The following is a 230,686-nucleotide window of genomic DNA, read 5'->3' on the forward strand; positions in this document are numbered from 1 at the left end:
GATGACGTCTGGAAGCTCAAGCGCGGTGGCCACGACTACAACAAGGTTTACGCTGCATTCAAGGCTGCTTCAGAGCACAAGGGACAGCCCACCGTTATATTGGCTCACACAATCAAGGGTTACGGTCTCGGAAAACACTTCGAGGGACGCAACGCAACCCACCAAATGAAGAAGATGAAGCTTGATGACCTCAAGCTCATGCGTGACTTCCTCAAGATCCCCATCAGCGATGCGGTTCTGGAAGAAAACCCCTACATGCCTCCTTACTACAAGCCCGAAGACAACGACCCTCGCTTGCAGTACATGCATGAACGTCGTCGTGAACTCGGTGGATACCTCCCAGAGCGTCGCACCAAATACACACAAATCCCATTGCCAGAACCCAAGACCTACGAGATTGCGGCAAAGGGTTCCGGTGTCCAGGAAGTGGCTACCACGATGGGATTTGTCCGCCTCCTCAAAGACATGATCAAGGACAAAGAATTTGGTCCTCGCATCGTGCCTATCATCCCCGACGAGGCACGCACCTTTGGTATGGACGCATTCTTCCCGAATGCCAAGATTTACAACCCCAACGGTCAGCACTATATGTCTGTTGACCGTGATCTCCTTCTTGCCTACAAAGAAGACCCCGCAGGAACCATCCTTCACGTAGGTATCAACGAAGCTGGCGCTCTTGCAGCGTTCACCGCAGTGGGTAGCTCGTATTCCACACAGGGTGAAATCCTCATTCCCATCTACGTCTTCTACTCGATGTTTGGATTCCAGCGCACAGGCGACGCTTTGTGGCTTGCTGGTGATCAGATGGTCCGAGGCTTCGTTATCGGCGCAACTGCAGGTCGCACCACACTGACCGGTGAGGGACTCCAGCACGCTGACGGACACTCGCCAATTCTTGCTGCGACAAACCCCGCAGTGGTGACCTATGACCCTGCCTATACCTATGAGATCGGACACATCATGCGTGATGGTCTGCAGCGTATGTATGGTGGCACTCACCCAGACCCCAACGTGATGTACTACCTCACGGTGTACAACGAGCCCATCGTTCAGCCAGTTGAGCCAGAAGGTCTCGATGTAGAAGGCGTTCTGCGTGGAATTTACCGTTTGCAACAAAACGACATGCCCGGAACTAAGGCTCAACTCTTGGCTTCTGGCGTGGCTGTTCCCTGGGCTCTTGAAGCTCAGAAGCTGCTTGCTGAAGACTGGAACATCTCTGCTGATGTATGGTCCGTCACCTCGTGGAGTGAGCTTCGCCGAGATGGTGTTGCCGCAGACCACTTCAACATGATGAATCCAGAGTCGCCAGCACAGGTTCCCTACGTTACCCAGAAGCTCTCTGGTGCCGAAGGTCCATTCGTTGCTGTTACTGATTACAACCACATGGTTCCGGACATGATTCGCCCCTACGTTCCAGGTGATTATGTAACCTTGGGCGCTGACGGGTTCGGATTCAGTGATACCCGTGCCGCTGCGCGTCGTTTCTTCACCATTGATGGGCCTTCCATTGTGGTTCGCACTCTCGAGCAGCTTGCGAAGCAGGGCAAGGTTGATCACGGTGTGATTCGCCAGGCCATTGAGAAGTACCGTCTCTATGACGTCACAGCAGGTACAACCGGATCTACTGGCGGCGAAAGCTAACAACACAGCCATGGCTGCACAACGGTCCAAAGCAGAAACACTTGCTTGGCTCAGAACAATATCTGGAGAGCTTTCCACCTTGACGGTGAAAAGGCTTGAGGACACCCTTCCGTGGTATCGGGACATGCCCCCTGGACGTCGTTCTGCTGTCGGCCTTGTCGCACAAAACGGAATTACTTCCTTCATTACCTGGTTTGATGACCCCTCAACCACGCCGTGGATTGCATCAGATGTGTTTGGTGGAGCTCCGCGTGAGTTGTTACGTTCAGTAACCCTGCAACAAACTCTCCAACTCATTCGTTGCACCGTGGAGGTCGTGGAAGAACGCATTAAAGGCCACGGCGAAGAATTGCGCGAAGCAATCTTGTTGTATTCGCGTGAGATCGCTTTCGCAGCGGCTGATGTGTATGCCCGCGCAGCAGAAGCACGTGGTCTGTGGGATGCCCGCCTGGAAGCGCTCGTCGTCGACAGTATTCTCTCGGGAGAATATGACGACGAATTGCCCAGCAGAATTGCAGCCCTGGGCTGGCAAGGTCGCGGTGAAGTGTGTGTTGTTGTGGGCCGCTCCCCTCGCATTCTTGACGTCGACAAACTTCGTCGAACCGCTCGACACCTCCATGCAGACATTCTCATAGGTGTTCAAGGAAACCGGCTGGTTGTTGTGATTGGCCGTGCTGAGCCTCTCGAGGATGACAAAGAACACTCCACGATGAGCTTCATGGAGATTACAAAAAACCTTGAAGAAGATTTTGGAGAAGGCCACTTAGTAGTGGGACCTGAAGTTCCTTCATTAGTGGATGCTGTTTCTTCTGCACGAGCAGCTTTAGCCGGATATTCTGTCGCCAGCTCGTGGCGGGGAGCAACTAGACCTATCGCCGCGGATGATTTACTTCCTGAACGCGCACTTGCTGGTGATCCCCTTGCCCGGGCAACACTCATCGAGCGAATTTACCTACCGCTAAGTGATCAGTCAGCTGAACTGCTCACCACGTTGCAGAGCTACTTAGAGAACGGTCGCAGCCTCGAGGCAACTGCGCGAGATCTCTTTGTTCACCCCAACACTGTTCGATATCGCCTCAAGCGCGTAACTGAAGTGATTGGTTGGGATGCAACCGGCCCACGCGAAGCAATGATTTTGCAATGTGCATTGATTTTGGGCTCAATCAAGAGCCCCGTACCAAAGCAACGCAAAACACTCAGAAACGTTCCTCAGAACTAGTTTCGGCGGGGCCGAATCTCCAAAAATGTAGAGACTGCACAACGATTCTCGCGATAGTGTGTCGATGAGTGCACAGATTTACGCGCCAATGATTGGAAGACTTTACAGGTGATAGTTGTTGTCTGCCCTGGTCAGGGCTCTCAGACTCCCGGATTCCTAGAACCCTGGATTGCTGATCCTCAAGCCAAAGCCCTACTTGAAACCCTCTCTGATGCGGCAGATGTCGATCTGGTCAAACATGGCACCGTCAGTGATGCCGACACCATCCGTGACACCTCTATTGCCCAGCCGCTCATCGTTGCCGCTGGAATCCTGACCCTGGATGCCCTTTCTGAAAGCGACCACCTCGCAAAAACCTCGGGGATTGCAGGTCACTCGGTGGGTGAATTCACCGCAGCGGCCGGTGCTGGAGTGCTGGATGCAACCGATGCTGTTCGCTTGGTTGGTATTCGCGGTCGCGCCATGGCTGATGTTGCCGCGCTCATTCCTACTGGCATGAGCGCCGTTATTGGCGGTGACGAATCCGAGATTCTTGCAAAGCTTGAGCTGCTGGGACTTTTCCCTGCCAATTACAACGGCGGCGGACAGCTGGTCGTTGCAGGTGAGCTCACTGCACTAGCGACGCTCGCAGAAGAGCCCCCCGCAGGAACGCGAGTTATTCCACTGCAGGTCGCCGGTGCCTTCCACACCAGCTACATGCTCGATGCCGTTGAAACTCTGCGCGAAGCGGCCGCAGAGGTCAACACCAACGACCCCATGAAAACGTTGTGGACCAACAAAGATGGTTCTGTTGTGGCCAAGGGTGATGCTTTCCGCGACTTACTCGTCGGACAGGTTTCTTCCCCCGTGCGTTGGGACAAGTGCATGGACAGCTTCGCCGCAGCTGGGGTGAGCGGAATTATCGAAATCGCCCCTGCAGGTGCTTTGGTTGGTCTGGCCAAGCGTGCTCTCAAAGGCGTTCCTACTGTGGCAATTAAGACTCCCGAAGATCTTGCGGCCGCCCGCGAACTGATTGACTCTGTCGCCTAAGGGGCCAGAGAAAGAAAGTAATCATCATGACTCACGTGAATCTCAAACAGTCCGAAGGCGCAAAGTACTCACGCATTTATGCCATGGGAGCAGCGCGTGGCGACCTCACGGTAACAAATGACGATATTGCTGGCCCCATCGAATCTAGTGATGAATGGATTCGCCAGCGCACGGGCGTCATTACCCGCAAACGTGCCTCTGAGGGAATCACTGCAGCAGACCTAGCCACACAGGCTGCTAATGAGGCAATCTCCAAGGCAGGAATTAAGCCTGAAGAAATTGACGTAGTCCTCATTTCCACCATCAGCAACTCAGTTCAAACCCCCTCCATGGCAGCACTTGTAGCTGACAGAATCGGTGCAAACCCCGCTGCTGCCTACGATATTTCGGCAGCGTGTGCGGGATACACCTACGGAATTGCCCAGGCAGACTCTTTTGTCCGCTCTGGTTTAGCTAAGTATGTTCTCGTCATTGGTGCTGAGAAACTCAGCGAAATTATTGAGCCCACAGACCGCACCATCAGCTTCTTACTCGGCGACGGAGCAGGTGCTGCTGTGATTGGACCTAGCGACTTTCCCGGTATTTCGAAAAGTGTTTGGGGGTCAGATGGTTCCAAATGGGATGCCGTAGGCATGGACCACACCCTGATCGAATACCGTGACGGACACGGTGATGTCGCGTGGCCAACCTTACGCCAAGAAGGACAAACAGTGTTCCGCTGGGCTGTGTGGGAAATGGCGAAGGTCGCTCAAAAAGCTCTGGAAGAAGCCGGAATTACAAGCGACCAGCTTGCGGCATTTATCCCCCATCAGGCGAACATGCGTATCATCGACGAATTCGCCAAGCAACTGAAATTACCCGAATCAGTCATCATTGCCCGGGATATTGAGACAACAGGAAACACCTCTGCAGCATCAATTCCGCTTGCAACACATCGCTTGCTTGAAGAACACCCTGAACTCAGCGGTGGCCTTGCTCTCGAAATCGGCTTTGGTGCTGGTCTCGTATATGGCGCACAGGTCGTCGTTCTGCCGTAAAAGCCTCAATTGGCCGGTAAACTAAACCAGTCAAACGAACCCCCAACAAGGAGATAACAATGGCACTGTCCACCGAAGAAGTACTTGCAGGTCTGGCTGAGCTCGTTAACGACGAAACCGGCATTGCAACCGAAACGGTACAGCTGGACAAGTCTTTCACTGACGACCTCGACATTGACTCGATCTCGATGATGACCATCGTCGTGAACGCAGAAGAGAAGTTCGACGTGAAGATCCCCGACGAGGAAGTAAAGAACCTCAAGACCGTCGGTGACGCAGTTAACTTCATCGTTTCTGCATCCTAAGGAATTCGTAAGCGAGGGTCGGTAACGAAAGTTCCGACCCTCCTTACAATCCTCTAGCTTTCCCCTTTTCCCACAGAAAGACTGAACATATGAGCAAGAAGATTGTCGTCACCGGTATCGGTACCACGTCTCCTTTGGCCGGCAATGCCCCTGAGACCTGGGCAGCTCTTCTTGCTGGTAAGTCGGGTGCTCGTTCGCTCGAACAAGAGTGGGTTGAGAAGTGGGATATCCCCATTACTTTTGCGGCACAAGCTGCCGTGCCTGCTGAGGAAATTCTTGAACGCGTTGAAACTAAGCGTTTAGACCCTTCCTCACAGTTCGCCCTCATCGCTGGGCGTGAAGCTTGGTTAGACGCCGGAAGCCCAGAGGTTGACCCTGGCCGGCTAGCTGTCGACTGGTCCACAGGTATCGGCGGCGTGTGGACACTTCTGGACGCTTGGGACACACTGCGCGAAAAAGGACCACGTCGCGTTCTGCCCATGACTGTTCCGATGCTGATGCCAAATGGTCCCGGAGCTGCTATCGGTATGGACCTGCATGCTCGCGCAGGTGTGCGCACTGTAGTTTCTGCTTGTGCTTCCAGTACCGAAGCAATTGCCAATGCCTATGAGCACCTGCAAGCAGGTCTTGCAGATGTCATCATTGCCGGTGGTTCTGAGGCTGCCATCCACCCACTTCCCATTGCATCTTTCGCTGCAATGCAGGCATTGTCCAAGCGCAATGATGATCCTGCTGGGGCTTCTCGACCCTACGACGTGAACCGTGACGGTTTCGTGCTCGGCGAAGGTGCAGCTGCTTTGGTTCTCGAGACAGAAGAACACGCTCTTGCTCGCGGAGCAAAGATTTACGCCGAGGTTGCTGGCGGAGCTGTTACCTCTGACGCATATCACATCACCGCGCCAGACCCCGAGGGTTCTGCTGCAGCGCGCGCGATGCTGCAGGCCATTGAACAGGCTGGCGCAAAGATTGAAGACGTCGTCCACATCAACGCTCACGCAACCTCCACTCCTGTCGGTGACATTGCTGAATACAACGCTTTGCGTCGCGTCTTCGGTGATCACCTGGACAACATTGCTGTGTCTGCCACGAAGTCATCCACCGGTCACCTTCTCGGTGGTGCTGGTGCCATTGAGGCGATGTTCACTGTATTAGCACTTCACAACAGAACAGCTCCCCCCACCATCAACTTGGAAAACCAGGATCCTGAGATCAAGCTTGATGTTGTCACGAGTCCTCGTGAGCTTCCATCCGGCGACATCGTTGCGATTAGTAACTCATTTGGTTTTGGTGGCCACAACGCTGTTGTTGCGTTCCGCAGCTACAACTAACACTCTCAACAAAGTATGCCCCTGCTTATGCAGGGGCTTTCTTTGTTTGACGCTAACCCACTTGATGAAGCCAACGAACCGGAGCCATATCTGAGGCATATCGGAAGGTGTCTAATTCTGCATCCCAAGCTTCACCAAGGGACCTGGAAATACCAGTTCTTAACAGATCTGCATCGTTTCCGGCAAAATCCAACACAGCTCGAAGCCTGTTTTCGGTAATCACCATGTTTCCTGCAGCATCAACGGGGGAATGGAAGATTCCTAGGCTTGGCGTATGACACCAACGCCCACCATCAATTCCTGGCGCAGCATTTTCTGTAACTTCAAAACGTAGCTGTTCCCAGCCCAAAAGTTCAGAAGCGATTTTGCTTGCTGAACCCTGGGGTCCTTGCCAGGTGTATTCGGCACGCTGTGAACCAGGGAGTATGGGTTGAGGACTCCACGACAATGTGATCCCTTTACCCAAGACACGACTTATAGCCCACTCCACATGTGGGCTCAACGCGCGAGGCGAGGAGTGGATATAAATCACTCCTGTCGACACTGCAGTCATCTCATCATCCTTTTCTACTGTGGTGCGTCTTCCCCTACGACCACACAGATGAGAGTTATTGATTGCGTATCTCACGCTTGTTCTGTTGTGAGACTAGTGTGACACAGCTCGCATCGGCATAACAACAGGGGTTTACCCCCTCACAGTGAGTTTTCAGCTTCTGTTCTACTCAGTAGAGTGTTTTTATGGCTGTTCGCGAAGCACTCCTCGGGATTCTTACCCTGGGCCCTGCATATGGCCTGCAGCTCCACGCCGAGCTGGGAGCTCGCGCCCCACACCGGGCCAAGACCAATGTGGGACAGGTGTACGGCACTTTAGATCGCCTCACCACGGCAGGTCTCGTGACACACCAAGGACTCACCGAGGATGGCCTTCCCCTCTACGCCTTGACAGATTCTGGCCGCGATGAGGCAAACAACTGGCTTTGTGGAGCATCAATGACATCCCTGCCTGAGTGGGCAGATGTTCAAGACATGGTGCTCATTAGCTCCAGCGTGAATAAAGTTCATGCCACCGCCTTAATTCACAGCCTAAAGAGCCACCTCATCAACGATTTAGTGGAGACAGGCATCACGCCTGCACGTCGCCTCTATGCCCAGGCCACGGTTCGTTACCACGAAGCAGTATCCAACTGGCTTGCAGACGTGGGCGTCTCAGATTTGCAAGAACAACCCCACTACAGTATCGGTCGCCCAAAGCGTGGGCGCCCAGCAAAGACCTAGTGCAGCAGATCGCCAGCTTTATTGAGCACGTTCTTCTCTCCTGCCTCAACCGCAAAGGGGAAACGGTTCTCCTCCGGTGGCATAGGACAGTTGAAGTTATAGCTAAATGCGCATGGAGGAAGGTAGGCGCGGTTGAAGTCTAAAGTGATCGTGCCATCGGGGTTTGGTGCAACCATGAGGAAGCGGCCCACACTGTAGGTTACGGGGCCCGAGGTGGCATCTGAGAACACAATCATGAGAGCCCGGCCTTCCTTGAAAGCAGAGGGCGCATATTCCACACCGTCGACGGTGAAACGAATATCACCAGGAATCACCTTGTCACGGCCAGCACCTTGATCTTTGAGGTGTGAAACCTCCACAGCACGTCCACCCTCAATAGGAGTGAACGTTCCGGTTATGACCCAGTCAGGGTTGTAATCAAATGCATCAATAGAGCCGAAGTTCTGAAGATCCTCAGAGTTACTGTCCCACACTCTTAACGCATATTTGCCATCTTCACCCTTGATGACAGTTCCAGTTTTAGTCTCGTCAAAAACGATGGTGGAAGCAGATTCAGAATCTTTCCCAGTCACAATCACAGTTCCGTCAACGAGTGCCCCGTCAACAAAGATGTTGTCTGCAGCCGTTGCGGTCAACTGAATTCCTTGTTCACCTTCGTGAAGAGCGGACCAAAGACCGTTCACGCCCCAAACGCTTTCGTTCTCCCCCGGCGCACCATAGAACCACTGCGTGTTCACCAGTGCGAGTGACCCCTGAGGTAAAAGCGCCATCTCATGGCGTCGGCTGCGGAAGAAGTCATACGCCTCTTCTGGAGTTTGCGGGGTTACGGCGGCGATATGTGCAGTCACAAATCCCAGATTAGTTTGTTGCGGCTTTGGTGTGATGGCACCACACCAAAAATCATTCTCACTCCCGATAGCCGTTGTATTGCTAACACTTTGAAGTCAGAAAATGTCCCGTGCAGTTATTCGACTTATCCACAGATTTAGACTTTTGGTCTATTTTTGCAGAGCTCTCCCAGATTCAGTCACTTTGCTGAAAGAACAGAGCTCAACAGGACGCCATAAGCAACCCGTTGAGGATATTACGCATACGAATAGAAGAGATACTCACATGAAGAACAAACGAGCGACAACCGCTGCGATAGCAGCACTAGCCACATCCACAGCAGCCTTAACTGGTTTTGCCATGCCAGCACAAGCAGCTGGTTCAGACGTGAATGTTGATTGGAAGATTACTCAAGACTGGGGCTCTGGCTACCAGGGCACTGTCACAGTGAAGAACACCTCGACAAAAAGCATCAATCCCTGGTCAGTGACCATCCCCTATGCCAACAGCATCAATTCCACGTGGGATGCCACCGCAACCAGCACAACAGGCGGATACCGCTTCTCGGGTCCGAGTTGGAATTTGGCTCTTGCACCCGGAGCTTCGGTGACCTTCGGCTTCATCGGCTCCTCAAAAGGCGGCGCGCTCACTCCCACAACCTGTGTAGTCTCTGGCGCAACATGCGCGGTAAACGATGGCTCCTCTACGGTTACTCCAGATCCAACACCCACCACCCCAACCGTTGACCCCACTGTGACGCCGGAACCCACCCCCACTACCCCAGCAGCTTCTGCGAGCGCGCTTAAGGTCTCCCTCAAGGTCACCAGCGATTGGGGTACTGGGCGCAATGTAGACATGGTCGTCACGAACACGGGTACTACCACGCTCAACAAGTGGTCGATCTCTGTTCCATGGAAGGGTACGAGCGTCTCGATGTGGAACGCAAGCTCTTTCCTTGCTGGTGGTGTTCTTACGGCCACTAACCTGTCGTGGAATGGCACCCTCGCACCGGGAGCTTCAGCCACTCTGGGATTTACTGACAATGGCAACTTTGTCTTGCCCACGAGCTGTGCTACTGCGGTGGGAACCTGTGAACTCAATGGTTCGGGTGTGACGCCACAACCCACTCCAACGGAGACCACCACACCTACACCCACCCCGACGGTGGATCCCGCCCCCACCGTTGATCCCACTGCTCCCCCTGTAGACCCATACATTCCTGGCCATGATGCATACACCGGGGATAAGAAAATTGTGGCTTACTACCCATCGTGGGCAACGTATGCCCGCAACTATCAAGTCGCAGACATTCCTGCTGAAAAGATCACCCACATCAACTTTGCCTTTGCCAATATTGCCGACGGTAAATGTGTGGTCGGAGACTCTTATGCAGATACTGACAAGGCATTTGCTGGTGATAGTTGGGACCAGGGCGCCAAGCGTGGAAACTTCAACCAACTCACCAAACTCAAGGAAGCTAACCCCAACTTGGAAACCATGATTTCTATTGGCGGCTGGACCTGGAGCAAGAACTTCTCAGCTGCCGCTGCCACAGAAGCGTCACGTCAGGCCTTTGTTTCTTCCTGTGTGGACTTCATGAATACCTACGGCTTTGATGGCATAGATATTGACTGGGAATATCCCGTCTCTGGTGGTCTCTACGCTGGAACGCCAGCAGATAAGGCCAACTACACTGCCTTACTAGCTGAATTCCAGAAGGAACTAGCAGCTCAGAGTGCACGTGATGGTGAACACCACCCACTCACGATTGCAGCGCCTGCTGGCCCCACCACCATTCCCAACCTGGAAGCCAAGAACATTGGTGGAATCGTCGACTGGATGAACCTGATGTCTTATGACTACCACGGTGGCTGGGATCCCATTACTGGGCACAACGCACCGATGAAGGTAAGTAGTAAAGACACTGCAACAGGATTTAGTGTGTCCGACGCGGTTGACGCATATCTCACTGCTGGATTCCCTGCACAAAAACTTGTGCTTGGTTTGCCACTGTATGGCCGGGGCTGGGAAAACGTCAGCTCAGCACAAAACGGGCTCTACCAACCTGCGACTAATGCCTCAGTTGGCACGTGGGAAAAGGGCGTCTTTGATTACACCGATATCAAAAACAACTACCTCCCCACCATGAACCGCTACTGGGATGCAGAGGCTCAGGTTCCTTACCTCTATGACCCTGTACGAAAGTTATGGATCAGCTATGACGACCCCCAGTCCATCAAAATCAAAGTGGACTACATCAAAGCCAAAGGTCTTGGCGGCGCAATGGTGTGGGAACTCAGTGGTGACAGAGATGAAGAACTCATCGATGTCATAGGAACAAACCTTAAATAATTACCACCTATCGGTCACTGTGGGAGAAGTATTCAGACTTCTCCCACAGTGCTTTAGGTAGAGTAATTATTAGGCTTCGAACAATATGGAGGACACATGTCTGACGAAAGCAAATGCCCATACATGGGTGGAACTTCCAGCTCATCTGGAACCTCAAACAATGATTGGTGGCCTAACCAGCTGAACTTGGATTCACTGACCCACAACTCCCCCAAGTCTGACCCTATGGACCCAGACTTTGACTACGCCACAGAGTTCAAGAGCTTGGATTTGGCAGCAGTCAAGAAAGACATTTACGAGCTGATGACCTCGTCACAAGACTGGTGGCCAGCCGACTATGGTCACTACGGTCCTTTCTTTATCCGTATGGCGTGGCACAGTGCAGGCACCTATCGCATCAGCGACGGTCGCGGTGGTGCAGGCCAGGGCCTCCAGCGTTTTGCTCCATTGAACAGCTGGCCAGATAACGTCAACCTGGACAAGGCACGACGCTTGCTGTGGCCCGTAAAGAAGAAGTACGGCAAGAAACTCAGCTGGGCTGACCTCATGATTCTTGCTGGTAACTGCGCCATCGAAGACATGGGTCTGAAGACCTTTGGTTTCGGCGGTGGACGTGCTGATGTCTGGGAAGCAGATGACACCTACTGGGGTCCTGAAGCAGAATGGCTCGCGAACAAGCGTTACAGCGGTGATCGAGACCTAGAGAACCCCCTCGCTGCAGTTCAGATGGGTCTGATTTACGTCAACCCTGAAGGTCCAGACGGCAACCCCGACATCTTGGCTTCCGCACGTGACATTCGCGAAACTTTTGCCCGTATGGCGATGGATGACGAAGAAACTGTTGCCCTGATCGCAGGTGGTCACACCTTCGGTAAGGCTCACGGAGCTGCTGATGCAGATAAGTATGTTGGCCCCGAACCGGAGGGTGCACCGATTGAAGAGCAGGGACTTGGCTGGAAAAACAGCTATGGAACAGGTCATGGTGCGGACACTATTTCCTCCGGCCTCGAAGGTGCATGGACTCCCAACCCCACCAAATGGGACAACGGATACTTCGAAACCCTCTTTGGATACGAGTGGGTTATGACCAAGAGCCCTGCTGGCGCAATCCAGTGGGTTCCTTCTGACGAGTCAGCTGCCTCACTGGTTCCTGATGCACACATTGCAGGAAAGACACACGCCCCAGTCATGTTCACCACTGACTTGGCACTGCGTACTGACCCTGCATACGAGAAGATCTCGCGTCACTTCTTGGAGAACCCCGATGCCTTTGCAGATGCTTTTGCACGCGCATGGTTCAAGCTCACTCACCGTGATATGGGACCCATCTCCCGTTATCTCGGACCCGAGGTTCCTGCAGAGCAGCTCATCTGGCAGGACCCAGTTCCTGCGGTTGATCACCCTCTGGTTTCTGATGCAGATGTTGCAGAAATCAAAAAGCAGGTGCTTGCTTCCGGTCTGAGTGTTTCTCAGTTGGTATTCGTCGCATGGGCTTCTGCGTCCAGCTACCGCAACAGCGACAAGCGAGGCGGTGCCAACGGTGCCCGTATTCGCCTGGAGCCACAGCGCAACTGGGCCGCAAATGACCCACAAGCACTCGCTCCTATCCTGGCGAAGCTGGAATCCCTACAGAGTGATCTTGCCGCAGCAGGCAAGAAGATCTCACTTGCGGACCTCATCGTTCTGGCAGGTTCTGCAGCAGTTGAAAAAGCGGCAGCAGATGCTGGCGTAAACGTCACTGTACCTTTCCACCCTGGTCGCACTGACGCAACTCAGGAGCAAACAGACGTCAACTCCTTCGCTGTTTTGGAGCATGTAGCTGATGGTTTCCGCAACTATGCCAGCAAGGGCCACGGCCCTGTTGCTGAGCGTTTGTTGGTTGACCGCGCTAACCAGCTCAACCTCACCGCTCCAGAAATGACTGTTCTGGTGGGAGGTTTACGAGTGCTTGGAGCCAACACCGGTGGTTCAACCGTAGGTGTATTCACCAAGACTCCTGGTGTGCTCACGAATGACTTCTTCGTGAACCTGCTGGAACTTGGCAACACCTGGCACCCACAGTCCGGCGACACCGGCCTCTTCGATGCTCGCGACAACGCCACCGGCGCTGCAAAGTGGACCGGAAGCCGTGCAGATCTCGTGTTCGGTTCGAACTCGATTCTGCGTGCTCTTGCAGAGGTTTACGCCAGCGATGACGCCAAGACCAAGTTCGTCAATGACTTCGTTGCTGCCTGGGTCAAGGTCATGGAGAACGATCGTTTCGATCTAGCCTAAGAACCAATCAAGAAAGGGACCCCATCACGGGGTCCCTTTTTTGTAGGGCGGACGGGACTTGAACCCGTGACCGACGGATTATGAGTCCGCTGCTCTAACCGGCTGAGCTACCGCCCCTTGTGAGCCGATAGTAAAAGTTTAGTCGTCTGTGAGCTCTGGGTCTGGATCTACTACGTCTTCGCCACGATACAAGGCTTCGAAGGTGTCCAGCGTACGAGTGATGTCGTGACCGCGAATGAACTTGAGAGAGTTGTTCTTCATACGAAGCAACTCGTCATCGTCTGCGGTGAGAACTTTCACCAGCTTGTCGCGTAAATCTTCGACGTTGTTAGGCTCGAACAGGTAACCGTTCTCTCCGTCGTGAACAAGGTGTGGCAGTGCCATTGCGTCTGCACCCACCACAGGAAGAGCGGTGGCCATTGCCTCCATGGTGGCGATGGACTGCAGTTCTGCGATAGAGGGCATGGCAAAAACTTTTGCTCTGGTGAGTGCAGCTTTCAGCTCATCATCACTGACATATCCGGCGAAGAAGACTTTGTCGTCTAGGCCCATGTTTTTCACCTGCTGCTTCATCTGCTGAAGCAGGTCACCCCCGCCAACGAATTCCAAGGTTGCATTGAGCTCGGGTGGCAGTTTAGTGAATGCTTTGAGCAGAACATCGAGCTTCTTCTCACCAGTGATGCGACCGACGAACAAAATTCGGTTCTCCCCCTTGGTGTCAAAGTTGGGGGTGTAGTGGTGGGCGTTAATTCCACACGAGATGGCGTGGACGTCAGTAAGGTGCGTGTACTCCTCGAGGAAGTTGGCTGCTCTGCGTGTGGGTGTAGTGACAGCCTCAGCGCGGCTAAAGGTCCTGTATGCAGCCTTCCAGACCAAACGAATGACGCTCTTCTGGGTGGACTTAGGCAAAAGCGTGAACTGCATCATGTTTTCAGGCATGAAGTGGTTGGTTCCAATGATGCGAATTCCTCGAAGCTGAGCTTCTTTCGTCAATCCGCCACCGACAATGAGGTGGGATTGGAAGTGCACGACATCTGGTTTGAAACTGTCCAAGATTCGCGCACTGTTGTGACGTACACGCCAAGGAAGCATGTAGCGAAGCCAGTCGTGGGGGTACCAACGCCAGCTCTTTACGCGATACATCATCATGGGCTGACCCTCGTGGGTTTCTACCCACGTGCCCGACTTCCGACCTGCTGCCGGAGCCATGACTCGAACGTCGTGACCGCGTTCGACCAGGCCTGCAGCCAATCGCTCCGCGAACTTTGCAGCGCCATTAACATTGGGGCCGAATGTGTCACATCCAATAAGGATGCGTAATGGTTTCGGCATAGTGCCTTTAGTCTACGGACTTAGCCTTCTTCATCGCTTCTTTAGCGCCGTGTGCCGCCGCATTGACCTTAGCCTTAGACTCCGCTTTTGCGCTCTGGAATCCGGCTTTTGCCTCTTTACTCGCTGCTGAAACAGGATCGTGGGCGTCCGGGTGATATTTCGCTAGAAGGAAGACACCAATGATGGCTAGAACGCCTGCCAGGACGTAGCTGACAATGGCCCAGCCAGGTGCCTGTGAGGCTTCATCGAGAATTAAAATACCGATGGCAACAGCAACAATTGGATCGATTACTGTAAGCCCCGCAATTACAAGATCTGGCGGGCCTGTTTGGTAGGCATTTTGCACAAAGAGGGCGCCCAAAACAGTCGCGGCAAGCAGCGCAGCTAAGCACGCCCAGGTCAACCAGTCAGTTGCACCGTGAATCACGCTCGTAATGACCACCTTGGCAAGAGTTGCCACGAAACCGTAGAGCACACCGGCTCCTACGATGTAATACAACGCTGAAAGGTGCTTGCGGTAGATCAGGAACAGCACACCGAATATTGCGAGGACAACAATTAATATGACCAGGATTTCGGCGAGATCGGCTGAGGTCATCGGTGCATTGATTGCTGTAAATGCTGCGATAGAAACGAAAATACCGATACCGCCGACTGAGAGGGCGATGGCAACAATCGATTGGGTATTGAGCTTGGTCTTTGTCACACGGGCGTTGAGCACCGCTGTAATCACAAGCGCAACAGCACCAATTGGTTGAACCACAATCAGAGGTGAGAAGCCCAGAGAGATGAGCTGAAAAATAATGGCAGCGCCTAAGAAAACGGTGCCGGTCAGCCACGAAGGCCTCTTAAATAGTGCAACTAGCTGTTTGAGATTAAGCGCAGACTTTGCGTCTTCTCCATCACCGACTTTATTCACTCCACGGTGCTGCAACTGCGCACCCACAGACATGAGGATGGCGCCCACGAGGGCAAAAGGAATACCGATGAGTTGTGCCGGCTCAAACGAGACCTTAGCAAGGTCAGTGAGGTCGTTGAGCTGCATACCTCCACGCTAGCGTGGACTCTTGCAAATAAGCTGAAGGCATGACCGTACTCCCCATTGTGATTTCTGGTGATCCTGCGCTGCACAAACCTGCTGAACCCGTCACCGTGTTTGATAGCGAACTAGAAACCCTGGTTGCCGACATGTTTGAAACCATGGATGCTGCCCCTGGAGTCGGTCTGGCAGCACCACAGGTGGGTGTAAGCCTTCAGGTGTTTGTCTATGACTATCCCGAGGATGATGGAACTCCTCGTCGCGGCGTTGCAATCAACCCTGAGCTCTACATTTCCCCTTTAGAAATCCGCGACACCACGGATGCTGATGAAGAAGGCTGTCTCTCATTCCCGGGAGAACGGTTCCCTTTAGTACGAGCTGACAAGGCGCTACTTCGTGCCTGGGACCTTTCAGGCGTTCCTTTTGAAATCGAGTGCGAGGGCTGGTTTGCGCGGATTATGCAACACGAATACGACCACTTATTGGGGTATTTATACGTGGACCGTTTGGACTATGAATTCAATAAGCAAGCGAGCAAAATTGAACGCAAACGAGGGTGGGGCAAACCTGGTAAATCGTGGATGCCCGGAGTAGATAATCTCGAAGGCTAAGCCATCCAGCCCAGATTACGCAGCACGACAGCCACCACTCCGGCAATTGCAACCACAATGATGAAGGGCACCCGGAAACTAAACAAGATTGCCGCCAGGATCACCGCAGGAACCCGAGCATCGAACACGACTGCTTGTCCTGCGCCCAAGGTTTGAACGGCAACAAGTGCTGCCAGCATGGCCACAGTCAACAGGTTTGTAATTCTGGTGAAGGTGGGCTTTTCCAAAAGTCGTTGCGGGATGATGTAGCCGATGTATTTCACTGCAAAAGAAAGCACTGATGCTGCGATAACTGTTGTCCACAGTGTCATGGCTTCACCTGCCCATGATCAGGGTGGTAGCCAGGCGTATCCCCTGGTTCAGGTAAGTCATCAGGCTGAGTTCTTTGGGCATCTGCAGCTGGTTCGCGATGTAACCAGTTCGTCAAGCCGAAAACCACAGCAACCACCGCAGCGGCGAGTACCGGAACTCCCGGTGGGGTCAACGGGATAAGGAATGCTGCCAAAACAGCGGAGACCATTGCAACAGCGGCAGCCTGGAGCTGCTGCAATCGTGGCCACAACAAGCCCACAAAAGCAGCCGCCGCAACTGCATCGAGTCCAAAACGGCTGACATCTCCAACTAAATTACCTAGAAGAGCACCGGCAAAAGTAGCCAGATTCCACCCGATATAAATAGCTATGCCGGTTGCCCAGAATCCAACCCGCTGCGCGCTTTTCTCCTCTTGAGCTATCGCAACAGCTGTTGATTCATCAATAGTGATTTGAGCGGCAGTAAGGCGCTTCCACAGTGGCACCTTCCCTACAATCGGAGCAACCCTCATGGAGTAAATACCGTTGCGCAAGGCAAGGAAAGTGCTGGAAGCGACCGCAGGAATTCCTGCGCTTGCACCACCAGAAGCAAGAATTCCGATGACGGCAAACTGTGACCCACCGGAAAACAGAACAAGACTCAAGAAACAGGTTTGCCAAGTGTCTAAGCCCGCGGCAACACTCAATGCGCCAAAGGAGACTCCATAAGCAGCTACCGCGATGCCGACAGAAATACCAGTTCTCAAGGCACGCTTTTCAGCGACAGTAAATGCCACAGTGCCTCCAGTTTTTGCCAACACCCACAGCTTATGCGGTCTGTGGGAAGTAAAAAGCCCCTGGTCGTGGAGGACCAGGGGCTTAGCTCCCCGACATGGACTCGAACCATGAACCTACGCATTAACAGTGCGTTGCTCTGCCAATTGAGCTATCGGGGATTGCTGTGAGGCGTATTTATATTACCCCAAATCTAAGAAGGCAAAAAACCGCCTCAGAGAAGCAGAATTTAGTAACCGGCCTCAGTGTCAACAACTCCCACGAAAGGCTTACCTGAAAGGAATGCGGCAACGTTAGTGGAGATTCGATCAGCTAATAAGGGTGCTGTCATGTCTGGAGTGTCGGCCATGTGAGGGGTAATCAACACGTTGCGTGCACTCCACAAAGGATGCCCATCTGGCAAGGGCTCCGGCTCGGTTACGTCCATGGCAGCACCGAGAATACGCTCCTGGTTCAGTACTTCAACCAGAGCTGCGGAGTCGACTAAAGGGCCTCGCGCGATATTGACAAGCACTGCACTAGGTTTCATCAGCGCCAACTCTTGCGCTCCTATGAGGTGTGTGGTGTCGGGTGTGAGTGCCGCGGCAATAATGACAACGTCAGATTCAGGGAGAATTTTCTTCAGTCGGTCTGTCGTCACCGTGCTGAATGCACCTGGAACTTGGCCTGCAGAACGACGAACTATGTTGATTCGAACATCAAAAGGCTGCAAAAGGCGAATAAGTTCACGGGCGATGCCACCGGCGCCAATAATCGTGACATTCTTCCGATAAAGCGAGACACCTTTGGGGACAGCATCCCAACTTTGAGCCCGCGCTCTGCGCGGGAATAGACGCATCAAAGCCAAGGTCATCCCGAGTGCGTGTTCTGCGACAGGCTGGGCATAGGAACCCTTTGCACTCGTGAAAACAAGACCAGGTCTGGCAGATGCCGCTAGAACTTCCGCATAAGCATCCACACCTGCCCACGGCAGTTGGACCCATGTCAATTGTGGGTTGGAAGCAAGAACTTCTCTCAGCTCGGCAGATTTCTTATAGGAGAGCCAAATCAAACCCCGAGTGTTCTCATTCAGTTCGGTGATGACTCCCCCGGCGTCACTGACTGCAGAGCGAAAGACTTCGCTGCCACCACGGGTTGAATCATCGTGAGATTCAGGAAGCACAGCAATCGGTCCAGATTCAACTCGGGGAGCTGCCTCTGACGCACGTTCATCACCGAGGACAGCAGCATGCTGAGGAATTTCACACACGCAGTCTTTCTGACGAATTTTCATCGACTAGTCCTCACGAAGTTGGCGACGTTTGGTTTCTAATTCCAAAAGTTCACGTTGAATCTCGCGACTGATTTCACCCTGGTCAACACTGGTTCGTTGCAAACGCCCGACTAGTTCAGATTTGCGACGAACCAAGTCGCGCTCAATGAGAGAAACAACCACACCACGACAATAAGTCTGGGTTTGGTCCTCGTTTTTTTGTGGAAGTGGCGCCACAGCAAGCTGAGTTACCAATGGCTTAAAGTCCTGAGGAAGATCGTTCTGAATCCTATCCAGCCACGTCTCCCCACCCAGCTCGTTGATGTTTGCTCCGATTGCGTCTCGAACGGTGGCCAAGTTTGGGTCAAGAATGGCTGATTGGACTGCATCCGCAGCTAGGTCACTGCCGACCAATTCAGGGAATTGAATCAGTGCCATCAATGCTTCACGTTCAAGACGCGATGACGGATCATTCTTCAGCTCAAAGACGCGAGGACCTTCAGGGGCGCTCTCTACGGAAGCTTCTGTTTGCTCAGAACCAGCTGGAACAGGTCTTGTTGTGGGAGTTCCGGCATAACCTGTGCGCGCACCCTCAGAGGTTGTTTGCATCCCTTTTGATCGTGAGGCCTTAACGGCGTTAGAGACAGCAACCTGCGCTTCTGACACGTCAACACCCGTCAAGCGGGCAAGTTCTCGTGTGTAACCAGGACGAAGCGCAGAGTCCCTGATATCTGCCACCACGGGCGCTGCCTCACGCAGTGCAGCAACACGACCCTCGACAGTGTCGAGGTTGTAGTTGCTAAGCATTTGCCTCATTACAAACTCAAACATGGGGATTTTCGAATCCATCAAATCCCGAACGGCCTGCTCTCCTTGAGCAAGACGCAGATCGCAGGGGTCGAGGCCATCTGGGGCAACCGCGACAAAGGTTTGTGCAGCAAATCGTTGTTCTTCCGCAAAAGCGCGCATGGCTGCTTTCTGCCCAGCAGCGTCAGGGTCGAAGGTGAAAATCACTTCACCCAGCCCGGAATCATCTCCCATGATGCGGCGAATGAGTTTGATGTGTTCCACGCCAAAACTCGTTCCACAGGTGGCTACTGCAGTGGTCACCCCAGAAAGGTGTGCAGCCATCACATCGGTGTAACCTTCCACCACAACAACGCGGCGAGTCTTTGAAACATCTCGTTTGGCAAGATCTAGCCCATAGAGCACCTGTTGCTTGTGATAGACCGGAGTCTCTGGAGTATTCAAATACTTAGGACCCTGGTCATCGTCAAAGAGTTTACGCGCGCCAAAACCAATCGTTTGACCGGTGACATCGCGAATAGGCCAGATCACTCGACCGCGGAAGCGGTCATAAACACCCTTGTCTCCTTGCGAGAGCAACCCCGCTTGCAACATTTCTTCTTCCGTGAAGCCTTTGGTCTTGAGGTGATCACGAAGTTCGTTCCACGCCTTGGGAGCGAAGCCAATACCAAAACGTTCAGCGGCGGCTTTATCGAAACCGCGCTCACCCAAAAACTTTCGCCCTGCAGCAGCACCTGGTGTGGCCAACTGAGCAACATAAAATTCTGCAGCCGCGGTATTGGCTGCCAGGATACGAGTCCGGTTACCTGTCTCTTGAGACTTACCTGAACCCTCTTCATAGTGAAGTTCAAAGTTGATGCGCTGTGCCAAGCGTTCAATGGATTCTGTGAAGCTCAGATGGTCCATTTTCTGCACGAATGTGTAGACATCGCCGGATTCACCGCAGCCAAAGCAATGAAAGTATCCCACCGTGGGGCGCACGTGAAAGCTGGGTGAGCGTTCATCATGGAAAGGACACAGACCCTTCATTGAACTCACACCAGCGGATTTTAAGCTCACATAGTCACCGATGACATCAGCAATGTTGATGCGTTGCTTGAGTTCTTCAACATCTGCTTGACGAATACGGCCAGCCATCAGGACACCACCGTCACTGTGTTGTTTCCTCCACACAGGCGGTTGTGCCATGCGAATGCTGATTGATCGGTCAAGCTCGCAACCTGATCCACAACGATGCGGCGGCGCACCGCCTCATCCGTTGCGGCGTTCCAGTCATCCGCGAAATGACGGTCCATAGCTTCTGGCCCACGCTCGTATAGGGTGTTGCACAAATCCGTGAGCACTTCGCGCTGTTGGGTGTAGACAGGCTGGCGTGAATTAGTGGTCATCACGAAAGCGGCAACGATTCCCTTGAGCACAGCAATCTCTGCACGCACCACATCAGGAACAATGACGTTTCCACCAAAACGCACCAAGCTCTGCTGAGGATACGCCTCACGGGTGGCATGAACAGCTGCGTGAGCGAATCGTCCAATGAGCTGGCTCGTGAGGTTTTTCAGTTTGGCTTGGGCAATACGCGAACCATCCCAGGTGTCCACCCACACATCCAAGTTATCTAGTCGATCAAAGGCAGCGATGAGCTCATCGTGAGAGAATTCGCCCCCAATCCACTCAAACATGGAGTCCACCAGTTCATCGTGGTTGACGCGCGCACCCAGCTCTCCCGCATCCACATAACCATTGAAAATGGCATCCTCAAAGTCATGCACGGAATAGGCAATGTCATCACTGAGGTCCATGACCTGAGCCTCTATACAGCGCTGTTTATCCGGTGCACCGGCGCGCATCCAGGCAAAGACATCAAAATCATCGGCATAGAAACCAAACTTTGCCCGGCCGGTGGGGTCAATGACAGCCTGCTGTTCAGGCCACGGGTATTTTGTGCTGGCATCCAGACTTGCGCGAGTGAGGTTGAGCCCAAAACTGCGGCCATCTGTTCCAAAAACTTTTGGCTCCAGACGGGTCAGCAGCCGTAGAGTTTGTGCGTTTCCCTCAAAGCCCCCAATGTCCGAACTCCATGAGTTCAACGCTTTTTCACCGTTGTGACCAAAAGGTGGGTGACCTATGTCGTGAGCCAAACTCGCAGTATCAACAACGTCGGGATCAAGTCGAAGACGGCCAGCAATTTCCCGGCCAACCTGCGCAACCTCCAGAGAGTGGGTAAGGCGGTTTCGTGCAAAATCTAGACCTGCAGTGGGACTGAGCACTTGAGTCTTAGCTGAGAGTCTGCGCAGTGCGCTGGAGTGCAGCAAACGCGCACGATCTCGAGCAAAATCAGAACGACGGGAGGAGTGGGTTTCCTCCAGCATTCGTTCAGCATCAAACTCTGAATAACCTGCCGTCACGGTCGGTATGTTTGCCGTTTCAACATGGTGGTCAGACATTAGCCACCACTCGCATCGATTTCAGCATGGGCGACTACAGCTTTTTCCGCGTCGCTGAGTTCCTGAGACTCCAACCATCTATCTGGCAAAGAAGGTCGCTTCGGAGTCCCCTGACGTCCGCGTTGACCTTCAGCATCCGCTCCCGGGTAGGGCGTGGACCAATCAAGCTGGCCGAGCAGATCATCGAGGTGTTGCAAGCTGGTAACTTGAGCCAATTGAGAGCGTACATCTCCCCCAACCGGGTATCCCTTGAAATACCAGGCCATGTGTTTGCGGATGTCGCGGCAGGCATGCTCTTCTGAATCAAAGAACTCAATTAAGAGCTCAAGGTGACGGCGCAAAGTGGTTGCAACATAACCCAGTGTGGGTTCAATTCTGTTGCCAGGTTCTTGGAGTCCCGCACGCTCGCGGAACGCAGCGTCCAATTCAGCGAAAAGCCAAGGACGCCCAAGGCAGCCACGTCCAACAACAACTCCATCACAGCCGGTTTCATCCATCATGCGAACAGCGTCTTCGGCAGACCAAATATCTCCGTTCCCCAGAACGGGAACACTTGTCACCGCTTGCTTGAGTTCGCCAATCGCATTCCAGTCAGCATGCCCTGAATAAAACTCGGAGGCTGTTCTCCCGTGCAAAGCAATGGCGGCAACCCCAGCCCCCTCGGCTGCTTTACCTGCTTCTATGAACGTGAGGTGGTCAGCATCGATGCCTTTACGCATCTTGATAGTTAGTGGAATTTCACCAGCAGCCTTAACTGCTTCTTCGACAATTTCTCGGAATAAGTCTTTTTTCCAGGGCAATGCCGAACCGCCACCCTTACGGGTGACTTTCGGGACTGGACAACCAAAATTGAGATCAATGTGGTCTGCACGGTCTTCAGCCACAAGCATGGTGACGGCTTCACGGACCGTTTTTGGCGCCACTCCATACAACTGGATGGAACGAATTTCTTCACTGGGGTGGGTTTGGATCAAGTGCATTGACCCAGGCGTTCGCTCTACGAGGGCCCGTGAAGTGATCATCTCGGAGACAAAAATTCCAGAGCCCTGCTCTCGGCACAGTCGACGGTAGGCCATGTTGGTAATGCCAGCCATGGGTGCGAGCACGACAGGAACTTCGGCCTGAATGGGCCCAATGTTCAAATTGCCCGCCCGGGCACCTGTCTTCACACTCGTCATCGTGATTTCTCCTGTGAAACAAGTATCCCATGTTGCACACAGGGACAGTAGCTCAATTGAAAGACTTAGGCTCTGTTTTCTGCAGCTTCATTAAGTGCAGCAGCAAATGTTGCTGCATCCTGTGCACCAGAGATTCCATATTTGCCATCAATGACATAAAAAGGCACACCATTGATGCCGTATTCCCGTGCTTGCGCCATATCTGCTTTAACCGAAGGGAGATACTCTTCTGCTTCTAGACTGCGCAACACATCCTGTTCGTCTAAGCCAATCTCGCCAGCTAGTTTGGCTAAGTTTTCGCTCTTGCCCACGTGCTCACCATCGATGAAATATGCCTTGAGGAGGCGTTCTTTCATTTCCTGTTGCTTGCCGTGTGCTTTTGCGTAATGCAACACCTCGTGAGCTTTGATGGTGTTGGTTTGGTGGACAGCGTCATAGTTGTAGTGAAGTCCGACACTTTCGGCTATTCCGGTAACTCGCTCAAGCATCTGGTGCACTTGCTCAACTGGAATGCCCTTGCGCTCACTCAAGTACTGGACAGGATCACCCTCGTAATCCACCGGTGTATCTGGTGCTAACTCGAAGGAGTGGTACTCCACCTCAACTGGCTTTCCGTATAACTTGGCGCCTGCTTCAAACTTACGTTTCCCGATGTAACACCAGGGACATTGGACATCAGACCAAATATCAACCTTGATGGGGTCGGTCATGAAAAATCCTTTGCAACGAGTTCAATGATGGTTTGTGCAGCTGTTGCTGGTTGAGGGCGCACGGCGTGAACCAAGTCGGCTATCTGCTCAGAGCGATCGGGCAGGGTTCCATCTTGTGCCTGAGCAATAGCGAGTTCTACCTGTTCCATGTTATGGACTTTCACAGTGGTAGCTTCAGCAATCTTGCCCAATGGTGAAAACTCCCAGTGCTCGGGTTTCTCCCAGAAAATAGCTGGTTTTCCCGTCACTAGAGGGTATTCCCCAATGAAAGACACTCCATCAGTGACCATGGCATCCGAGGCAAGCAGAATGCTTGTAATCGGTGCACCTAAATCAGTAAACGTGTTGGGCAAAGCGTCCCACTTCGAGCGCCACTGATCTAACTCTTCCTGAGTCATGATGTCGCGGTCTGTGAGCGTTCCGAAAAGGAATGGGTGAGGCCTGAAAACAATATCCATTTCTGGGTGAGTTTTTGCGAACTCGAGCATAAGTTCGAATTCGTCACTGAAGTGACCGAAGTTTAGCCATCCATGGTCATAACTATGGTGTGGAGCCCACAGCAGTCTAAAAGGCTGCTGAGCTGGTTGTTGCTCACGATTAATTGGCCACACAGGCTCAACCGTTTCTTTCGCAGCGAGAAGGGCATCGATCTTGGGGGTTCCCGTCAGGAAGGCATTCTGACGGCCTTCCCTATCAAAAGCAGCTTTGGTGTCAGCATCTTGCAGGAACACCATGTGTGAGAGTTGATGCGTGGGTTGAATGTATTGATGAGGAGCGACACCAGCTTCACCTGGCTCTTGCACCAACGAAGTAGAGAAATATGGTACGTAACAGACCTTCGTAAACTCAACGAGGTGCTCAATCTGGTAGTACTTCTTGTAATTACGCTGCCAGGGGTAGTTCAAGAACACGTAGTCAGGAGCTAACTCCTTGAGCCTGGCAAGTCCTTCTTTACTCTTCTTGAATCTGAAACGTTCGTGAACAATACCTTGAGCATCAAGGTAGGCACTCATTTTCTTCTCATCGCGGAACTTGTCATATCCGGTGAGTTTGCGAGGAATTGTGACCACGATGGGTTCAAAGCGAGGATCGGCTAACATTCCTCGATACACAGCATCAAGGGCGTCCCATGCTTCAAAGTAGAAGACGAAAAAAACCACGCGAATCGGTCGGCTCATGCCTCGACTTTATGCGCTGATTACTGAGAATGTGCCCTATTTCGCGCTGGGCTTATCAACTGCTCCACCAAAGCGTCGATCACGGCCGATGTATTGCTCTATGGCGTCCCACAAATCCGTTCGAGAGAAGGCCGGCCATAACTGGTTCAGGAACACCATCTCGGCATAGGCAGATTGCCACAGTAAGAAGTTTGAGGTGCGCTGTTCCCCGCTGGATCGCACAAAAAGATCCACATCTGGCATATCGGGAATGTAGAGATTTTTCGCTATGAATTTCTCTGTCACCTTGGAGGGATTGATTTTTCCGGCTGCAACATCTTCCGAGATTTTACGCACCGCATCAGCGATTTCGGTTCGACCACCGTAATTCACGCACATGGTCAAGGTGAGGGTTTTGTTTTTCTTGGTCAGTTCTTCAGCAAACTGAAGTTCCTCAATGACGGAGGGCCACAACTTCGGTTTACGCCCAGCCCAGCGCACCCGCACATCCCACTCATTGAGTTGGTCGCGACGACGGTGCAGAACATCACGGTTGAAGCCCATGAGAAAGCGCACTTCTTCAGGTGATCTCTTCCAGTTTTCTGTGCTGAAAGCATAAACACTCAGATGCTTCACCCCTGCTTGGATAGCGCCAGCGACAACATCGAGAAGAGCTGCTTCTCCTGCCTTGTGTCCCTCAACACGGGTCAGACCTTGCTGATTTGCCCAGCGACCATTGCCGTCCATCACAATGGCAACGTGATTCGGGACGGACCCCGCCGGGAACGCAGGTGGATAGATACCCGTCCAGTCCACGGGCCTGTACTCGACAGCGTCTTTGTGAGTGTACGGCTTACTCATCGTGCTACATGCTCCAAAGATCGAAGTGTCCGTTCCAAGTGCCACTGGGTATAGGTAGAAACGAGGGCGCTGGCTTTACTCCAGTATTCAACAGGTACTGCTTCGGCGACGTCCCACTCGCCACGCACGAGAGCATCGAGGAGAAGAACTACCTGCGGCACGATGTGTGCAGACCCGGGAGGTGCACACTGCGTGCAAACCATGCCACCGAGTTGAACGATGAAGCTTTCATGAGGGCCTTCAGCACCACACTTGGCACAGGCATCGAAACTGGGGGCCCACCCCGCCATACTCAAGGCGCGCAAAAGATATGAATTCAGAATCAACTCAGTGGGGTGTTCTTGACGAGACAAGGAACGCAGTGCGCCAACTAGCAAAAGATACTGCTGTGGGGAGCTTTCAAGCTCAGTGACTTTGTCCGCTGTTTCGACCATGACATTGGCTGCCGTAAAACGAGCATATTCATCCACGATCTCTGCTCCGTAGGAGGCTAATGTTTCAGCCTGCTGAATCGTATCGAGGCTTCGACCTTGATAAAACTGGATATCCGCCACCATAAATGGCTCCAGGCGGGCACCAAATTTGGAGGAGGTTCTCCGAACTCCTTTAGCTACTGCACGAACTTTGCCATGCGTTTTTGTCAGCAGCGTCACTATTCGATCAGCTTCGCCGAGTTTGTGTGTGCGCAACACCACGCCTTCGTCGCGGTAAACCGGCATTAGAGATCTCGCGGAGTTTCGATAGGGCCGGTTAAGTCGGTGGGGCGAACCAGCTTCGGGTTGCGCAAAGACTTCAACATGCGCTGTTCAGGCAAAGACCAGCCAAAGCGCACCGCGAGTAATCTCAAAATTGTTGTCACCGCGACACTCAGTGGAACACTCACTTCTAAACCGATGTTTGCTTCGTTACACAACAGCAAAGCAATCGATCCCGCCGCTGCGGCAATGGCATAGAGCGAACCCACGTGCATGACAGAAATGGGCATATTCAAAAGCAGGTCTCTGATAAATCCACCACCGACTGCGGTGATAACGCCTACGAACAGTGCTGGCACAAAAGGTAAGCCTGATACCAGTGCTGCTGTCGTACCCAATGCGCCAAACAAACCAAGGGCCAAAGCATCTAGCGCTGTAATTATCCAGTCAACTCGACGGATCAGGCGTGCAAGCAACATCCCCAATAGCGCCGCACCGACAGCAACGATGATGTACCAGTTCTCAGTGAGCGCGATGGGCAAGCGGTTGAGCAAGATATCACGAAGGAATCCACCACCTAGACCAGTAGCGATACCAATAACAGCGATACCAAACAGATCAAGCCTGCGATCACGAAAACCAGATGCATAGATTGCACCCTGGAGGCTACCAACGCCAATAGCGAGCGCATTCACCCATCCGGGCACATCGAGCGGCTCAGCAATCAACATATGTACAGGCTACGCCTGAACAAGTTCATAATCGTAAGGCACTTCGGAAAGTATTCCGGATTGTATGCAGTAAGCGTAGGCTCGGCCTAGGCAAGGCGAATCAGGGGGAACTATGTTTTGGTTACCATTCATCATCAGTGCAGTGGCATTTGGCGTCATTTTGTATTTTTGGGGCTATGAAGCACTTCGCGTTGGACGTGCACGAAAAGGTATCCCTCATCGAGTATTAGTTGTGGGTTCACGCGGTAAATCCGGCACTGTGCGTCTCGTGGCCTCCGTTTTGAGTGATTCTGGTGTTTCAACCTACGCCAAAATCACCGGAACTGTAGCTGAGGAAATTGATACTCAATCTGCAGTAACCGCGACAAAGCGCTTAGGTCCCGTTTCAGCTTCTGAAATGTCCGAAGTGTTAATTCGTGCGCATCACAGCGGCGCAAATGCTGTGGTTTTTGAATGCATGGCTGTGTTGCCGAAACTCATTGCTTTTGTTCAGAACAAAGTAGTCCAAGCCCAAATCGTCATCATTCCAACTATTCGCCTCGATCATCTTGAAGACGAGGGAGACACAATCCCGGGCATAACAAAAAACATCCTCAGCGGGCTACAACACGTCAACACACTGATTACAGGTGAAACGGACGAAAATTCCCTCAAAGTGATGCGGTGGTGGGCACGACGACACCACGTGAAGTTAATTGAAGTGACTCAAAATTCAACAGCGCCGGTTATTGCAGGCCATCACCCAACGAATATCGAAACGGCTATCGCCGTAGCCGGTGAGCTAGGAATTGAAAGGGGGCAAGCAATAGATGCCATGATCAAAGCAACTCGGGAACCTGATTCTGAATTGGGATGGGAAATTTCCCGAGAAGGTCACCTGCTTCGATTCAGTGATCTTGGTGGAGCAAATGACCCACAATCTTCAGCCGAAGCATTACTGCGTGCCTATAACATCAACCCAGACTCAACAACCATTCCTATTTTGGTCAATCGGTGGGATAGGCCACTCAGAACAATTGCATTCGCCTATTCGGTTAGAGCTACCCCCGATACCCCATCGGTCGGAATCATTGGTGCAGCTGTTCCTCAAGTCAAAAGCGCATTACGCGCTCAGGGTTTTCAGCCCGAACAAATTCTCCACATCAGTTGGTTTTCTACATTGACCAGAAGTCTTGCACTTCAGACCTTGATGAGGCTTAAGGGAAAAAGAAAGAATGCCTGGTTTGCCATGGTGGAAAACATTCATGCTTTTCCTGCAGACCAATTAAGAAAAGCTATTCACAATCAAGGAACCCCAATTTCCAATGGCGCCAATGGGAACGAGGAGAAGAAAAATGCTTGAACTCGACCTTATGCGTATGACGTTGATTGTTGGCGTTGTTATTGCGGCATTGATTTATCAAAAAACCCGACTCCTCAGCGGTGGGCTTATGACCGGCGCATATTTAGCTTTATTAATTTCAAAAGGCGATACCGGAGATATTCTCGGCTGGGCAGTATTGACAGTTATAACTTTCCTCGTGATCAAGCTTGTAACCCAACTTGTAGCCCTCCCTAAAGCCTGGATATTGTCTATCGCAATCCTCACTTCGGCTGTGTTGCATTCGATAGCTGTGCTCGCTTCGGGAGGTAAAGGCGGAAACGACCCGATATTCCTGGGGGCCCTGGAAGTTGTACTAGCCGGTGGGATGTATTTAACACCAGGTCTGACTGCCTATGACCTCGCACGTCAAGGGTGGCTGAAGACTCTAGGGGTCCTAGCTATGATCACTGGCGTGACTCTCGGAATCACACTGGGGGTTGCTGGTATTGGAAATCTCGCTGGACCAAGCCAACCCCTGACCACTCCTCTTTCTGTGTTCTACACAGATTTGAGTTTCCCTGTGGTCATGGTGATCTGCATTGCTACAGCCGAGGTCATGAGACTGGCCTTCGGTTTGGGCAGTGGCGGAATTATTGGTGCTGTTTTCTTTGTCGAACTTTTGGCGGGTAACTTCTGGAGCTTTTTCGTCATAATTGCCCTTGTAGCGATAACCGTGATTCTTACCCGTTACGCGAACAAGTTCCTTGTCATGACCCCACGACAATCTTTTCAATTCACATTTATCCTGGGCTCTCTCATTGCATGGATTGGTTTATCGGTTGGTTCTCAGCTAGGTATCGAGGCAGCTCTTGATGCAAATATGTACGCCTTAGAACCACTTCTTGCCGTTGGCCTTATCTCAACTGATGTTGTTCGATTTGGAACAGGTAAGACAACTCTCGGCAAAATTTTTGTGCTCATCGCTGTTGTCATCACCAACATTGTCTTCCTTCAAGGTGGAATTTTGGCAGTGAGCGTCATCGGTTTTGAAATTACACTCATCATCGCTCTGTACATGGTCGGCTTGATCAAAGTGATTAGAGGGTGGGATCATGCTCGCATGGTTGGTGAAATGTACCCGCTCATTCCAGGTAGCAGCATTGAACCAACAACTTCAGATAGCGGAAGAGAACGGCGGCGTAAATTGCGCCTAATCAAGCTTCAAGAAAAACAGAACCGGCTGGTTGAAGCTTTAGAACGAGAACAAACTAGTCCATAGAAATTCGGACTAAGGTTCTTCAATTACTGCAAGCATTGATCAACCGACCTGATTAACAGTCAAGATTGTTGCAGGGATGTTGGGAACGTTGAGACTGTTATTCAAACTTGTTCCGCCATCAATCACTACCCCGTTACCGCTGGAAGCAATCATCAATACAAAAAAATCACCTGGCGCAGCATCGACAAAAAAGTTCAACACAGCCACACCCTTCTCAGCATCGACGCTTGTCCCAAGAATGTAGTCCGTGGATGTTTCGCTAACCCATTGATTTTGAGTTATCCCATTTTTGGATAGCCAAATTGTGACATTTCGGCGAGCATTGCTGGTGTTCTTTAGCTGTGAGGAAAACATGATGTTGTACTTACCAGCAGAGACAAAAGTTATTTTGTAGTCATCAACAATGCTGACACCATTTGCAAAGTCTGTCGTCGTGACAAGAATGGGGCTCGTTGCACCACCAGTGAGTGGTTGATTAGGCAAGTGGAAGAAACTGCCGTAGGCCCCAAATCCCCCGGCAGGACCCTGAATGCCCTGAATACCTTGGATTCCCTGGGGACCCTGTGAACCGGTTGCTCCAGTCGGGCCAGGTGAACCTGAAGGACCGACTGGTCCGGCAGGGCCTTGAGGACCCACATCTCCAGCGGTACACACCCCAGGAATTCCTTGCTGTCCTGTTGCCCCAACTAAGGAATCGAGAAAGTCCTGTGTTGTTCCGACGTTACCGAGAGATAACCACAATTGATAAGCGCTCAGGCCATTGAGCCCATCGAGGCCATCAGCACCGGCAATGGAATTCAAAAAATCTTCTGAAGTTCCTGAGTTTCCAGCATCAAGCCAGAGTTGATAGGCGCTTGCCCCTGGAGCACCGGGAGCTCCTGGTTCACCATTGACACCGTCTGCCCCAACATAGCCATTTTCACCTTTTTCTCCAACAAGTGAGTCGAAGAAGTCTTGGAGTGATCCTGTGTTTCCTTGGGTAATCCACAATTCATAGGCACTCAGGCCTGCGGTTACGGCTCGTTCACACGAATCAGCAGATGTGGGGGAAACTTCTGGGGTTTGGCTACTGCAGGATGTCAGCAGCACAGCAGAAAGCAGTGCACTCGTGATGAGTACTAACCGTGTTCTTTTCTGTTTCATGAAAACCCCCGAACTGTGGCCACGATACTCCTGATGGACCAAAAGTTCACGAGTAAATGGATTTAGGCCAGCTCCACGAGGTCTGCGTATTCCTTGTTCCAGTGGTCTTCGATGCCGTCAGGGAGGATCAACACACGTTCTGGATTCAAGGCTTCAACGGCACCAGGGTCGTGAGAAACCAAGACGACGGATCCTTTATAGGTGGCCAATGCACCCAAAATTTCTTCACGAGAAACAGGATCAAGGTTGTTGGTGGGCTCATCCAGGAGCAAAACATTTGCACTGGAGACAACAAGCATGGCCAGAGCCAAGCGCGTCTTCTCCCCACCAGAGAGAACACCGGCAGGTTTGAGCACGTCATCGCCGGTGAACAGGAAAGAACCAAGCACTTTCCGGCATTCTGTTTCAGTCATGTGAGAAGCAGCAGAAACCATGTTTTGTAGGACCGAGTCTTGAACTCGGAGTGTTTCGTGCTCCTGAGCGTAGTAGCCGACCTTAAGTCCATGACCTTCAATGACGTGCCCTGTGTCTGGCTTATCTACCCCAGCCAGGATGCGCAGCAGTGTAGTTTTTCCTGCACCGTTGAAACCAAGAATGACTACGCGTGATCCACGATCAATAGCTAGATCCACTGCGGTGAAGATTTCCAAGGACCCATAAGACCTCGAAAGGTCTTCCGCCATAAGTGGAGTTTTGCCACATGGCGCTGGGTCAGGAAAGCGCAATTTTGCAACCTTGTCGCTTTGACGAACCTCGTCCAGGCCTGCTAGGAGGGTTTCAGCTCGACGAGCCATTTGCTTTGCCGCGACTGCTCCCGAGGCCCGTGCACCCATCTTTGCTGCTTGAGCTTGCAATGTGGAGGCTTTCTGTTCTGCGTTGGCACGCTCTCGCTTGCGGCGTTGCTCATCTTGTTCACGCTGCTTTTGGTAGTTCTTCCAGTTCATGTTGTAAATATCTATGACCTGGCGATTGGCATCGAGATAGAACACTCGATTGACCGTTTCACCCACCAGCTCCACATCGTGGCTGATGATGATGAGTCCGCCCTGATATCCCTTGAGAAATTCTCGAAGCCAGACGACTGAATCAGCATCCAAGTGGTTGGTGGGCTCATCCAAGAGCATCGTGTCTGCACCGGAGAATAAGATTCGTGCCAGTTCAATGCGTCGACGCTGCCCACCTGAAAGAGTCTTGAGCGGCTGATCGAGAATACGGTCAGGCAATTGCAGGTTGGAGGCAATCGAAGCAGCCTCTGCCTCAGCCGCATAGCCACCCAAGGCATCAAAACGGTCTGCTAATTCGCCGTATTTGCGCATCGCATCAGCGGCAACTTTTTCGTTGGAGTCACCCATCAGCAGACTGTTCTCAGCCATACCCTGAACCAAAGAGCCCAGACCACGCGCATTAAGAATGCGTGTTCTGGCTAGTTCTTCTGGATCACCAGAACGGGGGTCCTGAGGGAGATAACCAATCTCACCTGAAATCTCGATAGTTCCCTCAGCTGGCTGTAAGTCGCCAGCGAGTGTTTTTGTCAAAGTGGTTTTACCAGCACCGTTACGGCCGACCAAACCAATCTTGTCTCCATTGGAGACGCGGAAGGAAACTTCCGACATGAGCACTCGGGCGCCTACGCGCAGCTCAAGGTCTTGGACGTTGAGCACAGGCTTTTCCCGATTCTTTGTTACTTCTATCTAAGCCAAGCGGCTTCTACTCCCCTAGTATATTTCTATGTCGAACATCACTCTTGCTGCCTCACGCCCTGTTCTCGCTGACCGCCTTGGTGCGCGCAGCATCGCTACTGACATCGCTTTCATTGCTGCAGGTGCCGCACTGACCGCTGGTGCTGCACAGATTGTCATCCCAATGTGGCCTGTTCCCATCACCGGACAGACTTTTGCTGTGCTGTTCGTCGGCGCAACCCTCGGCTCATTACGTGGCGCACTTTCCATGCTTCTCTACATCGGCCTCGGTGTTGCAGGTCTTCCCGTCTTCGCAGAGGGAGGCGCAGGACTGGCTAAGGTTCTTGGCCCCACTGGCGGTTACATGATCGGCTTCGTGCTTGCTGCTGCCCTCGTTGGTTGGTTGGCACAGCGCGAATGGGACCGTAAGGTTCTTGGCACCATCGGTGCATTCCTAGCAGGAACTGTTGTGATCTACGCAGTTGGTCTCCCCTGGCTTTCAGTTGCCCTCGGTCAGCTGGGATACCCCAACGACCTTTCCGCCACATTGCAGGCAGGTCTCTACCCCTTCATTCCTGGAGACATCCTCAAGGCTCTGATCGCTGGTGGACTTCTGCCGTTCGCGTGGAAGCTCGTCAACCGCACCAAATAATCGATTTACAGAACGAAGGCCCCCGACATGGTCGGGGGCCTTCGCTTTTCAATTCAGGTGAAATGTCGCAGGGGTGCGACGAACACATCAACCTGTAAGCCTGTGCGAGTACGCCAGATGATTACAGCAGAGAATCTAATGCTTGCGCAAGGTCTTCGATGAGATCATCCATGTCTTCGATGCCAACACTGATGCGAACCAGGTTCGCTGGAACCTCGAGTGCAGTTCCTTCAACGGAATGATGTGTCATCAGCCCAGGGTGTTCAATAAGTGATTCCACTCCTCCGAGTGAGGGAGCAAGTGTGAAGAGTTTGGTCCTAGTAAGCAGTGTTGTGGCAGCTGTTTCGCCCCCGGCAAGCTGGATTGACATCATGCCGCCAAATGCAGACATTTGCCGAGCTGCTATCTCGTGCCCTGGGTGAGAGGACAAACCTGGATAGAGAATGCGTTCAACCGCTGAATGGCCTTCAAATCGTTGAGCCAAGGCGAGTGCATTCTCTGAGTGGCGCTCCATGCGAATACCGAGGGTTTTGATACCACGCATTGTCAGATAGGCATCAAAAGGTGAGGAGATAGCTCCCATCCAGTTCTGAATCTGGGCTACTTTCTCAGCAAGATCAGCATCTTTGAGAACGATGGCGCCACCGACAACATCGCTGTGACCGCCGAGATACTTGGTGGTCGAATGCAACACGACATCTGCACCGAGTTCAAATGGACGCTGCAGAGCTGGAGTAGCAAATGTGTTATCGACAAGTACTAGTGCATCATGACGATGTGAAATTGTGGCAACAGCCTCAATATCAACAATGCTCATCAGTGGGTTAGTGGGCGTCTCAATGCGCACAACCTTGGGTTTCGTGGAGGCAATGAGCTCTTCAACCTTGGCAAGGTCAGCAAAATCGATAGTTGAATGACCAATGCCGAGAGGTCCATACACTTGCGCTATCGCACGATAGGAACCACCATAGGCATCATTGCCTAGGACAATGTGATCACCAGGCTTAAGAATTGCCCTGAAGAAGGCATCTTCTGCCGCCATTCCACTGGCAAAAGAATAGGCAAGCAAGCCGCCTTCCAGCGAGGCAAGATTGTGCTGTAGCGCTGTGCGCGTGGGGTTATCACAACGTGAATACTCGAAGCCGTTCAGTGGAGTACCAGGAACGTCCTGTTCGAAGGTTGAAGACAGATAAATCGGAGGAACAACTGCGCCTGTGGTGGGATCTGAAGTTTGTCCAACGTGAATCGATCTGGTGTTAAAACCCTGTGCCATGTTCTTTAGGCTACGCCGGCTTTATTACTTGTGGAAAATTTCTTCTCAGAAATGTTACGCCGAGACAGGAGGGAGAAAACTAAATGGAGAAACCCAATGCGCGCATCATGTCACGGCCATCATCAGTAATTTTCTCTGGACCCCATGGTGGCATCCACACCCAGTTGATGCGAAACGCCTCAACAACACCATCGAGTGCTTCAGCCGTTTGCTCTTCAATGACATCTGTGAGCGGGCATCCTGCACTGGTGAGAGTCATGTGGATGATTAGTGCATCGTTTTCGTCATCCCACTTGAGGTCATAAATCAATCCCAGATCAACGATGTTGATACCCAGCTCAGGGTCCATGACCTCTTTGAGCGCATCAATGCATTGGTTATAGCGCTCGTCGGAGAGTTCAGAGGACATTGTTACGCAATCTCGAGGTAGCGGTCGTAGCCCTCGTTCTCGAGGCGTTCTGCCAGCTCAGGGCCACCTTCTTCGGCAACCTTACCGTTGACAAAAACGTGGACAAACTGTGGCTTGATGTAGCGAAGAATGCGGGTGTAGTGCGTAATGAGCAACACACCGAGGTTGTTGTTTTCCTTGGCACGGTTGACGCCTTCAGAAACAATCTTCAATGCGTCAACGTCAAGACCTGAGTCTGTCTCATCTAACACAGCAAACTTTGGCTTGAGAAGTTCGAGCTGAAGAATTTCGTGGCGCTTCTTTTCTCCACCAGAGAATCCTTCATTGACGTTGCGCTCAGAGAAACTTGCATCCATACGAAGGTTTGCCATTGCTTCACGCACATCTTTGATCCAGGTGCGCAGAGCAGGTGTTTCACCATCAATGGCGGTTTTCGCCGTGCGTAGGAAGTTGGTGACAGTGACGCCTGGAATCTCGACGGGGTACTGCATCGCCAGGAAGAGACCTGCCTTGGCACGCTCATCAACGCTCATCTCAAGAACGTCTTCCCCGTCGAGGGTGATTGATCCACTGTCCACGGTGTACTTAGGGTGTCCAGCAATTGTGTAGGCAAGAGTCGATTTACCCGAACCATTAGGACCCATGATGGCGTGTGTTTCACCGGAGTTGATCTCTAAGTTGACGCCGCGCAGAATCTGCTTGGTGCCCTGTTCGGTCTCCACACTGACGTGAAGGTCGGTGATCTTCAGAGTTGACATGACTTAGATCTCTTTCGTAACGGTGGGGTCAATAAATACTTCGCCGTCAATTACTTCAACGACAAAAACTGGGACAGGTTCGTAGGCAGGCAAGGTCAGAGGCTTGCCGGTGGTGAGCTCAAACTTGGAGCCGTGAGCCCAACATTCCAACGTGTTGTCCTCGACGAAGCCTTCAGCTAAGGAAATGTCTCCGTGAGTGCAGGTATCACCAATTGCGTGAATATTTCCAGCTGAATCCAAGACCAGAGCAATAGGGATTCCCCCGGCGATTACGCGCTTTGCCTGATCTTGAACAAGCTCAGATACGGCACAAACTTTTTCAGCAGCCATCCCTAAACACCAGCCTCCAGCTTGTTGTTGAGGTATTCCTCAATGCGTTCTTCCAAAGCAGGGACCTCGAGCTGTTGAACAATTTCGTTCAAAAATCCACGAACGACCAGACGGCGGGCATCAGCTTCGCTGATTCCACGAGCCTGGAGATAGAACAGCTGTTCGTCATCGAAACGTCCAGTAGCAGAAGCGTGACCGGCGCCAGCAATGTCGCCGGTTTCGATTTCGAGGTTAGGGATCGAATCCGCACGGGTTCCTTCGGTCAGAACCAAGTTGCGGTTTTGCTCGTATGAGTCAGTTCCTACAGCCTTGTTACCAATGAGCACGTCACCAATCCACACGGTGCGAGCACCCTTACCTTGGAGCGCACCCTTGTAATTGACACGGCTCTTTGACTGAGGCGCATCATGGTTGACATACACCTGCTGCTCAATGTGCTGCCCTGCGTCAGCGAAGTAAACACCGTTGAGAACAACGGAAGAGCCAGCATCTGCCAAGATCGCGGAAGGATTGACTCGAATGACATCACCGCTGAGGGAGACAAGTGTGTGCTTGAGCTCTGCATCTTTGCCAATGGAGGCGAAGTGGCTACCCAAGTGCAGGGCGTCATCGTTCCACTCTTGAACGGAGACGAGGTTCAGACGAGAACCAGCACCGAGCACTACTTCCAGGTTTTCAACTAGACGAGCATCACCTGAGTTTTGCAGGATGACGGTTGCCTGTGCATGAGGAGCTGTAGTGATCAGAATGTGGGCTGCACGAGGTGTTGTTCCCAGGCCATCACGCGTAATGGTGATTTCACTGTGCTCTTCTGAGGAGGCTGAGATGAGGAGAACTTCTTCGGCAGCCTTCCAGGCGTTAGCAGAAGCCTTGTCCTCGGGCATGCCTGCAACGCCTACACGAGCATCGCTGGAAGAAATCCAGGAGACCTCAATACCAGCAACCTCTGGAGCACTGTAGGGAAAACGTGAACCGTCGAGTAGGCCAGAAATAAGCTCCTGCAGCTTAGCTACGGGAGAGAATTTCCAATCCAGTTCACGACCTGTAACAGACTCAAAATCTTCTGGGTTAGTCGATTTTGGGCGCGCGGAACGGATTTGTACAGGGATGGTCATTACTAGCCCACCGAGCCTTCCATGCCGAGTTCAATCAGCTTGTTCAGTTCCAGGGCGTATTCCATGGGAAGTTCACGGGAGATGGGCTCGATGAATCCACGAACAATCATGGCCATAGCCTCGTCCTCAGCCATACCGCGACTCATCAGGTAGAAGAGCTGGTCTTCGCTAACTTTGGAGACGGTTGCTTCGTGGCCTAGCTGTACATCATCGACACGGATGTCAATTGCTGGGTAAGTGTCAGAACGTGAAATGGTGTCCACGAGGAGAGCATCACAACGAACCGTGTTGGCCGAGTTGTGTGCGTTAGCGTCCATGCGAATTTCACCACGGTAACCGGCACGTCCCCCGCCACGAGCAATCGACTTGGAGACGATGGAGCTCTGGGTATTGGGAGCCATGTGAATCATCTTGGCGCCGGCATCTTGGTGCTGTCCGGGGCCAGCAAAAGCAACAGATAGAGTCTCGCCCTTAGCACCCTCACCCACGAGGTAGACCGAGGGGTACTTCATGGTGACCTTGGAGCCGATGTTGCCATCAATCCACTCCATGGTTGCACCCTCGTGCGCAATGGCACGCTTGGTTACCAGGTTGTACACGTTGTTGGACCAGTTCTGGATGGTGGTGTAGCGAACGCGAGCGTTCTTTTTGACCACAATCTCCACAACTGCGGAGTGCAGTGAGTCACTCTTGTAGATGGGTGCAGTACATCCTTCGATGTAGTGAACGTAGCTGCCTTCATCGGCAATGATGAGCGTGCGCTCAAACTGACCCATGTTCTCCGTGTTGATACGGAAGTAAGCCTGAAGTGGAATCTCAACGTGAACACCCGGTGGAACGTAGACGAATGAACCACCCGACCACACGGCAGTGTTTAGCGCAGCAAACTTGTTATCTCCGGCAGGAATGACAGTGCCGAAGTATTCCTCGAAGAATTCAGGGTGCTCTTTCAGAGCAGTATCAGTGTCCATGAAGATGACACCCTGGCGCTCGAGCTCTTCGTTGATCTGGTGGTACACCACTTCAGATTCATACTGTGCTGCAACACCAGCAACCAAACGCTGACGTTCAGCCTCAGGGATACCAAGCTTCTCGTAGGTGTCCTTGATTTCATCAGGGAGATCTTCCCAGGTCTGAGCCTGTCGTTCCGTTGACCGGACAAAATACTTGATGTTGTCGAAGTGAATTTCGGACAGGTCGGCGCCCCAGTTAGGCATGGGCTTACGGCCGAACATTTCATAGGCTTTCAGACGAGTCTTGAGCATCCACTCTGGCTCGTTCTTGAGGCCGGAGATGTCTTTAACAACGTCCTCGTTGATACCTCGGCGAGCGCTGGCACCAGCAGCGTCCTTATCGTGCCAACCGAATTCGTACTGGCCAATGCCCTCAAGTTCGGGCCGGTCGATCAGGATGTCTGACATGGCTCTCTTTCTGACGAATCTAGACTAAGAAGAGAACAGAAACATTGGCGCAAAACATCGCGTCAATCTCGCTTGTTCTCGCCCTCGAGTTATCGGCTTTCGCACGATTTCAACTAACGAACTTAGCCTAGCCTTAGTTCGTTGGATAAGACAGGGTAAATGCGTTCTTCTTCAGCGAACAACATCAAACAGAGTAGGTATATTCCCTCGTGAGTAAATTCGTGAATTGGTTCCCCACTTCCGTTGACCGCAAAGTTCGTATTGCGGCATGGGCAACTTTTGTTGCACAAACACTCATTGTGGTCACCGGTGGCGCTGTTCGGTTGACCGCAAGTGGCTTGGGGTGCCCTACGTGGCCAAGGTGCACGGAAGATTCTTTTGTCTCCACTCCAGAAATGGGTATTCACGGAGTTATTGAGTTCGGTAATCGCCTGCTCACATTTGCCTTGGTGATCATTGCCGTTATTACTTTCGCTCTGATTTTTCGGATGCGTAAGAATCGCCGCGATCTCTTCTGGCTTGCGCTCGTAATCGGCTTGGGTATTCCCGCACAGGCGATTATTGGGGGCATTTCTGTTCTCACCCAGCTCGACCCCTATGTTGTAGGGCTGCACTTTGTGGTGTCCATCGTGATGGTGGCTCTATCAACCATGCTGGTGTACCGCGTTTATCACGGTAATGCCCCTCGCTCCTGGGTCATTGAACCATCACAATCAAAGATTCCTCTGGTTGTGTGGTTGGTTGCAGTTTTCCAAATGATCACGATCATCTTTGGCATTTTGACGACAGGATCTGGCCCGCACGCAGGTGACGCGGATGCCCGCAGGAACGGGCTCGACGGAGAAATCCTGCAGCATTTGCACTCATACCCTGCCTACACAGCAGTTGCCTTGACACTGCTGGCGATCGTAATGGCGACACGGGCTCGTTTATTCGCTCTGCGTCATTCCTTGATTCTGCTGATCATCCTCAATGGGGTACAGATCACAGTAGGAATTATCCAGTCTCGAACAGGACTACCACCGCTGTTGGTCGGTATCCATATGTTGCTTGCATGCTTGGTTAGCGCCGCGACAACATATGCGCTCTTGAAATTGCGAAAGGTTGCCTAGAACGGCAGCAGTGCATCGATAGCTACTGCTAGGAATATCACCGACAGGTAGCCATTCGAGAAGTGGAACAAGCGCATTGGCTTGGGGTCTATCTGGCGCAGAGCTCGTGAATACAGCAGGTGGCTTTCCACAATGAACCAAGCACCTGCCACGAGAGCAACAGCGGTATAGATCCAGCCCATGTCTGCTACCGGCACAAGTAAAAGCGTGGCAGCAACGGTTGCCCAAGCGTAGAGCACAATTTGGAGACCGACTGTTACTCGACCACGTACCACTGTGAGCATAGGCACGTTGGCGTTTTTGTAGTCTTCGCGGTATCGCCACGACAGTGGCCAATAGTGCGGTGGTGTCCACAAGAAAATGATGAGGAACAAAATCACCGGAGCCCAGGACAGTGAGCCCGTTACAGCGGCCCACCCAATAAGCACAGGGAATCCACCCGCAGCTCCACCCCAGACAATGTTTTGTGGAGTGCGGCGCTTGAGCACGAGGCTGTAGACAATGACGTAGAACGCAATTGCGGAGACAGATAGCGATGCTGCGAGCAGGTTGGTAAAGAGCAAGAACCACATAGTGGAAATAACTGCGAGGGCCCACGAGAAAATCAAGGCTTGTTTGTCAGTGATTTCACCTGTGACGAGTGGGCGCCCTTTGGTGCGGTTCATCAGACGATCGATATCGCGATCGATATAGCAATTGAAGGAGCCAGCAGAACCGGCACTCATCATTCCACCGATCAGGACTGCGAGAACCAGCCACAGGTTGGGAACGCCTTCCTGTGCCAAAAACATGGTGGGAATCGTCACTGCCAACAGCAGTTCCATCACGCGAGGTTTTGTCAGTGAAACATAGGCAGCAACTGTGCGCTTAAAGCCGACCGTGGACACAGCAGTGGTGCCAGATTCGGAAGCGTTCATGAGTCCTCTGAGAAGTTGGGCCTTGGTGTCCAAGTCTACGGGAGGTAACGCTGTGTCATTTGGCACGTTCCCCGAGGGCGTAAGCCCAGCAGTGCCTATACTTAGAGGAGCCGTTATTCGGCATGTGTGGCCTATTTTTCCGGCCATCGTAATTTTCCCCCACCTCCCTCACGGAATATGGAAGGCCGATATAGATATGGCGCAGCTCGACTGGTCCGAATTAGATAACAAGGCAGTTGACACCGCGCGTGTTCTGGCGGCTGACGCAGTCGAGAAGGTGGGAAACGGTCACCCCGGAACCGCCATGAGCCTCGCACCGGCCGCATACCTCCTGTGGAACAAGATCATGCGTCGGGACCCACGGGATGACCAGTGGATTGGCCGCGACCGCTTCATTCTTTCCGTAGGACACTCTTCGCTCACACAGTACGTGCAGCTGTACTTGAACGGATACGGTCTTGAACTCGACGACCTCAAGGCTTTGCGTACCTGGGGCTCACTAACCCCGGGCCACCCTGAATACGGTCACACCAAGGGTGTAGAAATCACCACCGGTCCCCTAGGACAAGGCCTCGCTTCTGCTGTGGGCTTTGCTTACGCATCTCGCTTCGAACGTGGTCTTTTTGACCCCAACGCAGCACTTGGAACCAGCCCCTTTGACCACTTCGTTTATGTCATTGCTGGTGACGGCGACCTGCAAGAAGGTGTCACCGCTGAAGCGTCCTCTCTTGCCGGTCACCAGCAACTGGGTAACCTCATCGCGATCTATGACTCCAACCAGATTTCGATTGAAGACGACACCACCATTGCATTCACCGAGGACGTAGCCAAGCGTTACGAGTCTTATGACTGGCACGTCCAGACTGTGGACTGGAAGAAAACCGGTGTTTATGTTGAAGACGTCGCTGCCCTTAATGACGCCATCGAGGTAGCCCAGGCAGTCACAGACAAGCCTTCATTGATCATTCTCAAGACCATCATTGGTTGGCCAAGCCCTAAGAAGCAGAACACCGGAAAGATCCACGGTTCTGCACTCGGTACAGATGAGCTCAAGGGCCTCAAGGAAGTTCTCGGCTTCGACCCTGAACAGAGCTTCCAGGTAGCTGACGAAGTTATCGAGCACACCCGCAAGGCTGTGGCAAAGGGCGCTGCTGAACGCGCTGAATGGCAGAAGAGCTTTGACGCGTGGGCGGTAGCAAACCCAGAAAACAAGAAGCTTCTCGACCGCCTCGAAGCAGGCCTGCTTCCTGACGGTGTTGAAGCAGCGCTTCCTGTGTTTGAAGGTGGCACTGAAGTTTCTACTCGTGCCGCTTCTGGCAAGGTACTCAACGCGCTGGGACCCGTCATCCCTGAGCTTTGGGGCGGATCTGCTGATCTCGCCGAGTCCAACAACACCACCCTCGAAGGAGCAAATTCCTTCGTTCCTGCTCAGTGGTCAACCCACGAGTGGACAGGTGACAACTATGGTCGCGTCCTTCACTTCGGTATTCGTGAGCACGCCATGGGCGCAATCCTGAACGGTATCGCCTTGCACGGCAAGACCCGAGCTTATGGTGGAACCTTCCTCATCTTCAGCGACTACATGCGCCCTGCCGTGCGCCTGGCAGCACTCATGAAGGTGCCATCGATCTTCGTGTGGACCCACGACTCCGTGGCTCTGGGGGAAGACGGCCCCACACACCAGCCCATCGAACAGCTCGCTACTTTGCGCGCCATTCCTGAGTTGGATGTGGTTCGTCCTGCAGATGCAAACGAAGTTGCCTACGCCTGGAAGACAATCCTGGAACGCCGCAACGGGCCTGCAGGTATTGCTCTGACTCGTCAGAACATTCCCGTATTCACCCGCGGAGAGGGCGTTGCTACCGGCGATACCTTCGCTCATGCACGTGAAACCGCAAAGGGCGCCTACATTCTCGTTGACGCAGCAAACGGCAAGCCAGATGTGATCTTCATCGCAACCGGTTCTGAAGTTCAGCTCGCTGTTGCAGCTCGCGAACAGCTCGCCAGTGAAGGCATCCATGCTCGCGTGGTTTCTGTGCCGTGCCTCGAGTGGTTCTACGAACAGCCTGCGGCATACCAGGAGAGCGTTCTTCCGTCAGCGGTGAAGGCACGCGTTTCCATCGAAGCTGGCCTGTCGCTGACCTGGGACAAAATTGTTGGCTCCACAGGTCGTAGCGTCTCAATCGAACACTTCGGAGCGTCCGCAGATTACAAGACCTTGTTCACCAAGTTCGGCATCACAACCGAAGCTGCTGTCCAGGCTGCAAAAGAAACTCTCGCAGCCCAGAAATAAATCACACGGGGTCAGGAACGACGTTTCTGGCCCAGTATTACAACTTCATATTTGACCACCCATCAAGGAGAATCCAGGTTCATGTCGAACTCCCCCACCGCACAACTGTCCGCAGCCGGCGTCAGCATATGGCTCGATGACCTCTCTCGCGAGCGCATCACCTCTGGCAACCTCCAGGCACTTATTGCTGAAAAGAATGTTGTGGGCGTGACCACAAACCCCACGATTTTTGCTGGCGCCCTCACTAATGGTGAAAGCTATGCAGCTCAAGTCAAGCAGCTAGCTGCAGCGGGGGCAGATGCTGAAGCTGCGGTCTTTGAGATCACAACCGATGACGTTGCAGATGCCTGTGACATCTTCCGGGGTGTATTCGACGCTACTAACGGTGTTGATGGACGTGTCTCTATCGAAGTATCTCCCACACTTGCTCACGATGCTCCAGGCACTGTTGACGAGGCAAAGCGTCTGTGGGCTAAGGTCAACAAGCCCAACGCGTTGATTAAGATTCCAGCAACTCTTGCTGGCCTGGATGCCATCACTGACGTGATTGGTGAGGGCATCTCCGTGAACGTAACACTGATTTTCTCTCTGGAACGCTACGAAGCAGTTATCAAGGCCTACCTTGCTGGTCTGGAGAAAGCGAAAGCTAATGGACACGATCTCTCCAAGATTCACTCTGTGGCGTCCTTCTTTGTTTCCCGCGTGGACACTGAGGTGGACAACCGCCTGAACGCCATTGGGACTCCAGAAGCCCTTGCACTCAAGTCCAAGGCAGGTTTGGCGAATGCACGCCTGGCTTATGAACTCTACGAAGCACAGTTCAACACTCCTCAAGCAGTTTCCCTGCTCGCCGATGGCGCGAATGTTCAGCGTCCACTCTGGGCCTCCACCGGCGTGAAAGACCCAGCACTTCCTGACACGCTCTATGTCACCGAGTTGGTTGCTGCTGGCATCGTCAACACCATGCCCGAGAAAACACTTGATGCAACATTTGATCACGGAGTCGTTACAGGTGACACCATCACCACCAACTACGCCGATGCCAAGGCAGTTTTTGCGGCATTAGCTGCAGTCGGCGTTGACTTTGAGGATGTCACCAATGTCCTCGAATCTGAAGGCGTCTCCAAATTCATCATCTCTTGGGGCGAACTCCTCGAGACTGTCAACACCGCACTAGCAGGAGCATAAATGTCTTTTCGCATCAAAGTATCTGGAGCAGCGGAAGCCGCTGTTGAAAAGCACGTCCCTCAGCTCGTTTCAGACATGGTTGCTTCGAGTATTACCGCTCAGGACCCCGCACTCTGGGGCGCTGAAGCTGAATCCGAATCTGCGATTCGCTTGGGATGGACAGAATCCGTTGCAATCTCTCGCCCTCTCGTTGCAGAGATTCAAGCATTACGCGATCAATTGCGCGAAAAAGGTGTCAACCACATTGTCTTAGGTGGAATGGGCGGCTCCTCTCTCGCTCCTGAAGTCATTACGGCCACGATGCAGGCAGAGTTGACCGTTTTGGATTCAACTGAACCAGGCCAGATTCAAGCAGCAATAACCGATCGTCTGCAGACCACGGCAGTGGTTATCTCAAGTAAGTCTGGTGGAACTGTTGAAACCGATAGCCAGAAGCGTATTTACGAAGCAGCTTTTGAAGCAGTAGGAATCGATCCCCTCGAGCGCATCATTGTTGTGACCGACCCAGGTTCACCGCTGGATAAGTCTGCTCGGGAGGCGGGATACCGCGTCTTCAACGCTGACCCCAACGTGGGTGGACGATTCTCCGCACTAACCGCATTTGGTCTTGTACCTTCCGGTCTCGCTGGAGTGGATATTGCTGAACTACTCAACGAAGCTGAGGCTATCTCCATCGACCTTGCTGTTGACCAGCCTGAGAACCCAGGTTTGATCTTGGGTGCAGCTATTGCGGGAACTTCTCCCCTGAAAAACAAACTTGCTCTGGTCACAGACGGGACTCACCTCGTTGGTTTCCCCGACTGGGCCGAGCAGCTGATCGCTGAATCAACAGGCAAGGAAGGAACTGGGATTCTTCCCGTTGTTCTTGATGTTGTCTCTCCTGAACTCAGCGCTGGATATGAGGATGTTCAGGTCCTTCGTCTTGTCGATGACGCACACGAATTCCACCTCCTCAAGCACGACCGTCACGAGGGCGAAATCCTGGTCTCGGGAACCTTAGGCGCCATGTTCCTTGTTTTCGAATATGCAACCGCTGTTGCAGGTCGTCTGTTGGGCATCAACCCCTTCGACCAGCCTGATGTGGAGTCCGCAAAAATTGCTGCTCGTGCCCTTCTGGATAACCGTCCGGCACCAACCGAACCCCTATTCACAGAAAAGGGCATCGAGGTCCGTGCACATGGCGATCTAGGAGATGCCAAAACCGTTCGTGAAGCAATTACCGCTGTACTCAAGCAATTGCCCACTGATGGTTATGTCTCCGTTCAGGCATACGTTGACCGTGTGAACTTCCCCGAGGTACACGGTGTCCGTGATCTTGTTGCCGCACGCGCAGGTCGTCCTGTCACCTTCGGCTGGGGACCTCGCTTCTTGCACTCCACCGGACAATTCCACAAGGGGGGTCCAGCTGTTGGTGTGTTCATTCAAATTCTGCAAAAGCCTGCTGGAGATGTCGTGATTCCAGAGCGCCCCTTTACCTTCGGTGAATTGATTGCAGCTCAGGCAGCAGGTGATGCAGCGGTATTGGCGGAACACGGTCGTCCCGTACTCACTCTCACATTGACGAACCCCGCTACTGAACTCGAACACCTGTTCGCAGCCTTCAACTAAAGAGGAAACCATGTCACCTGTTGACATCACGGCCCGTCACAACCCCCTTCGAGTTGCCGAAGACCGCCGACTCAACCGCATTGCTGGCCCTTGTGGTCTTGTTCTGTTCGGCGTTACTGGGGACTTAGCCCGCAAGAAACTCATGCCTGCGGTCTACGACCTCGCAAACCGAGGATTATTGCCTCCTGGTTTTGCTTTGGTGGGTTTTGCTCGTCGCGACTGGGTCGATCAGGACTTTGCACAGGTCGTGCACGACTCCGTCAAGCAATATGCGCGCACGGAATTCCGTGAAGATGTGTGGCAGCAGCTGGCCAAAGGTATTCGCTTTGTTCAAGGTGAATTCAACGATGACAAGGCGTTTGAACGTCTGAAAAAAACCATCGCAGAGCTCGACGAGAAGCGCGGGACCATGGGAAACCATGCGTTCTATCTCTCCGTCCCACCTCGTTCCTTCCCTGAGGTTGTTTCTCAGCTCAAGCGCGCAGGGCTTGCGGATGAGGTTGAGGGCCAGTGGCGTCGCGTCGTGATTGAAAAGCCGTTTGGTTCAGACCTGAAGACAGCTCGGGAACTCAATGATGTCGTGGAATCGGTCTTCCCCGCGGATTCTATTTTCCGTATTGATCACTACCTGGGTAAGGAAACAGTTCAAAACATTCTTGCTTTGCGTTTTGCAAACCAACTGTTTGAGCCACTGTGGAATGCGGAGCACGTCGACCACGTCCAAATCACCATGGCTGAAGATATTGGCGTGGGTGGTCGTGCCGGATATTACGACGGTATTGGTGCCGCTCGCGACGTCATTCAAAACCACCTTCTGCAGTTGCTTGCTCTGACTGCCATGGAAGAACCTATCTCCTTCAATGCAGAAGACTTACGTGCTGAGAAAGAGAAGGTTCTTGCTGCTGTTCGCTTGCCAGAAAACCTGGCGCATTCCACCGCTCGCGGTCAGTATGCCAGCGGCTGGCAAGGTGGCGAAGAGGTCGTTGGCTTCCTCGACGAAGAGGGAATGAACCCCAAATCAGTGACCGAAACCTACGCGGCAATGAGGCTCGATATCGGAACACGACGCTGGGCAGGTGTCCCCTTCTACCTGCGTGCAGGCAAGCGCCTGGGACGTCGCGTGACAGAAATCGCAGTCGTGTTCAAGCGTGCCCCCCAATACTTGTTTGCCGACCACCAAACCTCTGCACTGGGTCAGAATGCTCTCGTGATTCGTGTTCAGCCTGATGAAGGTGTCACTATTCGCTTTGGCTCTAAAGTCCCTGGTGCGGGCATGCAAGTTCGTGACGTAACCATGGACTTTGGTTATGGTCACGCTTTCACCGAGGCAAGTCCTGAAGCTTACGAGCGTTTGATCTTGGATGTGCTCTTGGGAGAACCGCCACTATTCCCTCGTCACGAAGAGGTGGAATTGAGTTGGAAAATTCTTGACCCCATTGAAGAATTCTGGGCAACCCAAGGCCAACCTGAGCTGTATGCGCCTGGAACGTGGGGCCCTGCTTCAGCTGATGAATTGATGGCCCGTGACGGCCGTGTTTGGAGACGTCCATGATCCTCGAACTTCCTGACACAACTACCGCAAAGGTTGCCAAAGAACTTGTGAACCTTCGTGAAGAAGGCGGTGCGGTTGCTCTTGGACGTGTTCTCACTCTCCTGATTTCTACCACTCTCGGTGAAGAAGAAGTTGCCATTGCCGCCGCTAACGAAGCATCCCGTGAGCACCCTATGCGTGTTATTGTGCTTTCAGTAATCGAACCTGAACACTCCATTTCTAACCGATTGGATGCCGAAGTTCGTGTTGGTGGCGATGCCGGTGCCAGCGAAGTTATCGTGCTCCGCGCTTACGGCAAGGTAGGTTCTGACCAACAAGGTTTGGTAACAGGTCTTCTCCTCCCTGACACTCCAGTTGTTGCTTGGTGGCCAGGAGCTGCACCTGAAAAAGTTTCTGAATCTGCGCTAGGCAAAATTGCACAGTGTCGCATCACCGACTCTGCAGCTCAAAAAGAACCCCTGCAGGCGCTCGATGATTTGTCCAGAACGTATTCACCCGGTGATGCGGACTTCGCCTGGACTCGACTGACACTGTGGCGGACACAACTCGCAGCAGTACTTGACCAACCACCGTATGAGCCCATCATTGAGGCTCATGTCACCTCCACGCCAGACTTCCCAGCAGCAAAAATGCTTGCAGCCTGGCTGCAACTCCAACTTCAAGTTCCGGTGACCTGTGACCTCACTCACACCGGTTTGAATTGGCGTGGGATCCACGGCGTTCGCCTAGTGCGCAAATCTGGTGCCATCGAGCTCACTCGAGTTGAACCGACAACAGCCCGTCTTGAACAGCCTGATCAGCCCAATCATGACATCTCGATGCCATTGCGTAGTCTGCGTGACTGCTTGGCAGAAGAGCTGCGCCGTTTGGACCCCGATGAGGTTTATGGGCGTGTGGTCACTGAAGGTCTCCCCCAAATCAAAATGGTGACCACGTGAGTGAAGAAACCACACTCGAGGCATATGCCGATAAGCAAGAACTCATTGACAACATCGACGAAATCTTCGAAGAAACGGTCAAAGATCTTCTTCTGCAACAAGAGAACGTCCACATTGTCCTCACTGGTGGAACTGTCGGTATTGCCCTACTAGAAAACATCGATCCCAGCCACAAACTGGATTGGAAAAGAATCCATCTGTGGTGGGGGGATGAACGCTTTGTCCCTGCAGGCCACCCAGACCGAAATGAGGGCCAAGCAACAGCTGCTCTGATTCACCGCCTTCCCATCCCAGCAGAGAATGTTCACCGCATGCCAGCGTCCGATTCAGGATTGACGCTAGATGAAGCAGTCGATGCCTACGACGACGAGCTCGCGAGGTTCTGGCCAGAGCTTCCAGAGTTCGACATCACCCTGTTAGGCGTTGGGCCTGATGCCCACATCGCAAGCTTGTTCCCTGGGCTTGAAGGTATAGAGGTCGATGACCGCGCTGTCATCGCAGTGCGTAATTCCCCAAAACCTCCCGCAGAACGAATTAGCTTGACGCTTCCAGCGTTGAACAACTCGAAAAACGTCTGGGTTGTCGCCTCCGGCGCTGACAAAGCAGATGCCATCTATGCCGCGTTTACCTCTGAAAGCGCTTCAGAAGCGCCTGTGAGCGCCGTTGAGGGCATTGAAGAGACTGTGTTCTTCACCGACGAGGCTGCCGCAGCACGCCTCATAGAGGAAACGAATTAACGCAATCTGCTCAAGGCGGGGATGTGGAGTACACCGTCCCGATAGCTAAGCCCCGCCAAGCTTTTCACAACTATCTCAACATCAGTATCAAGTGCAACCTTTGTCACCCCAATGACACAGAAAGCACCGGCGGATAGCCCTGCCTGAATACCTGCAGCAGCGTCTTCGAAAACGATGCACTCCCCTGGCGTAAGGCCTAAATTTATTGCTCCTCGGAGATACGGATCAGGATGTGGCTTGCCTCGCTCCACATCTTCAGACGAAACCAACTCGGCAGGTAACGGAAGCCCCGCTGCTTGCAGACGCGCTGCGCCCAGTCGGGGGTTAGCTGAAGTGCAGACGGTCCACATCCCTGGCATTAGCGACGTGAGGAGCTCTACCGCTCCAGGTAATGCTCGGGTCATGTGTGCTGAGTCTTGCTCCAACTGGTGAATGTAGGCAACAGCTTCGTCGTAGTAATCCTCAGACACATGCCTGCGCACCATATCTTCGGCACGAATACCGGCGTTGGAACGATCACTCCAGTCAAAATCAGGAACATATCTCGCAGACCATTTGTTCCACGCGTCCACAGCCGCGCTGTGACTGTCCACCAAAACACCATCGTTATCGAAGAGTAAACCTGCGATAGGAAGTTCAATATCTTTCAAGGTTTTTCCTGGGGTGAAAAGTGAGAAAAACATGGCCCCTGATTACTCAGGGGCCATGTGTAAAGTTACTTAGTCGGCTTGACCGTTCCGCGACGAACGCGGAGCTGGTGGAGAGCATCTTCAAGAATCTGCTCTGCCTCTTCCTCGGTACGACGTTCCTTAACGTAGGCAAGGTGAGTCTTGTAAGGCTCAAGCTTTGCTAGCTCAGGTGGGTTTTCCTTGTCGCGACCAGCGGGAAGACCAGACTGCGGGCAATCGATAATCTCCGGAATTTCTTCTTCAGGAAGGTTCGCTGCGAAGTAACGAACCGTCTCGTTACCGAGTGCATCCCAGTAAGAGATTGCGATGCGTTCAGCGTGAATTCCGTGATCTTGTTCACCCATTGGGCCTGCGCCGACGCGCGAACCGCGAATTGCACTACCGCCAGATGCCATAGTTATGCTCCCTGGAACTTAGTAATGAGGCCGAGGAGGACGATGCATGTAATCCACACCAGCCCCAAAATGATGGTCAAACGATTGAGGTTGCGTTCTGCAACACCGGAAGACCCGAGTGTTGAGCTCATACCGCCACCAAACATGTCTGAGACACCTCCACCGCGACCCTTGTGAAGAAGGATAAGCAGAGTGAGGAGCAGGCTGGTGAGGGCAAGCAGAACCTGCAAAACAATCTCGAGAATAAGCATGCTTAAAGTCTACCCGACTAAATTACGTGCTTCTGGAATCGAGCAATGCTTGAGAACTCAGCAACGTCAAGGCTTGCACCACCGACGAGTGCACCATCAATGTTGGGCTGCCGCATGAATCCGGCAATGTTGTTTGCTTTGACCGAGCCACCGTAAAGAATTCGAGTACGCTGTGCTGCAGCTTCACCGAGTACTTCACCAAGAGCAACCCGGATTGCTGCACAGACTGCTTCAGCCTGCTCTTCGGTTGCAACCTTGCCGGTACCGATAGCCCAGACAGGCTCGTAGGCAATAACGATGTCAGCGTCCTGAGAAACACCCTCAAGTGCCTTCTTCAGTTGAGCAACAGGTACCGCAGAGGGGCCGAACTCTTCGAGTTCTGCTTCAGTTTCACCAACGCAGAGGACGGGGACAACGCCGTGCTTGAGTGCTGCCTTGACTTTGTTGCCCACGATCTCATCAGTTTCTCCGTGGTACTGGCGACGCTCAGAGTGGCCAATGATGACATAAGAGCAACCCAGCGCCTTGAGGAATCCCCCAGGGATTTCGCCGGTGTATGCACCGGAGTCGTGCATGGACACGTCCTGAGCTCCATAGGCGAGTTCGAGCTTGTCTGCTTCAACCAGGTTCTGCACCGAGCGAATATCAGTGAAGGGTGGGAAGACGGAAACTTCAACGTCGGTGTACTTGTGTCCGGCGTCCTTGAGAGTCCATGCCAGCTTCTGAACGAATGCAATCGCCTGGAGGTGATCCAGGTTCATCTTCCAGTTGCCCGCGATGAGCGGGGTACGAGTGTTTACCATCCGAGGACCTCCAGGCCAGGTAGACGCTTACCCTCGAGGAATTCGAGGCTAGCTCCACCACCGGTTGAAATGTGACCGAACTGGTCATCTGCGAAACCAAGAATGCGCACTGCAGCAGCAGAATCTCCACCACCAACAACGCTGAGGCCGTCAACCTCAGTCAATGCCTGGGCAATTGCGCGGGTGCCTTCAGCGAAGGCGGGAATTTCAAACACACCTGCAGGGCCGTTCCAGAACACCGTCTTGGAAGCCTTGATCAGCTCGGCGAATGCATTGCCAGTCTCCGGACCAATGTCGAGACCCATGCCGGTTGCACCAAAGGGAGTGTCTTCGAGTGCGTCTGCAGCGGCAACAACGTGTTCTGCATCGGCACCAAACTTGCTGGCCATCACGATGTCGGTCGGAAGAATAATCTTCACTCCACGTGCTTCGGCATCTGCGATGTAACCGCGGACAGTGTCCAGCTGGTCAACCTCGAGCAGGCTGGCACCAACCTTGTATCCCTGAGCTGCGAGGAAGGTGAAAACCATGCCACCGCCCACCAGGATTGTGTCGACGCGTGGCAGGAGGTGAGAAATGACACCGAGCTTGTCAGAAACCTTAGAACCACCAAGTACGACCGTGTAGGGGCGCTCAGGATTTTCGGTGAGGCGGTCCAGCACATCAAGTTCGGTCTCAATGAGCAAACCTGCTGCGCTGGGAACCAGCTTGGCCAGGTCATAGACCGAAGCCTGCTTACGGTGAACAACACCGAAGCCATCCGAGACGAGCACGTCACCGAGCTCGGCAAGCTGAGCAGCGAAGGCGCCACGTTCAGCTTCATCCTTGGAGGTCTCTCCTGGGTTGAAACGCAGGTTCTCCAGGACAGCAATCTGACCATCAGCCAGAGCAGAAACAGTCGCCTTTGCAGAGTCCCCGACGGTGTCAGTGGCAAAAGCGACGGGCTTGCCGAGCAATTCGCCCAGACGGATGGCGGCAGGTTCGAGGCTGTATTTTGCCTCGGGTGAACCGTCAGGACGCCCGAGGTGGCTCATCACCACGACACGGGCGCCCTGATCGAGTAGAGCGTTCAATGTTGGCAGCGACGCACGGATACGACCGTCGTCGGTAATCACACCATCCTTCAGTGGGACGTTGAGGTCGCATCGGACCAAAACGCGCTTGCCAGCAAGCGAACCTAGTGAAGAGAGGGTGCGAAGTGCCATATTGAATTACTTTCTTTAGAGCTTGGCGCCGACGTACTCAGTCAGGTCAACCAGACGGTTGGAGTAACCCCACTCGTTGTCGTACCAGCTGGAGATCTTGACCTGGTTGCCCAGAACACGCAGCAGACCAGCGTCGAAGATCGACGAGTGTGGGTCGGTCACGATGTCGCTGGAAACAATCTCGTCCTCGGTGTACTTCAGGATGCCCTTGAGGGGACCCTCTGCAGCAGCCTTGAATGCAGCCTTGACCTCATCTTCGGTCACTGGCTTCTCAACCTGGATGGTGAGGTCAGTGATCGAACCGGTAGGTACGGGTACGCGAAGTGCGAAGCCGTCGAGCTTGCCGTTGAGCTCGGGCAGAACCTTACCGATGGTCTTTGCAGCACCAGTGGAGGAAGGAACGATGTTGATCGCTGCGGCGCGTGCGCGGCGCAGGTCAGAGTGTGGGCCATCCTGAAGGTTCTGGTCAGCGGTGTATGCGTGAACAGTGGTCATCAGGCCAGTGATGATGCCGAATTCTTTGTCAAATACCTGCACGAGTGGTGCAAGGCAGTTGGTGGTGCAAGATGCGTTCGAAATGACGTGGTCGGTAGCCGCGTCATACTTCTCGTTGTTAACACCCATCACAAAGGTTGGGATGTCATTGCCGGTGGGAGGTGCGGAGATGAGCACCTTCTTGGCGCCAGCAGCAATGTGCTTTTCTGCGTTTGCGCGGTCAGTGAAGCGACCGGTGGATTCGATGACGATGTCAACACCAAGCTTGCCCCAGCCGAGGTCTGCGGGGTCGCGCTCTGCGAGAACCTTGATCTTCTTGCCGTTGACGATGATGTTCTCGGCGTCGTGAGAAACTTCAGCATCCAGGCGACCAGTTACCGAGTCATACTTCAACAGGTGTGCGAGCACCTTGGTGTCGGTGAGGTCGTTGACAGCAACAATTTCGATGTCTGCGCCCTGTGCGAGTGCAGCACGGAAATAGTTACGTCCAATACGGCCGAAACCGTTGATTCCAACTTTGACAGTCACTTCGTCTCCAAGTGATGTTAGGGAGCGTGTTGCTCCAAGGGTGGTGAGGGTGGAGGGAGGGTATTACTTTGATGAAAAATCAGTAGGAACGGGTGCCCCGAAAAGTTTCGAGACACCCGTTGTCAACTACTAAGAGAATAGCAGGACGCTGGATGCACCCTTGCGAGCGGCCTCAAAACGCGCCGAAACGTCAGCCCAGTTGATAATGTTCCAGAACGCTGTGACATAGTCGCCCTTCACGTTCTTGTAGTCCAGATAGAAGGCGTGCTCCCACATGTCAAGCATGAGCAAAGGAATAGTTCCAGCTGCGATGTTGCCCTGCTGGTCGTACAGCTGCTCAATGATGAGGTTCTTGCCCAGTGCATCCCAAGCCAAGAATGCCCAACCGGAACCCTGAAGACCAAGAGCTACAGCGTTGAACTGAGCCTTAAACGCATCAAAAGAACCAAAGTACTCATCAATGGCAGCAGCTAGCTCGCCTGTGGGGCGCTCCTCAGAGCCAGGAGTGAGGTTCTTCCAGAAAATGGAGTGGTTGGTGTGACCACCCAAGTGGAATGCGAGGTCCTTCTGGAGCTTGTTGATGTTCGCGAAGTCGTTCTTCTCACGTGCTTCGGCAAGCTTTTCGAGAGCAGTGTTGGCGCCATCAACATAGGCCTTGTGGTGCTTGCTGTGGTGCAGCTCCATAATGGTTGCACTGATGTGTGGTGCGAGAGCTGAATAGTCATAATCCAGTTCGGGCAGTGTGTAGTTAGCCACAGGTGTTCTCCTTAGAACGTGAGGTGGGGGTCTTACTGGTGTTAACCGTCTCGACAACCATTTTATTGCCGATGAGGAAAGTTATTTCTGGGAATTTAGGCGTCGATGTCTTCAGGAACAGCTGATTCAGTTCCTGGAACACCCAACTCTTGAGCTCGTTTATCGGCCATCGCCAACAGTCGACGAATACGTCCGGCAACAGCATCTTTTGTCATGGGTGGATCTGCGTGATGACCCAGCTCATCCAAACTTGCATCACGGTAGTTCAAGCGGAGCTCACCTGCATACTTGAGGTGTTCAGGGATCTCATCCCCCAAAAGCTCTAAAGCACGCTCCACACGGGCGCAGGCAGCAACAGCGGCCTGCGCTGAACGGCGCAGGTTGGCATCGTCGAAGTTGACGAGGCGATTGGCCGTGGCACGCACCTCGCGGCGCTGTCGCAACTCTTCCCAGTTCTTGACAGTTTCGGTCGCACCCATGATGGTGAGCACAGCCGAGATTGCCTCATCTTCGCGAATGACAACACGGTGTACTCCGCGCACTTCACGGGCTTTGGCCGCAAACTGGAGGCGGTTGGCAGCCCCAACAAGGGCCATAGCAGACTCGTTGGTTGGGCAAACGATTTCAAGAGCGGCAGAGCGACCTGGGTCAGTTAGGGACCCAGCAGCGAGGAAAGCTCCACGCCAAATCGCGGAAAGATCTTCTAAGTTGCCCGTGGTGAGTTTGTTGGGAAGGCCACGAATGGGGCGACGACGTGCATCGAGCAAACCTGTTTGACGAGCAAGTGTTTCCCCATCAAGCACACGAACAAGGTAGCTCGGTGCATTCTTTCCACCTGAGCTCGGTGTGAGGCGCCCTTCCGAACGAACACCGTAAATTTCAGCCAAATCTTTGCGAACACGCGTTGCAAGTTCCTGAGAGTCCAACTCAGCTTCGACAGCAATTCGGCCTGAAATGGTGTGTAAGCCCCCAGCAAAACGCAGGATTGTCGCCAATTCTGCAGTGCGCACACTGGTCTTTCCAGCCCCCACAGTGATGAGTTCTTGCTTGACGTTTTCAGTTAAGCCCATGTCCTCTAATTCCCTTTGTGTTACAAAAATCGCATGATGGTGTTGGCAGCTATTCGCGGCCGAAGTCTCGGTGTTTGACCCGCACAACAACTCCTGGAAGCTTCTCGAGATGTTTGGCAAGCTCTTCGGTCAACGCAACCGAACGGTGTTTGCCACCAGTGCAGCCAATAGCTATCGTGGCGTGGCGTTTGTTCTCTCGCTGATAGCCCGCTAAAACGGGTGCTAGAGCAGCAGAATAGGCTTCAACGAACTCGCGAGCGCCAGGCTGACTCAAGACATAGTCCGATACGTCCTTATCCATGCCGGTATTTCCCCGCAGTTCAGGAATCCAAAATGGATTGGGCAAGAATCTGCCATCGGCAATGAGGTCAGCATCTGATGGGGTGCCATATTTGAATCCGAAACTCATCAGATTCACTCGAACCCCGGCAGTTTCTTCTTGCGCAAACTGTTCAGTGATGAGGGTGGAGAGCTGGTGGATGTTCAAATCACTGGTGTCAATGACGATGTCGCTGAACTCACGCAATGCTGTCATCCGGGAACGCTCTGCTGTGATGCCATCGATGATCGTGCCTTCACCCTGCAGAGGGTGTGGCCGACGTACAGACTCAAAACGTCGGACGAGGGACGCATCGGTAGCGTCCAGGAATAAGACTCGGACGACCGTTTCTGCAGGCATGGACTGAATGATTTCTTGCAGATTTTCAAAGAAATCACGGCCACGGACATCCACCACTGCGGCAATCTTGGGAAGGTTTTCACCAGCTTTGTCTGCGAGTTCAACCAGTGGACGTAGCATCTGCGGTGGCAAGTTATCGACAACGTACCAATCAAGGTCTTCAAGGGCATTTGCCACAGTAGAACGACCTGCGCCAGACATTCCGGTGACGATGAGAACTTCCTGCTTATTGCGGGATAGTTCAGGCATGATCACTTCCTTGATTTACGGGGCGTGTTACGGCGTGTCGTACCAGACTAGCCATAAGCGACACGCCGGGAAACTCTGAAGCCTCAAACCTTGGGGCAGAAGTTGAAGGTTAGTTCGCTGCTAGCACGTCAAGTGCATGCTGTAGATCAGCTGGATACGGTGAAACAAACTCGACGTAGTCACCGGTTGCTGGGTGAGTGAAGCCGAGTTTGTGGGCATGCAACCATTGCCTAGTGAGGCCTAAACGTGAGCTGAGCGTGGGGTCCGCCCCATATAACGCATCCCCCACGCATGGATGGCGCTGAGCAGCCATATGCACACGAATTTGATGAGTTCTCCCGGTTTCGAGTTTGATTTCGAGCAGGGAAGCAAATGGGAATGCTTCCAAAGTTGTGTAGTGGGTCACTGCGTGTTTGCCATCACTGGTAACGGCAAACTTCCAGTCCGAACGAGGATGGCGTCCGATAGGCGCATCAATTGTTCCCGCCAATGGGTCTGGATGTCCCTGCACGACGGCGTGATAGATCTTGTTAACTTCTCGGTCATGAAAAGCGTGTTTGAGAGCGCTATAGGCTTTCTCGCTTTTTGCAACAACCATCAAACCTGACGTTCCCACATCGAGGCGGTGGACTATTCCTGCGCGTTCAGCAGCACCCGAAGTGGAAATAGTGAAGCCTGAAGCGGCAAGAGCTCCAAGGACGGTTGGTCCATCCCAGCTTGCAGCAGGGTGTGCGGCAACACCGACAGGCTTATCCACAACAACAATGTCGTCATCGTCATAGACGATGGAGAAGTCGGGAACCATCATGGGGACTATTTCTGGTCCACGTTTTTCTTCCCAGGAGACAGTCAAGGTTGCTTCTGCGCGAAGCTTGTCTGACTTACCCAACGTGACACCGTTTTGCTCCACTCCCCCGGCTTCGGCAATCTCTGCTGCCTGGGTTCGTGAGAAACCAAAGAGTCTGGCAAGACCTGCATCGACGCGAACTCCGTCGAGACCGTCTGGAACCGGTGTGGATCTAGTTTCCACCAGCTCCACCTGTTCCGCCGTTGCCAGGGCCACCCTGGCCGGTCAGACCGCCCTGCAACGTGACAGTGGGATTTGAACCAATGGGTGGCTCGTTTGTGTTCTTTTTGCGAGTTTCCCGAGTTCCATCGATGTGAATTCCAGAGAAAGTGAGGATGACGAGCAAACACATGCTGGAAACGATGGAAATGTCTGCGATGTTATAAATCGCAGGCATCATCCAGGGTGTGTAGATAAAGTCGATAACCAGGCCATGCCCGAATTCGACCACACCTTCGGCATTTTGTTGGGTTAGCCGGTCAGTCAGGTTGCCGAGAGTGCCACCCAATAAAAGACCAAATACGACTGCCCACGCAACGGATCTAATTTTGCGGGCAAAAACAATGATGACGATCGTGACAATGGCGGCAAGGATGGAAAAAATCCAGGTACTGCCCGACGCAATCGAGAAAGCCGCCCCGGGGTTTCTCACAAAGTAAAACTGAAGGAAATCTCCCAGAACAGGGTTGCTCACGCCTTCAGGCAGGGTGTTTTTAACCCAGAACTTACTCAGTTGATCTGCAAGGTAGACAACAACGGCGCAGACGCCCAGCAGGGTCAGAACAGCCCAGACAGGCCGCTTAACCGCCACGATTAGTTCTTGGGAGTGGTTCCAGCTGTGTTGAGCTCGTCAAGCTCTACTAGCTGGTTGGAGATGTAGCTACGAAGCTTCTCGCGGTATTCCTTTTCGAAGCTGGATAGCTCAGCGATTTCACCCTTGAGCTTGGCTTTATCTGTCTCGAGTGCTGAGAGTTGCGACTTCACGGTGGCTTCAGCCTCAGAAACAAGACGAGTAGCAGTTTCGTGACCTTCAGCAATAAGTGCGTCACGCTTCTCAACGCCCTCGCGCACATGTTCTTCGTGGAGGCGGCGAGCAAGGGTCAAAAGATCATTGGCACTCGCGGTTGCGCTGGAGTCGTCAACAACAACGGGCGCAGGAGTAGTGACGGGCTTTGCTGGAGCAGCTGATTCGCCGCCTTCGAGGCGAGCTTCTGCTGCCTCTAGCTTGGAACGCAGGTCTTCGTTCTCAGCACCCAGGCGGCGCAATTCAACGACGATTTCATCAAGAAAATCGTCAACCTCGTCCTGGTCATATCCTTCACGGAACTTGGTCTGTTGAAACCGCTTGTTTACTACGTCTTCTGGCAATAATGCCATGGGGTGCCATCCTCTTAGTGAGAGCTACAAAAATGGTTATCTCAGGTGATAACTCACTAACGCTACCAAAATACTCAACAGCGTTGGAACAGGAAAGAAAAATAACCTGATTTTCCTAGAGAATCATCAGATACTCGGCGATGTACATCGCGACAATGGCCGCCAACATCACTACTGTCCAACCAAAATCCAGCGCAATCGCACCAAAGCTCACAGGTTTTACCCATCGGCGAACAAGATTCATGGGTGGATCTGTGAGGGTATAGATGACGCCACTCAATACAAGCACGAACGAGGGAGGTCGCCATCCTGGCTTGAATGCACGAATAAAGTCGAGAATCAGTCTTCCCCACATGGCAAAAACAAACACCAAGAGGGCGTAATACAGGACTAATCCAACGAGACCAATAACGGACATCTCTACTCCTCAGCCACGCCGGTGGCGTGAGCTTATTCGCCGAAGAAAGTGGTGTCTACTTCAGCAGTTTCTGCTGCTGCATCACCTGACACGGCAACGTGTGCGGGTGAGAGCAGGAATACCTTGCTGGTAACACGTTCAATCTTGCCGTAGAGACCCTGAGAAAGACCTGAAGCAAAGTCAATCAGTCGACGAGCATCGGTCTCAGTCATCTGTGAGAGGTTCATGATGACAGGAACACCTTCACGGAAGTTTTCAGCGATGACCTTGGCATCTGAATACTGCTTGGGGTGTACGGTGACTATTTCATTCATGTCGCTAGCTGCCTGGTTCTTTGCGGTGTTACGGCGAAGGGGGGTTACCTGAGCACGACCAGCGGAAACAGGGGCTACCTGAGGTGCTGCAGCGTATGCAGGTGCGTCGTAGGTCGTCTCCTCATCAGCGAGACCGAGATAGACCATGGTCTTCTTGAGTGGATTGGCCATTGAGTTACCTCCAGGTAATAAAAAATCGTCTAATTGAGGTTAACCGGCAACAGGCCTGTTCCCGGTGATTGCCGAGCCAATTCGAAGGTGTGTCGCACCTTCAGCAATAGCCGCGGCATAGTCATGTGACATGCCCGCTGAGATGAAGCTGGCTTGAGGGATAACCGTCTGGACACGTTCTGAAGCTGCTTTTACGCGAGCAAAAGCCACGCGAGGTTCTTCATCCAGCGGAGCAACTGCCATGACGCCTAATAAGTTCAAACTAGATTGAGCTGCAACCAGTTCAGCAAGTTCAACCACATCTGCGGGTTGAACTCCCCCGCGGCCAGGGTCTTGGGTGAGATTGAGTTGAACGAAACAATCCAATACATCAACCGCGTTGTTCTCGGGAAGTCCCTCAGGAGTCATTGCAGCGTTCGCTAAAGCATTAACCAGGCTTGGGCGATCAACTGAATGGAGAACCTGAGCATATTTACGCACAGCACGTGCTTTGTTGGATTGAAGCTGGCCAATGAAGTGCCAGGTGAGATCCAACTCAGCGAGTTCCGCAGATTTAGCTTCTGCCTCTTGATGCCTGTTTTCTCCGACGTTGCGCACACCTAGGTCATAGAGATCACGAACTAACTGCGCAGGATGAAACTTTGTCACCACAATCGTGGTGATGTCGTCAAGATTGCGCCCCGCTGCGTGTGCAGCATCAGCAATGCCCTCGTTGACGAGCGCTACACGTTCGCCAAGCGTCGTATTCACTACTTCAGGAAGTCGGGGATGTCGAGGTCGTCATCCTCGTCTACGTAGGAAGGAGTGACGCTGACGTGACTGGTTGTCGCAGGAGTGGTCATCACTGCGGCAAGTTCATCATCAGCAAAGACACCTGTTGTTGAGGAAACAATAGGGGTCTCTGCGTAGATGCTTTCACCTGCTGGGAGGACTGATCCAGTGTCCGTCGAGGTGAATGCACGACGAGGCATTGGCTTGTGGGTGGGTTCCCCACCATCAAAACCAGCGGCGATAACCGTGACACGAACTTCGTCACCGAGAGTGTCATCAATGACAGCACCGAAGATGATGTTCGCCTCAGGGTGTACGGCTTCGCCGACCAGTGCAGCAGCATCATTGATCTCGAAGAGACCAAGGTTGGATCCACCCTGAATGGACAGAAGCACACCACGCGCTCCTTCAATGCTGGCCTCAAGCAGGGGTGAGGCTACGGCCAGCTCAGCTGCCTTGATCGCGCGGTCTGCACCGCGTGAGGAGCCGATTCCCATCAGGGCAGATCCAGCGCCCTGCATTACCGACTTCACGTCTGCGAAGTCGAGGTTGATCAGACCTGGGGTGGTGATGAGGTCTGTAATTCCTTGAACACCAGCAAGCAGAACCTGATCTGCTGTGGCAAAAGCTTCCTGAACGGAGATACTACGATCGCTAATTTCGAGGAGGCGATCGTTGGGAACAACGATGAGAGTGTCTACCTCTGCGCGCAATGCAGCAACACCGGTGTCGGCTTGTGCAGCACGGCGCTTTCCTTCGAATCCGAAGGGCTTGGTCACGACACCGATGGTCAGGGCACCGATGGACTTAGCAATCTTGGCGACAACTGGAGCAGCGCCTGTACCAGTTCCACCGCCTTCACCTGCGGTAACGAAAACCATGTCAGCACCAGCAAGCGCTTCCTCGATTTCCTCAGCGTGATCTTCGGCGGCTTTACGGCCAACTTCGGGGTCAGCACCTGCGCCGAGGCCACGGGTCAGTTCTCGGCCGATGTCGAGTTTGACGTCGGCTTCACTGAGGAGAAGTGCTTGAGCATCGGTGTTGACTGCGATGAATTCAACACCCTTGAGGCCAAGCTCAATCATGCGGTTTACTGCGTTGACACCGCCACCACCGACGCCGACCACCTTGATGACGGCGAGGTAATTCTGATTCATTGACACGTTATGGCCTCCGCTAGAACTCTAAAGTTCAAGTCGAACCTTAAAGTTATGCTCAGTATGCATTTCTTGATTTGAGAGTAGGTCGAAGCACTCCGCTCCCTCGTGCGACACGCCTAGAGAGTCTCAGATCAAAGAAAAGTTTTAACGCACAACCGCTGTCTTGGGCGAGGAAACGTCATACTCTCCCACCGTGCCAACTGGATTGAGAGCCAACAGCTGAGAGAGCACACGGTTCTTCATCGCCGCGTTTTCAGGACCACCCCAAAAGACCCGGGCTCCCCCGGTCAAAATGAGTGTGACATCATCCGTGGTGTTGGCAATAACCTCGTCAAGCTGGCCAGCTAATCCTGCTGGCAAAGAATTAATCACATCGATTGCCGCAGCGAAACCCTTAGATCGCACTGAATCACCTTCCACCGTGAACAGTGGCAAGCCAGGAACTCGCTCTGGAGTTTCTTCGATGACAACCCCCGCGGGGTCGACCATGATGAAACCATTAGGCGACGGCAGATACCCAACAGGGGCTCGCTCAACAACTTTCACCACCAGAGTGTGTGGTGGCACTGCAACTGTGGAGTAGCTCTTCACCAATGGTTGAGCCTCGACAGCCTTTCGCACAGCTCCCATATCTACCAGCGGAAGCGGCTTGTTGAGTTCAGGCTGGAGCGAGGCAATGATTTGATCGGCAGGAACCCTGGTTGCCCCCTCAACGACAATATTTTGGAGCGCCAGTATGGGGGTAAACATTCCCACGCCCACAAAAATCAATATTGCGACGAAAGAACCAGCAAGGGATGCCCACACCATCCGTCGACGACGTAGGTGAGCAGTAAAGCGTCGAACCTCGTCACGTTCAAAAGCTTTGCGAGCCTTGACAGCTTCTTTGAGCTTTCGTTTTGCTTCGAGTGCCTCCTGCTGTGAGGCGGTAAGTTTGCGAGCTGCTTTCGTTGGACGTGAGGCAGAGGTACTTGATTGTGCCGTTATGGTTTTCGGCCGTGCCGGTGCACCAACTGGCCTAAGCGTGCCCTGCACGCGACTGCCAGTTGGTGTTGAAACAGCTGGTGCAGAAGTACGAGTGCCGCTGGGTGATTGCGAGACTCGTGAAGATTTTTTTTGTTTCTTAAGCTCAGCCTTTTCCTGCTTGCGTTTAGCGCGAGAAGGTCGCGGCGGAGTACCTTGTTGTGCACGAGTAGGAGGTTGAGGCTTCACTGGCTGCGATGCAGCCTGTGAGGTGGGTTGTGGCCGGGACTGCGGTGTCCCTGGCGGTCCTTGTGGCCGTTTCATGAGCTAGCTCGTAGCTTCGAGTGAAGCCAAAATCTGAGGAATGATGCGATACACATCACCACAGCCCAACGTGATGACGTAGTCACCAGGTCGCGCGATGCGGGCAATGTGATCTGCTGCTTCCTGCCAATCGGAGATAAAAGCAACCTTGCTTTGGTCTGAGAATTTTTCTGAAACGAGAGCTCCCGTTACTCCCGGCACTGGATCTTCACGTGCCCCGTATACGTCAAGGACAACCGTAAGGTCGGCATCTTCTTCAAGTGTCTGAGCAAACTCGCCACAAAAATGTTGGGTACGGCTGTAGAGGTGAGGTTGATGCACCGCAATCACACGACCTTCACCAACAACTGTTCGCGCGGCAGTGAGAACCGCATTCACTTCAGTGTGGTGGTGGGCATAGTCGTCATACACACTCACTCCCCTGCGCACCCCGTGGAGCTCAAAACGACGTTCGGTGCCACCAAATTCAGAAATTCCGGCCAGAGATGACGCGGGGTCAAAGCCCAGACCGACGAGGGTAGCAAAAGCACCTGCCGCATTGATGGCATTGTGGCGACCTGGAACCTTGAGTTGAGTGGTGTATTTGGTTCCCTTGTACTCAACAGTGAACGTCACACCACCAGTGGTGGTATCAATGTGTGCCAGTCGAACATCGGCCGAAGCGGCCTCTCCGAAGGTCATAACTGTAGGACCTGAGATCTTGCTCCCCACGCGAACAGCACCTGGGTCATCGCTCGAAATAACAACCAGCTCTCGCGCAGCAGAGGCGAAATCAACAAACGCTTGATCAAATGCTTCAAGAGATCCGTAATGATCGAGGTGATCCGCATCAACATTGGTGATTAACGCGACAGCAGTGTCATAGAGCAAGAAGGATCCGTCAGATTCGTCTGCCTCAATGACAAAAAGCTCACCCTCGCCATAGGCAGAGCTCAAACCATAAGACTGAACCACTCCGCCATTAACGAAACTGGGGTCTGCGCCTAACTCCCGCAAACCGGTCACAATCATTCCAGTAGACGTGGTTTTTCCGTGGGCGCCGGCAACAGAGACCAATCTGGACCCACGGGTGAGCCATTCCAAAGCCTGTGAGCGGTGCAGAATGGTCAGGCCTCGTTCTTGCGCAAGAACATACTCAGGGTTGTCTTGCCACAGCGCGCCAGTAACAACCAAAGTTTGTGCATCGCCAAGGTTGGATGCATCGTGGCCGATGTGGACCTCAACCCCCAGCTCACGCAGTGCCTGAATATTTGAAGAATCTCTCACATCAGACCCGGTGACCGTAATGCCGTTCGCCAGAAAGAGGCGAGCAATGCCGCTCATTCCCGAGCCACCGATGCCCACCATATGCACGGTCCCCAAATCCTCAGGGGCGACAACAGTGGGGTCAGGCTTAATCACGGGGCACTCTTTCGATCACACACGCGAAAAACGCGCTGACTACCGTTATAACGCAGAAAGCTGGGCCTAAGCCGATGACAGGGCGGCATCGATGAGATTGATCATGCGCGCAGTCCCGTCTCGCATACCCACGCGGGCTGAAGCATCAGCCATCAGCCCTAAACGTGCTTCATCCCGCATCAAGGGCACAAGGTTCTTCGCTATCCACTCTGGAGTGAATTTCTCATCCTCAACGAGAATTCCTCCACCGGCGCGAACGACACCCGCGGCGTTAAACTTCTGCTCCCCATTACCGACCGGATATGGCACATACACCGCTGGTATGCCCAAGGCAGAAAGTTCAGAGACAGTTGCAGAACCGGCCCGAGAAACAACAAGTTGCGCCACGGCTAGGGCAAGATCCATTCGGTCGCAGTAGTCCACAACGACATAACCAGGAATCTGTGGCAGAGCCTCAGGCTTGTTTTGGCCAACAATGTGGAGCACCTGATAGCCCGCATCCATGAGCTGCTGAGCAGAGGCGGCAATGGAAGTGTTGATAGACCTCGCCCCCAGTGAACCACTGGTGACAACCAGCACAGGACGGTGATGCTCCAAGCCAAAAAAAGCGAGTGCTGCCGGCCGCTGAGCTGGAATATCTAACGTCTCAATTTCCTTACGCAAAGGAGTCCCCACCGTCACAGCATGAGGCAGTGGAGTTCCCTCAAAGGTCACGCCTACAAAGCGAGTGGACCTGGCACCCCAACGGTTGGCCAGACCCGGCTTGGCATTTGCTTCATGAATGACGTAGGGGGTGCGAGTCTTCTTCGCTGCAGAATACGCAGGAGCGGCGGCATAGCCTCCCACCCCAATAACAACATCAACCTTGCGGTGGGCGATTAGGTCAACGACTGTGGCTACAGCTTTGGGCCAACCAGCGAGAAATGTCCGAGAACTCGAGAGGAAATGACGAGCACGTGGAAAAGGGATTCGTGGAATCGTAATGAGCTCATACCCTCGAGCCGGAACAAGCTGTGCTTCTAACCCCTCTGCCGTTCCCACACAAATGATGGTGGCTTCTGGATCACGAGCTGTGAGCGCATCGGCAATCGCAAGCATCGGGTTCACATGCCCTGCGGTTCCGCCCCCAGCAAGAAGATATGTGGTCATCGGCGACGCCCCAAAGGCTTTTTGATGGGTTTTTCTTCCTTGGTGAATGACAACACAACACCAATTGCAAGCAACGTCATAACCAATGCAGAACCGCCCGAACTAAGCAAAGGAAGCGGCACTCCCAGAACCGGAAGCAGTCCAACTACAACACCAATGTTGACGAATGCCTGGCCGACAATCCAGATCATAATTCCGCCGGTAGTGATTCGAACAAGCGGGTCTTTCGCACTGCGAATAATGCGCGTGAATGTCACTGCCATCACTACAAACAACACAATGATGAGCAAAGCACCAATAAGTCCCAGTTCTTCACCAATGATGGCAAAAATGTAGTCATTATCAGCTGCGGGAAGCCACGACCATTTTGCTTTGGACTGGCCAAGGCCCACCCCAAAAATCCCACCGTTAGCTAGAGCCCATTTACCGTGTAAAGGCTGCCAGCAGGCATTGGTGTAATCCGTGCAGTTCTCACTCAGGAAGGACATGATTCGGTTCATGCGGTTAGGGCTCGTGACAACGTAAAACGCCACCACAGCAGACACCGCAACTGTTGGGAGGACAATTACCCGATCTGCCACACCTGAGAAGGCAATACACCCCATGATGATGGCGAAGATGATGATTGTTGTTCCCAAGTCACCACCGAGCAAAACAAGGAATGCAACGCCATATACCGGGAAAATCGAAAGGAAGATGCGGAAGCTGTAGGGGCCAACACGGTTGATAATTTCTGGAAGATTAACTCCCAGCCATATCGCAACGGTCAGTTTAATAAGTTCTGAGGGCTGGACCTGAATTCCGAGATCAACCCAGTTTCGGTTTCCACCGGATTCAACACCCAAGGGCGTGAAAACCAGCAACTGCAGAGCACCCGAAGCAATCAATGCAATGAGCGCCCACCTGCGATAGATCTCAAGCGGGAATCGGCTGACAAAAAGCATCAAGGGTATCGCGATGATTGCAGAACCAGCTTGTTTGAAGAAGCTGCCAAAGAACCCACCCTCAGAGAGGAAAGAATCCACCGCTGATGCCGAGAGCACCATGATCAAACCGATGAGGACCGTCAGAAGTGTTACGCCGGCAAGCCAGTAAAAGTTAGGTGACTCAGCTCTGAATTGTTGACCTAAGTTGAACCGAGTTGCCAATAGACCTTTGGCCGCAGGGGCAGATTGCTGCGGGTTCTGCCTGGGTCGAACTGGCGCAGAAGCAGGCCTTCGGCCCTGCGGGTTAGTTCGAGGCGGATTCGCCATCCGCCTCACCTCCCAGGTTTGCTTTCACGGCCTCGGCGAACATTCGTCCCCGTTCGGCATAATCCGTAAATTGGTCCATCGAAGCTGCAGCAGGAGCCAAAAGGACAACATCACCCGATTGTGCAAGTTCTGCGGCTAAGGTCACAGCCGTAACCATGACATCACTAGTGTCCGCTGACTCCACCTCGCGAACGCTCACCCCGGGCGCGTGTCGCTCGAATGCTGAGATAACCTCAGATCGGTCAACCCCAATAACAACCGCACCGCGCAAGCGATCAGCATGTTGAGCCACAAGCTCATCAATATTGACGCCTTTGAGCAATCCACCAACAATCCAGACAATGGAGTTGTTTGCCGCCAGCGATGCCGAAGCCGCGTGAGGATTAGTTGCTTTGGAATCATCAATCCAGGTAATGCCGTCTTGGACGGCAACAACTTCAATCCGGTGAGCATCCAGACGAAAGTTCTTGAGAGCTTCTGAAATAGCCTCAACAGGGACGCCGAAAGACCTTGCTAAGGCACTGGCAGCTAACACGTTGGCCACAATGTGTGGCGAGCCCAAACCACGCTCTTCAAGCTCTGAGACGGTAGTGATTTCTAATGCAGTGTTGTGTCGCTCATCTAAGAATGCTCGGTCACACAAAATTCCATCCACGATGCCAAAATCACTGCGGCCTGGTGCTCCGAGATCGAAACCGATAGCCCGTGCGCCCTCTTGAACATCTGCGTTTTCAACCATGCGCTCGGTCTGACGGTCTGCTTTGTTGTAGACACAGGCAACCTGTGTTCCCTCAAAAATGCGGGCTTTAGCTGCTACATAGGCTTCTAGTGAGCCATGCCAATCTAAATGATCATCAGCGATGTTCAATACTGCAGCGGCATAAGGGTGGACGTTTTGCATCCAGTGAAGTTGATAACTGGAAAGCTCAACAACGAAGACGTCAAAACCTTGTGGGTCTCGGACGGCATCCAGTACCGGAACACCAATATTGCCGCAGGGAGCAACGCGATATCCGGCTGTGGCCAGCATTGCGGCAGTGAGTTGGACGGTCGTCGTTTTTCCGTTGGTTCCCGTAACGGCAATCCATGGTGCGGGAGTGCCAACTTTATCCCTGACGCGCCACGCCAATTCGATATCTCCCCAGATAGGGATATTTCGGGCAGAGGCCCACTGCAAAATTGGGTGGTCTGGATGATACCCAGGTGAGACCACAATGAGCTCAGGGGCAAACTCTCTAAGTTCTTCTGGAACAGTGCCATCAACAGGCTCATGGACAAATGTTCCACCGATTACTTCAAGCATTTTCAGGCGAAGTTCATCAGCCTGCTGTGCAGTAACCAAGACCTGAGCACCCAGTTCAGACAGTGTGTCCGCCACAGAAAAACCGGTCACGCCCAGGCCTAAAACTGTCACGCGTAATCCAGCCCAGTTGGCGTGCCAGCTTGTGAGCTGAGAGAGATCCCGTTGTTCAGACATCACGAAAGGCTTTATTGGGTCAACCACTCGAGGTAGAACATACCAACCCCAGTAATCACAAACAGAGCTGAAATAATCCAGAACCGAACAACGACGGTAACTTCAGGCCAGCCCTTGAGCTCGAAATGATGATGGATGGGCGACATCAAGAAGATGCGCTTTCCTCTGGTGAGCTTGAAGTATCCCCGTTGGACAATCACCGAGCCTGTGTCAATGACAAAAAGACCAGCAAGGATAACCAAGAGGAGTTCGGTTTGGCTGAGGATAGCCAAAGCGGCCAAAGCACCACCCAGTGCCATGGACCCGGTGTCTCCGAGGAAGATTTGTGCGGGAGAGGTGTTCCACCACAAGAATCCAATCAAACCTCCAACAATTGCCGCGGCAACAATGGCCAGGTCGAGAGGATCACGGACGTCATAACACTTATATGCAACCTGAGGGTCAAGTCGCGACGAGAAACATGACTGGTTTTGCTGCCAGAAGTTCATGATCACAAAGGAACCGATAGTGAAGATAGATGCACCGGTAGCTAAGCCGTCCAAACCATCTGTGAGGTTCACAGCATTTGATGTGCTGGTCACGATCAAAATGATCCAGACCAAGAAAGCAAACAAGCCCAGGCCAGCACCCAGCGCAGCAAAATCAAGATTTGTATCACGAATAAACGAGATGCTCATGGATGCTGGGGTAATGCCATTTTCGTCAGGGAAATTAATGGCGAGCAGGGCAAAAATGACGGCAACGATAATTTGGCCCACCACTTTAGGCCAGCCGCTCAAACCAAGTGAGCGACGCTTGTGAGTTTTGATGAAGTCATCGATAAATCCGACAAGTCCCAAACCTGTCATGAGAAACAGAACCAAAATGGCGGGAAGCTCAACACTGTGACCGGTGAGAGGTGTTGCTATGAAGTAGGAAACAAGAACACCAACGATGACGACAATGCCGCCCATCGTGGGGGTACCCTTTTTGGCGTGGTGCGCATCCGGGCCACCATCGCTAATGAACTGGCCCCACCCAATTCTGCGAAACAGTCGAATAAACACCGGCGTCATGAGCAGGGTGAAGATGAGTGAGAGTGCGCCGGCTAGAAGTAGGGTACTCACGCGTAGGCCTCTCCTAGTCGATCTCCTAAGAACCGGAGCTTCGCCGAGTTAGACGATTTCACCAGAACTATGTCTCCTGCGCGAAGCAGGCTCGATAGGTAATCGTAGGCCTCATCAGGGGTTGAGAAGAACTTCGACTCACCATCCCACGAACCCTCGTTGATGGCAGAAATATGAAGTCTGCGAGCACCATCCCCAACAACGACGAGTTGATCAATACCTAAACGAACAATAAGGAGGGCAAGTTTGTCCTGTTCTTCACCAGAAAACTCTCCCAATTCGGCCATTTCACCCAGCACAGCGATGGTGCGGTTGTCGTCCGTTGCGATCTGTCGCAAGGTCTTTATTGCTGCTGCCATCGAATCTGGACTGGCGTTATAGGCATCGTTGATGATGACAACGTCATCATTCCCAAGAATTTGCATTCTCCAACGTTCAGCTTGGGTTACTGACTCGAGACTTGTCGCGATGTACTCCAGGGAGAACCCTAATTCCACACCGACAGCAGCTGCCGCTGCAGCATTCATCACGTGGTGCTCTCCGAGGACAGAAAATGAAACGTGAGAACGTTCTCCCGAACTCAGGCACAGATCGAACTGTGTGCCTTGCATACTCGAAGTCACATTCTCCACCCGAACGGTGGCATGTGCGGCATAACCGAATGTCCGCACTTCTCCTGGAGCGGCTGACGCCATTGACATCACGCGATGGTCATCAGCGTTCAAAATTGCGACGCCCTTGGGCCCGAGCGCTTCCACGATTTCTCGTTTAGCAACAACAGTGGTCTCCACACCGCCGAACTCTCCTGCGTGAGCAAGACCGATCATCAGTACAACGCTGATATCCGGTTGCACCATATCTGTCAGCAGCTTGATGTTGCCTGGACCGCTGGCTCCCATCTCCAGGATGAGGAACTCAGTGTCTTCGCGCACCTGCAACATCGTGATGGGTGCGCCTACTTCGTTATTGAAGGATGCGCGCGGAAAAACGGTCTGACCTTTGCCGCTACACATGGCTGCAACAAGATTCTTCGTGGTGGTTTTTCCGTTAGACCCGGTAATGGCAACAACTTTGAGTTTGCCTAGTGAGCGAACGCGCGCAACTACTTCACGAGCAAGTGCGCCCAGTGCGACAACGGCGTTGCTGACAACAATCTGAGGAATAGAAACATCAACGGTGTGCTCCACGATTGCCAAGCTGGCACCGTTTTCGAGTGCAGCCGCAACGAAGAGGTGTCCGTCTGTCTCTTCCCCGGGCTTAGCAATAAAGATGTCACCAGGAGTTATCAAGCGAGAGTCTGTGTCGGCAACACCACTGATAACGGTGTTTTCAGTAGCGCCAAAGTCTCCCAGGTAGAGCTCACCGTCAATAGCGAGTGCTATGTCAGCAAGGGTGAGTTCAATCATGTTCTTATTCTGGTGCTTAGAACCGCACTGGAAGTGCTGGAGAGGCAGAAGTTGAAGGTTGAATTCGATATTCCTTGATGACCTGAGCCATCACGTCTCGAAATACCGGTGGGGAAGCCATGAATGTGTTTCCGTCTGGGTAGGCAATCACTACGTAGACAACGTATTGCGGATCATCGGCAGGAATTAGACCTGCGTTGGAGACGATATATTTCTCGCCGTACTTTCCACTACCGTCAGACTGCTGTGCCGTACCAGTCTTGAGAGCACTTCGATAGCCGGGAATTTGCACTACAGAAGTGAGTGCGCCTTGGGTAACCACGTTTTCCAGCATGTCAACAGTGGTTCGGGCTGCTTCAGGTGAGACAACCTGGGTTCCCTTTGTTTGCTCAGGCTTAACAACGGTTCCATCTGCTTTGACGCACTCTTCGACAAGTGAAGCAGGTAAATGCACTCCCCCGTTGCCAAGAGTTTGATACGCCCCCGCAACCTGAACTGCGGTGGTAGCCAAACCTTGGCCAAACATGGTGTTGTAGGTGGTTTGGTTGTCCCACTCTTCGTAGGGATGCAAAATACCGCCGGACTCACCAGGAAAGTTCACCGCTGAGGTTTCACCAAAACCAAATGCACGCAGATAGTCGTAACGGGTCTTCGCATCCAGAGCTTGGCCAAGTTGAGTAATACCCGTGTTCGATGATTCTTGAAGAACACCTGTAAGTGTCAACGGCCATGAACCGTGGGGCACAGCATCGTTTACTCTCGCTCCGTTGGGAAAGGTGAGTGCGTAGGGAGCAACAACCTGGGTTGAAGGATCTGCAGCACCTGAATTGATCAATCCAGCAGCGGTGAGTGCCTTAATGGTCGAGCCAGGTTCATAGGGAGAGGTGAAGGCGCGTGAACCTCGAGCACTTTCGTCAGAGCCATTCACGTTGTTGGGATCCACAGTGGGATAGTCCGCTACAGTCAACAGCTTTCCAGTTTTGACCTCTTGGACGATAACGATTCCCCATTGCGCATTGGTTTCCGTCACACGCTTGGCCAACACCTGCTGGGAGTACCACTGCAGGTCTGAGTTAATTGTCAGTTTGAGGCTTCCACCATTTTCAGCCGCCACGTTCGTCACGGTGCTACCGGGAATACGAATTCCATCAGCGCCACGCTGATATACCTCTTTCCCGTTGGTGCCTGCGAGACAGTCGTTCTGTGCAAGCTCGAGTCCGGCTTGTGGCTGGCCGTCTTGGCCGACGTAGCCAAGAAGGTTTCCGCCTACAGCTCCTGCAGGATAGGTACGCCCTGGTGCCTGTTCAAAAAATAGCCATGGGATTTCCAAGGCATAGAGCGCACGGAAAGTATCAACATCAACAGCTTTTTTGATGTACGCAAAATCTGACTTGGGGTTTTGCGCCAATGCATCGGCAATGATTTTGAGAATTTCTTCTGGTTTCTGACCAGTGATGGTTCCAATCTCAATCGCAGCTTGTTGCGGCGTGATGGTGACCTCGGAACGGTCTGTTTGACGGAGGAAATCTTTGGCGTTCTTCGGCGAAACCGTGATGTTGTAACGCAGAACGCTCTCGGCCATCACTGTCCCCTTGGCATCAGTGATTGTTCCGCGTTTAGCCAACACGGTGGAAGGAATAGACCGCTTCCCCACCGACTCTTCGTTATAGGCAGAAGCTCTGATGACTTGAATGTCAACAAGTTTGATGACGAACAAACCCACGAATATCACGACAAAGAGCATGACGAGGAATGCTCTAAATCGGATGGGGTTTCGCTTCACTGATTTTCCTTAGCAGGGGCGTTATCGCGACCTGAAATTAGTGGGTTGCGATGCCTGGCAGTCCGTTTGTCAAAGCTACTGGACCAGCGGGTACAGCTGCCGCAGGCGCGCTGTCAGTCACTGGAGCAACCTTGGCAGCTTCGGCAGCGGCCTTCTTTGCTGCTTCTGCTTTAGCTTCAGATTCTTTCTGAGTAACCAGTGACACTTCCGAGAGCAAGGAGTTGGGAATTGCTCCGGCAGCTGACCCTGCAATCACACCAGCGTTGGCAGCAGCAGGAACAGGTGTTCCAAGAACTGCCCCGTCAGAAATACGAAGATATACGGGAGTGTTATTGATCACCATGCCCAATGCTTCGGCATTGGCTGCAAGATTTTGTGGGGAGGATAGGCGATCTAAATCTTGGTTCATGGTTTGGTAGGTGCGAGAAAGCTCCTTATTGGACTGCTGTAGGGACGCAATCTCATAGGCACCTGCAGAAACAGCCACCGAGAGTAGGAGTTGAGCGACAATAATCCCAAAAACCACTCCCATGCTGACCAGCGCGTAAAAGACTCGTGGTCGAGCTTTGCGCTGAGCCCGTGTTGCCACAACCTGAATCGAGGGACGCCACTGAGCTGCCGAGGAGAGAGTGGAACGTGCTTTGAGTGCCAGGTTGCCCTGGGTTGCCGTTGTTGAGCTCTTGCGAGCCTGGTTTACGCGAGAAGAAACCTGAGGCCGAGTCTGGGGACGGTTCATCCGAGTGGGGTTGACGGTACTCATGCCGCCTCCTTGATTCGTTCAGCTGCACGCAAGCGCACAGGTGTGGCACGAGGATTACGAAGCTTTTCTTCATCACTGGCTAGTTCGGCACCGCGAACAAGTAAACGTAGTTCAGGTTTGTGCTGGTCAAGCTCGACGGGAAGCCCAACAGGCGCCGAGGAGGTAGCAGCAGCCTGGAAAAAACCTTTGACGATACGGTCTTCGAGTGACTGGTAGGACATGACCACGATGCGCCCACCCAGGGCAAGTTTGCTCAGCGCTGCGGGGATAGCTCGTTCTAGGACGGAAAGTTCTTGGTTGACCTCAATGCGCAGCGCCTGGAATACGCGCTTGGCTGGGTGTCCCGCGTGAGAAAGGGCGGCGGGGGTGGCAACAGTAAGAATGTGAACGAGCTGGCCAGATCGCGTGATGGGTTCTACCTCACGCTGCGTAACGATAGCCCTGGCGTAGCGAGCAGACAGTTTCTCATCCCCATATTTGTGGAAGATGGTTCGAAGTTCCTGCTCGCTGTAGGTAGCAATCACCTCAGCTGCCGTCATGCCTTCTGACTGGTTCATTCGCATGTCCAGTGGGGCATCTTGTGAGTAGGCAAAGCCACGTTCGGCGCGATCTAGTTGCAGTGAAGAAACACCGAGGTCGAAGAGAATTCCGTCGACAGACTTGATGCCCAATTCATCTAACGCCTCTGCGATGCCGTCATAGACCGTGTGAACGAGGTGAACCCGGTCTCCAAAACGTGATAAACGCTCTCCGGCAATTGCTAACGCATCAGTGTCACGGTCAAGACCAACGAGGGTGAGTTGAGGAAAACGGGTAAGGAAAGCTTCTGAGTGCCCGCCCATTCCCAATGTGGCATCAACAAGAACTGCACCTGGCTTTTCTAAAGCCGGTGCTAGTAGTTCAACGCAACGCTCGAGAAGAACGGGGGTGTGAATCTGGTTGAGTTCCATAACAGTTGAGGCCCGAGCCTTAGATTCTGGTTCCCCTCCAGATCAACCTGCTTCCGGGGAAGTGGATTCAGGGTGATGCGGCTGGGAGCCGGAATCTAAGGATTAGAACAGACCAGGGATCACCTCCTCCGTGGTGTTGGAGAAGGCTTCTTCGTGTGAAGCGAGGTAGGTGTTCCACGCGTTGGTGTCCCAGATTTCTACACGGTTTCCGGCACCAATGACGGTCAGATCGCGATCTAGACCTGCGTATTGGCGCAGATTGGCTGGAAGCGTAATGCGGTTTTGGCTATCTGGGGTTTCCGCGCTTGCTCCAGAGAGGAAAACACGGAGGAAGTCTCGAGCTGACTTGCTGGTAACGGGAGCTTGACGAATCTTGTCGTGGAGGTCATTGAACTCAGCAGCGCTGAAAACGTATAAACAGTTTTCTTGACCGCGGGTGACAACAATTCCTTCGGCCAATTCGTTGCGGAATTTAGCGGGAAGGATGACGCGCCCTTTGTCGTCGAGTTTGGGTGAGTGGGTTCCAAGGAACATCTGCGTCACCCCCTTTCACAACCGGCCTTGTGGTGATTTCTCCACTTTACTCCACTTTCAACCACATGTGTTAAAAAATTGCACAAAAGTGTGGTCGGCGTGTCGATACTTCCGCTAATTTACAGGGTTTAAGTAAGTGGAGGGAAATGGAGCAATGAGGATTAATTGAGAGCAGCGAAGAGAAACAAAAAAGCCGCCATTTTTGGCGGCTTAGTGTGAAGGTGTTTGGGTACTACAGGCGACCGTTATCGCGCTCGTCCCAGCGCTGCTCCATGCGCTTGATGAAAGATGATCCGGAAGTCTTTTGAGGACGGGTACTCGTTGCCGTTGCCTGAGCGGGTGCTCCAGGCCGAGAAGCGACAAGAACGCCGACAAACATTGCAGCAAAGCCTGCAATTCCGATCAAGACGTTTTGCAGCATGACACCTGCAATCAATCCGCCCAAACCGGCGAGCGCAATAATCACTCCGAGGATGATGGCGCGGTAGTTAGGCCGCGGCATTCCAACAAATGAGGTGGACGTAACGTCTGCATCATGGCCATAAAGGTTGCGTTCCATTTCATCAAGTAGGCGCTGCTCATGCTCAGATAAGGGCATTATGACCTCCTCAAGTTGTGAAATGGTAGTGCGGACTTCAAGTGTACCCCCGCTCGCCTAGATAGGCTAGGCGCATGCGTGACCAGAACACTTGGGTTGAGCGAGTAAATGCTCGTATCGAGCACTTCATCACAGACCGTGAATCTATTGTGCTTGAGGTCTCCCCTGATTTGAAACCATTTATTGAGTTTTCACGGCTGTTTCTCAGCGGCGGGAAACGCTTCCGCGCGCGCTGTGCTCTTTTGGGTTACGGCACACAACATGACGAGACCCCTGAAAACGTGATTGATGTAGCTAGCGCACTGGAAATCTTCCACGCTGCAGCCCTGGTACATGACGACATCATGGATAAGTCTGATACGCGTCGCGGAGCTCCTTCTGCTCATCGTCGTTTTGAGTCCTTGCACCAGCAATCAGGTTGGGCAGGTACTGGGGATGACTTTGGAACATCCTCAGCCCTGCTGCTCGGTGATCTGTTGTTGGCATTTAGCGATGAGCTTTTTTCGCAAGGTTTATCTGCTTCCACCAACATTTCTGCCGCGCAGGCCTCTCGGCGCGAATTTGACCGAATGAGAATTGATGTCACGGCTGGGCAATATCTTGACATTGTCGAGGAGCGAGCCTGGCCTGTAGTGGACAAGCTTGATGCCCTGACTCGAGCTCAGCGGGTAGTGATCTATAAGTCAGCGAAGTATTCCATTGAAGCTCCCCTCGTGATAGGCGCAGCTTTGGGTGGCGCCAGTGCGAATCAGTTAACATCCCTGCGTGAAATTGGCCTACCCCTGGGTATCGCATTCCAGTTGCGTGATGATCTTCTTGGTGTTTTTGGTGACCCTGAAGTAACAGGGAAGCCCGCTGGGGATGACTTACGCGAAGGTAAACGAACAGTACTTATCGCCTTAGCGCAACAGGAACTTCCCGCTACCGCTATCCGACTGATGGATGAACTTCTCGGCGATGAGTCCCTAGATGACAACCAGATTGCTACGCTGCAAGCAACCCTCACCAACACCGGTGCAGTAGACAAACTTGAGGCCATCATTGACGAACAAGTTGCACTTGCCCGCTCCGTTATTGCTCAAGCAGGCTTCAACCCGGATGCAACTACAGGGTTACTCAATCTTGCCGAGTTAGTTTCTCAGCGCTCTGCCTAGGGTTTCCTTAGAGAAGTGCTTGAGCAACTCGACGCACTTCAGCCTTACGTCCAGCCTTGAGTGCTTGTACTGGTGAAGTTCCCAGAGATTCTTCATCTGTGATTAGCCACGTGACAAGTTCGTCACCGTCGAAGCCGCAATCACGCAATAAAACGATTGTTCCTTGCAGCGGATGAAGCGGCTCGCCTTCGTGAATGAAGTCGGCAGGAACTTTAAGAACTCCATCAACTCGCGTTGCAGCCAGGACATTGTCTTCGAGCATCCGGCGCACATTGCTTTGGGTGACACCTAGCAGTTCAACGAGATCTGGAACGGTGAGCCATTGAGTTTCGGGGTGTTCTTGAGCTTTAACCACAACACAAGAGTGCCACAGGTCAAGCAGGAGAACGAACTGAGGCCTTTTTGCGACACGCCGAATTCACTCAAGGTTAACCTTCAAGTTAAGGTGAAGACTTAGCCAATCTTTTAATGGGGAGAGGAGCGTGCAAATGGCCGAACATACCTACCGTTCAAACCATGAAACGCTCTCCTCCTCAACCCCTCGTAAGGGTAAAAAATTCAGGAAAATAGCTGCTATTCCCGTTGCCATCGCCACCGCGACAAGCATGCTTTTCACTGTGCAATCTGCCCAAGCAGATCAGCTTCCCAAAATTGAGAAGCTCCCCAAAGCCAAATCAGACCTCCCCCACGCGCACAGAGCTACCCATGTCACTCCCGCTGCTTTGCGCTCAGATAAGTACACCGTTGCTGAAGGTGACACTGTTCGAAGTATTGCTCAGGCACATGCCATCTCCTCGGCAGAATTGCTCGCTGCAAACGGCCTGAGCTGGAAAACGATGATTTTTGCCGGCCAACAACTGAACATTCCAGCCTCTTCTAGCGGAACAGAAACGGCAGAAGTTGGCGAAAGCCTCATTCGCCACTCGGTCGTATCAGGGGAAACCCTGGAAGCAATCGCACGTAACTACAACGTTCAACCTCGAGCAATCATGACCGCGAACGGCCTTGACCGCTCGAGTCGGCTGGTTGTTGGTCAACGTCTCGTCATTCCTGATGCGCAACTCATGAGCAGCCTCCCTGCTGCAGCAAGCGCATAAATCCCCGCCACACTCCGGTGTTTCACAGCGTTTTACCACTGCTGGCTACATAGACTTTCGTTGTGACTACTGCCTCCGAAGACCCCATGATTGGTCGTCTCATCGACGGCAGGTATCAAGTCAAGTCACGAATTGCACGTGGAGGCATGGCCACGGTTTATCTGGCCACAGATCTGCGCCTGGAACGTCGCGTTGCCGTCAAGATTATGCACGGCCATCTCGCAGATGACAGCGCGTTCAAAGCTCGCTTCGTTCAAGAAGCCCGATCTGCAGCCCGTCTGGCTCACCCCAATGTTGTTAATGTTTTCGACCAGGGACAAGATTCTGAGATGGCCTATCTGGTCATGGAATACCTGCCCGGAATAACTCTGCGTGATTTGCTCAAGGATTACGGCAAGCTCACTCCCGAACAAACCGTTGACATTATGGATGCAGTCCTGCGGGGGCTCGCTGCAGCTCACGAATCAGGCATAGTTCACCGTGACCTTAAACCTGAGAACGTTCTATTGGCAGATGATGGCCGCATCAAACTTGGTGATTTTGGTTTAGCTCGCGCAACAACAGCAAATACTGCATCCGGACAGGCTCTACTAGGAACTATCGCGTACCTCTCCCCCGAACTTCTGACTCGCGGGGTGGCTGATGCACGAAGTGACATCTATGCCATCGGCATCATGATGTACGAGATGCTCACCGGAGAACAACCTTTCAAGGGCGAGCAACCCATGGCTGTGGCATACCAGCATGCCAATGACAAGGTGCCTGCACCCTCTTCTGCCAACCCCGCAATCCCTGTCGAACTTGATGAGATTGTTGCGTGGGCAACAACACGATCACCTGAGGGGCGTCCAGAGAATGCGGGAGTTCTTCTCGACAAACTACTCCAAGCTGAAAAGGTCATCCGGACAGGTTCCTCCTATCAAGACCTCTCAACGCAGCAAACCATGGTCATGCCAGCCGGAATCTTGGCCAACGCTGACGACGAGACAAAGGTATTCTCCACAGGCGCTCTTGCCGGCTTGAACCGCAAAGCAGCCACCGATGATCCCGTGGGGTCCCTCAAAGAGGTTTCGGATTCACGCCGGGTCCGTGGCTTTTGGATTTTCGGCATCACGATTGTCTTAGCTGTGCTGGGTGCAACTGCCGGCTGGTTCTTCAGCGTCGGACCTGGCTCACTCGCTACAGTTCCTGCAGTTTCAGGTATGGCTCCGGCAGATGCGCGAAAGATTGTGGAAGAGGCTGGATTCACCACTGCGCTGGTGGAAGCTAACGACTCCACAGTTCCTGCGGGCAAAGTTATTGGAACTGATCCGCCAGAAAATTCTTCTGTAACCAAGGGCTCTGAAATCAAGGTCATTGTTTCCTTAGGACCCAAGATCATTGACACCCCAGCTTTTGCAGGGTTGACAGAAGCAGATGCCACGAAACAGGCTAAAGAATTGGGATTGAAACCCAAGACTGTCTCCAAGCAGTTCTCGGCCGATGTTGCTGCCGGAAGCGTCATTGCCGCTCTGGATGCTGCTGGTGCCCCACTTCCTGCCAAATACCCAGCCGGCTCGGAAGTTCAGTTTGTTGTCTCTTTGGGCGCTATCCCCCAGGTAGCGGGTTTGAGCGTGACTGACGCTACAAAAAAACTGTCTGATGTTGGTCTTGTTGTAGGGGCAAGTTCAGAAGAATTCAGTGACAGCGTCCCCGCAGGTACCGTCATCTCGCTATCTGTTCCTGAGGGCGCAGTCACCACGGGAACGAACGTCACTCTGGTTGTCTCCAAGGGACCTGACCTTGTTCAAGTTCCGAATGTTTCTGCCGGAAGCATGGACTTCAATGAAGCGATTTCCAAGCTTCAAGCTGCAGGATTCACCTATTCCACAGACGTGGATCCCGCTCTGTTCTCAAAGCGCACGGTTAAGACACAAACACCTGCAGCAGGAACCATGGCTAAGCGTGGTTCGAACGTGTTTATCTCGTTCTAAGCATCCACACTAAGCAGAGGGCTTTGTAGCAATACTGACAATCTTGGGCGCTCGAACAATCACGTTCACAATCTCGCGGCCCTCAAGAGCCCTGACTACTCCAGCAAGTTCACGCGCCTGAGATTCCAGATCAGTCTCAGAAATATCTGGAGAAACCTCAAGACGGTCACGAACCTTGCCATCAACCTGCACGACACAGGTCACAGAATCCTCTACCAATAGTGCGGGATCTGCTTCTGGCCATACAGCGTGGGCAACAGTAGGCTGGTGCCCTAATGCAGCCCACATATCCTCGGCGGTATAGGGCGCATAGAGATCAAGCATCATGGCAATGGTCTCTGCGGATTCACGAACAGCCGGATCAGCGGCTCCCACACCTGAGTCAATAGCCTTACGAGTTACATTGACGTGTTCCATCAGCCGCGCAACCAGCACATTGAACTTAAAGCTTTCAACAAGACCTGGAGCTTCTGAAAGCAGGTGGTGCGTCGCCTTTCGCAAATCAACATCACCGGTGGAAAAATCAACACCCGGGGCACTGGCAACGTCTTGAGCAATGCGCCATGCGCGAGCTAAGAAGCGGTTAGAAGCAGCGGGTGAGACATCTGCCCAGTCGATGTCGTCCTCAGGGGGACCAGCAAACGCCATGGTCAAACGAACGGCGTCAACGCCATGTTCCTCAAGCTGCTCGGAGAGCTTGACAATATTGCCCTTGGATTTACTCATTGCTGAGCCTTCCATCAACACCATGCCCTGGTTGAGGAGGTTAGTGAAGGGCTCTTCAAAGTCGATATAACCAAGGTCAAAAAGAACCTTGGTGATGAAACGCGCATAGAGCAAATGCAAGATGGCGTGGGTCACACCGCCCACATATTGGTCGACTGGAGCCCACTTCTTTGCCAGCTCTGGATCAAAGGCCTGAGTGTCATCATGGGGCGAAAGGAAGCGTAAGAAATACCACGAGCTATCGACAAAGGTGTCCATAGTGTCAGGGTCACGGCGTGCAGGTGAACCATCTAGTGGGCTGGGGACGTTCACCCAGTCTTCAGCAGCACCTAGAGGCGAGGAGCCCTTGGGCTGTAAGTTCAAGCCTTCCGTGGGGGGAAGAACAACAGGTAGCTGGTCTTCTGGAACAGGAATCTCGGTGCCATCTTCAGCGTGAATAATCGGGATTGGGGTTCCCCAGTAACGCTGTCGAGAAATCAGCCAGTCACGCAGACGGAAGTTCTTAGCAGCCTTACCAGTACCCCGCTCGGCGAGGATTTCAATTGCTTTCGCTATTGCTTCTTTTTTGGTCAAGCCGTTCAGTTCAGCAGAGTTGATGAGTTTGCCCTCACCACTGGTTGCAATCCCGGTCACAGCTGGGTTGTTCTCAATGATGTTGCCATCTTCATCAGTTCCTGCAGGAACATCCACGACAATCTTGATGGGCAGGTCATATGCTCGGGCAAAGTCCAAGTCGCGCTGGTCATGCGCAGGAACGGCCATTACGGCGCCATGTCCGTAGTCCGCGAGCACGTAATCTGCGGCCCAAATGGGCAAACGCTCCCCGTTGACAGGGTTGATGGCATATCGTCCTAAGAAAACGCCGGTCTTGGGTCGGTCGGTTGCCTGGCGTTCAATTTCTGTCGCCTTTTGAACTTCGGTGAGGTATTCCTCGAAGGCAGCTTGAATCTCAGGCGTAGCACCAGCTGCGAGCTCAGAAGCCAGATCCGCATCAGGAGCTACAACCATGAAGGTTGCACCGTGGAGGGTATCAGGACGCGTCGTGAAAACAGTTACAGGAGTATCGCGGCCCTCGATGATGAAGTCAACGTCAGCTCCAACAGAGCGACCAATCCAGTTGCGCTGCATGGTGAGGACTTTGGCAGGCCACTGACCTTCAAGAGTGTCGAGGTCATCAAGCAAGCGATCTGCGTAGTCGGTGATACGGAAGTACCATTGAGTGAGTTTCTTCTTGACCACAATCGCGCCAGAACGCTCAGAGGTACCATCAGGAAGAACCTGCTCATTTGCCAAAACGGTCTGGTCTACAGGGTCCCAGTTAACCCAGCTGTCTTTGCGGTATGCCAGACCCTTTTTGTACATTTGCAGAAACAACCACTGGTTCCATTTGTAGTACTCAGGATCTGACGTGTGAATAACACGAGACCAGTCAAAACTCGTTGCGTAGCGACGCATCGAACGCTTTTGCTGGTCGATGTTGTCGTACGTCCAGGTCACAGGGTTGAGACCGCGTTTGATGGCAGCGTTCTCGGCAGGAAGGCCGAACGAGTCCCATCCGATGGGGTGCAGAACATTGTGGTCACGGTGACGCCAGTAACGGGCTATCACGTCACCGAGGGCATATGCCTCTGCGTGCCCCATGTGTAGGTCACCCGAAGGGTAAGGGAACATGTCTAAGACATATTTGCGTGGGCGTTCATCTGTGGGGTCGTCAGAGCGAAAAGGCTCAATCTTGTCCCAGATAGGAAGCCATTTTTCTTGTATTTCCGCGAAGTTATAGGTCGCGCCCTCGTTCTCAGACATCCTTCTAAGAATACCGGTTTGAATCGACCCCTAATGCCTTCAACAGCGGAGCTATCTTGATTCTGGTCTCTTCCAACTCTGCGTCAGGAATCGATCCACTAGTAATTCCCCCACCTGTGCCAATCATTGCGCCCTGGTCCGTCAGCACAATGCTGCGAATGACCATGGCAAAGTTGGCAGCTCCATCAATTCCAAGGAAACCAAAAGCACCTGAATAAATTCCTCGAGGACCCTGCTCCAAGTTATGAAGCAGAGTCATTGCACTAATTTTCGGGGCGCCAGTCATGGATCCCGCAGGAAATGACGCCTCCAGAGCATCAATAGCGGTCATTCCGGGCGCCAACTTCGCAGTGACTGTGGAGACAAGCTGGTGCACATTTTCATAGCTCTCCACGGTCAAAAGCTCCTCAACTGTGACTGTCCCCAGCTGGGCAACTTTGCCAATGTCGTTACGCATCAAGTCGACAATCATCAGATTTTCAGCGCGTTCTTTCTCACTGGAAACGAGTTCTTCCGCGAGCGCGGCGTCTTCCCCTGTGGTTAGCCCTCTCTTTCGCGTTCCTTTGATGGGCTTTGTCGTGATCTTTCCTGCAGTATCAACGGTGAGGAAGACCTCGGGACTACTCGAAAGTAGTGCAACATCTTCAAAGACGAGAATTCCCCCATGGTGGCTGGGGTTTTCTTGTCGAAGAGAAAGATAGACCTGCGTGGGGTTAAAGGTTCCAGAAACCATGGCCTGGTTGGTCAGGCATAACTGGTATGCATCTCCAGCAGTAATGGCGTCCAAACATTCTTGGACCATCTGCTTATAGCGCTCGGGTTGATGGCGCCACTCAACACGGTCAATAAAGCTTGTGTGATCGACTATGTGACTGTTCGGTTGAGAAAACAGCTCTTGAATTTCAGCACACTTCAGTTGGGCCTGGTCATCGCTCCCAAGGTAAAGAAGATCAACTGCATGACGGGAATGATCAAATTCAAGAGCCCAGTCAACGTAAACAAAATAAGCGTCGGGGGTCAGAGAATCCGCTGTAGGGACACCTGCTGTATGGGAAGCAAGCTCATAACCTAACCAACCAACCCAGCCCAGGGCGAAACCGTTATCTGCGGCGACAGAAGTATCCACTGCGAAATCGTGTTCAATCTCGGTTCTGAGTCGTTCAAAAATGGTGACATCACCCTCGGCAACGTTTTCCATCAGAACTTTTGAGGTGGGCAGAGAAATGTAGGACAGACCAGTTGTTGCTTCAGGCCCTGCATCAAGCCAAATTGACCGAGGTTCGTCAGAAGCAAGCGCGCGATACGCCACAGCAGGATCAACCCACTTCTGAAGTGGCACTCGCCGTAAACGTTCGGTCACCGTACTAGCCTAGGGCTGTGGATGTCTTACGTTTGCGCTGGAATGGCACAGAACTCGTGGATATCACTGGGGCGCCTGAAATACCCCTGTACGTCGCAGATTCTTTTCTTCTCAATGACGGGAAGGTTGTTGGTTTTCAGCGTCATCTTGAACGCTTCACCACCTCCGCACATCGGCAAGGTTTAGTCCGTTCGGTGGATGCTTTCCTGGAAACGGTCACATCAGCCCTTCCCCGGGAGGGTGCCTGGTTCCCACGCATAGATCTCACCGAGCGCGGAGAGCTCGAGGTGTGGATTCGGCCAGCTCCACCGCTCAAAGACACAATTGTGCTCTCAACCTCAGTAACGGATCCCCGGAAAGAACCAGCCATCAAAGGCCCTGACATTCCAGCCTTGAACGAGATTCGTGCTCACGCACAAAAACAAGGTGCAGAAGATGCGGTCATCCTGGATTCCCTAGGACGAATCGTAGATGGTTCAACCACGTGCTTAGTGTGGGTTGAGGGCGAAACCGTACTCATGCCTCCGCTGGAAGCGTTACGCGTCGACAGCGTAACAGTTAGCGTTCTGAGAGACATTCTTCGCGGCCAGGGCATCGAGGTCGAGGAGCGATGGGCTACACCTGCCGATATTGAAGGTTGCGAGTTGTATGCACTTAACGCACTTCACGGCATACGTTCAGCACTTTCTTGGGTTAATGGTCCAACATTAAGAGTGAATCATGAGCGCCTGAACGTGTGGCGCAATTTTTATGCTGGCCAAACTGAAAAACTTCCGGTGACCTCATGAATGACATCATCAACTACCTGCTCGCTTTAGTTGCGTCCATTGATCCAGTAACCAGAACTCTTTTAGCCTCGTTCCTCATCATGTTGGAAACTTCCTTCTTGGTGGGGCTCGTTATTCCAGGCGACACAGTTGTCATTATTTCTTCAACAGCAATTAGCAACTTCCCGGAATACATTTTCATGGTCGTGATGGTGATCATTGGATCGCTCACCGGAGAAACCATTGGTTTTTTTGTTGGAAAGTATTTTGGCCCACACATCCGCCGCAGCTGGTTGGGTAAAAAGATCGGTCATCACCGCTGGGAACAAGCGGAAAACTACATTGACCGCCGCGGTGGGATTGCTGTGTTTGTCAGCAGGTTTTTGCCCATTTTGCATTCGATGGTGCCGTTGACTGTCGGCATGACTCGGATGACCTACAAGAAATTCATCGCATGGACGAGTGCCTCCTGCACAATTTGGGCTGTGGTCTATGTAACTCTGGCTGCAGTGCTCAAGGATCAATATGAAGCCTTTGCCGCGAAGTATGACTGGGCCGGCTTCTTATTCCTAGGCATTGTCGTCGTTATCATCATTGGGTTTGCCCTGATCAAAAAACGTATCGAAAAGAGCCAAGAGCGCTACATGGATGAGCCAGGAGATAGTGACCCCCGTACGGTCGAGAATCCTCTCGGTTCCTAATTCGTGGCAAACTGAACGACGTGAAGAGCAAAAAACCCTCGACCGCTGCTGAGCTGACTCAAGATGTCATGCACCGCGCAGCACGCATCGAGGACCGCTTTCACGCCTATCGAGAAAAGCGCGCCCGCAAACGCGGCTATGCCGTCACTGTTGTCCCCTACCCCGGTTACGGCACAACCGAATGGGTTCGTGTTCTCTGTCGTGTTCTCCTCACAAGAAATCCTCGACCTGGTTCGCGTGCAGCGAAGAAAATGCAAAAGCGTTCAGAAAGCGTTAGAGGTTGGCGTTCTTTCACGTCGGTTCCAATTAATGAAGTCAGTGTCACCATAGCCATCAATGGCTATGAAACTACTGTCCTTGCTGACCGTGGCGGCGTCGTTGACGTGCAGCTGCCCATGAAGCTCACGCCTGGTGAACACATTGTGAGAATCCATTCGGAGGACTCTGAAGTCGCAGAAGCAACTATTTATGTCATTTCTCCCGCTGCATCTGTGGGTTTGGTATGTGATGTTGATGACACCGTCATGGTGACGGCGCTGCCACGTCCTTTTTTAGCTGCCTGGAACTCTTTTGTGTTGGACGAACACGCCCGAGTACCGACACCTGGAATGGCTGTTTTCCTTTCCCGGGTAGCACATATTCAAGAAGGTATGCCCGTGGTGTATCTATCAACCGGTGCATGGAATGTGGCTCCGACCTTGCGCAGATTCCTCGGCCGCAACCTATATCCGCAAGGAACACTGCTTCTGACGGATTGGGGACCCACTCACGATCGGATGTTCCGTTCGGGACGCCAACACAAAGAAACGCAACTTCGCAGACTGGCTTCAGAATTTCCACATGTGAAATGGATTCTTGTCGGGGATGACGGACAGCATGACGAATCCATTTATGCAGCTTTCGAAAAAGATGTTCCTTCCAGCGTGAAAGCTGTGGCAATTCGCCAACTCTCCAATGGTGAGGCAGTTCTTGCTGGTGGTCGCAAGAAAGCTGAAGAACATAGCAAGGCAGGCAATGCGCCGTGGGTCTACGCCCCAGACGGTGCTGGCTTGGCAGCACAATTCAAAGAACTGGGTATTCTGCCGAACTAAGCAGAAATAAATTGCTCAAACTGAGATACATCTGCCTTTTTGACACGAGCATGAATGAGTGTTCCCTCTTCAACATATTCAGTGGAATCAATCACTGCTTTCGCGTGAAGAGCAGAGACAACTTCACCTCTGTCATAGGGAATAACTAAGACAACAGGAACATCTGGGGTTGGGATCCTGTCAGCAATTACCTGCAGAACGTCTTCAATGCCTTCACCCGTGCGGGCTGAAGCAAACAGTGCGGAAGGTTCAAGTCCGCGCAGAAGAAGCCTGGTGTTGTCGTCGATGAGGTCAGATTTATTGAAGACAATCTGCTCGGGAATATCGGAAGCGTCAGCCTCACCAATGACTTCCCTGACTGTTCGAATTTGAGATGCAGGATCTGGGTGGGAGGCGTCAACGACGTGAATGATCAGGTCAGCGTCAGCTACTTCTTCGATTGTGGAACGGAAGGCTTCAACCAGTTGATGCGGAAGGTTTCTGACAAAACCTACCGTGTCGACGAGAGTGTAATTTCTCCCATCAGCTGTTTTTGCCTGCCGAACTGTGGCGTCCAAGGTAGCAAATAAGGCATTCTCAACAAGCACACCCGCACGTGTAATTCGATTGAGAAGTGAGGATTTACCTGCATTGGTGTACCCGGTAATTGCTACAGAGGGAATGGCGTTGCGTTTACGGTTTGCACGCTTGGTATCACGCGCTGGTTTCATCGCGGCAATCTGCTTACGCAATTTAGCCATGCGTGTGTTGATTCGACGGCGATCTAACTCAATCTTGGTTTCACCAGGACCACGAGACCCCATACCAGCCCCAGCACTACCGACCTGGCCACCTGCCTGGCGGGACATCGATTCACCCCAACCACGCAATCGAGGAAGCATGTATTGCATTTGAGCCAGTTCGACCTGAGCTTTACCTTCTCTGCTTTTGGCATGCTGGCTAAAAATATCAAGAATGACAGCAGTTCTGTCAATGACTTTGACCTTAACCTCGTCTTCCAAAGCACGACGTTGGGAAGGTGCCAACTCAGTATCTGCCACAACGGTGTCAGCCCCGAGTGCAGCAACGAGATCCCTAAGTTCTTGAGTTTTTCCACGGCCTAAATAGGTAGCTGGATCTGGCATGGGACGCATTTGGATGACACCATCAAGCACCCGAGCGCCAGCTGTTTCACACAGCGCTGCTAGTTCACGCAGAGAGTTTTCTCCATCCTCTGTCTGACCTTTGGGATAGACCCCGATGAGGACTACGTTTTCAAGTCGAACCTGACGGTATTCAACCTCAGTGACATCTTCGAGTTCAGTGGAGAGGCCTTGAACACGGCGTAGCGAAATACGGTCTGCTAAATCCTGTTGTTCACCGTCAAAAGAATCATCATGAGTTACGGAAGCATCATCGCTCAATGCCTGCGCTCGACCAGAGGAAAAGACAGAAACACGTGCTTGATCTTTCGCACCGGCGCGAGCAAGCACGCGGTCTACGACCTCATCGGAAGATTCACTACTCATTACCTCCAAGATAGCGCTCAATGCTGGGGATTTACCCCAGAGCTGTGGTTAGGATGTGAGCATGAGCACAGAAACTTGCCCGAACTGTGGGGCCGCACTTGTGCCTATTGTCTATGGCTTTCCAGCCCCTGACGCTTTTGAGCAGGTCGCCAAAGGTGAAATCGTTCTAGGTGGCTGCATGATGTACCCGGGAGCTCCCGACGATGGTTGCCCCACCAAGGGTTGTGCTGGCCCAGAACTCTTACCCGAAAAGGTGTAAGCAAGTACACTGGAAGTACGGTCTACGTCATCACGTGGGCTTTTTCTATGAGGAGTACTTGTGTCTGCACCAACGCCTAAACCAACTTCATCCAAGCTTCCCTGGATTATTGTCAGCGCACTAGCTGCGGTCATTGTGGTTGCATTGGTCGTTTTCGTTGCAGTTTCTAACTCTGCACCCAAGCCAGAGCCCACCAACACAGGTATTCCCACGGTGACACCAACTCCTCACCCCACTGCAACACCCACAAAGACTCCCACCCCCACGGTGACCCCAACACCAACACCTACCCCGACACCAACAAAAACCTCAAGTCCAACTCCTAGCCCCACAGTGACTCCGGTATCCACCTGGGCAGATAAAACCTATGGAACTTTCGCTCCTGTTAGCCGCCTCAACCAAACCGGAACAAAAGTTGTCGACTTCGGAAACAACATCACTGCTGGTCTGGTCAAGATAGACACCACCAACCTCAGCAACGATTCCTTCACCGTTGAAGTTCTTGCCACCGACAACACCACCGTCATTGACACTCTCGTTGTAAGTGCGGATTCTTACACTGGTACCACAGCGTTTGGTTTGGTAGCGACTGCTGGACAAACACCTGGGGCGTTGAAAATTACAACCAATCAGAATGTCACCTGGTCTGTTCTGATCTCCCCAATCTCAAGTGCACCCCAGGGCCCTCTGACCACTGCAACCGACACTCACGATGACACTGTTTACCTCTACGGCGGTGGCGCAGCAACTCTTCACGCACAAACCTTCACACCTAACCAAGGCATTGTGGTCACTCAATACTTTGGCCCTTCCGCATCAGCTCTCACTTTGGTGAATTCCACAACAATGGTTGACCAGCGTGGGCCTATTTCTGCTGGACCATCGGTCGTCACAATCCAGGCCAATGGGTCCTGGAACGTGACTGTCGGCTAGTTTTCACTGCAGTAGCCTGTTTGTATGACCGAAAAGAAGACAGAGCACTACTTTTCGGCACAGCCCGGCGGTCATTTCACCACGGCAGAAATCAAAGTTCGTCTCGCCCACGGTGATTACACCGTTGAGACTGCTGGTGGCATTTTTAGCCCCGATCATATTGATGCCGGGACTGAACAGCTGCTCTACAGCGTTCCAACTCCACCTCAAACCGGTAATTTTCTCGATATTGGATGTGGATGGGGCCCACTTGCCCTCACGCTGGCCCTAGAAGCTCCTGCGGCACATATCTATGCCGTTGATGTCAATCAGCGTGCACTGGAGCTTACAAGACGCAATGCAGAACGTTTGAACCTCGATAACATCACCGCCTCAGTGCCAGATCAGATAGATCCCCAACTCTGTTTTGATCTGATGTGGTCGAATCCCCCTATTCGGGTTGGTAAAGCTGAACTACACGCCATCATGCACACCTGGCTTCCTCGCCTGAACATCGGCGGTCAGGCTTATCTGGTTGTGGCAAAACACCTCGGAGCTGACTCTTTTGAGAAATGGCTCAGCAGCGAATTTGCTTCAACACATTCTGTTACTCGTGAAGACACCCGAAAGGGTTTCCGCATCATCAACGTGACGCGCGTCTCCTAAGGGATTTGGGGCAGCTGGAGATCAACCGTTGCCCCCAAAATTGCACACCTAGCTGAAATTCCAACACCGGAGGCAACCAAGGCACTCACGTCAGGTTGGTTGCCATCCACAATGGATTGAACCTGTGATTTCAAACCGTTGAGTGATTCTTTGAGTTGCTGATCTGTTGCTCCAGAAAGCACCTGATCGAGTTGACTGGGAACACTCACAATCGCTGCAGGCAAACCGAGAATATCTCCACTGCTAAAAGCTGCGTTGAGGGTTTCCCACGTTGTGCTCACAGACTCGCAGGCTGCTGTGTTCGCGGCTTTATCGTTTGCATCAAAGCTCGGAATTTGATTACAGCCCGTCAAGGTAACTGCGGTAACAATGGCGGTGGCTCCTAAGAGGATGGATTTAAGCAAGTTCAACAACTCCCGTGTAGACAAGTTCGGCAGGACCAGACAATGCGACGTGTTCGCCTTCTTCGGTGGGGAACATGCGCACGGCAAGCGTTCCTCCGGGAACATCCACTTTCCAGTTATGGGGAGCTCCTTCACCAGCCCAGTGGCGGGTTGCCAAAGCTGCAGCCACAACACCAGTTCCACACGAGAGAGTCTCCCCCGAACCGCGTTCGTGAACTCGCATGCGGATATGGCCAACACCATCTTTGACCAGCGGGTCGCGAGGAACAACCAGTTCCACATTTGCGCCCTCAGGTAATGCTGGTTCTAAACGTGGAGCATGCGAAAGATCTGCTGCATCGAGCTCAGCATCATCCGCGAAAGCCGCAATGACGTGAGGGTTCCCCACATTTATTCCCAGACCAGGACGCGCTACAGGCACACCATCAACCTTGACAACTGGTTCACCACCGGCAAAACTCCAGCGCCCCATATCTACTTGGAAGCTTGCCCCCTGGGCAGTGAGATCACGGACCCCTGCTCGTGTCCCAATAGCGAGAGTCTCACCGGGATTGATCACTGCCAATCCAGTTTCTAGCAGGTATTTGGCATAAACACGTATGCCGTTTCCGCACATCTCACTCAGTGAACCATCAGAGTTGTAGTAATCCATGAACCACTCAGCTGCCGAATCTTCTTCCAGCGCTGCTGCGCCAGCAGGATCAGAAACAATCTGTCCAGGCTCATGCTTGCGATTGAGCTTGCTACTCTTTACAGCACGGATGACACCGTCTGCACCAATTCCAAAATGCCGGTCACACAGTGCAGCTATCTGACTAGGAGTCAGCGGAAGTTCACCCTCAGGGTCTGTGTAGAGCACAAAGTCGTTACCTGTGCCGTGACCCTTGGTGAAGTGCAGCGAAATAGCCATGAGTTCAGTTTAAGTGTGAATTCTGTGAAGAACTTCGACAACGTTCTGGGGATTACCTGCGGGCAACCAGACAAGATCTGAATACCGCTTAAACCAACTGACTTGTCTGCGGGCATATCTGCGTGTGATGCTCTGTGTTTCAGCGATTGCTTTTTCCTGTGTCATTTCACCAGCTAGCTGAGCTAAAGCTTGGGCATACCCAATGGCACGACGAGCTGTAATCCCCTGCTCGATGCCCAAAGGAATCAAACTCTCAACCTCATCGAGTAGCCCTTCTTCCCACATACTTTCAACACGAGCATCAAGTCTTTTCACGAGAACTTCGCGGTCTTCTTCTAAACCAATGATGACTGTGGGCTTCCAATATCGAGTTTCTTCAGGAAGCGTCCCCAAGGATGCGGTATTGCCGGTGACTTCAAGGACTTCCAATGCCCTAATTACTCGACGTGCATTCTGAGAATTTATGCGCTCTGCTGCTTCGGGCGCCAGCTCTTTCAAGCGAGCATAAAGTGGCTTTATTCCGTCTCGTTCAAATTCACGTTCAAGGTCTTCACGAACCTGATCATCATGTCCGGGAAATTCGAAATCGAATAGAACACTGCTGACATATAGGCCCGATCCCCCAACGAGAATGGCAATGTTGCCGCGAGAGTGGATCTCTTCAATAATTTGACGGGCTTGTACTTGATAATCGGCAACTGCCGCCTCTGTCGTGACGTCTAACACGTCAAACATGTGATGAGGGATCCCTCTGCGCTGCAGTGGAGGCAATTTGGCTGTACCAATATCCATGCCTGCATAAAGCTGCATCGCGTCAGCATTGACAATCTCAGCAGCGACCCCTTGCGCGGCGAGAGCTTGAGCCACATCTAAGGAGAGTTCTGTTTTTCCGGTTCCGGTTGCGCCCACAATCGCAATGATTTGGGTGATATCCGTCACCCTAACGCTGCCCGTCTTCTAGATCGTAGATAGGTGTTGTTGAGACTCGAAGCGTGGGCATACCTAATCCAACAACCGGGATAGAAGTCGAACCCAAGTTTTTGGCACCGCCGGTTGAAGGAACACCACAGCTTTCCGCTTGCTCACGATCCCATGCATCCCCTGCAATCGTGCGACGCACCTTTACCGGTGCTCCTAAAGGATCATCTGCGAGAAGGTGGAAAGGTGCTGCTTCGGTAATTGTGACAGTGACAACGTCACCAGGGCGTGGGATTTCACTACCTGGGGTCACCTGAAAGTGCACCAGGCGTGAATCTTCAGCACGACCACTCATACGCTCTGTAGCAGCGTCTTTACGACCTTCACCGTTTGCTACGAGGACGTGTACTTCGCGACCAATTTGCTTCTTATTTTCTTGCCATGCAATGTCATTTTGAAGTTCAACAAGTCGTTCATATCTCTCCTGAACAACAGCTTTAGGAACTTGGTTGTCCATCTCTGCGGCAGGTGTTCCCGGGCGCTTGGAGTATTGGAAAGTGAACGCGGTAGCGAACCGTGCCTCGCGAACTACGCGAAGAGTTTCCTCAAAATCTTCTTCGGTTTCACCAGGAAAACCAACAATGATGTCGGTGCTGATTGCCGCATGAGGCATCGCGTCACGAACACGTTGCAAGATGCCCAAGTACTTGTCACTGCGATAGCTGCGACGCATAGCCTTCAATATGGCATCAGACCCGGATTGCAAAGGCATGTGAAGCTGAGGCATGACGTTATGAGTTTCTGCCATGGCAGCTATCACATCATCAGTAAAGGCTGCAGGGTGAGGGCTTGTGAAACGTACTCGTTCTAAGCCGTCAATCTCTCCGCAGGCACGGAGAAGCTTGGCAAAAGCCCCCTTGTCACCAAATTCAACACCATAGGTGTTGACGTTCTGGCCAAGCAAAGTAACCTCAATGGCCCCCTGGTCAACTAACGCCTTGACCTCGTTGAGGACTTCCCCAGGACGACGGTCGCGTTCTTTACCGCGCAAGCTGGGCACGATACAGAAGGTGCATGTATTGTTGCACCCCACTGAAATGGATACCCACCCCGAATAGGTTGAGTCACGCTTGGTAGGAAGCGTTGAGGGGAAAGTTTCGAGAGATTCCAGAATCTCTAATTGGGCTTTGTTGTTATGGCGAGAGCGCTCCAACAAGCCCGGAAGGGACCCCATGTTGTGGGTTCCAAAGACGACATCGACCCAAGGAGCTTTTTTGAGAACGAGAGCTTGATCTTTTTGGGCAAGGCATCCACCCACAGCGATCTGTAAACCCTTGTGCTTCTCTTTAACGCGGGCCAAGTGCCCAAGGTTTCCATAAAGTTTGTTATCCGCGTTTTCACGCACTGCACATGTGTTGATCACAACGACATCAGGTTGTGGCGAGCTGGCGCTGCGTTTGAGGTCAGGATCAGCTTCTGCTTCGGCAGCCAGATCAAACTTGATGTACCCAGCTGCTTCCATAGCTCCGGCAAGACGTTCACTATCGTGAACGTTCATCTGGCATCCAAATGTTCGTACCTCATAGGTACGCCGACGACCAGATTCATCAACAGCCGCTTCAGAAGCGGGGATGAATGTGGGAGCTTCACTCGGACTGGACATAGAAGTCCAGTTTACTTTGCCGAGTTTGGTCCCATGTAATGGGCCCACAGTGCAGCTAGTCCCCAGAGAACTCCAACATATCCAGCTGCATAGCTGGCAAACATCCATGGGGTAGCAACATCTGAAGGAAGAACTGCTGAAACAACCCCGAGAACAACACACAACACACCACAGATAATCACAGCAACAACATTTCGCTTTTTGGCCTTCAAACGTGCAGCTTGTTGTTTGGGGGAAAGAGGTTTAGCAGGAGTTTCAACTTGTTCTTCTGGAGTGGGGTCAAACATGGTTCCTACTTCCTGCGGCGATAGCCCCACGTGATGTACACGATGATGACAAGTAAAGCGGCAACGACCGCATAGGGACTATTGAGAATGTCATTGAGCACTCTAGAAAGCTTAGGACCTAGAACTCAAAGCTTCTTTACACGCCGCACGAACTATGTCCGTTGAATATCCTCTTCTGCTGAGAAAACCAACCAAGCGGCGTTCGGCTGTGACATCGTCGAGCCGTGAAAATTGTCGAACTCTTTGACAAGCCAGTTCAGTTGCTTTGTGTAATTCGTCATCGTCGTCGATAGATTCCACGGCAGCGCTAATCAATGCAGTTGAGATTCCTCGTTGGCGCAGTTCCCTGGCAATGACACTTTTGCTTTTGCCTTTTCGCTCGCTCAGTCGAGAAACAAGCTCATACGCTAAACGTTCATCATTGAGATAGTTCAAACGCTCGCATTTTGCTACCAATTCAGCCGCATCCGCTTCGGGTGCATCTTTACTTCCAAGCCACTGTTGAACTTCAAACACAGACATATCCTGTGTGTTGAGTTTTCTGAGCAAACTCTGCTCCAGTGCATCAAGATCAAACCCTGCTACAGAAACTTCTTCTGTTTGCTCAACCTCTGTGAACAACACAGCACTTAAATGAGACACTCCCTCAGGGACATCATGTGAGTGCCCCGTTGCCTCACCTGCATTCACAGGTGAGGCAACGGGTTGATTCTGTTCTGGATCAACCCAGGGTAAGAATGTGACGTTTGTCACGAAACTCAGGCTCCCTTACGGACCTCTTCAACTGCCTCGAAGTCTGGTTCGACCTCGGTTGCAGTTGCGGCTGCTTCAACTGCAGCAGCTTCCGCAGCTGCCGCGCCAACACCAAGCTTTGCGAGAATCTTTTGTTCGATTTCTAGCGCCACGACAGGGTTTTCAATCAGGAAGTTACGTGAGTTTTCTTTACCCTGACCAAGCTGGTCTGCTTCGTAGGTGTACCAGGCACCAGACTTCTTGACGATTCCGTGATCGACGCCAAAGTCCAGGAGGCTTCCTTCACGGGAGATACCAGTTCCGTAGAGAATGTCGAATTCTGCCTGTTTGAACGGTGGTGCCATCTTGTTCTTGACGACCTTGACGCGTGTGCGGTTACCGACAGCATCGGTACCGTCCTTGAGCGTTTCAATGCGGCGAATATCCAGACGCACGGAAGCATAGAACTTCAAAGCTTTACCACCCGCAGTTGTTTCTGGGCTTCCGAAGAACACACCAATCTTTTCACGCAGCTGGTTGATGAAGATCATGGTGGTGTTGGTGGAGTTCAATCCGCCGGTGAGCTTACGCAGCGCCTGAGACATCAAACGTGCCTGCAGACCCACGTGGGAGTCTCCCATTTCGCCTTCAATTTCTGCACGAGGCACCAAAGCCGCGACAGAGTCAATGACGATGAGATCAATAGATCCTGAGCGAACAAGCATGTCTGCAATCTCTAATGCTTGTTCACCAGTATCAGGCTGAGAAACAAGAAGAGCATCGATATCAACACCAAGCTTCTTGGCGTATTCAGGGTCGAGTGCGTGTTCAGCATCGATAAAGGCGGCGATGCCGCCCTGCTTTTGCACATTAGCAATTGCGTGCAGTGTCAGTGTGGTTTTACCGGATGACTCTGGACCGTAGATCTCGACAATACGGCCACGAGGAAGTCCCCCGATACCGAGAGCAACATCAAGTGCGATTGATCCTGTCGGGATCACCTCGACGGGAGCGCGTTCATCGCTTCCCAGGCGCATGACGGAACCTTTACCGAACTGGCGGTCAATTTGGGCTAGTGCTGTTTCTAGTGCTTTTTCGCGGTCAGCGGCGGATGCCATGGCCGTCTCCTTTACATATCGAGGGTGATTCGCCTATCGGCTGCCGTGCTACTCCTCCGCTACCGACCGGCCGGTGAAGGCGGGGCGGGCGCTGCGGGGCGCTTACGACAAGGCGGATGCTCCTATTCGGACGTATTTCACCGTAGAAGTAGCCACGGACATTGACTGCCTGAGGTGCTGCTTCGGGGATAACACGTGCAAACAAGTGCATGTGTAGGAGACTAGCCGTTTTCGAATACATATTCGAACAAATGACGGCGTGTTGGAAATTACTTCTTAGGCTCGGGTAAGCCGACGCCATACCATCGTGACTCGGGAACGTCAGCTGCTTTGACCAGGGCTAGCCAGACAGATCGTGCAGGAATACCCTTCCGCAGAGCCTCGGCAGAAGTTAGTGAACCTAGTTCAGACAAGACCAAGTCATTGACTAAGACATGTCCGTATGCCTCACCGAACTCGTCTGAGACGGCGCGCCAAAATTCGCTGAGGCGCACAAAAACTACTAGCGAGTAGCTACGAAATCGTTGACGAACTCGTCAGGAACAGTGTCGGGGATTGCGCGCATAGGCTCAATACCTTCAATGACTGCTAAACGATCGCCCACTTCACGCATAATTTGTGAAATTGGAGTGTCCAGAGCATCTGCCACAGCGGCAAGAATCTCAGAACTCGCTTCCTTTTGCCCGCGTTCGACCTCACTCAGATACCCGAGTGCAACGCTAGCCTTGCTCGCAACCTGTCGCAGTGTGCGACCTTTCTGCAAGCGGTAGTCGCGCAGAACATCGCCGATTTCCTGTCGAACAAGAATCATGGTGCCTCCCTACGCTGGTGAACCATTCGGTTCCTCTTCATCTACATCACTATGTTAGTCACACAAACCTGAAAACAAGATGTGAGTCTTCTTGTATCAACTTAGGTTACGCGAGATTTATTCCCGAGAATGACAACTAATTGACGTGCCTTGCAAGAAGCGCGAGTGCAGCTTGAACAGTGAGTGCGCGGATTTCATTTCTCGTGCCCTCAAAATGGTGTTCTTCTACTGTTTCACTCCCCTGCCCCACACAGGCAATAAAGATAGTCCCTACCTCGACACCGCCTTGTGAATCTGGTCCAGCAACCCCGGTAGTTGCAAGCCCAATGTCCGCCGAGAGTTTGTTGGCAACACCGACAGCCATTAGTTTGGCGACTTTCGAATCAACGGGACCACGTTGCTCAAGAAGAGCACTGTCAATGCCTAATAGCTCATGTTTAAGATCAGTCGCGTAGGCAACAATGCCGCCACGAAAGACAGCAGATGCGCCGGGAACTTCGGTGAGATGAGCTGCAAGTAGGCCACCGGTCAGAGATTCGGCAACAGCAACAGTGATTCCTCGCTCAGTGAGGCGCTGAATAAGCTCGGAGGTCATCACTAGTTACCTGTTGAGGCAAGCTTCTTGGTTTGCCTGCGGGCATCAAGAAGATAGTCGATACCTGTCCAAACGGTGATGATGGTGGCTGCAGACATCAAGATTGTGTTCAATACGTCAGCAGCAGTTCCCATAAATATTTGAAGGGGAAGCAACGCGCAGGTAATGGCAACAAACTGAGTGATTGTCTTGATTTTGCCGCCACGAGAAGCAGGGATGACATGATCGCTGAGTACGGCAAATCGATATACCGTGATGCCAATTTCGCGAAGCAGAATCAGGCCGGTGACCCACCAGGGAAGTTCACCCAGTATTGACAGTGTTATCAGTGCGCCGCCGGTCAGTACTTTGTCAGCAATGGGGTCAAGAAGCTTCCCGAAATCACTGACCACGTTGTATTTACGAGCAAGGTAGCCATCGATTCCATCTGTTGCCATGCCGAAAACAAAAAGTCCGGCACCCCACCACCTCAGAGGAGAGTTCACGTCATCGCCTGCGGTCAGGAGCATCCAGATAAATACCGGCGCAAAAAAGATGCGAACAATGGTGATGATGTTCGGTACGTGCTTCATAGCTTCAGGCTAGTCCCGGCCAGTGAGTTGCCAGGCATCTTCATTGCCGTCATCCCCATCAACTTCCTCATGGCCTGTCGTCATGGCTGCGACAGGATCATGCCCGTAAGGGTCTTCTGAAGCCATCACATTGACGTTTCCCGCGGGAGCTGCTGCAGCGGGAGCATCTTCGCCGCGGAGAGTGGCTAGTACACCTGCAAGCTGTTCCTGAGATACCAGAACATCTCGAGCCTTGGACCCTTCAGAAGGTCCAACGATGCCCCGGCTTTCCATCAGATCCATCAAACGGCCAGCTTTAGCGAAACCAACGCGAAGTTTGCGTTGCAACATTGATGTCGAACCAAACTGCGTGGAAACGACAAGCTCAACAGCTTGAAGCAGTACGTCGAGGTCATCTCCGATGTCTGCATCGATTTCTTTGCGCTCTGCTGCAGCGGCAACATCCTGACGGTATTCAGGTCGTGCTTGCCTAGTGACGTGGGTGACTACCTTGTGAATTTCTTCTTCAGAAACCCAGGCACCTTGAACTCGAATGGGCTTGTTAGCCCCCATAGGGAGAAAGAGAGCATCTCCTTGGCCAATGAGCTTGTCAGCACCCGGCTGGTCGAGAATAACGCGTGAGTCTGTAACGCTCGTTACCGCAAACGCTAGACGCGAGGGAACATTAGCTTTGATCAAACCGGTTACTACATCGACCGAGGGTCGCTGAGTTGCCAAAACTAAGTGAATTCCCGAAGCTCGTGCGAGTTGAGTAATTCGAACTACAGAATCCTCGACATCTCGTGGCGCAACCATCATCAGGTCAGCGAGCTCATCAACAACGACGAGGAGATAAGGATAAGGACGCAGTTCTCTCTCACTACCAGGAGGCAAAACAATGTCATTTTTGATCACGGCACGGTTGAAATCATCGATGTGACGGAACCCAAAACTTGCCAGGTCGTCATAACGCATATCCATCTCTTTTACGACCCATTGAAGAGCTTCTGCAGCTTTTTTGGGATTCGTAATGATGGGGGTAATCAGGTGTGGAACACCTGCATAGGGTGCTAACTCAACCCGCTTAGGATCGACAAGAACCATGCGTACCTCAGCGGGAGTTGACCGCATCAAGATGCTGGTGATCATGGAGTTGACGAAGCTTGATTTACCAGAACCTGTAGAACCTGCGACAAGAAGATGGGGCATTTTGGCTAGGTTCGCAACGACAAAGCCACCCTCAACATCTTTCCCCACTCCGATTGTCATAGGGTGCTCACTCGAAGATGATGCATTAGAGCGCAGAACATCCCCCAGGGTGACAATTTCTCTGTCGGTATTTGGGATTTCTATACCAATGGCACTCTTGCCGGGAATCGGCGAGAGGATTCGAACCTCATTAGAAGCAACTGCATAGGAGAGATTCTTCGACAGCGCTGTGACTCGTTCGACCTTTACACCAGGCCCAAGTTCAATCTCATACCGTGTCACTGTTGGCCCACGACTAAATCCAGTGACAGTGGCGTCTACTGCGAATTGCTTGAGTACTTCTGTGATTGCCCTGACCGCCTCATCATTCGCTGCAGAACGTGTCTTTGCTGGGGCACCTGCAGCTAATGAGTTAGCCGGAGGTAGGCGGTACACCACAGGTGGCGCTTTGGGAGCCGTAACTCGTGGGACCACAGATTCATCAACACCAGCTTCTTCAGCTGTCGAAGCAACCACGGCGACCGGCGCGGTCGAAACATCGTCTTGAGAAACCACAAAATCATGATCAGTCGCGACCTCACCCGTTTGGAATGCGCGTACAGCTTGTTCTGCGTTGGCGAGTTCTTCAATGATGTCCACGTCAGACATTTCACGAGTTGCAGCTAAATCAACAGCATTGGCCGCAGGATCAGTAATGACAGGGGTATCAAAAGCTGCTTCAGTCTCACGTTTGCTTGCATTTCTGCGCCACCAGGGCAGAGATGACGCTTCCACTGGATCTAGTTCGAGAATCTCAATCGAGCCTGTGTCTTTGCTTTCTTGCTCCGCATTTGAGCCAAACAGATATGAGTACAGCTCACGTAACCGTGCTCCGATGCGGTTTGGTGGAGTCTTGGTAATGATCAACAGTGATAGCGCGATCAGCGCAATCATGACGACAACAGCACCTACAGGCGTAATGATGAGGGCAACCGGAGCAGCGATCACCCAGCCCAGTACCCCACCTGCATCTGCAAGGGCCGCTACGCCTTCAGAAGGATCCGGTTGGCCCCCGAAAATCTGCGCCAAACCTGAAGAAGCCATCAGCAGCAAAAAGAGGCCAACACCGATACGGTTGTTGTCATTGACCGAGCTTGGATGGCGGAAAAGCCAAATTGCCGTTAACAACATCACTACAGGAAGCGCATAGGCGATTCGCCCAAACAATCCTCCAAAAGTCCAATCATTGATGGTTTGAGCAATTTCATTATTCGGCAAAAACCACTGAGTAACTGCACCAATGACGGCTAGAACTACCAGCGTGAATGGCACGCCATCACGACGTTCTTCTTTAGAAAACTTTTCCGGTCCCAGCATGCGAGCGGCACCTCCAGCTAGATGAGCCATGCTCATCCAGAGCCACGCGATACCGGTGTACTGGCTTCCTCCGTTGGAGGACGTTGATCGACTTGTTGATGCAGGCTGAGACTTCTTGCTACTCGAGGTACGCGAACGAGAACCGCCACTTGTGCGACCACGCGATTGAGAGCCTGAAGCCATGCCTTCAAAACTACGCGAGGGCACCGACTTTCCGCAGTATTACAGGCGAGTGTTTAGATAAACGAATGGCCTGCAATCGTTGAGATTGCAGGCCATTCGAGCGGAGGGAGGGATCCCCTATTGCGTAATCCACGCGGAAGCATTACCCGGAAGCTTGCCATCCACGAGAGGAGCACTGGTGAGTCGAACCGTGCCTGCGGGAAGTGCCACTGGCTTCTTCCCGAAGTTTGTTATGTTGTGCCATCCGTTTGGTCTCACAAAGTGAACTACCTTGCGCTTGCTTGGAACAAACTCAAGAGTTTCATCGGTGAGAAGTTCTTTCCGAAGCTTGAGAGCTTCTCTGTAGAGCTTGAGCGTTGAATCTTCCTGGCTTTCTTCAAATTCAACCGAGTAGCCAGCAAACCAGGTTGGCTGAGGCAGGTGAGCAGATCCGGTACCGAAACCAAAGGAAGAACCAGTCTTTTCCCAAGGCAATGGCACGCGACAACCATCGCGACCCTTACGGGTCATACCATCACGTAACCACATGGGATCCTGAAGAACCTGCCCTGGGAGGTCAGCAACCTCAAAAAGACCAAGTTCTTCACCTTGGTAAAGATAGGTGCTGCCAGGAAGCGCGAGCAGTAACATTGTTGCTGCACGGGCACGAGTAAGCCCTTTTTCTCGGTCAAGTTCGGGGTTAATACCGTCTGTCATGACCCACTTCTCAAAATTGGTCTTCTTCGGAAGTCCGTAGCGAGTGGCGTGACGAATCACATCGTGGTTAGAAAGAACCCAAGTAGATGATGATCCTGATTCTTGAGAAAGTGCGATGTTGAATTCAATAGTTTTTTTGAATTTTTTCGCCGACCAGGGTGCGCTGAGCAGGTCAAAGTTGAAGGCTTGCCCCAACGTTTCTGCACTTGCATAGCGTGTTCGACGCTCCGCAGGCACCCAAGCTTCTGCAACAGCGACGCGGGGTGGGTTGTAGGAGTTGAAAATTTCACGCCACCCTTTGTAGATTTCCATGACATCATCGCGGTCAAAGAGGTGGTGAGAGCCGTCCAACGGGATGTTTTCCATCTCGTAATTCTTGATCTCAGGATAAGGCTCTGACATATCCTTTTTCATGGCATGTGCTACGTCGATGCGGAAACCATCGACACCGCGATCTGCCCAAAAACGAAGAGTTTTCTTGAAGTCTTGGATAACGTCTTCGTTATCCCAGTTCCAGTCTGGCTGCTCTGGAGCGAATAAATGGAGGTACCACTGTCCAGGGGTTCCATCTGGGTTAGTTGTGCGAGTCCAGCCGGTGGGCCCAAAGTGTGAAGGCCAACTATTTGGCGGAAGCTCACCGTTTTCACCCTTGCCGTCACGGAAGATGTAACGATCACGCGCAGCAGAACCAGGCTCGGATGCGAGAGCTTCTTGGAACCAAGCGTGCAGATCAGAAGAGTGGTTAGGAACGATGTCAACGAATACCCTGATCCCCCGAGCGTGGTAGGTAGCGATCATTTCATCAAAGTCTGCGAGTGTTCCCAACTTTGGATCAACGTCCCGGTAATCCGCTACGTCGTAACCTCCGTCAGCGAGAGCAGAAGGATAGAAGGGACTGAGCCAGATTGCATCAACACCTAGCTGAGCAATGTAATCGACTTTGGAGGTTATGCCCTTGATATCTCCCAAGCCGTCGCCATTAGAGTCTTTGAAAGAGCGTGGGTAGACCTGATAAACAACCGCCTGGCGCCACCAGTTTTCATCGCCAGTGAGGAAAACGGAATCTGACATTGATTACTTCTTTCGTTTGTTGATTCATAAATATTGCTGAAAAGGGTTCCGACATCGACGCGCGTCGATAGACAGGAAAAAAGTGGGTTGATGGGACAGGGCGTCCCATCAACCCAAAGTTGTTACTTGACCGATCCCATCGTTACACCCTTGAGGAGCGTGCGCTGGAAGATCAGGAAGAACAAAAGTGTGGGGAGAATACCCACTAGCGCGGCCGCAGCTTGAGTTGTTGGGTCGCTGGTGTACTGGCCAGAAGCTAGACCCATCGAGAGTGCAACCGTTTGACTGTCGTTAGAGGGCAGCATAACCAGAGGAAGAAGGAACTCATTCCACGTCCAAATGAAGAAGAACACCATAAGAACTGTCAAAGTTGGTCGAACTAGCGGGAAGACGATGTCCTTCATTAGTCTCCAACTACCTGCGCCATCTATTTTTGCCGCTTCAAGCAACTCTGTTGGGAAGTCGGACATCACTGAGGCAATGAGATAGGTTCCAAAAGCACTCTGTAGAACAGCAAAGATGATGATCAAAGACCAAATGTTGTCATATAGACCAACCATCTTGGCCATGCGGAGAAGTGGATACATCAGAGCTTCACCAGGAATGGTGAAAGCTACCAAGAAGAGTCCAAGAATCCAGAAACGACCCCGGACTTTACCAATGCCAATTGCATAGGCTGTGAAAAAGCTCAATGCAACACCAAAGAGAGCAACGAAGAAACTGATCTGGAATGAGTTCCACAGCTTGAGGGTGAAATCTGCTTTTTCCCAGAAGTTCAAAATTCCTTCAAAGCTAATTTGCTCAGGCAAACGTAGCGGACCAGAAGTTACGTACTCTTCAGGAGTCTTGACCGAGTTAACGAATGCAAGATACAGCGGCGAGATCCATGCCAGTGCGCTGGCAACAATAAATGCAACGACAAGCCAGGAAACTGGAGTGCGCTTGTTGAAGCCACCCTTACCTTTTTTGCTGATTTTGGGCTGCTTGCGGGAATCAGGGTTGAGGGTGTTTTCCACCATGATTGCAGTGCTCATCGGTTTTCCCCCTGCTTGTTCTGGTAACGGAAAATAATCAGCGACATCACGATAAGTAAGAGAGCCAGGACTGTAGCAATTGCGGCACCATAGCCGACCTTACTTGTTTGGATGAAGTTGAAGTATGAGTAGTAGGCGGGAACTGTTGTTGCAGTACCAGGACCACCCTGTGTCATGACATAAACCGGGGCGAAAACCTTGAGTGCGGCCACTGTCGTGGTCAATAGAACTACAGCGATCTCAGGAGCAAGCTGGTTGAGAGTAATGATTCTGAAACGCTGGAACCAAGATGCGCCATCAATTGCAGCAGCTTCGTGTACTGACTGATCAGCGCGAGCTAGACCTGACATGAAAATCACGATTGTGTAACCAACCTGAATCCAGATCAACACAATGGTGACGGAGAACATTGCCCAGTTGGCGTCTCCCAACCAGTTTTGCGCCCATTCTGGATGTCCCCAGTCGGTAAGAACCTTGTTGACGATACCTGTCTGCGAGGAAAGCATCCAGGTCCAGAGCAAACCTGCAATAGGAATGGGGATGATTTGGGGTAAGAAGAATCCGGCGCGTGCGCCCGCAGATGTCACATTGCCAAATCGTGGAGAGATGTAGTCGAAAAGTGCTGCTGCGATGAGTAGGCCAAGAATCGTGGGAACGATTGCCATGGCAAAAATAAAGACTACGGAGTGGAGGAAGGACTGCCAGAATGTGTCATCAACCATGAGCTTTTGGTAGTTCTCAAGGCCAATCCACTTTGGTGTACCGAGTCCATTCCACTTAGTGAAGGACAGATAAATGTTCCAAACAAAGGAGACGATAACAATGAGTGTGAAGGCAACGAGCCCTGGAATCATATAGGGCCAGTAAACGCCTGTAGAAAGTGAGGACTTCTTACTTGTCTTGCGTTTTTTTTCAGAAGTTACTGCAGTCATTGTGACCTCATTGTCAGGAGGAACGGAAAGCTACTGGGGCGGTGTTAGCTCAGTTGAAATGAGACTACTTCCGCGGTGATGTTGGTGCAAGAAAGAAAATCCGGTGCGGTGCCGCGGAGGACACCGCACCGGATTTGTTGCCTTTCAGTGTGGTGGGCGTGAGCCCATCGTCACAAGTTAGGGCTTGTTCTCTTCGTAGTACGAGCCAATTGCTTCGCGGTACTGCGCAGGAGTGGTGTTACCAGCTACGAGGTCAATAACGGCAGCCTTGAGGATGTCGTAGTAACCAGATACGGGCCAGTCAGGGTAGAAACCAAGACCGTTGTCCGCAACGAGCTGCTGGAACAGAGGAAGGGTGATAGCAGTGGTGGGGTTGTCACCAAGCTCGGTTGCGAGCAGTGGAAGACCACCGTTGTTTGCCATCGTGTTCTGAGCCTTTGGCTGGAGAGTCAGGTTAATGAACTCAGCAGCGAGGTCAGGGTTCTTACCCTTAGCTGGGATAACCCAGATGTTACCTGCAGAACCGGTTGATACAGCGTTACCTGGGTTGAGGATCTTGCCCCACTTGAAGGTAGCAGCCTTAGCAACGGTTCCATCGAGCCAGGTACCACCAGGCATGAATGGTGAGGTACCGCTGGTGAATGCTGCGACAGCGTCGTCAGCGGTAGCACCAGATGCGCTAGATGCGATGTATCCCTTTTGAGTCCAGCTCTGGATCTGCTCAGATGCCTGAGTGAATGCAGCATCGTTGAAGTCAACGTTGCCATCGAAGAACTGGTAAGCGTTTACCCAAGCGTTGTCTGCCTTGTTAAGGGTCAGGTTGTATGCAAGGTGAACGAGCATGTAGTCAGCTGCTGCGATAGGGGTGATACCTGCTGCAACGAGCTTGGCGAATGCTGCTTCAAGGTCAGCCTGGCTGGTCAGTGCGGTTGCATCGATGCCGTTAGCAGCGAGAACATCTGCGTTGTAGAACCAACCTACGTACTCACCGTAGGTAGGTACACCGTAGAGGTCACCGTTACCCATGAGGCCGTCGGTGTAGCGACCAACCTGCTGAGCAGACTCAGGAAGGAGGTCGGTCCAACCGTACTGTGCTGCGTAGTCTTCAAGGTTGGTCAGCAGACCAGCCTGAGAAGCTGCACCAGCGGTACCGTTACCCTTGTTCCACTCGGAAAGGTCAGGTGCCTTGTCGGAGTCGAGGATGGAGTTACCTGACTTCTCGATCTGTTCCCAGGTCTTGAATTCGAAGTTAACTGTTACGTCTGGGTGTGCTGCCTTGAACTCGTCAAGAGCCTCGGTCCATGCTACGTACTGTGCGGTGTCTTCACCTGAGTACCACCAGACGGTGAATGTCTTGCTGTCGTTTCCACCAGCGGCACATCCGGAGAGAGTGCCGAGGGTGAGCGCACCTGCAGCAACAGCTGCAGCGACGCGGAGACCGCGCTTGCTTACCTTCATGTGTAATTACCTTTCTCAGTGGTGACCGATTTGGCCACGCAACTTCTTTGGTGCTTCCAGGTTGACGCGGGTCGTCGACGCGCGTCGATACAGAGAAATCTACCTAATGATTTGTCTTCCTGTCTACCCAGAAAAGAGTGTTTTCTGCTTTCGTAATCAAATCGTGATTCAAGAGCTAATTTGTTGATTCAGCCGCTAAATTGCGGGGCAGGACCCGTACTACCCCGGTCGAAAAACTGAGGTTGAGTGAGCTTCTGGAGTACCGATTTTTTGTCTCCATTAAGCCGAGCAATGAGGTACTGCACAGCCATGCGTCCCAGCTCTGGTCCATCGACGTTGATTGTGGTTTGGGCTGGCACCGTCATGGTTGCCGCTTCTTCAGAAAGGCCAAAACTCAAGACAGATAAGTCTTGAGGAATGTTCATCCCTCGAGCTCCAGCAACTTCAATTGCTCCAATGATTGCTGGTTCGTTGAAGCCAATAATTGCCGTAATTCCAGGTTGCTCTTGAAGCAACTCTTCAAATGCCAGGCGTCCCGCCCTAATTGTGGCCTTGGGATGCTTCATCGTGACAGTGACGCCCATACGTTGAGCAAGGTCAATCAATGGTGCTTCGGTTCGTACTACAGGCCCGTATCCCGCCTCAACTAGCTCGCCTCTCATCGAAATAACTCCGATGTTGGTATGTCCCAAGTCAACGAGGTGGTTAATCGCCATTGGGCCCCACTGAGAAAAGTCTGCGTCTACATAAGTAAGGTTTTCGGCGTCATCTGTTCGGCCAATCAAACAGAATGGTGTTCCGCTTTCTTGAAGCACTTTCACGCGAGGATCTTGAGAGCGAACCTCCATGAGAAGAACTCCCTCAACGAGACCTTGGGCAACGATCTTTTGTAAAGAAGCCGTGTCTTCAACTGCATTAGGCCACAAGAGTAGTTGATAGCCATCTTCTGCTGCGGCGGCAGTAGCAGCCTCGACGTATTCAAAGTCTGTTTCACCAAAGCCTCGCTCCCCAACCGGAAACAAAAGGGCTAGTAGACCAGATTTCTTACTCGCTAAAGCTTGAGCCATTGCATTAGGCACATAACCCAAGGTCTTCATGGCATCTTCGATACGCTCACGGGTCTCTTCGCTGATGGGACGAACACCTGTCAGTGCGTAGCTCACCGTGCTCTCAGATACGCCAGCCATGCGCGCTACGTCTGCACGCGTGGCTTGTTTGAGCTTCTTCGTTGAGGTCACACAGTTAGCCTAAACGAATCATCGACACGCGTCGACTACTTTGTCGATGAATTATGCCTCGATGACGAGAGGAATGATCATCGGACGACGACGATAGCTCTTCGAAACCCACTGCCCCACTGTACGGCGAATAACCTGCTGAAGTGAATGCGTGTCACGAACACCGTTATGGGCAGCCTCTTGTAGAGCTTTCGCAATAGCAGGCTTGATTTCATCAAAGACAGCATCATCTTCCGCAAAGCCTTTTGCATGAATCTCTGGACCAACAATGATCTTGCCTGTGGCAGGGTCAACCACCACGATGATGGAAATAAATCCTTCCTCAGCAAGGATGCGTCGGTCCTTGAGATCGTTATCGGTGATTTCACCCACACTGGAGCCGTCGACGTAGACATATCCAATATCGAGCTGGCCGACAACGCGCGCGATACCGGCTTTGAGGTCAATAACTGTTCCGTCTTCTCCCAGGATGGTGCGGTGAGCATCAACACCTGAATCAATCGCAAGGTTGGCATTAGCCACTAAGTGGCGGTATTCCCCGTGCACAGGGAAAACATTTTTGGGTTGCAGGATGTTGTAGCAGTAAAGCAACTCCCCCGCTGCAGCGTGACCAGAAACATGAACTTTGGCATTGCCTTTATGGACAACTTTCGCACCAAGTTTTGTTAACCCATCAATGACTCGGAAGACCGCATTCTCATTGCCGGGAATCAAACTTGACGCAAGAATCACGGTGTCCCCAGGACCCACCTCAATCTGATGTTCCAGGTTTGCCATGCGAGCTAATACCGCCATGGGCTCACCTTGAGAACCAGTGGACATGTACACCAAGCGATCATCGGGAAGCTCTGCAGCCTTCTTGGCATCGATGATGGTTCCCTCTGGAACCTCGAGATAACCAAGCTCTGCCGCAATGCCCATGTTTCGCACCATCGAGCGCCCCATCAACACAACGTGTCGACCGTTTGCCACTGCAGCATCAATGACCTGCTGCACACGGTGAACGTGAGACGAAAAGCTGGCCACAATAACGCGGCGCTTTGAACGATGAATCACACTCTCCAAAACAGGACCAATGTCTCGTTCCAGCGGGGTAAATCCGGGGACATCAGCATTCGTTGAGTCCGGCAGGAACAGATCAACACCTTCTTCACCAAGGCGCGCGAACGCACGAAGGTCTGTCAGGCGACCATCGAGTGGAAGCTGGTCCATCTTGAAGTCACCCGTGTGGAGAACAAGACCTGCCTCAGAACGAATAGCTAAGGCAAGCGCATCTGGGATGGAGTGATTGACCGCAACGAATTCGAGTTCATAGGGACCAAACTGTTCCTTATCCCCCTCCTTGACTTGAAGCGTATATGGCTGAATGCGGTGTTCTTTGAGCTTGGCTTCAATCAATGCAAGGGTCAGGCTGGAGCCCACCAGAGGAATGTCGTTTTTCAAACGCAAAAGATAAGGGACAGCACCAATGTGATCCTCATGCCCGTGCGTGAGAACAATGGCAAGGATGTCATCCATCCGGTCACGGATATAGCTGAAGTCAGGAAGGATGAGGTCCACACCCGGCTGGGTCTCTTCAGGAAAAAGTACACCGCAATCAACAACGAGAAGTTTGCCGTTGAGTTCATAGACGGTCATGTTACGACCGATTTCACCCACTCCGCCGAGTGGGACAACGCGCAGCGTTCCAGGTTCTAAGACAGGTGGGTCAAATAATTCGTTAGGCATATTCCTCTTACGAGTGTGAGTCTGTAAAGACTCGTATTCACGCCCTGGCGGTTGCCCTGACGAGTGTGGCGCTACCTTGTAGTGCCGGCGATTTTGGGCAATGCTCCGCCTGCGGCGGCATTGCGATCTGGACGGAAGTTTGAGAAATCAACGCCCTCGATTGCTCCAACGAGAGCAATCTCGTCTTCAATCTTTGCTGCTTCCCACTCTTCAGGACCAACAAGTGGCAGACGAACACGGGGGCTACCAATTCTTCCCAAACCGTGGAGAACATATTTAGCGGCAACAGTTCCGGGTACGTGCGTCATGATGGCACGCACCAGAGGCTCCAACGCCATGTGTTGCTGTGTTGCTGCAGTGAGGTCACCGCGATTCACCGCATCAACCATTGCGCGGTAGGGAGCTGGGGCAACGTTTGCTGTGACACCAATCAAGCCGGAAGCTCCGATAGCCATGTGAGGGAGGACGTTTGCGTCATCACCCGAGAAGTACAACAGATCAGTCTGGTTGAGCACTCGGCTTACCTCGCTGAAATCTCCCTTGGCATCTTTGACTGCAACGATGTTGGGGTGTTTAGCCAAACGCAGGATGGTTTCGTACTGAATCTGGATGCCCGCACGACCTGGAATGTCATACATGATGAAGGGCAAGTCGGTTGCGTCAGCAACCATGCGGAAGTGAGTGAGAACACCAGCCTGTGTGGGCTTGTTGTAATAGGGCGTGACAGCCATGATGCCGTCAGCACCAGCCTTGGCACTCTTCTTTGCAAGTTCTATGGCGTGTGCTGTCTCGTTAGAGGGACCACCCATGATGATTTTGGCGCGATTGCCAGCAACCTTCTTGCCAACCTCGACGAGCTTGACCTTCTCATCGTCGGTCAAAGTGCTGGTTTCACCGGTAGTGCCGGTGACGACGATGCCGTCAGCGCCGTTGGAAACAACACTGTCAATGTGCTTTTCGACATCGTTCCAGTCGACTTCACCGTCTGCAGTAAAGGGAGTTACGAGCGCGACAAGGACCTGTCCGAAGGGGTTTTCTGCTGTAGCCACAAATTAAGCGTATCGCTGAAGCGGATTACGGCGAAACGCGGCCGTGCTCATTAAACGCAGCATAGGTCAGTGGCATGAGCTTTGCCCATTCGTCTTCCATTTTTTCAGCGACCATTTCGATCTCTCGCTGAGGGAAGGAAGGGAAGTGGGTTCCCTCACGCTTGGTGCGCAAAGAAAGGAAGTTCATGAGCGAGCGCGCATTCATGGTGACGTACATCGAAGAATAGGTTGCTACCGGCAGAACGCCACGTGCGACCTCACGAGCAATACCAGCCTCGAGCATGCGCTCATATTCTTCGTAGGCGACAGTTACTGCTCGCTTGGTTGCTTCCTGGGTCAGGGCAGTCTGCTCTGGCGTTCCAGGAACGAAGTCGTATGCACCTGGCTTACCAACCTGGATGAGGTTGCGATCAGGTGCCGGAACATAAAAGACCGGGTTGAGTTCACGGTATCGAGCAGACTCTTCGTTGTAGGAAGCAATACGGTGACGCATAAATTCGCGGAAAACAAAGATGGGAGCCTGGACATAAAAAGTCATCGAGTTGTGCTCAAAAGGAGAGCCGTGACGATCACGCATGAGGTAGTTGATGAGACCCTTGTCACGCTTCTCATCTTCAGCGCGTGATTCAGGAGTGTGCATGGACTCTTCGAGAGTCTGCTCTCCCTGGGTTGATACTCGTGCTGCGAAAAGCACATCAGAGTCATGGGCACTTGCGCGCACCAATTCAACAGTTACATCTGAACGAAATTCAATCTCAGCCACGGATAAAACCTTACCCGTCGTCACGTTACGTCATACTCGGCACGACGAAGATAAAGAGAAATAGTCTTTAACAACCATGGATCTCTCACTTATCCTGCTGCTCATTGGCGGACTCATTGTGGTCTCGACCGCAATTGGGTTTCTCGTCAAAGCGACAGAGGGGCGTGCCAAAAAACAGGATGGCTTGACCCGAGTGAACCCCGCGAACCTAGGCGAAGGAATCCAATTTGGAAAAATCGGAACCCTTCTCCAATTCAGTTCAGAGTTTTGTACAAAGTGTCCAGGGACAAGAAAATACCTAGCTCAGGTCGCCGCGCAGTATCCCGGAGTTGCTTATGTCGACGTGGACCTCACGCATCGGCAAGATCTGGCTCAACAATTCAATATCCTCCAAACTCCCACAACATTTATCCTTGATGACAGTGGTGCGATTGCCGCTCGCATTGGAGGATCTCCCAGACCTGAGGCAGTAATCTCTGCCTTAGAAATCGCTATCAAGAGAGAGCACGACAGCTATGTCATCTAATAAGCCCAACCCGCTTGCAGCTAAGCCTGGAACACAAGGCATTGATCCACGTGGCCCCCGCTTTGGTGCCACCCTCACCCTGATTACGCTCACCGTTGAGCTCATTTTGTTACTGGCTAACCCCGCAGCACTTTCTGCGAGCAATTCTGTATTCCAAAATCTCTTCACTCCGGCTGGTTTACTGCTTGCGTACATCACCGTCATTTTTGCCATTGGCGCATTTGCCGGTATTTCCAAGCACCCCTATGGCGCTATTTTCAAATCAGCAATTCGACCTCGTCTATCTGCGCCGGAAGAACTTGAAGATCCTAAACCACCAACTTTCGCTCAACTCATTGGTTTCATCATTTCCCTGGCAGGTTTGGTCTTCGCAGTGCTGGGCATCACTACCGGCGCTGTTATTGCGGTTGCCTTTGCCTTCGTCGCTGCATTCTTGAACTCTGTTTTTGGCTACTGCTTAGGATGCCAAATCTATGTTCTGCTCGTTCGCGCAGGTATCGTGGGACGCGGAGGCGCATCCGCGTAACTCGAAATACTTTCGAGCCACGGCCGCTTCCTCAAGGAGGTTGTCGTGGCTCGTTCGTTAACGGTTCTCATCGCTGGTGGGTCAGGGATGATTGGCTCGGCTCTGACAGAACTGTTGCTGCAAAATGGTCATGATGTTCGCCACCTTTCGCGAAATCCATCCAGCTACGCTTCCAGCGTGCAGTCATATGCATGGGCGCCTGGAGTGGCACCACTGGACTTAGACCAGCTATCTCAGCAGCTGGGTAAGCCCATTGATGTGATTGTGAACTTGGCTGGATCAACCATCAGCAAAATGCCCTGGACTGCTGGGCGAAAGAAAATTATTCTCGATTCACGTATTGAATCGACGAGCACCATTGTTGACGCGATTGCCCGCGCTCAACACAAACCCGAGGTGTTGATTAACGGCTCTGCTGTCGGATTTTATGGAGACCGCGACAACGAGATTTTGACTGAATCTTCTTCACAAGGGGTAGGCTTCCTTGCTGAGGTTGTTGCCCAGTGGGAAGAGGCAGCGATGCCTGCGACAAAACACACTCGAGTTGTCTTGGCTCGAACCGGACTTGTCCTCGGAGACCACGGGGCTTTGGGGCCTTTGAAACTCATCACAAAATTCTTTGCCTCCGGCCCGCTTGCTGGCGGCAAGGACTGGTGGCCCTGGATCAGTTTGGAGGACGAAGCCCGCGCACTGGCATTTTTGATTGACCACGATGTCACTGGCGCAGTCAACCTCGTTGGCCCTGAATCTGCGACCTCTGCGGCCGTCATGAAAGAGCTTGCCCATCAACTCAAACGGCCATTCTGGCTACCAGCACCTGGCTTCGCCATTTCGCTGATGTTAGGTCAAGCAGGTCGTGAACTTCTTCTCTCCAGTCAACATATTGTTCCTGAAGTTCTGTTAACTTCTGGTTTCAGCTTCACCGATCAGACCATTTCTGAGGGCGTGCGGTCTGCTCTGAGATAACGTGGAGGCATGGGTGTACGCATCGAAAAAATTGACCTTCCCGGTATTGGTGTTCGACACGACGTCATAACGCAAGCGGGACAACGCATCGGAGTATTGAGCTACCGAGATGGCAACCGTGAGGTTGCCCTCTACGATCCAGAAGATCCCGACGCCATCCTGGGCTCTGTGGAACTCACAGGTGATGAGGCAGCAGCTCTATCTGACCTCCTCGGTCACGCCGCGCTTCTGAGCCAACTCTCTGGTTTGGGCGGTGGCACGATTGGTCTCTACACCGAACAACTCATGCTTCCGGCTGATTCCCGGTTCCTCGATCGCCCTCTCGGGGATACACAAGCTCGAACACAAACAGGAACCTCGATCGTTGCTATTTTGCGTGGCAAAGATGTCATTGCGTCACCTACTCCTGCAGAAATTCTGAGACTAGATGACCTGATTGTTGCTGTGGGAACCCGCGAAGGTTTAGACAAACTGGATTCATTGCTCGCACACAGCCAGGTATAGCCCATGCACGACGAGACCTGGATGCTGATTGAGGTTGGAGCTCTGCTCCTAGGCCTCAGTCTGCTCGGTCGTGTCGCCATCAGGTTCGGCCAATCGCCCATCCCCCTGTATATGACAGCAGGATTGATTTTTGGTTCGGGCGGAATACTTCCTCTCAATGCCAGCACTGACTTCTTGAGTTCGGGTGCAGAGCTGGGCGTTGTTCTCTTGCTCCTCATGCTCGGTTTGGAATACTCTCCTACCGAGCTTGTTGGAAACCTCAAATCTTCTGCCAAATCTGGCATATGGGATGCAGCACTCAATGCCCTCCCTGGTGCATTATTTGCTCTCTTATTGGGTTGGGGACCCGTTGCAGCTCTGGCCATGGCCGGTGTCACGTGGGTTTCTTCCTCGGGTGTGATTGCAAAAGTCCTGAGGGATCTGGGCCGTCTTGGTAACCGCGAGACGCCGATTGTGCTGTCAGTTTTGGTCCTTGAAGACCTCGCGATGGCTTTCTATCTGCCAATTTTGTCTGCGGTTGTAGTCGGGGCAAGTTTGGCCCAAGGTGCAATTACTGTGGCAATTGCCGTCGGTTCTGTCTCTGTTGTGTTGTTTCTTGCAGTTCGCCAAGGGAAAAAGCTCTCGCGCATTTTTTCTGCTGAACAACCAGAATCACTTTTGCTAGGTGTACTGGGTCTCACTATGTTGGTGGCCGGACTTGCTGCCACCGTTCAAGTCTCCGCAGCAGTTGGAGCATTCCTGGTGGGAATCGCTCTCTCGGGTCAGGTTGCACACAATGCAGAAAAACTTCTAGCTCCACTGCGTGACCTGTTTGCCGCTATCTTCTTTGTCTTTTTTGGGCTGACCACAAATCCTGCAGACATCCCACAAGTCTTCATTCCAGCTTTAATCCTGGCAATCATCACAATGTCCACCAAGGTTGCTACCGGTTACCTTGCGGCAAAGAGCGCTGGAATTGGCCGCCCAGGTCGCTGGCGTACCGGGGTTGCACTCATGCCGCGTGGAGAATTCACCGTAATCATTGCTGGACTTGCTGTTTCTGCAGGAATACAGCCGTTGATTGCCCCTATGGCAGCTACCTACATGCTCATTACTGTGATCTCTGGTCCAGTGCTTGCCCGCATCACAGATACAGCCTGGTTCAAGCAGCGCATGAAGAATGCCGCTAAGCGCGAGGGTGCGCTTGCTGGTAGCTCGAAGTCAGTCGCTCCATAGATACATGGGTATATATCTGGGTTGTTCCCATACTTGCGTGCCCCAACATCTCCTGAACAATTCTTAAATCTGCCCCACCATCTAACAGATGAGTCGCTGCTGTATGTCGAAGGGCATGGGGGCCGGCAGGTCCTGAACCACCCAGAGGCTCAAGTAATGATGCGACGAGCCCATAGACAGCTCGTGTGCTCAGTCGACCACCCCGTGCCCCAACAAAAAAAGCTGAGGTTGCTGGTTTGCCTTCCAGCAGGACTGTGCGTGCGCGAACAAGATAGTCCGACAAAGCAGTAGCAGCAGGGTTGCCAAACGGAACTACCCGCTCCTTTGAACCTTTTCCCAGAACTCGAACTGTCAGTCGATCTAAATCAACATCACCCAGATTCAATCCGACCAGTTCTGAAACACGAAGACCTGAGGCATACAAAAGTTCAACTATGGCCAGATCACGCAGTGCTGCCGGCTCACCTTCAGCAGCATTGCTGGTGAGGAAATCAAATACGTCTTGCAACTGAGGTTGTGAAATAACGCGAGGAAGAGACTGGTCAGCTTTTGGAGATTTTAAGCGTGAACCTGGATCTGTTTCCAGAAAACCTTGTCGTCTGAGCCACTGGGTGAAACTTCGAGCACTTGCTGTGCGCCTGGCCAGGGTGGTCTTCGACAACCCAGCCTGAGCAGACTCATAGAGCCAATCTCTCAAGAAATCGAGAGTGACATCGGAGACAGCTTCACGATTTTTTCGTTCGGCAAATGAACTGAGGTCTTTCAAGTCTGAGTAATACGCCTTGATGGTGTGCTCCGAATAGCCGCGTTCAGCACTGAGGTACTGCATGAAGCCATCCAGTGCACTGTCGATACGCATAGCTCAAGAATGCCTCATTCAACGTCTTCGTGCTCGTCAGCTGGCGGAGTGTGACCTGGAAGTAGTTCACACATCTCAGCTGCGGTTGTCACGCAGATTGCGTCGTATTCACGTAGCAGGCGATGACACCCAGCAGATGAGGCACTTGTGATTGGTCCAGGAACGACACCTAAAGGCCTGCCGAGCGATGCTGCATGGTTTGCCGTGTTCAACGAGCCAGAACGCCATCCCGCCTCCATTACAACTGTGGCTTGTGTCGAAGCAGCAATAAGCCGGTTTCGCAACAGGAAGCGCCACTTGGTTGGCGAGTACCCACAGGGAGACTCTGCAAGAACCAGACCACTTTCCATGATTCTGCCCAAAAGTGCATCATGTCCGCTGGGATAGAACCGATCAACACCCCCGGCAAGAAAGGCCATCGTGGTTCCTCCCACTGCCAAGGCAGAACGATGCGCCATTCCGTCAATGCCATAGGCGGCGCCAGAAACTATCGCTATGTCCTGTTGCGCAATAGCGGCCACCGTTTCCATCGTGACATGCTCGCCATATCCTGTTGATGCCCGCGCGCCAACAACCCCAAGCGATCGAGTGAATTTACTCACGGCATCACGATTCCCACGTGCCCACAACCCTAGGGGTGCGTGCGCCGCCAAATCATCAAGACCACGTGGCCAATCCTCATCTTCTGGGGTGAGGAGAAACGCCCCTAAATGTGCCGCATGTACAACTGCATTAAGTGCATCCCTCGAGCTCAGTCGGGGTATCCACCGCTGTACACCTTCGGCGATGTCTTCGACGAGGTCCGGGAACTCTTGCTGGATCTCGATTCGAGATTGAACGATTCGAGCAATCTCATGGGCTGTGAGGCGTTGAATGAGGAGTTCAATTGAGTCGTGCGCTCCCACAGCACTAACTAGCAGGCCGGCAACTCTGTCGCCTGCTTCTGCAAGGGTGCCCCACACTGCTCGAGAAAAAGATGTGGCTATTTCACTACTGTTTGAATCCTGCTGTCGAACAGGTTTCATGTACTCGGTAACAGCAGATTCATGTAGTCCGCAGATTGTTGTCATGATGACCTCCGCAAAGAATCAACCATGCAGACAGCATGACAAAGAGAACTACATTGTCACCTGTTGACGAAACTGGTCTGTCTGATGTTGTTGAGAACTATTCGTCGAGTGCGAGTTCTTTAGGGAGCTCAAACTCTTTAGAAGAGAGTTCTTCCACGTTGACATCCTTGAATGTCAGCACTCGAACGCTCTTGACGAAGCGATCTGCACGGTAGACGTCCCACACCCACACGTCAGTCATGGTGAGCTCGAAATAGAAGTCGTGTTCTGCATCAATGCGCTTTACATCAACTTCGTTGGCTAGATAAAAGCGGCGTTCTGTCTCGATGACGTAGGAGAACTGCCCAACAACATCCCGATATTCGCGATAGAGCGCCAGCTCGGCCTCGCGGTCGTAGTCATCGAAGTCTTCTTCATCCATGGTGAATCAATCCTATGATGTTTTACTTCACCCAACTTGCGCGGTGATATGGGGTCAGACCTCTCGTTTTGATAGCTTGCATGTGCAGTGCAGCACCGTAGCCTTTATTGGACGCCCAGCCATACTCAGGATGTTCACGATCCAGAGAAAGCATCAATTCGTCACGAGTCACTTTGGCAACAATTGACGCAGCAGAAACAACAGCACAGTCTTGATCTGCTTTCACCCGCGTGACAACAGAAAGTTTGCTGCTTAACGCGGGGTTGAGCCAATCATGCGATCCATCCAACAAGACGGTGGCCTCTCCCACAGAAACACCACCATGGTGAAGCAACGCCAGTGCACGTTTTGCCGCCAGTCCCAAACACGCGGTGATGCCCATCTCATCGATCTCAAGCGCAGATGCTTCGCCGACGGCAGTGGGTGCCCAGGCCTGAACTTGAGGAAAGAGTGCAGTGCGCTTCTTTTCTGAAACGAGTTTTGAGTCGCGCAATCCAGTGGGAAACTCTGTGACCGAAGGGCTAATGGCACAAACCCCCACCATGACTGGTCCTGCCATTGCGCCACGGCCGACCTCATCGATCCCGATAATCAGCTTGGCGCCAGAGGCAAACATTTCTGTCTCGACCTGGAGAGATGGTTCAGCTGGCATCTGACCTACTGCGCTGCTGGAGCCGGTGGAACATCGGCAAAGACTTCAGGATAGTTCGACAACCACTCCCAGCGGCTCATGGGCCAGCTCAGCACAAAAGCTCGACCAACAACGTGATCCAACCCTACGAAACCTTTGCTGGGGGTTTCCGTGTTGTATCGAGAGTCTTTTGAGTTGTAGCGGTTATCCCCCATAACGAACAATGAATTGGCGGGAACAGTTACATTGAAATCGATAGCCGAAGCACGTGTTTCACCCGGTGGGAGGGTGATGTAAGGCTCAGAGATGGGGACACCATTGACAATGATCTGTCCCTCAGCAGAACAGCACTGCACCGTATCTCCAGGCATACCAATAACGCGTTTGATCAAGTGATCATTACTATCTGGCGAAGCGAGACCGAAAAGTGAGAGCACCCACTCCACGCCTGCCTGAGTTGGGCTGACCTCAACAGGCGGCCTTGCTGGTAGCCAGCCTCCTGGGTCTTTGAATACGACAATGTCACCGTGTTCAACACTGACAACCTGGGGAACAAGCTCGTTAACAATGACTCTGTCGTCAATCATGAGCGTTTGTTCCATCGAAGCCGAGGGAATAAAGAATGACCTGATGAGGAAAGTTTTCACCACAAAGGAAACAACAATGGCGATTCCGAAGATTACCAAGACATCGCGGAGAAAAAACAACACAGAACGCCACGGATGGCGTGTTTGTGTTGTTGTGTCAGTCATGTGGTTACTACTCCCCTGCAGCTCAAGTCTAGGTTGCCGATTCCGTCAAAAGCCTGTGTGGAGTTGGTGAAACTCCGAAATAGGGCAAAAAGATAACCCCCACACTGTGGGGGTTATCTTGATGAAGATCTTAAAAGTCGCGCTTCTCTTTGATTTTCGCCTTCTTACCGCGCAGGTTACGCAGGTAGTACAGCTTTGCACGACGCACGTCACCGCGAGATACGACCTCAATGTGGTCAATAACTGGGGAGTGCACTGGGAACTTACGCTCCACACCAACCTGGAAAGAAACCTTACGAACGGTGAAAGTTTCGCGAACGCCCTCACCGGAACGACCGATAACAACACCCTGGAATACCTGGATACGAGAGCGGTTACCTTCGATGATGTTTACGTGAACCTTTACGGTGTCACCGGCGCGGAACTCTGGAATGTCGCTACGCAGCGATGGTGCGTCTACAGCGTCAAGAATGTGCATGATGTATCTCAATCTGTACAAGCCACAGGTCTCATACGTGAATGATGAAAAGAGAGTGTGCTGTGATGAAAGTTTCAGTGCCCCCTGTGGCAGGGTGAAACAAACGGCACAAGTGACAATTCTGCCAGAAATTTACTCAGGAAGTAAATCGGGCCGCATCCGCTTGGTGCGTTCTAGCTGTTGTTCGTGTCGCCATGCAGCGATTGCCGCATGGTTTCCCGACAGTAATACTTCTGGTACTTCGAGATCTCGCCAGACTGCAGGCTTGGTGTAGCTGGGATATTCCAGCAAACCGTCCTCGTGGCTTTCTTCAACGAGAGAGTCAGGATTGCCCACCATACCTGGGATAAGCCGCCCTATAGCCTCAATCATGGCTAGAGAAGCCACTTCTCCGCCGTTGAGAACATAGTCTCCCAAAGAGATGGGGCGTACTGTCATTCGTGTAGCAAAGTGGTCACTCACACGCTGGTCGATACCTTCATATCGTCCACAGGCAAAGATGAGTTGTTCCTCGTGCGAGAGTTCCTTGGCCACGGCTTGCGTGAAGGGCTCCCCAGCAGGTGAAGGAACAATCAAAATAGGACGCTGCGAGCTTTCTGAATCAGCCAGGATGGCATCGAGGGTGTCCCCCCAAGGCTCTGGCTTCATCACCATGCCAGCGCCACCGCCATATGGAGTGTCATCGACTGTTCGATGTTTATCCGTGGTCACATCACGCAGATCATGCACATGCGTCTGGATGAGGCCTGACTGACGAGCTTTACCTAGGAGCGACACATCCAAGGTTGCAAAGAACTCAGGGAAAATCGTGACGATATCGATGCGCATTAGGCCTCGCTAGAGCCCTCAGTGAGTTCGTCATCCTCATCTTCAGGAAGCTCTTCGAACAAGCCTCCTGGTGGGGTGAGTGTCACGATCCCCTTATCAATATCCACTTCAGGAACAATTGCCTTCACAAATGGAACCATCACTTCACCCTGAGCAGTTTTGACCACGAGGAGGTCTTGCGCGGGAAGGTGGTTAACACGTGCAATCGTGCCTACTTCAACACCATCACGGACAGCCTTCAAACCAGTGAGCTGGTGGTCATACCAGGCCTCTGGTTCTTCAGGAAGAACAGAAGTGTCATGGTCCACCCACAAGATTGCTTTAATCAGCGACTCAGCAGCCGTGCGATCGGGCACATCTTTGAAAAAAGCTACGGGGTGTGAGTTATACCAGCGCAGTTCAACGAGCTCAATACTTTTACCGTGCCAAGGTGACTCTTCAGGAACCTGAAGTGAGAAAACTGCTCCGGGAACAAAGCGCTTCTCAGGTTCGTCAGTGTAGAGCTCAACTTTGATTGCGCCTTTGAGGCCGTGAGCCTTTGTCAGACGCCCGACGCGAAGTTGGGTCTGCCTGGATTCAGCGGTCACGTTAGGCGTCGGTGTCGACGACGTCGACACGAACCTTGCGACCATCAGCTAAGGCGTTCACAACAGTGCGAAGGGCCTTAGCAGTGCGGCCAGAACGGCCGATAACGCGGCCAAGGTCCTCGGGGTTCACATGAACCTCGAGGACCTCACCACGATTGTTTGAACGCACAGCAACCTCAACGTCATCAGGGTGTTCAACGATTCCCTTGACGAGGTGCTTGACTGCTGATGCGAGCATGTTTGTTAGGCCTGTTCCTCGCCAGCTGCTTCTTCAGCAGCCTCAACGATTTCCTCAGCCTCGGCAACAACCTCTGCTGCTGCCTCTTCGACAACAGCCTCAGCTACAGCCTCTTCGACGATTGCTTCTGCAACTGCCTCTACTACTGCTTCCTCAGCGGCGGCCTCTACGACGGCTTCTTCAGCAGCTTCGACAGCTGCCTCTTCCTTCTTAGGTGCCTTTTCAGTCTTAGGAACGAGAACTGGCTTCTTCTTGGTATCGACAACGAATGCAGCCTTAGGCTCTGCAACCTTGATGGTGCTCTTTGCATTCTTGTCGCCCTTGAAGATTCCCCAGTCACCGGAGAGCTTCAGAAGTGCTTCAACCTGCTCGGTTGGCTGTGCGCCAACGGAGAGCCAGTACTGAGCACGCTCTGAGTTAACTTCGATGAAAGAAGGGTTCTCAGTTGGGTGGTACTTACCGATCTCCTCGATAACACGACCGTCACGCTTGGTGCGTGAGTCTGCTACGACGATGCGGTAGTAAGGCGCACGGATTTTTCCGAGGCGCTTCAAACGGATTTTGACAGCCACAATTCTCCTGTGAGTGATGTGTAGTGGATGAACTGACGACCGTGAGCGTGGGGGCACACTCGGTACAAGCTCTAGGGATTCAAGACATATCTGATTAGAGGGTCGGATATGAATCAAACTCGACTTCCTATTCTGGCAGGTTTGTCCAGGTTTTGGCTAATCGAGAAACTTATCTTTCTTGCTTTTTCGCACTGATCACTCCGGTGTCAAAACCGAGTAGGTGCAATCCGCCGTGGAATCGGGCGTGCTCCACCTTGATACAGCGGTCCATCACAACAGTGAGGCCCTTTTCTTCGCCGTAGCGAGCTGCTTCTTCGTTGTAAATTCCCAGCTGAACCCAGATGGTCTTGGCACCTATAGCCACAACATCATCGATGACAGAGGGGATATCACTACCCTTGCGGAATACGTCCACAATGTCAGGAACTTCAGGCAAGGAAGCTAGGTCTGGATAAACCTTTTGGCCAAGAATTTCATCAGCATTGGGATTCACGAAATACACCCGGAAATTGCTTGACGAGAGCAAATACGTGCCAACAAAGTAGCTTGAACGAGCTGGATTAGGAGATGCACCAACAATCGCAACAGATTGAGCATTATTGAGGATGCGTTGGCGCGCTTTAGCATCCGGACCAACCCAGGTGCGCTGGGACTTCAGCAACTTAGCTAGTGGTGAATTGGCAGGCAGTTCACAACTGAGACCGTTCGCGAGCTGCGCATTGATAACTTCAGTCATTACTTCCCCTCCACAGCCTTGGTCAGCGCCTGATCGAGGTCATAAATGATGTCATCGACATCTTCAATACCAACAGACAAACGGACAATACCGGGAAGAACACCGGCATCGAGAAGCTGCTGGTCAGTCAATTGTGCGTGGGTTGTCGAAGCCGGGTGAATTACCAAAGTCTTCGCATCACCGATATTGGCAACATGGCTGGCAAGTTCAACAGATTCGATGAACTTTCTGCCTACTTCACGCCCACCCTTGACTGAGAAACTAAAGACGGATCCAGGCCCTTGAGGCAAATACTTCAGTCCACGCTCATAGTGAGGGTGGCTGGGAAGGCCTGCCCAGTTCACAAACTCGATTCTGGAATCTTGAGCCAACCAGTTAGCAACAATACGAGCATTGTCGATGTGTGCCTGCATTCGATAGGGCAGCGTTTCGACACCCTGCGCAAGTAGGAAGGCAGACTGCGCAGAGAGCACAGGCCCGATATCTCTGAGCTGTTCTGCTCTGAGTCGAGTCAAGAAGGCATATTCGCCAAAGTTGCCACCCCAGGTTAATCCACCATAGGAGGGCACAGGCTCGTCAAAGAGGGGGAATTTGTCGGTGTTCCAATCAAATCGACCTGATTCCACGACAACACCACCCAGTGTTGTGCCGTGTCCGCCGAGGAATTTAGTCGCAGAGTGGATGACCACATCAGCACCCCATTCGATCGGGCGACACAGATAGGGGGTAGCAATGGTGGAGTCGATAATCAAAGGAATCCCGTGAGCGTGAGCGACATCGGCAAGACCTTCAATATCAGCGACTTCACCCGAGGGGTTTGCCACCGTCTCGGCATAGATCAGCTTCGTGTTCTCGGTAATTGCTGCTGCGTAGTCTTCAGGGTTAGCTGACTGCACAAAAGTAGTTTCCACACCGAAACGACGCAGGGTGATATCAAGTTGTGTAATCGATCCGCCATAAAGGTTGGCGGATGAAACGATGTGATCTCCCTGTCCAACTAAGGAAGCAAAGGTGATGTACTGCGCCGAGAGCCCACTGGCAGTCGCGACAGCGCCAAGTCCACCCTCCAGGCTGGCAACGCGTTCTTCAAAGGATGCAACCGTTGGATTGGAGACGCGGGAGTAGATGTTCCCGTATTTTTGCAATGCAAAACGCGCAGCAGCATCAGAGGTGTCATCAAAAACGAATGCGCTGGTCTGATAAATCGGAAGAGCCCTGGCACCAGTAGTTGAGTCGGGGATATTACCTGCGTGGATGGAGCGGGTTTTGAACCCGTATTCGCGATCTGCCATAGCTCCAAGGTTATGGAAGTCACAGAGTTGGCGCACACCAGTGATGTCATACTGCGTCACACGAAAAAGTGACAGCGTTCTACCTCCGGCAGAATGTTGCTATGGAACAAACTCGCTACCAAGTTCGCTTTGACTGGGCCACCACCGGTGCCCATGCCATTGGCACCGATGCAGATGTCATCGTCTGGGTCGATGCCATTACAGAACCTGGAAGCGACGCCGATCTGAACTCTCTCCCCCAAGGGCCCACTGTTGTTTTCACAGATCTCACATCGGCACACGCCGTCGCACAGTGGGTTATTGAACTGCAGGTCAAACTAGCTAAACGCATCTTGATTGCGGTCGTTGCTGCAGGCTCTACTCGTGATGGCCAGCTACGGGTGACGACAGAGGATCTCCTGGCCGCAGGTGCTGTAATCGACCAACTTGCTGCGCTGGGCTTAGATGCAACATCCCCGGAAGCTGCCGCTGCTGAGGCGGCCTATCGCGGCCTTTCCCGAGCTACCTCACACCTTCTCACTGCTGTCACCACAACAGCAACAACCGAACCTCAGCCTGAGCAGTTGAAAGTAAACACTGCCCTCACAGCAGCTGACGTGCGAGTAATCCGCGCGTAAGGTCTAGTTATCCTTGGCCTCGAAGTTCAATGAAATCGAGTTCATGCAGTAGCGGTCACCAGTAGGTGTTCCAAAGCCATCGGGGAAGACGTGACCAAGGTGTGAGCCACACTTGGCACACAACACTTCGGTGCGCTCGATACCCAGAGAGTGATCTGGGCGCAGCTCAACTGCGTCCGGGCGAACGGATTCATAAAATGAAGGCCAGCCACAGCCTGAGTCAAACTTGGTGCCGGCAGTGAAGAGTTCGTTGCCACAGGCTTTGCAGGTGTAAATTCCGGCACGATCTTCATCAAGAAGATCCCCAGACCATGCTCGCTCCGTCGCTGCTTGGCGAAGTACTGCGTATTCTTCAGCCGAAAGTTCTGCTTTCCACTGTTCGTCGTCTTTTTCTACCTCGTATGCCATGAGCCCATTCTAAAGGAGTTGCCTGACGGGCTTTAAGCCCAGCGTCGAACTGCCCATTTCTCAAACAATCCCAACAGGGCATCTGTTGTTTTACCAAAGACAGCAAGCAAGATAATTGCAAGGATCACCCTGTCCGTCCGGCCATTGTTTTGAGAATCCAGGAGTAAGAATCCAAGTCCCGCCGAGGATGCAATCAATTCCGCTGCAACCAGGAATAGCCACGATTGAGCTAAGGCCAGGCGCAAACCAGAAATAACCGAAGGAACTACTGCCGGTAATTGCACAGTTCTGAACAGTTGATAGCCAGATAAACCGAATGCTCGACCGGCTTCCACTAATTGCTTATCTACGTGACGAAGTGCCGCGGCAACAGTTGTGTAGACCGGAAAGAATGCACCAATTGCAATCAGCGTAACTTTGGATTCTTCGCCGATCTTCAACCACAACAGCAGCAACGGGACCCAAGCCAGGGACGGAACAGCGCGAATTGCGCCAAAGGTAGAGCCAAAGAAGTAGTCCCATACTTTGGCGAGACCAACAATGGCCCCGAAGATCAAACCAAGCGTGGCACCAATACTAAAGCCGAGGAGTACGCGTTGGACTGAAATGCCAATGTAGGGCCCAAGCTGCCCACGTTGAATGAGGTCAATAAATGCCTGCCATACCATCACCGGTGAGGGAAGCTGCCCTACGGTGAAGACTCCCAGCATTGTCGTAATTTGCCACAGCAACAAAATTGACAGCGGCAAAATGGAGCTGATGAGGATTCGGCCAGCTCGTGTAGATGTCAGAGGAGCACGACGAACTGATCCCCCACCCTTGTGGGCTTTCTTCCCCCGAGCTTGTGCTCTGAGTGTGGGATCAGTCGTCGTGCTCATACTTCGTATTCCTTAGTGAAACTCTGACTTACTTTGCTTCTGCAGCTTCAGTAGCCTTCACGTCGATTTCCTTGTAGGACTTCTTGATGAATTTGGTGTCATACAGAGTCTTGAGTGCTTCATCGACCTGTGCTTGGGTAGCTACGTCACCATTAGCAACAAAGACCTTGCCAATTCCCTTGAGAAGCTTGGTCTGCTTCTTTCCAGGAATGGGGTTGATATCGATGAGTGTGCGCTCAGTAATGACCTTCTTGGCTACTGGAACGGACAGACCCGATGCTGCAGCAAGAACTGCGTAGGTTGCGTCAGGGTTAGCAATTGCGTACTGACGTGCCTGCTCGTAGACGTTGGTCACGATCTGAGCAACATCAGGCTTGTCCGCTATGAAGGATTCCGTGGCGTTGAGGAAGCCGTAGCTCAGGAAATCAACGTTGCGGTAAATCAGCTGAGCACCTTCGGTTTCCGCACCAGCAAGGATGGGGTCAAGGCCTGCCCATGCGTCAACTGAACCGTTGAACAGTGCGGTCTTACCATCTGCGTGAGCGAGGTTCTCGATAGTGACAGTTGCTGGGTCAACGCCAGCTTCCTCGAGTGCCTGGAGCAGGAAGAAGTAGGGGTCGGTTCCCTTTCGTGCAGCTACCTTCTTGCCTTCCAAATCAGCAACGTCCTTGATCTTGGAGTCTGGTCCAACAGCAAGAGCGGCCCATTCAGGCTGGGTGTAGATTTCGATGGTTTTAATTGGTGAACCGTTCGCACGTGCGAGAAGCGCGGCAGAACCAGCAGTAGATCCAACATCGAGAGCACCGGCAAGTAGCTTTGCGTTAGCGTCAGCTGAGGACAGGGACTGAACCCAGTTGACCTTGATTCCGGTTTCAGCAAGTTCTTCTTCCAACCAGCCGTAGTTTTTGATCAAGAGAGACAGCGGGTTGTAGGTCGCGAAGTCAATGTTGAGGGTTTCACCGGTACGGTCAACAACCGCAGCAGCTTCTTCGGTGACAACAGGCTTAGGCTCACTAGCGCAGCCAGTCAGCACTAAAGCGAGTGTTGCAATGCTGGCTGTGACAGAGGCGAGTAGGGATTTTTTCTTCATGATGTGTTTCGTAGCTTTCGGATATAGGTAATGAACAAAGAAGTTTTAGATGCTGAAGGTGCTCGTCGTGTGACGATCGACACCTAGGCCACCAAGCAGTTGCGCTCGGAGTTCAGCTAGTTCTGCGGAGCCACGGTCGCGAGGTCGGCCACCTGGAACTTTCAGTAGTTCCGTAATGGTCGCACCGGGCTCCTCGGGCATTCGTCCCAGCAAAACAATGCGGTCAGCTAATTGGAGGGCCTCGTCGACATCGTGCGTGACCAACAACACTGTTGTGGGTGCTGCCTCGTGAATGTCGAGAAGCAAATCTTGCATTTTGAGCCTGGTGAGCGCATCGAGTGCACCAAAAGGTTCATCCAATAAGAGAACTCCAGGGTTGCGGGCTAGTGCACGTGCCAGTGACGCTCGCTGAGCCATCCCACCAGAAATTTCTCTGGGGCGTAAATGTGAGGAAGGTGCTAAACCGACGAGTTCAAGAAGTTCAGCAACCCGTTTCTCACCTGCTGCTTTGTCGAGACCATGCGGGAGTCCCAGAGCAACATTTTGTTCAACAGTTCGCCAAGGAAGTAACCGGGGTTCCTGGAAAGCAAAAGCACAACGAGGATCAATGCCCTCGACTGGGGTTCCATCGATGCTCACATTTCCGGTGAATCCAGTGTCGAGCCCGGCTGTGATGCGAAGCAAAGTTGATTTACCGCAGCCACTAGCACCAAGAATGGCAACAAGCTCTCCTGGCTCAACTGTGATGTTGATGTCTCGAAGCACAGTGCGGGTTTCAGCAGAATCCTTGCGACGAGTGTTCGCCGCCTCAAAACTGCGGCCGACTCCCTCAAAGCGCACCTCAAATGCCGTGTTGGTCACGGCATGAGGTGTGGAAGTGGTGGAGGCCATGTGTTTCACAGTAGGGAGAACACAATGATGGCTGCGAATTGAAAAGAAACGTGACGTAACTGAGTTACGTCAGATTACGAAAATCTCTCATTTTCGTCATAAATGAGCGCAAATAACTGAAATCTCCGGGGTCAATGATTTTCCTGAATTGTTACGCAACATTCCTTAACAACGAATTGTGACGTAACAATTCGAGGAAAAGTTGGCGCTGCACATAAGCATTGTTATGTTCTTCACAACATGTTTATCCCTCGCTTGTGTTGTTGTTGTTGTCGCTAGTTCTGAACTGAACTAGCTCATTAGCGTGCCTCTGAGTGCACGGCCCTTTTCCACAACAACGCTCTCGAGAGTTCTGCACTTGCTGCAGATTCTCTCCTTCAATACAGGGATACAACAGTGAAAATCGCACACTCCATCACAGACGTCATCGGCAACACCCCTTTGATCAAACTCAACAAGGTAACTGAGGGTATTTCCGCCACGGTCCTGGTCAAGCTTGAGTACATCAACCCGGGTGGCTCTGCCAAGGATCGGATTGCAGAAAAGATCATCGAAGCAGCTGAGCGTGAGGGGAAGCTCAAGCCAGGTGGAACCATTGTTGAAGCAACTTCCGGCAACACAGGTGTTGGCCTTGCTCTATTTGCCCAGCAACGCGGATATAAAACCATTTTTGTTGTTCCTGACAAGGTTTCCATCGACAAGCAGAACACCATGCGCGCTTATGGCGCAGAGGTCATTGCAACACCTACAAATGTTGAGCCCAATGACCCTCGCTCGTACTACTCAGTTAGTGACCGCCTAGTGGCTGAAATTCCTGGGGCATTCAAACCCAATCAATACGACAACCCCAACGGTCCCGCCAGTCACTACGCCACAACAGGTCCAGAGATTTGGCGCGATACCGAAGGAAAGATCACTCACTTTGTCGCAGGTATCGGAACCGGAGGAACAATTACTGGAACCGGCCGTTACCTCAAAGAAGCCTCTCAAGGGTCAGTAAAAGTCATTGGTGCCGACCCTCAAGGTTCCATTTACTCCGGTGGCCCCATCCACGGATACAACGTCGAAGGCGTTGGCGAAGACTTCTGGCCACAAGCGTTTGACCCCAACATTCCTGATGACGTCCTCATGGTCACCGATGCCGAATCTTTTGCGATGACACGACGACTTGCTCGTGAAGAAGGGTTACTTGTTGGTGGTTCCTCAGGCATGGCTGTCGTGGCTGGATTGCGCGCGGCTCAAGACCTTCCCGCAGATGCTGTCGTCGTGATTTTGCTACCCGACTCTGGCCGCGGTTACCTCGGCAAGGTTTTCAACGATGACTGGATGCAAGAAAAGGGCTACGTGGTTGAAGAAACTGCCGAGCAGCTCGAACTTCGAGAACGTATTTCTGCCATTACACACTCACTCTCGCTTACATCCGCTTAAACCCCTCAACTTCTAAGGACTTCTCATGTCAGGATTCAACACTCGTGCTGTGCACGCCGGCCAAGAAACAGATCAGCACACTGGAGCTGTCATTCCCCCCATTCACCTGTCCTCTACTTACGCCCAGGATGGTGTGGGGAAACTCCGTGCAGGTTATGAATACTCCCGAAGTGGCAACCCCACTCGTGACAACCTGCAGGAAAGTCTTGCCGCGCTTGAAGGAGGCCACCGAGCATTCTCTTTTGCCAGTGGTCTTGCCGCTGAAGACGTACTCATCCGCACACTAGTGCGTCCTGGTGACCATATTGTGCTGGGCAATGACGCCTATGGGGGCACTTACCGCTTGATCAATGGCGTCTTTGGCGATTGGAATATTGGCCACACGGCTACAGACCTAGGTGACCTTGAGGAAGCTCGAAAGGTAATCACAGCTACTCGACCCAAGATTGTGTGGGTTGAAACGCCTTCTAATCCTCTTTTGAAGATTGTGGACATTTCTGGTTTGGCCGAAATTGCCCACGAAGTTGGCGCCATCTTGGTCGTGGATAACACGTTCGCTACCCCCGCACTCCAGCAGCCTCTGAGCCTCGGTACAGATGTTGTCGTTCACTCCACCACCAAATACATCGGGGGCCACAGTGATGTAGTCGGAGGTGCCCTCATCGTGAAGGACGACACGTGGGCGGACAAGATTGCATACCTCCAGAACGCCGCAGGAGCTGTATCTGGACCATTTGATGCGTATCTCACTTCCAGAGGTATCAAGACACTGGGAATCCGCATGAAGCAGCATTCTGCAAATGCACAAGCGATTGCCGAGGTGCTCCTGGAACATCCTGCTATTGAAGCGGTGTATTACCCCGGGCTGCCTTCACACCCTGGACACAGTATTGCTTCAAAGCAGATGTCGCTCTACGGCGGAATGCTGTCTGTTCGCGTCAAGGGCGGTCAGGAAGCGGCGTTAGATTTCGTGGCACACACCAAGCTATTCACTCTTGCCGAATCACTGGGTGGGGTCGAATCGCTCATCGAATACCCCTATTCGATGACACATGCTTCAGTAGCAGGAACAGAACTTGAAGTTCCGGACAATTTAGTCCGCCTGAGCGTCGGCATTGAAGATGTTGACGATCTTCTCGCTGACATCACCACTGCTCTGAAAGCACTTGGATAAGGAGATTTCACAATGACAACCACAAAACTGACAACCTTGCCCATCATCGATTTCTCCCTAGCAAAGGGCTCTGAGGAAGAACGTTTCGAACTTCGCGAAAAACTCCGCCGAGTCACCCACGAGATAGGTTTTTTCTATCTGACAGGTCACGGAATTGATCAGAAATTCATTGATGAATTTGTCAAAACTTCTCGTGAGTTTTTCGCACTCTCCGAAGAATCAAAGTTGCTCTTAGAAAACACGCAAAGTCCCCACTTCCGAGGATATACGCGCGTTGGAGGGGAACTCACTCAAGGCAAAGTTGATTGGCGTGAACAGCTGGATATTGGACCGGAGCGCCCAGCACTAGATCGCACCATCTTCACCGAAGATTTTTGGACCCTCCAAGGACCTAACCTATGGCCGGACGAACTTCCTCAACTACGCGAGCTTTCTGAAAGATGGATTACCGAACTTTCTGCTTTGAGTCGACGTTTACTTTCAGAATGGGCTGCAGCGTTGGGCGCACCAGCAGACTTTTTTGATGCCAGTTTTGATGAGCTTTCTGCCCCACTACTGAAGATTGTTCGTTATCCAGGAAAATCTGGTGAAACCCCTCAGCAAGGAGTTGGAGCTCATAAAGACCTAGGGGTACTCACACTTCTCTACGTCGAAGAAGGTAAGGCAGGCCTTCAGGTTGAATATGAGGGCGACTGGATAGATGCGCCGCCAGTTTCTGGAGCGTTTGTGGTCAACATTGGTGAAATGCTCGAAGTGGCAACCAATGGATATCTCAAGGCAACACTTCATCGAGTGATTTCTCCTCCACTGGGAGATGACAGAATCTCATTCCCGTTCTTTTACGCACCTCGGCTAAACGCCAGTATTCCCACCGTCGAGTTGCCAGAAGAACTAGCCCTCCAGTCACGAGGCATCACTCAAGATCCACACAACGTGCTTCACACCATCTTCGGAGAAAATTCACTCAAGAGCAGAGTCAGGGCACATCCGAATGTTGTGGAAGTACATCACCCTCACTTGTATGAAAAAGGTTCTAGGGCTGGGTACTAAAGCGTTTCTCGCGCCCTAGAAATAATCAGCCCTCCGCTTTAGCGGAGGGCTGATGACTTATGTACTGGGGTTAACCTTTACCCAGCATTTTCTGGAGAGCTTCGAGCTCTTCTGGGGTAGGGCCATCGTTGCCTGCTGGCTTGGGGAAACCAAAGCCGGCTCCCCCGCCTGGCTTGGATGCGGCAGCAGCTAACGCTGCGTTTTCAGCAGCTCGCTTGGCAGGGTTTCCAGATTTGGATCCCTTTTTCTTTGCTTGCTGCTTTTTGCCACCGTGACCCATTGCTCCCATGGGGCCCATGCCAGGGATCTGGGGAACACCACCCTTGGCAACGGTTTTCATCATCTTGGCTGCTTGCTCAAAGCGATTGACCAAAGCATTCACATCAGTGACGGTCATGCCGGAACCTTTGGCAATGCGCAGGCGACGTGAACCATTGAGCAGCTTGGTGTTCTGACGCTCTGCTTTCGTCATGGACTGAATGATGGCTTCCGTGCGAACGAGCTCACGTTCATCGAAGTTATCGAGCTGTTCCTTCATAGCTCCGGCGCCGGGCAGCATGCCCAACATCTTCTTCATGGAGCCCATGTTTTTCAGCTGCTGCATTTGTTTGAGGAAGTCCTCAAGGGTGAAAGAGTCTGTTGCGAACTTCTCTTGAAGTTGCGCTGCCTCTTTCTCATCAAAAGCTTCTTGAGCCTGCTCAATCAGGGTGAGGATGTCACCGAGGTCGAGAATACGGCTGGCCATACGATCTGGATAGAAAGGCTCGAAGTCATCAAGACCTTCACCGGTTGAAGCAAAGAGAATGGGGCGTCCTGTTTCGGAAACAACGGATAGCGCAGCACCACCACGGGCATCACCATCGAGCTTGGAAAGGACAACACCGGTGAAATCAACACCGTCTTGGAATGCTTGTGCTGTGGCAACTGCATCCTGGCCAATCATGGCGTCAATGACGAACAGAACTTCGTCAGGGCTGGTGGCCTTACGAATATCTGCAGCTTGCTTCATCAGTTCAGCATCAACACCCAAGCGACCTGCGGTGTCAATGATGACCACGTCGTGTTGCTTGTCAGTAGCAAATTTGATGGAATCCTTGGCGACCTTGACAGGGTCTCCGACACCGTTTCCTGGTTCAGGTGAGTACACAGCCACACCAGCATTCTTGGCAACAACCTCGAGCTGCTGAACAGCGTTAGGGCGCTGAAGGTCACAGGCCACCAGCAGTGGGGTGTGCTTATCCTTGGCGAGGTATTTCGCTAACTTTCCGGCCAAGGTGGTCTTACCGGCACCCTGCAAACCAGCAAGCATGATGATGGTTGGTGGTTTCTTGGCGAATTCCAGTCGACGCTGAGCGCCACCAAGAATCGCAACCAGTTCTTCATTGACGATCTGAACAACCTGCTGCGCGGGGTTCAAGGCTTTGTTCACTTCATCGCTGAGTGCACGTTCACGAACGTCGTTTGTGAACTTCTTTACAACGTTCAGTGAGACGTCTGCGTCCAACATGGCTCGACGAATCTCACGAAGTGTGCCATCAACATCAGCAGGAGAAAGTTTTCCCTTGCCGCGAAGGTTTTTAAGCGACTCTGTTAGTCGTGAAGAGAGAGTTCCAAAGGTTGCCATAACCCCTCTAGCCTAGCCAACGAGCTGAGCTGCGAAGGCATGTGGCGTGAAGCCCATCAAGTCATTGATACCTTCACCATTACCAACCAGCTTCACAGGAATACCCGTGCGTTCTTGAACTGCCAGCACAAAACCACCCTTGGCTGATCCATCGAGCTTGGTGAGTACCAAACCGGTTACGCCTGCGTGCTCAAGGAATGCTTCTGCTTGTGACAAGCCATTTTGGCCAGTTGTGGCATCGAGCACGAGCAGAACTTCAGAAATGGGTGCCTGTTTTTCAATAACACGTCGGATTTTGGAGAGCTCATCCATGAGACCACTCTTGGTTTGTAAACGACCAGCGGTGTCAATAATGACGATCTCAGTTCCGTGGTTAATGGCCCATTCGACAGTTTGGTATGCCACCGCTGAAGGGTCTTGGCCTTCCATCTGTGGCCTGAGAACGTCAACGCCCGCACGCTGGGCCCAGGTGGCCAACTGGTCTACCGCAGCAGCACGGAAAGTATCTGCAGCACCAACGACAACAGATTTGCCTGCGTTTGCGATGTACTTGGCTACTTTCCCGATGGTGGTGGTTTTACCCACACCATTGACACCAACTACCAAAATGACAGCAGGACGTTCACTGAGCTTGAGGGTCGTGTCGAACTTGTTCAAGCGGTCTTCGATAGCTTCTCGAAGTAAACGTACAAAGTCATCAGGATCACTGGTGTTGTACCTGGCCACGTTGGCACGCATAACTTCAATAAGCTCTTCGGTGATGTCTGGGCCAAAATCAGCGCCAAGGAGAGTCTCCTCAAGTTCTTCCCATGTGTTCTCATCGATGGTGACGCGACGGGAAACCTTGGCAGTGGTCTTTGCCACTGCTTTTTCTTTCGGGGCCTGTGCCACAACCTCTGGATGAGGTTCTTCAACGACAGCAGGCTCTGGGGTTGCTGGTTCTTCAACAATTTCTGGCGCAGGCTCTGGGACTGGTTCGGACTCAGTGACCGTCTCAGGCTCAACTGCAACTGGTTCTTCAACAGGAACTGCAGGCTCAGACTCAGCAACCAAATCTGGTTCAGCTTGCTGCTTTGGTGCGGGTTTTTTGACCGGAGCTAGTTTTTCTTCCTGAACAGGTTTTACCTCTGCAACTGGTTCAACTATTGGTTCAAGATCACGTTCGACCTCATCATTACGAGGCAAAGAGGGAACATCATCGAAGATGTCCTCATCGGGTTCAGCTGACTCTGCGGCACGCCCAAAGAGACCTTTGAGCTTTGCGCCTAATGACCAGCGTGATTTTTCTGCCATAGATACAGCGTATTAGGGACCTTGCAGATAGTTGGCCACGACGTGAGGCACGTAGGGACGAACATCTCCACCCAGTGAAGCCACCTGGCGTACAAGAGAACTTGAAACATAGGAATGACCTGGTTCAGGCATGAGGAAAACTGTTTCGATTCCCGCAAGGTTTCTGTTGACCATAGCCATAGGGGTCTCGTAGGTAATATCTGTTTGTGTGCGGATGCCCTTAATCAGGACCGTTGCACCCACATCTGAGCAGTAGTCCACTAGCAGCCCCATGCTCCACGAGGCCACAACAACATTTTCACCAAGTCCAGCTTCTTCAATAGCTTCTTCGATAAGGGTCACGCGCTGGGCGATGGGCAGAAGTGCGTGCTTATCAGGGTTATGAACCACAACCACATGTACTTCGTCAAAAAGCTTCGTGGCACGAGCAATGACATCGAGATGCCCCAGCGTGATGGGGTCAAATGAACCAGGGACTACGGCGATCCTGCGCATGACTCCAGCCTACGCATCTTGGCGAAAAGTGGAGTGTAAATTCCTAGTTTTTGTCTAAGAAATCGCGTTCACTTTCACTGAGCCGACGTGCAATCGCTTCTTTGAGCATCACGTGTTGTGAGAAGTCAGGATCATGCTCCATGATCTGTGCGGCTTCTTCGCGGGCTTGTGCAATAAGGTCCCCATCTCGTGCCGCGCGCAGCAATCTCAACGAAGACCGACCACCAGACTGGTTGGTGCCCAGAACATTACCTTCGCTTCGCAACTCCAGATCGATACGCGCTAACTCAAACCCATCGAGCGTGCTAGCAACAGCCTCCACACGTTCATGGGCTGTTGTGCCAGGTTGTGCGTGGGTGACAAAAAGCGCCAGCCCCGGTAGGCCTCCCCGGCCTACCCGGCCACGTAATTGGTGCAATTGAGAAACTCCGAACCTGTCAGCATCGAGAACCACCATGGTCGAGGCGTTAGGCACATCCACTCCAACCTCAATCACTGTGGTGGCAACAATGAGATCAATCTCGCCCGCAGAAAATGCCTGCATGACAGTATCTTTATCTTCACTGCTCATTCGCCCGTGCAGTTGAGCAATCCGTCGTTTACCTAACAGGGGGTGCTCAGCAAGCAAAGCAGCGACTGCTTCCACTGAAGCTTTGGGCGGCTTCTCATCCTCGGACTCTTGTTCTTGCTCCTCGATGAGAGCATCAGGATCATCCTCGGGAGCTCCAGAGGCATCAATTGCTGGACAGACCACAAATGCTTGTCTTCCTGAGGCAATCTCTTCCTCAACACGTTCCCAGACTCTGGTCATCCAATTGGGGTGTTCTGCCAGAGACACAGCATGGCTCGTGATGCCCGCACGACCTTCAGGAAGTCCTGCAATCACAGAGACATCGAGGTCACCGAACACAGTCATGGCCACGGTTCGTGGAATTGGCGTTGCGGTGAGAACTAACACGTGAGGAGTGAGGTCACTTTTTAGACGCAAGGCTTGCCGTTGTTCAACACCAAAACGGTGTTGTTCGTCCACTACCACCAAACCAAGGTCGAAGAATTCGACCTTGTCGCTCAGCAGTGCGTGTGTACCAATCACGATGCGCGCCTGCCCTGACACTGTTCTCAATAATGCTTGTCTTTTTGCCGCTGCAGGAAGTTGGCCCGTGATCAAGGTGGGCATTACTGAGGCGGCAAGATCTGGGCCTAGCATGGTGACAATCGAGCGTAGATGTTGTGCAGCTAACACCTCTGTTGGTGCCAATAATGCTGCCTGGCCGCCGCTGTCGGCCACCTGCAGCATTGCTCGCAAAGCAACAAGTGTTTTTCCTGACCCAACTTCCCCTTGAACGAGTCGGTTCATGGGGTGTGACGAGGACATATCCTCAGAGATTTCCTCACCAGTTCTCAGCTGGTCAGGGGTGAGGGTGAAGGGAAGCCGGGAATCCAGCTGGTCAAGATATCCCCCGGCGTGGTGCGGCCGAGGTGTGGCAGCTTGTTCTTGTGCCTGTGCGCGCTGTTCGAGGAGAGTGGCCTGGAGGATGAACGCCTCGTGGAATCTCAAAGTTTCGCGAGCGTGCTTCCAGTCAGCATCTATCTCTGGTTGATGGATCTTTAACACTGCCTCGCTCAACGGCAGTAACGATCTCTTGGCGCGAATTTCTTCCGGCACTGGATCGGTAAGCACGGCGCCGTGACGCAGTGGCTCCAGCACCAGATTCATCATTTTGGCTATTTGCCAGCTAGCAAGCGTGCTGGTTGCTGGATAGATCGGAATAGGAAGCAGTGCCCATCTCGCTGCTTCGCTCTGTGAGGATTCAGGATTTTCCTGAGCATCAAAGAGCTCATAATCAGGGTGAGCAAGTTGTAGTGCACCTCGATAGGCGCCGACTTTCCCGGCAAAGATTCCCCGAACACCCGGCTTGAGGTCTTTCGCACGCCACGCTTGATTGAAGAAGGTCAGCGTGATGATGCCACCGGAGCGACCATCAGTAATGCGCACCTCCAAAAGCGACCCTCGGCGAGCGCGCATAGGCCGCTCTCTCACATCAAGAACTTCGGCGACAATCGTGACGTTCTCATTCAATGGCACATCAGTGATGGCCGTGAGTTCTCCGCGGCGGGCATAGCGCCTGGGATAGTGAGAGAGGAAATCCCCGACAGTTCGAAAACCAAAAGCCTTCTTGAGTGCTGCCGCATTCTTGGAACCCAGAATGGGTTCCAGCTGTGCATCGAGCAAAGCATCTGAGTGCGGCATAGACCTCAGTCTATGTTTGGCCGGTGACTATGCCTTGTAGAGCCAGTGGATAGTCGTTTCCCCGTATGCCTTGCTTTTTTCCAGCTGTAAACCCTGAGGTATTTCTGGCACACCACTTCGTGTACTGCGCTCCAGAACAACATCAGCTTCAGAGGCAAGAAAAGGAATGAGTTGCCTCAACACTTCAGTTATCTCTTCATTGATGAGTTCATATGGTGGGTCAATAAAGACGATGTTGAAGGGCTCCCCAGTAAAGGTGGAAAGAAAACTCATCACAGATGTCACATGAACACTGCATGCGGAGCTGGGAAGCTTGCCTGAAGAACGGATGAGTTCGGCATTAGCTTTGAGCAACGCCCCTGCTTGCAGTTTTTTCTCCACCATAACGACATGGCTTGCCCCACGGCTGAGTGCCTCTAGGGCGAGGGCGCCAGAACCTGCATAGAGATCCAACACACGGGCCTGTTCGATGAGGTCTCTGGATTCCAACGCAGAAAAGATTGCTTCTCGAACGCGATCACTGGTGGGTCGTGTCCCTGTTTTGGGAACTTTCAACTCTCGTGAACCTGCAAATCCTGAAATGATTCGCGTCATGAAAGTTCACCATTCCAGTTTTGATAGGGGTTCCACCCATTTTCTGCAATGGCCGCCCCGCCCATGCTCACGTGTGGTGATTCACCGGTTGATCTGGCTCGAACAACACCGAGAACATCGAATCCTGGCGGTAATGGCTGATCACTAGGGAAGGTCACGAGCAAGGCGTGATCTTCACCGCCAAAAAGCATTGCTTGTCGGGCATGAGCGGCATCAACCCCAACCTCTATGGCTAGGCGAGAAGCGAGGCCATCGAGGGCAGCTTCGTCGAGTTCGATGACGACGTTGCTCGCGTGAGCAATACGACCTGCGTCCATGACTAACGAGTCAGACACATCCATGGCTGCGCGTGCACCAGCAACTGCAGCAGCCTTTCCCTGAGAGATGGGCGGCCAGGGGGCTAATTGTGCAGATCGCAAAAGAGGATGAATATCTTGTGTTCCAGAAAATAGCGCTTCTAAGCCAAGCCCAGCAAGGCCCAAACGACCGCTCACAGCAACAACATCTCCAGGTTGTGCTGATGAGCGCAACAAGGGCTCACGTCCCTCTAAATCGCCAAAAGCACTCACGCTAATCACAACAACACTCGAGACGGAGAGGTCACCTCCAACCACCCCGCACCCTGGAGCTAGCTCGAGGCAGGCGTCGTGGAATCCCTCGGCTATGACTTCGAGGAACGAGACAGCCGTTTCTGGCGGTGCCGCAATGGAAACGACGAGCCCCGTGGGGACAGCCCCCATCGCTGCCACATCAGCAAGATTTGTAGCTGCAGCTTTGATACCTAACTGATGCGGGGTTGACCATTCCAGTCGAAAGTCAGGGCCCTGAACCATCATGTCGGTGGTGACGACAAAACGTGAGTCTGGGGCACGCATCACGGCGCAATCGTCGCCTGGTCCAACGAGGGTGTAATTCGAGTGAGGAAGCTTGGGGAAAATACGCGCCAGAATTGCCGACTCAGGCATTTGGCCAAGGGTCGCATTCTCAGGAAAATCACTCACCCTCTCACGGTAGCCTGAAGAGGATGAATATTCGCATTCGACCCCTCGGGTTTGTCACAGTTACCGCCGTTCTTGGGCTGGGATTAACCGGCTGCGCCGGAGTAGTTCCCATGAAACCTGCCGAGGATTCCAACAATCCTGAATGCGCCAACGTGACTGTACGTTTGCCCGACACTGTCTCTGAGCTAACTAAGCGTGAAACCAATGCGCAAGCCACAGGTGCCTGGGGCACCCCCGCAGCAGTGCTGCTCACCTGTGGCGTGGAAGTGCCCGGCCCCACAACACTGCCGTGTGTATCCATCAATGACGTGGACTGGATTGAGGATGACAGTCAAGCACCGTTGTACCGCTACACAACTTATGGCCGCACCCCCGCAGTAGAGGTTGTGATTGACTCTGAGGCAGTCAGCGGAACGACAACACTTGTTGACCTAGGTCCTGCAGTGAGTGTGCTTCCAAAAACTTCTCAATGCATTGACATCACGGATGTGTTTAAGAACTAAATTGACAAGATCATTGTTTGGGAATTGCCCTCGCGACTGACAGGCCGGAACCCGAACTTTTCATAAAGCTTGATGGCTGGGTTTCCATCTTCAACACTCAAACTGATTGATGTACAACCCTTTTTTCGCGCGTGATTTATGATGACCTCAAGCAGTTGGGTGCCAAAACCCTGTCTTCGAAAATCCTTATCAATGTTGATGCTGAGTTCAGGAACATCTGAACTAACGAATCCATATCCAGGGGATTCTTCTTGAAAAAATTGGACCCACACAAGGCCGATTACTTTTCCTTTTTCAACAGCTGCAAAACCCCAGTCCCGATCTAAACGAAAACATGTGGCATATTGCGACAAGCGAGAATGTTCGAGCACGTCCTTGACTGTCAGTCGATCTGTGCCGTCCCAGTTGACGTTATCAACGGTTGCCTCAAGTAGCTGAGGAATATCCTCGGCAGCAACTGGACGGAAGTCCATGTTGACTAGTCTTCCGCGTGATGCGCGAGAGCCACTTGAATAAGTTCGTCAATCAAATCTGAATAACTCAGCCCGGTTTCCTGCCAGCACCTCGGGAACATCGAGATGGGTGTAAATCCCGGCATGGTGTTGATTTCGTTCAGAACGAAACCAGTTTCGGTGAGGAAGAAGTCCACCCGCGCCAAACCAGCGCCACCGATTGCTTCGAAGGCACGGATGCTCAGACGCTGGAGCTCAGCAAGCTCGTCTGCACTCAGCTGCGCGGGGCAGACTAAATCAATTCCTTCAGCACCAAGATATTTAGCCTCAAAGTCATAAAAATCTCGACCTGAGACAACGATTTCTCCAGCAACAGAAGCTCGTGTTGGCTCACCTGGCATCCCTTGAAGAACTGCGCACTCGACCTCTCGGCCAACGATTCCAGCCTCAATCAACACGTGATCATCTTCCAGGAATGCCTCATCCATGGCCTGAGCAAACTCGTTCCAGTTGGATACTTTTCCCACTCCCACGCTTGAGCCAGCTCGGGCAGGTTTGACGAAAACAGGCAACGGCATTTGTTCTGCCATGGCGCGGATGGCTTGAGGTCTCTTATTCCAGTCATAACGCTTGATGGTTCGCCAGGGAGCTACCTCAATACCAGCAGCTTGCAACACAGTCTTTGTGTAGTGCTTATCCATACCCAAGCTCGAAGCTAAAACCCCGGAGCCCACATAAGGAAGACCATACAGCTCAAGCATGCCCTGAATGGTTCCGTCTTCGCCATAGGGTCCATGCAAAATTGGGAATACAACATCTACATTGCCGAGGGAACGTTCTGGCCCATCCCCGGAGAGCCATAATTCGTTTGAATGAGCTGAATCAGGCCAGATAATGCGCGTGCCATTATCTTCGACTTCTGGAAGTTGGCCCGGGATGAGGACGTAATCGTCCGGGTTCGCGCTGGCTAGGGTGAAAGCTCCGTCACGGGTAATACCGATTGGCAGCACGTCGTACCGATCACGGTCAATCGCTTGAAGAACTCCCCGGGCTGTCGCGCAACTGATTGAATGCTCGCTTGAGCGCCCCCCAAACAACACCGCCACCACGAGTTTGGTAGTCATCGAGGCTCCTTTCGCCCTGAGGCTCATCCGTATCAGTAGTGAGGTGAGGCGCAATGTCCTTGGGGTCGAGCGTACCGGCCAAAACCTGACTGACCTGCTCGACGATAGGCATGTCGACTTCACGCGCACGTGCCAGGGTCAGCACGGGTGCAACAGAAGCAAGGCCTTCTGCCGTTTGCTGCATTTGGTTTGTAACCTCTTTGAGGGTGTATCCCTGACCGAGAAGGCGTCCTGCAGTGTTGTTTCGTGACAACGGGGATTCGCAGGTGGCGATAAGGTCACCCAGGCCGGCAAGACCTGCCAGGGTTTCGGGTTGAGCCCCATAAGCAACAGCAAAGTCGGTCATCTCAGCCAAACCACGGGTGATGATTGAAGCTTTGGTGTTATCTCCATACCCGACACCATCAACGATGCCCACCGCAACGGCAATGAGGTTTTTGAGAACCCCACCAAATTCGGTTCCAGGAACATCTGTGTTCACGAAACAACGGAAGTAACGGTTTGAGACTGTTTGTGCAACCACGCTTGCCGTGTCGAGAGACTCACTGGAAATAACAGCGGCAGTGGGTTGCTCCTTAGCAATTTCAAGTGCCAAATTTGGCCCTGATGCTACAGCGATTAAGTCTGGGCTGATGGGAAGCTCTTCGGCAATGACCTCGCTCATGCGCAGACCAGTCTTTTTCTCCACACCCTTCATGAGGGAGATCACAATTTGGTCATCTCGCAGAAGGGGCGCAAGTTGCACCAAGTTTTCCCGAAGTGTCTGGCTTGGCACGCAAAGATAAACCTGTTCAGCTTGCTTGACCGCTTCCGCCATGGAACTAGTGGCAACCAAGTTGACCGGAAGGCGAATACCGCGCAAATAATCGCTGTTGCGATGAGTTTCATTGATATCTGTAGCGAGGTCTTCACGGCGCGCCCACAACTTCACATCATTGCCGCTATCGGCAAGGATCTTGGCAAACGTCGTTCCCCAACTTCCAGCTCCGAGAACGGCAACCTTACGTGCAGGAGGAGTTACAGGTTTCTTGTTCAAAACCGCCCCGTCTCGCTCTGGTTGTGTTCTGCTGGGTTCCAACGCACCTCTGGTGCTTTCTCACCACGCAAGTCTTCCAGTAAAGCTGTGATGGCGTCCATCACCTTGTTTGTTGCGGCTGTGAGGGTTTTGTTATCCAAAGGTTTACCCACGAATTCGCTGAGGTCGACGGGGTCTCCTACTTTGACATCTATGGTGTGACGCGGGAATACATTCAATTTGTTTGAGTAGCGTGCCATGAGTTGTTGAGTACCCCAGTGCGCTACCGGAATGATTGGGATATCCAGTTCCAGAGCTAAACGGACTGCCCCGCTCTTTCCTCGCATAGGCCACATGTCAGGATCTCTGGTGAGAGAGCCTTCTGGGTACACAATGACGGTGCGTTCCTTAGCAACAAGTTCTTTCGCCGCGTTAAGTGCAGCAGAACTGCGGGTAGAACCACCACGTTCAACTGGAATCTGGCCAGACTTCAACAAAATCCAGCCCAGCACCGGAATTTTCAAGATGCTTGCTTTAGCCATAAATCGTGGCAAACGTCCGAGATACCAGGTTGCTGTTCCAATAACTACCGGATCAATGTTGGAGTAGTGATTGGGGGTGATAATCGCTGCGCCCGTCTGAGGCATTTTTTCGCGGTCATGAAACCGAAACTTCACCATCAAACCCATAAGAGGTAGGGCAAAGATGGCAAAAAGCCAAAAAATGGATGGCTTGCTGCGTTCACTCACGAGCGGTTACTCGCCCTCGATAACAAAGTCGGCACCGAGTTGGCGAAGCTTGGTAATGAAGTCACCATATCCACGGCTGATGATTCCCACGTTGCTCACGCGAGAAGTCCCCTGTGCGGTGAGAGCAGCAATGAGGTGACTGAAGCCACCGCGCAGGTCGGGAACTTCGATGTCAGCCCCATGAAGCTCCGTGGGTCCAGAAATGACTGCCGAGTGCAAGAAATTACGCTGACCAAAACGACACGGGTGGCCGCCCAAGCATTCGCTGTGCAACTGGATGTTGGCGCCCATCTTGACCAAGGCGTCTACAAAACCAAAACGTTGTTCGTAGACCGTCTCGTGCACGATAGAAACACCATTAGCTTTGGTGAGTGCAACTACCAGCGGCTGTTGCCAGTCCGTCATAAATCCAGGGTGAACGTCAGTCTCGACAACGACAGGCTTGAGTTCTCCACCTGGGTGGTAGAAACGAATGCCGTCATCATGGATTTCAAACGCACCACCAACCTTGCGGAAAATGTTGAGGAAGGTCAACATTTCTGCCTGCTGAGCCCCGCCAACGAAAACGTCTCCGCCGGTAGCAAGGGCTGCTGATGCCCAGCTGGCTGCCTCGTTTCGGTCAAATAATGCACGGTGGGTATACCCTTCGAGCTTGCCAACGCCTTCAATGCGAATGACACGATCGGTGTCAACAGAGATGACGGCGCCCATCTTTTGCAAGATGTTAATCAGGTCCATAATCTCTGGCTCGATGGCTGCTCCAGAAAGTTCAGTTTTGCCCTTAGCCCGAACAGCAGTGAGCAATACCTGCTCGGTGGCTCCAACACTTGGATAGGGCAAAGAAATCTTGGTGCCTGTCAAACCCTCTGGCGCAGTCATTCGAATACCAGTTGGCAGTTTCTCAATGACAGCACCGAAACTACCGAGCACTTCCAAGTGGTAGTCAATGGGACGGTCCCCGATACGGCAACCACCCAAATCTGGGATGAATGCTTCACCAAGGCGGTGAAGCAAGGGGCCACAGAACAAGATTGGGATACGGCTAGAGCCAGCGTGCGCATCAATGTCCGTCATGTGTGCAGATTCAACACCTGCAGGATCGAGAAGAAGAATACCTTCTGCAACGTTGTGCTCTACTTTGACGCCGTGAACTTCGAGAAGACCTTTAACAACACGCACATCGCTGATGTCGGGGACATCGCGCAGCTCGCTTGGGCTCTCCCCCAGCAATGCAGCAACCATGGCCTTCGTGACAAGGTTCTTTGCACCCTTGACTTCAATACGACCGGTGAGAGGTGAACCACCATTAATCGTGATGGTGTCCCCAGAGAGGCCTACGCGCGCGCCTGCGGCTCGCGCATCATTTGCAACAGTGTTCATGCATGCCTCGCTGGAAGGGTCTTAGGGCGCCAGGATTCCCGGCGCGCTTCAAAATCATTGATGGCTTGTTCGTTACGCAAGGTTAGCGCGATGTCGTCTAAGCCTTCGAGTAAACGCCAGCGAATGTAGTCATCGACCTCGAATGACACAACAAGATCACCAAGGGTGGCTTTCTTCTCAACTAGGTCAACTGTCATCTCAATACCCGGCTGCGCTTCCAGGGCTGCCCAGATTTTTTCGCAGTCCGCCTCAGAAATCACGCCAGTCAACAAACCCTGCTTCCCAGAGTTTCCTCGGAAAATATCAGCAAACTTGGGTGCCAACACAGCGTCGAAACCGTAATCACGCAGCGCCCACACAGCATGTTCGCGCGAAGAGCCGGTGCCAAAGTCAGGACCAGCAACAAGGACTTTCGCTCCTTGATACGCCGGTTGGTTCAAAATGAAGTCTGGATCTTGACGCCAGTTCGCAAAGAGTGCGTCATCAAAACCTGTCTTTGTCACACGCTTGAGGTAGACGGCAGGGATGATTTGGTCGGTATCCACGGCACTTCGACGAAGTGGAACACCAACACCGGTCACAGAAGTAAATTTCTCCATGGTTAGCCTTCCACGTCTGAGGGGCTTGAGAGCGTGCCACGAATTGCGGTGGCAGCAGCAACCAGGGGTGATACGAGGTGGGTGCGACCACCTTTACCTTGGCGGCCTTCAAAGTTACGGTTCGAGGTCGAGGCACAACGCTCCCCAACCGCAAGTTGATCCGGGTTCATACCCAAACACATTGAGCAGCCAGCGAAGCGCCACTCTGCACCAAAGTCAGTAATGATTTTGTCGAGGCCTTCAGCTTCTGCTTCTAAGCGAACTCGAGCAGAACCAGGCACAACCATCACACGAACGCCATCAGCTTTTTTCTTGCCCTTGATTACCGAGGCAAAAGCGCGAAGGTCTTCGATACGTCCATTCGTGCATGACCCCATAAAGACTGCGTCAACGGGAATGTCTTTGAGCTTTGTGCCCGGGGTGAGGTCCATGTATTCCAGAGCACGCTGTGCAGCAATACGCTCGTTGGGATCTGAGAAATCATCTGGCGAGGGAACAACGCCGCTGAGCGATGCGCCCTGTCCTGGGTTTGTACCCCACGTGACAAATGGCTCTAGTTCATCCGCGTTGAGAGTGACCTCGGCATCAAAGACAGCACCTTCATCGGTGGGCAACGTCTTCCAGTAGGCAACAGCTTCATCCCAGTCAGTACCCTGTGGAGCATGAGGACGACCTTCAAGGTAGTCAAAGGTGGTCTGATCGGGGGCGATCATACCCGCACGAGCTCCTGCCTCAATGGACATGTTGCAGATCGTCATTCGCGCTTCCATCGAGAGTGCTTCGATTGCGGAACCACGATATTCAAGAACGTAACCCTGCCCGCCGTTAGCACCAATTTTGGCGATAACAGCCAAAATGATGTCTTTTGCGGTGACGCCTGGCTTGAGGGTTCCCTCCACGTTGATAGCCATGGTCTTGAACGGCTTCAGCGGCAGTGTCTGGGTAGCAAGAACGTGCTCGACCTCACTAGTGCCGATTCCAAATGCCATTGCTCCAAAGGCGCCGTGGGTGGAGGTGTGCGAGTCACCACAGACAACTGTAATTCCTGGCATGGTCAGACCAAGCTGCGGCCCGACCACGTGAACGATTCCTTGCTCCACATCACCGAGTGAGTGAAGTCGTACACCGAATTCTTCGGCATTGTTTCTCAGGGTTTGAATCTGGACTCGGCTGGTTTCATCAGCAATAGGCTTATCGATATCCAGGGTGGGGGTGTTGTGATCCTCAGTTGCGATGGTGAGATCGAGACGACGGACAGGTCGACCAGCTTGGCGCAGACCGTCAAAGGCTTGAGGGCTAGTAACTTCGTGCAGCAGGTGGAGGTCGATATAAATCAAATCAGGGGTGCCGTCTTCACCCTTTACGACCAAGTGGTCGTCCCACACTTTTTCCGCGAGAGTTCTAGGTTTGTTCACCTTGTAATTCTACTTCGAACCGGTGGTTACCTTGTTCTCGGCAGCCTCAACCCTGCGCATCTTGATCACACTGGCAATCGTGGCAACAGCCATTGCAGAAACGATGACCAGAAGTGAGGTGACCGTGCTGATTTCTGGCGCCCATGCAATGGGCTCTCCCCCGTTGATAAACGGCAGTTCGTTGACGTGCATGGCGTGAAGCACCAGCTTGACGCCGATGAAGCCCAGAATGAAGGCAATTCCGTATTTCAGGTATTCCAGCTTGTCAAGGAGGCCACCGAGCAAGAAGTAGAGCTGGCGGAGCCCCATCAATGCGAACACGTTCGCAGCAAAGACTAGGAAGGGACTTGTGGTGATACCAAAAATCGCAGGGATGGAGTCGAAAGCAAAGATGACATCAGTAATGGCGATGGTAATAAACACCACAATCATGGGGGTAAACATTTTTTTGCCATTGTGAACGGTGCGAATCTTGGCCCCGTCATACTCCGGAGACATACTTATTCTCTTGCGAAGGAAAGCGATAAGTTTGCTTTCGGTTTCTTCCTCTTCCTCATGAGAACGGAAGGCTTGGTGCCATGCGGTGTACAACAAAAAAGCGCCGAAGATGTAGAAAATCCAGGAGAAGTTCTCGATCAGGGCAGCGCCCAAGACAATAAAGATTGCGCGCAGAACTAGCGCCATGATGATTCCCACCATGAGAACTTCCTGCTGATACTTCTTCGGCACTGCAAAACGGCTCATGATGATGACAAAGACAAAGAGATTGTCAATGCTCAGGCTGTATTCGGTCAACCATCCCGCATAGAACTGGCCTGCATGTTCTGCATCGCCAATAGCGAGTATGGCCAAACCAAACAACACCGCTAGCAGAGCATAGAAGCCCACCCATAAAGAAGCTTCACGCATGGAGGGAACGTGGGGCCGCTTGAAAATAATGAGCAGGTCTGCAATCAAAATTGCTGTTAAGACAATCAGCGAACCAATTTCAAACCACGCGGGGAGAGCACCATCCATAGTCCTATAAGGCTACAGGTGCATGGAGGTACTGAAGTTCCTTAAGAAAACAAAACCCTCACCCGAAGGCGAGGGTTTTGCAATTGTGACCCCAGCGGGATTCGAACCCGCGTTACCGCCGTGAGAGGGCGGCGTACTAGGCCGCTATACGATGGGGCCGTTGCGACCTGTCAATAATGCCACATATGGCCGTTTGCCGCATAATCCTGTGGGTTAATTAGAGAAGGATTCGCACTGCAGAAGGGACGACATCCACCTCTACAGGTAGCGGCCATACGCGCTCTCCATCGGCATAAGCGACTATCCCTTCCGCATCAATTCTGACGCGTGTGCCTTGTTGAGTACTGACCTCAGGTTCTGTGATGTGGGTTCCAGCAAAAACCCGCGGAAATAGTCTCAGGAACCGCAATTTGGACAGCGGCTTCAAAACGAAAACATCCAGCAGACCATCTTGCATGCTCGCCTGCGGTGTCACCTTCATCCCTCCACCCATGCTTGTGTTGTTTGCCACAGAAATAAGCATGGCTTTCTGAGTAGATGAAACACCATCAATAGTGATGTTGTAATCCACCGGCCTGAAAGAGAACAACTCACGCAGGAGCGCAATGATGTAACGACTCTTGCCTTGCGGTCGTTTCATGGTGTTGGCCCGCTCATTCACAACTGCATCAAAGCCTGCAGAAAGTATGCTGGCAAACCAGCGAACCTGTGTTCCATCGCTAGAAGTGACCCGCCCCAGATCTAATCGTTGCGGTTCACGCCACAAAGCTTCCACAAGGCTTTTTATCGCAGCAGGAATGTTTCCAACGGGCAGACCAACACCTCGCGCTAAATCGTTGCCAGTACCCGCAGGAATCACGCCAAAAGGAATAGAGGTTTGTGCAACAGCATTGACCGCTAGTGACACCATGCCATCACCACCGACGACAACGAGAGCATCTGGTGTCAAGGCAAGTGCTCGATTGACCTTTCCGGTGAGCAAATGAAAATCTTCTGCTCGAAGCTCCGTGACCTCAAAACCAGCTTGCTGGAGAGCAGAAACTGTTGCAGCTCCAGCACCGGCGTGTGCACCAAATGATGCTGTCGGGTTTATTGCCACAACAATGTGGGCGGGTGTAGAACTCACTTGATGATTATGGCGGTTAAATGAGAAAACCCTCGAACTCTCGAGGGTTTTACTTGCTGGGGTACCTGGACTCGAACCAAGAACAAAGGTACCAGAAACCTCCGTGTTGCCAATTACACCATACCCCACCGGGTCTGGGCTAAGCCCTGAACCGACTCCCTAGCCTAACCCACGAGGGCCACGCTAAACAAACTCGACAAGGCTAGCGTTCGTTGAAACGAACCAGACGTTCGAGGGTGTCTTTCTTCCCCAAAATCTCCATAGATTCAAACAAGGGCGGAGAGATACGGCGACCTGAAATAGCAGTTCGTAAAGGCCCGAAAGCGTTACGAGGCTTGAGCTCCAAACCTTCGATGAGCGCTTCGTTGAGAACCGCCTGAATCTTGTCATGAGTGAAGTCAGACTCAGGAATCAGTTCAAGAACATTCACGGATGCGGCGACAATTTCACCCGCATTCTCTGGGAGGCCCTTGAGCGCATCTTCGGCATAATTAATCTGAGATGCGGGTGTGAATAAGAACTCAAGTAAATCGGGGGCTTCACTCAACACGTTCATTCGTGTTTGAACCAAGGGGGCGGCCAAAGCAAGAATCTTCAGTTGTTCTTCTGAAGGATTGTTGCTCAAGACGTTCCCAGCTTGCAGATAGGGAACCATGCGAGCGGTGAAGTCCTCCACGGACAGCAATCGAATGTGGTCTCCATTGATGGCGTCCGCCTTCTTCTGATCAAAACGTGCGGGATTGGGGTTGACGTTAACCACATCAAAAGCCTTCACCATCTCCTGGATGGAGAAAACATCACGATCGTGGGACAGTGACCATCCCAACAATGCAAGGTAATTGATCAAGCCTTCTGGAATGAATCCTCGGTCACGGTGGTGGAACAAGTTTGCTTCCGGATCACGCTTAGAAAGCTTCTTGTTTCCCTCCCCCATGACATAAGGCAAGTGACCAAAACGTGGGATGTGGGTAGTAAATCCCGCATCAATGAGTGCGTGATACAACGCAATCTGCCTAGGAGTTGACGAAAGAAGGTCCTCACCACGTAGAACGTGTGTGACCTGCATGATTGCATCATCCACAGGGTTCACGAGGGTATACAGCGGATCGCCGTTGGGGCGAACTACGACAAAGTCGGGGAAAGACCCAGCTGGGAAGGTGATTTCTCCACGCACCAAGTCATCAAAAGTGATGTCTTCGTCTGGAACGCGAACACGAAGTGCAGGCTGACGACCTTCAGCGCGGTAAGCAGCCTTTTGTTCGTCGGTGAGTTCCCGGTCAAAGTTGTCATAGCCAACTTTGGGATCTTTACCAGCGGCAATGTTGCGCGCTTCAATCTCCTCGGGAGTAGAAAAGCTTTCATAAACACGGCCCGTTGCCTTGAGCTTTTCAATGACTTCTTTGTAGATATCTGTGCGCTGAGACTGGCGGTAGGGACCGTGCGGGCCGCCCACGTTGATACCTTCATCCCAGTCCAGGTTCAACCAGGTGAGCGCGTCAATGATTTGCTCATAACTTTCCTCGGAGTCACGCGCCGCATCAGTGTCTTCGATGCGGAAAATAAACTTTCCGCCGGTGTGACGCGCGTAAGCCCAGTTAAACAAGGCAGTGCGCACAAGCCCTACGTGAGGAGTGCCGGTCGGCGATGGGCAAAAGCGCACGCGGACATCGCTACCGGTGGCCGTGGAAAAGGGGTAATTGGTTGTCATGCGTCGAGCCTGGTCATCCATCCGTGACGGTCAGGAAGACGGCCGTATTGGATGTCCGTCAGTTCTTTGCGCAAGCTCATGGTGAGCTCGCCCGCTGGAGCATCTGGGTTTCCTAAAGAAAGACCATTTGCGCCAATGAGTTGACCGATAGGAGTGATCACTGCTGCAGTGCCGCAAGCAAACACTTCCGTAATCTGACCGGAGGCAACGCCTTCCTTCCATTCGGAAATGGGAACGGTACGTTCCTCAACCTTGAGGCCACGATCGCGTGCCAGAGTAATGACACTTTCACGAGTGATTCCCTCAAGAATTGTTCCGGTGAGCTTGGGGGTCACAATCTTGCCATCTTTGTGAACGAAGAAGACGTTCATGCCACCGAGTTCTTCCACGTTGGTGTGGGTTTCTGAATCAAGGAATAGCACCTGCGCGCAACCGTTTTCGTAAGCTTCAACCTGAGCAAGCAGGGACGACGCGTAGTTTCCACCACACTTTGCTGAACCAGTTCCACCCTTACCCGCACGGGAATATTCAGTGGTGAGCCAAATCTTTACCGGAGCAACACCCTGAGCAAAATATGCACCTGCAGGAGATGCAATGAGGTAGTAGCCAACTTTGTGTGCAGCACGAACACCCAGGAAGGTTTCGTTCGCAATCATGAACGGACGAAGATAGAGGCTGGTCTCAGGCGCTGAGGGCACCCACTTGCCGTCAATAGCTATGAGTCGCTTGATTGATTCAATGAAATCGGCAACTGAAAGTTCCGGCAATGCCATGCGTCGCGCTGACCGCTGCAGACGCAGAGCGTTCGCTTCGGGACGGAAGGTCCAAATGGAGTTATCAGCGTGACGATAGGCCTTGAGCCCTTCAAAGATTTCTTGACCGTAGTGCAACACCGATGCTGCAGGGTCGAGAGTGAGTGGACCGTAGGGCTGGACATGCGCGTTGTGCCAACCCTGTTCTATGGTCCAGTCAATGGAGACCATGTGGTCTGTGAAGTGCTTACCAAAACCGGGGTCGGCAAGAATTTCCTCACGAGCAGCCTCAGCACGAGCTGAGGTTGAAGGAGTGAGTGCGAAGTTCAGCGGAAACGACGACGTTTCGGTGCTCATGATCTTCCCTTACTTTCTAGGACAGTCGGGCAACAATGGCGTCGCCGATGTCACTGGTTTGACGAATGGTAGTCCCACGTTCTGAGAGGTCAGCTGCCACGGCATCATTGATGCGGGCAGCAGCCTCGGAGTATCCAAAGTGATCAAGCATGAGAGCAACAGAGAGAATTGCAGCTGTGGGATCAGCTTTTTGCTGACCAGCAATGTCCGGAGCTGAGCCGTGTACAGGCTCAAACATACTGGGGAACGCATTGGTAGGGTTGATGTTTCCACTGGCGGCCAGACCGATGCCGCCACTAATTGCAGCTGCCAGGTCAGTGAGAATATCCCCGAACAAATTGTCTGTGACGATGACATCGAAACGTGCAGGGTCTGTGACGAAAAAGATCGTGGCAGCATCGATGTGCAGGTAGTCCACGTCAACCTGAGGGTATTCAGTAGCTACAGCGTTGACGATACGGCTCCATAATGAGCCGGCGTTTACCAAGACATTTGTCTTGTGGACGAGTGTGAGCTTTTTGCGCTCTCGCTGAGCGGCTAGCTCAAATGCGTAACGAACGACGCGCTCAACACCGTGGGCAGTATTGACGGAAAGTTCGTTAGCAATTTCGAATTCTGTTCCCTGACGCAATGCCCCACCGTTACCTACGTAAGGGCCTTCGGTGCCTTCGCGAACAACAACAAAGTCAACCACGCCAGGGTTGGACAGTGGGCTGGTCACACCGGGGAAAATCGTGGTTGGACGCAAGTTCACATAGTGGTCAAGGCTAAAGCGAAGTTTGAGCAACAGACCACGTTCAATAATCCCGGCTGGAATACGGGGATCTCCAGGCTTACCTCCGACAGCTCCGAGCAAAATAGCTTCGTACTGTGAAATGGCAGCCAGATCCTCTTCACTGAGAACATCTCCGGTTTCGAGATAACGATCAGCGCCGAGAGAGAAATGTGTCTTTTCAACGACAAGGTCCGCCTGTGGTGCAACAACATCCAGCACTTTGACGGCTTCGGCAATAACTTCTGGGCCGATGCCGTCCCCGGGAATAACTGCGAGCTTGAGTGTGCGTGACATAAGACTTCCTTGAGCAGTAAAGAAATTATTCGGTGATGTCTACTTCGAGCATGACATCTGCATCGATGGCAACACGAACCTTTTCGAGTAATGACGCGGGAACAGGTGAATCAACGGTCAATACTGAAAGTGCTTTACCACCTAGGTTTTGGCGGGCAATCTGCATACCTGCGATGTTGATCTTGGCGTCGCCAAATTCTTTGCCATAAACGGCAACGATTCCGGGACGGTCGATGTATTGCATCACGATGAGGTGGTCATCGATAGGCACGTCGACTTCATAGCCATTGATTTCGACGATCTTCTCAACCTGCTTGATACCAGCCAACGTACCCGAAACTGAAACTTGAGTGCCGTCGCTGAGTGCCCCACGAATGGTCAGCATGGTTCGGTATTCAAGAGATTCTTCTTCGCGCAATTCTCGAACTTCGATGCCGCGCTGCTCGGCAAGCAGGGGTGCGTTGACATAAGAAACACTCTCGCTGACCACGTTCGTGAAAATACCCTTGAGGGCAGCAAGTTTGAGTACAGAAGTATCAAACTGTGTGATTTCACCTCGTACCTCAACATCAACCGACGTCAGTGGGCTGGTGTGAGCCAAACCAGAGAAGACTTGACCAAGCTTCTCTACCAACGGAATCGCAGGGCGAACATACGGGTCGATGACTCCCCCGGCAACGTTGACAGCGTCTGGAACGAGCTCACCGCTGAGAGCTAAACGAACAGACTTTGCAACAGAAATACCAGCTTTTTCTTGAGCTTCATCAGTAGAAGCGCCAAGGTGTGGAGTGGTGATGACGTTAGGCAGACCCAACAGTGGTGAACCAGTTGGTGGTTCGGACACGAAGACGTCCAAACCAGCACCGGCAATCACGTTGTTGGTGAGCGCCTCATAGAGAGCATCCTCGTCAATAAGTCCACCGCGTGCCACGTTAATGACATAGGCAGTGGGCTTCATGGCAGCAAGTTGTGCCCTGCCGATCATGCCCGTGGTTTCAGGAGTTTTGGGCATGTGGATGGTGATGAAATCAGCAGTTTCAATCAGCTCATCTAATGAGAGCAGTTGAACACCGAGTTGCTGTGCCCGGGCTGAGGTGACGTAGGGGTCATAGGCTACAACTTTGGTGCCGAAGGACTGCATACGAGCTGCAATGAGTGCACCAATACGACCCAGACCGATGATTCCGACGGTCTTTTCATAGAGTTCGGTTCCGGTGTAAGCGCTACGCTTCCACTTACCTTCCGCCAATGCTGCGTGAGCAGCCGGAATGTGGCGAGCCAGGCTGAGGATATGTCCGCAGGTCAACTCCGCTGCAGAAATGATGTTTGAGGTGGGGGCGTTGACCACCATGACACCGGCAGCCGTTGCGCTCTTGATGTCAACGTTGTCGAGGCCTACACCGGCACGTGCAATGACCTTGAGGTTAGGGGCCGCAGCTAGAACTTCGGCATCAACCTGGGTAGCCGAGCGAACCAGGATTGCATTGGCGGAGTGAACAGCTTCTAAGAGTGCTGGACGATCCGTTCCGTCAACTACCCGCACGTCAAAGTCTGGGCCGAGGGCTTCAATTGTTGCGGGAGAGAGTTCTTCAGCAATGAGGACGACAGGCTTTGACACGAGAAATGGTTCCTTAACTAACTTTTCGCACGAGAAGACTCAAGTCTACCCGAGCACTTTCGGGCGAAATTGCCCTAACTAACACTGAAAATGAGGAAAGCGTTGGTGCCCAACACCAGGTCTACGCCAATCACGGCTGACACACTCAAAGCCACAATGAAAATGACAAAACTTGGGAGCAGTTTCTTTTTTCTGGAGACCCACAACGCCAGAAAAAACAAAACTAGCGGCGCAAGTATTCCGAGGATGATGGCGAACCATCCAAAGACACTCAGCCCAATACCCAAAGAGAAACTTTGCGAGAGTACGCCGAAAAAGTTACCAATGCCTTCCCACACGTCATAGGCAAAAAACAGGGCAAAAATGGCAACCAAGATCCAGCCTGTTATGCCGCGACGAATTTTCTGTTCCATCACTAACCCGCCCAAGCGAGGTAGGGCCATGGAATGAGCACGAATGCTCCAAGAAGCAAGTACACCATTCGCTTTGTTACCGAGCTTGTTAATCCGAGGTAAAGCACGGCTGCAAACCAGAGCGAAGGGGCAGCAACTGCCAGCCACAATCCCAACACAAACATGCTGTTGCCCAATGGGTCAGCTATTTGCGTGGGATTACGCAGAGCGGTAATCAACCACGCAACGCTGTAGAGCAGATATATGCCACCAAAAATGCCAAAGCCAACCAAAGCAATCGAGCTCAGGCCGGTCTGAACATTTTCGCCGGTGCCGTCTCCTGCTTCTTTTGTGGAGGAATTAACAGAAGATGCGCCGCGTGCATCACGTTTGGCACTCTGTGGTGCCCCAGTGACCAGGCGATCTTCATCGCCTGCCCAACTGAGGGCATCATCTTCATGAGTACTCATGTGTGACGCGCGCGGCGCATCCTCTCTGTAGCTAATGACTAGCGGGCTGCAGAACCCTCGGTGTAGTCCTTGTCCTGGGGGCGCCATGCGAACAGTTCACGCAGCTTGCGACCAGTTGCCTCGATGGGGTGAGAAGCACCCTTTTCACGAAGAGCGAGGAACTCGGGAGCTCCAGCATCCTGGTCGTTGATGAAGCGGGTTGCGAATGCACCGTTTTGGATGTCTGCAAGAACTTCCTTCATGTGCTCCTTGACCGATGGGTCAATAACGCGTGGACCGGAAACGTAGTCACCGAACTCTGCAGTGTCGGAAACAGACCAACGCTGCTTGGCGATGCCACCTTCCCACATCAGGTCCACGATGAGCTTGAGTTCGTGCAGAACCTCAAAGTAGGCGATTTCAGGCTGGTAGCCAGCCTCAACGAGGGTCTCGAAGCCGTACATGACCAGCTGTGAAGCACCACCACAGAGAACAGCCTGCTCACCGAAGAGGTCAGTCTCGGTTTCCTCGGTGAAGGTGGTCTTGATACCACCGGCACGCAGACCACCGATTGCCTTGGAGTAAGACCATGCGGTCTCCCAGGCGTTTCCTGTTGCATCGTTCTCGACAGCAACGATGACAGGAACTCCACGGCCTGCCAGGTATTCGCGGCGTACAGTGTGACCTGGGCCCTTTGGTGCTACGAGAGCAACGTCGACGTTCGAAGGAGCGGTGATGTATCCGTAACGGATGTTGAAACCGTGACCGAAGATGAGGGTCTTACCTGCTGAAAGGTTCGGAGCAATGTCATCTGCGTACAAGTGACGCTGAACCTGGTCTGGAGCGAGAATGACGATGACGTCACCCCATGCTGCAGCTTCAGCAGTAGTCATGACCTTGAGGCCAGCCTCTTCTGCTTTAGCGATTGACTTTGAGTTAGCCTTCAGACCGACCACTACGTCAACACCTGAATCGTGAAGGTTGAGTGCGTGTGCGTGGCCCTGAGAGCCGTAACCGATAACTGCAACCTTCTTGCTCTTGATGAGCTCGAGGTCAGCATCCTTGTCGTAGTGAATTTCAGTCACTTTGTCATTTCTCCTTGTTTGTAGGTTTAGAAAATCTAAAAATCGTTAGTTTTTGAACACACGCTCGGTGATGGATTTACTTCCACGACCAATCGCAATCGCGCCAGACTGTGCAATCTCTTTGATTCCATAAGGTTCAAGCACCTTGAGGAATGCTGAAATCTTTGCGCCATTACCGGTTACTTCGATCACCAGGGCATCATTTGCCACATCAACTACTCGGGCACGGAAAAGCGTCACAGCTTCGAGAACCTGCGAACGAGTTGAATTATCAACGCGAACCTTGATGAGCATGTGGTCGCGCATGACGGACTGTTCAGGATCCAGTTCAACAATCTTGATCACGTTGATGAGTTTGTTGAGCTGTTTGGTGATCTGCTCCAGCGGTAGGTTCTCAACATCCACCACAACGGTGATGCGCGAGAGGCCTTCTATTTCGCTGTGACCTACCGCAAGAGATTCAATGTTGAATCCGCGACGAGCAAACAAACCTGCAACGCGAGTTAGCAAACCTGGCTTGTCCTCAACGAGGAGGCTTAGAACGTGGGTACTCATAGTCTTTCCTCCCCCTTATTCGTCGGTATCCCACGTCGGAGCGTGGTCCCTGGCGTATTGGACATAACTGTTGCTGACTCCCTGAGGAACCATCGGCCACACCATTGAATCTGCACTGACGACAAAGTCAATCACCACAGGACGGTCGTTGGTCTCAAGAGCAAGCTTGATGGCGGCGTCGATTTCTTCTTCCTTGGTGACGCGAATGCCCAGGGCACCATATGCGTCAGCTAGCTTGACGAAATCTGGAACACGAATGGTGTCGTGACCGGTGTTCAAGTCAGTGTTGGAGTATCGACCGTCATAGAACAGTGTCTGCCACTGGCGAACCATACCCAATGAGGAGTTGTTGATGACGGCAACTTTGATGGGGATGTTGTTGATAGTGCAGGTAGCCAATTCTTGGTTGGTCATTTGGAAGCAACCATCACCGTCAATCGCCCAGACGATTCGGTCGGGTTCACCCACCTTGGCTCCCATAGCGGCAGGAACGGAATATCCCATGGTTCCAGCACCACCAGAGTTCAGCCACGCGTTGGGACGCTCGTACTTGATGAACTGGGCAGCCCACATTTGGTGCTGTCCAACACCGGAGGTGTAAATGGCTTCTGGGCCGGAAAGTTCACCGATGCGCGTAATGATGTGCTGAGGCGCTAATAAGCCGTCTGTGGGCTCTGCATAGCCAAGAGGGTACTCTTCACGCAGAGAATTGAGGGTGCTCCACCACTCACTGAAGTCTGCTTTCTTCGCTCCAGGGGTTTCTTTATAGACCTCAATAAGGTCAGAAATAACGTCCTTGAGATCTCCCACGATGGGAACTTCTGCAGCACGAATCTTGCCGATTTCAGCAGGATCAATATCAACGTGAATAACTTTGGCATTGGGGGCAAACAGAGAGGCTTTACCGGTGACACGGTCATCGAAACGCGCACCCAGGGTAATCAACAGATCAGCATCCTGCAGAGCAAGAACAGCAGGAACAGTTCCGTGCATACCTGGCATACCGAGGTTGTTTTCGTGGCTGTCGGGGAATGCACCTCGAGCCATCAGCGTGGTTACTACTGGTGCTCCCACGAGGTTCACAAGCTCGAGCAGTTCAGCGGAGGCACCCGAGCGGATGATTCCACCACCGACATAGAACACGGGCTTCTTGGCTTCAACAATCAGGTCTGCTGCTGCTTGGATCTGCTTGCCGTGTGCCTTGGTAACTGGACGGTAGCCAGGGAGGTCAATGCTAGGCGGCCACACAAAGGGCGCAAGTGCCTGTTGAGCATCCTTCGTGATGTCAACGAGGACAGGGCCTGGACGTCCTGTGGATGCAATGTGGTACGCCGCGGAAATAGTGGCAGGAATGTCTTCTGCCTTGGTTACCAAGAAAGAGTGCTTGGTAATGGGCATCGTGATTCCCACAATGTCTGCCTCTTGGAAGGCGTCTGTCCCCATCAGGTGAGAGAACACCTGGCCGGTAATGGCCAATAGTGGAACAGAGTCCATGTAGGCGTCAGCAATGGCGGTCACTAGGTTTGTCGCACCTGGACCAGAGGTCGCGATGCAGACACCAGTTTTTCCGGTTGCCGAAGCGTAACCTTGAGCCGCGTGGCCTGCACCTTGCTCGTGACGGACCAGAATGTGGCGCAATTTCTTGGAATCCATCAGTGGGTCATAGACCGGCAGGATGGCGCCACCGGGCAGACCGAATACATCGGTTACGCCGAGGAGCTCCAGCGAGCGCACAACAGCTTCTGCACCGGTCATTTCAGGCGCGGTGGAGGAAGCGCTAGGCGCGGATGTGGGGAGTGATTCCGTAGACATCGTGAATCCCTTAATGTGAGAAAGCGAAAAGTGATCGGGCGTCGTTACCCAGTAATCGCACCCTCTGATGCGGAATGAACCAGCTTGGAGTACTTAGCAAGTACACCTCTGGTGTAACGCGGAGGGAGCGGAGCCCAGCCGATTCGGCGAGCTTCGAGCTCTGATTCGTCGACGAGTAAGTCGAGCGTCCGAGCTGCGATATCGACCCGTATGAGATCACCATCGCGCACGAGGGCAACGGGTCCACCGTCAACTGCCTCGGGAGCTATATGGCCGATACACAGTCCGGTTGTGCCGCCTGAGAATCGTCCGTCTGTCAATAGTAGAACATCTTTACCCAGTCCCGCACCCTTGATGGCAGCAGTAATTGCTAACATCTCGCGCATACCGGGGCCACCCTTAGGGCCTTCGTAGCGGATGAGAACGATGTCGCCCTTCTTGATGCTGCCTTCGGTGAGGGCATCCATTGCGGCGCGTTCGCGCTCAAATACGCGGGCAGGGCCTTCAAATACATCTAAATCAAACCCTGCAGTCTTCACCACAGCTCCTTCGGGAGCCAGAGTTCCATGCAGAATCGAAATTCCGCCTGTTGCGTGGATGGGGTTATCCAGAGTGCGGATAACTTCACCATCAAGAGGCATGAGATTCAACTCTTCAAGGTTTTCGGCCATGGTCTTACCAGTAACCGTCATCACATCACCATGCATCAAACCTGCGTCGAGAAGAGCCTTCATCACGACAGGGACACCACCAACACGGTCAACATCGTTCATGACGTACTGACCGAAAGGCTTGAGGTCACCGATGTGGGGAACCTTGTCAGCAATTTTGTTGAAGTCATCCAGAGTGAGATCAACGTCTGCTTCACGTGCAATGGCAAGCAGGTGAAGAATGGCGTTGGTCGATCCACCAAAAGCCATCAAAACAGCGATTGCGTTTTCGAACGCTTTTCTGGTCATGATGTCTCGCGCAGTAATTCCCTGACGAATCAGGTTGACAACCGCTTCACCTGAACGGTGAGCGTAGTAGTCACGGCGGCGGTCTGCACTGGGTGGGGCTGCAGAACCTGGCAGGCTCATGCCGAGTGCTTCAGCGATGGAGGCCATGGTGTTGGCGGTGTACATTCCGCCACACGCACCCTCACCGGGGCAGATAGCGCGCTCAATACGATCGAGGTCTTCTTCGCTCATGGTGCCGGCCTTGCAGGCACCCACAGCTTCAAAAGCGTCGATGATGGTGACGTTCTTTTCGGTGCCGTCAGAAAGACGTACCCAACCAGGGGCAATAGATCCTGCGTAGAGGAAGACAGAGGCCAGATCTAGACGTGCAGCAGCCATCAACATGCCTGGAAGTGACTTGTCACACCCAGCCAAGAGAACAGAACCGTCGAGGCGCTCTGCCTGCATGACTGTTTCAACCGAGTCAGCAATGACCTCACGAGATACCAGAGAGAAGTGCATTCCCTCGTGGCCCATGGAAATACCGTCTGAAACCGAGACTGTTCCGAATTGGAGTGGGTACCCACCGCCGGAGTGCACGCCTTCTTTACAGGCCTGTGCCAGTCGGTCGAGGCTGAGGTTGCAGGGGGTTATTTCATTCCACGAGCTGGCAACACCAATCTGGGGTTTGCTCCAGTCTTCGTCTCCCATACCAACAGCACGAAGCATTCCTCGAGAGGCGGCTTTTTCAATACCGTCTGTAACGTCGCGACTACGTGGTTTCATGTCGTTTTCTGGCATAGCTCTAAGTCTACGGCCTTCACAGGCTGAGAAAATTCCCGCGCAATACTCCCGGTTAATTCACAGCCCATATGGCGAGAACTCCCCCACAGCACCCAGCTTGGGCAACTAGGCTGGAACAAATGATTCAAGTTGGAATGAGCGCTTCCTGCGTATACCCCCTGGCCTGTGAGGATGGCTTTCGTTTCGCAAACCTAGCCGGTTATGACGGGGTCGAGGTGATGGTCACGCGCGAACCTGTTACTCAAAGCGTCGATGGTCTCAAAAAGCTCATAGACACCTACGAGATGCCTGTGCTCTCTATTCACGCTCCGGTCTTACTTCTCACCCACTTTGTCTGGGGCCGTGATCCTCAAATTAAGCTCGAAAAGTCTGCAGAACTAGCTGTAAACGTCGGTGCCAGCACAGTTGTGGTTCACCCGCCTTTCCGCTGGCAATCCACTTATGCCGACAAGTTTTTAGACATCGTTCGCCAAACCAGCGAGAACACCGGCGTCACGATCGCCGTTGAAAACATGTTCCCCTGGAAGGTTCGAAACTCCCAGATGCAGGCCTATGCACCGGGACCAGACCCTCGTGAACTCGACTGTGATGCCATTACTCTCGATTTTTCTCACGCTGCTCTCTCTGGCCACGACAGTATGGAACTGACGTTGGAATACGGCGAGCGCCTGCGCCATGTCCACCTCACTGATGGATCAGCTGCAGCAGATGACAACCGTATTTTCGATGAGCACCTACTTCCCGGTTACGGTAAACAGCCCGTGGCGGAAGTCCTGCAACATCTGGCTGCTCAGGAGTGGGATGGACACGTGGTTGCAGAGGTCAATACTCGTAAAGCCAAGTCGGAGGAAGAAAGACTAAGCCTCTTGGTTGAAACCCTCGATTTTGCTCGCTTGCATTTAGGGCAGACTGTTTCACTATGACCGCAACACCCCGTAGCCTGAACCTCGCGGAGGTTGACTCGGCATGGGGTCCCCAGGTTGTTGAGGGTAACCGCCTCGTTCAAGACTCTCGCCAGATCCAGACCGGTGATGTGTTCGTTGCTATGGGAAGCACCGGAGCGTCAGGCCATGAGTTTATTGAGCAAGCAATCAGTAAAGGCGCCAACACCGTTGTGGTTGATCAGCAGTGGGGCAAGGAAGCACTCGAAATTGCGCAGCGGCTTCAGTTTTCCGGCGAGGTCATCCCAGTTCCTCACCTCTGGAAGGAACTCCCTCGCATTGCAGATGCTTTCTGGGGTTTTCCTTCCCACAATCTGACCATCGTGGGGGTAACTGGCACGAACGGGAAAACCTCTGTGGTTCAGCTACTTGTTCAGGCTTGGGATCATCTGGGATTGCGGTGTGCAAGCATTGGCACACTGGGCGTGGGCGTTCATGGTCAAAAACTTGTCTCTACCGGACTAACTACGCCATCAGTCAGCCAGGTTCATGAAATCTTGGCTTCATTTGTTGACGCCGGGGTGACGCATGTGGGCATCGAGGTGAGTTCACACGCTCTCGAACAGCAGCGCGTCGGAGCAGTTCGTTTCGCACAGGTAGCCTTTACCAATTTGACTCGTGATCATCTTGATTTCCACGGCACGATGGAAGCCTATGCAGCAGCCAAGGAGAAGATCTTTGAGCTCGCTGGCACGCCTGCCGCGGTTCTCAACATCGACGATGCCTATGGCGAAAAGATGTTCAACACCTTCCTTCCTACTCGCGCAGTGCTCGGTGTGAGCTCTGCCGCACATCCCCAGTCCTCCATCACGGCCCACAATGTCCAGCTCGCTGCCAGTGGTTTAGCGTGTGACATCGAGTTTGAAGGAGAAATTGCCTCCGTGTCGAGCTCGCTGGTGGGCAGATTTAACGTAGACAATCTGCTGCTCACCTCAGGCATTTTGCTGTCCGAAGGATTCACTGCGCACCAGATCGTGGAGGTGCTTCCACAGTTAACTCCCGTCTTTGGTCGCATGAACAAGATTCAGCCCACCTCTGACTCCCCACTGGTCATCATCGATTACGCGCACACCCCCGATGCTTTACAACAGGGCTTAGCTGCGTTGGCCGATTACAACTTCAAACGGATCATCACCGTGTTTGGGTGCACAGGCGATCGGGATGCGGGCAAACGCCCCGAGATGGCCGCTATTGCGGAAAGCGCATCTGATCTCGTGATTGTCACTGATGATGATGTGCACCACGAAGATGGCGACAAGATTGTGGCTGATATCCGTAGAGGTTTTCAGAATCCTGACGCAGTTATTGAACGTCGTGACCGCGGCGAGGCACTCCACTACGCAATATCTCACGCCACCGCTGGTGATGTGGTGTTCATCGCCGGTAAGGGGCATGAAGAATTTTTTGTCGTCGGAGACGACCTCGTTCCCTTCAGTGACACGGCAGTGGCCGAAGAATTGCTTGCACGCAAAGCAGCTGGAAAGCTTTAGCGAGTTTCTGCTGACTTTCTCCAGCGAATACCTGCCGCAATAAAGCCATCTAGATCCCCGTCAAAAACGTGGGTGGGGTTATTGACTTCATATTCGGAACGCAAATCTTTGACCATTTGATAGGGCGCGAGAACGTAGCTGCGCATCTGGTCTCCCCAACTAGCTGTGATGTTTCCAGCAAGTTCCTTCTTTTTTGCGTTTTCTTCTTCACGCTGCAGCAATAACAAACGTGAGGTGAGCACGCGCATAGCAGCGGCACGGTTTTGAATTTGGCTCTTCTCGTTCTGGCAGCTCACCACGATTCCGGTTGGCAAGTGCGTAATGCGCACCGCAGAATCGGTGGTGTTCACAGACTGGCCACCTGGACCACTCGAACGGAAGACATCAACCCGAATATCATTTTCAGGAATTTCTATCGCGGCAGACTCCGGCATCAAGGGAACGACTTCAACGGCGGCAAAGGAAGTTTGCCGTTTCCCTGCCGAGTTGAACGGGCTCATTCGCACCAAACGGTGCGTACCAGCTTCGACGGACAATGTTCCAAATGCGTAGGGCGCATCCACTTCGAAAGTTGCGGATTTGATGCCGGCTTCTTCGGCATAGCTGGTGTCAAGAACATTGACGGTGTAATTGTGCTTCTCTGCCCAGCGCAGATACATTCGCAACAGCATTTCAGCGAAGTCTGCAGCATCGACTCCCCCGGCACCTGAACGTATGGTGACCACTGCTGGATATGAGTCATATTCACCGTTGAGCAGTGTCTGAACTTCGAGCTCACCCAGAACAGCAGTAATGGATTCCAGTTCAGCCTGTGCCTCTTTGGCTGAGTCTTCATCTCCTGCTTCGTTGGCTAATTCGACCAAAACTTCAAGATCATCCAGGCGTGAGGTAATGCTGTTGAGCTTGTTGAGTTCAGCTTGGCGGTGGCTGAGTTCACTCGTGATTTTTTGGGCATAGGCGGTGTCATCCCACAAATCGGGGGCTTCCGCTAACTCACTCAATCGAGCAATCTCAGCGTTCAACCGATCAACATCAACGACAGCAGTGATATCGGCAAAAGTCGAGCGCAGTGCACGAATATTCTCGGTGAGGTCTAGATCAAGCATTATGTCTCCAGCCTACCGGCCGAGTCCTGGGCGTAGGCTTGGGCTAGACATGACTTCTTCCGGTGCCCCATTTCAGCTGCGTCAAGCAGCACTTCCGGTCTACCTCCCCACGCTGCTATTTGCTGCTGGTGAGGCCGCATTCATCCCCATCGTCCCGGTTATCGCTCAAAATGTTGGGGCAAATCTTGCGACAGCAGGATTGGTTGCGGGGATGCTTACCCTCGGCATCGTTACCGGAGATATCCCCAGCGGATGGATCATTTCCCGCATAGGCGAACGGATGGCCATGTTGTGGTCCACCCTCGTCGCGCTGCTGGGAACAGCACTAGCTCTAGCTGCAACAACACCCCTGATTCTTGGTGCTGGAATATTCCTGATCGGTTTAGCAACCAGCGCATTCGCGCTGGCTAGACATGCCTTTCTGACGAGTTTTGTGCCGCTGCACTATCGCGCACGTGCCCTCTCAACGTTGGGAGGAATGTTTCGTGCAGGGGCAGTGATGGGTCCATTCCTCTCGGCAGGAGTTCTTGCCCTGACAAATAATCCACTGGCTGCTTTTTGGTTGATGGCAGCATTCACCCTCTCCGCGGGGGCGGTTTTGCTGTTTATGCCCGATCCTGAGAAAACCTTCGGACACGTTACCCGCATCAAAGATGAATCAGGGGCTTCTCTAACTCCGGGGGAAATCGAAGTCGAGAAAGAAACTCACGGCCTCATGGCAACCATCAACAAGAACAAAGCAATACTCACAAAGCTGGGAGTGGCCTCTGCCTTGGTTATGGCTTTGCGTTCAGGACGTGCCGTGATTTTCCCGCTGTGGGCGGTCAGTATCGGAATCAAAGATTCGGACACTGCGTTGATTATTGGTTTAGCAACCGCGGTTGATTTTGCCCTGTTCTTTACCAGCGGTCAGATTATGGACAAATGGGGACGACTTGCCTCCATCGTTCCCTCCATGATCATCATGTCGGTGGCTTTACTCGCATTGGCACCAACACATGATCTACCCACCAACGTGTTGTGGTTTGTCCTCACGATTTTCTTATTCGCCATAGGTAATGGCATCGGTTCAGGAATTTTGTTGACCCTAGCTTCAGACCTCGCCAACAAAGACAACCCTGCACCCTTCTTGGGTGCGTGGCGTTTCATCACTGATTCCGGTGCAGCACTGGCCCCGTTAGGTATTTCTGCACTCACGGCAGCACTGTCACTCGCTGTGGCATCTGCCGTCACCGGTGTTGCCGGACTTATCGGCGTAGTGATGATGTTGGTTTGTGTTCCGAGGTATTTACCTCGGAACAAGAACCTAGCTCCCTGAGGCTGACAATGCTCGGCTGAGTGCATCAGTCAAAGCAGCATCTGCCGCACCGTAGGCAGCCCAGTCTCCAGCTACTCGAGCAGCTTCACGGTCTGTGAGTGCCTTCTGTGCATCCTTAAGAGCCTTGGTCAGTTCAGGGTTTGACGTGCTTCCACCAGAACCACCGGCAGGGTCGTTCTCTGGTGGCTGTGCACCCTCGTTTGTGGGTTGGTCTACGCCTGCATTACCGCCGAAGAGAACATCGAGAGCTTCTGGCAGGGTGTCTTCGAAGGCGATCTGGTCACCGAAGGCAACAAGGATCTTCTTCAACAGCGGGTAGCTCGTGTTACCAGTGGACTGAACATAGACCGGCTGGACATAGAGCAGACCGCCACCAACTGGAAGTGTGAGCAGGTTTCCCTTGAGCACGTTGGTCGAACCCTGTGACAACAGGTTCAATTCCTTCGACACGTCAGGGTCAGCGTTGAAGTTGTTCTGAACCTGTCCAGGACCTGGAACGGTAACAACCTTAGGAAGTGTCAGCAAGCGAAGCTTTCCATACTCCTCTGATTTCTTTCCTGCCTCAGTTCCCGCATCTGAGTTGGCAACAAGGTAACCGGTCAGCACGTTACGACTGGACGTACCAGTTGCCTTAGGAATAAAGGTGGAGTAAATCGAGTACGCAGGAGCATCCGCGCCAGGAACCTTCATGGTTAGGTAATAGGGCGACTGATACTTGGTTGCATCAGATGCCTCGGTGGGATCGTTAGGGGTAACCCATGCGTCGTCACCTGAGTAGAAGGAGCCCGGGTCAGTCACGTGGTACTGACCCAAAATGGAACGCTGTGCTTTGAACAGGTCCGTGGGGTATCGAACATGGCTCATCAAATCAGCAGACATTTCACTGATGGGCTTGATGTTGGAGGGGTAAATCTTCTGCCATGTCTTCAACACAGCATCTTCTTCATCCCATGCATACAGGGTGACTGAACCGTCATAGCCATCCACTGTTGCTTTGACCGAGTTTCGGATGTAGTTGACGTTATCGAGCACAAACGCACTTGCGGGTTGTGGCTGGTCGCTGATGGCTGCCGAGAGGCTCTCCATCTTGGAGTAGGGATAGTTTGCACTTGTGGTGTAACCGTCAATTACCCACAGAATTCGACCATCAACCACAGTGGGATAGGGGTCAGAATCCAAGGTCAGATATGGAGCTACTTTCTGAACGCGCTCACGAGGATTGCGGTCATAAATGATTTGTGAGTCATTGGTGACAGCGTCCGAAAGAAGGATCTCTTCGCTTTGGAACTTCAGTGCATAGACAAGACGGTTGAACACGTTTTCTAACTTGGGTCCACCATCACCGGCAAAGGTGTTGTAAACCTGTTCGTTTTCTCCGCTAGCTGCAGGGTAGTCAAGTTCAACTGGCTTAGTGCTGGAGGTTCCACCCACGATGGAATACAACGGAGAGTTCTCGCCGAAGTAAATGCGTGGTTCGAATTCACCAAGTTCACCGGTTGAAGGAATACCGGCTTGCAGGAAGACGGGCTGACCGTCGCTGGAACGTTCTGTTCCATATGCAGCAACGAGGCCATAACCATGGGTGTAAACCAGAGTGTTGTTGTACCAACTCTGGTTACTTCCCACACCAGCCTGGTTAAGCTCACGGACAGCTACAACAGAGTCTTGGGACTTTCCATCGATGGTGTAGCGGTCAACATCTAGCTCACCCGGGAATGCGTAGTACTGCTTGAACTGCTCAAGCTGAGCAAAAGATGCACTCACAAGTGCAGGGTCAATGATTCGGATACTTGCTGTGGTTTCAGCGTCTGCACGCAAAGCACCAGGGGTTGCATCAGTGGTGGCGTTATAGGACGACGCATCAATATCTGCAACCCCATACGCTTCACGTGTGAGTTCAATGTTCCGGGCAATGTAGGGAGCTTCCAGGCTTCGCTCGGAAGGATCAACGACAAATCGCTGCATCACCCAGGGGTAACCCATGGTGAGGACAAGACCGGCAATGACGAGCATTGCGGTACCAATCAGAGACAGACGCCAACGGCCAGTAAAGGCGGTAACTATGAAGAGCAGGGCAACCAGAAGAGCAATCAGTGAGAGGATCTGAAGTCCAGGGATGGTTGCGTTTACATCTGTGTATCCAGCGCCTGTGATTAAACCGGTGTCGTTGTTCAAGGTTGCATATTGATCAAGCCAAATGCTCACACCTTGAAGAGCGATGTAGATTGCGGCAGTGATTGCCAGCTGAATGCGAGCTGCCTTGGCCACACGTAGCTCGCGACGAACAATCGCGATCGAACCATATACATAGTTGGTAATGAGTGCGGCCAAACCACACAGCAACACAATTGCCGAGAACAGGGAAACAACAGCTCTGAAGAAGGGCAGATCAAAGAGGTAGAACGAAATGTCCATCTTGAACTGAGGATCCACAGTTCCTGTGGGGACACCATTGAACCAGAGCATTGCCAGCGGCCAGCGGGTCGCAGTCGATAAACCAGCGAACACACCCAGAAGCGCGGGGACACCCCAGGTCAGCAGTTTGCGTAAGGGTTCAATGACATCCTGATAGCGATCCAGCTGAGAATTCAGGCGCGCATAAACAGGACGACTTCTGTAAGCAATCTCGATCGAGAGCCATACTGGTACCGCCATGGCAATAAACCCAGCAACAAAGAAACCAGCGGCAGCAAACCATTGTGTGGTGAGGACGTTGAGGAAGCCCAGCTGGTCGTACCAGAGGATATCTGCATAGACGCTGGCGAACGCGAAGAACACAACAAGGAGGACCACCAAAATACCGACGGTGATGGCCACAGGCCCACGGTTGCCCAGGCGTCGGATTGGAGACGTTGATGCATTACTCACGAAGTAACCTCACTCATTGTTATGGACTCAATTCTGGCATGTGGGGAACATGTTCATTTCGGCATTCATTGCTGCTGCCTTATCCCCGTGTTTTTCGACGAAGTTGATAACGTTGATGGCTTCATCCAGGGTGGAAACCGCAAAAACACTGACTCCGCTAGGAACGTGACCTACTACTTCGTCACAGTTATCAACCGGTGCGAGGAAGTAGTCGGCTCCAGCTTTCTGGGCGCCATACAGCTTTTGGCGAATACCGCCAATGGGGCCCACATTTCCTTGGGCATCAATGGTTCCCGTTCCAGCAAAGTGATTTCCTGCGGTCATCTCATCTGGAGTGAGCTTGTCGATAATTCCCAACGCAAACATCATTCCGGCGCTGGGGCCACCAACGTCATCTAGCCGGATTTTGACCTCAAAAGGGAAGTCATATTTTGCTGTGGCACCAATTCCCAACACTGTGTTGCCGTCAACATCGATGGGGGTTATCTGTGCTTCTTGAGCAACGCCCTTGCGGAGAAAACTAACTGTTCCTGGGGTTTGTGTGCCATTTTCTTTGAGCAGTTCACGCAACTGAGGGACACTCTCAACTGCGGTGCCGTTGAAGGAAGTGATGACATCCCCAATTGACAGCACACCCTTGGCTGGGGATTGATCAGTGAAGCCAAGAACTTCAACACCCACGATGACGTCATATCCCAGATTGGTCAAAGCTGCAGCAATAGCGTCCTGCTGCGAATTAACCATCTGTGCGGTGTTGGAGGCTTCTCGTTCTTCTTTGGTTTCTTGTTTGGGAAAAATGGCTTCCAGGGGCACTACCGCTTTAGCTGGGTCGAACCACGCCGCGGCAACTTCAATCCAGGACGGAGTTTGTTCCGGATTACCGAGCACCGAAACAGTGAGAAGGTCTAGTTCACCAGGGGTGGGGTACGTCTCAGCCCCGTCAATTGTGATCAAAGGAATTTTGATCTTCTTGTCTGCGTTATCAGGATCCGGGATTGAGACAGCACCTAAGGTGTCAAACCAGGGACCAGGCTGTTCTATGACGTAGGCAGAGGGAACAGCAGCCAAACCAACTGCTAGGACTAGAGAGCCCACAAGAAACGTGACGCCAAGAGTCCGTCGGCGTTGGGCTTTAGTTTTGTGAGGTTTATGCCCATTTTCAGGCAACCCTTGCTCGTCTGCATGGAAGAGTGTCACAGCTGTGGATCCCTTTCCAAGTAGCAAACGGTGAACTACAACAAGCGTGGCAGTTAATGCTGTGTATTTCCCCCATGTTCGCGCCCAGCGCACGCGTTTTCTGCAGAAATTCAGAGGAAAAACAGGAACAGGGGTTTAGCGTTGAAATACCAAGCAGAAGGATGGGCAATGGCGGACGATAACGAACGCACCCCCGAAGACGAATTTCGCGACATGATTCGGGATATTCTCTCTGGCAAAGAGGGCGTAGACGCGAGCCACTTGGCTGCCGCCGCGGGCCTGCCCAATGATCCTGCCAGCCTGGCCAACATCATGCACCAATTCAAAGCAGCTATAAATGCCAGTGCATCTGGTGAAGGAATTAACTGGAATATGGCCATGGAGCAGGCTAAATCCCATGCTCTGTCTACCGTGAAGCCTGTCACTGCAATTCAACGAGCAGAAATAGACCAAGCTTTCCACGTGGCAAACCTGTGGCTAGCCGAAGCGACCAGCATTTCTGATTTGAGCTCTACACCAGCATTAATTTCACGACTGGAGTGGATTGAACAAACCATGCCGCTGTGGACACAACTTGCCGAACCTGTTGCCAACAGCATCTCCAACGCGTTGACCAGTGTCCTCACCGATCAAGCACCTGAAGAGATGAAAGGCATGATTGCGGGGGCATCCCAGCTCATGAAACAAATCGGTGGCACTCTCTTTGCTATGCAGCTAGGCCATGTAGTTGGTCAACTTTCTACAGAAGTAGTTTCTGGTGGAGATGTCGGCATTCCCCTCCTCGATGAGGGGCAAGCTGCACTACTGCCTCAGAACATGGATGAATTTGGTGCGGGCTTAGATATCCCTATGGATCAAGTTCATCTGTATCTTGCTGTGCGTGAACTTGCTCATGCCCGACTCTTCCGTCACGCCCGTTGGCTTCGACTCAATCTGATTTCCTCGATTCAAGATTTTGCTCGAGGCATCACCATTGATCTCTCACGTGTGGAAGACATTGCAGGAAACTTTGATCCGCAACACCCTGACGAACTCAAAGAGGCACTCTCCAGCGGTGCACTCATCCCGCCCAAATCTGAAGAACAGCTTGCTGCCCTAGGCCGTCTAGAAACACAACTTGCGTTGATCGAAGGCTGGGTCGATGTTGTGACCTCCTCTGCGACAACACGACTGCCTCGGGCCAGTGCACTCGCCGAGACCGTTCGTCGTCGACGTGCATCGGGAGGCCCTGCAGAATCTGCCTTTGCAACACTGGTTGGCTTGGAGCTTCGCCCAAGACGTTTGCGCGAAGCAACTGTGTTGTGGCAACAGGTCACTGATGCTGTGGGTGCTGAAGCCCGCGATGCCCTGTGGTCTCACCCTGATTTGATGCCCACCGCGGAAGACCTCGATAACCCTGCTGCATTGATAGCGCGAATGGAAGCATCCGCTCGTGGCGAGGTTGCTGAGCCAGATGAAATGGACCGCGCTCTGGCTGATTTATTGGATGGAAATATCCCACCTGTGGATGATTCGCAGCAATGATTTTGTTTTTGCAGCATTCTTCGCTGCATGCACAAAATCAATTCTGATCTGCCCCTCTTGTGGCGCACACCCACCTCATTCCAAATAGGGACCACTCCCGCTGAGGTAATTGTGGAACGGGTTTATCCCGGCGAAGAAAGATTCCTCGCTGCTTTGCAGGCTGGAATCAGCGACGCTTCGCTGGATGCTGTGGCCGAAGAGTGTGGGCTGAGCAAAGATCAAGCCGATTCTTTTCTTTCAACGCTTAGCCCAGCGTTAGGAAGTTGTGAACCCCAACCCAGTGTGCGGATTGCACTGGATGGTTCTGGCCCTTTCATAGACAGTTTGGGTCTGATGCTTATTGGGATGGGGCATCGGGTTATTCGTGCAAGTGCGCTCACGGCAGGAAAATGTGAGTTGGCCATCGTGGTGGGAGATTTTGTGCTGGAGCCTCACCGAACCAGTGACTGGCTGCGCAGAGAGATTCCACACCTGCCAGTTGTCTTTGGTGATCGCACCATTGATATTGGACCGGTCATATCCCCTCGTCATCCAGAACCCCACCACAGTCCCTGCTATCACTGCATAGAACTTCACAGACAAGACAGCGATAGTTCCTGGGTTGCTATCGCCTCTCAGCTCATCAGCGTCCGTTCGCCCATGCAGAATCCACTGTTGTGTTCAGAAGTGGCCAGTACTGTCGGCAGATGGATACACAACCCTGAACGAGAAAGCCTCAGAAGCAACCAGATTCTCACGCTCGTTGCCAGTACTGGAGCAATAAGAACTACGGAGTATTTACTGCACCCAGATTGTGCATGCCAAGCTCTGCCACGAAACGTGATCGTTCTCGGTTCGTCGCACGGCCAGTGCCCTGTTGAGCCCAGGACAGCGAAAGCTGCTTCCTAGCGCGAGTAATTGCCACATAGAGAAGTCTGCGCTCTTCAGCAATAGCCTCAAGGTTTTGTGCATAGCTAATCGGAAAGAGACCTTCCGAAAGCCCAATGACGTGAACGCTGTCCCACTCCAAGCCTTTTGCGGAGTGCACTGATGCCAAGGTGACAGCGTGCAGGGTGGGTTCATGTTTGGCCGCTTGACGGGCAAGAAGTTCATCGGTGAATGCGCGGAAGGTAGTTCCCGTGGGTGCTTCATCAGCCATCACCATGAGGGCATTGAGAGCCTCCCACTTCGACCGTGCTGCACCGGTGGTTTGGGGAGCCTCTTGGCTCCACCCCACCGAACGCAGCACATCGCTGACGGACTTGAAGAGTGGCTCACCCACAACAGAAACTGATGCGCCGCGTAAGGCAAGAATGGCTTGCTTAACTTCGGGTAGGTCATAAAAACGTTGAGCACCGTGAATAGTTGTGCTGATTCCCAAATCAGAGAGGGCCTGTTCGAGAGCAACAGCCTGAACGTTAATGCGATACAACACCGCGATGTCTTCTGGTTTTGTTCCTGCAGCAATCTCAGAGGCTATCTTGTTTGCCACCGCCCGAGCCTCTGCCGCATCGTTGGGATAGGCCGAAACCTCGGGAGTGGTTCCGCCTTTTTGCGCCGCCGTGAGCGTGAGAGCGCCCGGACGATCGCGCATCAGCGCGTTCGCCACAGAAACTATGGGAGCAGTTGATCGATAGTTGGTTTCCAGCTTCACCACCTGGGCATCGGGGAATCTCGTGCCAAAGCTCAACAGGTAATCACTGGTGGCACCGGTGAAGGAATAGATGGTCTGACTTGCATCTCCCACCACGCACAGATCGCGATGATCCCCCAACCAAAGATCAAGTAAGTGGTGTTGCAAGGGTGAGACGTCCTGATATTCATCCACGACAAAAAAGCGGTATCGCTCGCGCACTTCCATCGCAGCCGCCGCTTCGGTTTCAAGCAAGCCAGCTGTCAGAAGCAGCACATCTTCCATATCAATCTGTCCACGAGAATCCTTAAGTTCCTCATAGCCGCTCATCACCGCGAGAACATCGGCGACGGCGAGGTTGCCTGGCATCGCTCGAGAATAGGCCTTCTTTTCGTAGCTTGAGAGGTTGAGATTGCTGGTCTTTCGCCATTCAACTTCGGAGGCCAAATCTCGAAGGGTTGCCGTATCAAGTTTCAACCCAAGTTTGGTGGCCACTTCTGCAAGCGGCCTCGACTTTGATTCAAAAACTTGAGGAGCTTCTCCCCCAACAAACTTGGGCCAGAAGTGACCCAGCTGACGCAACGCTGCGGCGTGAAAAGTTTGCGCCTGAACCGGGCCTGCTCCTAATTGGCGCAACCGTGTTCTCATTTCACCGGCAGCTCGATTGGTGAAAGTCAGAGCTAAAACCCGATCAGGTGAATATGTTCCCGTTGCGATGCCATAGGCAATGCGGTGTGTAATGGCGCGAGTTTTTCCTGTACCAGCTCCAGCAAGAACACAGACAGGACCCCGAAGCTCCTCGGCGACGACGCGTTGATCATTATCAAGGCCTGCAAGGAGCTCCTCAGCGCTAGAGACAGAGTTTTTACTCATGACGATGTACCTTGACCGGAGGAAGTCTGATCAAGAGGATGCCCAAGCCACTCTTCAATGATGACCCTGGCAATAGCAACGGGCCCAGGAAGAACAATCTCGTCGAGACTTCCTAGGAGTTCTTCTCGGGCGAACCACCTGAGCTTGAGTATCTCTTCACCGTCAGCAACCAGAACATCAGGATCAACACCTGGTGCGACCTGTGCGCGAAACCCGAGCATGAGTGATTGAGGAAATGGCCACGGCTGGGAGCCCAAGTATGTGGGGTTGATAACTTTCAACCCAGATTCTTCAAAAACTTCACGAATAACGGCAGCTTCCAAAGATTCACCTGGCTCCACAAAACCAGCCAGCAGAGAGAATCTATTCGGCTCCCACAGCGCATTGTTGCCCAGCAATAAACGATCTTGATCGTCTGTGACCATCACGATCACGGCGGGGTCGGTGCGAGGGAAGACTTGATGCGAAGGGTCGTCGTGATGATGCAACACCCAGCCAGCTTGAGCGGCAACAATGTCCTGGCCGCTTTTCGGTGAGAACTTGTGTGATGCATGCCAGTTGATCAATGCCAAGCCTTGGGTGAACAATCCAGCGTCTAAATCACTCAGTTCATGACCGAGAACTTTGAGATCCCCCCATTGGGTCTCCTGAGACGTTAATTCCTCTGCACGAACCTCATCTAATGCGAGGGCAAAATAGGCTGTTTCGGATTCTTGTTCGGCAATTCCCAAGAAGAGCAGCTCAGCTGAAGAGACACTAAATTGCTCAAAAACTTGAGATGCGGAGAATTTCACCAGAGCATTGCTCTGAACGAGGGCCTTGCCTTGACTAAAAACAACAACCCGCGATGAATCGTTCTCCAGCAAAGAATTCAGAGCCTGAGCGTCAGCACGAAGCTCTGCGCGGCGATTAATGGCATGACGAGAGAGCGAAAGTCGATGCATAAACTCGTCAGTCATGGTGCTCATTTGCAGGATTAGTCGGGCATTGGATGCGTGGCGTTAGGGGCCACAAGCTCATCCTCGAATTAGCCTGTATTTCATGGCCAGATCTCATATCACTCTAGCGGCGTTGGCTACGGCTGCTGTGCCCGGTTTTGACCCAGTACAAGCCCAAGCTTTCTCCACAGGAATGCATGGTGATTTCTTTGCCGCCATCGTCACTGACGCTGCTGGCCGTGAACTTATCGTTCGTGTTCCTAACTCTGCTGAGGCAGAAGCTCAACTGGGTGCGGAAAAGTACGCTCTTGAAACGATGACGGCCGGTATCCGATCTCGTCTCAGCTTTGATGTTCCAACCTTGGTCGGCCGCGCTCCCCTGGGCAAAACGTTTGGTCTTGTTTTTGAATTCCTGCACGGAGACCAATTGACCCTCTCCGATTTCACCGCCGAATCTGGCCTGCCGACCTCTATCGGAACAGCGATTGCTTCTATCCATTCCTTGCCTACGCACTTTGTTTCCGATGCAGGATTGCCCACTTTTAGCGCGCAGGATGTCCAGCGCCAGACTCGTGAACTTGTTTCTAGATCACAAGCAACCGCTCTCCTACCAGCCGCACTCTCTGCCCGGTGGCAAGAGGCAGTCGATGATTCTTCACTGTGGATGTTTGACCCCACCGTGATTCATGGCTCACTTGGTGCTGATTCCTTTATCGCCGGAACAGACTCAGTCGCTGGGGTTTTAGGCTGGGCTGCGCTTCGTGTTGGAGACCCTGCTGCAGACATGCATTGGATCATTAACGCACCCATCGAGGCACAAAACATTGCTTTTGGTTCCTATGGCGACTCTCGCCACTCCTTAGTTGACCCCAAACTCCGTCAGCGTGCCACGCTCTACTCAGAACTGGAACTTGCCAAATGGCTGCTTCACGGTGTGGAACAAAAGAGCCCAGAAATCGTTGATGACGCCATTGACATGCTCGATCGTCTAGTTGACAGCGTCCACCAGGAGAACACCAACGCAATTGGAACTGACACAGCTCCCGTCTTGACCGTCACAGAGGTTGTTGAGCTTCTGGAAGAAACTCCTGGCGATGCCGAATCTGGCCGTTACCGCGGAATGAAACCAGTCACCGACGACCAGCGTTCTTCCAATTCACTCTCAGAGTAAATCCGTTCGGGTCTGACCACGGTATCTTCGGCAACGAAGTAGAAAGCCGCATCAATGTTTTCTGGGGCCACACCGGACCACCGTGAATACGCCATGCGATAAAGGGCTAACTGGAATTGCTTGAGTTCCAGGTCGGCAGCATCCTTGGGTGCTTTGCCTGTCTTCCAATCCACGATTTCGAAGCGCTGCCCGTTCGAACCTTCAACCTCATAGATCGCATCAATCTTACAAATGATGATGCTGTTTCCGAAGGGAACGTTGACCTCTAATTCCACGGCAACAGGTTTGCGGTGAGCCCATTGTGATTGCTCAAAAATACGCTTGAACTGGGCCAAAGTCTGCTCATCTTGTGAAACACGTGAGAGTTCATCAACACCATCAAGTTCAAAAGCTGTTGCATCAACCAGGTCTGGAAGTGAACTCGTCACCGAACGCTGTTCGACCCACGAGTGAAAAAGCGTTCCTAAGCTTGTTGCCCGGTAGGGACGCTCAGGCAAAGGTCTGCGTAATGATTTGGCTACTGCTTCAGGGTTTTCAATGAAGTCTTTAAATCGCGAAGCAGGAATACGTTCGGGAAGCGGAATGTCGGCATCTGTAGTGGTTTTGCGGTCACGTTCGGTAAGCAGAAGCTCAATTTCCGAATCCCATGGGGTGGGGGTGGCAGGATTCGCCGAATACACTGCCTCAGCGGCCCTCATCACAACATCACGGCGGGAACCCAGAGGATCCAACGGCCAGATAACTGTCTGTTCCTCGTTACCGAGAGGGTTAGCTTCATTTCCAGGAGCTAAAGGAAGCTCGCGACCAAGGATGCCTGCAGCAGCCAACTCCTGGAGGAAGATGCCTGGAGGTCGTGGGGCGACTTGTGTGGCCCAGAAAGATGCCGAGAGTAACAACGAGTGCTTGGCTCGCGTCAGCGCCACATAGGCCAATCTGCGCTGTTCGTCGTCATAACGCACTCGAACCTCTTCGACGAAAGCGTCATAGCTTTCACCCAACTCAACCTGGGTTGTTGCAGAGCGCCAGTTGAGGACTGGGAGGTGCATTGCATCACCGCGGAAGGGGAAAGGCAACCGACCAAAACCAACCCAGTTTTCAGCACGTGTGCGATTGCCGGGAAGTTCGTCCTTGACCATGCGTGGAATGGCCACCACGTCCCACTCCAAGCCCTTAGCTCCGTGAATAGTCATGATCTGGACTGTTCCCGGTTCTGCAGGAGCTGATTGCGGACTGAGGCGTTCTCGGCGTTCTGCTTCTTTGAGCCAACTCAGGAACCCGCCGAGGGTAGCTCGGTCTTCGCCATCAACATAGGCACTCAGCGGCTCCATAAACGCTTCAAGGCTTGAGAGAGCAGTTGCCGCTGATTCGTTTGCTACCGCTTCAATATCGAGGAGTAATTCTTGTTGCACAATAGTGACCAGCTCACGCAGATCGACACCAACGCGGCGACGCAAACGAGCAATCTGTTCCCCTGCCTGCTTGATACGAGAGAGGCCGGTAGCAGAAAGTTTCTCGAGTACCGAGTGTGACTCTGGCGCACTGACGACGAAGTCCAGTGCATCAACCAGAGAAGCACCATCTTCGGAGACCACTGAGTTACGCAATGCAGTGCGAACTTCTTCAGTGAGGCGCTGTTGACGGTGATCTCGTTCGCTCATCCATTTCGAGATCTCACTCAACCCCACGATGTCCTTGGGTGCTATTGCCCAACGTGCACCAGTCAGAAGACGAACGAGCTCAGAATCTGCGGTGGCATCATGGAGCACCCGCAGTGTGCAGACAAGGTCAACGATGACAGGTTCATCGAGTAATCCACCAAGACCAACCACGTGATATGGAACCCCGTGCTCATCCAGTGCCCGCTTGAACGGCTCGATGCCTTTGAGTGAGCGACAGAGCATCGCTGAGGTGGTCTTTTCGTTGACGCGTTCCTTCAACCACTGTGCAACGGCTTCTGCTTCGTCATAGATGGTTTCGGTAACACTAAGTTCAACCTCACCCTGTGGTGCATCAGGTTTAGCTCGAAGCTGTTCGACGGGAACCTGTGTCTTGGCGGTCAATGGACTCACCAACACATTTGCAGCTGCTAGGACACCCACAGGGTTTCGCCAACTTGTCGAGAGTGAATAGGTTTTTGTGTTCTCAACACTAGAACCAAAGGCAGCACCAAACTGTTCGATATTGTCAGCTGATGCTCCACGCCACCCATAAATGGACTGGTGTGGGTCGCCCACGGCCATCACAGGAGTCTGAGCAAACAGCATGCTGAGAAGCTTGGTCTGAACAACAGAGGTGTCTTGATATTCATCAAGAAGTACAACTTTGAATTGGCTACGGAAATCTGCGACAACGCTGTTAAAGCGGTGACAGATTTCCAACGCCAATGCGACTTGGTCACTGTACTCGATCAAGCCCTTGCGTCGTTTAGCCTCTGAGAATTGAACGGCAAGGTCGACAAGTACAGGAAGGGTTGTTCCCACTTCGCGCGCTTTGACCCAGGCATCAACAGCAGCACTCTTGCGACTTCCTGGAACGTCTAGAGGCATGTTGACGGTGTGCTCATCCAGAGACCTTGCAAAGGACACAATCTCAACTGGATCCGACACATTGTCAGCAATGGCGCGAGATAACCGCAGGATGGCTTCGGTGAGTACATCCAGGCTCTTGTCGAGGTCGGATAGGACCTCACCGGTTCCCTCCCGAGCAATCGAACGCGCAAGCTGCCACGCAGCTGCCTCCCCGAGAACGGTGGCATCAGGGTCGCGGCCAATGAGCAGCGCATATTGCGTGTAAATCCGATTGGCGAAGGAGTTGTAGGTCGTCACGGTGGCTTGATCAAGCTCGTCCATATCGAGAGGGATGATCTTCTCAGCGACCAGCTTCGCCACACGCTTGCGAATACGTTCGCCGAGCTCACCAGCTGCTTTGCGGGTGAAAGTCATGCCGAGGATTTCATTGACGTTGACCTTGCCATTGGCGATGAGCCATACGACACGGTTCGCCATGGTTTCAGTCTTGCCACTACCCGCACCGGCAATTACCAGGGCTGGCTCGAGTGGCGCCTCGATGATGGCTTGCTGTTCCGGTGTGGGGTCCGGCTGACTTAGTCGACGTGCTAAATCGAGCGCACTGATCTGGAATTCACTCATGATGCCGACACCGCCGGAGGGGTGTGAATACGGAATTCGTATCTGGTGTGGGGCTTGCCACGCTCTTCTTCAATCACGATGGGGGCAGTGAATTCTTTCCCTGCCATGCCTTCGGCTGCTTTCTCAATACGCTCACGGATTCTCTGAAGCTCAGTGTCGTCATAGGGTTTTTGTTCCAGGGGTTTATAGAGCTTGCCCTTGGTGCTATTGGTGACATAGATCAACTTGGCTCCGCCATTACGTACGCCTTCAGGAACCTTCTTGAGAGCACCCTCAGTCAACGCCAGCTGATAACAGGCGAGCTGGGCATGCTCGGGCAGATCTTTCACGCGTGGTTCGTATTTACCTGTCTTCAGATCCACAATGACGACGTGACCCACAGCATCTTGCTCAATGCGGTCGATATACCCACGCAGGGTTGCATTACCCAGTTCCAGGGTGAAGCCACCTTCGCTGGCGAGCAGTGTCTTGCCGTCATTCTTAAAGTCCTGCAGATATTCGGATACAGCCGCAACCATCTTGCGAACGCGTCGTTTCTCCCCTGTGCTGAGCCATTCGGCATCAAAGGAGAGTTCATGCCAACGCGCATCCACAGCTTTCCAAAGCGAATCAACATCGATGGGCTGACCATCTGCACTGGCATCTTCCATCACCTTGTGAACAATGGTGCCAATCCCTTGGGCTGAACCCGAGGTTCTTCCCACGACGGATTCAATAAACCACGCAAGCTGGTTCTTTTCCCAGGTATCCAACTTGGAGGGGGAAACAGATACCGAGTTTCCCTCTACACTCAAGTCAACCAATGCCGCGGTCGTTGAAGGCTCCCGCAGACCATACCAATCCGTGGGTGCTGCTCCGGGAATCTCAGCCGCCGAGAGCTTGGCCAGGGCACCAGCCAACTGTGCACTTCGTTCAGAAGACTCGCCACGACGTAAAGAGAGCGTCAGTGCCCGACGCAAGGAACCGACCAGTCCGCGCAGAGTGAGAGGGTATTCGTTGAGTCCATTACGCACAGAGTTCTGAGATTCCTCAGGATCCACACCAAGAACCGATTCAACACTGCGCAGGAATGGGGAGGGAAGAGTGTCATCGTTTGCCGTTGCGGTCAGGATGACAGATTGCTTGGCCCTGGAAAGAGCCAGGGCAAACATGCGTAGTTCGTCATCTAGAACTTCCTTGCGTGATGCTGCAAAGTCAATATCCACACCTACAGAGTCGCCAAGAAGATCTTGTGCGTGAAGCAGAGAACCTCGTGGACGCAGGTTAGGCCACAGGTTCTCCTGAACTGCAGCAATGGCCACAACTTCAAACTCGGTACCTATGAGCGCAGACGGCGTACACACCAAAACAGCATCTGCCTGTGCCTGCGGAGCCAGCGTGTCTTCGGGAACATCTGCCTCGAGTAATTCAGCAATAAAGTCCGCAGCTGGTCGATCGGGATATCGTTCGACGTAGCGTTTTGCCGAGGTGAATAACGCCATAACTCCATCGAGATTGCGATTGGCATCGTCTGCAATAAGCCCAGCGCTGAGAGCTTCAGTACCCCAAGTTTTGGCCAGACCGCTGCGTTCCCACGTCGTCCATAGCAGCTCCTCAATGGAGTTGCCATTAGCGATTTCTTCCCGAAGCATTTGTAGAGTCTCCGCAAAGCGCGCAGCACGACGTGCGGGAGCGAAGTCGAGAGTGACCAGATCTGCAGGGTGTTGAAGCGCAGCAATGAGGAGTTCTTCACCAGTGCGCACTCCCCCAGAGGCAAGTTCGTCATGGCGCAGAGCCAAGCGAAGCCTTCTGAGTTCCAAAACTGTGAGGCCCACCATCGGCGAAGTCAGCAAATCATTGGAGACATTGGGAGTGAGTTCCATACGCCCCATCGCCACTGCAATTGCCGCAATGAGATCTAGCGCTGCAGGGTGCTCCTTCAATGAGCGCTCTGACAGCAATGTTCTGGTGGGAACCTCAGCAACAGCCAAAGCCCTGGCAACTTGAGGAACAAGTGAGCTGGTGCGCACAACCACGGCCATCTGGGACCACGGTGTCGAACCCAAGATGTGGTGTTCACGCAATTGACGAGCGATAGCAGTGGTTTCCGTTACTCGAGAGCTGCGTTCCAGAACCTGCACAGGAGAGGACACGGCGTCTTCAACGACAGAGTGTGCCTTACGTTGAGCGCCTGCTTCAGCAGAACCCATCTCCGTCATCTTGCTCACGGCAGCGCGAATCTGTGGACCGTGTCGGTAGACACAATCCAAAACAAATGACTGTGCACGATTTGCGGGAATTCCTAGTTCGACAGCAAATCTTCCCAAGAAATTGGGCACCGCACCACGGAACGTGGTTGAGGTGATGTCAGGATCACCAAAGACGGTCACGGGAACACCTCTGCGAGCAAAAGCCTGGAGCATGCGAACTGCACCGTAGGTCAACTCCTGAGCATCATCGACTACTACAAGCTCCACGTTGGGCATCACTGTTGTTTCGGCCAGCGCGTTGGCACCAATGGCCAAGATTTCAGAAGAATCGAAGGATTCTGTTCTAAATCCCGCGATGACTTCTCGGTATTCGGTCCAGAATTCGGCAGCCGCGACCCATTCCGGATGTTCGCGTTTAACGCCCTGAGCATGCAGGTCTGCAGGAGCCCAGCCCATTTCTGTACTACGAGCAAAAAGGTCACGTAATTCACTGCGGAATGCCCGACGCTGTCGAACTTCAGGAACAAGTGGGTCTGGCCACAATGGGCCAGTGCCATCTTCGATGTGGCCAAGGAGTAATTCAGCAATGATGCTGTCCTGTTCACTACCGGTAAGCATTCGAGGTGCTGCTTGCCCTGTGGAGAGCGCATGTTCTTGGGCAAGTGCAAAAGCAAGAGAACCCGGAGTACGCGCAAGGCCACCATTGGTTGCTATTCCCAGGCGCAACCCGAGTGAGTTTCTCAAACGTCCGGCAGCCACACGGTTTGGAGTAAGCACCACGATATTGTCTGGGTTTATTCCTGCCGCCACGCGAGAAGCGACGAGTTCGGTGAGCAGAGCTGTCTTACCAGTACCCGGAGCTCCTAATACAACAGCGGATTGATCTGGTTGAAGTTCGAGAACCCGTGCCTGTGAGGCATCGGGAACAAATTGGCGCACGGGTGCGATTTCACGCTGAACAAACCCCGTTTTAGCCACATCCCTAAGCTACTGGGAACCACGGACACTCTTGGCGTAAACAAGCCGAAGTAGTGCGATTGAGAATTAGTCTGCAGTGTGAATCGCGGCTTGCTTTTCCCACTCGCTCATGAGGTGTGCAATGGCGTCATGGAAACGCTGCGTAGGAACGCCGGGGGTAATGTCACCAAAGTAGTGTTTGCACCACCGAGCCAAGCGCTCTTGGGCTGCAGGATCGTGTTCGATTGCTTCAATCTGGGCGACAATATTTCCGGCTGCTGTGGCATCCAGCCATTCACAATCGCTGAGATATCCACCCTCATCAATTTCTGCATCAGGGTTGACCGGACGAGTAATGATCAGTGGCTTCCCCGCAGCCAAACGGTCATAAACCATCGCTGAAATGTCAACAATGGCCATATCAGCAACCGAGAGTTGCCACCCCAGCTCTGCCCCCTCATCAATGATGTGCTTGGCCTGAGGGTCATGTGAATTTGCTCTACGCAGAAGAGATTTAATCTGATCGTTTGCTTGACCGTATTCAAAATCAACTGCCCCACTTCGTGGATGCGGGCGATAAATCACGCGATGACGGCCTGTGGCGATGAGGGCTTCAATAAGTGCGAGGCCGTGCGATTCGACCGAGCCGTATGCCGCAGCGGGACGATCACCCTCCCAGGTGGGCGCATATAAAACAACTTGGCGCTCATCAGGAGTAAATGGAATCGTGCCGGTGTAATGGTCTGCTTGCGGGCGTCCAATGGCAATGGCGCGCTTATCAAAGTCGTAATCCCACAGCACGCGACCCAAACGTTCACGAGCCGCATCCCCAGCAATCAGGCTGTAGTCATAGGCCTTGAACTGATTTGTGGTCATGTACATCTTGTCGGATTCGCCGTGGTTGATGAACACATGCCAACGCTGGCCGTATCTGAACATTTGGAAGTTTCGCGCGTTTTGATTGACGTAAAGAATGACGCGCAAATCCTGGTCCGCAATGAACTCTTCTAAATCAATGACGGTTCGCACATATGCCACAGGAACAGGCGACTCATCCAACATCTTCAGAGCCCCGAGAGTATTCCTGCTCAAGATCACGACAGGCCACGTCGTGGCTAACACCTCTAGCGGTTTGTACCATTGACGTACCTGATAGAGGTTTACTTCACCGTCGGCAAAGTAGACGCCGACTTTGAACTTCCCGGGGGTAAATTCAGGCTGCTGAGCTAACTTACGCGCAAGTTCTTTGCGTCGTAAACGCCCCTGCAGAGCATTGCTGAGCAATGTTGCGGCAGAGCGCGCATCTTGAAACAAACCCATACGTTTAACCTAACCTGCCACGTGTGTGAATCAGAGAATGGGGAAGCGACCAGCGCGAGTCATCCGCCACACGGTCAACCATCGCATCCCCACACGACCACCTGGGTTGGTGCGCCAGCCTTCAACCCAACCGCCCAACCATGCACCTAAGCCTTGACCGCGTTGGCGAACTGAACGCACAAGCTGAACCCCAGTCCAAGAGAGAACATAGAAGGGAACGAGTACCCAAGGAAGATTCCGCTTGGCCAGCCATACCCGGTTGCGAGCATTGAGGCGGAAATACGTGGAATGGCGGGTTGGACTGGTCACTGGATGGTGAACAACCAGATCACCGCAGTACCACACTTTCTTGCCCGCGTTCCAGGTGCGCCATGCCAACTCGATACCCTCATGGGCATAAAAGTAGGGATCTCCCCAGCCACCAATATCGTCAAATACTCGTCGCGGCATCACCACAGCTGCTTCCAAAACCGAAAACACGTAGCTGGAGACCTTCGGATCCCCCTTGCGCAGCCGAGGAATCCAACGAGTGGGGGTTTGCTCGCCAGTGGGATCAGTAATTCTGGGTTGGATGAGGCCCAAGTCAGGATCCGCCTTAAGAAGCGAGAGTGCGTTGTGAAGGAACAGTCCGTCCGCAAGTTCAGCATCATCATCGAGGAAGAAGATGTACTCCCCGCTCACCTGCCGTGCTCCGGCATTACGGCCTGCAGGAATCCCCACATTTTCTGGAAGGGTTATTGCTCTGACACCCCCGGGGAGGAATTCGGGACGCCATCCGTTACCGACCACCACCACATCCAGCTCAACGAGTCGTTGGGCGAGCACACTGTGAACAGCACGGTGGAGCTCCGCCGGCCTTTCACCCATCGTGAGCACCACGACGCCCACCTTTGGTCTGGCGCCGATGTTCGTGCGACTAAGCAGCCCTGACACGTGAGCTCGTCATAATGGCGATGAAGTGACCAATGATTGCAAGAATCGACAGCGGTAGGAGCACGGCAACCAAGATTTGGCTGATGAGCAGCTGCCCCACGAAAATTCCCACCAGTGCAGCCACGAAAGCAATAATGGTCAACTCCACCGAGTGATAGATCCGATGGAATGGAACAAAACGTGCCATTCTGCGCATTTTTGCAACCATGCCCGGCAAGGGTGCGTTCGCGCCTTTGGCGTCGGCCAACTTGGGCAAATCAGACATTGCTCTGGCAACTCGCACCAAATCGTTGAGTACCTTGTTCAAAATAATCACGATGGACAGGAATGCACCCAGTGCTACCCACATCCAGTCAATGGGCCGGCTTCCATCAGCAAATCCTGCTGCGCGCAGGCCCAGAGCAAGGGGAATCAATGCCTCGGTTGTGTAATGACCCACAGCGTCGAGGAAGTGACCGGCCGGGCTCTTTGTCTTTCGCCACCTCGCCACTTCTCCATCACAGCAGTCAATGAGCATTTGCAATTGACCAAGCATCAGCGCCAGAACAGGACCCCAAATCCCGGGAATGAGTAAGGCAGCAGCGGTTGCCCACCCGGTCAGAATCATCAGCCCAGTGACACCATTGGCTGAAATGGGAGTCTTGAGCAGCATCCACGTTACGTAAGGTGAGAGATCACGTAAATAGAGGTGAGCTACCCAGTGTTCTGCGTTAGCTCGTGTGCGAACTTCTGGTGGCTGAGTGACCTCGCGCAGCTGAGCTAAAGAGGTGGGTTTCTCCACGTTCTTACCTTCCGCTTTTGCCGGCGATATTCGAGGTGAGTCTGGTGTAACTCATGATGAAACCTACACCCCACGCAAAGTGAATGCAGGGAAGAACGAGGGGAAACCACAGCATTGCCTGAGCCCCCATTCCACGCCCATAAACCAGCGTGGAAAGAACAACAAAGGCAACATAAACACCAGGAACGACCCAGCCGAGATCAAAACCAAACAAACCAGCAAGAATTCCCAGGATGGTCGCCACAACCATGATGGGCGGAACAAAGTAGCGGAGGCCACTGCCATATCGGCGGGAAAGCTCACCGCGCCAGAGACCGGTGGAATACATCTGCTTCAGAAGCGCCTTCACTGAGGTTCGTGGACGATAGACAACCTTGAGTTTGGGTGTGAACCACACCAGACCACCGGCATCTCGGAATCGGCGGTTGAGTTCCCAGTCTTGCCCGCGGCGAATTTCTTCGTTAAACATGCCCACTGTGAGCAAGCTTTCCCGGTTGAAAACCCCTAAATACACCGTGTCAACAGGGCCTTCTTTTCCCCCAACATGGAAAGGGGTTCCTCCCAGACCAACTTTGGTGTCATAGGCCCTGGCAACTGCCTTTTCAAAAGGTGTCGTGCCTTGGGCGTCCATGATGCCGCCGACGTTATCTGCCTGTGTGCGTAACAGGGTCTCTACTGCGATGCTGGCGTAGTCCTTGGGCAAGACAGAGTGGGCATCAACCCTAATCACGATGGGATATTGAGAAGCTTTGATCGCGAGGTTCATTCCCACTGGTGTAGCAGCTGCAGGGTTGTCCACGAAGTGAATGCGTGAATCTTCAGCACACATCTGCGCCACGAGCTCGTTGGTGCCATCTGTGCTGGGCCCTAAAGCAAGGGTGACTTCCATCGGTCCTGCATAGTCTTGCTCCAGCAGGCTCTGCACGGCAGCACGAATGTGAGTGACCTCGTTGAGCACAGGCATCACATAAGAAACACCCGGTAAAGGTGTGGATGGGATGGGCGCTGAGCCGAGAGCAGACATGGGGTCCTTTGAAAGAAGGCCGAGTTCTAGAGTATCAAGACCTCGGCCTTCTATCCCCTTAGCTGAGGGTACCGAGCTGAACCTTCAGCGTCTGAGTCTTACCACCTCGGTTGATCACGACAGTTGCGTCTGACCCACCTGGGGCAGTGCGCACCTGTGCAGTGAGATCATTGGCATCAGTAATGCGGACACCGTTGAACTGGGTCACAATGTCTCCAGCCTTGATGCCAGCCTTCTGAGCTGCACCACCATCAACTACTTCCTCGATGTATGCACCAACAGCGGTGCTTCCATCCTTGGCAGCTGCATCAGATACCTGAGCGCCGAGGAGACCGTGAGAGGCCTTCTGCTTTTCTATCAGTTCGGTTGATACGCGCTTGGCCAGGTTGGAAGGCAGAGCAAAGCCGACACCGATGCTTCCGGCCTCGCCACCACCAGCACTGGCAATGGCGACGTTAATTCCGATCAAGCGTCCCTTGGAATCCAGCAATGCACCGCCAGAGTTTCCAGGGTTGATTGCAGCGTCAGTTTGAATCACAGGGATAGAGATTGTCGTGCTCTGAGATTGTCCCTGTGAGGGTGTTTGCCCTTGACCAAAGTCGAAGTTGAAGGGGTTGTCGCTGCCACCAGAGTTGCCTGAATCAGATCCTGAAGAATCAGGAGCTGCAGAACTTGCAACCTGAATAGAGCGGTTGAGTGCAGAAACAATTCCGGTAGTAACTGTTCCGGCCAGGCCCAGCGGAGCACCCAGCGCAATGGTCAGATCGCCAACGTTAAGTTTGCTGGAGTCAGCCCATTCAATGGGAATGAATGGGCCGGTTCCCTTGATTTTCAGCACGGCCATGTCCACCGTGGGGTCTGTTCCCACAATGGTCGCGGGATAGATGTTGCCCTCGTTATCCTGAACAGTTATGTCAGCAGAATTCGATGCACCATCCAAGGTCACCACGTGGTTGTTAGTGAGGACATAGCCCTCTTCGTTCAGAATCACTCCGGAACCTGTACCGGCACCAGAATCACCAGTAACGGAAATAGTGACGACGCTTGGTGAGGCCTTGGCAGCAACAGCAGTTACTGCATTGACCTCGTCGGTGTCATTGATTGTGATGCCTTGAACGGCAGTGGAAGATGCGGTTGTAGAGTTTTGCCCAGTGAAGAAGACAGCAGCTCCTGCACCGGCGATACCTCCAACGAGGGCAGCGGCGACGGCTACGGCAACTAGTGGCAGAGCTTTGCTCTGTTTGTCAGCCTGAACTCGTGCAGGGCCAACAAAGGTTTCAGGAATAACCTGCTCAGCCGCAGGTGCAGCGGGAGGTGGGGTTGAGCCTTCTCCGACCTTGGGGAAGAAATACTCTGGTACACCTTTATCGTTGTTCTCGGTCATGCGAGAAACTCCTTTCACGTCCCATCAGCATTACCTATCAATCTGTGGGATTGCTATGGCCTGGCTGAATGTTGTCTGAGTGTTTGCTCAGCATGAAGAAACTCAGTGGAACGCCTCTTTAGGCTAACAGTGACTTCATGCCCAGATATTGTTTACGTTCTGGTTCACTGAGTTTTTCGATGGCGTATCTCAACATTGTTCGAGGCATTGTTGCGGCATATTTATCGAGAAAACCTCGCAAGACGGCAACATCCCGAATCCCCACCTCGCGCAGCATCCACCCCGTGGCTTTGTGGATGAGGTCATGCGTATCGCTGAGCAATATCTCACACAATCTCACAGTGGGATCGAAAATTCCCTGCCTGATCAAAGCGGCCGTAAACATCACTGCACTTCGTCGCTCCCACAGATTGGCTGATGAGGCAAGCTCTGTCAGCAGTTCCATGGAGTTATCAATCGATGTCAGATACCCGCCAACATAGGGAGCGCACGAATCAACTAAGTCCCAGTTGTTCACCCGTCCTTGCGCGACAAGAGCGAGATACACATCAAAGAGTTCGCCTTGCTGAACGAGACTTTTTGATCTCTTGAATTGACCAGCCAACACTTGAACAGCACACAAGCGAAGTTCGTGAATGGGCGATTGAGCCAACTCAACAATCTCTGCTGGTGAGAGATCACGAAAGTTCTTTCCCACCGCACGAACAACAGGAACACGAACCCCGATAAAGACATCGCCTTCACCGTATTCACCCGGACCTGTTTTGAAATAACGCTGAGTGTGTTCGGCAACAACAGAATCAGCGTGGCTTTGAATCTCTTCAATAAGGGAGAGAACCTGAGGGCTGAAGCTCGTCACACCATCACGCTACTGCACCCAACTATCGACAGGTTTGAGAACCACGAGCATTACTGCAGTCCCGTGCTGCAAGGACCGTATCCGCACTTTGCACAGAGGTCACCACCGCAGTGGCAGCGCTCGACACTTCACCAGAAACCGGAATCCACGCTCCGCCACCAATTCGATATTCGACTCCATATCGAACTACAACAGTGGTGGTGAAGCTCCCCTCCTGACGATAGATGTGACTAGTTGCTGTGGGAGAAAACTCCCTCACTCCCAAAGCATCCCACCTAGCACCTGGAACAGCTGTGCTGTTTGTTGAACCATCGCCGTAGTTCCAGTCATAAGCATGAGGAGTAAACCTCACCTCTGCACTGCCGCCGAATAAACTTCCTCCCACCACGTGCGTTGATGCCCCAGCAATGAAGTTGGTATCAAGATTCACAACAGTCCACCCGCGGGGTTGAGAAACAAGTGAGGCTTGCTGAGGGACAAAGTTTGCAAGGTCCTCTATCGTGACGGGGTTGTAGTTTGCGGGTGTTACCGATGGGGGTGCAGGAGTTGACCTACAACTAGCTACCGTCGCCAAACGAGCCATGCAGTTGAAAGTAATTGTTCCGTTGGGATAGTAAGGAACCTGCTTTCCGCTTCGACTAGGAGTAGTTGTCCTACTTGCAGGAGTCACAACCTCTGAACTTCCACCAGGAGTTGTCGACCGTGACCAAACGTCAACAGAGTTGTTATTTATCTGGGCGCCTGAACATAATCCCAAACGAACATCGGCGCTGTTACAACCGTTGACTGCAAAACTTGTTGTCGAAATAGCCATTGATGAGGAGAAGCCAATAAGGCACCCAAGGGCTAGCAAAAGTTTTGACCGGACCATGTCTCACTGCCTGCGACAAGTAACTTGGATTTAGAAATGGAAAAAGTTACATACATTGGCCAACGATCCACTCGCTCTAGTGGAGTTACATCTTCACCAAATTCGTTGAAAACTCTAGATTGACTGCTATCTAGGCAGAGGTAAAAAGAAATATCTGACTGATCTTGACCAGCTTTGTGGAAAGTATCAAATAACATTTCGCCAACAGAACGTAATCCACCAGAAGAATATGCTTCGAAGGAATTCATTTCTTGTAAGTATTGATCCTCCGAAACAAATGGCTTCAACCGCTCAGGGTTAGCCCCTCCATCTCGAGCAATCTGATCAGAAACAGATAGATACTCCGCATACGCGGCTTGTGCAGCAGCGAGTGCTTCTTCATCCGATGCAAAAGCCGGAGCTTGTTCAACTGCGGAGGAAGTTGGAATTGCCTGTGGTGTTGTGGTTGAACACCCAACAAGCGTGAGCGATGCAACAGATATCGCAAGGACAGGGAATAAACGCATTCTGAGAACCTAGCGATTAAGAATCAGGAGGTTCCTGAGTTATCCACATCACAAGTTAAACGAAAGTGGGGAGAGCCATAGGCTCTCCCCACTTCTGGTTTCTCTTGACTAGCCGCCGAAAGCTGCAGTCAATGGTGCTGAGAGGAAGTACAGCACGAATCCTGCTGCAACGATCCAGAGGATGGGGTGAATTTCTTTACCCTTGCCTGCGAATGCGCGGACGACCACCCAGGTGATGAAGCCAATACCAATACCGTTTGCGATGGAGTAGGTGAAAGGCATCATGATGATGGTCAAGAAGGCAGGGAACGAAATGCTCCAGTCCTTCCAGTCAATGTCAACAACCTGAGACATCATGAGTGCACCCACGATAACCAGTGCAGCAGCACCAACCTCGATGGGGACAACAGAAGTCAGAGGTGCAAAGAACATTGCAACCAGGAACAGCACACCGGTGACGATGTTAGCCAGACCGGTGCGAGCACCACCGGCAATACCGGAAGCAGACTCGATGTAGACGGTGTTGGACGAGGTTGAGGTGAAACCACCAACAACGGCACCAGCACCTTCAACAACCAGTGCGGACTTCAGACGTGGGAAGTTTCCGTCCTTGTCAGCAAGGCCAGCCTGCTTGGACAGACCGGTCATGGTTCCCATGGCGTCGAAGAAGTTCGAGAACACGAGGGTGAAGATGAGCATGATTGCAGCAAGTGCACCAATGCGCTCAAACGATCCGAACAGGTCTACTTCACCGATGGTTGAGAAGTCAGGAACCGCAACAATGGAGGGTGGCAGACCCGGTGCAGTTGTATCCCATCCGAACGGGGTTAGGAAATCGCCGGCATCACTGAATTTCTTTCCTACCTTGAAGATTGACTCCGCAATGATTGCGATGACGGTGGTTGAGATCAGACCAATCAGGATTGCTGCACGAACGCGCAGAGCCATCAGTACGGCAATGGTCAGTACACCAATGATGAAGATGGTGGTGGGTAGGCCAATTCCGTGATCAGTTCCAACACCGAGTCCAACAGGAACTGGACCGACGTCGGTGCGACGAACAAGACCACCGTCAACAAGACCGATAAATGCAATGAACAGACCGATACCTACGGTGATCGCTGTCTTCAAAGCAGGAGGAACTGCGGTGAAGATCATGGTTCGAAGACCAGTCACGGCGAGAATCAGGATGATGATACCGTCGATGACGACCAGACCCATGGCTTCCTGCCAGGTGACATCCTTCACGATGGTGACCGCGAGGAATGAGTTAATACCCAATCCAGCTGCGATTGCGAATGGCAAACGCGCGACGAAACCAAATGCGATGGTCATCAAACCAGCAGCCAGAGCTGTTGCACTGGCTACTGCCTGGGGTGCGAACTCAAAAGCTTCTGCGGATCCGCCACCGATGACGTTTCCGTTAACGTCGGGGCTGAATGCCAAGATGATGGGGTTCAGGATGATGATGTAAACCATCGTCATGAAGATGACGAGACCGCCACGGAATTCGGTACCAATTGTTGATCCACGCTTGGTGATTTCGAAATAGCGATCGAGTGTTGCTGCGAAGCCAGACTTCGGCTTCTCGGTGGTCGACGACGACAAACCGTTCTCCTTTTTGAAGTAGGGATGAGGGAACTACAGCTTTCACAATATCGTGGCTGAGAATTTGCCTAGAGTTTTTTACCGGAAAGTCTTAACCACTACTTGAAGTGAATTTCCTTCAGCCATACCACTACATGTGGTGATTGGCGGCCTAACGTAGTCTGGTTCTATGAGTTTTTCGAGTCCCGCAAACGGTATTGACCTTGAATTTCAGGGAATCACTCCAGATAAGCAGCTCCCCGAGCATGCCCAGCGAGGACACGTCACAATCAATGGATACGAACTGGCCACTATTCACATCGACGCAATTGGGCCCGTTCGAGGCACAGCCTTACTCGTTCCCGGTTACACCAGCTCGGCAGACACCTTCAACTGTATTCTCGAGCCTCTTGCCCGTCGCGGATATAACGTTGTGTCCTTCTCGCAACGTGGACAACAACTTTCCCAGGGACCCAGCGATGTTAGTGAGTATTCACTGGAAAGACTTGGCGCTGATATCCATGAACTGATCACCACAATGAACTTGAGGCAGCGCGTTCACCTCTTGGGCCACAGCTTCGGTGGTGTGGTTTCTATCGAGGCAGTGCTTCAGAACCCCAAGGCTTTTGCATCCTTAACGATGTGGAACTCTGGCCCTGAATGCATGGGCGGCGATATCGAGTCCCAGCGCCACGCATTGCTGGAATATGGCCCCCGTGCTTTTTATCTCTCCACCCGCATTGCTGCCGGCTTGGATCCCGACGCAGATATCAAGGGTGAACTGAACGTGGTCGAGCAGTATTACTACGACCGTTTGATGGGAACCAACCCCGCTCAACTAGAAGCTGGAATCACCATCCTTGCCAACCAGGTAAACAAAACTGCACAGCTCAAGGCCACTGGCGTTCCCGTTTTGGTCTCCCACGGCGCCAACGATGACGCGTGGCCAATTTCGATGCAACGGGAAATGGCTGAAGAACTAGAGGCTGACTACTGGGTTATCGCACATGCTGGACATTCCGCTCACGCAGATCGTTCCCACACATCAGCCGAGTTACTCGCCACCTTCTGGGACGAACACTAACAGCTAGGCAATGGTGTGAATCACCAGGCTGGTAAGGAAACCAAAAGTAACCAGCAGGCCTGTGTAGTTGTGAGCTTTACGGAACGCCTCAGGAATCATGGTGTCAGCAACCATGGCCAACATAGCTCCCGCAGCTAACGAAGTAATAAAACCGGTGGTTTCTGCAGGCATATCCGAAAGAATCGTGTAACCAGCGAGGCTGGATAACGCCGCGGCCAGGGCAATCCCACCCCAAAGGATGAACACGAAACGGGGTGAACGGCCAGCTTTTTTGAGTTCAGCAGTACTGGAGAGACCCTCGGGAAAGTTCGAAATAACAACAGCGATCAAGATGGGAAGGCTCACGCCCTGACCACCCACCATAGATAATCCCAAAACGAGCGACTCGGGAACGCCATCCAAGAGCGCTCCCACGGCAATACCTACACCGGTTCCCGGTTGCTCACCGGTTCCACGGCGATTACGTGCATTTCTGTAATCAAGGAAGATATTCACGAAGACATAAATCACAGCACCGACAGCAAAGCCAGAAATGCTTGGCCACAGCCCCACCTCTGCAACAGCCTCACCAACGAGGTCAAAGGCCAATGCAGAAATCAGCACGCCGGCACCAAAGGCCATGACGCTGGCAACATATTTGAATGGAACGTTGATAAACCACGCAACGAGCGCGCCTACAAAGAGGGCACCTCCAGCAAGAAGGCCCGCTCCGGCAGCGGCCAGCCAATCAAACATGACTACAGGCTATGCGTATTGAGATTCGATTGCACGCGTCAAGATGTGCACGAGAGCATCAAGCTGAATCGAGTCTTGCGAACCAGGCTCAAGTTCTTCGCCCTCAAGTGCACGGGCCGCGAGTCCACGCTTACTATCGATGAGCTCTGCGATCTTCGCGTCGATGGTTTGTGCAGCGATGATACGCCAAGCGGTAACAGGCATTTCTTGACCAATACGGTGTACGCGGTCAATAGCCTGGGTCTGCTCTGCAGCAGTCCAGGACAGTTCAGCCAACACCACGTTGGAAGAGGCCTGCAGGTTCAAACCAACACCGGCAGCAGTGAGCGAACACACGGCAACCTGGACAGAATCATCCTTGTTGAAAGCATCAATTGCTTCTTGGCGAGCAGCGGTGGACTGGTCACCACGTATAGAAACAGATTTGATTCCCTGAGCGGCAAACGCGCGTTCTGCCGTGTCCATGACATCAATGTGCTTCGCGAAGAAGACCACCTTGCCCACTGATCGAGCAAGCTGGGCGGCATAGTCGGAAGCAAGTCCGGCCTTAGCCTGACCAATCTTGCGGACCATGGTGAAGACGTTATCTCCGGTCTTCTGGCCCTTAGATTCGTCAAGTTCCTGCTGCGCCACCATACGGATCAGTTCTGAGGTGGAACCGCGGAAGTTTCCGGAGACGGTCAAGCGCTTGTAACGCTCGAGCAAACGGTGAGCCAGTTCTGCCTCAGCAGCCTTGATGGAGTTACCCAGCTCATCATCGAGTTCAACAGGGAGATCAACCACACGCTTTGCTGGAAGATCTTTCGCCACGTCAATCTTGCGGCGGCGAACAATACCCATGGAGACGACGGTCTCTCGTGCTGCAGCATAGAAGCCTTGGTCCGCTGGAGTGAGGCCTGTTGCTTCGAGTTTGGCAGTGAGTTCAGCCGAAGGCTTCTCTCCTTCAATCCAGCCGAGGAACTTCCAGATAGCACGGAAGTCATCAATGTCATTGATCAGTGGTGTTCCTGTCAGAGCAATACGCAGTGGGTCGTGGCCAGGAGTGCGTGCCACGATCCGCTCCGACAGCGCCAATACGTGCTTGGAACGCTGAGAGGTGAGGTTCTTGATGAAGTGAGCCTCATCAACAACCATTCCCTTGAAGCCCATCTGGCCAATCCACGATAGGTGACGGTCAAGAACTTCGTAGTTGACAATAAACACATCTGCGAAGGCATCTACATCGGTGCCATCACCGTGAATCACCGTGGCTTTGCGACCAGGAATCCACCGCTCTACTTCACGAGCCCAGTTCATTTTCACCACGTTGGGCACAATTGCCAACAGCGGGAAGGCGTTTGCCACGGATGCAGCGATCAAACTCTGTGCAGTCTTTCCCAAACCAGGCTCATCGGCGAGCAGGAATGTGCGGTGGCCTTCACGAACGCTCTCGATAAAGCGAATCTGGTGGGGCATGAGTTCTCGCCCGGGAGGCGAGTAGCGGTCAAACTTGGGAACCTTGGGCATTTCCATGCAGGCAGATCCCCCACCAGCACCTGTCTCAAAAGATTTGAACAGAGGACCTAACAGTTCCCAGTTCGATAAACGAAGAACTGGAATAGATCCGGTGGAAACCTTGCTGAAATCAGGTTCGAGGAAAGGGTTGGATTTGAGACGAGCCTTCACTGACTGAGGAAGGACCTGCTTCTCTGCCAGTTCTGGCGCAAACTCTTCGACAGGCTTAGGGACCTCGGTGGTGATGATGAGATCTTCGGGGTTGATCTCCGCACCAGATTCAACAAGCCAGTCCCGGCGCATTTTCTGCGCCACAGGACTGGTGGCGTGGTCTACTTCGAGAAGTTGAATCAGCGAGGTGTCACGCGCAGCTGTTTTAGCCAAGATGGTGGCCACACCATCAAGGCGTTTGAGCTGTTCTGCTCGTGCTGAATCAGTGAGGCTGGTGTCAGCTTTGACACGTGCACGCTCCTCACGGACGAGAAATGCGATGACCTGAAACTTGGTGCGGTTGGTTGGTCCAACCTTCTTACCTGTTTGTGCCTTGGCCTCAACTTCGCGAACTTTGCGAGCGAGGATAGGGATTAACCCAGAGTTATCCAGGGTGTTACGACGAGTGCCTGTGCGGGCCACATTGTCTCCATGACTTAAGAAACGACAGCAATACGGCGAGATTTCACTGGTGTGTATTGCCCCAAACTGCACCTGTCAGAGATTTCGTCACGCATCACGCGTTAGCGCCGGCGACGAGAGAAGTCTGGTGGTACGAAAGTAAGTCTACTACTTCCCTGTTGGTGTCTTAATCATGAAGCCGCCAAGGAAGAACACGGCTGCTGCTGCAACCTGGAGAAGCATCCACCACTGAATTCCCGGAGTGATGCCATCTGTGAGGCGGTAGATCGGATTCCAATAGATTGCGATTGCAGTAAATAGCGGGGTGAACAGCCAGCGCTTACTGTTGATGGACTGCCAGGAGAAGACAGCCAAAATGGCTGCCAAGATGCTCACCACGAAAAGTACGGTGATGTACCAATCAGTGCCATAGACCCCCATGCCGATAAACATGGCGATGACTCCGGCCAGACCGGGAACAATCCCCGGGCGAATGAGTTCAGGTTCAGCAGACTTTTTTGCCATAGACAGCAGTTTATCGGCGTCTAAATCGGCTTGCCTCGGGGCAGTCGAAGGGATCCCGTGCAGCCAATCCCACCTTGTTGAGGTAGGCCACCACAATCGCATACGAACGCATGAGCGTAGTTTCAGCGTAGGGAACTCCCTCGCGAGCACAGTGCTCGCGCACAATCATTCGCGCCTTTTTCAAGTGGGGCCGAGCCATGCTGGGGAAAAGGTGGTGTTCAATTTGGTAGTTCAGGCCACCCATGAAGGCCGTCGCACCGAAGCCTTTGATGTTGCGAGATGTCATGACCTGTTTTGTCATGAAGTCAACCTTGTTTTCTTTTGGAATCTGGGGCATTCCTTTGTGGTTTGGGGCAAACGATGCTCCCATGTAGACGCCAAAGACGGCGAGCTGAACACCGAGGAAAGCAAAAGCCATCCCTAGGGGGAGGAACCAGAACACGACGGCTACATACGCGGTGAGGCGCAGGGCAATCAAAGATAGTTCGACAGCACGGCCTTCGAGGCGACCTTTGCTAAACAAGGTGCCAATAGAGCGCACATGCAAGTTGATGCCTTCAAGCGTGAGCAGGGGAAAGAATAAGTACCCTTGGCGCTGCGTTATCCACTTCAACAGACCCTTTTGCTTGACTGCATCTGTTTCCTGAAAAGAGATCGTGTCCCACTCAATGTCGGGGTCTTTACCCACCGTGTTGGGGTTGATGTGGTGTTTGGTGTGTTTATTCATCCACCAGGCATAGGAAATCCCCACCACGCCTGACGCCAGAATGCGCCCGGTCCAGTCATTGGCTTTACCTGATTTGAAAACCTGACGGTGTGACGCTTCGTGAGTAATAAAGGCAATTTGTGTCAGCAGAATGCCTAACCCCGCTGCAATAAGGAGCTGGAACCACGATTGCCCAATCAACACAAACCCCGTGATGAGTCCAGCCATGGCCAGAGCGAGCCCAGCTGCAAGCCACATATAGAACGTCCTCGAACGTTCCATGAGCCCTGCGGAGGTGACCGCCTTCATCAGCGAGGCGTAACTGTTGGTTACCGGCTGGGAGTTGGGGTCACGAGTTTTCGTTGAACGAATAGGCCCGAGGATAGAACTAAGTGTCATATCGCCACTTCTGTAAGTCAGGTCGACTTCACAGCCGGCGAGGTATTGCGTTGAGCAGTTAGTCCAATCTAACGTGCAAACCTGCGAAGTCGCAGTGAATTGAGCACAACAAACAAACTCGAGAACGCCATTGCTGCTCCCGCAAGCATGGGATTGAGGAATCCCAGCATTGCCAGCGGTATTGCTGCGACGTTATAGGCAAACGCCCAAAAGAGATTTCCGTAGATAATCCGCAGTGTTTTGCGCGAGAGCGCAAGGGCATCTGCGGCAGCACTGAGCGTTCCACGAATCAACGTGATGTCGCTAGCTGCAATGGCGACATCAGTTCCCGTGCCCATTGCAATGCCCAGATCTGACTGAGCTAACGCAGCGGCGTCGTTGACACCATCACCAATCATGGCCACTGCCCCACCACGCTTTTGTAAATCAGCGATGACCTGCAGCTTGCTCTCTGGAGTCGCTCCTGCGATGACACGAGTTATACCGACCTGTGCCGCTATGTGATGGGCGGCGTCTTCGTGATCGCCTGTCAACAGGATTGTTTCTAGCCCCATTTGATTGATGCGGGTAATCGCTGCAGCAGAATCTTCTTTGATGGTGTCTGCAACTGCCACAATGGCCTGCACTTTTCCATCCCAGCCAGCTAACACTGTGGTTGCTCCGCTGTGCCGAGCAGTCTCAAACTGAACGGCTTGAGTGTCAGAAAGAACCAGCTGGTGTTCTGCCATCCAGTTTTGTGTTCCCACAAAAACTTTGACTCCCTCAACAACGCCGGTGACACCCTGACCTGCCACAGAGGAGAATTCTGACACTGCAGGAAGCTTGAGCCCTACTGCTTTTGACACGATGGCATGAGCAATGGGGTGTTCCGAATGGGTTTCGAGGGCAGCAATAATTCTGAGAACATCATCGTGTGAACCTGTGGTGTGAATGCTGGTGACGCTCATCTGGCCGGTAGTGACAGTCCCTGTCTTATCCAAGACCACGGTCTTGATTCGGGCTGAACTTTCAATCGCGTCAGGGCCAGAAATGATGATTCCCATTTGCGCGGCTCGACCGGTACCCACCATCAAAGCCACGGGTGTAGCCAAACCGAGGGCACAGGGACAAGCAATAACTAAAACAGCAATGGCTGCCGTAAAGCCCACGGTCACTGGAGCCCCTGCAATCCACCATCCCAAGATGGTGAGCACAGCTAAACCGATCACGATGGGGACAAAGACGGCAGATATTCGGTCAGCAAGCTTTTGAACTGCAGCTTTATGTAGCTGTGCATCCTCAACAAGTATTGCAAGTTGAGCCATCCGGGTGTTTTGTCCAACCTGGGTCGCTCTGACGGTGAGTCGACCATCCAAGACAATGGTGGAGCCGGTGACGGCGCTTTCTGGACTTTTATCCACGGGAAGAGATTCACCGGTGAGTGAGCTCTCATCGACGGCAGCTTGCCCGTTAATCACCTCGCCGTCGGTGGCGATAATCTCACCTGGCTTGACAATGAATATGTCACCCACGGCTAACTGCTCTGCAGGAATTCTCTTCTCAACCCCGTCAACGAGGATGGTTGCTTCAGTAGCTTTGAGCTCACTCAAAGCGCGCAGTGCAGCGCTGGCACTGCGCTGTGAGCGCTCCTCCAGAAATCGTCCCAGAAGCAAGAACGTGGTGACGCCAGCTGCTGCTTCAAAGTAGATGTTGTGTGTGGGGTCTGACTGCCAGGCAAAGAGCTCCAGGGTGTGATGCATCCCAACCATGCCTGCCGCACCAAAAAAGAGCGCATAAACCGACCAGAAATAGGCAGCAAAGGTTCCCATGGTGATGAGGGTGTCCATCGTGAGAGTGCCATGACGCAGGTTCAAAAAAGTTGAACGGTGGAAAGGCCAGCCACAGAAAAAAACCACGGGGGTGGTCAGCAACAGCGAAATCCATTGCCAGTAACTAAATTGCCACGCCGGAACCATCGCCAAAACAATGACGGGAATCGACAGAACAATGGCGATGACCAGTCTTTCCAGCAGTGAAATCTTCCCAGGCTTAATGCCATGTTCGTGATGACTGTGGCTGTGCTGATCTGAAGCAGGAAGGGTGGCGATGTAGCCAATTTTGCTAACCTGTTTGACTAAATCTTCCGCGCTCACACCTTCTGGATATTCCACTTTGGCGCTGTTTGTCGCCAAATTGACGGCGGCATGAACACCAGGAAGTTCGCCCAAGCTTTTTTCGACACGGGAGACACAACTCGAACAGGTCATTCCCTCGATACCCAGAACGACGGTGGAGGTGGTCTTCTCAGCCATAGCCTCTTCTTTCCTCGCAACCTTCAACGTTCTGTGGTTCCAGAATATTCCTCGTTCAAACAAAGATGGCCGCCTCAATTGAGGCGGCCATCTGACGGGTTGTACTAGTTCGTTGTTGCAGGTGCTGGAGTAGTGGTGGGGTAACCCTCAGGAATGATGTCGTTACCGTTTGCATCATGCTCGTGAGGAACATTTCCTGGCATTGAGCCATCGGCTTCAAGTCCACCCTGTGCTCCGCCGGCCATACCAGCCTGTGGTCCGTGACCACGCTTACCTTCGTGACCGCCGCGGGGACCGTCACCGTCGTGGTCGCCATCCATGTGGCCGCCATCTCCAGGGAGCTGACCCGCGACACCTTCTGCCATTCCAACTGCGGGACGGCTGTTGTGATCAATCACGTTGGCAACTGCCATTCCGCCACCAAAAACTCCAGCAAGGAGGGCAACGCCTGCTGCTGAGATGCCTACGATGGCACCAGTTCCGAGACGGCGCTTGCGTCCCTCTTCAATTGGAGTCACGTTCTCGGCCTGCTCTGCGGTTGCTTCAGGTGCAGCAGGGGTAAATTCTGCTGGAGTTTCTACGTTGTCGTTGTTGTCGTTCTTGGGCATCTGCATGCCTCCTTCGTTTCGTATTGTGTGTTGTTCTGAGGGGGTTGGGATCCTCTGGCCTTGGGGCCGATAACTACACACTGCACACGCACCCTATGAGGACGCTATGAAACAGTTAAGGATGAGCACAGAGTTTTATTGAGCAGTTCGCTTTTCATATCTTTTGACTGCAGCTGCGGTGATTTTGTCTGCCATACCGTTGAAAATGATTCCGTGTGCGGGCAGAATCGACAGCCAATACAACCGGCCGCCCAAACCGCGAGGGAAGAAAATAGCGCGCTGTAGGTAGCGGGAAGAACCATCTGGTTGAGGTTCAGCACTGAGTTCAAGCCAGGCCAATCCAGGGACTTTCATTTCTGCACGTAAACGTAGGAAACGCCCGTGGTCTATGCGCTCCACACGCCACCAGTCGACCGAGTCCCCCACGCGAAGCTTTTCTGGGTTGCTGCGTCCACGGCGCAAACCGACACCACCGACGAGCTTGTCAGCAAATCCTCGAGCAGCCCACGCGATAGGCAGGGAATACCAGCCGTTCTCACCACCGATGCCTTCGATGATTGCCCACAAGTCTTCTGCTGGTGCCGCACAATCACGTTCTTTGATATCTAGATAAACCCGGTGGCCGGCCCAATCTGGGTCAGAGGGTAAAGGATCACTGGGAGCACCGTAGACACTGGCGTTTTGCCAGCTTGTCTCAATGTCACCTTCTTGCATTTTTCCTAGGGCAAGATGCACGGCACGACGGTAGGGCACGAGGCCTTCGGGTGGAGGCGGAATGATCTGGTCAACATCATGTTCGTTCATGATGCAGTCATGCTGAAGCGACGCAATGATGGGCACTGCGAGCGCTCTGGGAATCGGGGTAACCAAGTTCACCCATTGACTGGCCAAGTAGGGAGTGAGCACGGGAAGGCGCAAAATCGCACGTTCTTTCATGCCCGCTTCGAGGGCGTAGCCGTTCATCATGTCCGAATACTTCAGAACGTCGGGACCACCAATATCCAGTGTCCTGTTCACACTGGGCGGCAAATCAGCTGCCTTGATGAGGTAGTACATGACATCTCGCACAGCGATTGGCTGAATGAGATTACCCACCCACTTGGGAGCTGTCATGACGGGAAGAACATCAGTGAGGTGACGAATCATTTCAAAACTGGTTGAACCCGAACCAATAATCACACCGGCTTGCAATGCAACCGTGGGAACACCTGATTCGAGGAGTATTTCTCCCACCTCGGCACGCGAGCGCAGGTGCTTAGACAGCTCACCTTTGGAGGGGTGTAATCCACCCAAGTAAACAATTCTCTTGACGCCACACTCTTTGGCTGCGCGAGCAACGTTGTGTGCTCCGGTGATTTCTTTCGACTCAAAATCACCTTTCTCCCCCATGGCATGAACCAGGTAATAGAGAACGTCAATGTTCTTGCATGCTTCGGAGACAATCTCAGCATCAAGAAGGTTGCCTTCAACAATGTCTACCTGTGAGCGCCAGGGAACATCTTTGAGTTTGTCGGCATTACGCACCAGAACACGAACAGTGAAACCTGCCTCGAGGAGCCTGGGAACCAAACGTCCACCGATGTATCCGGTTGCCCCGGTAACGAGCGCGCGTTTTTTTGCCATGTGCTGACTCTACGCCTGAGTGTTGGTACCGTCATAGAGGGAGGGAGTGCGCGTGCAGAAGAACAAACGTATCTGGCTTGTCATTGGCCTCGTTTGCCTGTTTGTTTTAGTCGTGGGCTCCATTGCTTCCTCAGTCAATGCTGTTCGTTCGATGCAAACGGCGGTCACGGTTGATTCCCTGGAGCAAGCATTAGAAGCAAGCCCCACTCCAGTTGGCATTTCGGTTCCCACAGAAACTCCCACACCACCAGCAACCGCCATTCCTGAACTGACTCAGTCTGCTTCGGCTACCACGTCAGTTTTTGTCGCGATGCTTGCTGAACTTCCTCAAGACGATTCACCCGGTTCACACACCGGATATGACCGCGATTACTTCAATGCCTGGATTGATGCTGATGGAGATGGCTGCAACACCCGTGCTGAAGTGTTGCTGATGGAGTCACAAACAACTGTCTCTACCCGCGGGCGCTGCACCGTCACCACTGGTTCTTGGGTCTCGGTATATGACGGAGCTATGTTGACCGATGCAAGCCGTCTCGACATTGACCATTTCGTGCCACTGAATGAGGCCTGGGTCTCTGGCGCCTATGCCTGGGATAGCGCTACTAGGGTCCAATTTGGTAATGACTTGGGCTACGGTCCTTCACTGGTTGCTGTGACAGCGAGTTCCAACAGATCAAAAAGTGATCAAGATCCCGCGAGATGGATGCCGCCGGCACGAGGATACTTTTGTGATTATGCCGCCACTTGGGTTGCAGTGAAGTGGCGCTGGAGTTTGAGCGTGGACTCCCTAGAACGCATGGCATTGCAATCCGTTTTGAACGAGTGCACCTCTGTCTCCGTTGAGGTTCCACAGAAAGCCACCGTTGCGGCAGGTGCTGCCCCTGAGCCGGTTGCGCCAGTCTCAGACGGTGTCCTTGACCCGAATTATGGAACCTGCTCTCTCGCACAAGCAAACGGCGCAGGTCCCTATGTCCAGGGCGTTGACCCCGAATATGAGTGGTATCGCGATAGGGACAAAGACGGCGTGGTCTGCGAGTAGACAAGAAAAGAGCCCGACCTCTATCGAGGTCGAGCTCTTTGCGCTGTGTTGATGCTTACTTGCCGCCGCAGCACGCGCCGCCGCAGCAGCCGCCCTCTTCGCCGCCACCTAAGGTTGCGGAAGGGGTCTCAAGCTTGATGTTCGCGGTTGCCATATGGTCTCCTTTGTTGAAGGGCGACCGTCGGGGCTATCGAGCCTGACCGGTCGAGGTCTGTATTAAGTGTGCGCCTGTTTTGCTGTCAGGTCAATGTGGGAGCGGGGCATGTCGCCCAGAGCTTAATTAGCTGTGAGAACTTCCCATTTCCAACATGACCACTCCGACGATGATGAGTGCAAGTCCAATGAAACCCCAGACGTTGATGGTTTCCTTGAAGAGGAAGATTCCCATGATGGCAACAAGAGCAGTGCCACATCCTGCCCAGATACCGTATGCCACACCCATGCTGAGACCTTTTGAGAGCCCTAAACCCAGCGCAGTAAATGCGCCCAGGTATCCCACAATCACGAAAATGGTGGGCACAAGCTTGGTAAAGCCGTCACTCATTTTCAGTGAAATAGTCCCGATAACTTCACTGACGATAGCCACGGCTAGCAAAAGATACGCAACAACCATGTGTGTAGCTTAACTCGCTCCGTGGATACGGCGGCTCAGTTCCTGTGCTGTTGTCTTGATTTCGGGAAGGAGATGTTGAACTCGCAACTGGAGTTCTTCCTCCGTTGCGGAAACAGGAACGGGATAGGTCACCGCTATCGCTGCTGCTGGCCAGCCGAGGTGGTCTTTGACCACAACACCTACAGAGGCAAGACCATCAGTGATTTCGCTGCGTTCAGTGGAATAGCCCTGTTGAGCCGCCTGTGTCACCAGCGCTTTGAGTTCACGATAACTTTGCGGTCCGGCCAACCCCAATTCTTCTCGTTGGGTAAACACCACTGGATCTGAGTAGAGCGCTCGTAATTGTGCGGGTGGTAAGGCCGTAAGCAAAGCACGGCCAGACGCCGTGAGGTGCGCAGGAAGTCTCACTCCCACGTCTGTAATGAGTGAGGGTCGTCTGGCAGCGCGCTCCTCAACGACATAGAGAACATCGGTTCCGTGCAGAACAGCCAGGTGAGCTGACTCTCCGATGTGGTCGACCAGTTTGGCCAGCAGTGGTGCACCAAGTCGCGTCAACGGTTGTTGCCTCGAGTAGGAAGAGGAGAGCTCAAAGGCGGCTGGCCCTAAACCATAACGGCGCTCTTCTGGGATGTGCAGAGCAAATCCACGCTCGGTGAGAACGGTCAAGATTTGATACACAGAAGATCGCGGCAAAGATAATGCTGTTGCAATAGTTTGTGCGGGAACGGGTCCTCGCTGGTGGGCAAGAAACTCCAAAATACGCAGGGTCGAATCGGCTGCGGGAACTTTACTCACGACCCCAGTATGCCTTGTCTGTAATATCAGACACAAGGGGTGTTTTTGCCGTATTTATCGCAATCTTTTCAGTGTGAAATCAGTACATGAGTTCTGTAACTGTGGGCACTGGTGCCGTATCCATTGACGATGTCGTTGCTGTTGCGCGGTATGACGCACACATTGTGCTCGATGAAAAAGCACTTGAAGAGGTAGCACGATCTCGCGCCGTCATCGATGCACTGGCTTCAGACCCCAACCCGCACTATGGCATCTCTACCGGTTTCGGCGCACTGGCAACAACCTTTATTGAGTCCGACCGCCGAGCACAACTCCAGGCCTCACTCGTGCGCTCTCATGCGGCAGGCTCTGGGGAGGAAGTAGAGCGTGAAGTTATTCGCGCACTGATGCTCTTGCGTTTGTCGACTCTGATGACCGGCCGCACCGGCGTTCGCCCCATCGTTGCTCAAACCTATGCGGCCCTCATTAACGCCGGAATTACTCCCGTGGTTCGCGAATACGGTTCCCTGGGGTGCTCTGGTGATCTTGCTCCACTGTCCCACTGTGCTTTAGCAACCATGGGTGAAGGTGATGTGCGCAACGCTGAGGGCATTCTGATGCCCGCATCCCAAGCTCTCTCAGAGGCAGGAATCACTCCCCTCAAGCTGGAAGAGAAAGAAGGCTTAGCCCTCATCAATGGCACGGATGGCATGCTCGGCATGCTGGCACTGGCCATTACAGATCTCAAGATGCTGATGACCGCTGTGGATGTTTCTGCAGCGATGAGCATCGAAGGATTGATGGGAACTGACAAGGTCTTTGCCGCAGATTTGCACGCCCTGCGCCCTCAGGTTGGCCAAGGACAATCAGCAACCAACCTGCGCAATATCTTGGCTGACTCACCCATCGTGCACTCGCATGCAGGGCCTGAAGATGGTCGAGTGCAGGATGCCTATTCACTGCGGTGCTCGCCCCAAGTTCACGGTGGAGCTCGGGACACCATCGCTCACGCAGAACTCGTAGCCAACCGAGAACTCGCCTCTGCAGTAGACAACCCCGTGCTGACAGTTGATGGCCGTGTGGAAAGCAACGGTAACTTCCACGGTGCACCGGTTGCCTATGTATTGGACTTCCTTGCCATCGTCGCTGCTGATGTTGCGTCGATGAGTGAGCGCCGTACCGACCGCTTCCTCGATCGCTCACGTAACCAAGGACTGCCTCCCTTCCTCGCTCACGAAGTGGGTGTGGACTCAGGCCTCATGATTGCTCAATACACGGCTGCTGGTTTGGTTTCAGAAATGAAGAGGTTGGCAGTTCCCGCCTCGGCGGACTCCATCCCCTCCAGCGCCATGCAGGAAGACCACGTCTCAATGGGGTGGCATGCCGGACGCAAACTTCGTAAAGCAGTTGATGCCCTCTCACGCGTCATTGGTATTGAACTAATGACGGCCTCACGCGGTATTGACCTGCGTGCTCCGTTGCAACCTAGTCCCGTTACCGGCGCTGTGATCGCTGAACTACGCAAGAACGGTGTTGCTGGCCCCGGTGCAGACCGTTTCCTCTCCCCCGAAATTGAAACTGCTGCCGAGCTCACTCTTTCTGGCCGTGTCACAGCTGTAGCTCAGGCTGCCGCAACTACCCCACTGATCTGAACACCATAAATAAGCCCAAGGAGACCCTCATGACCTCAGGACCACGCACCGTTCGTGCCGCACGCGGAAACACACTCACCGCCAAAAGCTGGCAGACAGAAGCCCCCATGCGCATGCTCATGAACAACCTTGACCCTGAGGTTGCTGAACACCCCGAGAAACTTGTTGTGTATGGAGGCACTGGTAAAGCTGCCCGTACCTGGGAAGCATATGACGCCATCGTGCGCACGCTTGAGACACTCGACTCTGACGAAACCCTCTTGGTCCAGTCCGGCAAGCCTGTTGGTGTATTCCGCACCAATGAGTGGGCTCCTCGTGTGCTCATTGCCAACTCCAACCTCGTGGGTGACTGGGCAAACTGGCCAGAATTTCGCCGTCTCGAGGCCGAAGGCCTCACCATGTACGGCCAGATGACCGCAGGTTCCTGGATCTACATCGGAACCCAAGGAATTTTGCAAGGAACCTACGAAACATTCGGTGCTGTTGCTCGTCAACACTTCGGTGGAACTCTCGCTGGAACTCTCACCCTGACCGGTGGCTGCGGTGGCATGGGTGGCGCACAGCCCCTGGCCGTCACCATGAATGACGGTGTTGTGCTCATCGTGGACGTGGACGCTACCCGTCTCCAGCGTCGTGTTGAACACGGTTACCTCGATGAGATGACCCATGACCTCGATGATGCGATTGCTCGTGTTCTGGCAGCTAAGGAATCCAAGACTCCCTTGTCTGTAGGAATTGTTGGCAATGCAGCTGATGTCTTCACTGAGTTACTGGAGCGCAAAGTTCCTATCGACATCGTGACGGACCAAACAAGTGCACACGACCCCCTCTCTTACCTTCCTGAAGGTGTCTCGGTTGAGGAATGGCACAAGAAGGCAGAACAGGATGCTGCGTGGTTCACTGAGCACTCCCGTGCTGCAATGGCGAAGCAGGTCAAAGCCATGGTTGAGTTCCAGGATGCTGGAGCCATTGTCTTCGACTACGGAAACTCGATTCGTGCCGAAGCCAAGCTCGGTGGTTATGACCGCGCATTTGACTTCCCCGGCTTCGTGCCCGCCTATATTCGTCCACTCTTTTGTGAGGGTAACGGTCCATTCCGCTGGGCAGCTCTCTCCGGAGACCCAGAAGACATTGCCAAGACCGACAAAGCCATCATGGAACTCTTCCCCGAGAATGAGCACCTCAAGCGATGGATCACTAAGGCAGGCGAAAAGGTTCACTTCGAAGGTTTGCCTGCGCGCATTTGTTGGTTGGGCTACAAAGAACGCCACCTGGCAGGCCTGAAGTTCAATGAGATGGTCGCCTCTGGTGAGCTCTCCGCACCGATCGTGATTGGTCGGGACCACCTCGACTCAGGTTCGGTTGCTTCCCCCTACCGCGAAACCGAAGCCATGAAAGATGGCTCGGATGCTATCGCTGACTGGCCTTTGCTTAACGCCCTGCTCAACACAGCATCCGGTGCAACCTGGGTTTCTTTGCACCACGGCGGTGGTGTTGGTATTGGCCGGTCCATCCACTGTGGTCAGGTCACTGTTGCCGATGGAACCGAACTGGCGGCCCAGAAACTCGAACGCGTTCTCACCAATGACCCCGGTACTGGTGTCATGCGTCACGTTGATGCTGGTTACGAGCGTGCCGAAGAGCTCGCTCGTGAGCGTGGTCTGCGTGTTCCAATGTGGGAAAACTAACAGGTAAGTAAGCTCACCATCATGTCTCGCACGCTATTCACCAACATCGGTTTGCTCGTGACGAACAATCCGAAAGAAGCGGCACGTGCCGGTGGAACGGACTCCCCTACTGGCGAGATCCGTGACGCCGCCATGATTGTTGACAACGGTGTGGTGGCGTGGGTCGGCAAAGCAGCAGATGCCGAAACCGGTGGCGGTTTCGACATTGACGCTGTGGTCAATGTGCATGGAAACACGCTCATTCCAGGGTTTGTTGATTCTCACTCTCACCTCGTTTTTGCCGGGGATCGCTCTGCAGAGTTTGCTTCACGCATGGAAGGAACACCATATGCCGCAGGCGGCATACGTTCAACCGTTGCGGCAACACGTGCTGCCTCCGAAGAGAGTTTGCGCGAGCACGTTGCTTCGCTGGTCAAAGAAATGCACTCTCAGGGCACCACGACCATCGAAATCAAGTCAGGATACGGACTAGACGTTGCAACCGAAGAACGATTGGTGCGCCTGGCCAGAGAAGTCACCGAGGAAGTGACCTTTTTAGGTGCGCATGTGGTTCCTGCAGAGTTTGCCGACTCCCGTGATGACTATGTTGAGCTCGTGACGGGCGAAATGCTTGCAGCGTGTGCACCATATTCCAAGTGGATTGATGTTTTTTGTGAAAAAGGTGCTTTCACGGTGGAGGAAACCAGGCGTATCTTGACTGCCGGAATAGCCGCAGGACTCCAACCTCGCGTGCACGCGTCACAACTTGGCCCCGGCGAAGGTGTTGCCTTGGCCGTTGAGCTAGGTGCTGCTTCTGTGGATCACTGCACCTATCTCACTGAGGAAGATATCTCAGCCCTGGCAGGTTCCAGCACAGTTGCCACTTTGCTTCCTGGTGTGGAATTCTCTACCAAACAGCCCTACCCTTCTGGTCGTGCACTCATTGATGCGGGTGTGACAGTTGCTCTATCCACAGACTGCAACCCAGGATCTAGCTTCACTTCTTCTATGCCGTTTTGTATTGCTATAGCGGTGCGGGAAATGGGCATGAGCCCAGCAGAAGCCCTCTGGGCCTCCACAGCCGGAGGAGCACAGGCTCTGCGTCGGAATGATGTGGGCAGCCTCTCGGTCGGAATGCGCGCAGACATTGCCGAGATCAATGCACCCAGCTACATTCACCTTGCCTATCGTCCCGGTGTCCCCCTGATTGGCCGGGTGTGGAAAGACGGAGAACTTATCGCTGGCTAACGCCGGCAACTGCCTCCAGAACACACAGTGCCGCGAGGCGAACAGTTCTGCCGTCTGGCGAATCTGTGGTGGCATCTATTTCGGTCAGGTCCAATGATCGAACCTGAGGGTGAGCCGCAGCGATACGGGCAACCTGGCGCAGTTCATAGGCACTGATACCGCCGGGAACACTAGCTGGGCAGGCCGGGGCAACAGATCGATCACACACGTCCACATCCAGATCAACATGGACTGGACCGCCTGCGGCACCGGCAATAGCGAGTGCCTCGCTCATAATCTCAGCGAGAGGTCGTCGGGCAAGTTCATCACGGTGAATCACCGTGATACCTAGCTCATGAGCCCTGCGAGCATAGGCAACAGAGTTGGCAAAATCTTGAATGCCGATTTGCACAATGCGTTGAGGATTCAAACCCGCCTCAATCAGTCTGCGCACGGGTGAGCCATTGCTGACCCCATCACGCAGGTCATAGTGGGCGTCTAAAGTAATCAAACCTGCAGTTGAGAGGTCGCTCCCCCATGCCCCCAGCGCAGCAGCTACTGTGACGGAGTTATCGCCACCTAGAGCAATGACAAGCTCTGAGGCTTTGGCGGCATCTGCCATCACTGCAATAGTTCGCGCTTCACCTGCCGGAGAATCAGGGTCGGCAACATTGCCAAAATCTGCCACGGTGAGCTCTTCCAAATTCACAATGTCTGGGTTATTGCGCACACCCTTCTCAGGCAGGCGGCGATCCTGCATGAGTGCAGGAGAGTAACGAAAAAGTGCAGAACGAATAGCGTCAGGGGTTTCGTGAGCATTAGTTGCGCTCAATGAAGTTTGTGAAGCGGGAACACCGACTAAGGAAACATCAATCCGAGATCCCGCGGATAATTCAGAAGGGGCTGGCCATCCGCCAGCTCGAGGCCAGAGGGGGTCGTGAGACAAGCCAGAAGGTTTAGTCATTGTCGGCAGCTTTCGCGGCTTTCTGGCCTTGAACACCGGCAAAAATCACACCCACCAGCAATGCTCCCAGTGCGACCTGGACGAGATACGTCTGGAATTGCGCGGGCAGGAAAAGGGCAACAATCATCAAGGTTGCATTGGCCAAAGCGGTATCCCGCATGATGGGGTACGCCACCACGTGAGCAGCCAACCATGTTTTTTCATTCTTACGGGTAGCTTTTGTTCGGATACCCGCCCACGCGTTGGGCCCTACTTTGCCCGATGCGGCTCGAGCAACCACAACATAAAGAATCACATCCGCCACTAGCGAAAGTGCAACGACGAGGTACAGAGTGCCGGAATCCATAGCTCTAGGCTACTTTGTCTTTACCCTTATTGCGGGTTCGAAAGATCAATGCTTTCACCATGTTCAGGTGCCCGAACATTCCATTTCAACTCGGACGCAATCCGAAAACGCATCCGGTCTGCCGCATCCATTTCACCGTGTGTGACATAGGTCATTTTTGGGGCACGCGGGGCAGTGTGCATCCAATCCAGGAGCTCATCCGCGTCTGCGTGGCCTGACATGCTCTCAAGCTGAATCACCTGCGCGCGAATGGGCACATCTCGACCGTGAATTCTCAGTGAGGTTGCTCCTCCAGCTAAGAGGGCCCCGCGGGTTCCCCCTGCCTGATAGCCAGAGATAAGTATGAGGTTGTTGGGATCATCCCCGAAAGCAACCAGGTGATGGAGCACGCGACCACCGGTCATCATGCCGGAGGCAGCAATGATAATCATGGGGCCATGACGTTCATTGAGCTTCTTCGATTCTTCAACGGTGCCAACCATATGAGCAACGTCATAAACGGCTTCAAATTCGTCAGCGGGAATAGTGTGCTCATCTTGATGCTTGTGATACATCCGTGTTGCACTCGCCGCCATGGGGCTGTTGACATAGATAGGTACGCGAGGAATCTCGCCACGATCCATCAAACGCCAGATATGAAGCATCAGTCCCTGAGTTCTTCCCACGGCAAAGGCGGGAATTACAACGACACCGCCACGATCAAGCGTGGGCTTGAGTGCAGGGCCAAGTTCTTTCTCGGGATCGATATTGGGGTGACTGCGATTACCGTACGTGGATTCAGTAATGAGAATGTCTGCACCCTCAAATGCACGTGGAGGTTTCATCAGCGGGTCATGCTGCCGTCCCATATCTCCCGTGAAATGCAGGCTGGTTCCAGCAACCTCGATGTGCAATTGGGATGCACCCAAAATATGTCCTGCGGGAAGGAAAGTGGCCTTCACACCTGGGACAACCTCGAGTACTTCATCAAACTCTGCAGTACGGAACTGTGACAGGGCCTGTTCCACATCTTGCACCGTATAGAGAGGCTTTGGTGGGGTGTGCTTGGAATACCCCTTCCTGGCGGCATGGGTAGCCTCTTCTTCCAAGAGGTGGGCACTGTCTGGAAGCAAAATGGAACACAACTCTGCAGTTCCTGTTGTGGCGATGATGTTACCGCGGAAACCATCACGCACGAGCGCGGGAACATATCCTGAATGGTCCAAGTGTGCGTGGCTAAGCAAGACCACATCAATGGTGTCAGGCGGCACTGGGAAGGGCTCGCGGTTACGTTCGCGTAAAGACTTGTATCCCTGAAACAGGCCACAATCGACCAGAATGCGTTTGCCACCGGTTTCAATCAGGTACTTACTTCCGGTAACCGTCTCAGTTCCCCCAAGAAAGCGCAGTGTGTGTTCAGGCTTTGTCATAACTTTCACACTACGCCTGTGGTGCTGGCCGTGGTCTGTGGACCTTCCGGACCGTGGTAAAGTTGAACAACCGACGCGGGGTGGAGCAGCTCGGTAGCTCGCTGGGCTCATAACCCAGAGGTCGCAGGTTCAAATCCTGTCCCCGCAACAAAAAGAGAATGCCCTTCCGGTTTGGAAGGGCATTCTTATTTTTGAAGCCGGGTATCGTGGAAGCGTGACCAGAAGCCACTACACCCTCAATGAAGACCTCCAGCTCGCCTTGCAACTAGCTGATGCCGCTGATGAGATTTCTCGCGCACGCTATCTCGCCCTCGATCTCGAGGTGACGACGAAGCCAGATAAGACTCCTGTCACTGATGCAGATCGCGCTGTGGAAAAAGCCATTATCGACATTCTTGCTCGCGAGCGCGGCTCGGACTACATGCTGGGTGAAGAGTTTGGTGAACAAGAAGGAACCGTTTCTGAACACCCCACTGCAACGGCAGATCATCCTCACCGCCAGTGGATCATTGACCCTATTGACGGGACGTCGAACTTCTTGCGCGGTGTTCCTGTCTGGGCAACTCTGATTGCCCTTGCCATCGATGGCGAACCTGTGCTGGGCGTGGTGAGTGCACCTGCTTTGGGCAAACGTTGGTGGGGCTCAAAGGGTAATGGTGCGTGGGTTGATGAATCTCACGACCCTCTGGCAAACATTCCCCTCCCCGATGATCTCGCCAATGTTCTCGAGCAACCTATGGTTGCCGTGGCAGAACCTCGCCGTCTCGAAGTTTCGGGAGTATCTAAGCTCGCTGATGCCAGCATCAGCTACAACTCGTTGCAGCAATGGGACCAGGCAGGCTACCTGGATGAGCTCGTTGGGCTCAGCCGGAAAGTGTGGCGTACTCGCGCCTACGGTGACATGTGGTCTTACATGATGGTTGCCGAGGGCATCTTGGATGTAGCGGGAGAGTTTGATCTCAAGCCGTATGACATGGCTGCTTTGATGCCGATTGTGACTGAAGCAGGTGGGACTTTCACCTCTATCGATGGCCACGCGGATGTCTGGCACGGGAGTGCTTTAGCTACCAATGGTGCTCTTCACGCTGCCGTGCTTGCTGAGCTAGCTCGCTAGTTTTCCTTCAGCTTCCAAACGGGCAATTCGGGTACGAGCTGCATCCTCTGAGGTTGAGGAGGGTCCCAATAACGATCTCAGCATTTTCAAAATGACTCCGGTGAGCCAGGATGCTGGCCACCAGGGTTTCTTCAGGCCTAAAATCTGACGGTATTCGTCGGGGATGCTTTCCACTGCCCCAGCAAACATGATGCGATAAAAAGGCATCATGCTGCGACGTAATGGTGGCTTACGCAAGAAAGCAATTGTTTCCTCAACGCGTTCGTCATGCTTGAGCACACCATCGGTGTTGAACTTGTGCAATGCAGCAATAAGTTCTTTCTCCGAGCGCGGTGGATTTGCTACGCCAACGAGCTCTCCTGCGATGGACCATTCAGAAACATACTGGTCAGCACCACCCGGGATAGGGTCTCCCCAGGCTTGGTGACAGCCCAAGAAGGCGTCCGTAAAGACCACATGCACCCAATACAACAGCTCTGGATCACCTGCGGAGTATGTGCGCTCGACACCTTGAGCGTCGATGTAAGTGCCTTTCACGCGATCGTGGAACTTAGCCACCCGGGAAGATTCGTGTTCAGCGAGCTGAGTGTCGCCAAAGGTGACCGTGATGAGCCACTGAATTGTCCCTGCCAGACGCCCCAAGGGGTCTTCTTTGTAGCGTGACCAGTCGTGAACTCCAGCCATGGCGCCCGGGTGCAGTGTTTGCATAAGCAAGGCCCGAATACCGGCAACCATGGTTGGCATGCCACCGTGCACTGCCCACGATGCTGATCCTGGGCCAAAGAAACCGACATCGTCGCCATCTTCGATGTTCTTCACCCAATAGGGTGTGCCCTGCGTATCCCCGGAGAAGGTCTCCAGCAGATGCGAACGGATACTTTCGCTAAACCGACTCATGCCTCAAGCTTCGAATTGCTGTCGAGTTTGTGCCAGGTGCGGTTGTGGTACACCAGAGGGTGAGCAGAGCTGGCGTCCAGTTCTGCACTTCCTCCCTCAGGCGTTTTCGCTTCAAGCGCTTCAATCAAGAACACGGTGGAATTTCCTGCTTTGAGTTTGTTCACTGTCCGGCCTCGAATCCACGCGTGAGCTTCGGAATAGACGGTTTCACCGGTAGGAAGCTTCTCCAACGGAATGTTTTCTGGGAAGCGATTGGCCCCACTGGTTGCGGCGAGTTTGGCCAGGTGGAGTTGGCCAGCACCTAAGAGATGAATAACGACAGTCTTTGCTTCGGTGATGGTTGGTGTTGCAGAAGATTGCGCTGAGGCGGAGAAGACCAGCAGGGGTGGTTCTGCACTGACGGAAAACACACTGGTGACCGTCATTGCCACAGGTCCGTTGCCCGCATCAGCGGTGACGATAGCTACACCAGCTGGGTGGTTGCGGAAAGCAAGCTTGAACTCATCAGCAGAGAGCACCTCAACATCATGGGGTGGGTCGATAATGCCGTCGTGAATTATCGGCAAGTTCTCTGAGGGCATACTGTGAGTCATAGTTTCTCCATTGTTTCACTGTTCACACAGAGCTAGCCTGTAAATATGAGCCTCAACGACATAGCCTTGACCACTCTTGATGGAAAACCCACAACGTTCGGAGCTTATTCCGACAAAGTTGTCTTGGTGGTGAACGTTGCTTCCCGATGTGGACTTTCACCCCAATACCAGCAGCTTGAGGAACTTCAAGAGAAATATGGTTCTCGCGGTTTCACCGTACTGGGAGTGCCTTCTAACCAGTTTTTGCAAGAGCTCAAGACGAGTGATGACATAGCTGAGTACTGCTCCACCACGTGGGGTGTGACCTTCCCCATGACGGAGAAGGTCAGTGTCAACGGGCGCAAACGCCATCCGCTTTATGTTGAACTTGTCAAAGCCAAGGACGCATCTGGCAAAGCAGGTCCTGTGATGTGGAACTTTGAAAAATTCCTTGTTCTTCCTTCTGGCGAGATAAAGCGCTTCCGCCCCACCACTAAACCAGATGATCCTGCCATCATCGCGGCCATCGAAGCTGCGCTACCGCAGTAAAAAACCTTTTCTCAACAGGTGAGCCCCCGAGCAATGCTCGGGGGCTCACTAATGTTACGAGCGAAGAATTACATCTTCTCCGCTTCAGGGTCTTTCACGCCTTCTTCGACAATGCCCTGGGCAAGAAGTGCCAAACGGCGCTCTTCGAGACGACGTTCGAACTCCTTCTGGCCCGCAGCAATGAAGTCCGCATCAAGTGGGTAGTTCTCAACACGAGGCTTACCGTGGTACTTGGAGACGTAAGCGTCAAGTTCTGGACCAGATTCCCATGAGGTGATCAGGCAGTAACGTGGCTCGTCACCCTGGTGCCACACGGCATGCCAGAAGCGCTGAGTGTCTACAATCAGCTGGGCACCTGCAGGAAGAGGAATACGAATCTCGGTCGAAGGGTCCAAACGGTCTTCGCGCAAAATCATCATCGAGTCTGGGTTGTCAGAGAGGTTGAAGAATCCACGAACAATCCAGCCGGTTCCGTCTGGGTTGAGACGGTTGTTGTCGTCCTGGTGCATGTTGTACAAGGCGTCAGAGTACTTGTTGGGCTGAAGCTCAATCACACGGCAACGGCCGACGTTAGCTCCGGGCTCCTGTGCACGCTTGGTGAGGATAGGTGCCTTCTCTACCTGGGAATCAATCCACACACCGTCTTTATCGGTGCGGGGAGGGGTGTGGTTCCAGAAACCATTGCACTCAATCTCACCAAAGGCAGAAGCCAGTGGAGCGAAACGAGTAACGCCCGAAGACCTCCAGTCGACATACTCAATGTCGAGCCATTCCTTCGGGTCAGCGGCCTGGTCGTAGCTGTCGAGAACGACATAACCAGTTTCTTCGAATGCCTTGAGGCGGTTGTATCCCATGAGGTGGGTCCCTTTCGTAACGAGCGCACACGTTTTTATACGCTCAACTACGCCCAAAGTACCACTTGGGATGCCGTGGGATGTAGCCCCACACCGGCGTATTTTTAGCGAAATGAGGCCCCGGGCTTCACGAGCGAAGAAGGTGACCTCCGGTAACCTTGGCTTATGCCTCCGAAGAAGAAACCAGTTGTCACCATCCTGGTTCCCATGTACAACGAGGAACTGGTTCTTCCACTTCTTTTCGATGAGCTCAACAGGGTAACTGGCGGCATCACAGACTGTGATTTTGTCTACCTTTTTGTTGATGACGGATCCAAAGATGCCTCCGTCAGCATCGTGAAAAACTACGCTTCCCAGGATTCCCGTGTTCGCTATCTCGCTTTGAGTAGAAACTTCGGCAAGGAAAAGGCTCTGCTGGCAGGATTTGACCATGTCGACTCTGATGCCGTGATCGTTATCGATGCCGACCTGCAGGATCCCCCTGAACTCATCCCCGAAATGATTGCGCTCTGGAAACAGGGCTACCAAGACGTCTATGCCAAGCGCATCAACCGTCGTGGAGAGACGTGGCTGAAAAAGGTCACCTCAAGGATGTACTACCGTCTACTTCAAACAACGACGAGGATTGAGATCCAGCCCGATACTGGTGACTTCCGTCTGCTGGACCGAGCGTGCATCGATGCTCTCAAGCAATTTAGGGAAACTGAACGGAACACCAAAGCGCTGTTCTCCTGGATTGGTTTCCGCAAATACGCCATCGAATACGACCGCGCTCCACGGGCTGCGGGAAAAACTAAGTTCAACTACTTCCGTTTATTCAACCTAGCTATCGATGGGCTTACCTCCTTCACGACCACTCCTTTGCGTGTGGCAGGCGTGCTCGGATTCTTGGTCTCCCTGATTGCATTTATTTACTTGCTGCAAGTGATCATCAAAAACATCATCTACGGCCCTGATGTTTCCGGTTATCCCTCGACTATGGCGACAATCCTGTTCTTAGGTGGTGTTCAACTGATGTCTTTGGGAATTATTGGCGAATACATTGGCAAGATTTTCAACGAAACCAAGAACCGTCCCACCTACCTAGTGGGAGAGAACAACCTGAACACTGAGCCTGCTCGCGGTTCGCGTAAAAAGTGAAGAAGTCCACAAAACCGCTGAGGTTTATTCTCGTTGGCATTGCCAACACGGCAATTGATTTCATCGTTCTCCTCAGCTTGACTGCGGTTGGTTTGCCACTGGTGGTGGCCAACTTTATCTCCACCAGCGTTGCCCTCACTTTTAGCTTCTTCGCCAACCGAAGCTTCACCTTCGGTTCCACAGGCAAAAAGCGGTCCCAGGCCGTGCGCTTCCTACTCGTGACCTTGGTGGGGTTGTGGGTTTTGCAACCCATCGTGTTGGTTCTGGCTGTACCCGCATTGGAAGGCATGCTCTCTCGTGAAGCGAGCATTGTGGTAGCCAAATTGATTGCCACCGTCGTTTCGATGGTCTGGAATTACCTTCTCTATGATTCGCTTGTCTTTAGAAAACCTCAGCGTTAGCGCCAGCTCCCCTAAGAATGTAAGGACCTCGTGAGCACCTCAACCGCCAACTGGACAACATCTAAGTTTGTTGAGTTCTTCACGCGCTCTCCCCTGCGTTTTTGGATCACACTCATCATGGTTTTTGCCTTAGGGCGCCTGGCTACCTGGGGCTACCCCTTCGATAGTGACCACTGGATTTTCTACTACGTCGGACACAACTGGATTGTTGACGGTGGGCAACTTTATGTTGATGCGTGGGATCACAAACCACCTCTGATTTTCCTCTACAACGGCGTCATGGCTGCCCTATTGGGTGACAACATCGTTCTGCACCGCATTTGGTTTACCCTCTTTGCCATCGTGGACACGGTGCTGTTCTACTTCGTCACCAAACGCTTTATGCCACAGCTACTGGCAACTATTCGCTCCACCGTTGACCCCCAACGTGCTATCCAGCTCACCCTGTTGCTCTATGTCTTCATTCGCAACCTGTCACAGTTTGCCTCGAATGGAAACACCACCGAAAACCTCGGCCTAATTTTCCTTCTGGCCATGATCCTGTGTTACCTCAAGTTCTCAGAAAACCGCTCCTGGGGTTGGATTGCGCTCGCCGGTTTCTTTGCCGCGAACCTGTTCTGGGTCAAAGGCAACCTCATCTTGCTTGGCGGAGTAGTTGGGCTACTTCTCCTCATTCATGGTTGGAAGAAACCACACCTGGTGTGGCATGTGATTGCCTTTATCGCGCCAATCTTCATCGTGTCAGCTCTCTGGCTGGGATACTTTGCTGCCCAGGGAACCTTCCAAGACTTCATGGTGGCGTCCTTCTCCTTCTCAGCGAAATATGCTTCAAGTGCCTGGGCTGGAAAAGTCAGTGCCAACATTCTGTTGATTGTGATTACCGCAGCAATGCTGGTGCCTGCGCTGATTTTCTTTGCAGTGTTCCTACGCGATGTGAAAACCCAGTACCGAACACAGGCATACCAAGTCACCGGGTTGTCTATGCTGGTCGGCCTGGCTTTGATTGCAGCGGTCGGCTCGTTCTATAGCTACTACCTCCTCATCATCATGCCCTTCATCACCATCGTGATGATGTACGGATTATTCCGAATGACCTCGTTCAAGAAGGTCACCAAAGTCCTTCTGACCCTGATATTCATTGGCACGATTGTGGTCAATGGCCTGATTTCTTTGCGTTTCTTGGTCAACAACTACACCGGTGTGACCAAGCAGGAAGCCATTGAATACACCGAGGCAGCTCAGTATGTACATGAGCATACGCAGCCAGGTGACAAAGTCTTTGCCTACGACTACGGTGCCACTTTCTACGAACTAGCTGGCCGCCAATCCGCCAGCAGGTTCATTTCAGCAAGCCACCTGTTGCTTGATTACCGCGACAACTTTGGGTTCGGCTTCAACGACATTTTCCTCGCAGAGCTGGAAGAAAATCAGCCTCCCTACATTGTTCTCAACGACCGCTCCACAGACCTGTATTTCACGAACGAACCTGTGGCGAACTACATCACCGAAAACTACGAACCGGTGAAGAAGTTTGGTCAGATTGAAGTTCTGCAGCGAAAGTAACCAGTGACAATCTGGTCCTTCAGATACTTCCTGAAGTGAGCGAATAGTAAGAGCAAAAACGCTGTGTTGAAATTGACGTGTGCACAACACATCTGTTGATGACTCCCGCACCACAAATGCCCAGAGTCACTCACTTTTAGACGATATTGTCGGCATTTCTGCTTCCGCCCTCCTCGCCTCCGTCGGGGTATTCCTCATGGACAGCGGCCACGTTGTTACCGGTGGTATCGCGGGTCTGGCCCTACTCATCAGCTATGCCACACCCCTGTCGTTTAGCGTGGTGTGGATTTTAGCCAGCATCCCTTTTCTTCCCTTAGCTGTCTGGAAAAAGGGATGGAACTTCACGTTGCGCAGTCTCGTCGCAATTGTCTTAGTTTCACTGTTTACACAACTCACAGCAATGAACTTAGGCCCCCTGGATATTGATCCGCTATTCGGTGCAGTTGTTGGCAATGTGGTGGCCAGTATTGGTGTGTTGGGACTATTCCGCCACCGCTCATCTTTGGGCGGCTTCAACGTTGTGGCCCTCATCGCTCAGGAGCAATATGGTTGGCGTGCAGGGTATGTTCAGTTGGTCATTGATCTAGCCATTGTGGCAGGTGCCTTCTTTGTCGCCTCGCCTGTGATTGTGCTCTACTCGGCTGTGGGAGCATTTGTGTTCAACTTCATCCTCGCGCTGAACCACCGTGAAGGGCGCTATAACGGCTAGCTATCGCTGGGGTTGCCTGGCGTGGGAAGCGTGAGCTGATAAAACGCCAAATCTAACCAACGACCAAACTTGTATCCCACTTCAGGAAGGGTTCCCACGTGCACAAACCCTAGTTGGGTGTGCAGGTGAATGCTAGCCGTGTTCGAAGCGTCAATGCCTCCGAGCATGACGTGGAATTCCAGCTTTGTCGCGGCATCAATGAGCAGCTGCAAGAGATGTTTACCGAGGCCCTGTCCTCGGAAGTCTTTGTGAACGTACACCGAGTGTTCCACAGTGTATTTATTGGCGGGGAACGGCCGGAAGCTTCCCAAACTGCCAAAGCCCATCAGTACACCCTCGTCGTTGATCAAACCGATGACGGGATAGTTTCCTACCCTTTTCGCCTCAAACCAGGCAACCATGTTTGCCTGTGTGCGCGGTTCATAATCGAACAGGGCAGTTGAGTTCACAATTGCATCATTGAGAACCTCACGAATGGCCTCACCGTGTTCTTCTAGCGTGCACTGAACAACCTGCGGTGAAGACATAGCCCTATTGAAACAGAAAAAGCCCTGCAGTGCAGGGCTTCCTCACTACTCACAGCGCATGATGTGACATTCACAAGTGGTGGAGATGGGGGGAATTGAACCCCCGTCCACTGCTGGGATTGTGAGTCTTCTACGGGTGTAGCTGATTAGAGGCGTTCTACTTGGCTCCGACCTTTGTTACCAGCATCTAAGTCGACGAGCCCAGTCTGAGTAAGAGTCCCACAGTGCCCTCAGGCATAACACTGCAGCTAGTTCCCTAGATGACGCCAGAACACGGATCGGGATCTAGTCCGGTCTGACGGACTTCAGGCTCGCTTAAGCAGCGAGGGCGAAGTCGGCGCGCTTAGATTTGGCACCTATATTTTGCACAGAGCGTTTACGAGATAACTGTGCATCCTCGACCCGCTTCTCTCTCGCTCGCAGGCAATGTCGAATCCGATCATCCCCATGAGAGTGCGTTGTCACATCATGCGCTGTTGAGTTGTGAAAACGAGTCAAGCTCGCTCTGGCGAGTATTTATCGCGCAGTTGAAGTGTACAACGCGCACCTGACAATAATTATTCCCGTGAGCTGTGAGTTTTACTCGCCCAAGTGTTTGCGAGCAGAGATAGCTCTGTCTGCTTCGCGCTTGTCTTGGCGTTCACGCAGGGTCTGGCGCTTGTCGTATTCCTTTTTACCCTTAGCTAGGGCAAGTTCAACTTTTGCCCGACCATCGTTGAAATAGAGCGATAAGGGAATGAGGGTATAACCACCCTCCTTCACTTTGCTTGCGAGCTTGGTGATCTCCTGCTTGTGCAACAGGAGCTTACGCTTACGCCTCGGTGTGTGGTTGTTCCAGGTTCCCTGGTGATATTCCGGGATGTGAACGGCATCAAGCCAAGCTTCGCCATTTTCAATAAAGGCGTAACCATCTGTCAGCGATGCTCGGCCTTGGCGCAGAGACTTTACTTCTGTCCCCCACAACACCAAGCCGCATTCATAAGTGTCAATGATGTTGTAATCGTGGCGAGCCTTACGGTTGGTGGCAACAACCTTTTGACCTTTTTCTTTCGGCATTGCACACCTCCTTCAAGCTTCATGCCCAAAGTCCTAGTTTACGCGCCCCATGCTGGGTCTAAATCTTGAGGTATCGGGTGATAGCGAAGTTAGCTGAGATCGCTGCAAGGAGTGATCCCACGACGACCAAGATCGGAACGACGAAGAATGCCTCGCTCAGTCCCACAAAGGAGGTTAGTGGGATGTTGACTGCCAGGTATCCCTGCACGAAGAAATGCACGAGGGCAATAATCGCGCCACCGGCCATAATCGACCCCACCAACGCAGCAAACACACCTTCCAAAATGAACGGGGTTTGAATGAAACGGTTAGAGGCACCCACTAAACGCATAATGCCTAGTTCACGACGCCGCGAGAAGGCAGAAAGACGAATAGTTGTTGCGATCAGGAGCACAGCAGCGATCAGCATCAATCCAGCAACACCAATGGCGGTGTAGCTCGCAGAATTAAGAATGGAGAAAATCTGATCCAGGTAACTGCGTTGATCTGTGACAGCTTCTACTCCCTTTTGTGCTGACAAGGCCTCAACAAGGACTGCAGATTGCGAGGGGTCTTTGAGGTTTACCCAAAAAGTCTCATTGAGCTGTTCCGGGGTGACATATTCAGCAACAGGGTTGTCTTTAAACTGTTCCTGGAAGTTTGCGTAAGCCTGTTCGTGATCTTCGAAGTAGTACTTGTCAATAAATGGGGACAACGTTTCTGAAGAGAGTGTTTCTTCCACTGCTTTGACTTCAGCTTCGGTTGCTGCGCCATCAATACAGTTTTCACCGGCTGAGACATCAGTACAGAGGTATACGGCAACCTGTGCTTTGTCGTACCAATAGTTCTTCATCTGGCCAATCTGCATCTGCAGCAGGATTGCCGTACCAACAAAGGTCAACGAAATAAATGTCACCAAAATAACCGAAACAACCATGGAGAAGTTCCGGCGGAGACCATTAGCAACCTCTGCCCAGACCAGTGCAAACCTCATCGAACAGGCCCCACATTCTGGTCATCATTGCCAGATTTCTTCGCACGTTGTTGCGCTTGAATACGCAAACGCTCCGTCAGCGGCAAAGCGTTGATATCAAGGCCAGGCTTCGTCAGTGATTCTGTTTGCTCCGTTGCCGGAGTATCGGCAAAGGCAGGAGGGTCAAGACGAGGAACAGGGCGCGAATCATTCATGCCAAAGAGTTCGTTCAAATCACCCAAGTCATCAATCTCACCAGTGTCATAGGCGCTAGGGATCTCAGGAACAGCATCCATGGTGATTTCATCGACCGGATCAAACACTGGAGTGGGAACAACAATGTCAGTTGTCTCAATAATGTGAGGCTGTTGCGACTCAGTAATGATGCCTTGAGGACGCGTCGTTGCCGCCATCGCAGCTGCGGCAGCAGCAGTGTGGTCACCAGTGGAGTTGATGGTGGCGTCAGCGCCCACAATGGGCAGGGCTGCCGTGTTTCCATAGCCAGATTCACGCTCATCACGAACAATCTGACCTGCAACAAGTTCAATCACACGCTTTTGCATGCGGTCAACGAAGTCTGCTGCGTGCGTCGCCATCACAATGGTGGTTCCACCAGCATTAATGCGCTCCAGCAGAGCCATAATTCCTGCGCTGGTGGCAGGGTCAAGGTTACCTGTGGGCTCATCAGCTAGAAGGAGTGCAGGTTTGTTCACAATGGCGCGCGCAATCGCTACGCGCTGCTGCTCACCACCAGAAAGTTCGTGGGGGTAACGCTGAGCTTTACCGGCGAGACCAACCATTTTAAGCACGTCGGGAACAGCCTCTTGAATGAAACCTCGAGACTTACCAATCACCTGCAAGGTGAATGCGACGTTGTCAAAAACTGTCTTGTTTGGAAGCAGACGGAAGTCCTGAAAAACCACGCCCAAGTTACGGCGGAAATAGGGAACCTTGCGACTAGAAATCGACCCAAGGTCCTGACCGAGAACGTGGATGGATCCTGCATTGGGCTTGTCTTCTTTAATCATCAAACGCAGGCAGGAAGACTTACCTGAACCTGAGGCACCAACGAGGAAGACAAACTCGCCACGCTGAATCTCGAAATCAACCCCGTTGAGGGCAGGACGAGAAGAACCTGCGTATTTCTTGGTGACCGAATTAAAACGAATCATGACGTATTGAGCCTAGGTGGGGCACCCGGGAAAACAGCTGAAAGGCGCGGGCGTGCCGACGAACCGGTAACCTTGAGACATGCGCAAGTTTTTATTCAATGCCAGCGTGCTCGGTGCCCTCTTCGGCGGCTTTACGGCACTGCGTGCCACATTGCGTGGCCCTCGCGACTGGCGTTTGATTCTTGTCTGGCTGGGATGGGGAATTTCTGTAGCCCTAGCCGTCGCTGATGTGGTGAAGGAAAGCCAGCAGGACGAGCTCGAGAACGAGCCTTACGACTTCTAACCATGATTTCGACTCCCCTTAAGGGTGCTGACCCCCACGAGTACGATCACTCTCACCCTGATCTCTCAGGTGGATGGCTGCGTGCCTCAGTATTCGGCGCCATGGACGGACTTGTCTCCAACATTGCCCTCATTGCGGGTATCGGCGCCGCAGGAGCAAGCCCTCAAACAGTTGTCCTCACCGGCGCTGCTGGTCTAGTTGCCGGTGCGTTCTCGATGGCTTTGGGTGAATATGCCTCGGTCAAGACTTCGAATGAACAGGTCGATTCAGAGTTAGAAATTGAGCGTCAAGCTCACGCCCGCAACCCGCAAGGTGAAGAAAACGAGTTGGTGCTCAACTTCATCGAAATGGGTATGACAGAGAAGACAGCGCAGTTCGCTGCTTCAGAGGTTCACCAAAACTCCGAACAAGCTGCGCGCATTCACATCACGCAAGAGCTGGGTGTTGATCCCGACTCCAAACCTTCTCCGTGGATTGCAGCGATGTCTTCCTTCGCGATGTTTGCAGCCGGGGCATTTATTCCTTTGATTCCTTACGCCCTTGGTTTTGAATCATTGTGGCTTGGTCTCGCAACAGGTGGCGTGGGTCTTCTGGTCGCGGGAGGTATCGCTGCTCGGTTTACCCGAAAGTCTTGGTGGAAGAGTGCTGTGCGCCAACTCTTCTTTGGAGCGATAGCAGTTACTGCAACGTATCTAGTTGGTTCACTACTAGGTGTTGGTGCCGCTTAGTTTTTTTCGAACCAACAAAATTCCAATTCCAATGAGGCCAAGACCTCCAGTGGCGAATAAGAATATTTCCGGAGCTGAATCAGCTCCCGTGGTTGCTAAACCAGAATTGTTTTCTATGGCTGGTGTAGACGTCGCTGAAGCATTTGGCTGTGGGCTATTGATAGCAGTGATTGAAATGAAAGCGGCTTCCAGCCAAGTCGTAGTCAATGTTCCGCCAGTACCGTTGGAGCCAGCAATGCCGTTGACTCCGGGGATGCCAGGCGCGCCAGGTACAGTGAATCCCATGTTCATTTCAGGACCGCCTGGAGCACCTCCAGTTCCACCTGTTCCGCCAAGGCCGGGCAAGACTTCGTAGATCGTGACCGAGCTAATGCTCAACACAGAAGATAAGCCGTCACCACCAGAAGTTCCGCTAGTACCAGCAACACCTGGAGCACCATTGGTGCCGTTTACGCCAGTTGAGCCACTAGTTCCAACAACGAATCTCAAAGACTGAACAGAACCAGAATTATTCGTGTAGGTGAAATCAGACTTGGCTCCTGATCCACCAACACCTCCGGTCCCGCCTTGACCACCAATTCCACCCATCGCCCCAGAGCCGTTACCACCGACCCCGCCATTTCCACCGGCTCCACCATTTCCAGCTTTCATCACAAAAGAGATGGTCTGCCCAGCATCGAGAGTGCAAGTCAATGACCCCGAGTTGATTACTTGAACCGAACAAGGTTGTGCGGGTGCAGCAACGCTGGGCGTAGCGGTGAAAGTCATCACGATGGTCGCACAAATTGCAGCTACTGAGATTGAATTTCTAGTGATTTTCAGCACGTGAAGACACCTATCCTTTGAGGTTCTAGTAAGTGCACAAGACAAATCCTCGTTATAAAACACCTTAGTTGCTGTTTGAATCCGGAATTGGGAAAACTCATAATTTACCCATCAGATTTTCATAGCCCAGACATAGGAAATCTTCTTAGCGTGGACACCATGAAGAAAATTACCCTCGCAACTACCGGTTCACTCCTGACTGTCCTCGCCTTGGCAGGATGCTCAACAACGGCATCACTGGACACAAGCCCTGCAACCATTGCTGTCTCGGCCTCCACTAAATCAACCACAACGGTTGATACCTCCGGCAACACTGTGAACTGTGAAGGAAGTGTCTCAGCATCTCCATCTGTCACAGAAGGCCCCTATTACAAGGCTGGTGACTTCGTTCGATCTGACATCACAGAAGGACAAGCTGGACTTCCAATGACGTTGACATTGACCGTCGTCGATACGAATTGCCAGCCAGTTCCCAATGCACGTGTAGATATCTGGCACGCCAATGCTCAAGGTCAGTATTCAGGGGTAACAGACCCCAAGGAAGGTTGTGCTGATTGTGGCGATAAGACCTTCCTTCGTGGCACTCAAACAACCAACGATCAAGGTCAGGTCACATTCCAGACGATTTTTCCTGGATGGTATCCGGGACGAACTGTGCACATCCACGTCAAAATTTGGGAAAAGGGTTCAGAAGTACTCACTACACAGCTTTTTGTGACCAAAGCAGATGCCGATACAGCTTTTGCAACTGCCGGGTACAAGGGCGAGCAAAACACAACTAATGAACAGGACAGAATTGCTCAGCAATTGGGTTCACAAATTTCAAATCTCATGTTGGCCAACAATTTCAGTGGCAGCACTGTGAGTTCACAAGCTCAGATAGTGCTCCCCTAGTCCAAGAAATTTAAATCAACAAAACTTGTGGCCACCCCAAAAGGGTGGCCACAAGTGAATTAGCAATAGTTACTTGCGCTGAGTTTTTACTCTGCGAACCAGCAGCGCTCCCAATGCGACCAGCAGTCCGCCAATAAATAGTGACTGGAGAACATTCCCTGAAGAAATTCCCGTTTTTGGCAGCTCAGAAGGTGATGGTGATGGTGTTGGGGAAGGAGATGGGGCAGGCGTGTCTGCACTCCAGCCAACAGCGATGGTCGAGTTCAATCCTTGTGCACCGGTTGAAACCTGAGGTTGACCTCCTGAAACAACAATTCCGCTACCTGCAGCAAAGGAGTACCACTGAGTGTTGTTGGCATCAACACGTGTCCATGCCACTCCGTCAGAAGAACGGTAGATTCCGGTGCCGCTTCCGCCAGCACCTGCAAGCCAAGCGGCGCCATCCCAGGCCAAACCTGAGTATTCAGAGGAGGGTAGGCCGTTCGTTAGAGTGCGAGCTGACCAGTTTTCTCCATCTGTGGAGGTGTATTTATACACGCTTCCGTTCAACCCATGGATCAAAAACATAAACTCAGTGCCATTGAAAGATAGCTCAGAAAGTACCTCACCTGATTGAGGAGTGGGGTCGCCATTGGCAAACTGAACTGAATTCCAACCGGAGCCCACTGGGTCATTGTTGAACTCAACACTTGGACTAGTCGAAGCGCTGACCCAGACGCCGTTGCCAAATACAGAGCTTTGGTATTCGTCACAGCTGTCACTTGAACCACCGTCATTCCAGGTCTGACCTGAATCAGTCGATACCGCTACAAAGCAACCACTCTGTGTATCCATCGCAATGAAAGTATTTTGACCAAAGCTAAGCCCTGTGTATCCGCTCGAACTTAAACCACTCGAGTTTGCATTTGAGAAAGTGACTCCGTTGTCGGTAGACCGCTTGAATACTGGCCCGCTTCCGTCTTCACCAAGGATGACAAAAACTCCGCCGCCAAAGGCAGCTGAACTCCACACAACGTTGGATTGCTGCACAGAACTCCAAGTTTTGCCATCTGTTGATCGAAGGACGTCACCTTGAGTGTTGACTCCCACAAATACGCCATTTCCGAAAGCGATTGAGTCCAGACCTGCCGCACCATTTGGAAGCGTCGCGTTGTTCCACGTTGTCCCCATATCTGCTGCGTTTGCAGAGGCGACTGGGATGAATGCAGCAACTACTGCAACGGCGAGTGCCGCAATAAAGGTTCTAAGAGGTGAGTATGACAAAACTGTTCCCATCTTGATTTTTAATCGAGAAGGAGTTAGTTCGAGTTACGGCGCTGGATAGCTATCGATCCGCTGTACACAGCTACTCCAGAGAACAGGAACATCAAACCAATCAACGCAACCGGAAGTTGTGACTTGCTCCCAGTGTTTGCGAGCTGGTTTGATGAACCGCCGCCATTGCCACCGGGTGCAGTAACAGTGAGGCTAACTGTTGCAACAGCGGTTGTAGTTCCATCTGTTCCGGAAATTGTGAATGACGATGGCCCAAATGCGGTACTTGCACTACCGGTGATGACACCAGTGGAGGTGTTGAACGTGAAGCCCGCAGGAAGCGCTGGGGAAATTGAATAGGTTACAGTTCCACTAAACCCAGATGCTGTAAGCGCTGAGCTTGTAACCGTAGTTTCGGTGCTAGCTGAAAGAGTCTGTCGCTGGAGAGAAATGTATTCCCCAATGAGGAAGAGGTTCATCCCACTTCCCACATAAGCAAAGTGTGAGGACAATGCACGGCCCGGGGCAATGTAGTAGGCCACATTTCCTGCTCCAGTGACCTGAAGCGTGGTGGGGCTTGCCATGTTTGCAGTGGGGTACACATTTACTGCACCTGTAGTTCCACTGGCCGTCGCAAAGGAAACAAACAAGGTTGAATCGTCTGCGGAAAGAGCAATTTCTGTTGGATATTTCAGCACAGCGCTTGATTGAGTCAGAGTTTGTGTCTGAGCAAGAGAGGAAAGATTCGAAGTCTGGAACTGTTCAATCCACTGTTGACCATTTGTTCCGGTACCAAAGTTAGCCATATAAAGTGACTGCCCGTTTGAGGTTACTGCTAATCCCCTTGGGTGAACTGTGTCTGCAAATTCCTTCACGATGTCAAAGGTGTTTGTTGCAGTATCAATGCGCGCTAAACCAGGCAAAGTAGTTGCTGAGTTATCGTCGTCATAGTAACTGACGTAAACCTTGGAACCGTCGGGCGAGACAACAATTCCCCATGGAGCATCAAGACGTGCCCCAGCAGTAGTGGGCGCGTTCGGCGCAGCTAGTGTGGCTACAAGAGTGTTAGTGGTGGTGTTGACAATACTCACAGAGTTGTCAGTACTTCCGTTGTTTCCAACGTACAAACGAGTCCCATCAGGAGAAATTGCCATCGATTTTGAATTAGCGCCGACGGTAATTCGAGAAGTGATCGTTGGTGTTGCGCCAGAAACATCGATTACAACAACTTCACTGCCGGAAACTTTACTGTTGAGCGCATAAACAAGGTCTGAACTTGGGTGTGCCTGAAGTACAAAAAGATTGGTAAACCCTGCCAGAGAGGTTGTGCTGAGAATCTGATTGTTTCCAGTGTCTACAATGCTGAGGCTACCCAGATAGGTTGCGCTGTATACCCGATTCCCATCTCCAGACATGGCAACAGTCAGAGAAAACTGTCCTGTGGGAATGCTTGTAACAACGACAGGTGCTGCAGAGGCAGATAGAGAAGTACCAAAAGCCAGCATGAGAGAAAAGAGCGCTGCCAGCACTGCGACTAATTTGTGGCGGATTGTCATCGCGAAAAGACCTTTGAAACTTGGAAAAATAAATAGAAATTTTATTTACGGTTTCAAGTTACCACGATAGTTGCGTCAATAAATAATTGTTCTAGGCGCGTTGATTGATCAAAAATCGACCAAGCAAAATGCAGAAAGAAGTTTGTAGTGTTATTGCTTTTTTATGTCAAGCAGTGATGTGGAAACCATGTGCTTGATAAATTTGGTCCAACTCTCACCATCCATTTGCCCACCAGCGAGATCATCAACGATACGACCCAGAGCATAAGACTGGATGAACACTGCGACAACGTAGGGATCTAGGACCTTCTGTGCGATGCCCTTTTCTTGAGCCTCAGCAACGATGTCCGCGATTTCTTGAGTGACCCTCTGCTGTTCGGGCGCTAATTTGGCTCCCAAGCTAGGTCGAAGTGTCGCCTGTGCAGCAATCCAGGTTCTTGCAGAACGCATAGCTGCGAGGTTTGGCATATGGCGGGCATCGATGGTTGGACTGAGATTGGCATTCATCTCTGCAGCAGAATCAGAAACCCCTAGTGCTAAACGCAGTCTGGTGCTGACATCCTCTGCAAATTGCCCGTACATATCGACCAAGGCGTGATCAATGAGATCCTCGAAATCTGAAAAATGGTAATACAGAGAGCCGCTTGTGATGTTAGAAGCTTCGAGAACCTGATGAATGGTGACGTCTGCGGAGGGATTGCCATTCATAAGCTCTATGACAGTGTCAATGAGCTTTCGTTTGGTTTTATGCATTCCCATGTTTAACCTTGGCCATTTTGATGTCGTTTGTAACGATGACTATGAGCCTATTGGCCTGAATTATCCGAGTTTTCGTGCCGTGCCAGAAAGCGCACAATATAAATAAGTTCTAAAACAAGGGATTAATACCCAACAAACACAAAGACCACCTGGCGAGAGGTGGTCTGAATGTTTGTGCACCCCCCGGGACTTGAACCCGGAACCCACTGATTAAGAGTCAGTTGCTCTGCCAATTGAGCTAGAGGTGCAGTTGGTTCGAAATTGTGTTCCGAACCGAAAGACAACATTATCAGCACTGAGCGCGCTGGTCGAATTGAGTAATTGCTCCTTTTCGTTCGGCGTACATCGCCACAGAGCGTTTTGTTTGCCACGACGTGGAAACCATCGGTTTCAACCAATGAAATTACGAAATCCGTATGATTTTCATAAAAATACTTTCGATTTCGTCATTGGAAAAGATAAAGTAGTTGAGTACTCACCCAACGAGGGGTGAGCTCGATTCAGGAGATCCCATGAAGGTCGCAGTACCAACCGAAATCAAGAACAACGAGTTCCGCGTTGCAATTACCCCCGCAGGCGTTCACGAACTTGTTGGTAACGGACACGAAGTCCTCGTTCAGTCTGGAGCTGGTGTCGGCTCCTCGATCACCGATGAGGCATACAAAGCAGCTGGCGCAAAGATTGTTGCAACTGCTGAGGAAGTTTGGGCAGCAGCAGACGTTCTGCTCAAGGTTAAAGAACCCATTGCCAGCGAATACAAGTACTTCCGTGAGGGACTCGTACTTTTCACCTACCTCCACCTTGCTGCTGAGCCAGAGCTCACCAAGGCACTGGTTGACTCCAAAGTCACCGCAATTGCATATGAAACCGTTCAGCTTCCCACCCGCCAGCTTCCCCTGCTTGCTCCGATGAGTGAGGTTGCTGGTCGTCTTGCTCCGATCCTCGGCGCGAACGTCATGCTCAAGCCCAACGGCGGTCCTGGCCTCCTGGTTCCCGGCGTTCCTGGAACCCACCCTGCAAAGGTTGTAGTTCTTGGTGGCGGTGTTGCTGGTACCAACGCTGTTCAGGTTGCTGCAGGTATGGGCGCAGAAGTAACTGTTTTGGACACCAACCTCTTCCGCCTGCGCGAGCTCGACGCACTGTATGACGGTCGCATCAAGACCATCGCTTCGAACTCCTTCGAAATCGAGAAGGCCTGTCTTGAAGCTGACATGGTCATTGGTTCTGTCCTCATCCCCGGCGCCAAGGCACCCAAGCTTGTCAGCAACGACTTGGTCAAGCGCATGAAGCCAGGCAGCGTTCTCGTTGACATCGCTGTTGACCAGGGTGGTTGCTTCGCAGACACCCACCCAACCACTCACGCAGAGCCCACCTTCCAGGTGCACAACTCTCTGTTCTACTGCGTAGCCAACATGCCTGGTGCGGTGCCCAACACCTCCACCTACGCATTGACAAACGCAACCCTGCCTTACCTGCGCTCCATTGCAAACAACGGATGGCACGCAGCACTCAAGGCAGACCTCTCACTCCGCCTAGGTCTCAACACCCACGCTGGTGCTGTCACCAACGCTCCTGTAGCAACTGCTGTAGGCATGGAATACAGCGACTTGGACGCTATCTTCGCCTAAGTTCTCAACACAGCCCTCGTGGTGGAGCCATCAGGTTCAACCACGAGGGCTGTGTCGTTCTCGGTATGGGGAAATAGGCCTGATTTCAGACGTAATCCGCGTATCTCGCTTGGTGAACATCCGTCAAGAATGAGAAGTCCTGCTTCTCTCATTTCGGTTAGTTGAGCGTGGTTGAGCATCCATTCATCCGGGGTGCCAATGACTATCGGAGAGTTCGCAGGAGGAGAGACGGTCAACGCCGATTTCAGCGCACCCACCCGATCCCCATATGCCTTTGTCAAACTACTCATGAGGGAAGTTTTGCGGTGAGTAATCACCGCATAGGAACAATCTTCTTCACAGATTATTTCTCCCCACTGACCTGACTCAGGCTGGAGGTTACTGCCGTGGACGAGCTGAATCTGATGGCCCCGCCAGAGGCCACGACCTGGCTCAGATGCCCTGAGGAGCTGTAGTCGCATCGGAAACAAATCCACGAGCGCGTGAGTGCCGTGTGGGTTTTCTTTACTCCCGATAACGAAAACTGCGTTGCGTTGGGGCGCTAACCGAACACATTTCATCAGTGAAGCAAGAAACTGCTCACGATGTTCCAGGCCGAAACTTTCGAGGAGATGATCAAGATCTTCAATGAAGACCTTTGATCCTTCTCGAAGGAGGGACTCTGACTCCTCGACGACAGCGTCCCACGCAATCTCGCTATCTCGCAGTAACAAGCCACCTAATTGGGAGTGTAGTGAAGCCACTGCGCAGCTCACCCCTGAACGTGCAGGACCAGAAATGAGAAGGTTGCCGTCTTGATGCGGGATGTACGGGGTCCAATCCTGAGCTTGATGTTCTGGAATATCGAGTATCCCCAGCCAGGCAGAGTTTTCAAGCAGTGCCGGCATCTCAGAGAATGCAATCTCTCGGGGAAGCTCTGGCTTCCACGGCACATGCTGTTCCCATAAAGGGTTCTCATCAAGCCAGCGTTGAGACTTTTTCAAGACTGCATGGAGGTCTTCATCAGTGGTTCTGGCTGCCTGAAAATCAATGCGCGGGACCCCAGTTCCTTGGATAAGGGCGCGACCTGGAATGTGTGGCAGATGGTAGGCATCCTCATCACCGAGTAGCGCATGAGAATCTGCCTTGTCAGAAACACGGAAACTAACCCTGAGCGAACAGTTTGCCAATATGGCATCGGTGATGACTCCACCGGTTCGCTGGCTTGAGAGGATGAGATGTAATCCGAGGGAACGCCCTCTCGCTGCCACATCTACAAACAAAGCTGCACACTCGGCGAAAGATTCCGCGAGCACTCGATACTCGTCCACCACAATGAGCAAGCGAGCAAGCTCCACCTCTTTGGGTAATTCTGAGATATCTACAACACCCGCCTCGGCGAGGACGTGCTCCCGGTAACGAATCTCTGCCTGTAGTGAAGAGATTGCTCGACGGGTTTGTTGCGGACTGAGGTCAGTGAGAACTCCAGCGACGTGCGGTAGGTCTTTCACACGAGAAAAACCTGCACCCCCTTTGTAATCAATGAGGAGAAGAGAAAGCCGCTGTGGCGAATACATCGAGGCAAGGGTGAGTACCCATGACAGCAAGAACTCTGTTTTGCCAGAGCCCGTCATTCCTGCAATAACGGCGTGAGGCCCTGCCTGAACGAGATCCAGTATCAGCGGATGGTCATGTTTCCTGCCCACACACACCAGCAAAGAATCCCGAGCATGCTCCCATTCTGATGACGTATTGATGACGGCAGAAACTGAATTCGGAATTGTTGATACCGGAGTAAGTCGAGCCTGAGCTGCCTCACTCTCGGCATTCAGCAGTGTGATGATTCGGTTGGACTCTGCTCGGGTGAGCAAATCAGCTTGAAGCTCCACATCACGAACAAGTGGGTCCACCAGATCACGAAGGACGGCTCTACCTCGGTTAATGGTGAGGAGGTATCGAACGCCACTGGGCAACACCTCAGCTGTATCCACGCGATGAATCAGTATGTCTGCAGGCTGGCGATTCGAGCTTGTGTACTGCACAAGTTCCGGCTCTTCACCAACGCCCCACCCCATCTTGGATGCTTCAGAGAGCCCCCATGTCCACAACAGCTGGAAACCCATTGCCCGCAAGGTTGAGCGCGCCTCGACCTCATCGCCACACACAGCAATCCCCGAATGCGCATCAACCAAGACTGGTTTTCCCTCACGAAGCGCAAGCCCAATCCGAATCAGGCGCTGGTTTCCCTCTGGCTGTGCTGCAGCCGCCCAGGCAGGTCTGAGACTGTTGGTGGGTAAAGCCCAATGGCTAGCTGCCGGATATTTCAAAATGAGTTCATCACGCTCAGCTTGGCGCTGCTCGAGCTCTCGAGCACGCTGAGTTATTTCTTCCTCGTCGTCGTTTTCCTGTTTGAGTTTTTCCGACTTCCTGGCCTGGAGTTTGCCATCGGCAAACTGGGCCAGCGCCATGATGGGGCCCAGCAAAGCAAATAACAGGGTGTAGGCAGAGCCTGTTACCAACCAGAGAATGACACTTGTGACGATGGGTGCAAGGAGGGCAAAGATGGGGAAACGCATTCGAGCACTTCACCACATTCATACTGGCTCGATGTTCCATTCACCCCCGTGTGGGGATAACTCGCCCTAGGTGATCGTGAGGTGGAGATCTCCAATATCCACTCGTGTGCCACGAACGACCGTGTAACGAGTTCCAGGCTGTGCGCGCCGGGGCACCACACCGGGTTCACGAATGATGGAACCATTGCCACTGTTACGGTCGCTGATCCACAGTTCAGCACCCTCAACACCAAACTCTAGATGAGTTTTTGAGACGGACCGGCCCGGATCAGTCACAACAATGAGGTGCTCAAATTCTTCACCCTCACCAGGTTGGGGCATGCGCCCAAGCAGTGCACTCTGGGTGATGTCAACACTTTCACCAGTTGCCAAAGTAATGGTGAAAGAACTCACGGTTGCCAGCTCAGCCTCGGTGGCAAAACGGGGCGGTTCAACAACTGCTACAGGTGGCGCATCAAAAAGTTCTGACAGGTCATTACCGTCAATTCTTTCCACGATATTGGTGGATGTGGTGACCGAATCTGGTTCTGCGGCAGGAATGAAAGACTCTGCCGGCGGGATGGATGCCTCAGGTTCACGAGTTTGCACCACGGGAACACTCTGTGTCCGTGCTAGTGAACTTCCACATTCACCACAAAACAGCGCACCGGCTGGCAACGCACTGTGACAAACTTCACACTCCATACTGCGATGTTACCTGCGCTGAGGAAGCCAGCTGCTCAAGCGGGCCCAGGGAATGTTTAAAGAACGCAAGGAGATTCGTGCCTGGAAACGTTGCCATCTGGTGCGTTTTCGAGCTATTTCATCGCTGAGCTGATCAACGTCGGCCCACGCGCGCAGCACTTCACTCTCACTCACTTTTTCACCTGAATACTGTGCCGTGTCTGCAAGAACAGCAACCACTGTTGCTGCG

Annotated in this window: 217 protein-coding genes, 6 tRNA genes, 1 other RNA gene and 1 pseudogene (2 of these 225 cut by a window edge); 60 read left to right on the top strand and 165 right to left on the bottom strand. The window is 52.7% G+C overall.

Features of this window, described 5'->3' with window-relative positions; translation table 11 throughout:
• From aceE to AINA4_RS04570, 6 genes are all read left to right on the top strand, one after another.
• A protein-coding gene (aceE, locus tag AINA4_RS04545) for a pyruvate dehydrogenase (acetyl-transferring), homodimeric type (protein ID WP_281786329.1) crosses the window boundary here: on the top strand, positions 1-1,641 show its 3' portion. Its footprint begins 1,086 nt before the window's first position; 1,641 of the gene's 2,727 nt are visible here — the last part of the coding sequence; its start codon lies off the left edge, out of view; it ends in the stop codon at positions 1,639-1,641.
• 10 nt (positions 1,642-1,651) lie between these two features.
• A complete protein-coding gene (locus tag AINA4_RS04550) occupies positions 1,652-2,860 on the top strand; it encodes a helix-turn-helix domain-containing protein (RefSeq protein ID WP_281786330.1) in 1,209 nt (402 codons plus the stop codon).
• A 108-nt stretch (positions 2,861-2,968) separates the two neighbouring features.
• Positions 2,969-3,889 carry an ACP S-malonyltransferase gene (locus tag AINA4_RS04555; protein ID WP_281786331.1) on the top strand — a complete coding sequence of 307 codons (921 nt, stop codon included), beginning with the start codon at positions 2,969-2,971 and terminating at the stop codon, positions 3,887-3,889.
• Between the two features lie 26 nt (positions 3,890-3,915).
• Entirely contained in the window at positions 3,916-4,926 is a 1,011-nt protein-coding gene (locus AINA4_RS04560) for a beta-ketoacyl-ACP synthase III (protein ID WP_281786332.1), read from the top strand.
• 59 nt (positions 4,927-4,985) lie between these two features.
• Complete coding sequence (locus tag AINA4_RS04565; protein WP_096380871.1) at positions 4,986-5,231, top strand: acyl carrier protein; 246 nt, start codon at positions 4,986-4,988, stop codon at positions 5,229-5,231.
• Between the two features lie 89 nt (positions 5,232-5,320).
• Positions 5,321-6,559 carry a beta-ketoacyl-[acyl-carrier-protein] synthase family protein gene (locus AINA4_RS04570; RefSeq protein ID WP_281786333.1) on the top strand — a complete coding sequence of 413 codons (1,239 nt, stop codon included), beginning with the start codon at positions 5,321-5,323 and terminating at the stop codon, positions 6,557-6,559.
• Positions 6,560-6,611: 52 nt separating this feature from the next.
• Here AINA4_RS04570 and AINA4_RS04575 read toward each other — a convergent pair whose 3' ends face one another.
• Entirely contained in the window at positions 6,612-7,112 is a 501-nt protein-coding gene (locus AINA4_RS04575) for a DUF3145 domain-containing protein (RefSeq protein WP_281786334.1), read from the bottom strand.
• A gap of 185 nt (positions 7,113-7,297) precedes the next feature.
• Between AINA4_RS04575 and AINA4_RS04580 the strand changes: the two genes are divergently transcribed.
• Positions 7,298-7,834, top strand: a complete 537-nt coding sequence (locus AINA4_RS04580) for a PadR family transcriptional regulator (RefSeq protein WP_281786335.1) — start codon at positions 7,298-7,300, stop codon at positions 7,832-7,834.
• Here the strand turns inward: AINA4_RS04580 and AINA4_RS04585 are convergent.
• On the bottom strand, positions 7,831-8,682 hold the full coding sequence (locus tag AINA4_RS04585; RefSeq protein ID WP_281786336.1) for a DUF1684 domain-containing protein: 852 nt from the start codon (positions 8,680-8,682) through the stop codon (positions 7,831-7,833). The genes AINA4_RS04580 and AINA4_RS04585 overlap by 4 nt on opposite strands.
• A 265-nt stretch (positions 8,683-8,947) precedes the next feature.
• Here AINA4_RS04585 and AINA4_RS04590 point away from each other — a divergent pair, with 265 nt between their 5' ends.
• Both AINA4_RS04590 and katG read left to right on the top strand, forming a co-directional pair.
• Positions 8,948-11,014 carry a glycosyl hydrolase family 18 protein gene (locus AINA4_RS04590; RefSeq protein ID WP_281786337.1) on the top strand — a complete coding sequence of 689 codons (2,067 nt, stop codon included), beginning with the start codon at positions 8,948-8,950 and terminating at the stop codon, positions 11,012-11,014.
• Positions 11,015-11,110: 96 nt separating this feature from the next.
• Positions 11,111-13,288 carry a catalase/peroxidase HPI gene (gene katG / locus AINA4_RS04595; RefSeq protein ID WP_281786338.1) on the top strand — a complete coding sequence of 726 codons (2,178 nt, stop codon included), beginning with the start codon at positions 11,111-11,113 and terminating at the stop codon, positions 13,286-13,288.
• A 43-nt stretch (positions 13,289-13,331) separates the two neighbouring features.
• Here katG and AINA4_RS04600 read toward each other — a convergent pair.
• The 3 genes from AINA4_RS04600 to AINA4_RS04610 form a co-directional block, all read right to left on the bottom strand.
• A tRNA-Ile gene (locus tag AINA4_RS04600) sits at positions 13,332-13,405 on the bottom strand.
• A gap of 21 nt (positions 13,406-13,426) precedes the next feature.
• Positions 13,427-14,620 carry a glycosyltransferase gene (locus tag AINA4_RS04605; protein WP_281786339.1) on the bottom strand — a complete coding sequence of 398 codons (1,194 nt, stop codon included), beginning with the start codon at positions 14,618-14,620 and terminating at the stop codon, positions 13,427-13,429.
• A 7-nt stretch (positions 14,621-14,627) separates the two neighbouring features.
• Positions 14,628-15,665, bottom strand: a complete 1,038-nt coding sequence (locus tag AINA4_RS04610; protein ID WP_281786340.1) for a DMT family transporter — start codon at positions 15,663-15,665, stop codon at positions 14,628-14,630.
• Between the two features lie 41 nt (positions 15,666-15,706).
• Here AINA4_RS04610 and def point away from each other — a divergent pair, with 41 nt between their 5' ends.
• On the top strand, positions 15,707-16,270 hold the full coding sequence (def, locus tag AINA4_RS04615) for a peptide deformylase (RefSeq protein ID WP_281786341.1): 564 nt from the start codon (positions 15,707-15,709) through the stop codon (positions 16,268-16,270).
• On the opposite strand, the gene AINA4_RS04620 is transcribed toward def, so the two are convergent.
• The 12 genes from AINA4_RS04620 to AINA4_RS04675 form a co-directional block, all read right to left on the bottom strand.
• Positions 16,267-16,581, bottom strand: a complete 315-nt coding sequence (locus tag AINA4_RS04620) for an AzlD domain-containing protein (protein ID WP_096380843.1) — start codon at positions 16,579-16,581, stop codon at positions 16,267-16,269. The genes def and AINA4_RS04620 overlap by 4 nt on opposite strands.
• Positions 16,578-17,378 carry an AzlC family ABC transporter permease gene (locus tag AINA4_RS04625; protein ID WP_281786342.1) on the bottom strand — a complete coding sequence of 267 codons (801 nt, stop codon included), beginning with the start codon at positions 17,376-17,378 and terminating at the stop codon, positions 16,578-16,580. Before AINA4_RS04625 ends, AINA4_RS04620 begins: the two co-directional genes overlap by 4 nt.
• Before the next feature lie 65 nt (positions 17,379-17,443).
• Positions 17,444-17,516, bottom strand: a tRNA-Asn gene (locus AINA4_RS04630).
• A gap of 68 nt (positions 17,517-17,584) precedes the next feature.
• Entirely contained in the window at positions 17,585-18,628 is a 1,044-nt protein-coding gene (locus AINA4_RS04635; protein ID WP_281786343.1) for a D-isomer specific 2-hydroxyacid dehydrogenase family protein, read from the bottom strand.
• A 3-nt stretch (positions 18,629-18,631) separates the two neighbouring features.
• Positions 18,632-20,551 carry a DNA primase gene (dnaG, locus tag AINA4_RS04640; RefSeq protein ID WP_281787642.1) on the bottom strand — a complete coding sequence of 640 codons (1,920 nt, stop codon included), beginning with the start codon at positions 20,549-20,551 and terminating at the stop codon, positions 18,632-18,634.
• The gene (locus AINA4_RS04645) at positions 20,551-21,858 is read right to left on the bottom strand and encodes a deoxyguanosinetriphosphate triphosphohydrolase (RefSeq protein ID WP_281786344.1); all 1,308 of its coding nucleotides are present in this window, start codon (positions 21,856-21,858) and stop codon (positions 20,551-20,553) included. Before AINA4_RS04645 ends, dnaG begins: the two co-directional genes overlap by 1 nt.
• Entirely contained in the window at positions 21,858-23,036 is a 1,179-nt protein-coding gene (dusB, locus tag AINA4_RS04650) for a tRNA dihydrouridine synthase DusB (protein WP_280799537.1), read from the bottom strand. The genes AINA4_RS04645 and dusB overlap by 1 nt, the downstream gene beginning before the upstream one ends.
• Before the next feature lie 65 nt (positions 23,037-23,101).
• Positions 23,102-23,746 carry a DsbA family oxidoreductase gene (locus AINA4_RS04655; RefSeq protein WP_280798781.1) on the bottom strand — a complete coding sequence of 215 codons (645 nt, stop codon included), beginning with the start codon at positions 23,744-23,746 and terminating at the stop codon, positions 23,102-23,104.
• A complete protein-coding gene (locus tag AINA4_RS04660; protein WP_281786345.1) occupies positions 23,743-24,924 on the bottom strand; it encodes a hypothetical protein in 1,182 nt (393 codons plus the stop codon). The genes AINA4_RS04655 and AINA4_RS04660 overlap by 4 nt, the downstream gene beginning before the upstream one ends.
• Positions 24,925-24,960: 36 nt before the next feature.
• Positions 24,961-25,764: an isoprenyl transferase gene (locus tag AINA4_RS04665; protein WP_096380826.1), complete on the bottom strand. Its 804-nt coding sequence runs from the start codon at positions 25,762-25,764 to the stop codon at positions 24,961-24,963.
• Positions 25,761-26,483 carry a DNA repair protein RecO gene (recO, locus tag AINA4_RS04670; protein ID WP_281786346.1) on the bottom strand — a complete coding sequence of 241 codons (723 nt, stop codon included), beginning with the start codon at positions 26,481-26,483 and terminating at the stop codon, positions 25,761-25,763. Before recO ends, AINA4_RS04665 begins: the two co-directional genes overlap by 4 nt.
• Positions 26,483-27,190, bottom strand: a complete 708-nt coding sequence (locus AINA4_RS04675) for a TRIC cation channel family protein (RefSeq protein ID WP_281786347.1) — start codon at positions 27,188-27,190, stop codon at positions 26,483-26,485. The genes recO and AINA4_RS04675 overlap by 1 nt, the downstream gene beginning before the upstream one ends.
• A 112-nt stretch (positions 27,191-27,302) precedes the next feature.
• Between AINA4_RS04675 and AINA4_RS04680 the strand changes: the two genes are divergently transcribed.
• On the top strand, positions 27,303-28,532 hold the full coding sequence (locus AINA4_RS04680; protein ID WP_281786348.1) for a Mur ligase family protein: 1,230 nt from the start codon (positions 27,303-27,305) through the stop codon (positions 28,530-28,532).
• The gene (locus AINA4_RS04685; RefSeq protein WP_281786349.1) at positions 28,525-29,772 is read left to right on the top strand and encodes a poly-gamma-glutamate biosynthesis protein PgsC/CapC; all 1,248 of its coding nucleotides are present in this window, start codon (positions 28,525-28,527) and stop codon (positions 29,770-29,772) included. The genes AINA4_RS04680 and AINA4_RS04685 overlap by 8 nt, the downstream gene beginning before the upstream one ends.
• Positions 29,773-29,811: 39 nt before the next feature.
• Here AINA4_RS04685 and AINA4_RS04690 read toward each other — a convergent pair whose 3' ends face one another.
• Both AINA4_RS04690 and AINA4_RS04695 read right to left on the bottom strand, forming a co-directional pair.
• On the bottom strand, positions 29,812-30,915 hold the full coding sequence (locus AINA4_RS04690; protein ID WP_281786350.1) for a hypothetical protein: 1,104 nt from the start codon (positions 30,913-30,915) through the stop codon (positions 29,812-29,814).
• Positions 30,916-30,977: 62 nt separating this feature from the next.
• A complete protein-coding gene (locus AINA4_RS04695; RefSeq protein ID WP_096380821.1) occupies positions 30,978-32,576 on the bottom strand; it encodes an ABC-F family ATP-binding cassette domain-containing protein in 1,599 nt (532 codons plus the stop codon).
• Positions 32,577-32,643: 67 nt separating this feature from the next.
• On the opposite strand from AINA4_RS04695, the gene AINA4_RS04700 reads away from it, so the two are divergent.
• Positions 32,644-33,246 (top strand): biotin transporter BioY, encoded by a 603-nt coding sequence (locus tag AINA4_RS04700; RefSeq protein WP_281786351.1) that lies wholly within the window; start codon positions 32,644-32,646, stop codon positions 33,244-33,246.
• Positions 33,247-33,367: 121 nt separating this feature from the next.
• Here the strand turns inward: AINA4_RS04700 and AINA4_RS04705 are convergent, their stop codons facing one another.
• From AINA4_RS04705 to sufB, 6 genes are all read right to left on the bottom strand, one after another.
• Positions 33,368-34,519, bottom strand: coding sequence for a cystathionine gamma-synthase (locus AINA4_RS04705; protein WP_281786352.1), 1,152 nt, complete (start codon positions 34,517-34,519; stop codon positions 33,368-33,370).
• Between the two features lie 79 nt (positions 34,520-34,598).
• A complete protein-coding gene (locus tag AINA4_RS04710; protein ID WP_096380815.1) occupies positions 34,599-34,928 on the bottom strand; it encodes a metal-sulfur cluster assembly factor in 330 nt (109 codons plus the stop codon).
• 2 nt (positions 34,929-34,930) lie between these two features.
• Positions 34,931-35,686, bottom strand: coding sequence for a Fe-S cluster assembly ATPase SufC (sufC, locus tag AINA4_RS04715; protein WP_096380813.1), 756 nt, complete (start codon positions 35,684-35,686; stop codon positions 34,931-34,933).
• Between the two features lie 3 nt (positions 35,687-35,689).
• Complete coding sequence (locus AINA4_RS04720) at positions 35,690-36,016, bottom strand: non-heme iron oxygenase ferredoxin subunit (protein WP_281786353.1); 327 nt, start codon at positions 36,014-36,016, stop codon at positions 35,690-35,692.
• A 2-nt stretch (positions 36,017-36,018) separates the two neighbouring features.
• Positions 36,019-37,131, bottom strand: coding sequence for a Fe-S cluster assembly protein SufD (gene sufD, locus AINA4_RS04725; protein ID WP_281786354.1), 1,113 nt, complete (start codon positions 37,129-37,131; stop codon positions 36,019-36,021).
• Between the two features lie 2 nt (positions 37,132-37,133).
• A complete protein-coding gene (sufB, locus tag AINA4_RS04730; RefSeq protein WP_096380806.1) occupies positions 37,134-38,552 on the bottom strand; it encodes a Fe-S cluster assembly protein SufB in 1,419 nt (472 codons plus the stop codon).
• Between the two features lie 209 nt (positions 38,553-38,761).
• Between sufB and AINA4_RS04735 the strand changes: the two genes are divergently transcribed.
• A complete protein-coding gene (locus AINA4_RS04735) occupies positions 38,762-39,664 on the top strand; it encodes a COX15/CtaA family protein (RefSeq protein WP_281786355.1) in 903 nt (300 codons plus the stop codon).
• On the opposite strand, the gene AINA4_RS04740 is transcribed toward AINA4_RS04735, so the two are convergent.
• On the bottom strand, positions 39,661-40,581 hold the full coding sequence (locus tag AINA4_RS04740) for a heme o synthase (protein WP_281786356.1): 921 nt from the start codon (positions 40,579-40,581) through the stop codon (positions 39,661-39,663). The two genes, AINA4_RS04735 and AINA4_RS04740, sit on opposite strands and share 4 nt — an antisense overlap.
• A gap of 196 nt (positions 40,582-40,777) precedes the next feature.
• Between AINA4_RS04740 and tkt the strand changes: the two genes are divergently transcribed.
• The 6 genes from tkt (at position 40,778) to pgl (ending at position 48,897) form a co-directional block, all read left to right on the top strand.
• Positions 40,778-42,874, top strand: a complete 2,097-nt coding sequence (gene tkt, locus AINA4_RS04745; protein WP_281786357.1) for a transketolase — start codon at positions 40,778-40,780, stop codon at positions 42,872-42,874.
• 81 nt (positions 42,875-42,955) lie between these two features.
• Positions 42,956-44,062, top strand: a complete 1,107-nt coding sequence (gene tal, locus AINA4_RS04750) for a transaldolase (RefSeq protein ID WP_281786358.1) — start codon at positions 42,956-42,958, stop codon at positions 44,060-44,062.
• Positions 44,063-45,670, top strand: a complete 1,608-nt coding sequence (locus AINA4_RS04755; protein ID WP_281786359.1) for a glucose-6-phosphate isomerase — start codon at positions 44,063-44,065, stop codon at positions 45,668-45,670. It begins immediately after the preceding gene.
• 10 nt (positions 45,671-45,680) lie between these two features.
• Positions 45,681-47,222 (top strand): glucose-6-phosphate dehydrogenase, encoded by a 1,542-nt coding sequence (zwf, locus tag AINA4_RS04760; RefSeq protein ID WP_281786360.1) that lies wholly within the window; start codon positions 45,681-45,683, stop codon positions 47,220-47,222.
• Positions 47,219-48,160: a glucose-6-phosphate dehydrogenase assembly protein OpcA gene (locus AINA4_RS04765; RefSeq protein WP_281786361.1), complete on the top strand. Its 942-nt coding sequence runs from the start codon at positions 47,219-47,221 to the stop codon at positions 48,158-48,160. The genes zwf and AINA4_RS04765 overlap by 4 nt, the downstream gene beginning before the upstream one ends.
• Positions 48,157-48,897 (top strand): 6-phosphogluconolactonase, encoded by a 741-nt coding sequence (pgl, locus tag AINA4_RS04770; protein WP_281786362.1) that lies wholly within the window; start codon positions 48,157-48,159, stop codon positions 48,895-48,897. The genes AINA4_RS04765 and pgl overlap by 4 nt, the downstream gene beginning before the upstream one ends.
• Here pgl and AINA4_RS04775 read toward each other — a convergent pair.
• The 28 genes from AINA4_RS04775 to AINA4_RS04910 all read right to left on the bottom strand — a co-directional run bounded on the left by AINA4_RS04775 (position 48,894) and on the right by AINA4_RS04910 (position 74,779).
• Positions 48,894-49,580, bottom strand: a complete 687-nt coding sequence (locus tag AINA4_RS04775; protein ID WP_281786363.1) for an HAD-IA family hydrolase — start codon at positions 49,578-49,580, stop codon at positions 48,894-48,896. The two genes, pgl and AINA4_RS04775, sit on opposite strands and share 4 nt — an antisense overlap.
• A 32-nt stretch (positions 49,581-49,612) precedes the next feature.
• Entirely contained in the window at positions 49,613-49,981 is a 369-nt protein-coding gene (locus AINA4_RS04780) for an RNA polymerase-binding protein RbpA (RefSeq protein ID WP_096380787.1), read from the bottom strand.
• Positions 49,982-49,983: 2 nt separating this feature from the next.
• On the bottom strand, positions 49,984-50,232 hold the full coding sequence (gene secG, locus AINA4_RS04785; protein WP_114129116.1) for a preprotein translocase subunit SecG: 249 nt from the start codon (positions 50,230-50,232) through the stop codon (positions 49,984-49,986).
• A gap of 17 nt (positions 50,233-50,249) precedes the next feature.
• Positions 50,250-51,035 (bottom strand): triose-phosphate isomerase, encoded by a 786-nt coding sequence (gene tpiA, locus AINA4_RS04790; RefSeq protein WP_281641032.1) that lies wholly within the window; start codon positions 51,033-51,035, stop codon positions 50,250-50,252.
• Positions 51,029-52,240, bottom strand: coding sequence for a phosphoglycerate kinase (locus AINA4_RS04795; RefSeq protein WP_281786364.1), 1,212 nt, complete (start codon positions 52,238-52,240; stop codon positions 51,029-51,031). Before AINA4_RS04795 ends, tpiA begins: the two co-directional genes overlap by 7 nt.
• Before the next feature lie 15 nt (positions 52,241-52,255).
• Positions 52,256-53,263: a type I glyceraldehyde-3-phosphate dehydrogenase gene (gene gap / locus AINA4_RS04800; protein WP_281786365.1), complete on the bottom strand. Its 1,008-nt coding sequence runs from the start codon at positions 53,261-53,263 to the stop codon at positions 52,256-52,258.
• 129 nt (positions 53,264-53,392) lie between these two features.
• Positions 53,393-54,019 carry a superoxide dismutase gene (locus tag AINA4_RS04805; RefSeq protein WP_096380773.1) on the bottom strand — a complete coding sequence of 209 codons (627 nt, stop codon included), beginning with the start codon at positions 54,017-54,019 and terminating at the stop codon, positions 53,393-53,395.
• Positions 54,020-54,114: 95 nt separating this feature from the next.
• Complete coding sequence (gene whiA / locus AINA4_RS04810; protein WP_281786366.1) at positions 54,115-55,089, bottom strand: DNA-binding protein WhiA; 975 nt, start codon at positions 55,087-55,089, stop codon at positions 54,115-54,117.
• Between the two features lie 49 nt (positions 55,090-55,138).
• Positions 55,139-56,017, bottom strand: a complete 879-nt coding sequence (gene rapZ, locus AINA4_RS04815) for an RNase adapter RapZ (RefSeq protein ID WP_281786367.1) — start codon at positions 56,015-56,017, stop codon at positions 55,139-55,141.
• Positions 56,018-56,126: 109 nt separating this feature from the next.
• Positions 56,127-57,047, bottom strand: coding sequence for an RluA family pseudouridine synthase (locus tag AINA4_RS04820; RefSeq protein ID WP_281786368.1), 921 nt, complete (start codon positions 57,045-57,047; stop codon positions 56,127-56,129).
• Positions 57,037-57,675: a signal peptidase II gene (lspA, locus tag AINA4_RS04825; RefSeq protein ID WP_281786369.1), complete on the bottom strand. Its 639-nt coding sequence runs from the start codon at positions 57,673-57,675 to the stop codon at positions 57,037-57,039. The genes AINA4_RS04820 and lspA overlap by 11 nt, the downstream gene beginning before the upstream one ends.
• Positions 57,676-57,677: 2 nt before the next feature.
• Positions 57,678-58,241 (bottom strand): DivIVA domain-containing protein, encoded by a 564-nt coding sequence (locus tag AINA4_RS04830; protein ID WP_281786370.1) that lies wholly within the window; start codon positions 58,239-58,241, stop codon positions 57,678-57,680.
• Positions 58,242-58,356: 115 nt separating this feature from the next.
• Positions 58,357-58,659 carry a YggT family protein gene (locus AINA4_RS04835; RefSeq protein ID WP_096380763.1) on the bottom strand — a complete coding sequence of 101 codons (303 nt, stop codon included), beginning with the start codon at positions 58,657-58,659 and terminating at the stop codon, positions 58,357-58,359.
• 32 nt (positions 58,660-58,691) lie between these two features.
• Positions 58,692-59,144, bottom strand: a complete 453-nt coding sequence (gene sepF / locus AINA4_RS04840) for a cell division protein SepF (RefSeq protein WP_096380761.1) — start codon at positions 59,142-59,144, stop codon at positions 58,692-58,694.
• Positions 59,145-59,183: 39 nt separating this feature from the next.
• Positions 59,184-59,894, bottom strand: a complete 711-nt coding sequence (locus tag AINA4_RS04845) for a YggS family pyridoxal phosphate-dependent enzyme (RefSeq protein WP_281786371.1) — start codon at positions 59,892-59,894, stop codon at positions 59,184-59,186.
• Complete coding sequence (gene ftsZ, locus AINA4_RS04850; RefSeq protein ID WP_096380756.1) at positions 59,894-61,078, bottom strand: cell division protein FtsZ; 1,185 nt, start codon at positions 61,076-61,078, stop codon at positions 59,894-59,896. The genes AINA4_RS04845 and ftsZ overlap by 1 nt, the downstream gene beginning before the upstream one ends.
• 141 nt (positions 61,079-61,219) lie before the next feature.
• Complete coding sequence (locus tag AINA4_RS04855) at positions 61,220-62,362, bottom strand: FtsQ-type POTRA domain-containing protein (protein ID WP_281786372.1); 1,143 nt, start codon at positions 62,360-62,362, stop codon at positions 61,220-61,222.
• 3 nt (positions 62,363-62,365) lie between these two features.
• Positions 62,366-63,763 (bottom strand): UDP-N-acetylmuramate--L-alanine ligase, encoded by a 1,398-nt coding sequence (gene murC, locus AINA4_RS04860; RefSeq protein WP_281786373.1) that lies wholly within the window; start codon positions 63,761-63,763, stop codon positions 62,366-62,368.
• A gap of 66 nt (positions 63,764-63,829) precedes the next feature.
• Entirely contained in the window at positions 63,830-64,912 is a 1,083-nt protein-coding gene (locus tag AINA4_RS04865; RefSeq protein ID WP_281786374.1) for a UDP-N-acetylglucosamine--N-acetylmuramyl-(pentapeptide) pyrophosphoryl-undecaprenol N-acetylglucosamine transferase, read from the bottom strand.
• Positions 64,909-66,165 (bottom strand): putative peptidoglycan glycosyltransferase FtsW, encoded by a 1,257-nt coding sequence (locus tag AINA4_RS04870; RefSeq protein ID WP_281786375.1) that lies wholly within the window; start codon positions 66,163-66,165, stop codon positions 64,909-64,911. Before AINA4_RS04870 ends, AINA4_RS04865 begins: the two co-directional genes overlap by 4 nt.
• Entirely contained in the window at positions 66,143-67,642 is a 1,500-nt protein-coding gene (murD, locus tag AINA4_RS04875; RefSeq protein WP_281786376.1) for a UDP-N-acetylmuramoyl-L-alanine--D-glutamate ligase, read from the bottom strand. The genes AINA4_RS04870 and murD overlap by 23 nt, the downstream gene beginning before the upstream one ends.
• 11 nt (positions 67,643-67,653) lie before the next feature.
• Positions 67,654-68,748: a phospho-N-acetylmuramoyl-pentapeptide-transferase gene (gene mraY / locus AINA4_RS04880; protein ID WP_281786377.1), complete on the bottom strand. Its 1,095-nt coding sequence runs from the start codon at positions 68,746-68,748 to the stop codon at positions 67,654-67,656.
• On the bottom strand, positions 68,745-70,154 hold the full coding sequence (murF, locus tag AINA4_RS04885) for a UDP-N-acetylmuramoyl-tripeptide--D-alanyl-D-alanine ligase (protein WP_281786378.1): 1,410 nt from the start codon (positions 70,152-70,154) through the stop codon (positions 68,745-68,747). The genes mraY and murF overlap by 4 nt, the downstream gene beginning before the upstream one ends.
• Before the next feature lie 16 nt (positions 70,155-70,170).
• Complete coding sequence (locus AINA4_RS04890) at positions 70,171-71,937, bottom strand: penicillin-binding protein 2 (protein WP_281786379.1); 1,767 nt, start codon at positions 71,935-71,937, stop codon at positions 70,171-70,173.
• Positions 71,938-71,974: 37 nt separating this feature from the next.
• Positions 71,975-72,697: a hypothetical protein gene (locus tag AINA4_RS04895; protein WP_281786380.1), complete on the bottom strand. Its 723-nt coding sequence runs from the start codon at positions 72,695-72,697 to the stop codon at positions 71,975-71,977.
• A complete protein-coding gene (rsmH, locus tag AINA4_RS04900; RefSeq protein WP_281786381.1) occupies positions 72,694-73,647 on the bottom strand; it encodes a 16S rRNA (cytosine(1402)-N(4))-methyltransferase RsmH in 954 nt (317 codons plus the stop codon). The genes AINA4_RS04895 and rsmH overlap by 4 nt, the downstream gene beginning before the upstream one ends.
• A gap of 102 nt (positions 73,648-73,749) precedes the next feature.
• Positions 73,750-74,181, bottom strand: coding sequence for a division/cell wall cluster transcriptional repressor MraZ (mraZ, locus tag AINA4_RS04905; protein ID WP_281786382.1), 432 nt, complete (start codon positions 74,179-74,181; stop codon positions 73,750-73,752).
• 232 nt (positions 74,182-74,413) lie between these two features.
• Positions 74,414-74,779, bottom strand: coding sequence for a DUF3040 domain-containing protein (locus AINA4_RS04910; RefSeq protein ID WP_281786383.1), 366 nt, complete (start codon positions 74,777-74,779; stop codon positions 74,414-74,416).
• Between the two features lie 74 nt (positions 74,780-74,853).
• Between AINA4_RS04910 and AINA4_RS04915 the strand changes: the two genes are divergently transcribed.
• Positions 74,854-75,933 carry a polyprenyl synthetase family protein gene (locus AINA4_RS04915; RefSeq protein WP_281786384.1) on the top strand — a complete coding sequence of 360 codons (1,080 nt, stop codon included), beginning with the start codon at positions 74,854-74,856 and terminating at the stop codon, positions 75,931-75,933.
• A 7-nt stretch (positions 75,934-75,940) separates the two neighbouring features.
• Here AINA4_RS04915 and AINA4_RS04920 read toward each other — a convergent pair whose 3' ends face one another.
• Complete coding sequence (locus AINA4_RS04920) at positions 75,941-76,288, bottom strand: Rv2175c family DNA-binding protein (RefSeq protein ID WP_096380727.1); 348 nt, start codon at positions 76,286-76,288, stop codon at positions 75,941-75,943.
• A gap of 133 nt (positions 76,289-76,421) precedes the next feature.
• Between AINA4_RS04920 and AINA4_RS04925 the strand changes: the two genes are divergently transcribed.
• Together AINA4_RS04925 and pknB are read left to right on the top strand one after the other, a co-directional pair.
• A complete protein-coding gene (locus AINA4_RS04925) occupies positions 76,422-77,030 on the top strand; it encodes a LysM domain-containing protein (protein ID WP_281786385.1) in 609 nt (202 codons plus the stop codon).
• A gap of 62 nt (positions 77,031-77,092) precedes the next feature.
• On the top strand, positions 77,093-79,003 hold the full coding sequence (gene pknB, locus AINA4_RS04930; RefSeq protein ID WP_281786386.1) for a Stk1 family PASTA domain-containing Ser/Thr kinase: 1,911 nt from the start codon (positions 77,093-77,095) through the stop codon (positions 79,001-79,003).
• 9 nt (positions 79,004-79,012) lie between these two features.
• On the opposite strand, the gene leuS is transcribed toward pknB, so the two are convergent.
• Both leuS and pabB read right to left on the bottom strand, forming a co-directional pair.
• Complete coding sequence (gene leuS, locus AINA4_RS04935) at positions 79,013-81,532, bottom strand: leucine--tRNA ligase (RefSeq protein ID WP_281786387.1); 2,520 nt, start codon at positions 81,530-81,532, stop codon at positions 79,013-79,015.
• 4 nt (positions 81,533-81,536) lie between these two features.
• Positions 81,537-82,892 (bottom strand): aminodeoxychorismate synthase component I, encoded by a 1,356-nt coding sequence (gene pabB, locus AINA4_RS04940; RefSeq protein WP_281786388.1) that lies wholly within the window; start codon positions 82,890-82,892, stop codon positions 81,537-81,539.
• A gap of 17 nt (positions 82,893-82,909) precedes the next feature.
• Here pabB and AINA4_RS04945 point away from each other — a divergent pair, with 17 nt between their 5' ends.
• From AINA4_RS04945 to AINA4_RS04955, 3 genes are read left to right on the top strand one after another with little or no spacing between them, the layout of a single operon-like run.
• Complete coding sequence (locus tag AINA4_RS04945; RefSeq protein ID WP_281786389.1) at positions 82,910-83,680, top strand: aminotransferase class IV; 771 nt, start codon at positions 82,910-82,912, stop codon at positions 83,678-83,680.
• Positions 83,677-84,360, top strand: a complete 684-nt coding sequence (locus tag AINA4_RS04950; protein ID WP_281786390.1) for a DedA family protein — start codon at positions 83,677-83,679, stop codon at positions 84,358-84,360. Before AINA4_RS04945 ends, AINA4_RS04950 begins: the two co-directional genes overlap by 4 nt.
• Before the next feature lie 20 nt (positions 84,361-84,380).
• Positions 84,381-85,451: a phosphatase domain-containing protein gene (locus AINA4_RS04955; protein ID WP_348773298.1), complete on the top strand. Its 1,071-nt coding sequence runs from the start codon at positions 84,381-84,383 to the stop codon at positions 85,449-85,451.
• Here AINA4_RS04955 and hflX read toward each other — a convergent pair.
• Positions 85,448-86,959 (bottom strand): GTPase HflX, encoded by a 1,512-nt coding sequence (hflX, locus tag AINA4_RS04960; protein WP_281786391.1) that lies wholly within the window; start codon positions 86,957-86,959, stop codon positions 85,448-85,450. The genes AINA4_RS04955 and hflX overlap by 4 nt on opposite strands.
• Positions 86,960-87,020: 61 nt before the next feature.
• Here hflX and AINA4_RS04965 point away from each other — a divergent pair, with 61 nt between their 5' ends.
• From AINA4_RS04965 to AINA4_RS04975, 3 genes are read left to right on the top strand one after another with little or no spacing between them, the layout of a single operon-like run.
• Positions 87,021-87,218 (top strand): hypothetical protein, encoded by a 198-nt coding sequence (locus AINA4_RS04965; protein ID WP_281786392.1) that lies wholly within the window; start codon positions 87,021-87,023, stop codon positions 87,216-87,218.
• A 60-nt stretch (positions 87,219-87,278) separates the two neighbouring features.
• Positions 87,279-88,151: a hypothetical protein gene (locus AINA4_RS04970; RefSeq protein WP_281786393.1), complete on the top strand. Its 873-nt coding sequence runs from the start codon at positions 87,279-87,281 to the stop codon at positions 88,149-88,151.
• A gap of 24 nt (positions 88,152-88,175) precedes the next feature.
• Complete coding sequence (locus tag AINA4_RS04975; protein WP_281786394.1) at positions 88,176-88,796, top strand: methyltransferase; 621 nt, start codon at positions 88,176-88,178, stop codon at positions 88,794-88,796.
• Here the strand turns inward: AINA4_RS04975 and AINA4_RS04980 are convergent.
• From AINA4_RS04980 to thyX, 20 genes are all read right to left on the bottom strand, one after another.
• A complete protein-coding gene (locus AINA4_RS04980; protein WP_281786395.1) occupies positions 88,793-89,200 on the bottom strand; it encodes a hypothetical protein in 408 nt (135 codons plus the stop codon). The genes AINA4_RS04975 and AINA4_RS04980 overlap by 4 nt on opposite strands.
• Entirely contained in the window at positions 89,193-90,110 is a 918-nt protein-coding gene (dapF, locus tag AINA4_RS04985; RefSeq protein WP_281786396.1) for a diaminopimelate epimerase, read from the bottom strand. The genes AINA4_RS04980 and dapF overlap by 8 nt, the downstream gene beginning before the upstream one ends.
• A 9-nt stretch (positions 90,111-90,119) precedes the next feature.
• Positions 90,120-91,040 (bottom strand): tRNA (adenosine(37)-N6)-dimethylallyltransferase MiaA, encoded by a 921-nt coding sequence (gene miaA / locus AINA4_RS04990; protein WP_281787644.1) that lies wholly within the window; start codon positions 91,038-91,040, stop codon positions 90,120-90,122.
• A gap of 10 nt (positions 91,041-91,050) precedes the next feature.
• Complete coding sequence (gene miaB / locus AINA4_RS04995) at positions 91,051-92,691, bottom strand: tRNA (N6-isopentenyl adenosine(37)-C2)-methylthiotransferase MiaB (RefSeq protein WP_281786397.1); 1,641 nt, start codon at positions 92,689-92,691, stop codon at positions 91,051-91,053.
• An 11-nt stretch (positions 92,692-92,702) separates the two neighbouring features.
• Positions 92,703-92,978, bottom strand: a complete 276-nt coding sequence (locus AINA4_RS05000) for a hypothetical protein (protein ID WP_281786398.1) — start codon at positions 92,976-92,978, stop codon at positions 92,703-92,705.
• 111 nt (positions 92,979-93,089) lie between these two features.
• Complete coding sequence (locus tag AINA4_RS05005) at positions 93,090-93,731, bottom strand: regulatory protein RecX (RefSeq protein WP_281786399.1); 642 nt, start codon at positions 93,729-93,731, stop codon at positions 93,090-93,092.
• Positions 93,732-93,736: 5 nt separating this feature from the next.
• Positions 93,737-94,828 carry a recombinase RecA gene (gene recA, locus AINA4_RS05010; RefSeq protein WP_281786400.1) on the bottom strand — a complete coding sequence of 364 codons (1,092 nt, stop codon included), beginning with the start codon at positions 94,826-94,828 and terminating at the stop codon, positions 93,737-93,739.
• Between the two features lie 269 nt (positions 94,829-95,097).
• Positions 95,098-95,322, bottom strand: coding sequence for a DUF3046 domain-containing protein (locus AINA4_RS05015; protein WP_281786401.1), 225 nt, complete (start codon positions 95,320-95,322; stop codon positions 95,098-95,100).
• Between the two features lie 8 nt (positions 95,323-95,330).
• Positions 95,331-95,639, bottom strand: coding sequence for a helix-turn-helix transcriptional regulator (locus tag AINA4_RS05020; RefSeq protein ID WP_096380689.1), 309 nt, complete (start codon positions 95,637-95,639; stop codon positions 95,331-95,333).
• Between the two features lie 136 nt (positions 95,640-95,775).
• Positions 95,776-96,234 (bottom strand): CinA family protein, encoded by a 459-nt coding sequence (locus AINA4_RS05025; RefSeq protein ID WP_281786402.1) that lies wholly within the window; start codon positions 96,232-96,234, stop codon positions 95,776-95,778.
• A gap of 2 nt (positions 96,235-96,236) precedes the next feature.
• Positions 96,237-96,806: a CDP-diacylglycerol--glycerol-3-phosphate 3-phosphatidyltransferase gene (gene pgsA / locus AINA4_RS05030; RefSeq protein ID WP_281786403.1), complete on the bottom strand. Its 570-nt coding sequence runs from the start codon at positions 96,804-96,806 to the stop codon at positions 96,237-96,239.
• Positions 96,807-96,815: 9 nt separating this feature from the next.
• Positions 96,816-99,533: a DNA translocase FtsK gene (locus tag AINA4_RS05035; RefSeq protein ID WP_281786404.1), complete on the bottom strand. Its 2,718-nt coding sequence runs from the start codon at positions 99,531-99,533 to the stop codon at positions 96,816-96,818.
• A gap of 117 nt (positions 99,534-99,650) precedes the next feature.
• On the bottom strand, positions 99,651-101,300 hold the full coding sequence (locus AINA4_RS05040; protein WP_281786405.1) for a glycoside hydrolase family 13 protein: 1,650 nt from the start codon (positions 101,298-101,300) through the stop codon (positions 99,651-99,653).
• A 122-nt stretch (positions 101,301-101,422) separates the two neighbouring features.
• Complete coding sequence (locus AINA4_RS05045; protein WP_281786406.1) at positions 101,423-102,334, bottom strand: carbohydrate ABC transporter permease; 912 nt, start codon at positions 102,332-102,334, stop codon at positions 101,423-101,425.
• The gene (locus tag AINA4_RS05050; protein WP_281786407.1) at positions 102,331-103,266 is read right to left on the bottom strand and encodes a sugar ABC transporter permease; all 936 of its coding nucleotides are present in this window, start codon (positions 103,264-103,266) and stop codon (positions 102,331-102,333) included. Before AINA4_RS05050 ends, AINA4_RS05045 begins: the two co-directional genes overlap by 4 nt.
• Before the next feature lie 177 nt (positions 103,267-103,443).
• Positions 103,444-104,724 (bottom strand): ABC transporter substrate-binding protein, encoded by a 1,281-nt coding sequence (locus tag AINA4_RS05055; RefSeq protein WP_281786408.1) that lies wholly within the window; start codon positions 104,722-104,724, stop codon positions 103,444-103,446.
• A 188-nt stretch (positions 104,725-104,912) separates the two neighbouring features.
• Positions 104,913-105,962, bottom strand: coding sequence for a LacI family DNA-binding transcriptional regulator (locus tag AINA4_RS05060; RefSeq protein ID WP_281786409.1), 1,050 nt, complete (start codon positions 105,960-105,962; stop codon positions 104,913-104,915).
• Between the two features lie 51 nt (positions 105,963-106,013).
• Complete coding sequence (locus AINA4_RS05065; protein WP_281786410.1) at positions 106,014-107,690, bottom strand: ribonuclease J; 1,677 nt, start codon at positions 107,688-107,690, stop codon at positions 106,014-106,016.
• 71 nt (positions 107,691-107,761) lie between these two features.
• A complete protein-coding gene (dapA, locus tag AINA4_RS05070) occupies positions 107,762-108,739 on the bottom strand; it encodes a 4-hydroxy-tetrahydrodipicolinate synthase (RefSeq protein WP_281786411.1) in 978 nt (325 codons plus the stop codon).
• 25 nt (positions 108,740-108,764) lie between these two features.
• The gene (gene thyX / locus AINA4_RS05075; protein WP_281786412.1) at positions 108,765-109,502 is read right to left on the bottom strand and encodes an FAD-dependent thymidylate synthase; all 738 of its coding nucleotides are present in this window, start codon (positions 109,500-109,502) and stop codon (positions 108,765-108,767) included.
• A gap of 76 nt (positions 109,503-109,578) precedes the next feature.
• On the opposite strand from thyX, the gene AINA4_RS05080 reads away from it, so the two are divergent.
• The 5 genes from AINA4_RS05080 to AINA4_RS05100 are packed head-to-tail and all read left to right on the top strand — an operon-like array spanning position 109,579 to position 113,239.
• Positions 109,579-110,028 carry a thioredoxin family protein gene (locus AINA4_RS05080; RefSeq protein WP_281786413.1) on the top strand — a complete coding sequence of 150 codons (450 nt, stop codon included), beginning with the start codon at positions 109,579-109,581 and terminating at the stop codon, positions 110,026-110,028.
• Complete coding sequence (locus AINA4_RS05085; protein ID WP_281786414.1) at positions 110,018-110,554, top strand: DUF4395 domain-containing protein; 537 nt, start codon at positions 110,018-110,020, stop codon at positions 110,552-110,554. The genes AINA4_RS05080 and AINA4_RS05085 overlap by 11 nt, the downstream gene beginning before the upstream one ends.
• Positions 110,555-110,599: 45 nt before the next feature.
• A complete protein-coding gene (locus AINA4_RS05090) occupies positions 110,600-111,520 on the top strand; it encodes a TIGR01777 family oxidoreductase (protein WP_281786415.1) in 921 nt (306 codons plus the stop codon).
• Between the two features lie 9 nt (positions 111,521-111,529).
• On the top strand, positions 111,530-112,024 hold the full coding sequence (locus AINA4_RS05095; RefSeq protein WP_281786416.1) for a TrkA C-terminal domain-containing protein: 495 nt from the start codon (positions 111,530-111,532) through the stop codon (positions 112,022-112,024).
• 3 nt (positions 112,025-112,027) lie between these two features.
• The gene (locus AINA4_RS05100) at positions 112,028-113,239 is read left to right on the top strand and encodes a cation:proton antiporter (RefSeq protein WP_281786417.1); all 1,212 of its coding nucleotides are present in this window, start codon (positions 112,028-112,030) and stop codon (positions 113,237-113,239) included.
• Here the strand turns inward: AINA4_RS05100 and AINA4_RS05105 are convergent.
• The 12 genes from AINA4_RS05105 to AINA4_RS05160 all read right to left on the bottom strand — a co-directional run bounded on the left by AINA4_RS05105 (position 113,190) and on the right by AINA4_RS05160 (position 121,703).
• Positions 113,190-114,098 (bottom strand): tyrosine recombinase XerC, encoded by a 909-nt coding sequence (locus tag AINA4_RS05105; protein WP_281786418.1) that lies wholly within the window; start codon positions 114,096-114,098, stop codon positions 113,190-113,192. The two genes, AINA4_RS05100 and AINA4_RS05105, sit on opposite strands and share 50 nt — an antisense overlap.
• Before the next feature lie 14 nt (positions 114,099-114,112).
• A complete protein-coding gene (gene dprA / locus AINA4_RS05110) occupies positions 114,113-115,168 on the bottom strand; it encodes a DNA-processing protein DprA (RefSeq protein ID WP_281786419.1) in 1,056 nt (351 codons plus the stop codon).
• A gap of 97 nt (positions 115,169-115,265) precedes the next feature.
• Positions 115,266-115,589 carry a DUF2469 domain-containing protein gene (locus tag AINA4_RS05115; RefSeq protein ID WP_096380642.1) on the bottom strand — a complete coding sequence of 108 codons (324 nt, stop codon included), beginning with the start codon at positions 115,587-115,589 and terminating at the stop codon, positions 115,266-115,268.
• A 22-nt stretch (positions 115,590-115,611) separates the two neighbouring features.
• Positions 115,612-116,241, bottom strand: a complete 630-nt coding sequence (locus tag AINA4_RS05120) for a ribonuclease HII (protein WP_281786420.1) — start codon at positions 116,239-116,241, stop codon at positions 115,612-115,614.
• Between the two features lie 5 nt (positions 116,242-116,246).
• A complete protein-coding gene (gene lepB / locus AINA4_RS05125; protein WP_281786421.1) occupies positions 116,247-116,972 on the bottom strand; it encodes a signal peptidase I in 726 nt (241 codons plus the stop codon).
• Positions 116,973-117,102: 130 nt separating this feature from the next.
• On the bottom strand, positions 117,103-117,450 hold the full coding sequence (gene rplS, locus AINA4_RS05130; protein ID WP_096380636.1) for a 50S ribosomal protein L19: 348 nt from the start codon (positions 117,448-117,450) through the stop codon (positions 117,103-117,105).
• 132 nt (positions 117,451-117,582) lie between these two features.
• A complete protein-coding gene (gene trmD, locus AINA4_RS05135) occupies positions 117,583-118,278 on the bottom strand; it encodes a tRNA (guanosine(37)-N1)-methyltransferase TrmD (RefSeq protein WP_281786422.1) in 696 nt (231 codons plus the stop codon).
• Complete coding sequence (gene rimM, locus AINA4_RS05140; protein ID WP_281786423.1) at positions 118,278-118,895, bottom strand: ribosome maturation factor RimM; 618 nt, start codon at positions 118,893-118,895, stop codon at positions 118,278-118,280. Before rimM ends, trmD begins: the two co-directional genes overlap by 1 nt.
• Positions 118,867-119,103, bottom strand: coding sequence for an RNA-binding protein (locus AINA4_RS05145; protein ID WP_096380627.1), 237 nt, complete (start codon positions 119,101-119,103; stop codon positions 118,867-118,869). Before AINA4_RS05145 ends, rimM begins: the two co-directional genes overlap by 29 nt.
• A 5-nt stretch (positions 119,104-119,108) precedes the next feature.
• Positions 119,109-119,675, bottom strand: coding sequence for a 30S ribosomal protein S16 (rpsP, locus tag AINA4_RS05150; RefSeq protein ID WP_281641052.1), 567 nt, complete (start codon positions 119,673-119,675; stop codon positions 119,109-119,111).
• 169 nt (positions 119,676-119,844) lie between these two features.
• Complete coding sequence (locus AINA4_RS05155; protein ID WP_281786424.1) at positions 119,845-120,411, bottom strand: CoA-binding protein; 567 nt, start codon at positions 120,409-120,411, stop codon at positions 119,845-119,847.
• The gene (locus tag AINA4_RS05160; RefSeq protein WP_096383387.1) at positions 120,411-121,703 is read right to left on the bottom strand and encodes an O-acetylhomoserine aminocarboxypropyltransferase/cysteine synthase family protein; all 1,293 of its coding nucleotides are present in this window, start codon (positions 121,701-121,703) and stop codon (positions 120,411-120,413) included. The genes AINA4_RS05155 and AINA4_RS05160 overlap by 1 nt, the downstream gene beginning before the upstream one ends.
• Before the next feature lie 101 nt (positions 121,704-121,804).
• Here AINA4_RS05160 and AINA4_RS05165 point away from each other — a divergent pair, with 101 nt between their 5' ends.
• Positions 121,805-122,320 carry a hypothetical protein gene (locus AINA4_RS05165; protein WP_281786425.1) on the top strand — a complete coding sequence of 172 codons (516 nt, stop codon included), beginning with the start codon at positions 121,805-121,807 and terminating at the stop codon, positions 122,318-122,320.
• Between the two features lie 3 nt (positions 122,321-122,323).
• On the opposite strand, the gene msrB is transcribed toward AINA4_RS05165, so the two are convergent.
• From msrB to AINA4_RS05185, 4 genes are read right to left on the bottom strand one after another with little or no spacing between them, the layout of a single operon-like run.
• The gene (msrB, locus tag AINA4_RS05170) at positions 122,324-122,728 is read right to left on the bottom strand and encodes a peptide-methionine (R)-S-oxide reductase MsrB (protein WP_281786426.1); all 405 of its coding nucleotides are present in this window, start codon (positions 122,726-122,728) and stop codon (positions 122,324-122,326) included.
• Between the two features lie 32 nt (positions 122,729-122,760).
• On the bottom strand, positions 122,761-123,606 hold the full coding sequence (locus AINA4_RS05175) for an ABC transporter permease (protein WP_281786427.1): 846 nt from the start codon (positions 123,604-123,606) through the stop codon (positions 122,761-122,763).
• A 28-nt stretch (positions 123,607-123,634) separates the two neighbouring features.
• A complete protein-coding gene (locus tag AINA4_RS05180; RefSeq protein ID WP_281786428.1) occupies positions 123,635-124,696 on the bottom strand; it encodes an aliphatic sulfonate ABC transporter substrate-binding protein in 1,062 nt (353 codons plus the stop codon).
• A gap of 45 nt (positions 124,697-124,741) precedes the next feature.
• Positions 124,742-125,587, bottom strand: a complete 846-nt coding sequence (locus AINA4_RS05185) for an ABC transporter ATP-binding protein (protein ID WP_281786429.1) — start codon at positions 125,585-125,587, stop codon at positions 124,742-124,744.
• Between the two features lie 396 nt (positions 125,588-125,983).
• Here AINA4_RS05185 and AINA4_RS05190 point away from each other — a divergent pair.
• The 3 genes and pseudogenes from AINA4_RS05190 to AINA4_RS05200 all read left to right on the top strand — a co-directional run.
• Positions 125,984-126,931: pseudogene (locus tag AINA4_RS05190) on the top strand (pyridoxal-phosphate dependent enzyme); the annotation flags it as partial.
• A 109-nt stretch (positions 126,932-127,040) separates the two neighbouring features.
• Positions 127,041-128,189: a cystathionine gamma-synthase gene (locus AINA4_RS05195; RefSeq protein WP_281786430.1), complete on the top strand. Its 1,149-nt coding sequence runs from the start codon at positions 127,041-127,043 to the stop codon at positions 128,187-128,189.
• A 12-nt stretch (positions 128,190-128,201) separates the two neighbouring features.
• Positions 128,202-129,239, top strand: a complete 1,038-nt coding sequence (locus AINA4_RS05200) for a 2-oxoglutarate and iron-dependent oxygenase domain-containing protein (protein ID WP_281786431.1) — start codon at positions 128,202-128,204, stop codon at positions 129,237-129,239.
• A gap of 70 nt (positions 129,240-129,309) precedes the next feature.
• Here the strand turns inward: AINA4_RS05200 and ffh are convergent, their stop codons facing one another.
• Genes ffh through thiL form a run of 6 tightly spaced genes read right to left on the bottom strand, consistent with a single transcriptional unit; the run spans position 129,310 to position 136,497 of the window.
• On the bottom strand, positions 129,310-130,863 hold the full coding sequence (ffh, locus tag AINA4_RS05205; protein ID WP_281786432.1) for a signal recognition particle protein: 1,554 nt from the start codon (positions 130,861-130,863) through the stop codon (positions 129,310-129,312).
• Between the two features lie 12 nt (positions 130,864-130,875).
• Entirely contained in the window at positions 130,876-132,156 is a 1,281-nt protein-coding gene (gene ftsY / locus AINA4_RS05210) for a signal recognition particle-docking protein FtsY (protein WP_281786433.1), read from the bottom strand.
• Between the two features lie 12 nt (positions 132,157-132,168).
• Positions 132,169-132,651 carry a pantetheine-phosphate adenylyltransferase gene (gene coaD / locus AINA4_RS05215; protein WP_281786434.1) on the bottom strand — a complete coding sequence of 161 codons (483 nt, stop codon included), beginning with the start codon at positions 132,649-132,651 and terminating at the stop codon, positions 132,169-132,171.
• 43 nt (positions 132,652-132,694) lie between these two features.
• Entirely contained in the window at positions 132,695-134,902 is a 2,208-nt protein-coding gene (locus AINA4_RS05220; protein WP_281786435.1) for an ATP-dependent DNA helicase RecG, read from the bottom strand.
• A 27-nt stretch (positions 134,903-134,929) separates the two neighbouring features.
• Entirely contained in the window at positions 134,930-135,496 is a 567-nt protein-coding gene (rsmD, locus tag AINA4_RS05225; RefSeq protein WP_281786436.1) for a 16S rRNA (guanine(966)-N(2))-methyltransferase RsmD, read from the bottom strand.
• Positions 135,493-136,497: a thiamine-phosphate kinase gene (thiL, locus tag AINA4_RS05230; protein WP_348773299.1), complete on the bottom strand. Its 1,005-nt coding sequence runs from the start codon at positions 136,495-136,497 to the stop codon at positions 135,493-135,495. Before thiL ends, rsmD begins: the two co-directional genes overlap by 4 nt.
• A gap of 23 nt (positions 136,498-136,520) precedes the next feature.
• Between thiL and AINA4_RS05235 the strand changes: the two genes are divergently transcribed.
• A complete protein-coding gene (locus AINA4_RS05235; RefSeq protein ID WP_281786437.1) occupies positions 136,521-137,000 on the top strand; it encodes a DUF3515 domain-containing protein in 480 nt (159 codons plus the stop codon).
• On the opposite strand, the gene AINA4_RS05240 is transcribed toward AINA4_RS05235, so the two are convergent.
• The 21 genes from AINA4_RS05240 to ilvD form a co-directional block, all read right to left on the bottom strand.
• Positions 136,997-137,473, bottom strand: coding sequence for an N-acetyltransferase (locus tag AINA4_RS05240; RefSeq protein WP_281786438.1), 477 nt, complete (start codon positions 137,471-137,473; stop codon positions 136,997-136,999). The two genes, AINA4_RS05235 and AINA4_RS05240, sit on opposite strands and share 4 nt — an antisense overlap.
• A gap of 5 nt (positions 137,474-137,478) precedes the next feature.
• Positions 137,479-138,576 carry a D-alanine--D-alanine ligase family protein gene (locus tag AINA4_RS05245; RefSeq protein ID WP_281786439.1) on the bottom strand — a complete coding sequence of 366 codons (1,098 nt, stop codon included), beginning with the start codon at positions 138,574-138,576 and terminating at the stop codon, positions 137,479-137,481.
• Entirely contained in the window at positions 138,479-139,612 is a 1,134-nt protein-coding gene (locus AINA4_RS05250) for an NAD(P)H-dependent glycerol-3-phosphate dehydrogenase (protein WP_281786440.1), read from the bottom strand. The genes AINA4_RS05245 and AINA4_RS05250 overlap by 98 nt, the downstream gene beginning before the upstream one ends.
• The gene (locus AINA4_RS05255) at positions 139,609-140,340 is read right to left on the bottom strand and encodes a lysophospholipid acyltransferase family protein (RefSeq protein ID WP_281786441.1); all 732 of its coding nucleotides are present in this window, start codon (positions 140,338-140,340) and stop codon (positions 139,609-139,611) included. Before AINA4_RS05255 ends, AINA4_RS05250 begins: the two co-directional genes overlap by 4 nt.
• A gap of 6 nt (positions 140,341-140,346) precedes the next feature.
• On the bottom strand, positions 140,347-141,720 hold the full coding sequence (gene murA, locus AINA4_RS05260) for a UDP-N-acetylglucosamine 1-carboxyvinyltransferase (protein ID WP_281786442.1): 1,374 nt from the start codon (positions 141,718-141,720) through the stop codon (positions 140,347-140,349).
• Entirely contained in the window at positions 141,717-142,319 is a 603-nt protein-coding gene (gene leuD, locus AINA4_RS05265; protein WP_281786443.1) for a 3-isopropylmalate dehydratase small subunit, read from the bottom strand. The genes murA and leuD overlap by 4 nt, the downstream gene beginning before the upstream one ends.
• Positions 142,320-142,321: 2 nt before the next feature.
• A complete protein-coding gene (gene leuC / locus AINA4_RS05270; RefSeq protein WP_281786444.1) occupies positions 142,322-143,734 on the bottom strand; it encodes a 3-isopropylmalate dehydratase large subunit in 1,413 nt (470 codons plus the stop codon).
• Positions 143,735-143,743: 9 nt separating this feature from the next.
• Positions 143,744-144,751: a TerC family protein gene (locus tag AINA4_RS05275; RefSeq protein ID WP_281786445.1), complete on the bottom strand. Its 1,008-nt coding sequence runs from the start codon at positions 144,749-144,751 to the stop codon at positions 143,744-143,746.
• A gap of 86 nt (positions 144,752-144,837) precedes the next feature.
• Positions 144,838-144,910: transfer RNA gene (locus AINA4_RS05280), tRNA-Glu, on the bottom strand.
• 58 nt (positions 144,911-144,968) lie between these two features.
• The gene (locus AINA4_RS05285) at positions 144,969-145,877 is read right to left on the bottom strand and encodes a YegS/Rv2252/BmrU family lipid kinase (protein WP_281786446.1); all 909 of its coding nucleotides are present in this window, start codon (positions 145,875-145,877) and stop codon (positions 144,969-144,971) included.
• A 56-nt stretch (positions 145,878-145,933) separates the two neighbouring features.
• Positions 145,934-146,005: transfer RNA gene (locus AINA4_RS05290), tRNA-Gln, on the bottom strand.
• Positions 146,006-146,079: 74 nt separating this feature from the next.
• Positions 146,080-147,585 carry a glutamate--tRNA ligase gene (gltX, locus tag AINA4_RS05295; protein WP_281786447.1) on the bottom strand — a complete coding sequence of 502 codons (1,506 nt, stop codon included), beginning with the start codon at positions 147,583-147,585 and terminating at the stop codon, positions 146,080-146,082.
• Positions 147,582-148,694, bottom strand: a complete 1,113-nt coding sequence (locus tag AINA4_RS05300; protein ID WP_281786448.1) for a branched-chain amino acid aminotransferase — start codon at positions 148,692-148,694, stop codon at positions 147,582-147,584. The genes gltX and AINA4_RS05300 overlap by 4 nt, the downstream gene beginning before the upstream one ends.
• Before the next feature lie 16 nt (positions 148,695-148,710).
• Entirely contained in the window at positions 148,711-149,763 is a 1,053-nt protein-coding gene (locus AINA4_RS05305; protein ID WP_281786449.1) for a 3-isopropylmalate dehydrogenase, read from the bottom strand.
• Between the two features lie 25 nt (positions 149,764-149,788).
• Positions 149,789-151,381, bottom strand: a complete 1,593-nt coding sequence (gene serA / locus AINA4_RS05310) for a phosphoglycerate dehydrogenase (protein ID WP_281786450.1) — start codon at positions 151,379-151,381, stop codon at positions 149,789-149,791.
• 74 nt (positions 151,382-151,455) lie between these two features.
• A complete protein-coding gene (locus AINA4_RS05315; protein WP_281786451.1) occupies positions 151,456-151,794 on the bottom strand; it encodes a hypothetical protein in 339 nt (112 codons plus the stop codon).
• A 2-nt stretch (positions 151,795-151,796) separates the two neighbouring features.
• Positions 151,797-152,243, bottom strand: coding sequence for a hypothetical protein (locus AINA4_RS05320; RefSeq protein WP_281786452.1), 447 nt, complete (start codon positions 152,241-152,243; stop codon positions 151,797-151,799).
• A 38-nt stretch (positions 152,244-152,281) separates the two neighbouring features.
• Complete coding sequence (ilvC, locus tag AINA4_RS05325) at positions 152,282-153,307, bottom strand: ketol-acid reductoisomerase (RefSeq protein ID WP_096380560.1); 1,026 nt, start codon at positions 153,305-153,307, stop codon at positions 152,282-152,284.
• A gap of 45 nt (positions 153,308-153,352) precedes the next feature.
• Positions 153,353-153,862, bottom strand: a complete 510-nt coding sequence (gene ilvN / locus AINA4_RS05330; RefSeq protein WP_114129207.1) for an acetolactate synthase small subunit — start codon at positions 153,860-153,862, stop codon at positions 153,353-153,355.
• Positions 153,863-153,877: 15 nt separating this feature from the next.
• Entirely contained in the window at positions 153,878-155,674 is a 1,797-nt protein-coding gene (locus AINA4_RS05335) for an acetolactate synthase large subunit (protein WP_281786453.1), read from the bottom strand.
• Between the two features lie 44 nt (positions 155,675-155,718).
• Entirely contained in the window at positions 155,719-157,413 is a 1,695-nt protein-coding gene (ilvD, locus tag AINA4_RS05340) for a dihydroxy-acid dehydratase (RefSeq protein WP_281786454.1), read from the bottom strand.
• Between the two features lie 122 nt (positions 157,414-157,535).
• Here ilvD and AINA4_RS05345 point away from each other — a divergent pair, with 122 nt between their 5' ends.
• Positions 157,536-158,339 (top strand): sugar phosphate isomerase/epimerase, encoded by an 804-nt coding sequence (locus AINA4_RS05345; protein WP_281786455.1) that lies wholly within the window; start codon positions 157,536-157,538, stop codon positions 158,337-158,339.
• Positions 158,336-159,847 carry a UDP-N-acetylmuramoyl-L-alanyl-D-glutamate--2,6-diaminopimelate ligase gene (locus AINA4_RS05350; protein ID WP_281786456.1) on the top strand — a complete coding sequence of 504 codons (1,512 nt, stop codon included), beginning with the start codon at positions 158,336-158,338 and terminating at the stop codon, positions 159,845-159,847. The genes AINA4_RS05345 and AINA4_RS05350 overlap by 4 nt, the downstream gene beginning before the upstream one ends.
• Here AINA4_RS05350 and prfB read toward each other — a convergent pair.
• Positions 159,844-160,953 (bottom strand): peptide chain release factor 2, encoded by a 1,110-nt coding sequence (gene prfB / locus AINA4_RS05355; protein ID WP_114129211.1) that lies wholly within the window; start codon positions 160,951-160,953, stop codon positions 159,844-159,846. The genes AINA4_RS05350 and prfB overlap by 4 nt on opposite strands.
• Before the next feature lie 49 nt (positions 160,954-161,002).
• On the opposite strand from prfB, the gene AINA4_RS05360 reads away from it, so the two are divergent.
• On the top strand, positions 161,003-162,271 hold the full coding sequence (locus AINA4_RS05360; protein ID WP_281786457.1) for an MFS transporter: 1,269 nt from the start codon (positions 161,003-161,005) through the stop codon (positions 162,269-162,271).
• Here AINA4_RS05360 and AINA4_RS05365 read toward each other — a convergent pair.
• Positions 162,260-165,139: a UPF0182 family protein gene (locus tag AINA4_RS05365; RefSeq protein ID WP_281786458.1), complete on the bottom strand. Its 2,880-nt coding sequence runs from the start codon at positions 165,137-165,139 to the stop codon at positions 162,260-162,262. The genes AINA4_RS05360 and AINA4_RS05365 overlap by 12 nt on opposite strands.
• A gap of 27 nt (positions 165,140-165,166) precedes the next feature.
• Positions 165,167-166,234, bottom strand: a complete 1,068-nt coding sequence (locus AINA4_RS05370) for a S16 family serine protease (RefSeq protein ID WP_281786459.1) — start codon at positions 166,232-166,234, stop codon at positions 165,167-165,169.
• Between the two features lie 270 nt (positions 166,235-166,504).
• Between AINA4_RS05370 and AINA4_RS05375 the strand changes: the two genes are divergently transcribed.
• Complete coding sequence (locus AINA4_RS05375; RefSeq protein ID WP_281786460.1) at positions 166,505-167,860, top strand: zinc-dependent metalloprotease; 1,356 nt, start codon at positions 166,505-166,507, stop codon at positions 167,858-167,860.
• Between the two features lie 766 nt (positions 167,861-168,626).
• On the opposite strand, the gene AINA4_RS05380 is transcribed toward AINA4_RS05375, so the two are convergent.
• Both AINA4_RS05380 and nudC read right to left on the bottom strand, forming a co-directional pair.
• Positions 168,627-170,345: an ATP-dependent helicase gene (locus AINA4_RS05380; protein WP_281786461.1), complete on the bottom strand. Its 1,719-nt coding sequence runs from the start codon at positions 170,343-170,345 to the stop codon at positions 168,627-168,629.
• On the bottom strand, positions 170,342-171,304 hold the full coding sequence (nudC, locus tag AINA4_RS05385) for an NAD(+) diphosphatase (RefSeq protein ID WP_281786462.1): 963 nt from the start codon (positions 171,302-171,304) through the stop codon (positions 170,342-170,344). The genes AINA4_RS05380 and nudC overlap by 4 nt, the downstream gene beginning before the upstream one ends.
• Positions 171,305-171,386: 82 nt before the next feature.
• Between nudC and AINA4_RS05390 the strand changes: the two genes are divergently transcribed.
• Positions 171,387-172,454: a phosphotransferase gene (locus AINA4_RS05390; protein WP_281786463.1), complete on the top strand. Its 1,068-nt coding sequence runs from the start codon at positions 171,387-171,389 to the stop codon at positions 172,452-172,454.
• Here AINA4_RS05390 and AINA4_RS05395 read toward each other — a convergent pair.
• From AINA4_RS05395 to AINA4_RS05445, 11 genes are all read right to left on the bottom strand, one after another.
• Positions 172,394-175,603 carry an ATP-dependent DNA helicase gene (locus AINA4_RS05395; RefSeq protein WP_281786464.1) on the bottom strand — a complete coding sequence of 1,070 codons (3,210 nt, stop codon included), beginning with the start codon at positions 175,601-175,603 and terminating at the stop codon, positions 172,394-172,396. The genes AINA4_RS05390 and AINA4_RS05395 overlap by 61 nt on opposite strands.
• Positions 175,600-178,770: an ATP-dependent DNA helicase gene (locus AINA4_RS05400; RefSeq protein ID WP_281786465.1), complete on the bottom strand. Its 3,171-nt coding sequence runs from the start codon at positions 178,768-178,770 to the stop codon at positions 175,600-175,602. The genes AINA4_RS05395 and AINA4_RS05400 overlap by 4 nt, the downstream gene beginning before the upstream one ends.
• A gap of 66 nt (positions 178,771-178,836) precedes the next feature.
• Positions 178,837-180,069, bottom strand: a complete 1,233-nt coding sequence (locus AINA4_RS05405; RefSeq protein WP_281786466.1) for a hypothetical protein — start codon at positions 180,067-180,069, stop codon at positions 178,837-178,839.
• 30 nt (positions 180,070-180,099) lie between these two features.
• Positions 180,100-180,975: a glycosyltransferase gene (locus tag AINA4_RS05410; RefSeq protein WP_281787646.1), complete on the bottom strand. Its 876-nt coding sequence runs from the start codon at positions 180,973-180,975 to the stop codon at positions 180,100-180,102.
• 10 nt (positions 180,976-180,985) lie between these two features.
• Positions 180,986-181,783, bottom strand: coding sequence for a CDP-alcohol phosphatidyltransferase family protein (locus AINA4_RS05415; protein WP_281786467.1), 798 nt, complete (start codon positions 181,781-181,783; stop codon positions 180,986-180,988).
• A 4-nt stretch (positions 181,784-181,787) separates the two neighbouring features.
• A complete protein-coding gene (locus AINA4_RS05420) occupies positions 181,788-182,807 on the bottom strand; it encodes a glycosyltransferase family 2 protein (RefSeq protein WP_281786468.1) in 1,020 nt (339 codons plus the stop codon).
• Positions 182,808-182,865: 58 nt separating this feature from the next.
• On the bottom strand, positions 182,866-184,191 hold the full coding sequence (locus tag AINA4_RS05425; RefSeq protein WP_281786469.1) for a trypsin-like peptidase domain-containing protein: 1,326 nt from the start codon (positions 184,189-184,191) through the stop codon (positions 182,866-182,868).
• A gap of 118 nt (positions 184,192-184,309) precedes the next feature.
• Positions 184,310-185,050 carry a DNA alkylation repair protein gene (locus tag AINA4_RS05430; protein WP_281786470.1) on the bottom strand — a complete coding sequence of 247 codons (741 nt, stop codon included), beginning with the start codon at positions 185,048-185,050 and terminating at the stop codon, positions 184,310-184,312.
• Positions 185,051-185,072: 22 nt separating this feature from the next.
• Positions 185,073-185,864, bottom strand: a complete 792-nt coding sequence (locus AINA4_RS05435) for a hypothetical protein (RefSeq protein ID WP_281786471.1) — start codon at positions 185,862-185,864, stop codon at positions 185,073-185,075.
• A gap of 32 nt (positions 185,865-185,896) precedes the next feature.
• Positions 185,897-186,427 carry a hypothetical protein gene (locus tag AINA4_RS05440; RefSeq protein ID WP_281786472.1) on the bottom strand — a complete coding sequence of 177 codons (531 nt, stop codon included), beginning with the start codon at positions 186,425-186,427 and terminating at the stop codon, positions 185,897-185,899.
• 108 nt (positions 186,428-186,535) lie between these two features.
• Entirely contained in the window at positions 186,536-188,035 is a 1,500-nt protein-coding gene (locus AINA4_RS05445; RefSeq protein ID WP_281786473.1) for an NCS2 family permease, read from the bottom strand.
• Between the two features lie 169 nt (positions 188,036-188,204).
• Between AINA4_RS05445 and AINA4_RS05450 the strand changes: the two genes are divergently transcribed.
• Entirely contained in the window at positions 188,205-189,098 is an 894-nt protein-coding gene (locus AINA4_RS05450; RefSeq protein WP_281786474.1) for an alpha/beta hydrolase, read from the top strand.
• A gap of 3 nt (positions 189,099-189,101) precedes the next feature.
• On the opposite strand, the gene AINA4_RS05455 is transcribed toward AINA4_RS05450, so the two are convergent.
• The 7 genes from AINA4_RS05455 to AINA4_RS05485 all read right to left on the bottom strand — a co-directional run bounded on the left by AINA4_RS05455 (position 189,102) and on the right by AINA4_RS05485 (position 198,091).
• The gene (locus AINA4_RS05455) at positions 189,102-189,833 is read right to left on the bottom strand and encodes a ZIP family metal transporter (RefSeq protein WP_281786475.1); all 732 of its coding nucleotides are present in this window, start codon (positions 189,831-189,833) and stop codon (positions 189,102-189,104) included.
• Between the two features lie 9 nt (positions 189,834-189,842).
• Positions 189,843-191,960, bottom strand: coding sequence for a DEAD/DEAH box helicase (locus tag AINA4_RS05460; RefSeq protein ID WP_281786476.1), 2,118 nt, complete (start codon positions 191,958-191,960; stop codon positions 189,843-189,845).
• Positions 191,961-192,107: 147 nt separating this feature from the next.
• Complete coding sequence (locus AINA4_RS05465; RefSeq protein WP_281786477.1) at positions 192,108-192,464, bottom strand: DUF6804 family protein; 357 nt, start codon at positions 192,462-192,464, stop codon at positions 192,108-192,110.
• Positions 192,465-192,474: 10 nt separating this feature from the next.
• On the bottom strand, positions 192,475-193,569 hold the full coding sequence (locus AINA4_RS05470) for an acyl-CoA desaturase (RefSeq protein WP_281786478.1): 1,095 nt from the start codon (positions 193,567-193,569) through the stop codon (positions 192,475-192,477).
• A 68-nt stretch (positions 193,570-193,637) separates the two neighbouring features.
• Positions 193,638-195,860: a heavy metal translocating P-type ATPase gene (locus tag AINA4_RS05475; protein ID WP_281786479.1), complete on the bottom strand. Its 2,223-nt coding sequence runs from the start codon at positions 195,858-195,860 to the stop codon at positions 193,638-193,640.
• A gap of 104 nt (positions 195,861-195,964) precedes the next feature.
• A complete protein-coding gene (locus AINA4_RS05480) occupies positions 195,965-196,468 on the bottom strand; it encodes a hypothetical protein (protein WP_281786480.1) in 504 nt (167 codons plus the stop codon).
• Between the two features lie 135 nt (positions 196,469-196,603).
• On the bottom strand, positions 196,604-198,091 hold the full coding sequence (locus tag AINA4_RS05485) for an SDR family oxidoreductase (protein ID WP_281786481.1): 1,488 nt from the start codon (positions 198,089-198,091) through the stop codon (positions 196,604-196,606).
• A 52-nt stretch (positions 198,092-198,143) separates the two neighbouring features.
• Here AINA4_RS05485 and AINA4_RS05490 point away from each other — a divergent pair, with 52 nt between their 5' ends.
• The gene (locus AINA4_RS05490; protein ID WP_281786482.1) at positions 198,144-199,133 is read left to right on the top strand and encodes an excalibur calcium-binding domain-containing protein; all 990 of its coding nucleotides are present in this window, start codon (positions 198,144-198,146) and stop codon (positions 199,131-199,133) included.
• Between the two features lie 280 nt (positions 199,134-199,413).
• Here AINA4_RS05490 and AINA4_RS05495 read toward each other — a convergent pair whose 3' ends face one another.
• Positions 199,414-199,746: a multidrug efflux SMR transporter gene (locus tag AINA4_RS05495; protein ID WP_280798656.1), complete on the bottom strand. Its 333-nt coding sequence runs from the start codon at positions 199,744-199,746 to the stop codon at positions 199,414-199,416.
• Positions 199,747-199,755: 9 nt separating this feature from the next.
• Positions 199,756-200,541, bottom strand: a complete 786-nt coding sequence (locus AINA4_RS05500; protein WP_281786483.1) for an IclR family transcriptional regulator — start codon at positions 200,539-200,541, stop codon at positions 199,756-199,758.
• Between the two features lie 86 nt (positions 200,542-200,627).
• Here AINA4_RS05500 and hutH point away from each other — a divergent pair, with 86 nt between their 5' ends.
• From hutH to hutI, 3 genes are read left to right on the top strand one after another with little or no spacing between them, the layout of a single operon-like run.
• A complete protein-coding gene (gene hutH / locus AINA4_RS05505) occupies positions 200,628-202,172 on the top strand; it encodes a histidine ammonia-lyase (RefSeq protein ID WP_281786484.1) in 1,545 nt (514 codons plus the stop codon).
• 29 nt (positions 202,173-202,201) lie between these two features.
• On the top strand, positions 202,202-203,860 hold the full coding sequence (gene hutU / locus AINA4_RS05510; RefSeq protein WP_281786485.1) for a urocanate hydratase: 1,659 nt from the start codon (positions 202,202-202,204) through the stop codon (positions 203,858-203,860).
• A gap of 21 nt (positions 203,861-203,881) precedes the next feature.
• Positions 203,882-205,087 (top strand): imidazolonepropionase, encoded by a 1,206-nt coding sequence (gene hutI, locus AINA4_RS05515; protein ID WP_281786486.1) that lies wholly within the window; start codon positions 203,882-203,884, stop codon positions 205,085-205,087.
• Here the strand turns inward: hutI and AINA4_RS05520 are convergent.
• From AINA4_RS05520 to AINA4_RS05530, 3 genes are read right to left on the bottom strand one after another with little or no spacing between them, the layout of a single operon-like run.
• On the bottom strand, positions 205,074-206,030 hold the full coding sequence (locus AINA4_RS05520) for an arginase family protein (protein ID WP_281786487.1): 957 nt from the start codon (positions 206,028-206,030) through the stop codon (positions 205,074-205,076). The two genes, hutI and AINA4_RS05520, sit on opposite strands and share 14 nt — an antisense overlap.
• Entirely contained in the window at positions 206,023-206,376 is a 354-nt protein-coding gene (locus AINA4_RS05525; protein ID WP_281786488.1) for an SdpI family protein, read from the bottom strand. The genes AINA4_RS05520 and AINA4_RS05525 overlap by 8 nt, the downstream gene beginning before the upstream one ends.
• Positions 206,377-206,402: 26 nt before the next feature.
• A complete protein-coding gene (locus AINA4_RS05530; protein WP_281786489.1) occupies positions 206,403-207,785 on the bottom strand; it encodes an MBL fold metallo-hydrolase in 1,383 nt (460 codons plus the stop codon).
• A 74-nt stretch (positions 207,786-207,859) separates the two neighbouring features.
• On the opposite strand from AINA4_RS05530, the gene AINA4_RS05535 reads away from it, so the two are divergent.
• Together AINA4_RS05535 and AINA4_RS05540 are read left to right on the top strand one after the other, a co-directional pair.
• Positions 207,860-207,933, top strand: a tRNA-Met gene (locus AINA4_RS05535).
• A gap of 66 nt (positions 207,934-207,999) precedes the next feature.
• Complete coding sequence (locus tag AINA4_RS05540) at positions 208,000-208,899, top strand: inositol monophosphatase family protein (protein WP_281786490.1); 900 nt, start codon at positions 208,000-208,002, stop codon at positions 208,897-208,899.
• Here the strand turns inward: AINA4_RS05540 and AINA4_RS05545 are convergent.
• On the bottom strand, positions 208,888-209,796 hold the full coding sequence (locus AINA4_RS05545; protein ID WP_281786491.1) for an oxygenase MpaB family protein: 909 nt from the start codon (positions 209,794-209,796) through the stop codon (positions 208,888-208,890). The genes AINA4_RS05540 and AINA4_RS05545 overlap by 12 nt on opposite strands.
• Complete coding sequence (locus AINA4_RS05550) at positions 209,793-210,377, bottom strand: flavin reductase family protein (RefSeq protein WP_281786492.1); 585 nt, start codon at positions 210,375-210,377, stop codon at positions 209,793-209,795. The genes AINA4_RS05545 and AINA4_RS05550 overlap by 4 nt, the downstream gene beginning before the upstream one ends.
• A gap of 57 nt (positions 210,378-210,434) precedes the next feature.
• Here AINA4_RS05550 and AINA4_RS05555 point away from each other — a divergent pair, with 57 nt between their 5' ends.
• Positions 210,435-210,917: a glutathione peroxidase gene (locus tag AINA4_RS05555; protein WP_096380471.1), complete on the top strand. Its 483-nt coding sequence runs from the start codon at positions 210,435-210,437 to the stop codon at positions 210,915-210,917.
• 68 nt (positions 210,918-210,985) lie between these two features.
• Here AINA4_RS05555 and AINA4_RS05560 read toward each other — a convergent pair whose 3' ends face one another.
• A complete protein-coding gene (locus AINA4_RS05560) occupies positions 210,986-211,771 on the bottom strand; it encodes a hypothetical protein (RefSeq protein WP_281786493.1) in 786 nt (261 codons plus the stop codon).
• A 165-nt stretch (positions 211,772-211,936) separates the two neighbouring features.
• Here AINA4_RS05560 and AINA4_RS05565 point away from each other — a divergent pair, with 165 nt between their 5' ends.
• From AINA4_RS05565 to AINA4_RS05580, 4 genes are all read left to right on the top strand, one after another.
• Positions 211,937-212,911 (top strand): glycosyltransferase family 2 protein, encoded by a 975-nt coding sequence (locus AINA4_RS05565; RefSeq protein ID WP_281786494.1) that lies wholly within the window; start codon positions 211,937-211,939, stop codon positions 212,909-212,911.
• The gene (locus AINA4_RS05570; RefSeq protein WP_281786495.1) at positions 212,908-213,312 is read left to right on the top strand and encodes a GtrA family protein; all 405 of its coding nucleotides are present in this window, start codon (positions 212,908-212,910) and stop codon (positions 213,310-213,312) included. Before AINA4_RS05565 ends, AINA4_RS05570 begins: the two co-directional genes overlap by 4 nt.
• 30 nt (positions 213,313-213,342) lie before the next feature.
• A complete protein-coding gene (locus AINA4_RS05575) occupies positions 213,343-214,875 on the top strand; it encodes a glycosyltransferase family 39 protein (RefSeq protein ID WP_281786496.1) in 1,533 nt (510 codons plus the stop codon).
• 79 nt (positions 214,876-214,954) lie between these two features.
• Positions 214,955-215,584: a YitT family protein gene (locus tag AINA4_RS05580; RefSeq protein WP_096380459.1), complete on the top strand. Its 630-nt coding sequence runs from the start codon at positions 214,955-214,957 to the stop codon at positions 215,582-215,584.
• Here the strand turns inward: AINA4_RS05580 and AINA4_RS05585 are convergent.
• From AINA4_RS05585 to ftsE, 5 genes are all read right to left on the bottom strand, one after another.
• A complete protein-coding gene (locus AINA4_RS05585) occupies positions 215,581-216,111 on the bottom strand; it encodes a GNAT family N-acetyltransferase (RefSeq protein WP_281786497.1) in 531 nt (176 codons plus the stop codon). The two genes, AINA4_RS05580 and AINA4_RS05585, sit on opposite strands and share 4 nt — an antisense overlap.
• A gap of 77 nt (positions 216,112-216,188) precedes the next feature.
• Positions 216,189-216,558, bottom strand: a transfer-messenger RNA (tmRNA) gene (gene ssrA / locus AINA4_RS05590).
• Between the two features lie 132 nt (positions 216,559-216,690).
• Complete coding sequence (smpB, locus tag AINA4_RS05595) at positions 216,691-217,167, bottom strand: SsrA-binding protein SmpB (RefSeq protein ID WP_281786498.1); 477 nt, start codon at positions 217,165-217,167, stop codon at positions 216,691-216,693.
• Positions 217,168-217,225: 58 nt separating this feature from the next.
• Positions 217,226-218,140, bottom strand: coding sequence for a permease-like cell division protein FtsX (gene ftsX / locus AINA4_RS05600; RefSeq protein ID WP_281786499.1), 915 nt, complete (start codon positions 218,138-218,140; stop codon positions 217,226-217,228).
• Positions 218,137-219,291 (bottom strand): cell division ATP-binding protein FtsE, encoded by a 1,155-nt coding sequence (gene ftsE, locus AINA4_RS05605; RefSeq protein WP_281786500.1) that lies wholly within the window; start codon positions 219,289-219,291, stop codon positions 218,137-218,139. The genes ftsX and ftsE overlap by 4 nt, the downstream gene beginning before the upstream one ends.
• A 79-nt stretch (positions 219,292-219,370) precedes the next feature.
• Between ftsE and AINA4_RS05610 the strand changes: the two genes are divergently transcribed.
• On the top strand, positions 219,371-219,574 hold the full coding sequence (locus tag AINA4_RS05610; protein ID WP_096380449.1) for a hypothetical protein: 204 nt from the start codon (positions 219,371-219,373) through the stop codon (positions 219,572-219,574).
• A 2-nt stretch (positions 219,575-219,576) separates the two neighbouring features.
• A complete protein-coding gene (locus AINA4_RS05615) occupies positions 219,577-220,302 on the top strand; it encodes a VIT1/CCC1 transporter family protein (protein WP_281786501.1) in 726 nt (241 codons plus the stop codon).
• Here AINA4_RS05615 and AINA4_RS05620 read toward each other — a convergent pair.
• Positions 220,282-221,127 carry a hypothetical protein gene (locus AINA4_RS05620; RefSeq protein WP_281786502.1) on the bottom strand — a complete coding sequence of 282 codons (846 nt, stop codon included), beginning with the start codon at positions 221,125-221,127 and terminating at the stop codon, positions 220,282-220,284. The two genes, AINA4_RS05615 and AINA4_RS05620, sit on opposite strands and share 21 nt — an antisense overlap.
• 159 nt (positions 221,128-221,286) lie before the next feature.
• Here AINA4_RS05620 and AINA4_RS05625 point away from each other — a divergent pair, with 159 nt between their 5' ends.
• Entirely contained in the window at positions 221,287-222,021 is a 735-nt protein-coding gene (locus AINA4_RS05625) for an intradiol ring-cleavage dioxygenase (RefSeq protein ID WP_281786503.1), read from the top strand.
• Positions 222,022-222,090: 69 nt separating this feature from the next.
• Here the strand turns inward: AINA4_RS05625 and AINA4_RS05630 are convergent, their stop codons facing one another.
• The 4 genes from AINA4_RS05630 to AINA4_RS05645 all read right to left on the bottom strand — a co-directional run bounded on the left by AINA4_RS05630 (position 222,091) and on the right by AINA4_RS05645 (position 225,838).
• The gene (locus AINA4_RS05630; protein ID WP_281786504.1) at positions 222,091-223,284 is read right to left on the bottom strand and encodes an LPXTG cell wall anchor domain-containing protein; all 1,194 of its coding nucleotides are present in this window, start codon (positions 223,282-223,284) and stop codon (positions 222,091-222,093) included.
• A 35-nt stretch (positions 223,285-223,319) separates the two neighbouring features.
• Complete coding sequence (locus AINA4_RS05635) at positions 223,320-224,831, bottom strand: putative Ig domain-containing protein (protein WP_281786505.1); 1,512 nt, start codon at positions 224,829-224,831, stop codon at positions 223,320-223,322.
• 150 nt (positions 224,832-224,981) lie between these two features.
• Positions 224,982-225,590 carry a TetR/AcrR family transcriptional regulator gene (locus AINA4_RS05640; protein WP_281786506.1) on the bottom strand — a complete coding sequence of 203 codons (609 nt, stop codon included), beginning with the start codon at positions 225,588-225,590 and terminating at the stop codon, positions 224,982-224,984.
• A 175-nt stretch (positions 225,591-225,765) separates the two neighbouring features.
• A tRNA-Lys gene (locus AINA4_RS05645) sits at positions 225,766-225,838 on the bottom strand.
• Positions 225,839-226,102: 264 nt separating this feature from the next.
• Between AINA4_RS05645 and ald the strand changes: the two genes are divergently transcribed.
• Positions 226,103-227,218 (top strand): alanine dehydrogenase, encoded by a 1,116-nt coding sequence (ald, locus tag AINA4_RS05650; protein WP_096380437.1) that lies wholly within the window; start codon positions 226,103-226,105, stop codon positions 227,216-227,218.
• On the opposite strand, the gene AINA4_RS05655 is transcribed toward ald, so the two are convergent.
• The 3 genes from AINA4_RS05655 to AINA4_RS05665 all read right to left on the bottom strand — a co-directional run.
• Positions 227,215-229,773: an FtsK/SpoIIIE domain-containing protein gene (locus tag AINA4_RS05655; protein ID WP_281786507.1), complete on the bottom strand. Its 2,559-nt coding sequence runs from the start codon at positions 229,771-229,773 to the stop codon at positions 227,215-227,217. The two genes, ald and AINA4_RS05655, sit on opposite strands and share 4 nt — an antisense overlap.
• Before the next feature lie 66 nt (positions 229,774-229,839).
• Positions 229,840-230,364 (bottom strand): hypothetical protein, encoded by a 525-nt coding sequence (locus AINA4_RS05660; protein ID WP_281786508.1) that lies wholly within the window; start codon positions 230,362-230,364, stop codon positions 229,840-229,842.
• A gap of 102 nt (positions 230,365-230,466) precedes the next feature.
• A protein-coding gene (locus tag AINA4_RS05665) for a transglutaminase-like domain-containing protein (RefSeq protein ID WP_281786509.1) crosses the window boundary here: on the bottom strand, positions 230,467-230,686 show its 3' end. The gene runs 1,979 nt beyond the window's last position; only the last 220 of its 2,199 coding nucleotides appear in the window; its start codon lies beyond the right edge, outside the window; the stop codon is at positions 230,467-230,469.

This window comes from Aurantimicrobium sp. INA4 (genome assembly GCF_027924525.1).
GTDB lineage: Bacteria > Actinomycetota > Actinomycetes > Actinomycetales > Microbacteriaceae > Aurantimicrobium.

Coding starts and splice junctions, on each gene's coding strand:
- AINA4_RS04965 (WP_281786392.1), top strand. CDS start 87,021: ATGAGCACAGAAACTTGCCCGAACTGTGGGGCCGCACTTGTGCCTATT.
- AINA4_RS04620 (WP_096380843.1), bottom strand. CDS start 16,581: ATGACACTGTGGACAACAGTTATCGCAGCATCAGTGCTTTCTTTTGCA.
- AINA4_RS05475 (WP_281786479.1), bottom strand. CDS start 195,860: ATGGCTGAGAAGACCACCTCCACCGTCGTTCTGGGTATCGAGGGAATG.
- hutU (WP_281786485.1), top strand. CDS start 202,202: ATGACCTCAGGACCACGCACCGTTCGTGCCGCACGCGGAAACACACTC.
- rapZ (WP_281786367.1), bottom strand. CDS start 56,017: ATGCCTGAACTATCCCGCAATAAGCAGGAAGTTCTCATCGTCACCGGA.
- AINA4_RS05100 (WP_281786417.1), top strand. CDS start 112,028: ATGCACGACGAGACCTGGATGCTGATTGAGGTTGGAGCTCTGCTCCTA.
- hutH (WP_281786484.1), top strand. CDS start 200,628: ATGAGTTCTGTAACTGTGGGCACTGGTGCCGTATCCATTGACGATGTC.
- AINA4_RS05320 (WP_281786452.1), bottom strand. CDS start 152,243: ATGAGTACTCATGAAGATGATGCCCTCAGTTGGGCAGGCGATGAAGAT.
- AINA4_RS05145 (WP_096380627.1), bottom strand. CDS start 119,103: ATGCTCGCATCAGCAGTCAAGCACCTCGTCAAGGGAATCGTTGAACAC.
- ftsE (WP_281786500.1), bottom strand. CDS start 219,291: ATGATTCGTTTTAATTCGGTCACCAAGAAATACGCAGGTTCTTCTCGT.
- prfB (WP_114129211.1), bottom strand. CDS start 160,953: ATGCTTGATCTAGACCTCACCGAGAATATTCGTGCACTGCGCTCGACT.
- AINA4_RS05115 (WP_096380642.1), bottom strand. CDS start 115,589: ATGGATGAAGAAGACTTCGATGACTACGACCGCGAGGCCGAGCTGGCG.
- AINA4_RS05480 (WP_281786480.1), bottom strand. CDS start 196,468: ATGCCCAAGAACGACAACAACGACAACGTAGAAACTCCAGCAGAATTT.
- AINA4_RS04690 (WP_281786350.1), bottom strand. CDS start 30,915: ATGAAACAGAAAAGAACACGGTTAGTACTCATCACGAGTGCACTGCTT.
- AINA4_RS04870 (WP_281786375.1), bottom strand. CDS start 66,165: ATGGCGAATCCGCCTCGAACTAACCCGCAGGGCCGAAGGCCTGCTTCT.
- murF (WP_281786378.1), bottom strand. CDS start 70,154: ATGATTGAACTCACCCTTGCTGACATAGCACTCGCTATTGACGGTGAG.
- AINA4_RS05240 (WP_281786438.1), bottom strand. CDS start 137,473: ATGGACTTCCGTCCAGTTGCTGCCGAGGATATTCCTCAGCTACTTGAG.
- miaB (WP_281786397.1), bottom strand. CDS start 92,691: ATGTCCAGTCCGAGTGAAGCTCCCACATTCATCCCCGCTTCTGAAGCG.
- AINA4_RS05020 (WP_096380689.1), bottom strand. CDS start 95,639: ATGATTCTTGTTCGACAGGAAATCGGCGATGTTCTGCGCGACTACCGC.
- AINA4_RS05585 (WP_281786497.1), bottom strand. CDS start 216,111: ATGTCTTCACCGCAGGTTGTTCAGTGCACGCTAGAAGAACACGGTGAG.
- AINA4_RS04925 (WP_281786385.1), top strand. CDS start 76,422: ATGGCCGAACATACCTACCGTTCAAACCATGAAACGCTCTCCTCCTCA.
- AINA4_RS04590 (WP_281786337.1), top strand. CDS start 8,948: ATGAAGAACAAACGAGCGACAACCGCTGCGATAGCAGCACTAGCCACA.
- AINA4_RS05175 (WP_281786427.1), bottom strand. CDS start 123,606: ATGAGCACGACGACTGATCCCACACTCAGAGCACAAGCTCGGGGGAAG.
- AINA4_RS05420 (WP_281786468.1), bottom strand. CDS start 182,807: ATGTCTGCTCTCGGCTCAGCGCCCATCCCATCCACACCTTTACCGGGT.
- AINA4_RS05465 (WP_281786477.1), bottom strand. CDS start 192,464: ATGGCAAAAAAGTCTGCTGAACCTGAACTCATTCGCCCGGGGATTGTT.
- AINA4_RS05105 (WP_281786418.1), bottom strand. CDS start 114,098: ATGCGTATCGACAGTGCACTGGATGGCTTCATGCAGTACCTCAGTGCT.
- recA (WP_281786400.1), bottom strand. CDS start 94,828: ATGGCATCCGCCGCTGACCGCGAAAAAGCACTAGAAACAGCACTAGCC.
- AINA4_RS05560 (WP_281786493.1), bottom strand. CDS start 211,771: ATGGGATACAACCGCCTCAAGGCATTCGAAGAAACTGGTTATGTCGTT.
- AINA4_RS05555 (WP_096380471.1), top strand. CDS start 210,435: ATGAGCCTCAACGACATAGCCTTGACCACTCTTGATGGAAAACCCACA.
- AINA4_RS05655 (WP_281786507.1), bottom strand. CDS start 229,773: ATGCGTTTCCCCATCTTTGCCCTCCTTGCACCCATCGTCACAAGTGTC.
- sepF (WP_096380761.1), bottom strand. CDS start 59,144: ATGGCCAATCCACTCAAGAAGACCATGGTCTATCTCGGTCTCGCTGAT.
- AINA4_RS05050 (WP_281786407.1), bottom strand. CDS start 103,266: ATGACTGCAGTAACTTCTGAAAAAAAACGCAAGACAAGTAAGAAGTCC.
- AINA4_RS05625 (WP_281786503.1), top strand. CDS start 221,287: ATGAAGAAAATTACCCTCGCAACTACCGGTTCACTCCTGACTGTCCTC.
- AINA4_RS05065 (WP_281786410.1), bottom strand. CDS start 107,690: ATGCCTAACGAATTATTTGACCCACCTGTCTTAGAACCTGGAACGCTG.
- AINA4_RS05360 (WP_281786457.1), top strand. CDS start 161,003: ATGACTTCTTCCGGTGCCCCATTTCAGCTGCGTCAAGCAGCACTTCCG.
- AINA4_RS04570 (WP_281786333.1), top strand. CDS start 5,321: ATGAGCAAGAAGATTGTCGTCACCGGTATCGGTACCACGTCTCCTTTG.
- AINA4_RS05485 (WP_281786481.1), bottom strand. CDS start 198,091: ATGGCAAAAAAACGCGCGCTCGTTACCGGGGCAACCGGATACATCGGT.
- AINA4_RS05565 (WP_281786494.1), top strand. CDS start 211,937: ATGCCTCCGAAGAAGAAACCAGTTGTCACCATCCTGGTTCCCATGTAC.
- AINA4_RS05615 (WP_281786501.1), top strand. CDS start 219,577: ATGATTTCGACTCCCCTTAAGGGTGCTGACCCCCACGAGTACGATCAC.
- AINA4_RS05045 (WP_281786406.1), bottom strand. CDS start 102,334: ATGAGCACTGCAATCATGGTGGAAAACACCCTCAACCCTGATTCCCGC.
- AINA4_RS04575 (WP_281786334.1), bottom strand. CDS start 7,112: ATGACTGCAGTGTCGACAGGAGTGATTTATATCCACTCCTCGCCTCGC.
- AINA4_RS05525 (WP_281786488.1), bottom strand. CDS start 206,376: ATGGATTCCGGCACTCTGTACCTCGTCGTTGCACTTTCGCTAGTGGCG.
- dusB (WP_280799537.1), bottom strand. CDS start 23,036: ATGACGAGTGTGAAGACAGGTGCCCGGGCGGGCAATTTGAACATTGGG.
- rsmD (WP_281786436.1), bottom strand. CDS start 135,496: ATGACGCGAATCATTTCAGGATTTGCAGGTTCACGAGAGTTGAAAGTT.
- AINA4_RS04605 (WP_281786339.1), bottom strand. CDS start 14,620: ATGCCGAAACCATTACGCATCCTTATTGGATGTGACACATTCGGCCCC.
- trmD (WP_281786422.1), bottom strand. CDS start 118,278: ATGCGCATCGATATCGTCACGATTTTCCCTGAGTTCTTTGCAACCTTG.
- AINA4_RS05165 (WP_281786425.1), top strand. CDS start 121,805: ATGGAACAAACTCGCTACCAAGTTCGCTTTGACTGGGCCACCACCGGT.
- AINA4_RS04710 (WP_096380815.1), bottom strand. CDS start 34,928: ATGTCCTCTGAACTCTCCGACGAGCGCTATAACCAATGCATTGATGCG.
- dprA (WP_281786419.1), bottom strand. CDS start 115,168: ATGACAACAATCTGCGGACTACATGAATCTGCTGTTACCGAGTACATG.
- AINA4_RS05185 (WP_281786429.1), bottom strand. CDS start 125,587: ATGGCCTCCACCACTTCCACACCTCATGCCGTGACCAACACGGCATTT.
- AINA4_RS05235 (WP_281786437.1), top strand. CDS start 136,521: ATGAATATTCGCATTCGACCCCTCGGGTTTGTCACAGTTACCGCCGTT.
- AINA4_RS04580 (WP_281786335.1), top strand. CDS start 7,298: ATGGCTGTTCGCGAAGCACTCCTCGGGATTCTTACCCTGGGCCCTGCA.
- AINA4_RS05300 (WP_281786448.1), bottom strand. CDS start 148,694: ATGAGCACCGAAACGTCGTCGTTTCCGCTGAACTTCGCACTCACTCCT.
- AINA4_RS05040 (WP_281786405.1), bottom strand. CDS start 101,300: ATGTCAGATTCCGTTTTCCTCACTGGCGATGAAAACTGGTGGCGCCAG.
- hutI (WP_281786486.1), top strand. CDS start 203,882: ATGTCTCGCACGCTATTCACCAACATCGGTTTGCTCGTGACGAACAAT.
- AINA4_RS05200 (WP_281786431.1), top strand. CDS start 128,202: ATGACAACCACAAAACTGACAACCTTGCCCATCATCGATTTCTCCCTA.
- AINA4_RS05635 (WP_281786505.1), bottom strand. CDS start 224,831: ATGACAATCCGCCACAAATTAGTCGCAGTGCTGGCAGCGCTCTTTTCT.
- AINA4_RS04910 (WP_281786383.1), bottom strand. CDS start 74,779: ATGCCCTTATCTGAGCATGAGCAGCGCCTACTTGATGAAATGGAACGC.
- nudC (WP_281786462.1), bottom strand. CDS start 171,304: ATGACTGACGAGTTTATGCATCGACTTTCGCTCTCTCGTCATGCCATT.
- AINA4_RS05520 (WP_281786487.1), bottom strand. CDS start 206,030: ATGACTAAACCTTCTGGCTTGTCTCACGACCCCCTCTGGCCTCGAGCT.
- AINA4_RS05380 (WP_281786461.1), bottom strand. CDS start 170,345: ATGAGTAAAAACTCTGTCTCTAGCGCTGAGGAGCTCCTTGCAGGCCTT.
- AINA4_RS05120 (WP_281786420.1), bottom strand. CDS start 116,241: ATGCCAGCTGAACCATCTCTCCAGGTCGAGACAGAAATGTTTGCCTCT.
- AINA4_RS04975 (WP_281786394.1), top strand. CDS start 88,176: ATGACCGAAAAGAAGACAGAGCACTACTTTTCGGCACAGCCCGGCGGT.
- AINA4_RS05375 (WP_281786460.1), top strand. CDS start 166,505: ATGGCGGACGATAACGAACGCACCCCCGAAGACGAATTTCGCGACATG.
- AINA4_RS04775 (WP_281786363.1), bottom strand. CDS start 49,580: ATGTTTTTCTCACTTTTCACCCCAGGAAAAACCTTGAAAGATATTGAA.
- AINA4_RS05080 (WP_281786413.1), top strand. CDS start 109,579: ATGGATCTCTCACTTATCCTGCTGCTCATTGGCGGACTCATTGTGGTC.
- AINA4_RS04635 (WP_281786343.1), bottom strand. CDS start 18,628: ATGAAAATTCGTCAGAAAGACTGCGTGTGTGAAATTCCTCAGCATGCT.
- ftsX (WP_281786499.1), bottom strand. CDS start 218,140: ATGAGGTTTGCACTGGTCTGGGCAGAGGTTGCTAATGGTCTCCGCCGG.
- msrB (WP_281786426.1), bottom strand. CDS start 122,728: ATGGCATACGAGGTAGAAAAAGACGACGAACAGTGGAAAGCAGAACTT.
- AINA4_RS05530 (WP_281786489.1), bottom strand. CDS start 207,785: ATGACAAAGCCTGAACACACACTGCGCTTTCTTGGGGGAACTGAGACG.
- ilvD (WP_281786454.1), bottom strand. CDS start 157,413: ATGCCAGAAAACGACATGAAACCACGTAGTCGCGACGTTACAGACGGT.
- tkt (WP_281786357.1), top strand. CDS start 40,778: ATGGCGCAGCTCGACTGGTCCGAATTAGATAACAAGGCAGTTGACACC.
- AINA4_RS05055 (WP_281786408.1), bottom strand. CDS start 104,724: ATGAAGGTAAGCAAGCGCGGTCTCCGCGTCGCTGCAGCTGTTGCTGCA.
- AINA4_RS05345 (WP_281786455.1), top strand. CDS start 157,536: ATGATTCAAGTTGGAATGAGCGCTTCCTGCGTATACCCCCTGGCCTGT.
- AINA4_RS05245 (WP_281786439.1), bottom strand. CDS start 138,576: ATGACTACCAAACTCGTGGTGGCGGTGTTGTTTGGGGGGCGCTCAAGC.
- sufB (WP_096380806.1), bottom strand. CDS start 38,552: ATGTCAGACATCCTGATCGACCGGCCCGAACTTGAGGGCATTGGCCAG.
- AINA4_RS05315 (WP_281786451.1), bottom strand. CDS start 151,794: ATGGAACAGAAAATTCGTCGCGGCATAACAGGCTGGATCTTGGTTGCC.
- sufC (WP_096380813.1), bottom strand. CDS start 35,686: ATGTCAACTCTGAAGATCACCGACCTTCACGTCAGTGTGGAGACCGAA.
- AINA4_RS05025 (WP_281786402.1), bottom strand. CDS start 96,234: ATGACCTCCGAGCTTATTCAGCGCCTCACTGAGCGAGGAATCACTGTT.
- AINA4_RS05610 (WP_096380449.1), top strand. CDS start 219,371: ATGCGCAAGTTTTTATTCAATGCCAGCGTGCTCGGTGCCCTCTTCGGC.
- AINA4_RS04720 (WP_281786353.1), bottom strand. CDS start 36,016: ATGGCTGCTGAAAAAGTTTGTGCCGTATCTGAGCTTGTTCAAGATCAG.
- AINA4_RS05440 (WP_281786472.1), bottom strand. CDS start 186,427: ATGCGTTTATTCCCTGTCCTTGCGATATCTGTTGCATCGCTCACGCTT.
- AINA4_RS05305 (WP_281786449.1), bottom strand. CDS start 149,763: ATGTCACGCACACTCAAGCTCGCAGTTATTCCCGGGGACGGCATCGGC.
- AINA4_RS04835 (WP_096380763.1), bottom strand. CDS start 58,659: ATGTCCGTTATTGGTCTCGTTGGATTAGTCCTGTATTACGCCCTCTTG.
- AINA4_RS05000 (WP_281786398.1), bottom strand. CDS start 92,978: ATGTTTGACCCCACTCCAGAAGAACAAGTTGAAACTCCTGCTAAACCT.
- murD (WP_281786376.1), bottom strand. CDS start 67,642: ATGTCTGAACAACGGGATCTCTCTCAGCTCACAAGCTGGCACGCCAAC.
- AINA4_RS04610 (WP_281786340.1), bottom strand. CDS start 15,665: ATGCAGCTCAACGACCTCACTGACCTTGCTAAGGTCTCGTTTGAGCCG.
- AINA4_RS05085 (WP_281786414.1), top strand. CDS start 110,018: ATGTCATCTAATAAGCCCAACCCGCTTGCAGCTAAGCCTGGAACACAA.
- AINA4_RS04655 (WP_280798781.1), bottom strand. CDS start 23,746: ATGACCGACCCCATCAAGGTTGATATTTGGTCTGATGTCCAATGTCCC.
- AINA4_RS05640 (WP_281786506.1), bottom strand. CDS start 225,590: ATGGGAATGCATAAAACCAAACGAAAGCTCATTGACACTGTCATAGAG.
- AINA4_RS05155 (WP_281786424.1), bottom strand. CDS start 120,411: ATGACTGAAGTTATCAATGCGCAGCTCGCGAACGGTCTCAGTTGTGAA.
- AINA4_RS05470 (WP_281786478.1), bottom strand. CDS start 193,569: ATGACACTTAGTTCTATCCTCGGGCCTATTCGTTCAACGAAAACTCGT.
- dapF (WP_281786396.1), bottom strand. CDS start 90,110: ATGGCTATTTCGCTGCACTTCACCAAGGGTCACGGCACAGGTAACGAC.
- AINA4_RS04780 (WP_096380787.1), bottom strand. CDS start 49,981: ATGGCATCTGGCGGTAGTGCAATTCGCGGTTCGCGCGTCGGCGCAGGC.
- murA (WP_281786442.1), bottom strand. CDS start 141,720: ATGAACACTGTTGCAAATGATGCGCGAGCCGCAGGCGCGCGCGTAGGC.
- AINA4_RS04740 (WP_281786356.1), bottom strand. CDS start 40,581: ATGAACGCTTCCGAATCTGGCACCACTGCTGTGTCCACGGTCGGCTTT.
- AINA4_RS04765 (WP_281786361.1), top strand. CDS start 47,219: ATGATCCTCGAACTTCCTGACACAACTACCGCAAAGGTTGCCAAAGAA.
- AINA4_RS05435 (WP_281786471.1), bottom strand. CDS start 185,864: ATGGCTATTTCGACAACAAGTTTTGCAGTCAACGGTTGTAACAGCGCC.
- zwf (WP_281786360.1), top strand. CDS start 45,681: ATGTCACCTGTTGACATCACGGCCCGTCACAACCCCCTTCGAGTTGCC.
- AINA4_RS04680 (WP_281786348.1), top strand. CDS start 27,303: ATGTTTTGGTTACCATTCATCATCAGTGCAGTGGCATTTGGCGTCATT.
- AINA4_RS04550 (WP_281786330.1), top strand. CDS start 1,652: ATGGCTGCACAACGGTCCAAAGCAGAAACACTTGCTTGGCTCAGAACA.
- pgsA (WP_281786403.1), bottom strand. CDS start 96,806: ATGAAGCACGTACCGAACATCATCACCATTGTTCGCATCTTTTTTGCG.
- AINA4_RS05275 (WP_281786445.1), bottom strand. CDS start 144,751: ATGGATGGTGCTCTCCCCGCGTGGTTTGAAATTGGTTCGCTGATTGTC.
- AINA4_RS05220 (WP_281786435.1), bottom strand. CDS start 134,902: ATGCCGCACTCAGATGCTTTGCTCGATGCACAGCTGGAACCCATTCTG.
- AINA4_RS05180 (WP_281786428.1), bottom strand. CDS start 124,696: ATGAAGAAAAAATCCCTACTCGCCTCTGTCACAGCCAGCATTGCAACA.
- AINA4_RS04565 (WP_096380871.1), top strand. CDS start 4,986: ATGGCACTGTCCACCGAAGAAGTACTTGCAGGTCTGGCTGAGCTCGTT.
- AINA4_RS05160 (WP_096383387.1), bottom strand. CDS start 121,703: ATGGCAGATCGCGAATACGGGTTCAAAACCCGCTCCATCCACGCAGGT.
- AINA4_RS04665 (WP_096380826.1), bottom strand. CDS start 25,764: ATGAGTAAGCCGTACACTCACAAAGACGCTGTCGAGTACAGGCCCGTG.
- leuD (WP_281786443.1), bottom strand. CDS start 142,319: ATGGAGAAATTTACTTCTGTGACCGGTGTTGGTGTTCCACTTCGTCGA.
- AINA4_RS04915 (WP_281786384.1), top strand. CDS start 74,854: ATGCGTGACCAGAACACTTGGGTTGAGCGAGTAAATGCTCGTATCGAG.
- mraZ (WP_281786382.1), bottom strand. CDS start 74,181: ATGTTCCTTGGAACCCACTCACCCAAACTCGACGACAAAGGGCGCGTC.
- AINA4_RS05335 (WP_281786453.1), bottom strand. CDS start 155,674: ATGTCTACGGAATCACTCCCCACATCCGCGCCTAGCGCTTCCTCCACC.
- AINA4_RS05455 (WP_281786475.1), bottom strand. CDS start 189,833: ATGTTTGATTGGCTGGCCGCTGCCGGAGCGGGCCTTCTTGCTGGAGGT.
- rsmH (WP_281786381.1), bottom strand. CDS start 73,647: ATGGAACTCAACCAGATTCACACCCCCGTTCTTCTCGAGCGTTGCGTT.
- AINA4_RS05495 (WP_280798656.1), bottom strand. CDS start 199,746: ATGGTTGTTGCGTATCTTTTGCTAGCCGTGGCTATCGTCAGTGAAGTT.
- AINA4_RS04705 (WP_281786352.1), bottom strand. CDS start 34,519: ATGGCACAGGGTTTTAACACCAGATCGATTCACGTTGGACAAACTTCA.
- AINA4_RS04855 (WP_281786372.1), bottom strand. CDS start 62,362: ATGAAACGGCCACAAGGACCGCCAGGGACACCGCAGTCCCGGCCACAA.
- AINA4_RS05450 (WP_281786474.1), top strand. CDS start 188,205: ATGAGTTTTTCGAGTCCCGCAAACGGTATTGACCTTGAATTTCAGGGA.
- AINA4_RS04865 (WP_281786374.1), bottom strand. CDS start 64,912: ATGACCACATATCTTCTTGCTGGGGGCGGAACCGCAGGGCATGTGAAC.
- AINA4_RS05405 (WP_281786466.1), bottom strand. CDS start 180,069: ATGGGTTTGTTTCAAGATGCGCGCTCTGCCGCAACATTGCTCAGCAAT.
- def (WP_281786341.1), top strand. CDS start 15,707: ATGACCGTACTCCCCATTGTGATTTCTGGTGATCCTGCGCTGCACAAA.
- sufD (WP_281786354.1), bottom strand. CDS start 37,131: ATGACCATCCCTGTACAAATCCGTTCCGCGCGCCCAAAATCGACTAAC.
- AINA4_RS05095 (WP_281786416.1), top strand. CDS start 111,530: ATGGGTGTACGCATCGAAAAAATTGACCTTCCCGGTATTGGTGTTCGA.
- AINA4_RS04950 (WP_281786390.1), top strand. CDS start 83,677: ATGAATGACATCATCAACTACCTGCTCGCTTTAGTTGCGTCCATTGAT.
- recO (WP_281786346.1), bottom strand. CDS start 26,483: ATGCCGGTTTACCGCGACGAAGGCGTGGTGTTGCGCACACACAAACTC.
- whiA (WP_281786366.1), bottom strand. CDS start 55,089: ATGGGCTTAACTGAAAACGTCAAGCAAGAACTCATCACTGTGGGGGCT.
- AINA4_RS04660 (WP_281786345.1), bottom strand. CDS start 24,924: ATGAGCCGACCGATTCGCGTGGTTTTTTTCGTCTTCTACTTTGAAGCA.
- rplS (WP_096380636.1), bottom strand. CDS start 117,450: ATGCACATTCTTGACGCTGTAGACGCACCATCGCTGCGTAGCGACATT.
- AINA4_RS05035 (WP_281786404.1), bottom strand. CDS start 99,533: ATGGCTTCAGGCTCTCAATCGCGTGGTCGCACAAGTGGCGGTTCTCGT.
- ftsY (WP_281786433.1), bottom strand. CDS start 132,156: ATGGCAGAAAAATCACGCTGGTCATTAGGCGCAAAGCTCAAAGGTCTC.
- ald (WP_096380437.1), top strand. CDS start 226,103: ATGAAGGTCGCAGTACCAACCGAAATCAAGAACAACGAGTTCCGCGTT.
- tpiA (WP_281641032.1), bottom strand. CDS start 51,035: ATGGTAAACACTCGTACCCCGCTCATCGCGGGCAACTGGAAGATGAAC.
- AINA4_RS04795 (WP_281786364.1), bottom strand. CDS start 52,240: ATGGCACTTCGCACCCTCTCTTCACTAGGTTCGCTTGCTGGCAAGCGC.
- AINA4_RS04700 (WP_281786351.1), top strand. CDS start 32,644: ATGTCGAACATCACTCTTGCTGCCTCACGCCCTGTTCTCGCTGACCGC.
- ilvN (WP_114129207.1), bottom strand. CDS start 153,862: ATGAGTACCCACGTTCTAAGCCTCCTCGTTGAGGACAAGCCAGGTTTG.
- katG (WP_281786338.1), top strand. CDS start 11,111: ATGTCTGACGAAAGCAAATGCCCATACATGGGTGGAACTTCCAGCTCA.
- AINA4_RS05395 (WP_281786464.1), bottom strand. CDS start 175,603: ATGAGTGAATTCCAGATCAGTGCGCTCGATTTAGCACGTCGACTAAGT.
- tal (WP_281786358.1), top strand. CDS start 42,956: ATGTCGAACTCCCCCACCGCACAACTGTCCGCAGCCGGCGTCAGCATA.
- dnaG (WP_281787642.1), bottom strand. CDS start 20,551: ATGGCTGGCCGTATTCGTCAAGCAGATGTTGAAGAACTCAAGCAACGC.
- AINA4_RS05390 (WP_281786463.1), top strand. CDS start 171,387: ATGGCCAGATCTCATATCACTCTAGCGGCGTTGGCTACGGCTGCTGTG.
- AINA4_RS04675 (WP_281786347.1), bottom strand. CDS start 27,190: ATGTTGATTGCTGAGCCGCTCGATGTGCCCGGATGGGTGAATGCGCTC.
- AINA4_RS05550 (WP_281786492.1), bottom strand. CDS start 210,377: ATGCCCTCAGAGAACTTGCCGATAATTCACGACGGCATTATCGACCCA.
- leuS (WP_281786387.1), bottom strand. CDS start 81,532: ATGTCTGAGAACGAGGGCGCGACCTATAACTTCGCGGAAATACAAGAA.
- AINA4_RS05350 (WP_281786456.1), top strand. CDS start 158,336: ATGACCGCAACACCCCGTAGCCTGAACCTCGCGGAGGTTGACTCGGCA.
- secG (WP_114129116.1), bottom strand. CDS start 50,232: ATGCTTATTCTCGAGATTGTTTTGCAGGTTCTGCTTGCCCTCACCAGC.
- AINA4_RS05195 (WP_281786430.1), top strand. CDS start 127,041: ATGTCAGGATTCAACACTCGTGCTGTGCACGCCGGCCAAGAAACAGAT.
- AINA4_RS04895 (WP_281786380.1), bottom strand. CDS start 72,697: ATGAGTACCGTCAACCCCACTCGGATGAACCGTCCCCAGACTCGGCCT.
- AINA4_RS05425 (WP_281786469.1), bottom strand. CDS start 184,191: ATGACCGAGAACAACGATAAAGGTGTACCAGAGTATTTCTTCCCCAAG.
- ffh (WP_281786432.1), bottom strand. CDS start 130,863: ATGGCAACCTTTGGAACTCTCTCTTCACGACTAACAGAGTCGCTTAAA.
- lepB (WP_281786421.1), bottom strand. CDS start 116,972: ATGACTGACACAACAACACAAACACGCCATCCGTGGCGTTCTGTGTTG.
- AINA4_RS04830 (WP_281786370.1), bottom strand. CDS start 58,241: ATGGCATTATTGCCAGAAGACGTAGTAAACAAGCGGTTTCAACAGACC.
- AINA4_RS04755 (WP_281786359.1), top strand. CDS start 44,063: ATGTCTTTTCGCATCAAAGTATCTGGAGCAGCGGAAGCCGCTGTTGAA.
- AINA4_RS04560 (WP_281786332.1), top strand. CDS start 3,916: ATGACTCACGTGAATCTCAAACAGTCCGAAGGCGCAAAGTACTCACGC.
- AINA4_RS05545 (WP_281786491.1), bottom strand. CDS start 209,796: ATGAGTCGGTTTAGCGAAAGTATCCGTTCGCATCTGCTGGAGACCTTC.
- hflX (WP_281786391.1), bottom strand. CDS start 86,959: ATGAGTAGTGAATCTTCCGATGAGGTCGTAGACCGCGTGCTTGCTCGC.
- AINA4_RS04645 (WP_281786344.1), bottom strand. CDS start 21,858: ATGTCTGACCACCATGTTGAAACGGCAAACATACCGACCGTGACGGCA.
- gltX (WP_281786447.1), bottom strand. CDS start 147,585: ATGACAACCAATTACCCCTTTTCCACGGCCACCGGTAGCGATGTCCGC.
- coaD (WP_281786434.1), bottom strand. CDS start 132,651: ATGCGCAGGATCGCCGTAGTCCCTGGTTCATTTGACCCCATCACGCTG.
- smpB (WP_281786498.1), bottom strand. CDS start 217,167: ATGCCGAAAGAAAAAGGTCAAAAGGTTGTTGCCACCAACCGTAAGGCT.
- AINA4_RS04685 (WP_281786349.1), top strand. CDS start 28,525: ATGCTTGAACTCGACCTTATGCGTATGACGTTGATTGTTGGCGTTGTT.